Origin of the sequence: Geomonas azotofigens (assembly GCF_018919395.1) — a bacterium.
Lineage (GTDB): Bacteria > Desulfobacterota > Desulfuromonadia > Geobacterales > Geobacteraceae > Geomonas > Geomonas azotofigens.
Genome location: NZ_JAHLME010000002.1, coordinates 862,381 through 1,087,183, shown reverse-complemented (window position 1 = coordinate 1,087,183; position 224,803 = coordinate 862,381). Strand labels below are relative to the sequence as shown.

The window sequence follows — 224,803 nt, the reverse complement described above, 5'->3', positions numbered from 1 at the left end:
TGAGCATATTGATCGGCAAGGAAACCAGGGTCATCACGCAGGGAATCACCGGCGCGACCGGCCTGTTCCACGCGCAGGGCGCCCGCGAGTACGGCACCCAGATGGTGGGCGGGGTGACCCCGGGCAAGGGTGGGACGGTGATCGACGGCTTCCCCGTCTACGACACCGTGGCCGAGGCGGTCAACGCGACCGGGGCCACCGCGAGCGTCATCTACGTGCCGCCCCCCTTCGCCGCCGATTCCATCATGGAGGCGGTCGACGCCGGGGTCGAGCTGGTCTGCTGCATCACCGAGGGGATCCCGGTCCTCGACATGGTCAAGGTGAAGCAGTACCTGGTCGGGAAAAAGACCCGGCTGGTGGGGCCGAACTGCCCGGGCGTGATCACCCCCGGCGAGTGCAAGATCGGCATCATGCCCGGCTATATCCACAAGCCCGGCAAGATCGGCGTCGTGTCCCGCTCCGGCACCTTAACCTACGAGGCGGTCTGGCAGCTGACCTGCATCGGTCTCGGGCAGTCCACCTGCGTGGGGATAGGCGGTGACCCGGTCAACGGCACCAGCCACATCGACTGCCTGCGCCTGTTCGAGGAGGACCCGGACACGGAGGCGGTGATCATGATCGGCGAGATCGGCGGCAGCGCCGAGGAGGAGGCCGCCCGCTTCGTCAAGGAGAACATGACCAAGCCGGTCGCGGCCTACATCGCCGGGGTGACCGCCCCCCCGGGCAAGAGGATGGGGCACGCCGGCGCCATCATCTCCGGCGGCAAGGGAACCGCGACCGAGAAGGTGGCGGTGCTCAAGGAGTGCGGCATCAGCGTCGCCGCGACCCCGGCCGAGATGGCGCAGGCGCTGCTCAAGGTCTATAAACCGTAACGACGAAGGAGGCCGCCGGTAGGGGCTGCGGAGATCGACATGAAAAAGAAAGAGAATGCACGCTATCACGTGCTCTCGGTGCGGGTGAGCCGCGAGGAGCGCGAGACCATAGAGAAGATATCCAAAGAGGTGAACATGAAGGTGTCCGACCTGATGCGGGAGGCCCTGCAGGACATGGTCCCCTGGCAGAGCGCGCCGTAACCGGCGAGCCGCGACAGCATTCACCGCATTACCGTATAAGAGGAGCGAGAGCATGAGCAGAAAAATGGTAACCATAGACGGCAACACCGCGGCAGCGCACGTGGCCCACGCCACCAACGAGGTCATCGCGATCTACCCGATCACCCCGTCCTCCGTGATGGGGGAGATCTCGGACGCGAAGAGCGCGGCGGGGGAGAAGAACATCTGGGGGACGGTGCCGCTGGTCTCCGAGCTGCAGTCCGAGGGGGGCGCCGCCGGAGCGGTGCACGGGGCTCTGCAGGCCGGGGCGCTGACCACCACCTTCACCGCGAGCCAGGGGCTTTTGCTGATGATCCCCAACATGTACAAGATCGCCGGCGAGCTCACCTCCACCGTGTTCCACGTCTCGGCGCGCGCCATCGCCACCCAGGCGCTCTCCATCTTCGGCGACCATTCCGACGTGATGTCCTGCCGCGCCACCGGCTGGGCCATGCTCTGCTCCAACAACGTGCAGGAGGTGATGGACTTCGCCCTGATCGCCCAGGCGGCCACCCTGCGCTCGCGCATCCCGTTCCTGCATTTCTTCGACGGCTTCCGTACCTCGCACGAGGTGCAGAAGGTGGAGGCGCTTTCCCGTGACGACATGCGCGCCATGATCGACAACGAGCTGGTCAACGCGCACCGCGCCCGCTGCCTCACCCCGGACCGCCCGGTGCTGCGCGGCAGCGCCCAGAACCCGGACGTCTACTTCCAGGGGCGCGAGACGGTGAACCGCTTCTACCCGGCCACCATCGACATCGTCGAGAAGGAGATGGAGAAGTTCGCGGCGCTCACCGGCCGCAGGTACGAGCTGGTCGAGTACGCCGGCGCCCCGGACGCCGACCGCGTGGTCGTGATCATGGGCTCCGGCGCCGACACGGTGCAGGAGACGGTGGCGGCCCTTTGCGCCCAGGGTGAGAAGGTGGGGGTGGTCAAGATCCACCTGTACCGTCCCTTCCCGCTCAAGGCCTTCGTGCAGGCGCTTCCCGCGTCGGTGCGCAGGATCGCGGTCCTTGACCGCACCAAGGAGCCGGGGGCGCTCGGCGAGCCGCTCTACCTGGACGTGCGTACCGCCATCGGCGAGGGGATGGCCGCGGGGCTGAGCGGCTTCGTCGGCTACCCCGTCATCGTCGGCGGGCGCTACGGCCTGGGCTCCAAGGAGTTCACCCCGGCCATGGCCAAGGCGGTCTTCGACAACCTGAAGGAGGCCCAGCCCAGGAGCAACTTCGCGGTCGGCATCAACGACGACGTCACCGGCGCGAGCCTCGACTACGACAGCTCCTTCAGGACCGGCATGGACGGGACCTACCAGGCCATGTTCTTCGGCCTCGGGTCCGACGGCACCGTGGGGGCCAACAAGAACTCCATCAAGATTATCGGCGAGGCGACCGACAACTACGCCCAGGCCTATTTCGTCTACGACTCCAAGAAGGCGGGGACCATCACGACCTCGCACCTGCGCTTCGGAAAAAAGCCGATCAACGCGCCGTACCTGATCGACAACGCCGACTTCGTCGCCTGCCACAACTTCACCTTCCTGGAGAAGTACGACATGCTGGGCAAGGCGAAACCGGGCGCCACCTTCCTGCTCTGCTCCCCGTTCGACCACGACGAGGTCTGGGACAAGATGCCGGTCGAGGTGCAACGGCAGATCATCGACAAGAAGCTCAAGGTCTACACCATCAACGCCATCAAGCTCGCCGAGGAGCTCGGCCTGGGCGCCCGCATCAACGTCATCATGCAGACCGCCTTCTTCAAGATCTCCGGCATCATTCCGCTCGAGAGCGCCATCGCCGAGATCAAGGGGGCCATCAAGAAGAGCTACGGCAAGGCGGGGGAGAAGGTGGTGGCCATGAACAACGCCGCCGTCGACCAGGCGCTTTTGAACATCCACGAGGTGGCCGTTCCCGCAGCACCGTCGAGCGTCATCACCATGCCGCCGCCGGTAGGGGTGGGCGCGCCGCACTTCGTGAAGGAGGTCACCGGCCGCATCATCGCCGGCTTCGGTGACGATCTCCCGGTCTCGGCCATGCCCATCGACGGCACCTTCCCGACCGCGACCTCGCAGTACGAGAAGCGCAACATCGCGGTGGAGATCCCGGTCTGGGACGAGAAACTCTGCATCCAGTGCGCCATCTGCTCCTTCGTCTGCCCGCACGCGGCGATCCGGGTCAAGGCCTATCCGGCCGATGCCCTGGCCGGCGCACCGGCAGGGTTCAAGTGCGCTGATTCCAAGATCCCGGAGCTGAAAGAGCACAAGGTGACCTTCCAGGTTGCCCCCGAGGACTGCACCGGTTGCGGCGCCTGCGCCCACAACTGCCCGGCGAAGGACAAGGCGAACCCGGCGCACAAGGCGCTGGACATGCGGTTCCAGCCCCCCTTGCGCGCCGCCGAGGCGGCCAACTACCACTTCTTCCTGGGGCTTCCCGACCTCGACCCGGCCCTGGTGAAGCTCGACACCCTGCGCGGCAGCCAGCTGGTGCGCCCCCTGTTCGAGTACTCCGGCGCCTGCGCCGGCTGCGGCGAGACGCCGTACCTGAAACTTCTGTCCCAGCTCTTCGGCGACCGCGCCCTCATCGCCAACGCCACCGGCTGCACCTCGATCTACGGCGGCAACCTCCCCACTACCCCCTGGGCCAAGCGCGCCGACGGGCGGGGACCGGCCTGGTCCAACTCGCTCTTCGAGGACAACGCCGAGTTCGGCTTTGGCATGAGGCTCGCCGTGGACAAGTTCAACCAGGCGGCGACGGAGCTTTTGGAGCAGCTGGCCGGCTGCGGCTGCGGCGGCTGCGCGTCCATCGCCCCGCTGATGCGTGACATCCTCGACGCCGACCAGTCCGGGCAGGCCGGCATCGAGGCGCAGCGCGAAAGGGTGGCCAAGCTCAAGGAGGCGCTCGCCGGCTGCGACGAGGAGGCCGCGGCGCAGCTGCTCCCCATCGCGGACTACCTGGTCAAAAAGTCGGTCTGGTGCGTGGGGGGCGACGGCTGGGCCTACGACATCGGCTACGGCGGCCTGGACCACGTCATCGCCTCGGGCAAGAACGTGAACATCCTGGTGCTCGACACCGAGGTCTACTCCAACACCGGCGGCCAGGCCTCGAAATCGACCCCGATGGGCGCGGTGGCGCAGTTCGCCGCCGGCGGCAAGTCCATGGCCAAGAAGGACCTGGGCATGATGGCCATGGCCTACGGCCACGTCTACGTCGCCGCCGTGTCGCTCGCCAACCCCGGCCAGGTGGTCAAGGCTTTCATCGAGGCCGAGGCCTACGACGGTCCGTCGCTGATCATCGCCTACGCGCACTGCATCGCGCACGGCATCGACATGACCCGCGGCGTGGATGAGCAGAAGAAGGCGGTCTCCTCCGGCTACTGGCCGCTGTACCGCTACAACCCGGCGCTGGCGGCGCAGGGGAGGAACCCGCTGCAATTGGACAGTAAGGCCCCCACGACCAGCTTCGAGGACTACACGGGGGGAGAGAACCGCTACAAGGTGCTCAAGAAGATGAATCCCGAGGCGGCCGAGCAACTGATGCGCAAGGCGAGTGCCTGGGCGTCGGACCGCTTCGACTACTACACCAAGCTCGCGGCGCTCAGCTTCGGCGAGGACGGCAAGCAGTAGCGGCAGCAGAGCTGTCGCGGCAACAGCGAAGGGCCGGGGATTTCCCCGGCCCTTTTTCCATTCCCGGCTCGCCTCGCGGTTTTGCGGCGCGGGGAGACGGAGAACATGAGAGGCCGCAAAAGAAAATTGACAAACGCGGCCATATGAATATTATCTTCACCCTTGACCGCACCAACTTGTCTCCCCGGAGGGTACATGCGACGAACCACCATGCTTGCCACTGCTTTTCTCCTGGCCGCGCCCGCGCTGGGCAACGCCGGTACCTACCAGTGGCGCGACGACGCCGGGACCGTTCATTTCACCGACGACTCGGAACGGATTCCGGACAAGTACCTGAAGCGGGCCCAGGAGGTCGATCCGGCGAGCGCGGCGAAACAGCCCGCGGCGACGGAACCCAGGCGGATTGAGCCAACGGTGCCCCCGGCGGCGCAGCAAGCCGAAGACGCGGCTGCGGCCGATACCAAGAGCAAGCGGCGGGCCCGCCTGACCGCCGAGCTCACGCAGATCCGGAGCGGGCTGGAGGGGAAGAAGAAGGAACTGCAGAAGCTACACCACAAGTGGATGGTGCTGAAGGGGCGCGCGCCGAGCTTGGAAGAGGCCAAGGAATATCAGAAGCTATTGGCCGAAGGGAAGGCCAACGACGCGCGGAACCCCTATGTCAGCAAGGACCGCGTCTTCTCGACGGCGGGTGCCGCGCGGGCCGCGTACTATAAGAAGCTGGTCGAGGTGCGCGAGGACAACGCGCGGGCGCAGCAGCTGGAGCGGGAACTCGAGGGGCTGAAATGAGCGCCGTGACCGCGGCTGTTTCCAGGGAACGGATCGAAGCCCATGTGAAGAACCTCGAGGGGGTCAGGCATCCGGTGACGGGGGCGGACGCCCTGCGGCGGGCATGCTCCTACGTCGATGACACCCTGCGCGAGTTGGGCTACGCCGTCGATCTGCATCCTTTCATCGACGGCGGCAGCGAGTACCACAACGTCGTCGCCACCAGGCTCGGGACCCGGCAGCCGGAGAAGAGAGTCCTGGTGATCGCCCACTACGACACGGTCTCCGTCTCGCCCGGCGCGGACGACAACGCGAGTGGCGTCGCGCTGCTGCTGGAACTGGCGACCATTTGCAAGGAGTGGCATCCGGAACTGACGCTTCATTTCGTGGGGGTGAACCTTGAGGAAAACTCAGAAGAGGGGGTTCGGGGGACGGGCCTGCGTGGCAGCCGGGCCCTTGCCAGGTTCGCAGTGCAACAGGAGTGGGATATCGAGGCCGTGCTGGTGCTCGAGTCGGTAGCCTATGCCGGGGCGTCGATACGCCAGAGTGTGCCTGCCGGACTGCCGTTCGAGGTGCCGCAAACCGGAGATTTCCTCGCGGTGATCGGGAACGAATTTTCACGAGGGGTGGTGGGGCGGTTCGTGCTGGTGGTGCAGGACTTTGGCATCCCTCTCCCCGTGGTTCCCCTGGTGGTGCCAGGCAATGGCGAGGTGGTACCGGATACCCGGCGATCGGACCATGCCCCCTTCTGGGATGCCGGCTACCCGGCCATCATGCTGACCGACACCACCAACTTCCGCAATCCTCACTACCACGAGGTTAGCGATACCTTCGAGACCTTGAACCTCGGCTTCGCCGTCCGGGTCTGCCAGGCCGCGGCCGGGTTCCTGCTCGGCCTGGTCAGTGGCGAGGCTGAGACGCCGCGCTGACCCGCCTCGTCAGGGGTGTGAGCGGCTCATCCCGGTGCGTCCGCGCGAACTGCGCGAAGAGCCCCGCCCGGCGCGCCGCGAGCACCCGCAGCAACCCTTCCCGCTCAGTCCCTTGCGCCACGCGCTCCTCCACCATCGCGGCGAAGACGTCCAGATCGTGCAGCCGTCCCAGGAGGTCCTGGTAGCGCTTGAGCAGCCGGCGCGCCTCCTCTCCCTCATCCTCCAGCAGCGGTGCCAGTATCTCCAGCCGGTAGCGCAGCTTCTTGAACGCGATGCGCAGCCGGTGCTGTGCCACCGTGTCCTCCTCGTGCAGGGCGGCCGGGAAAAGTTCCTCGACCTGCCCGGCACGCTCGTCCAGAGCCCGTTCCGCAAAAACTCCGACCTCGCCGAAGGGATCCAGTTCACGCTGGGCGAAAGGGTTGGGCCGCTCCAGGCGGACCAGGTCCCGCCTGAGTTTACGCGCGGGAAATCGCGCCAGCGCCGCGGCCAGCCCCTCTTGGGTTCCCTCCCGTTCCTGTGTCAGCGATCGCACGAGTTCCCGCGCCGTAGCGCCGCAGTCGCGGTTTTCTTCGGTGTCGAGGCCGGAGAAGAACAGCAGCGCCTCGTCGAGGTTGCGCAGCTCCCCCAATAAGGAGGTGAGTTTTTTCACCCGGCGTGACAGTCGCGCCACCCGCTTCCCCGGGAGAACCGGGGCGAAGAGGGCGAGCCCCTCGCGCAGGCGGCGCGAGGCGACCCGCAGGTCGTGCACCTCGTCCGGGTCGAGATCGCGGACCGCTCCGCGCCAGTGGGAGAAGAATTCGTCGCCTAGCGCGGCGAGCAGGTGCGAGGCGGCATGCCACAGGCGTGTCGGCTGGAGTTGCGGGACTGGAGTAGGGTAGGCGGGATCACTCATAAGCCTTCACCGAGACTGGCAGTATTATAGCATCATCTCCCTTCAATGTGACAGGGCTGGTGCAAAAGCTGAAGACGCTAAGCGCCCCCGAAGGCACAGGTCTGCGGGGGCTCAGGCAACGCTTCGATGAAGAAGTGGTCAGTGTGGCTTGTGAATGGAGATCAGGAATTCCATGACTGCGAGGAGGTTGGTGAGCCTTCTAAAGAGGATGTTCTTTTCCCGCAGGTCTTTGGTGGTCTGGAATTTCGCCATCAACAGCTGGTATTGCTCATGTGCCAAATCGAACGGTTTCATCTTTTTCAACGCGTCGCTCTCCCTTTGTCGTGATAATGATTAAAATTTTATAACTGTATCGGTGTACTCTGTCAAGCGATCAGAGGGAAAAAGCGCAGGAGCGTACGGCAGAAGAAAAAATGGGCATGAAATTGGTAAAAATTAATCATGTGCTATAGTGTGTCGGTCGTAAATCAAACTCGGGAGGCTGACTATGAAAAGAGTGTTGTCCACCATCGTTACCGCACTGGTAGCCGTTTCCTTCGCCGGCATGGTCTGGGCGGCAGACACGACCGGAACCGATACCGGAACGTCTGCCGGCCCGGGGACCGGTATGTCGACCGGCACCCAGAGTGACCAGGGGGGGGCCGAGACGGCCAAATCCAAGACCAAGAAGACCAAGAAAAAAAGGAAAAAAAGCTCCAAGAAGACCAGGAAGCATACCAGAAAAAGCACGGGGACGGGAGCTTCCGGCATTGAGCCTAATTACGGCACCCCGGCCCTTGGGGGGCCAAGCGGCACCATGGGGACCGGTTCCGGCGGGACCGGCGGCGCGGACGGCGCGGGTCGCTAGGGGAGAGGCGGCAGGCAGGATCGAGGCCGCACCGCGAGGTGCGGCCTTTTCCGTGCTCGCGGTGGACCAAGTCGACGAGACGGCAGTGCCACGGTTTCCCCAGGGGGGTGGGTGATATGCCCCACCTCCTCCCGGGGCGCCTCCCGCCGCTACAGGCTCATGGTTCCCCTCCCGGGCCCGGTGGCGGCGAAAGGTACGTAACTTCGCGCCATTACCAGACACTTCCTGGAAGGGTGCCATGGCGGGGTGCAAAGGGGGGAGGCACCCCACAGCTGGGTACGCCTCTTGCTGTTACAGAACGTTGCAACCCTACATTTCAATAAAGGAGATTTCCATGCTCGCGTTGAAGAATTTGATTCCGGCGGCAGTAGCCGCCCTCTCCCTGTGCGTACTGCCAGGGTGCTCCGAGAAGGGGCCCAGCGGCGCCCCCGTTGCCAAGGTGAACGGGACCACCATCACCAAGCCGGAGTTGGACCGTGCCGTGAAGACCCTCCTGGCGCAAAACCGGGTCAACCAGACCCTGCCGCCGGAACAGTTGAAAAAGGCAACCGACGCCGCCCTGGAGCAGCTCACCTCGGCGGAGCTTCTGTACCAGGAGGGAAAGAAGCTGGAGATAAAGAACCTGGATCAGCTGGTCGACCAGCAATACCAGAAGAACCGCGCCGCCTTCCCCACCAAGGAGGAGTACGAAAAGGCGCTGAAGGCGGCCGGGATGACCGAGGCGGAGGTGCGCGAGTCGATGCGCAAGGAGATCGTGGTCAACCACTTCGTCGACAAGCAGTTCTCGGCCAAGGCCACCTGCTCGGACGCCGAGGCGAGGAAATTCTACGACGACAACAAGGCGAAACTGTTCCAAAAGGGTGAGCGCATCAAGGCGAGCCACATCCTCGTGAGCGTGGACCAAAAGGGGAGCGCCGAGGAGAAGAAAAAGGCGCGCGAGAAGGCGGAAGCTCTGCTGAAGCGGGTGCGCGGCGGCGAGGATTTCGCAGCGGTCGCCAAGGCGGAGTCGACCTGCCCCAGCCGCACCAAGGGGGGGGAGCTGGGCATCTTCGGCAAGGGACAGATGACCCCTCCCTTCGAGAAGGCGGCCTTCGCGCTGAAAAACGGGGAGATCAGCAAGGTGGTGGAGACGGAGTTCGGTTACCACATCATCAAGCTGCAGGAGCGGATCGCCCCCTCCACGGACAGCTTCGAGGACGTCAAGTTCCAGATCGTGCAGTACCTGAAGATGGAGCAGACCCGCAAGGCGGTGGCTGCCTTTCTGACCGAGCTGCGCCACAAGGCGAAAATCGAGAAGGTCTAGCCGCGGGCGCCATGACGCGAGAAGGCCCGGAGGGATGATCCCTCCGGGCCTTTTTTTGCCCCTTGCTTTTTCGCCGCGGGTTCAGGCACCGCCAGGGCGACGCCCAAACCGTGCTCCGCGCGCCGGTCGGGTCAGACCCACCGCAGGTTATCGCCGGAGGCCTGGGCCGCGCCGCCGCCCACCACGGGCGTGTCGAATCCCTCGCCATCCCCCTCCTTGCCCGAATCGGAGAGTCCGAACTTCTTCATGCGGTAGCGCAGCGTGTCCCGGCTGGTCTTGAGGAACTTGGCGGCCTTGGACTGGTTCCCCCCGGACTTCTTCAGGGCCAGCTGGATCAGCATCTTCTCCAGTTCCTCAAGCGAGATGCCGGTGGAAGGCAGCACGATGTGCTCTCCCGAGAACTCGGTGCTGATCACCCCGGTGCAATCCGGGTCCGCCGCCGCGACCCGGCTCTGCCTGATCTCGGGGCTCAGGTATTCCGGCGTGAGGACCTTCCCCTGCTCCAGCATCATCAGGCGTTCGATGCAGTTGCGCAGCTCGCGGACGTTGCCGGGCCAGTCGTACCGGTTCAGGTATTCCAGGGTCTCCGGCGCCGCGTGGGTCACGGTTCTGCCGTACTCCTCGTTGAGGGTCTCGATGAAATACTGCACCAGGGATTCGATGTCCTCCTTGCGTTCCCTAAGCTTTGGGAGGCAGATGTTCATGACGTTGAGCCTGAAGAAGAGGTCGCCGCGAAACTTCCCTTCCTTGACCATCCTGGGGAGGTCCTGGTGGGTTGCGGTGATGATCCTCACGTTGGCCTCGACGTCCTCCTGACCGCCCAGCCTGCGGAAGCGCTTGGTTTCGGTCGCCTTTAGGATCTTGGCCTGCATCTGGTAGGGCATGTCGCCGATCTCGTCCAGGAAGACCGACCCCCCCTCGGCCAGCTCGAAAACCCCCTTCTGGCGCCGGGAAGCGTCGGTGTAGGCTCCCTTCTCGTGGCCGAAAAGCTCGTTTTCCAACAGGTTCTCCGGGATCGATGCGCAGTTCACTTCGATGAAGGGGGCGTCGGCCCGGGCGCTGTGGTAATGGATCGCCTTGGCGACCAGCTCCTTGCCGGTGCCGCTCTCGCCGGTGATCAGCACCGTCTTGGCATCGGCGTCGGCGCAGATCTTGATCATCTTGAAGACCTCGATCATCTTGGGGCTGTTGCCCACCATCTTCTCGTGGTCGGATTTGCGGCGCAGCTCGTTTCTGAAGTAATCGACCTCTTTCTTGAGCCGCCGTTTCTCGAAGGCGCGCTCCACCACGTGCTTGACCGCCTCGAGATTGAAGGGCTTGCCGAAGTAGTCCTCCGCGCCGTCCTGGAGCGCCTGCACCGCCGAGTCCGCGTTGGCGTAGGCGGTGATCATGATGACGTAGAGGTCATCGTTGGTCGCCTTGAACCGCTTTAAAAGCTCCAGACCACTGGTGTCGGGAAGGCAGATGTCCAGCATGACCAAGTCGGGCTTGAAGCTCTCGAATTTCTGAATGGCCTCTGCACCGGACGCCGCCGTGTCGACCTCGTAACCGTCCTTTTTGAGGCTGGCGGCGAGGGACCAGGAGATCAGCTTTTCGTCGTCGACGACCAAGATCCTGTTTTTACTCATGGTGAACGTTCCTTCCTGGACCTGCTGCGGAGAGTCCGCAGATTCTCGATGGGGTGAGACCGGTGCCGGCCGAGTGAGGGGGGCCCACCCGTGCCGGTCAGCAGGCGGCTGAACTTTATCATCTATTTAATAATTTGTGTATTGTTTTTTTTGCATATAAAGCTACCGCCGCGGACGACGGCTCGGTCACCCTTTCAGCTCCGGTGGGGCTTTTCGAGCCGGGCTCGTGGGGGATATCACCCACTTTTGCGGCATTTGCCCCACGGTTTCGACTGTGGCGGCGCTCCGTGCGGAACTTTGCGCCATCCCCCACCATTTTCTCGCCGCTGCGCGATATGACCCAAACGGGTGGGGCTTTTCCAGCAGCCGGTCGTCTCGAAGTCCGACGCATGGCTCGGTGCGCCTGTTCTTGGCGGCACTGGCCCTTCACCCGCTTTGGTGGGGCAAATCACCAAGTTCTCTGGTGTTATAGCGCTGCCGGCGCGGTTCTGTGCGTCGGAGAGGATCGGTTTCCTCATTTCACACCGGCGAATGCGCCAAGGGCGGGGATAACACTAGCAGGATGCGTGCCGAGCCTCCCCTGCGGTCAAAGCCGTCCCTCCCTTGCCCCGGCGGCACCCCCTCCGGGGGGGTGTCCGCACCGCAATGGCAGGATCTGGCAAGTAATATGCATAGGCGTAAGACAATTCCCTTCCGAAAGGTGGTGCCATGAAACTGAGGCAGGTGGTGTTGTGGATTTTCATGATGGTTGTTGTCGGCGCGGCGCAGGGACACGGGTATGACGGCACCGATTTCAAGACGATCCGGAAACTGGCGGAGCAGGGTAACCCCGAGGCGCAGATGAAGCTGGGGGTGATGCTCTCCTCAGGGGTGGGAGTCCCCCTGGATAAAAAGGAAGGGCTCACGTGGTACGAGAAGTCGGCGAACCAGGGGTATGCCCCGGGGCAGTGGAACCTGGCTTTTGCCTACATACGCGGGGAAGTGGTGCCCCAGGATTTCAAAAAGGCCTTCGGGCTGCTGCAACTGGCGGCCGATGCGGGATACGACAGCGCGCAGTACGATCTGGGCATGATGTATCTGCAGGGGCTCGCCGTGGCCGCACCCGATCAGGAGAAAGCGGAGGTCTGGTTCCGGCGCGCCGCCGCCCAGGGGAACCGCGACGCCAAGAAGATCCTGAAGGAACTGGCCGAGGGCCATTGACCGGAGCGCCGGTCGTCAGCAAGAGCGCAAACGTTTCCAGGAGTAGCCCATGTCCAACATCTTCGAATCCCAGAACGCCGTCGCCATCGAGTCCCCCTCCCGGGCTTGCTTCGATTTCAGCCATGTGGCCGGCGAACTCGAGGAGAGCCGCAAGAGGCTCAGCGCCGTCTTTGACACCGTCCAGGTCGGCATAGTCATCATCGACGCGGAAACCCACACCATCGTGGAAGCCAACCCAAAGGCGGTGGAAATGATCGGCAGCAGCAGGGAGACCGTCGTCGGTTCCGTCTGTCACTGCTTCATCTGTCCGGAGCAAGTCGGGCACTGCCCCATCACCGACCATGGGCAGCGCATCGACAACACGGAGCGACAGCTCATGAAGGCCAACGGCGACAGCATCACCATCGTGAAGACCGTGGCGCGGGTCAAGCTGCACGGACGCGACCACCTGATCGAAAGCTTCCTGGACATCACCGACAGGAAGCGGGCCGAGGAGGAACTGAGGGAGAGCGAGGAGCGCTACCGCGACATCCTGGACAACGCCAACGACCTGATCCAGAGCGTCGATGCCAAGGGGGGCTTCATCTACGTCAACAGCGCCTGGAAGAAGACCCTGGGCTATTCCGACGAGGACCTCGCCTCCATGAATATCTTCGACGTGATCAAGCCCTGCTGTCAGAGCCATTGCGCCACCATGTTCGACGAGTTGAAAACCGGCGCCAGGATACCAAGGGTCGAGGTCGAATTCGTCGCCAAGGACGGGCGCAGCATCATCCTCGAGGGGAGCATAAACTGCAACACCGCCAACGGGCAGGCGATCAGCACCAGGGGGATCTTCCGCGACATCACCGAGCGCAAGAAGATGGAAGCGGAACTGATGCAGAGCGAGGATCGCTACCGCAAGCTCTTCGAGAACGCGCCGGAGGCGATCCTGGTGCAAAACGAGGGGCGCTACGTCTGCGCCAACAAGCAGGCCTGCCAGCTCCTCGGCGTCGACACTCCCGAGGAACTGGTCGGCCAGTCCATCTTCTCCTTCGTGCACCCCGACTTCCACGCCATGGTCCTCGAGCGCATCCAGCAGATTCACGACACCGGCGAGCCGTCGCCGTTGCGGGAATCGAGGATGGTGCGCAAGGACGGGACCGTGATCGACGTCGAGGCAGTGGCGACCGGAATCGTGTTCCAGGGGCAGCAGGCCATCCAGGTGATCATCCGGGACATCACCGAGAGAAAGCAGGTCGAGGAACAGCGCCGGGAACTGAACAGCAAGCTGGAGAAGATGGTCGAGGAGAAGACCCGGCACCTGAAGGAGGCCCAGACCAAGCTGATCCAGTCGGAAAAGATGGCGACCCTGGGCGAGGTGATCGCCGGCGCCGCGCACGAACTCAACAACCCGCTCGCGGGGATTCTCGGCGCCATCCAAATGCTGCGCAGCAACGCCGTGAACCATCCCATCGACCCCGAGCTCATGGAGGGGATCGACGTCCTGGAGAGCATCGAGAGCGCGGCGGTGCGCTGCCAGAAAATCGTCGAGGACCTGGTCCGCTTCACCACCCAGGTGCGCTGCAACTTCAGCGACATGGACATCAACCAGGTGCTCAAGGATACCCTGGAGATCATGTCGGGCCCCTTCGAGGAGCAGGGAATCGCGGTGCAACTGGACCTGGACCCGGAGGTGCCCCAGATCGAGGGGGACTTCGTCAAGCTCCTGGAGGTCTACGTGAACCTGCTGCAAAACGCGAAGAGCGCCCTCCCCAACGGCGGCAGGATCGATATCTGCACCGCCCTGGTGAAGAAGTACGGCGAGCCGCTTCAGGTCTCCGTGGTGATCCGCGACAACGGCTGCGGCATCCCGCCCCAGAATCTGGCCAAGATCTTCGACCCCTTCTTCACCACCAAGCCCGCCGGCAAGGGTCCCGGTCTCGGGCTCACCGTCTGCTACGGCATCGTGAAGCGCCACGGGGGCGACATCGACGTGCGTTCCACGGTCGGCAAGGGGACCGAGGTGACGGTCACCGTTCCGGTCCGGCAGCGCAGAGGGACCACCTATCCGCCTTCCTGACCCGGCGGGAGGTTGTCCGTGCCGGCGCGGGGGGGGAGATGAGCTTAATTTCATTTGACATTTCCCTCCCCATCTGGTTAAACCTTCTACGCGATGGCAAGGGCGGTATGACTGCCGGAGACAATCGGGGCGAGCGGGCCAGGCTTCAAGCGCGCCATGACGGACAGCACCGGAAAAAAGATAAACGATAATACTAAACCATCCGCGAGGGTGGGACGGAAAGCCCAAGGGTCTCCCTGAGACAGCCGGGTTGCCGAAATATCTAGCACTAGATCCAGCTAAGATACCGGCAACCCGTTTTTTTTTGCCCGCTTCTAATGATTTCCCCCTCAAGCTTGGACCCTCCACCGCCGTGGCGGCGAGGCCGGGCCACCCCTCTCCATCGCCACATTCCGCACACCACATTCATGCCGAGGCCGTAACGGGCCGGCGGCAGGAGAGACCCTCATGCACGATGCGGCCAACGACCCACCAGAGAGCCTGCGGCTGGATTCCTGCTCGACGCAGTTGGTGAACCAGCTGGGGCAGGACGAGGAGCGCCTGGCGATGCTGAAGGAAATCATCGACTTCCTTCCCCTCGGCGCGGGAATAACCATCAGCGACAAGGACGGCCGGATCGCCTACGTGAACCAGGCGGAGGCGGAGATGCACGGCTATGCCCGCGGCGAGCTGATCGGCCGGCCGGCCCGCATCCTGGCTCCCGAGGTCAAAACCAGGGGGAGGCGCATCGACCCCGGGACCGCTGGGCTTTGGAAGCGCGAGTGCCTGAACGTGCGCAAGGACGGCAAGATCTTTCCGGTTCAGCTCACCTCCCGGCCGATCAGAAACGCCGGCGGGGCCTACCTCGGCATGTTGACCGCCTGCGAGGACATGACCCAGCGCAAGCTTTGCGAGCAGCAGCTCGAGACCCTCGCCTACTACGACAGCGTCACGAAGCTCCCCAACCGCAGCCTCCTCATGGACCGCCTGCACCAGGCCCTCGCCCTGGCGCAGCGCGAGCGGCGCGAGCTGGCCCTGCTCTTTCTCGACCTGGACAATTTCAAGGACCTCAACAGCTCCAAGGGGCACGAGGCGGGCGACAAGTTTCTGCAGGAGGTGGCGGCGCGGCTGGCGAGCTGCCTCTCCGAGGCGAACACCCTGGCGCGGCTTGGCGGGGACGAGTTCGTCATCCTGTTCAACCCGGGACCGGGGGAGGAGGGGGTGGCGGCGACGGCCGCCAGGCTGCAGGCGCTCTTCGCGGAGCCCTTCCTGATCGACGGGGAGGAGCTTTACGGCAGCACCAGTATCGGCATCGCCCTCTACCCCGATGACGGCCGGGACGTGGAGAGCCTGCTGCGCTGCGCCGACGCGGCGCTGTACCAGGCGAAGAGCGAGGGAAAGGCGAGTTACCAGTTCTTCTCCCAGGAGATGAACCAGGTGACCATGCGCCGCGTGGCGCTGGAAAACGGGATGCGCCAGGGACTGGCGCGCGGCGAGTTCTACCTCTACTTTCAACCCCAGTGGGACCTGAAGACCCTGCGGCTGACCGGCGCCGAGGCGCTTTTGCGCTGGCACAGCGCCGAGTTCGGCCTGGTGGGGCCGGACGAGTTCATCCCCATCGCCGAGTCGTGCGGTTTCATCTTCGACCTGGGGGACCTGGTGCTGAGGGAGGCATGCCTGCATGCGGTGGAGTGGGACCGTATCTGCCCGGGGCTCAAGGTCGCCGTCAACATTTCGGGGCGGCAGTTCCGGCAGCCCGACTTCCTGGAGACCGTGGCCCGGGTGGTCGAGGAGAGCGGGGTAGGCCCGAGTTCCCTGGAGCTCGAGTTCACCGAGAGCGTCATCATGGAGCGCGCCGAGAAGAACATCCACGCGCTGCAGGCGCTGAAGAGGATGGGGGTAAGGCTCAGCATCGACGACTTCGGCACCGGCTATTCCTCGCTCAACTACCTGAAACACTTCCCCATCGACGCCATCAAGATCGATCGCTCCTTCATCGCCGAACTCGTTTCCGACAGCGACGACGCCGCCATCGCCGAGGCCATCATCTCCATGGCGCACAGCCTGAAGCTCAAGGTCATCGCCGAGGGGGTCGAGAACGACGCGCAGCTCGACTTCCTGGTGGACCGATGCTGTGACGAGGCGCAGGGGTTCTACTTCGCCCCCCCCATGCCGGGTGAGGATTTCACCGGCTACGTGAAGCGCTTCTCCGTCTCCGAAGATGTGACCAAACCGCTGAGTGTCGCTGGCTGACCTCACCCCCACCCAAGGAGGAAGACCCATGAAAACCATGCAACAGATAGCGCGCGCCCTCGCGCTGCAGGCCGCGGTCGTGCCGCTCATGCTCGCGCAGGCGCAGGCCGGCAACGTCGGCGTGGACGTCAATATTCACCTCGGCAACGAGCCCCGACCCGTGGTGGTGGCCCCGGCCCCCCGACCGGTCGTGGTGGCGCCCGCCCCGGTGCCGGTGTACCAGCCCGATCCGTACTACGACGAGCCCGAGGAGGAGGTCCAGTTCATCTATCCGCAGCCGCTGGGCTTCTACGTGGCGGTGGGGGTTCCCTACGACCTCTTCTACTTCAACAACGTCTACTTCAGCTTCCGTGACGGGCGCTGGTTCCGCTCTCCCGACAACCGCGGCCGCTGGGTCCCGGTCGGGTACCGTGAACTTCCCCCGCCGCTGCGCCGCTACCGGATCGAGCGGATCCGCGAGTACCGGGCCCGCGAGTACGCCGTCTACCAGCGCGACCGGGACCACTACCACGGCAGGCACAGAAGCGACCGCGGTTACTGGAAGGCGCGCCACGAACAGCAAAAGGACGAGAAGAGGTACACCAAGGAGCAGCGAAAGGAAGAGAAGCGCTACGAGAAGGAGCAGCGCAAAGAAGACTTGCGCTTCGAGAAGGAACAGAGAAAAGAGCAGAAACGCCACGAGCACGAGCAGCGCAGGGAGGACAGGGACTTTGACCGGGACCGTCACGGCCGCGACTAGCCCTAACCGCTGCGGCTGGGCCGGGAGCGATCCCCTTTACTGTGCCTACCATGACCTCGAATGGGGAGTGCCGGTGCACGACGACCGCCTCCTCTTCGAGTTCCTCACCCTGGAGGGGGCGCAGGCCGGGCTTTCCTGGATCACCATCCTCAGAAAGCGCGAGGGGTACCGCCGCGCCTTCGCCGGCTTCGACCCGGAGCTCGTCGCCCGCTTCTCCGACGCCGACCTGCCCCGGCTCATGGCCGACCCCGCCATCGTGCGGAACCGGCTGAAGATAGGCTCCACGATCGACAATGCGCGCGCCTTTCTCCGCGTGCAGGAGGAGTTCGGCTCCTTCGACGCCTACCTGTGGCGTTTCGTGGACGGCGTTCCCCGCCAAAACGCCTGGCGCAGCCTGGCCGAGGTTCCGCCCCGAAGCGACCTCTCCGATCAGCTCAGCCGCGACCTCAAGCGGCGCGGCTTCCGTTTCGTAGGGAGCACCATCTGTTACGCCATGATGCAGGCGGTGGGGATGGTGAACGATCATACCGTCGACTGCTTCCGCTGGAGCCAGCTGCAAAACAGGTGACCGGCAAAACTCCCTGCGAAAACCTGCCGATACGCATTGCACCCCGCCCCGATTTCGGGTAATTATTTAGGGTCGCCGCGCAAGCGGCGCATCCCCCTTTCACGAGCCGGCAGATGCGGCGGACACGGTCCCCGTGCACCGTCCCCGCCAGCGCCCGGCCCGACCAGGAGAACCCATGTTCCGTCGCACCAAGATCGTAGCCACCGTCGGCCCCGCTTCCGATTCCAACGAGATGCTCGACGCCCTGATCCATGCCGGCGTCGATGTCTTCCGCCTCAACTTCTCCCACGGCGATTACGCCTCCAAGGCCGCCGTCATCGGCCACATCCGCAAGCTTTCCCAGGAGCACGAGCATGCCGTGGCCATCCTCGGGGACCTGCAGGGGCCCAAGATCCGCACCGGCCTCATGGTCGGCGGTTCCATGCAGCTCGTGGCGGGGAGCGAGGTGGTGGTCACCACGCGCGAGGTGCTGGGGCAGGGCAACGTGATCCCGACCATCTACCAGGGGCTGCCGCGCGACGTGAAGGCGGAGGACCGCATCCTCCTCGACGACGGCCTGATGGAGCTGAAGGTGCTCGAGGTCTCCGGGGTGGACGTGCGCTGCCAGGTGGTTACCGGCGGGATCCTCAAGGACCGCAAGGGGATCAACCTTCCCGGCGCCAAGGTTTCCGCCCCGGCGCTGACCGAGAAGGACAAGGAGGACCTGCAGTTCTGCATGGACCAGCAGCTGGACTACGTGGCCCTCTCCTTCGTGCGCGAGGCCTCGGACGTGACCGAGCTGAAGGAGATCATCGACCGGGCCGGTTCCCCCTTGCGCATCATCGCCAAGATCGAGAAGCCCGAGGCGGTGCTGAACTTCGCCGCCATCCTGCGGGTATCGGACGGGATCATGGTGGCGCGCGGGGACCTGGGCGTGGAGATGAACCCCGAGAAGGTTCCCCTGATCCAGAAGCGCATCATCAGAAGTTGCAACGATGCCGGCAAGCCGGTCATCACCGCGACCCAGATGCTGGAGAGCATGGTCAACAACCCGCGCCCGACCCGCGCCGAGACTTCGGACGTCGCCAACGCCATCCTGGACGGCACCGACGCCATCATGCTCTCCGCCGAGACCGCCTCCGGCAAATACCCCATCGAAGCGGTTTCCATGATGGTGCAGGTGGCGCGCGACATCGAGACCGATCCCCAGCTCATGGCCCAGTGCTGCAAGGCGCCCAACGGCCAGACCAGCCTCCCCAATATCTCCGAGGTGATCGGCATGGCGGCCTGCCGTGCGGCGGAGAGCGTCAAGGCCTCGGCCATCCTCGCCTTCACCCAGACCGGCAGCACCGCGGCACTGGTATCCAAGTACCGCCCGGCTCAGCCCATCATCGCGGTGACGCCGTCGCAGCAGGTGCGCCGTCGGCTCGCGCTCTACGCCGGGGTGCACGCGCTCAGGGTGGACATCGAGGGGGACACCGAAAGCCAGATCATCTCGGTGGAAGCAGCGGTGCTGGACATGGGGTGGCTGAAACAGGGGGACCTGGTGGTGATCACCATGGGGAGCCCGTTGTCGAGCCCCGGCACCACCAACCTGATGAAGGTGCACCGCCTGGAACCGGGGCTGCGGCCCCAGCGCTGATCCGTGCCGCAGCTCCGTAAGTGACGGCCTTTGGGTCGCTCGCTTGGGTAGGCGAAGCGCCGTCCACGCCAAAGCGGATGGACGTAGATGCTGTAAACCGGGCTCCTGATCCGGTTGTCCCAGTTCCGGGAGTGGCGGACACCGGGGCTGTCAGGGCGAATTAGGCGTTGCGCTGGGGTGGGGTAGATGTTATAACTGTGCCGATCGCTCGCATGAGGATCGGCGCTGCGCTTTGGCCGGTTGCCGGGCTGATTTATGACAATCCGTCCGGGCTCCGTTGCCGCGGATCGAGGGTTTAGTCCAATGGCTAGACCCTCTTTCATTATCTTTTGCCATGGAGGTTTCTGCTATGAGCGTCATACTCGTTACCGGCGGTGCCGGGTACATCGGTAGTCACGTGGTCAGACAGCTCTCCGAGGCGGGGCACGAGGTGGTGGTGTACGACAACCTCTCCACCGGTTCGGCCGACGCGCTGGTGCACGGCGAGCGGCTCGTCGTCGGCGACCTCTCCGACCAGGACGGGATACGGGCGGTGCTCAGGGAAACCGGGGCCAAGTCGGTGCTCCATTTCGCCGCGGCGATCATCGCGCCGGAATCGGTGACCCTGCCGCTCAAGTACTACGGCAACAACACGAGAAACACCCTGAACCTTCTGCAGGCCTGCGTCGAGCACGGCGTCGAGCGCTTCATCTTTTCCAGCACCGCCGCGGTGTACGGCATGCCCGAGGGAGGACGCGCCTCGGAAGAGAGCCGCACCGCCCCCATCAACCCCTACGGCACCTCCAAGCTGATGAGCGAGTGGATGCTGCGCGACGCCGCCTTCGCCCACGGCTTCTCCTACGTGGCGCTGCGCTACTTCAACGTGGCGGGCGCCGACCCGCAGGCGCGCATGGGGCAGAGAACGCCCGAGGCGACCCACCTGATCAAGGTGGCCTGCCAGGCCGCCTTGGGCGCCCGCGACTCCGTCTCCATCTTCGGCACCGACTACGATACCCCCGACGGGACCGGCATCCGGGACTACATCCACATCGAGGACCTCGCCTCGGCGCACCTCGCCGCCCTGAGCTACCTTGAGCGCGGCGGCGCCTCCGAGGTGATCAACGTGGGCTACGGCAAGGGGAACAGCGTCCGCGAGGTGATCAGGGTGGTGAAGGACGTAAGCGGCGTCGACTTCAAGGTCAACGAGGCGCCGCGTCGCCCCGGCGACCCGGACAGTCTCATCGCGGTCGCCGACAAGATCCGCACCGTCCTCAACTGGACCCCGTCCTACAACGACCTGCACACCATCGTGGCCGACGCCTGGCGTTGGGAGCAGAAGCTTTGGCAATCCCGCTGATAGCGAACAGCGAAGAGAAGGAGAGGGCATGATAAAGAGCATGACCGGCTATGGCAAGGGTGAGGGGGTCCACGAAGGGGGACGCTTCATCGTCGAGGTGCGCTGCGTGAACCATCGCTACGGCGAGATCACCGTCAAGCTCCCGCGCGTGCTGCTGCAGTTCGAGAACGAGATCAAGAAGCGCGTCGGCGAGAAGCTGGTGCGCGGCAAGATCGACGTCTTCATCCAGGTGGAGAACGCGGTGGCGCTCGGGGTGCCGACGGCCAACCTGCCGCTGGCGCGCGGCTACCTGAAGGCCTTCCAGAGCATCGGCGAGGCGCTGGGGCTCTCCGGCGAGGTGGATCTCGCGCTGGTCGCCTCGCAGCGGGACGTGGTCACCGTGGCGGCCGAGGCCGAGGCGAGCCTGGAGGAGATGCCGCAGGAGCTCATGTCCGCGCTCGAGGACTCCCTGCGCCGGGTGGACGAGATGCGCCTTTTCGAGGGGGAATCGCTCTACGCCGACTTCCTAAGACGCCGCGAGACCCTGACCCAGCTGATCGCGAAGGTCGCCGCGCGCGCCCCGCAGGTGGTCGCCGAGTACGGCCAGCGCCTGAAGGAGAGGATCGCGCAGCTCTTGGGCGAGGCCTCGCTTCCCGAGGAGCGTCTGGCCCAGGAGATAGCGGTCATGGCCGACAAGTGCGACGTCACCGAGGAGCTGGTGCGCCTGGAAAGCCACCTGCGCCAGTTCGACGAGACCCTGGCCAAAAGCGAGCCGGTGGGGAGAAAGCTCGACTTCCTGCTCCAGGAGATCAACCGTGAGGTGAACACCATCGGCTCCAAGGGGAACGACGCCCAGATGGCCGCGCTGGTGGTGGAGCTGAAGGCGGAGCTGGAGAAGATCCGCGAGCAGGTGCAGAACATAGAGTAGGGGAACTTTACAGTTTGGGGTTCCGCCGCCTCTGTTTTGTAGCGGATCCCGACAACGGCAACGGGTGAACTATGAAACGTGAAGGCGTATTGTACGTGATTTCGGCCCCTTCTGGGGCGGGCAAGACCTCGCTGTGTAAGGAAATAATTGACATCTTTCCTAACTTGCGGCATTCTGTCAGCTACACGACGCGCCCTCCCCGGAACGGAGAGGTGCACGGGCGTGATTATTTTTTTGTGGGTAAGGAAGAGTTCGACCGGATGGTCGAGGACGGGGAATTCGCCGAGTGGGCCGAGGTGCATGGCAACTTCTACGGCACGTCGCTCGCCACCCTCAAGGAATCCCGTGCCGAGGGGATCGACCTTATCCTTGATATCGACTGCCAGGGTGCGCGGCAGCTGAAAGGGCGTTTCGAAGGAGGGGTCTATATCTTCGTACTCCCGCCCAGCATCGAGGAGCTCAGGCGCCGCCTGGACAACCGCTCCTCCGACTCGCAGGAAGTCATCGAGCGCAGGATCCACAACGCCTCCGGCGAGATCAAGGAAGCGCGCTGGTACGATTACATCATCGTCAACGACAAGTTTTCCGAGGCCCTGGACCAGCTGAAAAGCGTGCTCATCGCCGAGCAGTGCCGCACCAGCCGCCTGCTGCAGGGGCTTTCCAGGATCTTCACGATTTAGACGTTTAACATCACAAAGGGGATTTCACTTATGGCAAGGGTTACCGTAGAAGATTGCCTCGAGAAGGTGGACAACCGCTTCCTCCTGGTCATGCTCGCCTCCAAGAGGGTGAAGCAGCTGTTCAAGGGCGCGAAGCCGCTCATCGACAACAGGGCAGCCAACAAGAACGTGGTCGTCTCCCTCAGGGAAATCGCCGCCGGCAAGATCGGCTGCGAGATCGGCAAGAAAGGTCGTTAACAGATCGAAAGGGAGACGCGTGAGCGGTCTCCCTTTTTTTTCAAACCGGCTGGGGCTATCGGCTGACGGGGCATCTGCCCCGGTGCTGTTAGCCCCTTCTTTTTCCAGATAAAACGGGCGCGATGATACGACTCAACGACATACTCGACAAGGTCTCCTCCTACAACCCGGGTGCCGACCTGGACCTTTTGCGCAAGGCCTACGTCTTCTGCGCCAAGGTACACCAGGGGCAGACCCGCCTCTCGGGGGAGCCCTACCTGATCCACCCGATGGAGGTGGCGGGGATCCTGGCCGACCTGAAGCTGGACCTTCCCGCCGTGGTGACCGGCCTTCTGCACGACACCGTCGAGGACACCCTGACCACCCACGAGGAGCTGGAGTCGCTCTTCGGCGCCGAGGTGGCGCGCCTGGTGGACGGGGTCACCAAGATCGGCAAGATCCACTTCAAGACCAAGGAGGAGAGCCAGGCCGAGAACTTCCGCAAGATGCTGCTCGCCATGGCCACCGATATCCGGGTCATCCTGGTCAAGCTCGCCGACCGCCTGCACAACATGCGCACCCTGCAGTACCAGCCCGAGCCCAAGCAGCGCACCATCGCCAAGGAGACGCTGGACATCTACGCCCCCATCGCCAACCGGCTCGGTATCTCCTGGGTCAAGGGCGAACTGGAGGACCTCTCCTTCCGCTACCTGGAGCCGCAGCTCTACTACGACCTGGCCGGCAAGGTCGCCAAGAAGAAGCAGGAGCGCGAGTCCTACGTCGCGACGGTCAAGGACATCATCAAGAAGCAGCTCGAGGAGCACGGCATCAAGGGGGACGTCTCCGGCCGCTCCAAGCACCTCTACTCCATCTACAAGAAGATGCAGAGCCGCAACGTCGACATCGACGAGATCTACGACCTGATCGCGATCCGCGTCTCGGTGGAAGACATCCGCGAGTGCTACGAGGTGCTGGGGATCATCCATTCCACCTGGAAGCCGATTCCCGGGCGCTTCAAGGACTACATCGCCATGCCCAAGGGGAACATGTACCAGTCGCTGCACACGACGGTGATCGGTCCCTACGGCGAAAGGATGGAGGTGCAGATCCGCACCGTCGAGATGCACCGGGTCGCCGAGAGCGGCATCGCGGCGCACTGGAAGTACAAGGAAGGGAAGGGGTACGACGAGAAGGAGGTCCGGCACTTCACCTGGATCCGGCAGCTGCTCGAATGGCAGCAGGAACTGGACGACTCCAAGGAGTTCATGGACACGGTCAAGGTCGAGCTCTTCCCGGAGGACGTCTTCATCTTCACCCCGAAGGGGGACGTGAAGGGGTTCCCGAAGGGCTCCACCCCCATCGACTTCGCCTACTCGGTGCACACCGACGTCGGCCACCGCTGCGTCGGCGCCAAGGTGAACGGCAAGCTGGTGCCCTTGAAGTACGAGCTGAAGACCGGCGACATCGTCGAGGTGATCACCTCGCCGCACCACACCCCGAGCAAGGACTGGCTGAAGATCGTCAAGAGCTCGCGGGCGCGCAACAAGATAAGGGCCTGGGTGAAGACCGAGGAGCGCCTGAGAAGCATCACCCTCGGCCGCGAGATCTGCGAGAAGGATTTCCGGCGCTACTCGCTCAACTTCGGCAAGCTGCAAAAGAGCGGCGAGCTGAAGAAGGTGGCCCAGGAGTTCGGCTTCCAGACCGAGGACGACCTGATGGCCTCGGTGGGCTACGGCAAGCTCTCCGCCAACCAGGTGGTGGGCAAGCTGGTCCCGGCCGACAAGATCGAGGCCGCCAAGGAGCAGAAGGAAACCCGCATCGGCAAGGTGATCGGGGCGCTCAAGGGTAAATCCTCCTCCGCCATCCAGATCAACGGCGTCGAGGACGTGCTCGTGCGCTTCGGTAAGTGCTGCAATCCCCTTCCCGGGGACGAGATCACCGGCTTCATCACCCGCGGCCGCGGCGTCACCGTGCACACCGCCGACTGCCCCTTCGCCATGGCGCTCGAGCCGGAGCGGCGCATCGAGGTGGCCTGGAACAAGGGGAAAAAGAGCGCGCTGCCGGTCAAGATCCGCGTCGTATGCAACGACGAGAAGGGAATCCTGGCCAACATCGCCACCGCCATCACCAACTGCGAGGCCAACATCTCCAGCGCCTCCATCCAGAGCACGCTGGACAAGCGGGGCGAGAACCTGTTCGAGGTGGACGTCACCGACCTCGACCACCTGAAAAAGGTGTTCGCCGCCATCATGAAGGTGAAGGGGGTCATCAAGGTGGAGCGTCTGAAGAGTTAGGCCGGGCCTTTACCCCTCGCCCTCCGGGCCTTCGCCCGCCGTAGGCTTGTCCGCAGGGAGAGGGGGAGTTTCTGGTAGTTGAAAAAAAGTAAGAAGGAGGACGGCATGAAGGAAATCATCAGCACCGACCAGGCCCCGAAGGCCATCGGTCCTTATTCCCAGGGAGTGAAGGCTGGCGGGTTCCTGTTCCTGTCCGGCGCCATCGCGCTCGACCCCGCCACCGGCGAGGTGGTGCAGGGGGGCGTCGTGGCGGAAACCGAGCAGGTCATGAAGAACATCGGCGCGCTCCTGGCGGCCGCGGGGCTCGGCTTCGAGGACGTGGTCAAGACGACGATCTATCTCGCCAACATGGGGGATTTCGCGACGGTGAACGGCATTTACGGCGGCTACTTCAAGGAGAACCCGCCGGCGCGCAGCACCGTCGAGGTGAAGGGATTGCCGCGCGGCGTCCTAGTGGAGATAGAGGTCACCGCTCTTTGCCGCTAGGGGAGACGCGGACACAAATAAAGCCGCGGACGCTTGGAGCGCCGCGGCTTTAGGGACTGTGCGGAAGATCTTCTTAGAGAGCCTTGGTGACGTGACCGGAGCGGATGCAGCGGGTGCAGACCTTGATGCTCCTGACGGTACCGTTTTTCACGGCCTTGATCTTCTGCAGGTTCGGGCGCCAAATTTTGCTGGTCTTGTTGTTGGCGTGGCTAACGTTATTCCCGAAGCTAGGGCCTTTACCGCAAATCTCGCATATTCTGGACATTTCTTTGTACCCTCCGGTGATTACTGAAGTCGTTACTAATAGCAGAAAGGCTTCGCCGTTGCAAGCAAAAAGTGGCGGGCTTGCTGTTTTTTCAGGTGCTAAATCATGGCTTTATTGAAGGGGCTGTTCTCCCTGTTGTTGCTGATACTGATCGTTTTGAGTGTTCTCTTCGTGGACTTCGTCTACAAGACCTTCTCCCTGACGCCGCGCGACGTGAAGAGCGACGCCATCGTGGTGTTGACCGGCGGTCGCGGCCGGGTGGAGGAGGGGGTGCGGCTGTACCGGGCCGGGCAGGGGAAGAAGCTGTTCCTGATCGGCGTCGATCCCGCGGTGAAGAAACGCGAGCTGTACCAGGGTGAGGGGGCGGGCAACGTCTACCTGGAGCAGAACTCCCGCAACACTTTGGAGAACGCCATCTACGCGCGCGACCTGATCATGAAACACAAGGTGACCTCCATCAAGCTGATCACCTCGCGCTACCACATGAAGCGCTCCACCATCCTGTTCCGGAACGCGCTCCCCAAGGACGTCGCCATCTACCCGCACCCGGTCGACTCCAGCAACTTGAAGGAAGAGTGGTGGAGTCACCAGGGGAGCTTCAAGCTGCTGTTCTCGGAGTTCTACAAGTACTGCATCCTCCGTTTCTTCTTCATGTTCGCGCCCGGGGAACTGAGGCCGATACCGGGGAACAGCTAAGGCGTCTCACGCCAAGCCGCAAAGGCGCGAAGAAAGAACCAACTACATAAAAATACAGGGATAAAGGGGATGAGAGGGATACAACCAAATCTTGGTTGACGATCCCCTTTATCCCTTTTATCCCTGTTAAACGTTGTGCGCCTTGCTTTTCTTTGCGCCTTGGCGCCTTTGCGTGAGGCGTGTGTTACTCCGCCTTCTCCTCGATCCTCGGGAAGAGCGCCTCGGCCTTGGCGATGGTGGTGCCGGGTTTCAGGCCGCCCCAGGCGAGACCCTCGGCGCTGGCCTCCTCCGGCCACCCCAGGCAGCACAGACCCTTCTGCGCGGTCTTGGGCATGAAGGCGGAGAGAAGCGTGTAAACCACCCTCTGGCTCTCCAGCATGTAGTACATGACGGTGGAGAGACGCTCGCGCTGCTCCGGATCCTTGGCGAGGGCCCACGGGGCGGTCTCGTCGATGTACTTGTTGCCGGCGGAGATCACTTCCCAGATCGCCTGCAGCGCGCGGCTGAAGGCCAGATCCTCGATGAAGCCGTCCACCTGGCCGATCATGGCCTCGGTCTTCTGGCGCAGCGCGGTGTCAACCTCCGCCTCCGCACCCGGGGTCTGCAGCACGCCGCCGAAGTACTTGCCCAGCATGGCGGTGGAGCGGTTCAAAAGGTTCCCCAGGTCGTTGGCCAGGTCCGAGTTGATACGGTGCACCAGCGCCTGGTGCGAGAAGTCGCCGTCCAGGCCGAAGGGGACCTCGCGCAGCAGGAAGTAGCGCACCGCGTCCACACCGTACTTGTCGACCAGCATGTTCGGCTCGACCACGTTCTGCAGGCTCTTGCTCATCTTCTGCCCCTCGACGGTCCACCAGCCGTGCGCGAACACCCGCTTCGGGATGGGAAGGCCGGCCGCCATCAGGAAGGTGGGCCAGTAGACGGTGTGGAACCTCAGGATGTCCTTGCCGATCAGGTGCACGTCGCAGGGCCAGTACTTCTCGAAGTTGCCCCCTTCCTCGGGGTAGCCGAGCGCGGTGATGTAGTTGGTGAGCGCGTCGAACCAGACGTAGACCACGTGCTTGTCGTTGCCCGGGACCGGGATCCCCCACTGGAAGGTGGTGCGGGATACGGAGAGGTCGCGTAACCCCTCCTTCACGAAGGAAATGATCTCGTTCCTGCGGCTTTTGGGCTGGATGAAGTCCGGGTTGGCCTCGATGTGGGCCAAAAGCTGCTCCTGGTACTTGCTCATCCTGAAGAAGTAGGACTCCTCCTTGAGCTTCTCGGTGGGACGGTTGCAGTCCGGGCACTTGAAGTCGATCAGCTGGGTCTCGGTCCAGAAGGTCTCGCACGGGGTGCAGTACCAGTCCTCGTACTCGCCGAGATAGATGTCCCCCTTCTCCATGACCCGTTCGAACAGGACCGAGACACCCTTTTTGTGCCGCTCCTGGGTGGTGCGGATGAAATCGGTATAGGAGATCTCCAGTTTCTCCCAGAGCGACTGGAAGCGCTTCATGACGCGGTCGGCCAGCTCCAGCGGGGTCTCGCCGGCGGCGGTGGCGGCCTTCTCGACCTTCTGGCCGTGCTCGTCGGTGCCGGTCAGGAAGAAGACGTCGAACCCCTTGAGCCGTTTGTAGCGGGCCAGCACGTCCGCGGCCAGGGTCGTGTACGCGTGCCCTATGTGCGGGACGTCATTTACGTAGTAGATGGGGGTGGTGACGTAAAAAGCCGGTTTCATTGTGGTTTCTCCTTTTTTCTCTCCTTGACGTCGACGGGCCTGTTGCGGCGCTGCTTGCCGGGGCCCTGGGACTTACCCTTGTCGCCCCCCTGCTGTTCACCTTTGCCCTGCGGCGGCTTCTTCACGCGGTCGCTGATGTTCTCGGGGGCGATGTCCTCACCCTTCAGGGTCACCAGCGAGTCGTCGGTCGTCTTCAGCGTGACCGTCTGCTCCAGTACGTTCACCTTGACCACCTCGCCGTCGTGGCAGCCGCACTGCACCCGCTTGCCGCACTTGGGGAGTCCCTTCCTGAGCGAGCAGTAGGTGTCGAATTCGTAGGAGAGGCAGCAAAGGAGCCTGCCGCACTGCCCGGAGATCTTGCTCGGGTTGAGGGCCAGGTTCTGCTCCTTGGCCATCTTCACGGAGACCGGCTCGAACTCGCGCAGGTACGAGGAGCAGCAGAGCTCGCGGCCGCAGATGCCGATGCCGCCCACCATCTTCGACTCGTCCCTGACGCCGATCTGGCGCATCTCGATCCTGGTGTGGAAGGCGTGGGCCAGGTCCTTGACCAGTTCGCGGAAGTCGACGCGGCCGTCGGCGGTGAAGTAGAAGATGGCCTTGGAGCCGTCGAAGAGGTACTCGACCTTGACGAGCTTCATGTCCATGCCCCGTTCCTTGATCCGGGTCAGGCAGAACTTGTGCGCTTCCTTTTCCTTTGCCGTATTGGCGGCGAGCGTCGCCAGGTCGGCCAGTTCCGCCAGGCGCTGCACCGGCTTGGTCCCCTCCGGGACCAGCGCGTCGTCCACCTCGATGGGGCCCGCGACCACCTGTCCTATGCTTTTACCCCGCTCGGTCTCCACGATGACCCGATCCCCGGCCTTGACGTTGGTCTTGCCGGCGGAGAAGTCGTAGAGCTTGCCCGCGGTGGTGAATTGAATCCGTACGATCTTTGCCAAAAAAGCCTCCAAAAAAACAGGTTGAGGTCGAGGTTAAGGTTGAGCCGAACCTCTTCCTTCCTGGGGTTGCCGTGTGTGTCCTGGTGCTGCTCTAAGCGGTGAGGTGCGGGGCTCAACCTCAACCTTAACCTTAACCTGCGAGCGAAGCTCGCTACCTCTGCGCGAGGCGCATGAAGAATACTTCCAGCGCGAGCCTCGCGTTCACGTTGCGAACGAGCAGCCGGCGCAGCGCGACCAGTTGCTCGATCAGTTCGATGGCCATCGCCTCGGTGCACCGCTCCGCTTCCCGGGCCACCAGGTGCGCCAGGTCCAGGTTGGTCAGCGCGTCCGGCGTGGAGCGGTAGATGAGCACGTCCCGGAGGAAGGAGAGGAGCAGCTCCAGGAATCCCGGCAGCCCCTCCTTGTCCGCGGCGAGTTCCTCCGCCGTCGCGAAGAGGACGTTGATATCCTTCAGGTTCAGCGCGAGTACCCGCTCAAGGAAGGTGACCCGCCCCTCGAGGACGCCGTCCCCCGCGATGTCGAGCGCCCGGCTCAGGCTCCCGCCGGAAAGCGAGGCCGCCACCCGCGCCGCCTCCGCCGGGAACTGGTCCCGCACCAGCCGCTCCTCGATCGTCCCCGCCGGCAGCGGCTGGAAGTCCAGCGTCTGGCAGCGGGAGAGGATGGTCTGCAATACCGCCGAGCGCTCGGCCGTGATCAGGATCATGAGAGCGTTTCCGGGAGGCTCCTCCAGGGTCTTCAGCAAAGCGTTCCCCGAGGCGAGGTTGAGCTTCTCCGCGCCGTCGATGATGCACGCTTTCTTGGGCGCCTCGAAGGGGCGGTACGCGAGTTCCTTTTGCAGCTCCCTGACCTGGTCGATCTTGATGAATGCGCCGTCGGGCTCAAGGATGTGCAGGTCCGGGTGCTGACCGCTGGCGATTTTCCGGCAGGAGGAACAGACGCCGCAGGCGTCTTCCTTGCCGCAGAAGACCGCCTGCACCATGGCCAGGGCGGTCTTTTTCTTGCCGCACCCCTCGATGCCGGAAAAAAGATAGGCGTGCGCCACCCGCTCCAGCGCGATGGAGCGCTTCAGCACCGAGATGGCACGATCCTGTCCGATGACTTCGGTAAAGGGCATCTAGCGCCCACCACGCGGCAGCCGGTCGGCGAGGGCGGCCGTTACCAGCACCTCGGTCCGGGCCAGGTCGCCGGAGCCGTCCACGACCACGAAACGCTCGGGGCAGGCACGCGCCAGCGAGAGGTATCCCTCGCGCACCCGCTCGTGGAACCGCACCGATTCCAGTTCGAAACGTTCCTCGCGCGCGCCGCTGGTCGCCTCGATGCGGGACAGGGCGCGGGAGAGGCCGACCTGGACCGGGCAGTCGATGAGCACGGTGAGGTCGGGCCGCACGCCGCCGGTGGCCAGTTCATTCAGCTGGCGGATCACGTCGAGATCGAGCTCCCTGCCGTGCCCCTGGTAGGCTACGGTGGCGTCGGTGAACCTGTCGCAGAGCACCGTCTCGCCCCGCTCCAGCGCCGGGACGATAACCTCCTGGACGTGCTGGGCCCGGGCCGCAGCGTACAGCAGCAGTTCGGCGAGCGGGGTGATGGCGCTGTTTTTGGCGTCGAGCAGGATGGCGCGCATCTGGTCCGCGATGGGGCACCCCCCCGGCTCGCGGGTGGCGACCACCTTCTCTCCGGCAGCCTCCAGGCGCTCCTTGAGGAGCCTCATCTGGGTCGTCTTGCCGCACCCTTCAACGCCTTCAAATGTAATGAAAAAGCCCATGTCTATGGTCTCATGATCCCCTATAAAATCACTGAATTATATGGGAGGGGTGATTATTATGCAAGATTTAAATGGCCCCGCGAAGGCCTGTGGCGCAAGGGCTTGGCCGCCATTGGCGCCGGTTTACGGGACGCCGACGGTGACGGTCCCTCCTGCTGCCGCGCAGCTGCCGCCGAGAACCCTATTGCCATGCCGTCACCCTTTGTCTATATTTGCCTCAAATTAAGGACAGGTACGGGCATTTATCATGAACGAAAAGCTGGACGATACCCTGGCGGCGATCGAGGCACGGCTCAAGTACCGGTTCCGCGACCCCGAGTTGCTGCAGGAGGCGCTCACCCATCGCACCTACGTGAACGAGGCGGGGGGGAAGGACAACCAGCGCCTGGAGTTTTTCGGGGACGCGGTGCTCGATTTCCTGCTCTCCGACCTCTTGCTGCGGCGCTTTCCGGAGAGCCGCGAAGGCGAGCTGACCAAGATCCGGGCCGCGCTGGTGGACGAGGTGAGCCTTGGGCGCATCGCCGCCGAACTGGAGCTTGGGGCTTCGCTGCGTCTTGGGCGCGGCGAGGAGAAGGGGGGAGGGCGGCACAAGCGCTCGCTTCTGGCCGACGCCTTAGAGGCCCTGCTCGCCGCGCTCTACCTGGACGGCGGCATCGAGACGACCCGGCGCGTGGTGCACGAGCTCTTCGAGCCGCTGCTGGATTCCCCGGAGCTGCTCTTTGGGCGCGACGCCAAGACCGAGCTGCAGGAGCTTGCCAGGCTGCTGCGGCGGGAGCTGCCGCGCTACCAGCTGAAAGAGGCCACCGGTCCCGACCACGACCGCCGCTTCACCATCGAGCTGTACCTGGGCGACGAGCTGATGGGGGAGGGGGTGGGGAGGACCAAGAAGGAGGCCGAGCAGGACGCCGCCCGCGCCGCGACGCTGCTGCTCAAGGGGGCGTCTTGAGGCCGCTGCTGGTCCCCTTTTTCATTCCGCACCAGGGATGCCCGCACCGCTGCGTGTTCTGCGACCAGGAACGGGTCTCCGGCGCCGGAGGGGGGCTCCCCACGACGGGGCAACTGCTGCGCCGCATCGAGGAGTACCGGCTGGGGGCGCCGGCGCGCAAACTGGAAGTCGCCTTTTACGGCGGCACCTTCACCGCGTTGCCCCGCCCCGACCAGGAGAGGCTCCTTCTCCCCCTGCAGCCGCTGTTGGCGGCAGGTGTCATTCAGTCGGTGCGGCTCTCCACCCGTCCCGACGCGGTCGACGCGGAGACCGTCCGTTTTCTCAAGGAGCATGGCGTTGCGACGGTGGAGCTGGGGGTGCAGTCGCTGGACCCCGAGGTGCTCCACCTCGCCGGGCGCGGTCACGGGACCTCCGAGGTGGAGCAGTCGGTGTCCGCCCTCAAGGAGGCCGGCATCGTGGTCGGTATCCAGCTCATGCCGGGGCTTCCGGGCGACACGCCGCAGACCTCGCTCGCTTCGCTGCGCCGGGCGCTCGCCCTGCAACCCGCCTTCTTGCGCATCTATCCCACCCTGGTTATCGAGGGGACCGAGTTGGCGCGGCGCTACCGCGAGGGGAGCTACCACCCCCTGACCCTCACGCAGGCGGTGGCCCTGTGCAAGGAGATGCTGGCCGAGGCCGGGCAAGCCGGCATACCGGTGGTTCGCTTCGGACTGCAGCCCACCTCCGAGCTCGATTCCCCCGGCGTCGTTCTGGCCGGTCCCTACCATCCCGCCTTCGGTCAGCTGGTCGAGTCCGAGCTCTGGTTCGACCGCATGTGCGAACTGCTGGAGGGGGTGCCTGCCGGTAGCCGGGTCAGTTTCGGCGCTCCCGCGGGCAGGGTTTCCGACCTGGTGGGGCAGAGGAGGGCGAACCTGCAGCGGCTGGCGACGCGCTACGGCGTGACGGCTTCAGTCAGCGAGGACGCGGCACTCTCCCCCGATCACATCTCCCTGCAGTGGGGCGAGCTGAGCCGGCACGCCCGCCTCTTCGAGTCTCATCCACGCCACTAGGCAGAACGCCGGTTCGAGGTATACTGTGTCGGTGCGCCTTACACCGGTACCGGTGCAAAGAACGCTTTCCTTGCCGTACCAATTCCCGTATGTTGTAACGCTTCGATTACCGCAACAAGAGCCAGGAGGGCATTACGAAGATGTCTGAAAAGATATTCCGTTCCGGTTTCGTCTCCATCGTGGGACGGCCGAACGTCGGGAAATCCACGCTGCTGAACCGCATCCTGGGTGAGAAGCTGATGATCACCTCGGACAAGCCGCAGACCACCCGCAACCAGATCAAGGGGATCCACAACGTGCCGGGGGGACAGATCGTCTTCCTGGACACCCCGGGGATCCACCGCGCCAAGACCCGCCTGAACAAGTTCATGGTCGAGGAGGCCCTCTCCTCGGTGCAGGGGGTGGACCTGATCCTGTTCCTCGTGGACGGCGCCTTCGATCCCGAGAAGGAGGCGGCCATGATCAAGGAGGTCCTCTCCGGCGTCGAGGCCCCGGTGATCCTGGTGCTGAACAAGATCGACCTCATTCCCAAGGGTGACCTGCTGGGGCGCATGGCGGCCTACGGGGAGACCTACCCCTTCAAGGAGATCATCCCGGTCTCCGCGGCTTCCGGCGACGGCGTCGAGCAACTGGTGCAGCTGGTGCACGGGCTGTTGCCCGAAGGGCCCTGCTACTTCCCGGACGATATCCTCACCGACGTCCCGGAGCGCTTCATCGTGGCCGAGATCATCCGCGAGAAGATCTTCCGGTTGACCCGCGACGAGGTTCCCTATTCGACGGCGGTGGTGGTGGACAGCTTCAAGGAGCGGGAGACCGGCGTGGTGGCGATCCAGGCCACCATCAACGTCGAACGCGACTCGCAGAAAGGGATCATCATCGGCCGCAAGGGGGAGATGCTCAAGAAGATCGGTACCCAGGCGCGCCAGGAGATCGAGCGTCTCTTGGACACCAAGGTGTTCCTGGAGCTGTTCGTGCGGGTGAGCGGCGAGTGGAGCGACAACAGCCGCATGCTCAAGGAGTTCGGCTACGAGTCGTGACGGTGGGGAGCGTTCCGGGGCTCCTCATGAGTAATTGCTTGCATGGTATAAGTTTGTTTGATAGTATAACAACGTTTTTTATTTTTGGAGTGCGGGTCCCCGGGGTGGCTTCTTTTCTCTAGTTATTTCTGTGGGTTTTTCGTAGACAGCTGTTTTAAATAATCGCGTATACATTAACATAGTTTTTTTTGACATAAGTCATGTCGGATAGTAAGGTTCTGCCCTATTTTCGTGGAACCATACGTAAACACGCAAGGAGACGACACTATGGCATTAAGAAAGTATGCCGGCTACGCCTGGAACCTGGTCAGTCTGGTCGGCATGATCCTGGCCGTCACCGCGACGGGCCTGATCATCGGCTTCCTCTCCTACGAGGGGATCACCGGCGTCGAAAAACCGTACCTCGGCCTGATGACCTACTTCCTCTTCCCGGGCATGCTTATCGTGGGCCTCATCCTGGTCCCGCTGGGCGCCTACATCGTACGGGAGAAGAGGCGCAGGCATCCCGACGAGGAGATCCCCCCGTTCCCGCGGGTGGACTTCAACGACGCGCACAAGCGCCATCTGTTCCTCTTCTTCGTCATCGCCAGCATCGGCTTCGTGCTCATCGTCTCCGTGGCCTCCCTGAAAGGGTACGAGTTCACCGAGTCGACCACCTTCTGCGGCGAGCTCTGCCACCAGGTCATGGAGCCCGAGCACGTCGCCTGGGCCAACTCCCCGCACGCCAAGGTGAAATGCGTCGAGTGCCACGTCGGCCCCGGCGCCGCCTGGTACGTCAAGGCCAAGATCTCGGGCATGAGGCAGCTCTACGCCGTTGCCACCCACACCTATCCCGAAACCATCGAGACGCCGATCGACAACCTCCGCCCGGCGCGCGACACCTGCGAGCACTGCCACTGGCCGGAGAAATTCTACGCCGGGCGCCAGAAGGTGTTCTACCACTACGCTCCCAACGAGGAGAACACCCCGCGTGAGATCAACATGCTGATCAACATCGGCGGGACCCCGAAGAGCGAGCACCACAGGGGCATCCACTGGCACATCGGCCAGGAGGTCTCCTACATCGCCCTGGACAGGCAGCGCATGAGCATCCCGTACATCGCGGTCAAGGAGAAGGACGGCACGGTGACCGAGTACATGGACACCGAGAAGCCGCTCAGCAAGGCGGACGTCGCCAAGGCCCAGAAGCGGGTCATGGACTGCCTCGATTGCCACAACAGGCCGGCTCACGTCTACCGCTCCCCGGGCGTGGAGATGGACGAGGCCTTCGCCGCCAAGCGTATCGACCAGGGGCTGCCGTACCTGAAGAAGACCGCGGTGGAGGTACTGACCAGGCCCTACAAGAACAAGGAAGAGGCCAAGGCGACCATCGCCAAGGAGCTCTCCGAGTACTACAACAAGAACTACCCGGAGGTGGCCAAGGCCAAGGCGAAAGAAATCACCCATGCCGTCACCGTGGTGCAGGACATCTACAACAGGAACTTCTTCCCGGCCATGAAGATCTCCTGGAATACCTACCCGAACCACATCGGGCACTTCTACACCCCGGGGTGCTTCCGCTGCCACGACGGCAAGCATAAGACCGCGGCGGGCAAGGTCATCTCCAAGGACTGCAACATGTGCCACACCGTGCTGGGGCAGAAGCAGGAGAACATCCCGGCGAACAGCCCACCGGTGAGACAGTTCGTCCACCCGGTCGACATCGGCGACGAGCTCTTCAAGGCGAACTGCAGCGACTGCCACTCGGCGGGCGGCCAGGACGTCCCCGGCGGCGAGAAGCACGCCAAGAAGTAACAGCGGCAACGAAAGGCCCCCGGAATGCTCCGGGGGCTTTTTTTCTGCAACCAAAGGCAATCCCCTCTGTCTCCCCTTCGCAAAGGGGAGGACGCGGCTTCAGCTGTTGTGCCTCGTGCTAAATTTTCCGTTGCCCCGAGATTTGCCGTAGAACCTTCTTCCTTGTCGAGCCGGCCCGCCAAACGGGCGGTACGATTCGCTTTTTCAAGATTAACGGCGTTGCATCTTCATCTTAACGGTGCTATACCTTTCCCTGTTCAGCCATGGGGGTAACAGTCGATGTTGATGAAGGCTTCAGAGGTGGCCGCGCTGCTGCACCAGGACGAGAGCACGGTCGTCAAGTGGATCAAGAAGGAAAAGCTCCCCGCGACCCTGGTGCACGGCACCTACCAGATCAACCGGGTCGACCTCCTGGAGTGGGCCACCGAGCACCACATCAAGGTGCCCCCCGAGCTGTTCGAGGCGGTGCAGGCGGACCTGGACCTTCCCTCCCTGGCCCAGGCGCTGGAGGCCGGCGGCATCCACTGCGGCGTCCCCGGCGACGACAAGCTCTCGGTGCTGCGCAACGTGGTGAACCTGCTGCAGCTCCCGCCGCAGGTGGACCCCGAGTTCCTGCTCCAGGTGCTCCTGGCCCGCGAGGCGCTCGGCACCACCGCCGTCGGCGACGGCATCGCCATCCCCCACGTCCGTAACCCGATCCTGCTGCAGACCAAGCCCAAGCCCGCGGTATCCCTCTGCTTCCTGGAGCACCCGATCGACTTCGGCGCGCTGGACGGCATCCCGGTGCGCATCCTGTTTTTGATCACCAGCCCCACCGTGAAGGTGCACCTGCACCTCCTGTCCCGGCTCGCCTACGCCCTGCACGACCAGGGATTCCGGGCCACCCTCAACAACGCCTGTGATCCCGCGGCCGTCATGGACGCCGCCCGACGCTGCGAGCGCGGCAAGAGGAGCTGACGATGACCTTCTCCGGCGAGCCTGCGACCTCTCTTGGACTGCTGTTGCTCGCCGTTTGCTGCCAGGCCGCCTCCGGAGTGCCGCTGCTGCTGCGTCCCGGGTCGAGCGTCGCGCAGCGCGCCGGTGTCGCACTCATGGTGGCGGCTTCCCTTGCCGGCTGCGCCGGCGCCCTCGGCGCCGTTTTCCTTCCCGTCGCCGGCACATGGTTCCTTCCTTCCGGGCTCCCCTTCGGCGGGCTGGAGATCGGCGTCGACGCGCTTTCCGCCCTGTTTTTACTCCCCATTCTCATCGTGACCGGCTGTTGCGCGGTCTACGGCGCCGGCTACTGGCCCGTGGCGCGGCACCCCGGGCACGGCGGCAAGCTTGCGTTCTTCCTGGGGCTCCTGTCCGCGGCCCTCACCATGGTGCTGGTGGCGAGGAGCACCCTGCTCTTCCTGATGGCCTGGGAGGTCATGGCCTTCTCCGCCTATTTCGCCCTCACCACCGAGGACGAAAAGCCGCAGGTGCGTGAGGCGGGCGTGCTTTACCTGATCACCGCGCACCTTGGCGCCTTGGCTCTTTTCGCCACCTTCTCTCTCCTCAACGCCGCGACCGGTGCCTACCTTTTCCCGGCGCAAGGCTCCCTCCCCGCAGCGGGGCCACTCGCCACAGCCATCTTCCTCACCGCCCTGTTCGGCTTCGGGATGAAGGCCGGCATGATGCCGCTGCACATCTGGCTCCCCTCGGCGCACGCCAATGCCCCCAGCCACGTTTCCGCGATCCTCTCGGGGGTGGTGCTGAAGACCGGTATCTACGGCATGATGCGGGTATTCTCCGCCTTCGCCGATCCGCCGCTATGGTGGGGCGGGATGGTCCTGGTGCTGGGAAGTATCTCCGCAGTCCTCGGTGTCGCCTACGCCATCGGGCAGCACGACCTGAAGAGGCTTTTGGCCTACCACAGTATCGAGAACATCGGCATCATCCTCATGGGGCTCGGCATGGCGCTCATCGGTGCGAACCAGGGGTGGGAGGCGCTCATCGCGCTCGGGGCGGCGGGGGCGCTGCTGCACGTGATCAATCACGCGCTGTTCAAGGCGCTGCTCTTTCTCTCCGCCGGTTCCGTGATCCATGCCACCGGCACCAGGGAGATCGACCTCTTGGGTGGCGTGGGGCGCCGGATGCCGAAAACGGCCCTCTTTTTCCTGGCCGGAGCGGTCGCCATCTGCGGGCTCCCCCCCCTGAACGGCTTCGTCAGCGAGCTGATGATCTACCTCGGCGCCTTCAACTCCATCGGCGCCGCGGTCGGCCTGGGGCCGTCGCTCCCCGCCTTGGCGGCGCCGGTGCTGGCGTTGGTGGGTGGGCTGGCGGTGGCCTGTTTCGTGAAGGTCTACGGGGTGGTCTTCCTGGGGGCGCCGCGCTCGCCTGAGCACGAGGCCGGGCATGAGGCGGGAGTCGGGATGCTGGTTCCCATGGCCGTCCTCGCCTCATGCTGCGCCGTCATCGGGTTGGCGCCGGGGCTGTTTGGGGGGATTCTCAACGAAGCCCTGGTGGACTACCGCCAGTCGCTGGCCGCGCACGGGATAGCCGGCCTGGTTCCCTTCGCCTGGATCTCGATCGTCGGGGTGGGGTTGCTCCTGCTGCTGGCCCTGCTCTGGCTCTTCTTCGCCAAGCGCGCCGCCCGTCTCCCGGTGGCGGTGGCGCCCACCTGGGGCTGCGGCTACCTAAGGCCCACGCCGCGGATGCAGTACTCCGCCTCATCGTTCGGCGCCACGGTCGTGGGGTGGTTCGCGCTGCTGCTCCGTCCCGAGCGGCACCGGTGCGAGGTTGAGGGGCTTTTCCCGGGGCACTCAAGCCATGAGAGTCACCTGCCGGAGACGGTGCTGGAAAAGGGGTATCTGCCGTTTCTCGAGTACCTGTTCGAGAAGGCCCAGCCGGTGCGGCGCCTGCAGCACGGCAAGCTGAACATCTACATCTTCTACACCTTCGTGACCCTGGTGCTGCTGCTCGCCATCACCAGCGGGTACTAGGGGGGATCCGGTTGGGTTGCCTGCGTTCACGGTGAAGTCCCGGGTTCCCCCGTTGCTGCACCCTTACCCTCACCCCCGGCCCCTCTCCCAGGGGCGAGGGGAGCCGAGGCTCAGTGCGTCTCCTTGAACACCGGCATCACCTTGTTCAGGAGATAGAAGAAGCAGAAGGGGACTCCGGCGACGATCAGGGCGCCGACCAATCCCTCCTTCAGCGTTTCCATGCTGTCCGGCCACAGCGGCAGGACGTAGTGCATGAATCCCGAGAAGGAGGAGGAGAAGGCCTGACCGCCGATGACGACGTTCCAGCGCATCATGAAGACGCCCAGCAAGACCAGCATGGTCCCTACGACGGCCCGGCGGATGGTCAACCCCGGGATCAGGAACAGGACGAAGGGGACCAGGTTCCCGAGCCCGTACTGCACCACGAAGATGTTCACGAAATCCCGCTCGTAGATGACGCTCCTCAGGATGTCCCACGATTTCACCGCCGTGTACCCCCTGAAGATCAGGTCCAACAGCTCCAGCGTAATGGCCGCCACCATGAACATGAGCAGGTAGCGCGAGGTCATGGCCACCACGTGGGCCTCGGCGCTCTTCAACTCATCCATCGAGGGGAGTTCTGGGTGGGCGAGCCTGTGCCGCCGCGCGAGTTGCTTTCGTATCTCCATGGTGAGGATGTAGGTCAGGATGCAGAGGGCGATGCCGGAAACGACGGCGGAGCAGATGAAGATGACCGGCATGAGCGGGGTCATCCAGAGCGCGTTCGCCTTGACCGAGCCGAAAATGAAGCCGGCGTAGCCGTGCAGGAAGCAGGCGACCGGGATGCCGGCGCCGGCGAGCTTCTTCACCGCCCGCTCGTCGGCCTCGAGCGCCTCGTGCGAGATGTCCCACGCCCCGAGCGTCAGCACGCTGAACAAGAGATACCACCCCTGCTGCAGCGCCGTGCGCCCGTCGATCGCCTTCAGCGCGAGCGCGGTCTCCACGAAGTGCTTGCGGAACACGAACCACAGTTCAGAGGCGACGATCATGCCGTAGGTGCTGAACACGATGCCGAACGCGGCGATGGCGGAGGTGAAGTGTGGCGTCAGCATCACCTCGATGCCGCGCAGCGGCTGCTGCAGGTGCATCAAAAGCGGCAGCATGGCAACCGGCAGCAGCGCGAAAGAAAACACCAGCGAGAAGCGCGCGATCCCTTTCAACTGCTTCACGCCGAAGACGTGGTACAGCGAGGAGAGTACGAAGGCGCCGGCCACGAGGCCGGTCATGAACGGGTACATGACGATCTGGATGGTCCAGTAGATGTACTCGTTGGGATAGGTGAAAAACTCCTTTATGGTCCAGGCTTCTCCGTGCACCATGGCTATTTCACCTCCTTGGAAAGGCCGAGGTAGAAGACCTGCGGCTTGGTGCCGTACTCCTCCTTGAGGACGTTGACCCGCTCGGTCATGATGACCCTGGTCACCGGGTCTTCGGGGTCCCTCAGGTTCCCCACCCGGCGCGCCCCGAAGGCGCAGCTGTCGACGCAGGCGGTCTGCATCCCCTTGGTGATGCGGTGGTAGCAGAAATTGCACTTCTCGGCGACGTGGAACACGGGATGGAAGAAGCGCACCCCGTAGGGGCACCCCATGATGCAGTAGCCGCAGCCGATGCACCAGCTCCGGTCGACCAGCACCACCCCGTCCGCGGTCTGGTAGGTGGCGCCCACCGGGCAGACCTGGACGCAGGGCGGGTTGTCGCACTGGTTGCAGAGCTTGGGCACGAAGAAGGCCTTCTCGATGTCGTCGTCCTTGATCTCCTCGAGCTTGCCGTGGCCGATGTCGATCCCCTTGTTGGGAAAGCCGTCGCGCGCCCCCTTGGGGGAGTCGATGTGGGTCTTGCCGTCGCTCGTCACCACGTAGCGCTCAACCCAGGTGCGGGTCACGTTGGCATCGTAGGGAACCTCGTTCTCCACCTTGCACCCCTTGACGCAGAAGCCGCACCCCACGCATTTGCGGGTATCGACCAGGAACACCCAGCGCGGCCCCTTCTCATCCTTCTCGGCCAGGAGCCGCTTGGGATCGAAGAGTTCCAGGCAGGAGAGGGGGATGGCCAGGCCGCCCGCTATGAGCAGGGATTTCTTGCAGAAGGATCGTCTCGAAATCATTTCTGGTGCCCCTCCTTCCTGGGATCGTGCGGCCAATGGCAGGTGACGCAGTCCAGGCCGACGTTGTGGGTCTTGGGGTCGATCCCCTTCATGACGCCGCGGCCGCTGTTGGGGTAGGGGAGGCGGGTATGGCAGCGGGCACAGAGCTCGCGGCTGCGGTCGATGGTCAGCGACCGGGGATCGTCAGGATGGTTCAGGGCGGGGCCGTGACAGTTCTCGCAGTTGATGTTTCGGTGCGGCGACTCCTTCATCTCGTCGTACTTGTCGGGATGGCAATCCTTGCAAAAGGCCGCGGTCTTGTACTTCACCTTCACGTCCTTCCACTGCTGCTCGTTGCCGGCGCGGTGCCAGCCGTACATGTACCCCCTGGCGCCGACCCCGAAATCCGCGGGGACCAGGAACTTGCGCGCCACCAGCACCAGGGCGATTACCGCCAGCACCACGAATAGCGGGCGCCAAACATGATTCTTCACAGACTCCCTCCTTTCACCCAGATGTATCTTTACCGACAGCGCGGGAAATAACCTTCACCTCGTTATGTTTTCTATAACGACGTTCGAGGCATACGCGGAGTTAGTGTTTAATGATAACGGCAACCCGCTTGAAAACAAGGGAGCTTGGCAGTATTGTTGTTTTATCGCCTGCCATTAGACATTAAAAATCTTTTTTTGACAAATCCATCCTCAGGGAGTATGTTGGGGTCCCTGTCGCCCCCTGTAAACCGTATCGACACGCTGTCGCCACAGTTGAAGGGAAACGCGGCGGCTCTGGCAGCTTTGCTCCCCTTCCGCACTGGCCGGCACCCCCGGCTGGGTGGAAGGTTGAAACTCGATGGGCAGATGACGATCCGTTCCTGGTTCGAAAGGGTGGGTTATGTTGTTTTTTGACATGATGCGGGACCCGGCTTCCCTGGTCCTTTGCGCAATAGCTCTAGCCGGCTGTTCGGGGCTTCCCGGTCTCGTGTTGCGAGACGGGACACTCGGTCAACGGCTGGCCTCGACAGCCGCGTTGACCAGCTCCCTGCTCGCGCTGCCGTCTCTTCTCTACCTGCTGCTCGGGGGAGGAGAGGCAAGCTTCCTCCTGAACTGGAACCTACCCTTCGGCCCCTGCGAAGTCGCCCTCGACCCTCTCTCTTTATTCTTCCTGATCCCCATCTTCCTGGTGTTCCCCGCCGGCTCCCTCTACGCCCTCGGTTACTGGCCCGCCGCCTCGCACAGCTCCCAAAGAAGCGTCACCTTTTTCTACGGTCTGCTGGCCTGCGCCATGGCGCTGGTGGTGGTGTCGCGTAACGGCGCCCTGTTCATAATGGCGTGGGAGATCATGGCGCTCTCGGGGTACTTTCTGCTGGTCGCGGAACACCGCGAGGGGGAGGTGCGCGGCGCCGGGACGGTCTACCTGGTGGCGAGCCACCTGGGCGGGGCGGCGCTGTTGTTCCTGTTCGCCTCGTTGTTCATGATCACCGGCGGCTTCGGCTTTCCCGCCGCAGGTTCGCTCGCCGTCGGCGCGGGGCTGGCCGGCACGCTCTTCTGGCTCGCATTGGCCGGCTTCGGCTCCAAGGCCGGGCTCATGCCGCTGCACCTGTGGCTTCCGTCGGCCCACGCCAACGCCCCGAGCCACGTTTCGGCCCTTCTCTCCGGCGTCATGCTCAAGATCGGGGTCTACGGCATCCTGCGCGTGCTCTCGTTCTTCCCCGAGCGCCCGCTCTGGTGGGGCGGGGTGCTCACCGTCGCGGGGCTCGCCTCGGCCGTGATGGGGATCTGCGTCGCTTCGGCGCAAAAGGACATCAAGCGCCTTTTGGCCTACAGCAGCATCGAGAACCTGGGCATCATCTGCGCCGGCATCGGCATGTTCCTCCTGGGGCAGGGGAGCGGCAACGAGCGGCTCGCCTTCCTGGGCCTTGCCGGCGCGCTCTTCCACGTGTTGAACCACGCCGTCTTCAAGCCGCTGCTCTTTTTCTGCGCCGGGAGCGTCATGCACGCCGCCGGCACCCGCGACCTGGACCGGATGGGGGGGCTGGCGCGCCGGCTTCCCTACACCGCCTTTTTCACCCTGTGCGGCGCCGTCGCCATCTGCGGCCTGCCACCCTTCAACGGCTTCGCCAGCGAGATGCTCCTGTACCTCGGGTTCTTCGGGGAGGCCCGCGCCGGGCAGCCCTTCGTGGCGCTCGGTGCGCCGGTACTGGCCCTGGTCGGGGGCGTCGCGGTGATCTCCTTCGTGAAGCTCTACGGCATCGCCTTCCTCGGTGAACCCCGCACCGCCGAGGCCGCCGGCGCCCACGAGGCGACCGGGACCATGCTGGCCCCCATTGCCCTGCTGGCCTTTCTCGCCCTTGCCGGCGGACTTTTCCCGCAGCTCTTCCTGGCCCTGGTGCAGCCCGCCATCCGGGGGCTCGCGCCTGACCTCGCCCACGCGGCGGTCCTTCCCATCGCGCCGGTCTGGTTCGCGCTGGCGGGGGGGAGCGTCATCTCCCTGGCCCTTCTTTTGTTCCTGTTCCTGCACGTGAAAACCAGGGAGAGGGCCGTATCCGCCCCCACCTGGGGGTGCGGATACCTTAGGCCTTCGCCGCGCATCCAGTACACCGGTAGCTCGTTCGGCGCCTTTTTCTCCTCGCTGTCCGGCGCCCTGATCCGTACCCGCATCACCATGGGGCCGGTGACCGGACTTGCGCCAGCCGGGGCGCGCTTTTCCTACCACCCCGAGGAAACCCTGCTGCACCGCGTGGTGCTGCCGGTCCTGAACGTTCTGGGAATTGGCTGTGCCTTCGTGCGGCGGCTGCAGCACGGCGAAGTGCAGATCTATATTCTCTATATCTTCGTGACGCTGATGCTATTGCTCTTGTGGGTGCATTGAAAGGGTCTACGACGGCAACGGGAACGATGCCCGGAAAAGGCAGGGCGAACGATCCGCGGGGCGAATGGCTATTCGCACCGACAGGGATGGGGACACGATCCGCGGGGCGAAATGGTTGTTCGCACCTACCGGAGCACAGGAGTTGGACATGATCGATACAATCTTCCACGTGGTGCTGGTACTGGCCATGCCGCCGCTGTTGCTGGGGGTGATCGGCAAGACCAAGGCGGCCTTCGCCGGGCGGGTGGGCGCCCCTTTCCTGCAGCCCTACTACGACATGGGGCGGCTCATGCAAAAGGGAATCGTCCTCTCCGACAGCACCACCTGGATCTTCCGCGCCGGGCCGGTGGTGACGCTCGCCGCCACCCTGTTCGCGGCGCTCCTGGTGCCGCTGGGCAAGCACCCGGCGCCGGTCTCCTTCGAGGGGGACATGATCCTGTTCGCCTACCTCTTCGCCCTGGGACGCTTCTTCACCACCACGGCGGCGCTCGACACCGCCTCCAGCTTCGAGGGGATGGGGGCGGCCCGCGAGGTGAGCTTCTCCTGTCTGGCGGAGCCGACCCTCTTCTTCGCCCTGATCACCCTGACCCGGCTCTCCGGGACCATGAGCCTGACGCCGATGCTGCAGCACGTGACGCTCCCGGTCTGGATGGCCACCGGCGCCTCGCTGATCCTATTGCTGGCCGGGCTCTTCGTGGTGCTTTTGGCGGAGAACTGCCGCATCCCCTTCGACGACCCCAACACCCACCTCGAGCTCACCATGATCCACGAGGTGATGGTGCTCGACCACAGCGGCCCCTATTTCTGCTGCGTCCTCTACGGCGCCGCGTTGAAGCTCTACCTTTTGGGCGCGCTCTTCGTGAACATCGCCCTGCCGTTCGCCTCGGGCAACGCCTACGTCGACTGGGTGGTGTTCGCGGCGGGGATGCTGCTCCTCGCCGTCGCCATCGGCGTGGTGGAGTCGGTGATGGCGCGCCTGAGGCTGATCCGCGTGCCGCAGCTTTTGGTGGCGGCCTTGATCCTGACCGCATTCTCCCTGGTTCTGGTTGTGAGGTGACCACATGAATTCGCTGGCCGACCAGTTGCTGGTTCTCTGCCTTTTGATTAACTTCGCCGTCCTCGGCACCAGCCGGCTCGCCTTCTCGGTGCGCTGCGTCGCGGTGCAGGGGGTGCTGCTCGGTACCCTGCCGGCGCTGGTGCATCCCTTCTCCTGGCACGTCAGCTTCATCGTGGTGAGCATCATCCTCGTCAAGGGGGCGCTGATCCCGATCCTGATCATCCGCGCCATCAAGAAGGCGGAGATCGAGCGCGAGTTCTCCCCGTTCATCGGGTACATCCCCTCGCTGGTACTGGGGGCGCTCTTCACCTCGGTGGCGTTCATCTTCGCCGCCAAGCTCCCGCTCGCTCCCGAGCACGAGGGGCTCCTGATCGTCCCGGCTGCGGCCGCCACCCTGATGAGCGGCTTCCTGGTGCTCATGGGGAGGCGCAAGGCGATCTCGCAGGTGCTCGGCTATCTCCTCATGGAGAACGGCATCTTCCTGTTCGGCCTGCTTTTGGCCGACGCCATGCCGGTCATGGTGGAGGCGGGGGCGCTCCTCGACCTCCTGGTCGGCATCTTCGTCATGGGGATCGTCATCAACCACATCAGCCGCGAATTCTCGAGCATCGACACCTCGAGACTCTCCGCGCTGAGGGAGGAATAGCGACATGATGTGGGCCCTTGTACTGCTTCCGCTTCTTGGCGCCGCGCTCTCCTGGCTCGTCCCGGACAACCGCAGGCGCGTCTGGGTGCTTCCCGTCTTCTCCCTGGTGCATCTCGGGGTGAGCGCGGCGCTCCTGGCGCACACCCCACCCCCTTCCCCGGCGGGATGGATATGGCTCGACCCCCTGGGCAAGCTCGTGCTCATGGCCAACAGCGTCCTCTTCACCATCTGCTCCCTCTACGCGGTCGGCTACCTGAGCTACCGCTTGAAGCGCCCCAACCGGGTCCTGTGCGCGTCGCTGCTGGTCTGCCTCTCGGCGACCTCGCTGGTGGTCATCTCGCAGCACCTGGGGCTTTTGTGGATCGCCCTTGAGGCCACCACCCTCACCATGGCGCCGCTCATCTACTTCAACCACAACGCCCGCTCCATCGAGGCCACCTGGAAGTACCTCCTGATCTGTTCGGTCGGCATCGCCATCGCCCTCCTGGGGCTCTTCTTCCTGGCCTACTCCACCATCGTGGCCAAGCAGGAGGTGAGCCTTCTGCTCCCCAGCCTGATCCGTGACGCGGCCGTGCTGCACCCGGGGTGGCGCCACGCCGCCTTCATCTTCCTCCTGGTCGGCTTCGGCTCGAAGATGGGGCTCGCCCCCCTGCACACCTGGAAGCCGGACGCCTACGGCGAGGCCCCGGGACTGGTGGGAGCCCTTTTGGCCGGCGGCCTGGTGAACTGCGCCCTGCTGGCGCTGCTGCGCGTCTACCAGGTGGCGGCCGCCTCGACCGAGGGGGCGCTCTTCCAGCAGGTGCTGCTCACCATGGGATTGATCTCGATGGCCTTCGCCGCGGTCTTCATGGCGCGCCAGAGCGACTTCAAGAGGATGCTTGCCTACTCAAGCGTCGAGCACGTCGGTATCATCGCCGTGGCGCTCGGCCTCGGCAAGGGGGCGCTCTTCGCGGGGCTCTTGCACATGATCAACAACTCCCTCACCAAGGGGGTGCTCTTTCTCTCCTGCGGCAATATCCACCGCGCCTTCAATTCCAAGAGCACCCAGTTCGTGCGCGGTGCCATCCGGCGTACCCCCTGGTCGGCGGCGCTCTTCCTGGCGGCCTTCCTCGCCATCACCGGGTCGCCCCCCTTCGCCCCTTTTGTCAGCGAGTTCCTGATCGTCTCATCCGCTTTCGGGCAGGGGAACCACTGGACCGGCGGGCTGTTCCTCCTCTTCCTGGCGCTGATCTTCATCGGCATGGCCTCGACCGTGCTTCCGGTGGTCCTGGGCGAGGTGCCGGCTGATCTGGAGCGGACCCGTTACCGGGATGCCGCACCTACCGTGCTGCCTCCGCTGGTACTCATGGGGGTCGTGCTGGTGCTCGGGCTTTGGATTCCGACGCCGCTGCAGGAACTCCTGCACGATGCGGCCAGGCTTTTGGGAGGTGAGGCATGAGCCCGGCCCTGGTATTCACCCAAAACGGCGGCGTGCTGTCGCGCCGCGAGATCCCGCGGCACGCGCCGGAGCGCTTCGCCCAGTCGCTTCTCTCCGCCCTTGCCGGCGGCTGGCGCGTGATCTCCTACTTCGGGATGCAGGAGGAGGAAGGGGTCTGCCTGTTCTGCCTCCTTTCCTTCAAGAGTCACGCCTCAATAGGTGTCATGAGCACCCTGGTCACCGGCAAGAGCTTCTACTCGCTGGTCCCCGACGCGCCGCAGTTGCACCTCTTCGAGCGCGAGATCGCGGAGCAGTTCTACCTGAACCTGGAGGGGCACCCCTGGCCCAAGCCGGTCCGCTTCGCGCCGGCGCTTGGCTCCCTCCCCGGCGACACCCCCGAGCCACCGCCCACCATCGGCGTCATGGACTTCTACCGGGTGGAGGGGGATGAGGTGCACGAGGTGGCGGTCGGCCCGGTGCACGCCGGCATCATCGAACCCGGCCATTTCCGCTTCCAGTGCTTCGGCGAGGAGGTGATGCACCTGGAGATCTCGCTCGGCTACCAGCACCGTGGCGTCGAGCGGATGATGCTGGGGCGCCCGGACGAGCGCAAGCGCAAGCTCATGGAGACCGTGGCCGGGGACACCAGCATCGGCCACGGCACCGCCTACGCCATGATCGTCGAGGCGCTCTCCGGGACGCGGGTGCCGGCCAGGGGCCAGGCGGTGCGCGGCATCGCCCTCGAGCTGGAGCGGCTTGCCAACCACACCGGCGACCTGGGCGCCATCGCCGGCGACGTGGGGTACCTCCCCACCGCCTCGTTTTGCGGCAGGATCCGCGGCGACTTCCTCAACATGACCGCCGGGATCAGCGGCAGCCGTTTCGGGCGCGACCTGGTCCTGCCGGGCGGGGTGCGCTTCGACCTGGACGGCGCCCAGGCGCGGCAGCTCTCCGACCGGATCAAGGTGGCCCGCGACGAGGTGAGCAACGCGGTCGATCTCCTCTGGGACGCGCCCTCCGTGCTGGCCAGGCTGGAAGGGACCGGGGTGGTGAGCGAGCAGACCGCCGTGGAGCTCGGGCTGGTCGGCCCCGCCGCCCGCGCCAGCGGTCTGAACCGTGATATCCGCCGCGACCATCCCTTCGGCATCTACAGCATGAGCCAGATCCCGGTGGAGACCGCGAAGAGCGGCGACGTCTACGCGCGCACCCTGGTGCGCTGGCTGGAGATAGAGAAGTCCCTCGACTTCATCGAGGAGCAGCTCTCCCAGCTTCCCGGCGTGGCCGTGGCCAACCCGGTGCGCGAGGTGGCGGGGGACCAGCTCGCCGTGGCGCTCACCGAAGGGTGGCGCGGTGAAGTCTGCCACGTGGCGGTGACCGATGCGAAGGGGGATTTCCAGCGGTACAAGGTGACCGATCCCTCCTTCCACAACTGGACCGGTCTCGCGCTGGCGCTGCGTGGCGGGCAGATCTCGGACTTCCCGCTGTGCAACAAGAGCTTCAACCTTTCCTACTGCGGGTTCGACCTGTAGGGGATCGACAGGAGTCGCATCATGATCAAGGCCATCCTCGCACGTATCAAGCAGGGACACCGCACCATGGCGTACCCGAAAGAGCCGCTGCCGCTGCCGGAGCGCTTCCGCGGCTACCCGGAGCTGAAAGGCTCCCTCTGTCCTCCCGACTGCCGTCTCTGCGCCGACGCCTGCCCGGTCGGGGCGGTTGGGTGTAGAGAGGGGCTCTCGGTCGACCTCGGCAAGTGCCTCTTCTGCGCCGAGTGCTCCGACGCCTGCCCGAGCGGCGCCATCTCCTACGGCAACGATCCGCGCCTGGCGGTGAACCGCCGCGAGGACCTGGTGGTGCGGGAAGGGGAGGAGCGCAGGCTCGCCCAGGCGCTCGATAAAAAGATGCTGGCCCTTTTCGGCCGCTCGCTGAAATTCCGCTCCGTGGTCGCCGGCGGCTGCAACGCCTGCGAGGCCGACAGCAACGTCCTCTCCACCATCGGCTGGGACATGGGGCGCTTCGGGCTGCAGTTCGTCGCCAGCCCGCGCCACGCCGACGCACTCTGGGTCACCGGCCCCGTCACCGAGAACATGCGCGAGGCGCTGCTGCAAACCTACCAGGCCATCCCCGCCCCCAAGCTCGTGGTCGCCTGCGGCGCCTGCGCCATCAGCGGCGGCCCCTTCATCGGTTCCCCCGCCGCCCACGACGGCGTGGACCGCCTGCTGCCGGTCGATCTTTACATCCCGGGCTGTCCGCCGCACCCGGTCACCATCCTTGATGGTCTGCTGCGTCTGTTGGACCGCATGGGGTGAGTCGGTAAGATCCGAAAAGGCTTGCACTTCTGGGTAGTTTCAGTTATTCAGAAAGTTGCCGCTTCTTTCGCCGTACCGTACCCGTTGCAGTGAGTTCCCATGGACAACGCGCACAACAACCATGCGCCCACCGCGTCACCCCCCTCGCCCCCTTCGGATCACATCCGGGTCTGGACCGTCACGCTCCTCGCCTTTCTGGTCGGCCTGTTCCTCTTCGGCTCCACCATGTTGCTGTTCGAGACCAAGCGCCAGGACAGCCGCCGCCAGGCGGTCATCGACCTCACCACCAACGCGGCCCATGACATCCAGGAGTACCTGAACCGCTCCATTTCCTCCACCTACGCCCTCGCCGCCGTGATCCGTCAGGGTAACGGCCGTATCGACAACTTTCAGGAACTGGCCAAGGAGATGCTCGACCTCTACCCGGGGCTTTCCGCCCTGCAACTGGCTCCCGGCGGCATCATCACCGAAATCGTTCCGTTGCAGGGGAACGAAAAGGCCATCGGCCTGAACCTTTTGGACAAGTCCCACGCCAATACGGAAGCCCTCGAGGCGCTGCGCCACGGCTCGCTCACCCTGGCGGGGCCGTTCCAGCTGGTCCAGGGGGGGCTCGCGCTCATCGGGCGGCTCCCGGTATACCTCAAGGGGCCTGACGGGGCGAAACGGTTCTGGGGCTTCACCGCAGCCATGATCCGCCTGGAGAGCTTCTTCGACGCGGTGCACCTGCAGACCACGCTCACTCCCGAGCTCAACTACCGGATCAGCCGGATCAAGCCCGATACCGGCGTGCTCGATGTCTTCTGGAGCCATGGCGGACCGCTGGAGCGCCCGGTGAGCCAGCGTATCGCCCTCCCCAACGGGGAGTGGATGCTTTCCGTGGAACCGTTGGGTGGGTGGTACGCGGGGCGGGTGATCCTGGGGGAGGTCGCCTTGGTGTTGCTGCTGAGCACCCTGTGCGCCCTCACCGCCTACTGGCTCACGCGCCAGCCCATCGTGTTGAGACACATGGTCGAGGAGCGGACCCGCGAGCTCTCCGCCATCAACGCGAGGCTGCAGACCGAGGTGATCGAGCGCAAGCACGCCGAGGAGGCCCTGCAGGCTTCCGAGGACAAGCTCCGTTCCATTTTCGCCTCGCTGACCGACGTCATCCTCATCCTCGATGCCGAAGGGTGCTACCTGGAGATCGCCCCCACCGGCACCAAGCGTCTCTACCGCCCCCCTGACGAACTGGTGGGCAAGAAGATTCCGGACCTGTTCCCCAAGGAGCTGGCCGATCTCTTCGTCTCCACCATCCGCAAGGCCCTCGCCGCCGGAAGGACCGTCTCGGTGGATTATCCCCTGGTGCTCGAAGGTGAGGAGATCTGGTTCACCGGCAACGTCACCCCCATGACCGGCGATCGGGTGATCTGGTCGGCCCACGACATCACGCAGAGAAGGAGGGCCGAAGAGGAGCGCCTGAAGCTGGAAAAGCAGATGCTGCACGCCCAGAAGCTGGAGAGCCTCGGCGTTCTGGCCGGCGGCATCGCCCACGATTTCAACAACATCCTCACCGTCATCGTCGGCAACACCGACCTCGCCCTCATGCGGCTTGGCCCAGAGTCCCCCGTTATTGACAACCTGCGCCGTATCGAGACGGCGGCAGCCAGGGCTTCGGACCTGGCGCACCAGATGCTCGCCTACTCCGGCAAGGGGCATTTCGTGACCGAGGAACTGGACCTGAACCGCCTGGTGGAGGAGATGGGGCACATGCTGAGCGTCTCGGTCTCCAAGAAGGCGCAGCTCAGTTACCACCTGTGCCGCCCCCTGCCGTCGATCACCGCCGATGCCACCCAGATCCGTCAGGTGCTGATGAACCTGGTCATCAACGCCTCCGAGGCCATCGGCGACCGGAGCGGCATCATCACCATCTCGACCGGCACCCTGGACTGCACCCAGGACTACGTCGACGGCGGATGGCTCTCCGATCCCGTCCCGCCGGGGCTCTACGCGTACGTGGAGGTGTCCGACACCGGTTGCGGCATGGACCGCGCGACCATGGGCAAGATCTTCGATCCCTTCTTCACCACCAAATTCACCGGGCGCGGGCTGGGCATGGCGGCGGTCCTTGGCATCGTGCGCGGCCACTCGGGCGCCATCCGGGTCTACAGCGAGCCGGGGAAGGGGAGCACCTTCAAGGTGGTGCTCCCGGCCGGCGACGCGCCGGCCGAGTCGCGGATGACGGACGCCGCGCGGGTGTCGACCTGGCGTGGCAGCGGGACGGTCCTGCTCATCGACGACGAGGACACCATCCGGGCTCTCGGCAGCGAAATGCTGGCGGAACTGGGCTTCGAGGTGGTGACGGCGGCGGACGGGCGGGAAGGTGTGGAGATCTTCCGCAGCCGCGACGACATCGTCCTGGTGCTGCTCGACCTGACCATGCCGCACATGGACGGGGAGCAATGCTTCAGGGAACTGCGCCGCATCGACGCCAAGGTCAAGGTGGTCATGTCCAGCGGCTTCAGCGAGCACGAGGTTTCCGGCAAGTTCCTCGGCAAGGGGATCTCCGGTTTCGTGCAAAAGCCCTACAAGCTCTCGGCGTTGCGCGAGGTCCTCTCCTCGCTGGACTGGGGGAGCTCCCGCCAGCTCCGTTAATCCTCTTGTCAACCCACCTTTCTTTGAGTAGTATCCGGACTTTGCCAAAACTACCGAGCGAGGCGCGCCATGAAGCTTTTCTTCTTACGACCCCTTTTACGGATGCTCCCCTTGTTGCTGCTCGTTGCCGTCGCCGGCTGCGGCGAGGTCGACTGGTTCCCGCAGTACGTGAGGGAACCCATCACCCCGGACCAGTTCTCCTTCCAGCCGAAGCCCGGCACCGATATGAGCGTCGATGTCACTTCCGAGGCCATCACGGTCAAGGGACTTACCGCGGCCTCCAGCCCGATCAGCATCAGCGGCGCGACCGACAGCAAGTACGCCATCAACGGCGGCACCGCGACCAGCAGCCCAGGAACGGTGAAAAACGACGACACGGTCACCGTGACCCACAAGTCCGCTGCCACGCTCGGGACCTCGACCACCAGCACGCTCACCATCGGCGGCGTGAGCGCGGACTTCGTCAGCACCACGAAATCGGTCCAACTCGGGGCCTTTTCGACCCCGCCGACGCAAAACGGGGGGTTGCTGATCACCCACGCCGATGTCACTGATGCTGTGGCCGGATCCCTGCAGGTCAGCATCAAGGATTCCATCAACTCTGGAGCCGCCTTGTACCAAGTCACCAGCACCGCCGTGACTGATCCCGACCTCGCGCTGTTCACCAATGTAAAGCAGTTTTTCCCCCTTAAAGGGCAGAGGATCTTTGTCCGCAACCTGGCCACCAACAGTTCGGCGACCACCACATTGACCATCGCAGGTGTGGATACGGTGGTGCCCTTGAAGCCGTAAGTTGCGCGCCAAAAAATAGCCGAAATTTAAACGCTTGCTTTGTCAGTGGCAAGCTGCTAAGGTGTCCAAGTTCCGGAATGAACCGGACGAATAAAACAGCAGAAAGCATGGAGAAGGTAAAAGTAAATGGTTAACGGTACAGTAAAGTGGTTCAACGACAGCAAGGGGTTTGGTTTCATCGAGCAGGAGAATGGCGACGACGTGTTCGTGCACTTCTCCGCCATCACCGGCGACGGGTTCAAATCCCTGGCTGAAGGCGATAGCGTCACCTTCGAAGTGGTGAAGGGACCCAAAGGACTGCAGGCCGCCAACGTGACCCGCGTCTAAGGTTTCATCAACGCTGCAAAAAAGTCCCGGAGCGATCCGGGGCTTTTTTTTTGCCTTTTTCTCGCATACATCTTCTCCGCAGCTCTCTCCCCGCGCAGCGCTTCTTCCCTTGGTCTCCTCCTGGCATCATCTCTCATGGGATCACCGCTCCTTCTCATGGGAACACCGGCTAACCGTGTCACGCCTCTCCGTGCGGCACCTGCGTTGGCGTCGCCGTTGACAAGCATCCCCCCTGTGATATCCATTATTGGTCAAAATTAATGTCAAAGGAGGTGCCTTCATGAAGATCAACAGGTCCACGAGGTTTTGCTGCGTCGCAGTCATTGTGGCCGGGATCGCGGTGGTTGGGCACGTGGCGGTGAGGGAACGCGGCATCACCCCCTACCATGACGCGACGGTAAAGCAAGCACAGGACAGGTAGTACCTACAGGCCCCGCGGGCCGTGAGGCCGGGGCGGACAAGGAGGCAAGCGATGAGTATCACCAGGAAGATCTCGATCGGGATGGTGGCCATGCTGCACCGGCGTGGCATTTGATGCTAAAGAATTCGTGGCCGATGCCGAGTAATCAGCTAAGGATTACAAGCTTTCCGGGATTACCGCAGCCCGCGCTGCGCCCCCGGCCACGGGAAACTAGATGATCAACCGGCTCCGCGACCTCTCCATCCGACGAAAACTCATCGCCATGCTTCTTTTCACCAACGCCGTCGTGCTGGCGTTGGTCTCGGCGGCGTTCGTGGTGAACGAGGCGAACCGGTTCCGGACCGAGATGCAGACCGAGCTCACGGCCCTGGCCGAGATCATCGGCAACAACAGCTCGGCCGCGGTGGCCTTCAACGACCGGCAGGCGGCCGGGGAAACCCTCGCCGCCCTCCGGGCCAAGCCGTACATCCGTACCGCCCTGATCGTGCTGCAGGACAACACGGTCCTGGCCCGCTACCTCGCCCCGGGAAGCCCGGTACGTTCCCTCCCTTTCGCCGTCATCGCCGGCGACCGGCTCCGCGTCGACCAGAACAGCTTCCATGCTACCCTGCAGCGTTCGCGTTCCCCCCTGGCCATTGGCGAAAACATCTATGGCGTGCACAGCATCGTGCTGGACGGCCAGCAGATCGGCACGGTGGTGCTGCAGTCCGACCCCCGGGAGTTTACCGATCGGCTGGCGCGGTTTTTCCTCCTCGTGGCCGGCGTGATGTTGAGCGCCCTGCTCCTGGTTTACTTCCTCGCTTCGCGTTTGCAGCGCCTGATCTCCACACCCATCACGCACCTTGCCCAGGTGATCAAGGCGGTATCGGCGGATAAGAACTATTCGATGCGGGCCCAAAAGCAGGGTAACGACGAGTTGGGAACCCTGATCGAGGGATTCAACGAGATGCTGGTCCAGATCCAGCAGCGCGACCAGCAACTGGAGGCGCAGCGGCAGGAGCTGGAGGGGGAGGTGCAGCGCCGTACCGCGCAGCTCTCCGCGGCGAACCGCGAGTTGAACCAGACCGTGGCCGAGTTGCGGCTCTCCAAGGAGGCGGCCGAGGCGGCGAGCCTGGCCAAGTCCCAGTTCCTGGCCAACATGAGCCACGAGATCCGTACCCCGATGAACGGCGTGCTGGGCATGATCGGGGTGTTGCTGGAAAGCGGTCTCGCCGGCGAACAGCGCCGCTTCGCGGAGGCGGTGCGCAACTCGGGTGAATCCCTTTTGTCCATCATCAACGACATCCTGGATTTCTCCAAGATCGAGGCGGGGCGCATGGAGCTCGAACCCGCTCCCTTCGACCTGCACGACGTCCTCGGCGGGGTGCTGGAAATGTTCGCGGCGGGGGCGCAGCGCAAGGGGGTGGATATCTCGTTGCGGCTCGATCCGGCGCTGCCGCGTTATGTCGTGGGGGACCCGGTCCGCCTGCGCCAGATCCTGGTGAACCTCTTGGGCAACGCGGTCAAGTTCACCTGCCGGGGCGAGGTCCGGCTGGCGGCGGCCCCCATGGCGGGGCAGGGGGAAGGGTGGCTCAGGTTCGAGGTTGCTGATACCGGCATCGGCATCCGCCCGGAGGCACAGGCGCATATTTTCGAGAGCTTCTCCCAGGCGGACTATTCGACCACCAGGACCTACGGCGGCACCGGCCTGGGGCTGGCCATCTCCCGGCAGCTGGCCCAACTGATGGACGGGGAACTGGGGCTTGCCAGCGAGTACGGTGTCGGCTCCACCTTCTGGTTCAGCGTCAGGCTCCAGGTGCTCACGGACGTGCCGGAATGCCTGGCGCAGCAGTTGGCCCCGCTGGCAGGAGGGGCGAAGTACGCTTTCGACGCCCTGATCCTTGTGGCGGAGGATAACCCGGTGAACCAGGACGTGGTGCGGCATATGCTGGGTCAACTCAGGTGCCGGGTGGACATCGTCGCCAACGGTGAACTGGCTGTGGCCGCTTCCGCCGAAGGAAAGTACCACCTGGTCTTCATGGATTGCCAGATGCCGCACATGGACGGCTTCGCCGCCACCCGAGCCATCCGGGAACGGGAGCAGCGCGCGGGAAGCGGTCGCCTGCCGGTGGTGGCGCTCACCGCCAACGCACTGGCCGGCGATCGCGAGCTCTGCCTCGCGGCGGGAATGGATGATTATCTAAGCAAGCCCTTCGACTGCAGGCAACTGGCGGAGGTGCTGCTGCGCTATATCCCGGAACGGGCCACCACCCTCCCGGAAGGCGTTACCGCTGCGGGCCCCGGCGAAAACTCGACCCAGGGCGCGCAGGTGCGGGTGAATCCGCCGGAACAGCACGGGGGAGCGCCGTGCCAGGAAAAGGCCTCGAAAGAGCCGGGCGGGCCGGAGCAGGTGGGGGAGACGGAAGAGGTGGAGGTGCCGATCTTCGATCGCGATGGGCTGGTACAGCGGCTGGGTGATGCGGAGTTCGTGGAGATGTTCGTGCAGAAGTACCTGGACAGCACCGATAAGCTGATGAAGCTTCTGCGGCAGGCGCTCGAGGCGGAGGACTATGCCGAGGTACGCCTGCAGGCCCACAGCATCAAGGGCGCCGCCGCCAGTATCGGCGCCGAGGTGATGCGGGCCGTGGCGCTCAAAATGGAGGAGGCGGCGCAGCGGGAGCAGGAACGGCCGGGGCTGCCGGCACTGTTCGGGGCGCTGGAGCGCGCCCTGGCAGAGTTCAGGTGTGTGGCCTCGCCCGCTAGATGACCACCCCCAGCGTGCTCACCTCCTCCTTGAGCACGACCCCCAGTTTCAGCCGAACTTCCCTTCGTACCAGTCGCGCCAGTTCCACCATCTCGGCCGCCGTCGCCGTCCCCGTGTTCACCAGGTAATTGGCGTGTCGGTGGCTCACCGCCGCTCCCCCGACGCTCAGGCTGCGCAGTCCCGCCTGGTCGATGAGCCAGCCGGCGGGGATGCGGCACTCCCGGCAGCGCACGCCCTGGTCCTCCTCGAACCTCCTGATCAGGCCGGGGTCGGTGACCTTGGGGTTCATGAAGAACGAGCCGGCGCTCCGGTCGCAGGAGAGCTGTTTCGCCTCCCTCTTCGCCAGGGTTTCCGCCACCTTGGTTCGGATGTCATCAGGGTTGCCCGGGGTGAGCGCCAGCAGCGCCCCTGTTACGATGAGGCCCGGTTCGCGTTTGAAGCGGCTGTCGCGGTAGCCGAAGGCGCATTGGTCGTGGCGCAGCGTCACCGTCTGGAGCGTGGTGGCATCCAGGGCGGAGACGGTGGCCAGGACGTCGCCGATGGCGCCGCCGTAGGCCCCGGCGTTGCCCCGCACCGCGCCTCCCACCGTACCCGGGATGCCGGCCAGCGACTCGAGTCCCGACAGTCCCCAGCCCACCGTGCGGTGCACCAGGGTGGTCAGGTCGAAGCCCCCCTGCACCTGGACCATGCCGCCCGACAACGTGACCCGGTCCATGAGCAGTCGTATGGAGACCCCGGGGAAGCCGTCGTCGCTGATGAGGAGGTTGCTGCCGCCGCCCAGGATGCAGAAGGGGAGGTTCAGCTTGTGAGCGAAGCGCAGAGCCCCCTTGAGTTGCCGGAGGTTCTGGGCGCCGATCAGGAAGCGGGCCGGGCCGCCGATGCGGAAGGAAGTGAAAGGCGCGAGCGGTACGTTCTCTTCGATGTGGAGGTGGGAATCTGTGTCAAGGTTGGCGTTTGGCATAGCCGATATGATACACGACTTAGCAGCGATGCCAATGCAAAGGTGGGGAAAAGGTCGACCAGTCGGACCAGTCGGACCAGTCGGACCAGTCGGACCAGTCGGACCAGTCGGACCAGTCGGACCGGTCGGACCGGCCCGGTGAAGCCTGCAACTACAGCCTGAAGCGCTGCACCATTTCCTGCATTTCGCCCGAGAGCTTGGAGAGCCGCTCGGAGGCGGCGGAAATCTCCTGCGAACCCCGCGCGCTTTGCTGCACGGTCCCGGAGATCTGCTGGATGTTGTTGGTGATCTCCTGGGTGGTCGCCGTCTGCTCCTCCGCCGCGGTCACGATCTGGTTGATCTGGCTGGCCACGTCGTTGATCTGGGTCAGGATGTCCTCCAACGCCTCGCCGGAACGGGCGGCCTCACCGGTACCGCGCGCAACCTCCTCGACCCCCTCCTCCATGGCCCGCACGGCCAGCTTGGTCTCCTGCTGGATGTTCTTGATCATGGTGCCGATCTCGCGGGTCGCCTTGGTGGTCCGCTCGGCCAAGGCCCGGACCTCGTCGGCGACCACCGCGAAACCGCGCCCCTGCTCGCCTGCGCGGGCGGCCTCGATGGCGGCGTTGAGCGCCAGCAGGTTGGTCTGATCCGCTATGTCCTCGATGGTCGCCACGATCTCGCCAATCTGGTCGCTGCGGGTCCCCAACTGCTCCACGACCCCCGCCGAATTGCGCACGTGATCGGCAATCTTGTTCATCCCCTGAACGGTTTCCTTCACGATGGCGGCGCCGCTTTGCGCCGAGCTGCTGGCCCGTCCTGAGCTGCCGGCGGCCAGGTGGCAGTTCCGCGAGATGTCGTTGCTGGTACAGGACATCTCCTCGCTGGCCACCGCCACGGTCTCGGCCTGGTTCACCACCGCGCCGGCGTCGTCGGCCATGCGCCGGGCGTTGGCGTTGAGTTCGCCGGCGGCGGCCGAAACGTCGAGCGCGCTGCGGTTGACCTTTTCCATCACCTCCCTCAGCCCCTCGACCATGCGGCGCATGGCCTCGTAGATGCCGGTCCTCCCGGACTCGAGCCGCACGGTGAGGTCGCCCGCCGCCACCTGCTGGGCGATCTCCTCCAACTCCTCCGGCTCGGTGCCGATATGGGCGATCAGTCTGCGCACCACCAGGACCGCCACCAGGCAGATGGCCGCCAGGATCACCACGGTGAGCACCACCACGAGATAGACGTCCTTGAGGATCAACTGCTTGTTGGCGTCAGCGGCCTTTTGCACCTGGAGGTCGAGATCGTCGACGTAGGCGCCGGTGCCGACCACCCAATCAAACGGCGCGAAGTAGAGGGAGTAGCTGCGCTTGGCGACCGGCGCGTCGCTCCCCGGCCGAGGGAAATGGTAGTCGGTGAAACCGCCGCCGGGCTGCTTCCCGTTCTTGATGATCTCCCGGATCAGGTATTTCCCCTTGGCGTCCTGGAGGTCCATGCGGTTTTTACCCTCGGCGGGTTTGCCCAAAAGGACCACGTTGGTGCCGTCGGAGGTGTCGGCCCAGAAGTAGCCGTCCTTGCCGAACTTGAGTCCACGGAGCAGGTCGGCCCCCTGCTTCTTCGCCTCATCCACGGTGATCTCGCCCTTTTGCTGGCGGTCGCTGATCTCCTGCAGCAGGCTGACCGCGGTCTGCACCTCGGCCTTGGCCATCAGGTCGGAGTTGGCATAGAGGGACTCGCGGTAGGACTCGTTGAACCTGGTGGTGAGGTCAAAGAACTGCTTCATCACGGTCAGACCGGTGGGGGCCCCCAGTACACAGCAGCTCACCAGCACCAATAGGAGAATCTTCGTTTGAAAGGACAACCTGTTTTTATGGATCATGTGCATTTCCTCATTCAAGGCGCCGTCGCCTCACTGTTTCTGTCGCGAAACATATCGGCAGATAGCCCCGATAAATTGAGAACTTTTTGAACAGGAAACCGCAGCCGGCCCTGTTTGGTGCCTTTTGGGGGGCGGCTGATCCAGAAGAGAAGGATGCTGAGCAGAAATCCCTCAAGTAGTGGGGTGCCCTGGCGATAAAGGAGTCAGCGTTGACATGGAAGGGACGCCGGGCACAGAAGTGCGCCAGGCCGGGCTAGGGCCGGCACCGGCGCCAGAATGGCGCTCGAGGCGCAGTATCCCTTCTGCCATGTGATCGGTGCCTTTGGCGGCCGATACCGATGAAAGTCGCACCGGGGGGTACCTGAGAGGGTACCCCTTCTTTTTTGGTTAGTGCAGGTAACTTCAGGTGCGTTTGGGGAGGTTGAAGAGTAGCCAGGAGGCGAAAGGGTAGGGGGGCTTGTTCCCCCTCCCGCCTGCGGACCGAAGCGCTACTGCGCGCAGGCCCGTCAAGGGAGGGGGAGGGCCGGACAAAGCCGGGGCTGAGGGGAAATCAGTAGAGCAGGTAGGGCTTGCGCTGCTCCAGGAAACGTTTCACCCCTGGCGTCCAGCGCGCCTCGATGGCCGCCTCGGTCTCGCCCGCCTGCAGCCCCTTGCGCATCTGCGGCGAGCCCGCCATGTCGTCGATGCCGCCGCGAAGGAAGATGGGCCGGGCTTTCTCCGGGAGCGCCGCCTGCAGCGCGGCGAGCAGGGCCACCCCCGTCTGCACGGGCATCACCTTGCGGTAGTCGGTGATCTCGATGCTCACGCCGGCCACCTCGCGGTCGCGGTACTTGGGCGCGCTGGAGATGCCGGGGAGCCGGATCGGGGTGAACAGCAGCGGCTCGAAATGCAGTCCCGGGAGGTGCTCCTCGTTCAGGCGCAGGGCCAGTGCCTTGGCGTCGATGCCGGGCCACCCCGCGATCTGGAAGGGCCTCGTGCTGCCGCGACCTTCCGAGGCGCCGGTACCCTCCAAGAGCCCGGTGCCCGGGTAGAGCAGCACCGACTCGATGGCGGCCAGGTTGGGGCTCGTCGCCACCCAGGGGAGCCCCGTGTCGGGCCAGCGCATCTCCCGTTGCCACCCTTGCATGCGCACCACCTGCAGGTCGAGCTTGTCCAGGTCCGGCAGCATCGCCTCTCCCTTGATCATCCCGGCCAGTTCACCCACGGTCAGGCCGTGGGCCTGCGGGATGGGATAGAGCGAGGTGAAGCTCCCGGCGATCTGCTCCCTCACGAAGCCGGCCACGTAGTCGCCCCCGAGCGGGTTGGGGCGGTCCAGCACCAGGAACGGGATGCCGGCCTGGGCCGCCGCCTGCATGGCAAGTCCCATGGTGGAAATGTAGGTGTAGAAGCGCGCGCCGGCGTCCTGGATGTCGAACACCACCAGGTCGATCCCCTCGAGGTCCTCCGGACGCGGCTTCCTGCTGGCGCCGTACAGGCTCTTCACCGGGATGGGGGAGGAGGCGTCGTCGGCCAGCTTGACGCCGTCCTCGGCGTTCCCCTTGAGGCCGTGCTCGGGGGAGAAGATCAGCGCGGGGCGCACCCCCTTTTGCTCCATCAGCGCGAGGAGGTGGGTGTCCCCCACCATGGCGGACTGGTTGGTGATCAGTGCGAACTGTTTTCCACGCAGCGGCAGGAACCCCTGCTCGCTCAGGACCTGCGCGCCCGTTTTCACGATCTCGGCGCGGGAGGAGAGGGGGGGCCACAGCAACAGCATCAGGGTTGTCGCGAGAACGGAGGGTAAAACTCGAAACACGGTGTACCGCCTTCTGGGTGAGATGATGGTGGAGCTTACCCCACAACTTTCCGTGAAGGCAAGCGCCATGCGGCTTTTCGGTGAGCCCGGTCACACTCCCTCACAGGATGCGGGTTGACTGTGTGACTTTTTTCATCAGGAGACAATAAAATAAGCTTGTCATACTGAAGCAATTGAAATAGATTATTCACATTTACTGATGATAATCATGTCTTCCCAGCTGTCAGGGATGACCGGGAGGGAGTGCTATGAAGAGACTTTTTCTGGTAAGTCTGATCCTTCTTTGTGGGGCCGGCGCGCTTTGGGGGGCCGGGACCAAGAAAAAGAAGCCTCTGCCGCAGGATTTCGGGAGCGTGACCATCAGCAACTATTCCCAGCAGGCCGGGATGGCGCCGGTCGTCTTCGACCACTGGGTGCACCGCAAGAACTACACCTGCCGCCTGTGCCATGTCGACATCGGCTTCGGCATGACCGCCAATTCTACCCAGATCCGCGCCGCCGACAACGGCAAGCGCTTTTTCTGCGGCGCCTGCCATAACGGCTCGTCCACCATCAACAAGGTGAAGATCTTCGACTCCTGCGCCACCAGCTACACCAGGGAGGAGTACAAGCGCTGCGTCAAGTGCCACGCCCTGGAGAAGGACCCGGCCAAGGAGGAGGCGTTCTACCGCTTCCAGGAGAAGATGCCGCGCGAGACCTTCGGCAACGGCATCAACTGGGAGAAGGCCGAGGAGACCGGCCAGTTGAAGCTGATCGACTCCCTGGAGGGGGTCTCCTTCAAGAAGAGCTCGATGAAGGTGCAGAAGGACTTCGCCCTCAAGGGGAAGGTGGAGGGGATGCCGGACATCATCTTCTCCCATGCCAAGCACACCGTCTGGAACGGCTGCGAGGTCTGCCACCCCGACATCTTCGTGGGGATCAAGAAGGGGGCCACCAAGTACTCCATGATCGACCTTTTCGACGGCAAGTACTGCGGCGTCTGCCACGACAAGGTCGCTTTCCCGCAGAGCGACTGCAAGCGCTGCCATTCCAAGGCGGTCTAGGGGAGAGCCATGAGGATTAATAACGTGAAAGGCGTGATCGCGGCGGCCCTGTTGGCGCTCGCCCTAGCGCAGCCACTGTGGGCCGAGGAGGCCTGGCAGGCGAGCTTCGACGATACCTGCTCCAAGAGCAACCAGGCCATGACCATGTCGGTCCAGGAACTGCGCGACCTTTTGGCCAAGTGCGACGCGCTGCAGAAGGTGATCGAGACCCAGGAGGAATCGGTGCGCAAGGTCTACCTGAAGCGGCTTTCGCTGTGCCGCAACCTGTACGCGTACATGCTGGAGTACAAGCAGAACAACCAGGGCAAGTAGTACCGCTCGGGGTGGGGGGAGTGCCGGGATGGATTCGGGGGGATCACGCAAGGGGATGAGGATGTTGTTGCGCGCGGTGGCGGTGTCGGCCCTGGTGCTCGCCATGAGTTCCGGCGGGGCCGCCATGGACCGCAGCGAACTGGCCAAGGTGCTGAAGACCATTCCCCCCAACGGCCCCTTCGCCAGGTTCGGCAACGTCACCATGCGCACGCGTACCCGGGAGGCCGGCATGGCGCCGGTGATCTTCCCGCACTGGGTGCACCGCAAGAACTACACCTGCCGGGTCTGCCACCTGGAACTCAACTTCGGGATGAAGCGCGGCGATACCGGCATCACCCGCGCCCTGTACACCAAGGGGAAATTCTGCGGCGTCTGTCACAACGGAACCGTCGCCTTCGGCGTGCAGAAGGCCGACGGCCAGTGCCGCCGTTGCCACATGGAGAACACCACCGAGCTCGACAAGCGTTTCGAGGCGTTCGCCGAGGGACTGCCGCTGGCGAGCTTCGGCAACGGCATCGACTGGGCCGCCGCCTACCGCGACGGAAGCATCCGCCCCACCAATTCGATAGGGCCCGAGATCACCATTCCCTTCCCCGAGAAGCTGAAACAGCCGCTCAAGCTGGGCACCGCTTCGCCCAGAAGCGACGTGAGCTTCTCCCACCAGGAACATTTCGCCGAGCTGGACTGCTCCAGCTGCCACCCCGACATCTTCAACATCAAGGTGAAGTCGACCACCGCCTTCACCATGGACACCAACATCTACGGCAACTTCTGCGGCGCCTGTCACATGCTGGTGGCCTTCCCCATGAACGACTGCAGGCGCTGCCACAAGGGGATGAGCAACAGCTACGGCATGTAGCCCCGCCCCGTTACGATCTGCACCCCACCCAGCTCGCCTGCCGGTCGAAGCAGTTGAGCGATCCCCTGCGCTCCAGCGTGAGCCCCGCGTACTGGTCCATCCCCAGGCAGAGCGCCGCGTAGATCCTCGCCGCTGCCAGCACCTCCGCAAAGTTGACCTGCTCCTCCGGCGTGTGGGAGATTTCCAGCGCGCCCGGTCCCAGGATGAGCGGCCGGCACCCGGCCGCGTGGAACAGGTTGCCGTCGGAGTGTGACCGGAAGGCCTCGAACTTCAGGGTGAGCCCGAGGCGCTGGTAGGTCTGCTCCAGGATGCGCGCCAGCGGGTTGTCGGTCCCGAGGTTGTAACCGGCGGAGGCGAAGTCGAAGGCGACCGAGAGGTCGAGCCCGGGGATGAACTGGCCGGCGCCCGCGACGATGCGGCGGATCGACTGCTCCACGGTGTCGGGGTCGCGTTCCGGGGGGAGGTGCAGGTCGATCCACGCCTCGCAGCGGTCCGGCACCACGAACCCCTTCTGCGAGGAGCGCATCTCCCTGATCGAGTAGACGATCTCCGACTCGCCCCGCTTGAAGAGCGCGTCCTTGCCAAGATGCAACAGTACGCGCAGCATCGATTCCACCGCGTTGTGCCCAAGTTCCGGCAGCGATGAGTGGCTCCGCACCCCCCGGGTCACGAAGCCCGCCTCCAGGTAGCCGAAGTGGGCGAAGCAGGCGGAGAGGCTGGTGGGCTCCCCGATCACCGCCCAGGGAGCGTGCGCCTCCTGCAAGAAGGCGGCGCTGCCGTCACCGTTTTCCTCCTCGCCCACCACCAGGAGAAGGCCAACGCTCGGGCGACCCTCCGGTTTCAGCGCCTGCGCCAGGGCGAGCCAGGTCTCCAGCATGGCGGCGCACCCCCCCTTCATGTCGGCGCTCCCCAGCCCCCGTATCACCTCCCCCTCCTCGCGCGCGCCGAACTCCTCCAGGTCCCAGGCGGGAACCGTGTCCACGTGCCCCACCAGGTAGAGCCTTGGTTCATCCTCCCCCATGGTGACGCGCAGGTTGTAGCGCTCCTCCTCGACCTCCTGGCGCTGCACCGAGAAGCCGGCCCGGGAGAGGAGGTCCTCCAGGTAGAGCTGGATGTCCTCCTCCTTCCCCGACGGGGAGTAGATGTCGAGCAGGTCGGTGAGGGTCCCCTTGAGCCGGACCGGGTCGATGGCGGCCATGACCTCTTCGAGCCGGCGGCTCATGGCTTTTTCACCGGCTTTTTCTTGTGCCGCTTGGAGAGGTTGAGCGTCATGTAGAGGTGTTCCTGCACGTTGTCGAACCCGTGCTTCTTGAAGAACCGGATGGCCGGCTCGTTGTCGGCCGAGGTGTCGATGATGATCATGCGTACCCCCTGTTCCTTGAAGCGCCTTTTCAGTTCCTTGAAGAGGCGGGCGCCCACCTGCAGCTTCTGCAGCTCGCGGCGCACCCCGAGCCAGACCAGGTAACCGTACTTCCAGGGCGAATGGTGCTTCTTGACGGTGGTGCCCAGGGCGAATCCCAAGATGCGGTCCTCGTGCTCGGCCACGATGCAGAGCTCGTTGTCCGAGTTGAACAGCGTGGTGATCTCGTATTCATCCCAGGTGCGGTAGAGGCTTTGCGAATATTCCGCGGTGAAGACCTCCTCCCCGATGTGGAACACCTCCGGCAGGTCCTCGATGATCATCTGCCGGATGCGGGGGGCTTCTTCTTCGTGCGGCTCGTTGTGCGGCATGACCTACCTCGTGATCGGCTGTGATTCCTGCTGCTGTCATTATAACAGAGTTGCGGCGCGGGGGACTGTGACAGCGTAGCCTGCTTCTGGCAAGGCGCCTGCCGGGATGGGAACGGGGAACGTCGTCGTTGACGCCGCGCAGGATCTCGTGATGCGAGAAAACGTCTAAGTCGTGTCGTGATGGCGATTATCCTGTCTTTGCCGCGGCCGCGTGCTCACAGCGGAAAGCCGCGCTGTCATGGTTTTGACTGGCGGCTTCGCTCTGCCTGCCGGATATTCTCGCGCAAAGGCGAACATCGCCCCATGACATGGTAAACTTCATGGATTCGCAACCTGGAAAGGTTAGATGTTTCCCATCATAGACCGGCGGCTTTTCGCAGCCAAGGACGCCGGGCCGGAGATGGGAACGCCGTGGTGCCTGGTGCCTCATGTTTCGAACCCTCGTTACATACCTCCGTCTTGCCCTCTGCCTCGCCTGGCTCGCCTGCCCGGCCGCGTCCCTTGGCGCATCCGAGCCGGTGCGGGTCGACGTGTCCGGCATCGAGGGGGACCCGCTCGACAACGTGCGCCGGGCGCTGGAGTTGCCGCACGGCCTGGTGCGCGACGGCAAGATCGATCGGCTCTGGCTGGAGCGCTTCGCCCGGCAGGCGCCGGATAAGGCGCGGGTCGCCCTGCAGCCCTACGGCTACTACCGCGCCAGGGTGGCCGCGACCGTGCGGGAAGAGAGGGGGGGCAAGAGCCGGGTGGAGGTGGTGGTCGATCCGGGCGAACCGGTGCGGGTGGTCGAGGTCGACCTGAAGCTCGAGGGGGAAGGGGCGGAGCAAAAGGAGTTGCGCCGGCAGGCCGCCTCGTTCCCGGTCGCCACCGGGCAGGCGCTGCTGCAGCCCGACTACGAGCGGGGTAAAAGCTCCCTGCAGGCCCAGGCCCTGGCCCTGGGGTACCTGGACGCCGACTTCCCCCGCCACGAGATCCGGATCTCCCCCGATCTCGCCACGGCCCGCATCCTGCTCACCCTGAACACCGGCGCCCGCTACTACTTCGACGGCACCCGCATCGAGGGGGGCACGGATTACCCCGATCTTTTCCTGAAACGGTTCATCGCCTTCAAGGAGGGGGATCCCTTCTCCTACGCGAAGCTCGGGGAGACGCAACTGAACTTCGCCAACTCCGAGCGCTTCAGGCAGGTGGTGGTGACGCCGCAGCGCGAGGAGGCGAAGGAGCACAAGGTCCCGGTTCTGGTGCGCCTCACCAGCGCGCCGCGCCGCACCCTGCGTCCGGGCATCGGCTACGGCACCGATACCGGCGGCCGGGTCTCGGTGCACTACCGGGACCTCAACCTGGCCCACGAGGGGAACGACCTCGACCTGAGCCTCTACGTCGCGGAGCGGCTGCAGGGGTTCGCCGGGCGCTACACCATGCCCAGCGCGAGCGATCTAAGGAGCTCGACCTCGATCCAGCTCAACCTGCAGCGCGAGACCGTCTCCACCTATCAAACCCGGCTGGCGGCCATGGAGGTGGATCGCAACTTCGGGCTGGGGCGCGGCGAGATCGCTACCCCGTACCTGAAGATCCAGCAGGAGAACTACAAGGTGGCCAACGCGAGCTCGCAGTCCCGGCTGGTGCTGCCCGGTTTTCGTTTCTCCAAGGACCGCTTCAACGACCTGGTGCGCCCGACCAGCGGTTACCGCGTCTCGGTGGACCTGCGCGGCGCCCACCGGTACTTCGGGTCGGACACCGGCCTGGTCCAGGCCATCGGCAACGCCAGCGTGCTGGTCCCCATTCCGGGCCGGCTCACCTTCCACGCCCGCGCCAACACGGGGTACAGCGTCCTCACCGATCCCTTGGCCGAGCTCCCCCCCTCGATCCGCTTCTTCGCCGGCGGGGACCAGAGCGTGCGCGGCTACGCCTACCAAAGCCTCGGTCCCAGGGACGCGGCCGGCAGGGTGGTGGGGGGAAAGCACCTGCTGGTCGGGAGCGTGGAGCTGGAGCGGGCCCTGTTCAAGAACTGGGGCGTCTCGATATTCGACGACATCGGCAACGCCTTCAACAACTTCGGCAACGTCGACCTGAAGCAGGGGGTGGGGGTGGGGGCGCACTACTACACCCCGGTGGGGGGGCTGAACCTGTACCTGGCCCATCCGCTCGCGCCAAACTCACCGCCGGTCCGGATCCATTTCACCGTGGGGTTTGAATTTTGAAGCGGCTCGCGCTCTACATAGGGCTTCCCCTGCTGGGGCTCGTGGTGGCCCCGGCCGCCGGGCTCTTCTGGCTGCTCGACACCAGTTCGGGCGCCCGTTTCGCCGTGACCACCCTGGTCGGTCTTTCCGGCACCAAGGTCTCGGTGCGCCAGGTCGACGGGCGGCTTTGGGACCGGCTGCGGCTTACCGGGGTGCGGCTGGACCGGCCCAAGGTGGTGCTGCAACTGGAGCGGCTGGACCTCGACTGGGAGCCCGCGCGCCTGTTGCACGGCAAGCTCCTGGTGCACGATCTCTCCCTCACCGCGCTGCGCATCCAGGACGACACGCCGCTGGTCGCCAAGGCACCGCAACTGCGCTGGCCGCAGGTGAGCGAGACGCTGCGGCGCCTGGAGGCGCGGGTGGAGCGTTTCAGCCTGCGGGGGATGAGCTACCGCCACTTCACGGATGAACCGTTCCTGTTGAGCGAGTTGGCGGCGGGATTGACCCTGCGCGAGGGGGCGCTCACCATCTCCGGGGGGAGCGTCTCGGCGGCCCAGGGGAGCGCCTCCGGCGAACTCAGCGCCGGGCTGTGGCGCCCCTCGCTGCGACTCGACCTGCGCCTCGTCCCCTCGCGGCCGACGGCCGACCTCGACGCCTTCTCGGTCCACGCGCGCCTGGAGCCGGGGCGGCAGCCCGAGCAGCTGGCCGGGCCGGTAACCCTCTCCGGCGGCCGCGGCGGCGTTCGCCGCCTGGAGCTCGCCAGCGAGCTCGGCGTCACCCCTACCGGCTTCAATTTCAGGAATTTCCGTTTGCTGCGCCCGGGAAGCCGGGGCGTTCTCACCGGCAACGGCAGCATGACCCTCACCAAGGACGAACCGCTCTTCGCGCTGGCCCTCCATGCCGACAACCTCGATCTCGAACGGGAGCTCGACCATCCCGCGCTCATCAACGGCGATCTCACCTTCTCGGGAAGCCCCTCCCGCTACCTGGGCACCTTCTCCCTCACCAACCAGGGTCCCGGCTGGGAGAGCATGGGGCTCGCCGCGCGTTACCGTGGGGACAAGAACGGGGTGCGCCTGGACCCGCTCTCGGGCAAGTGGCTCAAGGGGAGCGTGCGCGGCGCGCTCAACGTGGAGTGGAGCCGCGGCTGGCAGGTGAGCGGGAAGCTCTCCGGGCGCGGCCTCGACCCGGAAGCGCTCGCCGCCGACTGGCAGGGGGCAGTGAACCTTGATCTTTCCGGCACGGTGGGGCAGCGGGACCGGGGGGCGGTGCGGGGGGACGTGCAGGCGCGGCTCCTCGAGAGCAGGCTCAAGGGGCGGGACGTGACCGGCGAGCTGGAGGGTAGCTTCGTCGGTGCGGAAATCGCCGTGCGGCGCCTCGTGCTGGCGGGCAAGGGGTTCCGGTTCCGGGGTAGCGGCCAACCCGACCGGCGCTTCGACTTCGTCGCCGACGTGACCGACCTGTCGCGGCTCCTTCCCGGGAGCGCCGGCACCGCCACCGCCGATGGCTGGCTGCGCTGGCGCGAGGGGATACTCTCCGGTTCGGCCGCCGCCCGTGGGCGCGGCCTGGCAGTGGGCGGCGTCCGGGCCGGTGCCGTCGATCTGCGGGCAAGCCTCGGTGAGGGGAAGGATTACCCGGTATCCCTGCGCGGGACGGCGAGCGCGGTGCGGGCCGGGGCACTCTCGGTGGATGGCGCCACCTTCGCGCTCAGCGGCACCTCGAAGCGGCACACCCTCGAGGCGCACATCATCTCGAGCCCGGCCAAGGTCGACCTCGCCGCCTCGGGAGGTTACGCCGACGGCGTCTGGCGCGGAGAACTCTCCCGCTTCTCGGGCAACGACGGGGTGGCGCCCTTCGCACTCGCCGCACCGGCGCGGCTCACCGTGGGAGAGGGGCGCTTCAGCACCACGCCGCTGGTGATCGACGGGGCCCCCGGCGAGCGGCTGGAACTGGCCGGGCACCTGGAGCGCGACCGTTCGGGCGCCTTTACCGGCAGCTGGAGCGGCCTCAACCTGGCCCGGGCCGGGGTCTGGCTCCCCAAGGGGGAACTCTCCGGCGCCTCTTCCGGCAGTTTCGACCTGCGGCTCGCCCCCGGCGGGCGCGCCACCGTGACCGCCCGTGCCGAAGCGAGCGGGGCCGTGGTCGCCGACGGCAAACGCGTGGGACTCTCCCGCGTGGCGGCCACCGTGCGGGGAGGGGGGGGAGGAAGCGACGCGGCCGTCGACCTCTCGCTGGAGCAGGGCGCCGGCAGCGCCCACCTCACCTTCCATTCCGATGAGCCTGCGGCCCTGGCGCTGCCACGGCGCGGCGTTCTCGACCTCACCTGGTCAGACCTCGACGTCGCGCTGCTGCGCCCTTACCTCTCCCCCGAACTGACCCTGGAGGGGAGGCTCACCGGCGGGGTCAAGGGGCGGCTGCGGCCGGGGCGGCGCATGGACCTGGCCGGACAAACCGCGCTTGCCGGCGGCCGGGTACTCTGGCGGGCCAAGGGGGACGAGTTCGACGCCTCCATCGACCGGGCCGAGCTCTCCTTCGAGCGGCACGATGCCGGGAAAGCGGCGTTGGTCCTGCGCGGCAGTGCCGACGCCACCGGGGCCTACCGCTCCCAGGGGGAGAAGGTGATCGGCAGCCAGTTCACCCTGCGTGTCGCCGCCGACGGCGGCGGGACCCGCGCCGCCGCCGATTTGTGGCTCGACACCGGCGGCAGCCTCCGGGCGGCGCTCGCCTCCGACTCACCCGCCGGCACCACGCTCCCCGAGACCGGCGACTTCAGCGTCGAGTGGAGCGACATCAAGCCCGCCCTGCTGCGCCCCTGGCTCCCGGGCACCATGGATCTCCAGGGGGAGCTCCACGGCGGCGCCAAGGGGAGGTTCCTCCCCGGCAGGCGGGTGGAGGTGGCCGGCCAGGCCGGCTTCTCGCAGGGGAGCGCTCGCTGGCAGGGGAGCACCGGCGAGGCGAGCGCCGCCATCCGCTCGGCCCTGCTCGACTTCGCCTGGCGCGGCGAAAACCTGACCGGCAACCTGGACCTTTCCCTCGCCGACTACGGGGAGGCCAAGGGGGACTTCCTCCTCCCGATCCCGGCCCGGCTCCCGGTGGTTCCCAACCAGGACGGGGCGGTGCGCGGCGCCCTTTCCGGAAAGCTGCAGGAGCACGGCTTTCTCACCGCCTTCTTCCCCGGGGTGGTGCAGGAGACGCGCGGCACCGTCAGCGTCGATCTCAGGGCGGGGGGCACCTGGTCGGACCCGGCCGTCACCGGGACCCTGGAGCTTGCCGATGCCGGCGCCTATCTCCCGAGTGCGGGGATCACCCTCACCGGGGTGCAGCTTCTGGCGCGCCTGGAACGCGACGAGCTGCGCATCGAGCGGCTGAAGGCGCTCTCCGGCGGCGGGGAGCTGGTCGGGAACCTCCTGATGAGGCTCAATGGGTGGCAGGTGCGGGACTACCGGGGCACCCTGAGCGGTCAGCGTTTCCAGACCGTGTACCTCCCCGAGCTCACCATGTACACCTCGCCCCAGCTCACCATCTCGGGCGACGCCGGCAAGGCCACTGTCAACGGCGGGATCGGGGTCCCCGAGATGCTGATCTCCGGCTCCCCCGCGCAGCACGTGGTCGCGCCCAGCGAGGACGTGGTCTTCGAGGGTACGCTTCCCAAGGGGAAGGAGGCCCGCATGCCGCTGCTCGTGGAGGGTAAGGTGAAAGTCGTGCTCGGGGACAAGGTGCGCGTGGAGGCGTCCGGCATCGACGCCCAGCTCGGTGGCAGCATGGACCTCGTGCTGAACGGGATCGACAAGATCGAGAGTTCCGGTGAGATCAAGGTGGTCAAGGGGCGCTACCGCGCCTACGGCATGGATCTCGAGATCGTGCGGGGGCGGATCTACTACGTGAACGATCCGGTGAGCCGTCCCACCCTGGACGTGCTTGCCCTGCGCACGGTGGGGGACGTCAAGGCGGGGGTCACCGTGGGCGGCTTCCTGAACGCGCCGGTGGTGAAACTCTACTCCGAGCCCACCATGCCCGAGGTGGACATCCTCGCCTACATGGTGCTCGGGCACCCCATGGGGAGCAGCAACGAGCAGGGGGGGGCGCTCGCCACCGCGGCCGCCGGCCTCTTCTCCTTCGGCAAGTCCGAGTCGCTGCAGGAGCAGATCAAGGACCGGCTCGGGTTGAGCACGCTGGGGCTTGAGCAGGTCGACACCTCGACTACCGGCCGCATGGGGTACAAGGAGATCGCCACCACCCCGACCGGCGCCATATCCGCCAAGACGCCCACCGCCGGGGAGTCCGTCTTCTCGGTCGGCAAGTACCTGACGCCTGAACTCTACCTCAGCTACGGCCGGTCCCTGATCACCGGGCAGAACCTGTTCCGGCTGCGCTACGACATCTTCAAGCGCCTGCAGATCGAGACCCAGAGCGGCTCCGAGTCCGGCGTGGACTTGTACTACAAGCTGGAATTCAGGTGATAATGGCTACTGACCTCAGTTGACGGTGTACCGGTAGATATTATATATTGGTACAGCTCTGACAGCATCGAGGTGCCCCATGTCAAAAAACACCAGCGTCACTCTCGGCGCACACTACGAAAAATTCATCACGCAGCAAATCGCCAATGGCCGCTTCGGGTCGGCAAGCGAGGCAATCCGAGCCGGGCTTCGGCTTTTAGAAGAGAGAGAAGCCAAACTTTCGTTATTGCGCCGTTCACTTATAGAAGGGGAAGAAAGCGGACCGGCAGATTATTCCCTCAAAGAACTGATCGCCTCAATTGACCAGGAAGGCCTTGATTGAAGCCCCGGTTTACCCTCACGCAGAAGGCCGTTGCCGATCTCACGGAGATTGCGCGGTACACCCAATTAAAATGGGGGCGAGAGCAACGCAACAAGTACTTGGCACTACTGGACTCCTGCTTTCAACAGCTGGCTGCGAATCCTCACAAAGGGAAGGACTGCAGTGATATTCGGAGCGGATACCGCAAGTTCAGTGTCGGCGGTCATGTGATTTTCTATCGCCAACTGTCCGACGGCGTGGAGATTGTCCGCGTGCTGCATAAGCGTATGGACCTCGAAACGCGGATCGCTTCAACGTAACATAAAAGGGGACGGGCTACATTTTTGCCTGTCCCCTTTTCTCCCTTTTATCCTGCTAAAAGAAGGGGCGGCCAGTCATGGCCGCCCCTTCGGGCTTCAAATCTGCAGATGCCGCTACTTCTTGGCGAGGTAGCGGCTCTTCACGTTGTAGCTCACCATCCATTCGGCCATGCTCCGCTTGGGGAGCGTCTTCAGCAGTTCGGCGCTGATGGCGTCGGCATCCGTCTTCTCTTCATCGCGTGCTCCTCTTTCAGAAGGTAATGGTCTCCGAGCCGAAACTCCCCACCAATTCGACGTCGGGAAGGTTCTGGTACACCTCGGAGATGGTTTTGTGCGTGGTGAGGACGCGGGTAACCAGCGGCAGCGGTTCGGGCCAGATCTCGGGAAGGTCGGCTTCCAGACGCTCGCTGATCGAGAAGGCGAGATGCTCGTCGGGGGGCGCGAAACGGGCGTCGATGCCGTGCTTGTTGCCGCGCGGGTCGATCCGGTACCAGCCGTGGTCGGGGAGCCAGACGGCGTTTAGGCCGTGCAGGCAGTAGGGGGGTCCGCCGTCGTGCAGGGACAGGCGCTGGTAGCACAGGCCGGCGGGGATGCCGTTGGCGCGCAGCAGGGCGGCCAGCAGGTGGCTCTTGGCGTAGCAGTAGCCGGTGCCGTGCTCGAGCACGTCGGAGGCGCGGCAGGTAACCGGGCCGAGCTTATGGTCCCAGCTGTGCCTGATCTCGTCCCGGACGAACTCGAAACAGCGTCTGGCGATCTCTGTCTGGTTCCCTCCACCCGCCGTCAAACGCCGTGCCTGTTCAAGTACCGCCGCGTGCCGCCAATCGATGTACTCAGTCGCTTCCAGGTACTGCTTCATGCTCGGTCCTTTCTCATCGGTTATCGTGCCTGTTGCTCCTTCAATTTCAGACTCAACATACTATCACGGTATAGATAAGAGAAAAGTGCGGCCAGGATAAAAGTGACGGCGCCGGCACTGAAAAAGCCGGTGGCGAAGTCGGCGGCCTTGATGACCATGCCCATGGTGGCGGAACTCAGCATCATGCCGAGGTAGATACAGCTGTTGTACAATCCCAGCCCGAGACCTCGCTGCCTGGGGGGCATCACGACCACCACCAGCGCGCTCAGCGCCGTGAAACCGATCCCCATGCCCCCCCCGAGGATGCAGGCGCAGACGAGGAGGGCCGCCATGCCGTGGGCGAGGCCCGCCGCGCCGACGGCGAGCGCGCAGAGCACGAGACCGATGCCGGACATGACGCCCCGGTCGACCCGGTCGCTCAGGTGGCCGAAGGGGATGCGCAAGAGCACGTTCATGAGGGCCTGCGCCGCGAAGATGATGCCGATCTGCCCGACGTTGAGCCCCAGGGCGCGGGCGTGCAGGGGGAGAAAGGAGATGAACATGCCGAAACCGAAGCACCCGCCGAGCGTTCCCAATAGCGCCGCCATGAGCCGGCGGTTCCCGAGGATGCCGGCGGGAAGCTCTTCGGCGTGCTCCTCGTGGGGCTGCTCCCCCCGCGCCGGAAGGAAGAGAAGGACCGCAGCCAGGGCGGTCACGATCAGGCCTCCCGATACGAAGAAGACCTCCCTGATGCCGAGCGCGCGGCCGAACCAGCCGCCGCTGGCCGGACCGAAGGTCATGGCGAGGTAGACGGCCGTGGTGTACCAACTGTAGGCGCGGCCCACGTGCGACCGGGGCACGACCCTCGCCACGGACGACATCATGGTGGGGGTGAAGGCGGAGAGCCCCATGCCGAAGATGAGGTAGACGGCGCCCAAGAAGAGCGGCGTGTAGCAAAAGGGGATCAGGAGCGAGGCGCAGCTCATCAGGGCGAGCCCGGTGATGAGGACGGGCCTGATGCCGATGCGGTCCGAGAGCAACCCGGAGGGGACGGCGAGGATGCCGGCGGAAAGCATGAAGGCCGCGTTGATGAGGCCGATCTGGGCGGTGCCGGCGCCGATGCTGCTGGCCAGAAGCGGCAGCACCGGGATGCGCATGTAGGCTCCCAGGAAGCAGATGAAGCCGATGACGCAGCAGGTGAGCACCTGGATGCTCTGGCGATGGTTGGGGGAGCCGTACTGGCTGGAGAGGTTGGTATCGTGGTCGGTATCGCTCATGGTCCGCCAAGCTAGCCGCAACGATGAGCGCTGTCAATATCTAAAGCACATGCACGAGGTTCGTGCCACGCGTCCACGGTCCCCTCGCCCTTTGGGAGAGGGACAGGGGGAGGGCGTTGCCACGGGCGACATGACAGCGGCGTGCAGAGCGCGCCCCCCTTCGCGGACCAGGCTGCGGCCGGCAGGCCCGCCCGTCGGGAACACGTTCCCAAAGGGGGGAGGGCATTCCTACAGCTCGATCTCCTCGATCCTCCGGAACAGCCGGCCGCCGCTCTCCTCGATGAAGTGGAGTACCTGCAGGTTGAGCGGCACGCCGGGAAAATCGCCGCAGTCCCTGAAGTCGGTGCGCAGGCCGTAGCACCTTTTCCCGATCCCGGCGCCGTAGCCCAACTCCGCCACCGTGCCGCTGTCCGGCTCGGTGCCGTCCAGGACCGCCAGTACCAGGTCGCTCCCCTCGAGTCCCCGCGCGTTGACCGCGCCGGTGAAGCGGGCCGCCTCCCGGACCGCTCTCGCCCGCGCGTCCCCCTCCTCGATGGACATCGCCTGCTCGATCCGCTGCGCCACTTCCTCCTGCTCCCAGGGGTCGAAGACGCTGCACCCGAGGCGGGCGAGGCGCTCCTTGATCCGCTCACGGTACGGGTTGTTCTCCCGGCTGAAGCCCAGGGGGGAGGCAAGGTAGACGGTCGCTCGTTTCTCGGTCATGGCAATCTCCGGGCGCGCCGGCAACGCCGGCGTAACTTCGGGGGGATTAGGTGCAAGGGTGGGGAGAATATAGGTCGAGACGTGGGTGATGTAAATGAAAAAGGGCCCCCGGTAACCATGGTTGCCTTGAGCGCGGTGATGTCGCCGTTGCTGGCGGCGATGGCGTTTTGGAACGTGGTCCAGGCGTTCTGGAAGATGGTGTTGATCGCCTGCTGCACGGTCTGGGCGTCGGGAGGCGCGGGGGCGACCCTCTGGCGCGCAGGCAGTGAAGAATTAGAACAGCAGAGGGGGCACAGCGATGAGAGACAGATGACCGGCTTGAGACAGTGTCGGGAGACCACGGGATGGTGACGTGACTGTGGGAGGGATGCGGCAGCGAGCTGGTGCCGGCGCCCGATTGAGAGGGCGCGTTTCAGGGGGGGGGAGCGGCCGGGGTCAGTGCTTGGACCCGTGGCTTTTGTCGTAGACCCTGGCGCCGCGGATGCGCTGGTCGCCGATCTTGTTCTCCAGGTCGTGCCGCTCGACCTTGTGGTTGACCACGAGCTCCTCGTATCCCATGTAGCCCGCCTTGGCCAGGTCGGCGACGATCTGTACGAACTGTTCCTTGTCCTGCGGGGAGAGCTTGTGGAAGGCGTCGAAGCGGTTGGAGGCGCCCAGGTTGAAGAAGCTGTCGACGGCGCTGAACACGTCCTGGGAGGTGGATATGTTGACCAGGTCGGCATCGGCTGAGGAACTTTCCTCGCTGCCGACAGGCACAGAGGCGGCTGCAGCGGCGCTTTTATCTTTGGCCGATGCCTTGCCGTTGGCGGACTCCAGTATCATCGCCTTGTATGCCGAAAGTGCTGAGATCATCGGGACACCTCCTCTGTGCGCTGTGTCGAGCAGTATTTTACCCGATAGTGAGGAAAAAGTTCCAGAGAAAGTATCACTCAGTCAATTTAGTCTTTAAGAGTGTCCGGTAGGGATTGCTGGCGACGGGGAGGCCGTCGGCGACCGAGAGCACGGTCAGGTGCAGGTGGGTGGGCGATCTCTTCTTGTAGGCGTTGAGGCCGGTCCTGCCGACCTCGGCGATGACGTCGCCGGGACGTACCAGGTCGCCGACCTCCACGTGCAGCGCGCCGTTGTGCGCGTAATAGACCAGCGACTGCGTGGCCGGGTCGAGGATCCAGAGGTAGTTCCCGCCGCGCAGCCGGCTGCCGGGCTGCCACTGTGTTTCCGCGGCGACCACCACGCCGCCGGTCAGCGAGAGCACCTGCACCGGCCGGCCGGTGCGGTCGTCGAGGCCGGTCTGGCTCCGGTCGTGGATGAAGATGTCGTGCGAGGGGTGGCCGCTGTGCCGGTTGCCGGCGAAGTAGTCGTAGCCCCCTTTCTGGTAGCCGTCGCCGCGTCCGCCGATGGCGCGGTAGCCGTACCCCTTGAGCGGGAAGCACCAGCTCTCGACCGGGTAGTCCACGCCCCCCGCCGTGCGGTACTCGCGCGACAACGCCCGGACCAGCCCGGTGAAGCGTTGCCGGGCCTCGGCCTTGCCCACCTCGTTGTCACGGATCCGCGTGTTGAGCGCGTCGAAATCGAGGGCCAGGGCGCGCAGCCTGGTCGTGTCGGCGCCCAGCGCCGGCGGGGAGAGGGGGGCGAGGAGCAAAAGGGCGATGCAGAGGGTGGCCAGGTGCCGGCAAAAAAGAAATAGTCTCATCGATGGTCGGTGCCGCTGTCAGGGAATCCGGGTTATGGTCTGGATGGTGAAGGGGCGGCCAGGAGCAGCCCCGCGAGCGTGCAGCCAGGTTTCATCTACTTCTGCCCCTTGGGGGGCGCCAGCAGGTTCTGGCGCACCTTGTAGGGGTCGAACGCCGGCTCGCCCAGCTCCTTTTGCTCCTCGTTGATCAGCCTGGTGAGGTTCTTCTGCTTGCCCAGGTTCTCCAGCTGGTCCGGCAGCGCCGGCAGGTTTCTGAGCCGCTCGTCCTTGGTGGCGAGCCTCGGCAGTTCCACGATGCCGGCGCCGCGCAGCCTGATCTTGTACTTGCCGCTCAGGACCGGGTCGTACCAGGGGGAGAGCTCGCGGTCGGCGGTCGTTTTCCCGGTGAAGTGGTTCTTGAGGGGGAGCAGCACGCTGGCGTAACCGGGCTTGTAGACCAGGAAGGTGGTGCGGTCCTGCCGGGTGAACGGCTGCGCCAGGATGGTCGTGTAGGAGGGAATGTGGAACTTCCCCTCCCTGTCGGTGAGCGCCTCCTTGATGTTGATCACCGTGGAGGACTGTCCCTTCCCGGCGCCCATCGACCTCTTGTTGTAGATGGCGACCACCACCGCTCCCTCCACCGGTTGCTTGGTGTCTAGGTCGAGCACCCTGCCGTCGAAGGCGGACTCGTGGTAGACCGGCCACATGGCGTGCGAAGCCGTCGCCGTCAGACAGAGCAGGGAAAACACCAAGAGTAGCAGCCTAACCATGTGCATGTGCGAACCTCATCGTGCTCACTGGAGCAGCATGAATGCGAGCCATCCCGCGCCGAGGAGAACCGGCGGGCACAGCACGTCGGGAACCAGGTCCAGCCAGTAGCGCCCGGTGCTGGCGTACTGTTGCCGCTGCCTGGTGAACAGCGCGAGCAGCAGCGCCGCGACCCAGAGCAGGAAGAACAGCATCAGGGTGAGTCCCACGATGCTGTTCCAGAACGCGAACCGTTCCAGGTCGCCCAGCCCGCTCTTGTTCATGGCGGCCTCGGCCTGCCAGGCGGCCGCGAGCGACACCGCGGCGCAGAGGAGTTCCGCTCCGGACAGGAGCAGTTTCAGGCGCCGCAGACTTATCATGGCGCTACCAGCCGGCAAAGTTGCGCCGCCAGGATGCCGAGCCAGGTCCCCACGATGTTGCCCAGGATGGCCAGCAAAAGCCCCACCGAGGCGAGGCCGGGATGGTACACCTCGGCCACGACCGGCGCCGAGGCGACGCCCCCCACGTTGGCCTGGCTCGCGGCCGCCACCAGGAACATGGGCGCCTTCAAAAGCCGCGCCCCCACCAGCAGGAAGACGGCGTGGATCGCCACGATCAAAAGCCCGGCCGCGATGAGCACGAGCGCCGAGCCGATGCTGGCCACCGAGGCCTTGGCCCCGATGGCGGTCAGCACGAAATAGAGGAGGTCGTACCCGGTGCGGGAGGCCCCGGCCCGTTCCAGTTTGCGTACCGGCGAGAAGGAGAGCAGGATCCCGAGCACGGTGACCAGCATGATGGTCCAGGTGTAGCGCGTGATCACGTCCTGGACCTGCGGCAACTGCCCGGCCACGAGGTGCGACAGCACACCGCCGGCGAGCGCGATGGCAAGCGAGGCGGCGATGCCGCCGAGCGTCCTGCGCCCACCCTTGCTGGCCAGGTGCTGCACCGCCTGCTCCCCCAGGTGCTCCAGCACGCCGCGTTCGGAGCGGTTCCAGCGATCGAAGGCGGGCTGCAGCCCCACGATGGCGATCATGAATCCCATCCAGAGGTAGGGGACCACGGTGTCCACGATGACCATCGGGGCGAAGACCGCGTCGGGGATGGCGAGCGCCTCCTTCACCGCGATCATGTTGGCGCTCCCCCCGGTCCACGACCCGGACAGGGCGCCGAAGCCGGACCAGAACTGGGGCCCGATCACCGGCCGGAACAGGGCAAAGGAGGCCGCCGCCCCCACGATGATGCCGGCGGCGCCGATGAAGAACATGGCCAGCGCGGTCGGCCCGAGCCTCAGGATCGCCCGCACGTCCACCGGCAGCAATAACAGCACCAGGCTCGCCGGCAACAGCCAGGTCCGGATCAGGCCGTAGACCGGGCTCTCGGTGGAGATGACGCCGAAGGTCGCCGCCAGCATGGGGAGGAAGTAGATCCAGAACACCGCGGGGAGGAGGTCGAAGTAGCGCGCGGTCCGCTCGTGGCGCGACAGCCACAGCACCAGGGCCTCGACCGAGAGCAGGAAGAGGACGATGAGCAGCGGGTGGGTGATCATGGCAGTTCCGGCGCCACCCCGATGCCGCTTCCCGCCCGGGTCAGGTCGAACCTGCCGCTGTCATCGAGGTACGGCGAGCGGGCCAGTTCCCCCTTGAGGAAGAAGGTGGTATCGAGGTCGATGAAGTCGAAGCAGCCAAGGCCGGCGGCGAAGTGGGCCGAGGCGGTGATGGCCAGCGCGCTTTCCATCATGGCCCCCAGCATGAGCCGCTTGCCGTTGGCGGCGGCGAGCCGTGCGATCTCGGCCCCCTCGAGGATGCCGCTTTTCATGAACTTGATGTTGATGGCGCTGACCGCGTTGCTTTCGACGGCGCGCCGGGCCGCGGCGAAGGAGCCGACGCTCTCGTCGGCGCAGACCAGGGTGCCGCTTCCCTCCAGCGCGGCGGTGATCGCGGTGAGTCCCTCCCAGTCCTGTTTCGGGACCGGCTGCTCCAGGAGGAGCGGGCGCGCCTCCTTGGCGTCGAGCCGGTCCAGGAAGGCGAGCATCCGGTCGGCGCTGAAGCCCATGTTGGCGTCGAGGATCAGCTCGCACCCCGGCGCCATTTCCCGCACCGCCAGGATGCGCCGCAGGTCCTCCTCCTCGTCTTTTCCGATCTTGATCTTGAAGGCGCTGAAGCCGCGCTCCGCGTATTGCCGCGCCGTGGCGCGGGCCTCCTCGACGGTGCCGATCACCACCGTGATGTCGGTCCTGAAGGTGAGCCGCGGCTGCCCGGCGACCGGGGTGAACAGCTGGTAGAAGGGGATCCCCCGCACCCGGGAGCAGAGATCGAGCAGCGCCATCTCAAGCGCGGCCAGTCCGGCGTGGTTGCCGGCGAAGGCCGGGGCGAACTCGCGGCAGACGGCGGCGGGGTCCGTGATCCTGCGCCCGCGCAGCGCCGATGCCGCGCTTTGCAGGTTCTCAAGGGTCTCGGCCACGGTCTCGCCGGTTATGTGCGTCGCGACGGCCGCCTCTCCATAGCCGCAGGCGCCGTCGCTGGCGCGCAGCCTGATGAAGACGTTCTCCAGCTCGTCGTGCTGACCGGTGGAGATGCGAAACGGCGTCACCAGCGGCGCCCGGATGATGGCGGCCAGCGCATCGTCGATTACAAAAGAGACCTTCTCCATATCAATGTTCCTCCGGGGGCGGTCGGTTTCCTATCGAAGCTCGTGGTAGTGCGGAACATAAAAACAAGATAAGCACGGCAATTGACAATGGACGACTGACCATTGACGACGAAAGCCGCCCCCGATACCGCCCCCCCGAGGAGGGGGAAGGCGGTATCGGGGGCGGATCGTGATTTACTGCAGAGCCTTCAGGATGCGCGGGTGCTCTTCCTTCATGGCGCGGAAGATGAGGGCCACCATGTCGACGATGACTTCGCTGGAGAAGTTGTCATGGAAGGGAACCACCACCTGGATAGAGAGGGCGTTCCCGGTTTCCACGAACTTCACCATGGTGTACTCGGCATTGAGCGTGTTGATCATCTCGAGCAGCGCCGGTTTCTTCTCCGGCGGGAACGCGAAATACTTGTAGCAGATAAGGGTAACATACCTGTCGCTGTCGTTGAAGAGCGTCATGAGAGAAACAGGACCCACTTCTTCGAGATTCTCGTGAATCACGTACAGGGTGTTGTCCTCGTGGCGGTTCGTCTCGAGGGTGATGTTCTGCCCCTTCAGGTATTGCTCAAACGCGGAAGCGTTTTGTGCCATTCGTTCCCTCCCATTGCCGTGGTTCGGTCGATGGCGGAAAATATATGTGAATATTTATGACATGTAAATTAAAAAGAGCCGGTAAAAGAGCGTTTACCGGCGATTGGAACGGAGTTGGGAGGCGGGGCGTCGCGTCAGCCCCCCAGCAGGCGCGTGGTCAGCTGGAGCAGCTGTTCCGGGCGGAAACAACGCGAGGGGAGTTTTCTGTTTGCGCGACGCCTGGTACTGTGTTTGGGAGTCGCTCATCATGCTGCTCACTGTGTTCGCGGTCGATTTGATCTGGAAAAGCGCCAAACGTATATCACCCTGCATAGGAATTTCTAGTGTGCATGGTGACTATAAAATGTACATTTGAGGCTTTCAATGGCCAACGCACTTGATATTGGTCCTTCACTGGTGGATGAGGTTGGCTTTATGAGTAAGGCTGCGTAACATAGCCTGTTTCTGCGTTTGATCCCGTGCGGCAGGCGATCATGTGAGAGGCGGTGCCGGGACGACGCAGGGGGGGGCGGTCGACTTGCGGGTTGCGGTGATAATGGTATCGTTGACGGTCTTTAACTGTGCCAGACGGGAGGCGTTATGTGGGCGAGAGTGTTGGCAACGGAGAATACGGCGAGCCTGGCGGTCCTGAGACTGTTCCTCGCGCTGGTGATGTTCCCTCACGGCGCGCAGAAGGTGCTGGGGTGGTTCGGCGGTGCCGGGTTTTCCGGCACCATGGACATGTTCACCAAGATGATGGGGATCCCCTACATCTTCGGCCTGATGGCGGTGCTGACCGAGTTCGTCGGGCCGCTGCTGCTCGTCGCCGGGCTCGCGACCAGGGTGGCGGCCCTGGTGCTGGCGGGCGAGATGGTGGTGGCCGCGGTGCTGGTGCACCTGCACAACGGGTTCTTCATGAACTGGACCGGCAAGCAGGCCGGAGAAGGGTTCGAGTACCACATCCTGGTGGTGGGGATGGCGCTGGCGCTTTTGATAGGCGGGGGCGGGAGCTGGTCCGCGGACCGCGCTCTTTCGCGTCGGCGTGAAGGTGAGCCGTTACGGTAACGGCCGGGAGTGCGGGGAGGGCCGCCCGGGTGGGAAGGCTACTGCAGGAAGCCGTACTCGGTCTTGTAGAAGTCGATGACCGATTTCACCTTGGCGCTCGGGTTCCCCCTGGTGATGGCGTAGATCGGGCTGGCGATGGCGATGGTGTCGATGGAGCGGGTGGCGGCGGTGGTCATCTCGTGGGAGACCACGCCGACGCTTCCCGACAGCCGGGCCACGGTTTCAGCGATGTTGCGGTACGTGGTGGCTGGTTGCCTGGCGGCGGTGACCGCCTCCCCGTCCAGCGCGATGCGGGTGAACTGGACGTTTTGCGCCTCCGTTTCCTTCCCCCAGATCACGGTCACGGCGAGGTCTTTGCCCCCCACCTCTTTCCAGTTGCGGATCTTGCCGGTGAAAATTCCCTTGAGCTGCTCCTTGGAGAGGCGGTAGACCTCGCTGTCGCGGTTGGCGATCACCACGAGCTCGTTGTCGCCGACCTGGGTCGAGACGAACCTGGCAGCGTCTATGACGACCCCATCCCTGGCCGCGCCGGCGACGATGTCCTCCAGCGGGTGCGCGCCCGCCGCTATGTCCACCTTCCCCTCGTTCAGGGCGATGAGCCCCTTTACCGCCGACGACTGCACTATGGTGAGGTAGTCGCCGTGTGTCTTTTCGTATCTTTTCTGGATCGGCAGGAAGACCGTATTGATCGCCGTGCCGCCCCCCTCGATTTTTATCTCATCGGCAAAAGCCGGCATACACAAAACGACGCACAAAATCGTCGCTACAACAATCCGCTTCATTCCGCCCCCAAGTCTAACTCAGTTCGAGGAATATAGGGTATTGTTTACGGAATGTAAAACACAAAAACGAGCCGGCTAGTCCATCACGACTTTCGCTTGGATTTCGTCCTGGGGGGAGGGGAACGGCACCGCATCCGGACGCCAGACCGCGAAGCGCAAATAGGAGTCGCCGCTTTTCCCCATGGGCTGCGCCCGCCGGAGCTGGCGACTGGATGAAGATGCCGAAATAATCGGTTGTTGATTGAAGAGCTGCCGTGCTATGCTGCCCATCCGGCAAACCGGTATAGATTGATACGCTGATTGAAAGCGAGGCGCACATTGAAAGGGCAAAGCTTGATAGAATCCATCGGCTCGACGCCGCTCATCGAGATCGACTCACTCTGTGACAACCCGGCCGTGAGGATCATGGCCAAGCTGGAGGGGAATAACCCCGGCGGCTCGGTGAAGGACCGCCCGGCCCGCCACATGATCCTGGCCGCCGAGAGGAGCGGGGAGCTGACGGTGGACAAGGTGATCCTGGAGCCCACCTCGGGCAACACCGGCATCGCGCTGGCCATGATCGCCGCCGCCAGGGGGTACCGCATCAAGCTGGTGATGCCGGCCTGCGTCAGCATGGAGCGCCGCAGCGTGCTGGAGGCCTACGGCGCCGAGATCGTTCTCTCCCCCGGATGCGAGGCGACCGACGGCGCCATCCGGCTGGCCCACAAGATCTTCGAGGAGCATCCCGGGAAGTACTACATGCCCAACCAGTACGCCAACCCCAACAACGTGCTGGCCCATTACGAGACCACGGGGCCCGAGATCTGGCGACAGACCGGCGGCGGCGTGACGCACATGGTCGCGGGCATGGGGACGGGCGGAACCCTCATGGGGCTGTCGCGGTACTTCCGCGAGACCGCGCCTAAGGTCCAGGTGGTGGGGGTCGAGCCGGTGCTGGGGCACAAGATCCAGGGGCTCAAGAACATGCAGGAGGCCATCGTCCCCCCGATCTACGATCCCAACGCCTACCACAGAAAGCTGGTGGTGGAGGACGACGATGCCTTCGAGACCGCGAGGCTCCTCGCCGCGCGGCACGGCATCTTCTGCGGCATGTCCGGCGGGGCCGCCGTTTTCGGAGCGCTGAAACTGGCCAAGGAGCTGGAATCCGGCACCATCGTGGTCATCCTCCCCGACCGCGGCGACCGCTACCTGAGCACCAACCTCTTCAAATCGATGTGCGCGCAGTGCCCGCCGTAACAGCAGCATAGTCCGACCCCGAAACGACAAAGCCCCGCGACGTTCACTGTCGGCGGGGCTTTTTTTTTGAGCCGCTCTGGCTTTCTCCCCTCGCCCTCCGGGAGAGGGGCGGGGGTGAGGGCGCTGCGATGAGCGATGCGCCCCTTCGAGGCAAGGCCCTCATTGCCCTTCGGGGACCTGCTCCCGGAGGGAAAAGGGGGGCGCGTGGTAAAGTGTTCAAGCCGGTGTCCGGTTCTTCCGATACGCATGGTATGGCTCAAAACAGTAAGGAGGATAAGGTATGGAAATTTCGACCGCGCGTAATGCGACCGCTCTTCCCCTTGCCGCCACACCGAAGGCAAGCGCCTCCACCTCAGCCACCACGAACCCGGTCCAGCCGGGCAAGGACCAGGTAACGGTCTCGGACGAGGCGCTGGCATCGTCAAGACAAACGAAGGCGGACTCCTCCGCCGCATCGGACACCACGCTGCGCATGCTGGGAGGCCTGCTGAACCAGGTGACCGGCAGCAGCGTGCAGCAGCTGAGCTACCAGGAGACGGACCTTGCCGCCCAGTCAGCGTCCCTGTCGTACAGCGGGACCATAGCCACCAGGGACGGCAAGGAGGTGGGCTTCGACCTCCAGCTCCAGTACGACCACGTCTCCATGCAACAGCAGTCGGCCACCTTCCAGGCCGGCGCGGACGGCCTTTCCCTGAGCTACCAGGGGGACGCGGCCGAACTCACCAGCAGGAGCTTCAGTTTCTCCCTGACGGCCAGCGCCCAAGGCGACGTGGTGACCGGAAAAGGGGTCTTCCACCTGAACGACGAAGTGAGCCGGATCGCCAAGGAGATGAAGCCGGCGGTGAAGGAATTCATGGCGGCAACGGGCGCGCACGGCGGCTGGGGCCAGGTGAACCGCCTGCTCCGCTCGACCGTCTGACGACTCGGCGGATCTACGAAAGCGACGAAAGCCCCCGGCCCAGGCCGCGGGGCTTTTTCGTTCGATTAGGGGGGAAGCTGCCCGCGCCTGATGAGTCGGCGCTCCCTTTTACTTTCATGAGGGGGTCTGTTACAATGAAGACGTCTCCAGCCGGCGGCCAGCCGCTTCACTGGCCAAGGAACGAGGCGCGCGATGAAACCCCTGATGCGCATACTCTGCACCCTGCTGACTCTCCTCTTCATCACCAGCCTCCCCTGTTCCGCGGCCGACAAGATCCGATCCCTGTGCGAGATCCACTATCCCACCGATTACCTGTACGAGTGGGACTGCGTCAAGGTAACCAGCAAGGACTCCCCCTACAAGATCTTCGGCAAGCAGTGGCGCGACGGCCTGCGCTTCAACCGCATGGACCGGCGCCATTTCCTGGCCGGGATGTCGGTCAAGGTCCCCAAGCACATGGAGGACATCAAGGAGTTCAACCCGATGCCCCCCCTGTACTACGAGGCCGAGAAGGAGCCGCAGTTGATCCTCATCGACCAGAACGAGATGTTCCTGGGAGCCTACGAGTTCGGCACCCTGGTCTTTTCGGCCCCGGTCGCGGTCGGGGTGGAGGAGTACCGCCTCAAGAACGGCAGCTACCGGGTGGATTCCGTCGATCCGGTGCACGAGTCGAGCCTCTTCCCGGTGGAGGGGACGGACCGCCCCTACCCGATGCATTACGGGCTGCGCTTCTACGTGGACAAGAAGGACGACGGCTGGACCTCCTATTGGATCCACGGCCGCGACCTCCCCGGCTATCCCGCCTCCCACGGCTGCATCGGGCTCACGGACGAGGAAATGCAGCTTGCCTATTACGGGGAGCCTGCCAAGCCCCTGCTCATGGACGCGAAGACGCTCTACCGCTGGGCGGTCGGCTCGCGAGACACCGGCAGGCCGCAGAGGTTGCGCGGACCCGCTGTCATCATCATGGGTGAGCCGCAGGTGCCGCCCGACCAGCTGAGGCCGCTTGCCGAACCGGCGGCTGCGCCTCCTGCCCAGGTTGGTCCGTCGGGGCGGGCGCCGGGACCGTAACGCTTCTGCCGGAAAAATTGCCGTCCCGCTGTCCATTTCCCGTTTCCGGTGTATATTCTCATGGTGCCCAGGTTCCGGGGCGTCGCTCCCTGCAGCAGCAGTCGTCACATCTCTTGTTCAGTTGATCTGTCTTTCCAACAATCGATTCAAGTTCGCAGCCAGCAGCCTCGACCTTTCCGGCCGAGCGTGTCGACGCGTCCGCCCTGGACCGAAAAACGTCACCAGCGAGGGTAAAGAAATGATCGTCAAACGCGGCAGCGTGGTGAGTCATGCGATGGCGCAGCAATGGGGTACCGGCAAGGTGGTCGAGGTCGACGACATCAGGGCCACCATCCGCTTCAGCGACGGCACGGTCAGGAAAATCATCTCCTCGCACTTCAACGACCTCCATCCCGCCGACCCGGCCAGTTACCATCCCCCGGTGAAGGCGCCAAAGGGGAGGGGGAAGGGGCGCACGGTGGTCCCCCGCGCCAAGACAACCCGCGCGAAGAAGGGGGCGGCCGGGGCGACCGCGCCGCAGTGACAGGGGGGGGCGGCGATCAGCGGCAGGTGCGCCGGTCTTGACACTCGCCGGGCAACGGCCGCGCGGCGAGGCGCATAATTGTCACTTGCCACGCGGGGAAATGCCGTCATAATCTCTCTCATGAGATCAGCGACCGCAGTTGCCGCGGGAGGAGGAGAGCCATGAGATGCCCGGTATGTAAGAACCATGCGCAGGTCGACACCAACCTACATTCGGAGGGTTTCAAGGAGGGGATCACGGAATGCAGCGTCTGCGGGACGATCTGGTCCGCCAATCACGGCGTCGTCGAGATTGTCAGGGATCCCCAGGCGGAGTCGTTTCTCCAGGCGGAAAGCGAGTGCGTCGAGGGGGACGATTACAGCCTGAACATGGACGGCAAGCCCTAAGCGCCGCTGCCCGCCCCAGCCGCCAAGATCCCCCTCGTTGCCGAGGGGGATCTTCTTTTTGAGCCGCGTTTTTCTCATCCTTTTCGAAACCGAGCATCTTCCCGCCGCCGGTACCGTTGACACCCCCGTTTGATTTAGCGTAACCTGAGCGGGTTTGCCGACCCAGGGGGAGCGTGATGAAAACCTTCAGTATCATTGGCTGCGGCGCCGTGGGCAAGACCGTCGGGCGCCTGCTGCATGAAGCGGGCGCCGCGGCGCTCAGGGACATCCTGACCCGTTCGCTCTCCAGCGCGCGGGCCGCCGCCGATTTCATCGGGGCGGGGCGTCCCGTCGCCGAATTCGGCGGGCTCGAGCGCGTCGACCTGTACCTCGTCGCCTGCCCCGATGACGCCATTGCCGCCAGCGTCGGGGAGCTTTGCCGCGCCGGCCTCGTGGACCGGGGCACCACGGTGTGTCATCTAAGCGGCGCGCTGGCGAGCGACGTGCTGGAACCCGCGGCGGCCCTGGGGGCGCGGGTGGCGAGCGTTCATCCGGTGAAAAGCTTCGCCGACCCCGCCGTCTGTGTCGGTGATTTCGCCGGGACCTGGTGCGGCATCGAGGGAGACCCGGGGGCGCGCGAACTCCTCGCGGAGCTGTTCGGCGCCATCGGCGGGAAGATCTTCGAGATAGACCCCCGTTTCAAGACCGTCTACCACGCCGGTTCCGTGCTGGTCTGCAACTACCTCACCGCGCTCATGGAGGCGGGGCTCCGCGCTTACCAGAAGGGGGGCGTGCCGCGCGAGACCGCGCTGCTGGTCATGGAGCCGCTGGTGCGCGGCACGGTGGACAACATCTTTCGCGCCGGCACGGCCCGCGCCTTGACCGGCCCCATCGCCCGGGGCGATGCCGGCGTCGTGGGGCGGCAACTGGACGCCCTGGAGAGCTTCGACGCCGAGCTGGCGCTCATCTACCGCGCCCTCGGCCACGTGGCGCTGCAGCTGTCTCGCCAGAAGGGCCAGGCGCAGGCGCCCGGGCTGGCGGCGATAGAGGAGCTACTGGCCACGTGAAGCACAGGAGCGGTGTAAGCATGTCACAGCCATCAACGGACCAGCCCGATAAAACGCAGGAACTCCTTGATGCCGTGGTGAACGGCACCCCCGATCTCATCTACGCGAAAGACCTCGAGGGGCGCTACCTGCTCATCAACCGCCAGGCGGCCACGTGGTACGGCAAGCCGGCGGAGGAGATCCTGGGGCTTGACGACAGCGACCTCTTCCCCGACGAGGTGGTCCAGGTGCTGCGCGAAAACGACCACATGGTGATGGCGTCGGCGGCGAGCTCCAACATGCAGGAGCAGGTTGTCGATCGGCAGGGGAGGCCATGCGTCTTTCTTTCCACCAAGGGGCCGCTCTTCGACGCCAGCGGCAGGGTCAGCGGCATCTTCAGCATCTCCCGCGACATCACCGAACAGGTGCAGGCGCAGGAACTGCTGCTTGCCAACCAGGAGCAACTGAGGGGGCTGGCGATCGAGCTATCGCTGGCGGAGGAGCGGGAGCGGCGCAGGATCGCCGCGGAACTGCACGACGAGATCGGGCAGAACCTGGCCCTGGCCAAGCTGAAATTGAGCGACTGCCGGCAGGATTTCAAGCTCTCCGCCGGTGTGACCCGGACGGTCAGGGAGCTTGAGCTTCTGCTCGAGCGGACCATCCAGGAAGTCCGCAGCCTCACCTTCCAGATCAGCCCGCCGCTGCTCTACGAGGTGGGGCTGGAGGCGGCGCTTGACTGGCTGGCTGAGCAGTTCGAGGCCAAGCACAAGCTGCAGGTGAGCTTTCGCAGCGACCTGCATGGACAGCTGAACGAGGAACTGGGGGCGACCCTCTACCACGTAGTGCGCGAACTCCTGGTGAACGTGGTCAAGCACGCCCAGGCGCACAAGGTCGCCATTGCCATCCGGGATGACGGCAACCGCCTGGAGCTGAAGGTCGCCGATGACGGCAAAGGCTTTCCAGAGCAGATTGAGGGAGACCGGCCGATGTCAGGTTTTGGCCTGTTCAACATCCGGCAGCGGGTGCAGCATCTCGGGGGGCAGCTGGAGCTCCGTTCCGGTCCCGGCGGCACCGAGGTGACGGTCGGCGTCCCCTTGCCGGATCCTGACGAGAACAACAAAGGGAGTTGGTGATGATACGCGTGATGATAGTCGACGACCACAGCATAGTCAGGGAGGGGATTCGCATCCTGCTGGAGAAGTTCCCGGACATCACGGTGGTCGCCGACGCCGATAACGGCAGATCGGCGCTGGAGGCAGCCGCGAAGGTCTCCCCCGGCGTCATCGTGATGGACACCAGCATGCCCGGCATGAACGGCATCGAGGCGACCCAGCGGCTCGGCGTGGAATGCCCGTCGGCGCGGGTACTGATCCTCTCCATGTACAAGGACAAGCGTTTCGTCGCCCAGGCCTTCAGGGCCGGGGCACGCGGCTACCTGCTCAAGGACTGCACCTCGGCCGAACTGGTGCATGCGGTGCGGGCCGTGGCGGCGGGCGAGATCTACGTCTGCTCGGGGATCATCGGCGTGGTCATCGACGACTACATAAAGAGGATCCCGGACTCCTTCAACCAGGGTGAGGCTGCGCTGACCCCGCGGGAAAGGGAGGTGCTGCAGCTGATCGCGGAGGGGAACAACGCCAAGAGCATCGCCTTCCTGCTCAAGATCAACGTCAAGACCGTGGACACCCATCGGCAGCAGATCATGAAGAAGCTGAAACTGCACTCCATCGCCGAACTGACCAAGTTCGCCATCCGGGAGGGGGTTACCAGCCTGGATAATTAATTAGATCAGGAAAATATCCGTTTCGTATCATATAAACCCTGATATCGAGACCCGTGTCTAATTTGTTAGAGTTGCCTCTCATTTGCGGACTTGAACTCGCGCGAAGCAGCAACTAACAGGACACGATGCGGACCACCAAAATCCTCCTTGCCGACGACCACGCGTTGATCCGCGAATGCCTGATCGCGATGCTTGAAAAAGCACCGGGCCTCGAAGTCGTGGCCCAGGCCGCCAGCGGGATGGAGGCCGTGCGCCTCACCTATGAACTGCGGCCCGATCTCATCCTCATGGACCTGATGATGCCCGACGGCAACGGCATCGAGGCGAGCCGCTGCATCCTGAGCGCCTTCCCCGACATGAAGGTGCTGGTTCTCTCGATGTACGGCGACGCGCGCTCGGTGCGCCAGGCGATGGACGCCGGGGTCAAGGGGTTCCTGGTGAAGAGCTGCCCGGCGGACGAGATCATCAACGCCATCAGCATCGTTTCGGACAACGGCTTCTACCTCAGCTCTCACCTCCAGGGGGTCCTGGACCACGAACTCCAGTCCGCTGCCGGGAAGTTGCCGCTCACTTCCCGCGAGGAGGAGGTGCTGGTGCTGATGGCCGAAGGAAAGACTTCCCGGGAGATCGCGACCCAGCTCAAGATCAGTCCCAAGACGGTGGAAACCCACCGCATGCACCTCATGAAAAAGCTGAACCTCACCAACATCGCCAGCCTCACCAAGTTCGCCATCAGGGAAGGGCTGCTCTCCCTCGATTGACCCCTGGGCCGCCCCCCTCGCCACCCGCTTCACCCCCTTTGTCAGTTCCCTTTTACCCTGTTGCGTCCTCCGCCCTTGCCCTTTTTCCTCTCCCTGTGGCCACGTGCGCCCGAGCAGTCGTGCAGTCGTCTCGGCCAAAAATCCGCCTAAAACAGGCGTTTTTCTGATTCACCGCGCGCCCCGGTTGTCGATGAATGAGGAGACCGTACGCGATGGGCCGCCACAGGCCGTCGCGCGCAGCGATAACCCCACACAGAGGCGGATTGCACATGAAATGGTTCACCAATCTGAAGGTCGGCACTAAACTTGTTGCGTCGTTTGCAGCGGTAGCGGTCATAACGGCCGTGGTCGGAATTATCGGCATCCGCAACATGGGGACCATCAACGACATGGCAGATGAGATGTACATGAGAGAGTTGCTGGGGGTCTCCTACATCAAGGAGGCCAACGTCAACCTGATCTACATCTCCCGGGCCGAGAAGAACTTCCTCCTTGCCACCACGCAGCAGGAGCGGGAGAAGTACCTCACCAACATCAACAAGTACAAGGCCGGCTACAAGGAGTGGCTCGATAAGGCAAAACCGCTGTACTACTCCGAAAAGGGGAAGGCGCTCCTGAAGAAACTGGAGGCGGCCAACGAAGAGTGGTTCTCGGTGCAGCAGAAGGTGATTGAGCTCGGCACGCGGGACAAACTGAACGACAGCTCCTCGGCGGTGGCACTCTCCTTCGGCGAGGCGCATACCAAGCAGAACATGGTGGACGATGCCCTGACCGAGTTGTCCCGCCTGAAGGAGGAGAACGCCAAGGATGCGTCGCTGGAGACCACCAGGATCTACAAGGCAAGCATGAAACTCATGGTGGGCCTGGTGGCGGGCGGTGTCCTGCTCGGTCTGGCGCTGGGGATCGTTATCTCCCGGATGATCAGCCTGCCGCTCCGGCGCGGCGTGGAGTTCGCGACTGCCGTGTCAGAGGGAGACCTGACCCAAACCGTCGCTATCGACCAGAAGGACGAGGTCGGTCAGCTGGCGGCGGCCCTCAATACCATGGTGGGGCGCCTGAAAGGAATCGTCGCCGAGGTGAAGAGCGCTTCCGACAACGTGGCGTCGGGGAGCCAGCAACTTTCCTCCGGGGCCGAGGAGATGTCGCAGGGAGCCTCGGAGCAGGCTGCGGCGGCCGAAGAAGCCTCTTCCTCCATGGAGCAGATGTCCTCCAACATCAGGCAGAACGCCGACAACGCCATCCAGACCGAGAAGATCGCGGTGAAGTCCGCCCAGGACGCCCGTGAAGGTGGAGCGGCGGTCCTGGAGACCGTGAGCGCCATGAAGGAGATAGCCGGCAAGATCGGCATCATCGAGGAGATCGCGCGTCAGACCAACCTCCTGGCCCTTAATGCGGCCATCGAGGCGGCCAGGGCGGGGGAGCACGGCAAGGGCTTTGCCGTGGTCGCCTCCGAGGTAAGGAAGCTGGCGGAACGGAGCCAGAAGGCGGCCGCCGAGATCAGCGAGCTTTCCGCGAGCAGCGTCGATGTCGCGGTGAAGGCAGGGGACCTGCTCGCCAAGATGGTGCCGGACATCCAGAAGACCGCCGAACTGGTGCAGGAGATCAGCGCGGCGAGCAGGGAGCAGGATACCGGCGCGGACCAGATCAACAGGGCCATCCAGCAACTGGACCAGGTGATCCAGTCCAACGCCGGCGCCTCCGAAGAGATGGCCTCAACCGCCGAGGAACTTTCCAGCCAGGCCGAACAGCTGCAGAGCGCGGTTTCCTTCTTCCAGATCGGCGACGAGCGCATGAAAAGGGTGGCCCCTGCGGCCAAGAGGGCTCCCGCGGGGCAGCCGGGCGCGGCACCGGGGAAGCCGCTGACCTATGCCAAAACAGCGGTTCCCGGCGGTAATTCGGCAGCGGTGAAGAAGGCGGTCGGGCACGACATCGACCTGAGCGACAAGAACTCGAGCGACACGGATTTCGAGCAGTACTAGCTTTGATCGTATCGGCGGCCTGAGGGCCGCCTGTGATGCCATGCCATGACGCGCCGTCCTCCGGGACGGCGCTTTTTTCGGCTGCCGCCGCCTCTGCCAATCCAGCCAATCCAGCCAATCCAGCCAATCCAGCCACCCCCTAACTGCCGGCCTGTCCTTTTGCCCCCCTCCCGCAAGGGGAGGGGGACGCACGGTATGACACCTGGGCCTCCGACTGGTGTGGCCAAAAAAAAGGGCAACCGCATCGTGCGGTTGCCCTTTACATCGTCTGGTTTCTATGTGTTCTAGGCTGCTACCCCATCCAACTCCTGGACCATCGCCAGTTCACCGGTGGTGAAGACCTTGTCGATGTCGAGGATGATGATGAACTGCTCGTTGTGCTTGCCCATCCCCTTGATGAAGTCGGTGTTCAGCTTGGTGCCGATGCGCGGCGGCGGCTCGATCTGGTCGGGCTCGAGGTCCATGACCTCCTGGACCGCGTCGGCCATCGCCCCCATGACCACCCGCTCGCCCTCCAGTTCCACCTCGACGATGATGACGCAGGTGTTGACCGTCTGCTCGGCCATCGCCATGCCGAACTTCAGCCGCAGGTCCACCACCGGGACCACGCTGCCGCGCAGGTTGATGACGCCGCGCATGTAGTCCGGCGTCTGCGGCACCTTGGTGATGGAGGTGAAATCCAGCACCTCGCGTACCTTGCCGATGTCGAGGGCGAACAGCTCGTCCTCCAGCTTGAAGGTCAGATACTGGGTAGTTTCCGTAATCGTCTCGACCGCCATGTTCTCTCTCCTCTCTCCGTGTTGACTGTCGGTAGGCCTGTCTATGGGAACAACCAATCAAGTAGCTGTTTGACTAAGGCCGTGGCTGCGCTCGGCACCCATGCATAGGTATCGTCACTTTCATCAATTTATTGAGCAAAAAAAATGGGGGCTCGCAAAGTATCGATGCACCCGGTGCTGGTTTGCTTGTGGAGGCAACATGAAGAGGACGCGACAGGGGATGCAACGCCCTCTCAAAAGGCCTGGACTTTGCCGTTAATGCAAGGCATTATGCAGACTTGCCGGGCATTGGGGTGCTTCGACTTATTGACCTATGGCTATGACAGCTTGCATGAAACAGGGGAGAACGACATGGATGAAACGATGAGAAGAAAGGACCGGCAACTCTCGGCACAGTTAGCCAACGAGATCCTGGAAAAAGGAAAGATCTGCCAGTTGGCGCTGGCGGTACAGGGGGAGCCGTACCTGGTTACCATGAACTATGGCTACCGCGATTCAACCCTGTACTTCCACTGCGCCGCGGCGGGAAGGAAACTGGAGGTCATCCAGCAGAACAACCGGGTCTGCTTCACCGTGGTCGAGCACGGTGCGGTGCTGCCGGCGGAGAAGCCCTGCGACTTCACCATGAAGTTCCGCAGCGTAGTCGGGTTCGGCAGCGCGCGGGTGATCGACGGCTACCGGGAAAAGTGCGAGGCGCTCGGTATAATCATGGCTCAGTACGCCTCGGGGAGCTTCGAGTTCCCGGAGGCGACCCTGGCCGCGACGACGGTGTTCGCCGTTGACATCTCCTCCATGGCAGCCAAAAGCAACCTCTGACCGCTAACAACAACCACTGACCGCCAAGAGCAACCATTGACCGCTCAACAAGCGAGGTCCGCATGAACATCCTGGCCATCGATCCCGGCTCCACGTCGACCAAGGTAGGGGTGCGGCGCGCGGGGAAGCTCGTCAAGGCGTCGATCGAGCACCCACGCAGCGAGATGGAGGGGTTCCACGCCGTGATGGAGCAGTTGGACTACCGGATGGAGCACCTGTTGCGCTACCTGCATGAAACCGGCGCCGACCAGGTGCGTTGGGACGCGGTGGTCGGGCGGGGCGGCCTGGTACGTCCGGTCCCCAGCGGGGTGTACCTGGTGGAGGAACCGCTGTTGCGGGACCTGATACGGGGGGTGAGCGGCGAGCACGCGGCCAACCTGGGCGGGGTCATGGCCCACGCGGTGGCCGCGCGCCAGGGCGTGCCGGCCTACGTGGTCGACCCGCCGGTGATCGACGAGATGTGGCCGGTCGCGCGTCTCTCGGGCATGGCCGGCATCGAGCGGCGCAGCATGTTCCACGCTCTGAACCAGAAGGCGGTGGCGCGCGAGGTGGCGCGCGAACTGGGGAAAACCTACCAGGAGCTGAACCTGATCGTGGCGCACCTTGGCGGCGGCATCACCGTGGGGGCGCACCGCAAGGGGCAGGTGGTGGACGTGAACAACGGCCTCAACGGCGACGGCCCCTTCTCGCCCGAGCGCACCGGGGGACTGCCGGTGGTCGGGGTGCTGCAACTCGTGGAGCAGGGTGCCTTCAGCACCGAGCAGTTGAAGAGCATCGTGGCGCGCAAAGGGGGCGTCTTCTCCTACCTCGGCACCGTGGACCTGCGCGAGGCGGAACAAAGCGCCAGGGACGGGGACGGCTGGGCCGCCCTGGTGCTGGAGGCGATGGTGTACCAGATCGCCAAGGAGATCGGTGCCCTGGCCGCCGCCCTTGCCGGGGAGGTGGACGGCATCGTGCTGACCGGCGGGCTCGCCTTCAGCGCGACCGTGGTGGCTGGGGTGCGGCGGCGGGTGGAGTTCATCGCGCCGCTGTTCGTGCGCCCCGGAGAGTTCGAGATCGAGGCGCTCATCGACGGGGCGCTCCGCGCGCTCACCGGCGCCGAGGCGGCGCGCCGTTACCAGGGAGGAGCCCATGAAGATCGGACCTAACCTGAGTGAGGTGGTCGCGGCGAAGGGCGTGCCGATGGACGAGGTGCGCGAGGCGCTGGGATGGGATCAGGAGACCCTGGACCGGGTGCTCGCCGACCAGCTCTCCCCCGGCATCTCGGAGTTGTTGCGGCTCGCCACCTTCCTCGGCGTCGGCATCTCGCGCCTTTTGGGGGGCGACCAGGAATCCGGGAAGCGGGCGGTGAAGACCGGCAAGGACGAGCGGGTCGGCGTGGACCGCCGCAATGCCCTGCACTACGAGAGCCTGGCCCAGGCCTATGCCGGCCGGCACCTGGAGCCCTTCGTGGTCGACCTGTACCGCGCCCCGGAGTGTGAACCGGACCTGAGCCGTCACCCCGGCGAGGAGTTCCTGTTCGTCCTCTCCGGCGAGCTCGAGGTCACCGTCGACGGCGAGCCCTTCCACCTCGAGGCGGGTGATTCCCTCTACTTCGATTCCCTTTTGCCCCACGCGCTCACTTCGCTCAGTGAATCCTCCCGGCTGGTCGCGGTGCTCTACAAGGGAGAGTCAATGCTGCAGCTCACCAAGGGGCACGGCATGAAGAGCCTGATCGAGGCGGCGAGACTCGCCCCGCGCCAGAAGGTGGTGCTGGTCTGCCCGGATCGCGGTTCCCTCAAGGCGGTGAACAAGGGGATCGAGGAAGGGATCCTTGAGACCGTCTTCCTGGTGGGGGATCCGGACCTGGTGCGGCAGACCTGCGGCGAGCTCCTGATCTTCGAGAAGCAGTATCGTTTCGTTGCCGTCTCAGGCGAGGCCGATCACGAGCGGGAGGCGGCGCGCGTCGGGGTGGAGCTGGTGGCGACCCGGCAGGGGGATCTCCTCATGAAGGGGGGGATCAACACCGCCGTCCTGATGAAGGCGGCGCTCTCCCGGGAGGCGGGCATCGGCACCGGCAGGAGGCTCTCCAACGTGAGCATCTTCGAGCTCCCCGGCGTGGAGCGGCTCATCTTCCTGACCGACCCGGCCATCAACCCCGAACTCTTCGCGCACCAGGAGGCGGCCTCGGCCATCGACATCATCGACAACGCCATCCAGGTGGCGCGCGCCCTGGGGGTCGAACGCCCCAAGGTGGCGCTTCTCGAGGCGAACGAGGTACCTTCCGCCAACATCCCCACGACGCTCCTGGAGCAGGAGCTCTCACGGCGCCAATGGCCGCAGGCCGAGGTCTACGGCCCGCTCTCCTACGACCTCGCACTCTACCCCGACTCGGTGCGCAAGAAGGGGCTCACCGGCAACCCGGTGGCGGGACAGGCCGACATCCTGGTGGTGCCGCACATCTCGGGGGGGAATTTTCTCTACAAGAGCTGGGTGTTCACCATGGGGGCCGAGGTGGCCAACGTGGTGCTCGGGGCTTCCGCCCCCATCATCCTTACCTCGAGGAGCGACAGCGACCTCACCAAGTTTCTCACCATCTGCGCCAGCTCCCTCTACGGCCACTATCTGCGCCGCGAGGGGTGAAGAGGACGGACCTTCCCTTTGCTGTTTGCTTTCCCGACGGCGGCCGGGTATGCTAATGAACGTTTGATCACTCCGACGCGAGGAAAGCATGCCCAGCACCCCGCTCATCATCGGCCACCGTGGCGCCTCCCGTGACGCTCCCGAAAACACCCTCGCCTCGTTCAGGCTCGCCTTCGCACAGGGGGCGGACGGCATCGAGGCCGACTTTCGCCTGACCCGCGACGGCAGCATCGTCTGCCTGCACGACTCCGGCACCTCGCGCACCGCGGGGGGAGACCTCACGGTGGCCGAGTCCACCCTGGCCGAGCTGCGGCGCCTGGATGCAGGGAGCTGGAAGGGAGACCAATGGCGGGGGGAGCCGATCCCGACCCTGCCCCAGGTGCTCGAACTGCTCCCTCCGGGCAAGAAGCTCTTGATCGAGCTCAAGTCCGGGGTCGAGATCCTCGACGCATTGGCCGCCGACCTGGCACGCGCCGGCATCTCCGAAGAGCGGATCCGCTTCCTCGCCTTTGACCACCTGCTGGTGGCCGCGCTCAAGGAGCGTCTCCCCGGTTATCGCGCCTGCTGGCTGTGCGACTACCGCTGGCGCGGCGGCTGGCATCCCTCCCGCGCGGAGGTGCTTTCCCGGCTGGCCGCGATCGGCGCCGACGGCCTGGCCAGCCGCGACCGCGCCATACTGGACGCCTCCCTGGTCGGCGAGCTGCGAGCCCGCGGGCTGGAGATCCACGTCTGGACCGTCGATTCGGCAAAGGGCGCCGCGAGGCTTCGCGACCTCGGCGTCGACTCCATCATGACCAACCGCCCGGGATGGCTGCGCCGCGCCCTGGAGCTTCCCCGGGAGAAACCATGAACCGCAAGGCATACCTCGCCACCGGTCGCATGATCGCGATGCTGCAGGGGTTCTCCAAGTTGCGGGTGAACGTCCACGGCAAGGAGCACATCCCGGAGGGATCGGTCATCTTCGTGGTGAACCACTTCACCCGCATCGAGACCGTGCTGCTCCCCTACCACATCTACCGCCTGACCAAAATCCCGGTCTGGTCCCTGGCCGATGCCTCCCTGTTCGCGGGCCCCCTGGGGCGCTTCCTGGACCTGATGGGGGCGGTCTCCACCAGGAACCCGGACCGCGACCGGGTCATCGTCAAGACCCTCCTGACCGGCGAGGCGAGCTGGATCATCTTCCCGGAAGGGCGGATGGTGAAGGACAAGGAGCTGTTCCGAAAGCGCCTTTTGCTTCCCTCCAGCGGGGTGCGCCCCCGTTCCGGCGCCGCGACGCTCGCGCTGCGCACCGAGTTCTACCGGCAGAGGATGCTGAAGCTCCAGGGGGTGGCGCCGGAGGAGGTGGCCCGTCTGCAGGGGATGTTCCAGATCCCCGACCTCGGGCCGCTCAAGAAGGGGAAGTGCCACATCGTCCCGGTCAACATCACCTACTACCCGCTGCGCGCCCGGGAGAACGCGCTCAGCAGGCTCACCGAGCTCTTCCTGCGCGAGGCGCCCCAGCACCTGAAGGAGGAGGTCCTCACCGAGGGGAGCATGCTCCTCTCCGGTGTGGATATCGACATCCGCTTCGGCAGTCCCATCGACCCCTCCACCTACCTGGGGAGCAGGGAGGTCGAGGCCGACATCGTCTCCACCGCCAGCTACGGCTTCGACGACCGGCTCCCGTCCATCAACGAGATGAAGCACGAGGCCAACCGCCTCATGCAGCGCTACATGAGCAGCATCTACGACCTCACCACGGTGAATCACGACCATCTCTTCGCCTCGCTGCTCAGGGCCTACCCCTTCAAGGCAATCGACGAGGACGACTTCCGGCGCAGGGTCTTCCTCATGACCAAGCTCTGCCTGAGGAACACCACCTGCAAGCTGCACCAAAGCCTCAGCACCGACCAGGTCTCGCTTTTGACCGACGACCGTTACCACAAGTACCGCGAGTTCCGGGAACTGGCCCTGGAGAAGGGGGTGGTGGTGCGAAGGGACGGCGAGCTGGTGAAGGACCGGGCCAAGTTCTCCGCGCCCTTCGAGATGCAGCGCGCCCGCATCGACAACCCCATCGGCGTCATCGCCAACGAGGTGCTCCCCCTCACCGTGCTGCAGCGCGAGGTGCACCTGATGGCCTGGCTGCCGGTCTGGCTGGTGCGCAAGAAGGTGGCGCAGATCCTGGAGCGGCAGGCCCTCGAGGAGTTCGACGCCGACTATCGCGCATACTTCCGCGAGGGGGAAAGCAAGGACAGCGAGGTGGGGATGCCCGTACTGCTGAAGGGGGCCTCCAGCCGCGTGGGCGTGGTGCTGGTGCACGGGCTCCTCTCGGTCCCGGCGCAGATGCTGGAGCTCGCCCGCTACCTGCAGGGGAAGGGGCTCTGGGTCTACCTGGTGCGGCTGAAAGGGCACGGCACCTCCCCCGAGGACCTGGCCCTCAGAAGCGGCAGCGAGTGGGTGCAATCGGTGGACTTGGGCTATGCCCTGATGAAGGCGCTGTGCGACCGGGTCGTGGTGGGGGGCTTTTCCTTCGGCGGCGGGGTGGCGCTTGACTGCGCCAGCCGGGTGGGAGACGCCGCCGGCGTCTTCGCCGTCTGTCCGCCGCAGCGACTTTTGGACATCTCTTCCCGCTTCGCCCCCGCGGTGACGGTTTGGAACCGGGTCATGGACGTGTTCAGCTACCAGTGGGCCAAGAAGGAGTTCGTCGAGAGCGTGCCGGAACGTCCGGAGCTTAACTACTCGCGCATCCCGGTCAGCGCGCTGCGCGCCATGGAACGTTTCATGAGCGAGTTGGAGCCCAAGCTCGCCCGCATAACGACGCCAGTCCTGGTGCTGCAGTCCGAGGGGGACCCGGTGGTCGACCCGCGCGGCTCGCAGCGGCTCTTCGAGATGCTGGGGAGCGAGCAAAAGAGCTACCAGAGGTTCCCGCTCACGCGCCACGGCATCCTCGCCGGCGCGGGATCCGAGGAGGTGCACGCCGCGGTGGGCGCCTTCCTGGACACCATGCTCGGGGCGGCCGGGGTGGGGGAGGGTCCGGCGCGGGAGTAGCGGGGCTTTCCAGATTTGTCGGGATCTGCTACAAAGGTGGTATGGAAAACGACAGCCGGCAGGGCATATTGCGGAAAACACACTGGGTCTTCGACCTGGACGGCACCCTCACCGTCGCCATCCACGACTTCGCCCACATAAGGAACGTGCTGGGAGTCCCGCAGGGAACCGACATCCTGGGGCACCTTGAGGGACTACCCGAGGCGGAAGGGATGCGGGCCCGGGCGCTGTTGCAGTCGATCGAGGAGGAACTGGCGGGGCGGACGGAACCGGCCGAGGGGGCGCTGGAACTCTTGCAGCTCCTGCACGGGCGCGGCACCCGGATCGGCGTTCTCACCCGCAACACCAGGGACAACGCGCTGACCACCCTGTCGCGCATCGGGCTGCTGCCGTTCATCGGCGCGGGGGACGTGCTGGGGCGGGACGACGCGCGGGCCAAGCCCGACCCTGACGGCATCCACAAACTGGCATGCCGCTGGGGAGTCCCCGCAGCGGCACTGGTGATGGTTGGTGATTACGCCTTCGATCTGCAGACCGGTCGCGCGGCCGGCGCCGGCACCGTTCACGTCGACCCCGCCCGCGCCTTCCGCTGGCCCGAGCTCACCGACCTCGCGGTGGGGAGCCTGGCCGAGCTGGCGCAGGCGCTTCAGGCCAGCGTCTCCAGCTCGTGGTCGGCTATCTGCACGATCTCGTCGTAGATGGCCAGCATGACGTGCATGTCGCACCACTTTTTGGTCATGTTGTGGATCAGGTAGCCGCCGTTGACCAGGGTCCCGGAGAGGAGCGCGATGCCGAGCATCCGCTGTTCGTCGACCGACAGCAGGAAGCAGGCGTAGATCGCGATGTTCACCATCGAGAAGAGCCAGGCCACCTCGGGCCCCTTGAAGGGGTTCAGCATCACCTTGGTGAGGTCCATGTAGTAGCGGGTGAGCCCCCGGACCCTGCGCATGCTCTCTATGATCCCTTCGCTTTGTTCCTTCAGGTACAGGCTGGCCAGGAAATGGGTGATGGCCATCTGCTTCCCTCTCACCATCCGTTCCTTCACGTACATGTCGATCGCTTCATCCACGGTCTCTTTACTCATGGCAGCCACCTTTGGACGCCTGGTCGTGATGTTCCTGCGTCCGATCGGATCTCTATGTGAGGGGCGTTGATTCGCCCATCGGTTCAAGTAGTGAAATCGGGCTCTGGCACCGGTGGGTCCGGTCTCTTGCATAAGGCAAACTATGGTGCAAAACAATCCCGGTGTCAACCGGTCACAGCTCGCGTATCTGCTCCAATTATCGGCGCAAATTTGCTTTAGTTGACAACTTTTCGCTCCTGCCGTACTCTCGGAGCCGGTTTGGAAGCGAGACGGGGCGTAACTGTCTGAAACTCAGGCGTGGAGGGGTATGGGTAACAAGAATCAGCAGGGGAAGGGCGGGGCCGAACAGGGACTCATCGTTTCCCATTTCGGGGTGGCGGTCGAGGTGCTCTTCGATTCGGGCGAGCGGCGCATGGTGAAGGTGAAGCGCAATTCCGGGCACGTGGTCGGCGACCGGGTCACCGTGGCCGGCGAGGTCCTGAACCGGCTTCCCAGGCAGACCGAGCTGAGCCGGCGCGACGCCAGGGGGGGGGTCCACCTTTTGGCCGCCAACCTCGACGTGCTCGGCGTGGTGCTCGCTCCCGGCACGCCCTCCGGATTTCTGGACCGCGCCATCGTCGCCGCCCGCGCCGCCGGGCTTTCCCCCTTCGTCGTCTTCAACAAGTGCGACCTCCCCGAGGCATCCGAGCTAGGCGACGCCACCGGCCGCGTCTATGGCGGCATCGTCCCCTGCTTCCCCCTGAGCACGGTCACCGGCGCCGGCATCGAGCCGTTGCGGGAGTTCCTGCGCCAGGGGCACCGGGGCGCCTTCGTCGGCACCACCGGCGTGGGGAAGAGCTCGCTGATGAACGCGCTCTGCCCCGAACTGAACCTGAAGGTGGGGGCGCTTTCCGACTACAACTGGACCGGCCGGCACACCACCACCGTTTCGTCACTGCACGCCCTTTCCGGCGGCGGTGAACTGGTCGACACCCCCGGCTTTCGCGATTTCGGGCTGGTGGACATTACCGTCCCCGAGCTCGCCGTCTGGTTCCCCGGCTTCGAGGCGCTGCGGGAGCATCGCTGCCGCTTCAACAACTGCCGCCACCGGCAGGAGCCGGGGTGCGCGGTGCGCGACGACGTTGGTTCCGGCGCGATCAGCGAGGAGCGTTACCAGACCTACCTGGTGCTTTTGAGCGAGGTCGAGGCCCTGGAAGAGGCGGCGCAGCGGCGCAACTGGAAAAAGTAACTACAAAAGAGGATATAAATGGCGCAGCCCTGGAAAGTATTGCAAAGCGTGACCACCGGTGACGGGGTTCTGGAACTAAGACAACGGGGCGAGAAGGATTTCCTGATCACCGTGAACGGGCTGGTCCTGATGAACAGTTCGCTGCACCGCTCCGAGGTCGCCCTCGGAGAAGTGGCCTGCGGTCACCTGAAGCACGCGGCGGCGCCGCGGGTGCTGGTGGGGGGGCTGGGGATGGCGATCACCCTGCGGGCGGTGCTGGACCAGTTGCCGGAGCAGGCCGGCGTGCTGGTCGCGGAACTGAACCCGGTGGTGCTGCAGTGGTGCCGCGGGGCGCTGGCGCCGCTGACCCACGGGGCGGCCGACGATCCCCGGGTCGAGGTGGAAATCGCCAACGTGGCCGACGTGATCAGGCGAAGCGCCATGAGTAACAACCGCTTCGACGCCATCGTGCTCGACCTCTACACCGGCCCGCACGCCAGGACGGACAAGGTCATGGACCCGCTCTACGGAGAAATCGCCATCGAGCTGAGCAAGGGGGCCCTGAAGCCCGGCGGCGTCTTCGCGGTCTGGGGTGAGAACTACGACCAGGGCTTCGACAAGCGCCTACGCCAGGCCGGCTTCTCGGTTACCTGTGACCGTCCCGGCCGTGGCGGACTGCGCCACGTGGTCTACCTGGCCCGCCTGGAGTCCCGCCCCGAATCACGTCCCCAGGGGCGTCCGAAACGTCCGTCCCGCCGCTGAACGGCACCCGTGGCTATTACTTGCATGCCCCCTCTCCCACTAGGAGAGGGCTGGGTGAGGGCCCCCCTCTCCCCTGGGGAGAGGGGAGGAAGGTCTCTAGCGGCTTCCGCCGCTAGGCGGCGGCGCCGAAGTCCGCGCCCGCGTACTGCACCGCGGCGGGGTCGTTCGCACGCGGTGGCGAGACCGCGTGGATGCCGCCACAGGAGGGGCATCCCTGTACGAAGGTCCGCAGCACGAACTCCTTGTCGCATTCCTGGCACCGCACCTCGAGTGCGTTGGGCAGCGGCGAACAGGCCACCCGCCCGCCGTGTGCCGCCAGCACAAACTCAACCAAATCCCTTCCCGTGGCGTAGGGGCCACCGCTCCTGGAGCTACCCGAACCGCAATCGCACATCCTGCCTCCCTTGTTCCCTTGGATTCACCAGCGTGCGCAGGCTAGCACGGTGCCGCGCCCTCCCGCTTTGACATCAGTCAAAAAACCACGTTTACCAAACGTTTTCACCCCCTCGGCGCCGCTAAAATCGCCCTGGTCGTTATTGCAATGGCGATCGATTCCAGTATATTGTGTTGGTGTTTTTTAATGTCCATCCGAGCGAGGAGATCACCCTGATGGAAGAAGAGAAACGCTCCACTGAAATCGCGGACATCGGCGTCGTCAACAGTCACGATCACCTCTGCCTGATCTACCAGGGCGAGGCGGAGGTGTTAAACCCGGCGCTCCCCTTCATCCAGAAGGGGGTGGCGATCGGGGAGCGCTGCGTCTACCTGCACGCCGCGGAGGAGAAGCTGGAACGGCTGCTGCGAAACGTAGTCGATGTGCAAAAGCAGGACAGCGGCGCGTTGGTCCTGCTGCCGGTGAAGCAGACCTGGCTCAGGGGCGGGGTGTTCAAGCAGGAGCGCATCATGGAGCTCCTGCGCAACATCTGCGCGGGCGCCACCGCCGAGGGGTTCAGTGGGACCCGCATCATCTGCGACATGGCCTGGGCGATCAAGGACGAGAAGTCGCTCGAGCTCTTGCACCGGTTCGAACGCGACCTTACCGAGTTCGCGGCGGAACAGGACACCGCGCTCCTTTGCCTGTACGACCGGCGGCTGTTCAGCCCGGAACTGCTCCTGGAGATGGCCCGGATCCACCCCGGGCTGGTCAGCGGCGGCAGGGTGTGCGAGAACCCGCTTTTCATTCCGCCGGGCGCGCATCCGCGCCGGAAGGCCGCCGTCTGCGAACTGGACGTATTCCTGGCCGCCTCGCAGCGCATGACCATGGTGGAGGCGGAAAGCGAGCGGCTCAAGCAGGAACTGGAGCAGGCCTACGCGGCCCTGGCCCGCAAGATCTATGAGAATTGGCAGGAAGAGGATACCCTGCGGGCCAGCGAGCAGGAGATCCACGAGAAGGATGAGGCGCTCCTCGCCAACCGCAGGCGTTTGCAGACCATCCTGCAGCACCTCCCGGTGGTCATGATGGCCTTCGACAACGGCGACCGCCTGGCCGCCTGCAACCACGAGTTCGAGCGCGTCACCGGCTTCCGGGGGGAGGAGGTGATGGGGAAACCGATGCTGGAACTACTCCAGGTCGACGGGGAACTGCGCGAAGATGTGGTGTCGGCGCACCCGCCGCAGGGGGGGGACTACCGGGGGCGGGAGTGGAACATCCGCTGCAAGGACGGCTCTCCCAAGCTCCTCGCGTGGTCCAACATCTCGCGTTACGTCCCCATCACGGGGTGGGTGAACTGGATCATCGGGCTTGACCTCAGCACCAGGGTACAGGCGGAGAACGGGCTCAGGGCGCTGAAGGTGGAGTTGGCGGCGCGCACGGCCGAACTCGAGGGGATCGGGCAGGCGGTGGCCCACGACCTGGGGACGCGACTGGCACGGATCAGCGGTGACTGCGGCAGGTTGCACAAACTCTCCGCTGCGCAGCTCGACCGCCCCAGCCGCGAGCTGCTGGACAGCATCAGGGCCTCGGCGGCGGACCTTTCCGGCGCCATCGCTGCGCTGGAACGGATGAACGCGCTGGCCGCGGCCGAGCTCCAGCCGGTGGAGGTGGACCTGAGCGCCATGGCCTCGGAGATCGCGGCGCAGCTCTCCGACCAGGCCCAGCGTCCGGTGGACTTCCGGATCGAGGACGGGGTCACGGTCACCGGCGACAAGGAAATGCTGCGCCTGGCCATGGAGCAGCTGCTGGAGAACGCCTGGCACAGCACCATCGGGGTGAAACACCCGGTGATCAAGTTCGGGACGGCGCAGGTCGAGGGTGAACGCAGCTGCTATGTGAGCGACAACGGGCCCCGGCTGGGCGCGAGCCTGTGCGAGGCGCCGGCCGGCGGTAGCGGCACGGAGCGGAGCCGCTGCGGCATCGGCCTGGCCACGGTGCAGCGCATCATCAACCTGCATCGAGGACGGATTTGGAGCGCGGAGCAGGCCGGGAAGGGGGGGACCCTCTACTTCCAGGTCTAGCGACCTTTACGGGCAGAGAGGCTGGTCATGAAAAGCAAGGAAACGACGCCGTTGCCGGTTGTGGTGGTGGATGACGACCAGGAGGTGCTGCAGATCTACCGGGCGCTTCTGCAGGGGCACGGCGTCGGCCCGGTGCTGACGTTCGAGGACGGTGGGGCGCTGGTTCCCTACCTGCGGCGCAACGACGCCGCCCTGGTGGTCCTGGACCTGGCGCTCCCCACCGTGCAGGGGCATGAGCTTTTGCCTCTCCTGGTGGAGGAGTTCCCGCACCTGCCGGTCCTGATCATCACCGGGCAGGCGGAGGTGGGGCAGGCGGTTTCCTGCATGCGCGCCGGCGCCTGCGATTACCTGCTGAAACCGATCGACAACGCGCTGTTCCTCGCCGCCATCGACCGGGCCCTGGGGCCCGCCGAGGACGAGAACCGGCTGCGCCGTCGGCGCATGCCCTTCCCGGACATCGTCACCGAGGACCGCCAGATGCTGAGGCTCATGAAAAGGGCCCAGGCGGTGTCGCACACCGGGCAACCGGTGCTGATCACCGGGGAGACCGGCGTCGGCAAGGAGCTCTTCGCCGAGGCCGTTCATCGCTGCTCGGGCAAAAAGGGGGAGCTGGTGACGGTGAACGTGGCGGGGCTGGACGATGCCGTCTTCTCCGACACCCTCTTCGGGCACCGCAAGGGGGCCTTCACCAGCGCGCAGGAGAACCGCGAGGGGCTGATCAGGAAGGCGGCGGGGGGGACCCTGTTCCTGGACGAGATTGGCGATTTGCGCGAGGGGGCCCAGGTGAAGCTCTTGAGGCTGATCCAGGAGCACGAGTACCTTCCTCTTGGGAGCGACGCGGCGGCCAAGACGGATGCCGGCATCGTGGTGGCCACCAACCGGGACCTGAAACAACTCCTGGAGCAGGGAAGGCTGCGCGAGGATCTCTACTACCGGCTCAGCTGCCACCGGCTCCACATCCCGCCGCTCAGGGAGAGGCAGGGGGACATCCCCTTGCTGCTGGAACATTTCGTGACCCTCGCCTCCCGCCAGATGGCAAAGAAGCGCCCCTGGTACCCGTCCGAGCTGCCGCGGCTGTTGCAGCGGTACCACTTCCCGGGCAATGTGCGCGAGCTGCAGGCCATGGTGTACGACGCCGTCGCCCTGCACGAGAAGGGTCCCCTTTCCCTGGCGGCCTTCCGCTCCAAGATGAGCGCCACCTCCGGGAGGGGACTCACCGTGGAGGGGCACGAAGTCGTCACCGTCATCTTCAACGGCTTTCCCAGCATCAAGGAGGCGCAGTCCCACCTGATCAGCGAGGCGCTGCGGATGTCCAACGGCAACCAGGGCGAGGCCGCGACTCTGCTGGGGATCTCCAGGCAAGCCCTCAACAACCGGCTCAGGAGGAAATCGGCCTGAGCCGCCCGCAACGGACGTTGCACCTGCCACAAACGTTGCTCACCTTCGATCCGCCTCCGGCAAGGCCTCGGCGCCATACGCGAGCAAAACGGTAAACCTTTGTTGCCGGATCCGGTGTGGCGGATGACGGAGCGACGCGGGGAAGTTGCCGGAAAAGCAGGAATCGAGCTGGCCGGCGATATCGGCACGGTTGCTGCTGAGCTACCACGATGGAAGCATGGCGAAGTAGAGCTTTTACGATGGCAGGGACGTCTGTACCGGGAAGTGGCCGCTGCCGCTTTAGGTGCACCGGCAAGACGTTTCTGATGCAGCCCCTCGGGGGGCGAGGTCAACAGGGGGTGCCCCATGACCGATACGTACAAGGCGAAGAGGAACAACGGGGAGGGACGGTATTTGACCATAGACAAGGAAATAGCGTCGAGCATGCTGAACGCCTCTTACGCGGTCGATCTGAAGTCGGCGGTGCACACCTCCCTGGAGACCATACGCAACATGCTCCTGGAGCGACCCAACAACGAGGAGATCAGCCAGCTGACCCAACAGGTGGAGCGCCTGCTCACGGAACAGACCGAGCGGCTCGAATCGATCAACCGGGACCTGGAGGCGTTCAACTACTCGGTGGCCCACGACCTGTGCGCGCCGCTCAGGAGGATCTGCGGCTTCACCCGCGCCCTGCAGGAACAGTACGCGGGCCGGCTCGACCTGGAGGGGATGGATTACCTGGAGCGGATCTTCAAATCCAGCCAGCACATGAACGACCTGATCGAGGCGCTGTTGCAGCTCTCCCAGCTCTCCTACCTGAGCCTGAAGCGCGAGGTGGTCGATCTGTCCGAGATCGTCAACGACACCGCCGCCGACCTCGCGCAGGGGACCCCCGACCGCAGGGTGGAATTCGTGATCCAGCCCAGGATCCGCACCTTCGGCGACCATAACCTCCTTGAGATCGCCATGAAGAACCTGTTGAGGAACGCCTGGAAGTTCACCCAGATGCGCGAGGTGGCCCGCATCGAGTTCGGCGCCCGGGAGAGCGCAGCGGACAAGACCTGCTTCGTGAAGGACAACGGTATCGGCTTCGACATGGCCAATGCCGAACGGATGTTCCACGCCTTCCAGCGCCTGCACAGCTCGAGCGAGTTCCCCGGCAACGGCATCGGTCTCACCACGGTGCAGCGCATCATCAACCGCCACGGCGGACGCATCTGGGCCGAAGGCGAGGTGGACAAGGGGGCGACCTTCTTCTTCACGCTGCAGTCCTGCATCACCTGAAAAGCCCCTTTTGCCGCGCGTCCGGATCTGCTATCATCCCCTCCACATTAAAATCGGAGGCGGGCATGCACGAGATGAGCATAACCCAGAGCGTGGTGGAGATCTGCGAGGGACACGCGGCGGGGCGCAGGGTGATGGAGGTGGTCCTCGAGATCGGGGAACTGTCAGGGGTGGTGCCCGAGAGCGTGGAGTTCTGCTTCGAGGCCTGCACCAAGGGAACCCTGCTGGAGGGGGCCAAGCTGACCATCGAGGAGGTGCCGGGGCGGGGAACCTGTCCCGCCTGCCACGGTGAATTCCCCTTGCAAAGCCTCTTTTCCCCCTGTCCCGGGTGCGGCGCCTTCGGCCTCGCCATCGTCTCGGGCGAGGAACTGAGGGTGAAGGAACTGGAACTGGCCTGACACGTTTTGTCCCGCCCTTGGGACAAAATGATACAAAGCCGGGACAGAAGTACCCAACAAAATGAAGCAAAGAAAGGCGCCGCGCGGAGAGCTTCCGCGGGCGCCATTTTTTTTGCTCTGTGATTCCAGTGTATTACAATTGCAAATTTTGTTTACTCGATTGGCACGGGTGTTGCCGTATACGTGCGGTTTGATTTATCTCGAGGAGGCTTGTTATGAAAGAAGAGATGTTTTGCGAAGGGGTCACCCGCAGGAGTTTCATGAAGGCCTGTGTCACCGCCACCGCGATGATGGGGCTTCCCTTCGCCATGCATACGCAGGTGGCCGAGGCCGTTGAGAAAAACGGCAACCCTGCGGTGATCTGGCTTCACTTCCAGGAGTGCACCGGCTGCTCGGAGTCGCTGTTGCGTTCGTCCCACCCCACCATTTCAACCTTGATCCTGGACATGATCTCGCTGGACTACCACGAGACCCTCATGGTCGGCGCGGGCCACCAGGCCGAGCAGGCGCTGCACGACTCCATGAAGGCCAACCACGGCAAGTACATCCTCGTCGTGGAAGGCGCCATCCCGACCAAGCAGAACGGCATCTTCTGCAAGGTCTCCGGGAAAACCGCCCTCGAGTCCCTGCAGCACGCGGCCGAAGGCGCCGCCGCCATCATCAGCATCGGCACCTGCGCCTCCTACGGCGGCATCCAGTCCGTCTCCCCGAACCCGACCGGCGCGGTCGGCGTGAAAGACATCATCAAGGACAAGCCGATCATCAACATCCCCGGCTGCCCCCCCAACCCCTACAACTTCCTGTCCACCGTGCTCTACTACCTGACCTTCAAGAAAGTGCCCGAGCTGGATCAGCTGGGCCGTCCGAAGTTCGCCTACGGCAGGAGGATCCACGAGCACTGCGAGCGTCGTCCGCACTTCGACGCCGGCCGTTTCGCCAAGGCCTACGGCGACCCGACCCACGCCCAGGGGTACTGCCTCTACAAGCTGGGCTGCAAGGGTCCCGCCACCTATGCCAACTGTTCCGTGCAGCGCTTCAACGACGTGGGCGCCTGGCCGGTTTCCATCGGTCACCCCTGCATCGGCTGCACCGAGCCGGACATCCTCTTCAAGACCGCCATCGCCGAGAAGGTGCAGATCCACGAGCCGACGCCGTTCGACAGCTACGCCCCGGTGGACCTGAAGGAAAAAGGGAAGGGGCCGGACCCGCTGACCACCGGCTTCGTCGGTCTCGCGGCCGGTGCGGCACTTGGCGCCGGCGCGATGCTCGCCAAGAAGCTTCCGGGCGGTGAGGCGCAGGAGGATGCCCATGAAAAAGACAAGTAGACGCGACTTCCTGAAGCTGGCCGGCGCTACCGGCGCGGGCCTTCTGGCCTGCGGCGCGGGTAACGCCCTGGCCAACGAAGGACTCCAGGTCAACAACGAAGAGCTCGGCATGCTCTACGACGCCACCAAGTGCGTCGGCTGCAAGGCGTGCATGTCGGCCTGCAAGAGGGTCAACTCCGACTACGGCTCACTCTCCTACGAGAAGGCGAAGTTCGACGAGGACGGCCTGTGGGATGCCCCGAGCGACCTCTCCGGCTCGACCCGTACCCTGATCAAGCTCTTCAAGGAGAGCGAGAAGCGCTGGAGCTACGTGAAGTACTCCTGCATGCACTGCCAGAAACCCTCCTGCGTTTCGGTCTGCCCGGTTTCGGCCATGACCAAGGAGAAGATCTCCGGCATCGTCGACTACAACAAGAACACCTGCATCGGCTGCCGCTACTGCCAGATCGCCTGCCCCTACAACATTCCGAAATTCCAGTGGGAAAAGGCGGTACCGCAGATCGTCAAGTGCGACCTGTGCAAGGCGACCAACCTGCGCGAGAAGGGGATCACGGCCTGCGCCGAGACCTGCCCGGCGGGCGCCATCAAGTTCGGCAAGAGAAAGGACCTGCTGGAGGAAGCGCACCAGAGGCTCAAGGACGCGCCCGACAAGTACGTCGCCCACGTCTACGGCGAGCACGAAGGGGGGGGCACCAACCACCTCTACCTGGCCTCCATGCCGTTCAACAAGCTCGGTCTCCCCGAGATCAAGCCGGAAGCACCGGCCGAGTTCTCCGAGAAGATCCAGCACACCATCTACAAGGGTTTCATCGCCCCGGTGGCCCTGTACAGCACCCTCTGCTTCATCGCGGTGAAGAACATGAAGAAACACAAGGGGCACGACGACGATCACCAGAAGGGGGATAAGTAATGGGACACAGTGAAGAATACCAGAAGCTGGAAGGTAGGATCTTTACCAAATCCTTCTTCATCCTCCTCTCCGTGGTGCTGCTCGGCTTCTACTTCGTGGGCGTGCGCTACGTGAAAGGGATCGGCGCCGTCTCCAACATGAGCGACGGCTACCCCTGGGGCATCTGGATCACCTACGACGTCGCCACCGGCACGGCAATCGCCTGCGGCGGCTACGCGGTCGCCATCCTGGTCTACATCCGGAACCGGATGCAGTACCACCCGATGATCCGCTCGGCGATCCTCACCTCCATGTTCGGCTACGGCCTGGCCGGCTTCTCGGTCATGGTCGACCTCGGCCGTCCCTGGAACGCCTACAACTTCTTCATCCCGAGCAAGTGGCAGGCAAACTCCGCCATGTTCGAGGTGGCACTCTGCGTCATGGCCTACTCGACGGTCCTGATCCTGGAGTTCCTCCCGGCGATCCTCACCTCGATCGAGAAGAGCAAGTGGGAGCGCATGAACGCGATCCGCAACTGGCTGCACCCGAAGATCGCGCCGGACAAGAAGACCATGGAAGACAAGCTGGAGATGGTGCGCCTCGGGGCCGCCTGGCTCAACCCGCGCCTGAACAAGGTCCTCATCTTCTTCATCGTCCTGGGCATCACGCTGCCGACCATGCACCAGTCCTCGCTGGGGAGCCTGCTCCTCATCGCCTCGACCAAGCTGCATCCGCTCTGGCACACCGGCTTCCTGCCGCTTTTGTTCCTGTTGAACTGCGTCTTCATCGGCTACTCCATCGCTATCCTCGAGTCGATCATCTCGAGCTACTCCTTCAAGCGTCCCTTCGAGATCGAGGAACTCTCCGGCCTCGCCGGGCTGATCCCGTTTGTGACCGTGATCTGGCTTACCGTCGTGATCGGCGACCTCTCCTACCGCGGCCAGATTCACGCGGCACTGAAGGGCGACTTCTACTCCGGCTGGTTTATGACCGAGTTCCTGCTGGTCGCCTGCGGTTCGCTGATCCTCTTCGTCAAGAAGTGCAGAAGGTCGGCGCGCTGGCTCTTCATCTCGGCGTCCATGATCGTTCTGGGGGGCGCCCTGTACCGCTTCAACGTCTACCTGATCGGCTTCAACCCGGGGCAGGGATGGAAGTATTTCCCCTCCTTCGCCGAGGTGATGATCACGGTCGGCATCGTGGCCCTGGAGATCCTGGGCTACAAGGTCTTCGTGGCACTGTTCCCGGTCCTCCCCAACATGGACCTGCACGGCGCCCACAAGAAGAAGGGACATGCGAAGAAGCACAAGGGGGCGGAGAAGCCGCTGCCGCAGACCGAGGCGCACGCGCACTAACATTAATTAAGCAATTAGCCTTTTGGAGGAATAAATGTCTAGAATCACGCTTGATCCCATCACCCGAATCGAAGGACATCTGAGGATCGATGTCGAAGCAAACGGCGGCAAGGTCACCAACGCCTGGTCCTCCGCCCAGATGTGGCGCGGCATCGAGGTCATCCTCAAGGGGCGCGCCCCGGAGGACGCCTGGAGCTTCGTGCAGCGTTTCTGCGGCGTCTGCACCACCGTGCACGCCATCTCGTCCATCCGCGCCGTCGAGCATGCCCTCGACGTCGAGGTGCCGCTGAACGCGCAGTACATCCGTAACATCATGATCGCGCAGCACTCGGTGCAGGACCACATCGTCCACTTCTACCACCTCTCGGCCCTGGACTGGGTCGACATCGTCTCCGCGCTGAAGGCCGATCCCAAGAAGACCGCGCAGATCGCGCAGAGCATCTCCGACTGGCCGGGCAACTCCGAGAAGGAGTTCAAGGCGGTGCAGGACAAGCTGAAGGCGTTCGTGGCCGGCGGCAAGCTCGGCATCTTCGCCACCGGCTACTGGGGCCACCCGGCGATGAAACTCTCCCCGGAAGTGAACCTGATGGCGGTCGCCCACTACCTGAAGGCTCTCGACTACCAGAGGAAGGCTTCCCAGGCCACCGCGATCCTCGGCGGCAAGAACCCGCACATCCAGAACCTCGTGGTCGGCGGCGTCGCCACCGCGATCAACACCGAGAACATCGCGACCCTGAACATGGAGCGCCTGATTTACCTCAGGACCCTCATGGAAGAGACCCGCGACTTCGTTCAGAAGGTCTACTACCCGGACCTCCTCGCCATCGCCGGCGCCTACAAGGACTGGTTCAAGTACGGCGCGGGAGTCACCAACTACATGGCGGTGCCGGAGTTCCCGGAAGACACCAAGAACACCAAGTTCCAGCTCCCCGGCGGCGTGGTCATGGGCGGCAACATCGGCGGCATCAGGATGGTCAAGGACCACCGCGACGACTACCTGATCAAGAACATCAAGGAGAACGTCACCCACGCCTGGTACGAGGGTAACGGGACCCTGCACCCGTGGGACGGCGAGACCAAGCCGGACTACACCGACTTCAAGGAAAACGGCAAGTACTCCTGGTGCAAGGCGCCGACTCTCGACGGCAAGCCGGTCCAGGTCGGCCCGCCGGCACAGATCATGGCCGCTTACGCCGCAGGCAACCCGAAGGTGAAGAAGCTCGTGGACGGCGCCGTCTCCACCCTGGGCATCTCCTTGAAGGACATCCACTCCACCATGGGCCGCCTCTACTGCCGCGGCGCTCGCGCCCACGTCATGGCCGACCTGTCGCTGGAGAACCTGGACAAGCTGATCGCCAACATCGCGTCCGGCGACCAGACCTACGCCAACCACACCGTGATCCCGAAAGGCGAGTACCGGGGCGTCGGCTTCCACGAGGCGCCGCGCGGCACCCTGTCGCACTGGATCGTGATCAAGAACAAGAAGATCGAGAACTACCAGGCCGTCGTTCCCTCCACCTGGAACGCGGCTCCGAGAAACGACAAGGGCGAGCTCGGTCCCTACGAGGCATCGCTGGTGGGCAACCCGATCGCGGACGCCAGCAAGCCGCTCGAGGTGCTGCGTACCGTCCACTCCTTCGACCCGTGCATCGCCTGCGCCGTCCACACCGTGGATCCGGAAGGGGCAGAGATCACCAAGGTGAAGGTACTGTAGAAACGAAAGGGGACTGGCTCCGCAGGTGCCAGTCCCCCTCTCGCAGCTGGTGGCCGGACTGGAAGGCAGCGGTTGGAGATGTTGGAGTTGGGGGTCGCAAAGATTCGGTAAATCCGAATGGCTATAGTGGGGCGCGCCAGCGAAAAAAGCTTGTGCAGCCGCCGGTACTCGTTTAATTTATAGCCTGGTTTTGCTAGCCCCCAGTCCCTAGTCCCTAGCCCCTGGTTTTCCCCCCGGCCTTTTCTTTTTTCTGGAGGTTACATGCAGGTCCTCATTTATGGCGCCGGCAACCTGATCCTTTCCGACGAGGGGTTCGGCGTCCATTTCGTACGACATTTAGAAAAGCACTACCAGGTCCCGGAGAACGTCGAACTTTACGACGGCGGCACCCTGGGCATCATGGTGCACTTCAAGTTCGAGGAGGCCGACAAGGTCATCCTGGTGGACGTGGTGCAGGCCAAGGGGGAGCCGGGGGACATCTTCCGCTACGAGCGCGAAGACATCATGCTCAAGAACATCCCGGTCAAGATGTCGCCGCACCAGATCGGGCTGCAGGAGATGCTCCTGATCTCCGAGATGCGCGATGCGCCCAAGCCGGACCTCACCTTCTTCGGCATCGTGGCCAAGTCGCTCGACCCGGGCGACCAGCTCACCCCGCCGCTTCAGGCCGGGCTCGAGAAGGTGGCCGCCCTGGTGGTAGAGGAACTCGCCAAAGTCGGCGTGGAACTGAAAAAGAAGGATTAAAGGAGAAACGATATGTTTGGATTTGGTTTGCCCGAGTTGATCATCGTCGCCGTCATCCTCTTGGTGGTGGCCGGGCCCAGTAAACTGCCGCAGTTCGGCCAGGCGCTGGGGAGCAGCATCAGGGGCTTCAAAAAGGCCATGAACGGCGAAGACGTGGTCCAGATCAACGATAAGAACGAGAAGAATGAAGGCTAGACCGGAGGTTGAACCGATATGTGCGTAGACTGCGGCTGCGGCCCGAACCACGATCATGATCATGACCACGACCACGACCACGACCACGACCATCACGGACACGGCCATGGGCACCACCACGGTCACGACCACCATCACGGGCATGACCATGACCATGGCCATCAGCACGGAGAGGGGCATAAACACCAGCATCACCACGAGCATGCCGGCGAGGAGCAGCCTGCCCGAAAGGTCGTGATCGAGACCGACATCCTTGCCAAGAACAACAGGATGGCTTCGGGCAACCGCGCGCTGTTCCGGGAGAAGGGCCTGTTCGTACTGAACCTCGTTTCCTCACCCGGTTCGGGCAAGACTACCATCCTGGAGCGGACGCTGAAGGATCTCTCCGACACCTGCCGCTGCGCGGTGGTCGAGGGCGACCAGCAGACCGACAACGATGCCATGCGCATCGCCGCGACCGGCGTGCCGGTGAAACAGGTGAATACCGGCGCCGGCTGCCACCTCGATGCGCACATGGTGCTGCACGCCGTGGAGAGCTTCGACCTGGACCACCTGGACCTGCTCCTGATCGAGAACGTCGGCAACCTGGTTTGCCCCGCCTCCTTCGATCTCGGCGAGCACCACAAGGTGGTGGTCCTGAGCGTCACCGAGGGCGAGGACAAGCCACTCAAGTACCCGCAGATGTTCCATGCCGCCGACATCATGCTGCTCAACAAGGTCGACCTGCTCCCGTACCTCGACTTCGACGTCGAGAAGTGCAAGGAGATGGCGCGCCGCGTCTCCCCGGGTATCCATATCCTCGAGGTCTCCAGCAAGACCGGTGAGGGGATGGACGAGTGGTACGCCTGGCTCAAGAAAGGGATGGAGCGGTCCAAGGCCTAGCCAGGACCTTTCGGTAACGAGATGACCTCACGCGAGCGCGCCAGCCTGGAGATCGACGGCATCGTGCAGGGGGTGGGCTTCCGCCCCTTCGTGTACCGCCTCGCCCTGCGTTTCGGGCTTTCCGGCTGGGTGCGCAACACCGGCCAGGGCGTGCAGATCGAGGCGGAGGGGGAGGGGGATCACCTGCTCACCTTCAGCCACGCCCTGCGTGAGCAAGCGCCTCCGCTGGCCGTGATCGGCGCGCTCAAGTTCGAGAAGATCGCACCGACCGGTGACGAGGGCTTCGTCATCCTGGACAGCGCCAAGGCGGGGAAGGGGGGCGAGGTATCCCCCGATTGCGACGTCTGCGACGACTGCCTTGCCGAACTCTTCGACCCGGATAACCGCCGATACCTCTACCCGTTCATCAACTGCACCAACTGCGGCCCGCGCTACTCCATCATCACCGGCATTCCCTACGACCGTCCCGCCACCACCATGGCCGGCTTCGCCATGTGCGACGACTGCCTGGCCGAGTACCACGACCCGTTGCACCGCCGCTTTCATGCCCAGCCCAATGCCTGCCCGGTCTGCGGCCCGCGCTTGAGCCTCGTCGATCGTGACGGCGTCGCCGTTGCCGGGAATCCCTTGGAGCAGGCGCTCGCGGCGCTCAGGGAGGGGCGGATCGTCGCGGTGAAAGGGGTGGGGGGATATCACCTGGCGGTCGACGCCTGCAGCGAGGCGGCGGTGGGGTTGTTGCGCCGACGCAAGAAGCGGGACGAGAAGCCATTCGCCATGCTCGCCGCGGACCTCGACTCGGTGCGGCGCCACGTGCTCTGCTCGGACCTGGAGGGACGGCTGCTGGAGGGAGTGGAGCGTCCCATCGTTCTGATGAGGAAGCTGCCGCAGACGCCGGTAGCCGAACTGGTGGCCCCGGGCAACGGCTGGTTTGGCTTCATGCTGCCGGGCAACCCGCTGCAGCACCTCCTGGCGCTCGGCTTCGGCGGCCCCCTGGTGATGACCAGCGGCAACCTGTCGGACGAGCCCATTGCCTACCGGGACGACGATGCGCTTCGGATGCTCTCGGGGATAGCGGACCTGTTCCTGACCAACGACCGGGAGATCCACACCCGGACCGACGATTCGGTGATCCGCCTGTACCGTGGCGAACCGCTATTTTTACGCCGCTCGCGCGGCTACGTGCCGCGCGCGCTGGCGCTACCGGGCGAACAGGCCAGCGTGCTGGCGCTGGGTGCCGAGTTGAAGGCCACCCTCTGCCTCACCCGCGGCGCGCGGGGCTTCATGAGCCAACACATCGGCGACTTGAAGAACGCGGCCACCATGGCCTCGCTGGAGGAAAGCGCGGGGCACTTGCAGCGGCTGCTGGAGATCGCTCCCGAGGTGGTAGCCCACGACCTACATCCGGACTACCTCTCCACGGTGTACGGGCAGGGGCTGGGACTGCCGTGCGTCGCGGTGCAGCACCACCACGCACACATGGCTTCCTGCATGGCGGAGAACGCCCTCGACGGCGATGTGATCGGGGTGATCCTGGACGGCACCGGCTACGGCAGCGACGGCACCATCTGGGGAGGCGAATTCCTGGTCGGCGGCTACCAAGGTTTCGAGCGGCGCGGCTACTTTGCGCCGATGCGCATGCCGGGGGGCGATGCGGCGGTCAAGGAGCCTTTCCGTATGGCGCTCTCGGCGCTGTTCCGGTTGCACGGCGCCGAGCTGTTCATGCAGCCGTTGGCCGTCTGCGAGCAGGTGCAGGAGGCCGATCGTCCGCTCTTTTTGAAGATGCTGGAGAAGGGGATCAACGCGCCGCTCACGTCGAGCTGCGGCAGGCTCTTCGATGCCGTTTCGGCCCTGCTGGGGGTCCGGCAGCGGATCAGCTACGAGGGGCAGGCCGCCATCGAGCTGGAGGCGCTGGCGGAGACGGGGAGGGTGAGCGAGCCATATCCGTACCTGGTGACCGGGGAGGCGGGAGATGTCCTGGACTTCGGACCGGCCGTCGCGGCCATCTGCGCCGACCTTGCCGCCGGCAGGAGCCGCGCCGACATCGCCCGTGCCTTCCACCGGACCGTCGCGGCCGCGATCGTGGAGATGTGCGGACTGATCAGAGCGGCACGTGGGCTGGACCGGGTGGTCCTGTCCGGAGGGGTGTTTCAGAACCGGCTGTTGACCGAGGACGTGGCGGAGCGGTTGGCGGCCGAGGAATTTAGAGTTTATTGCCACCGGCTGGTGCCGCCCAACGACGGTGGCCTTGCCCTGGGGCAGGCCGTTATAGCCGGGAGCCTTTGCCGAAGACAGTAAATGTTTTTCTCCTCCCCCCGGAGGGGGGAGATCGGGAGGGGGGGGCGACAGCCGCTACGCGCCCCCTCCCTAGCCCTCCCCCTCCGGGGGCGGGGACCCGGGCAAACCTTGAGACGACGAAACGGATACGAACGCGGATATTGTAAAAAGGAGTCTGACGATGTGTGTAGGTGTACCGATGCAGGTGATCAGCATTGAAGGCGATTTCGCCATGACCGAGGTCGACGGCGTGAAGCGCGAGGCGAGCCTCATGATGCTGGACCAGGAGGTGAAGGTGGGCGATTTCGTCATCGTGCATGCCGGCTTCGCCATCTCGAAACTCGACGAGGAAGATGCCAAGGCCACCCTGGCGCTGATGCGTGAAGTGTACTCGCCGGAGTTGATGGGATGAACTACTCGGACAGCTTTCGTGACAAGGAATTGGTGCAGGGACTGGCGCGGCGCATCGCCGAACTGACCAAGGGCTTGAGCAAACCGCTGGTCTTCATGGAAGTCTGCGGCACGCACACCATGGCCATCTACCAGTTCGGCCTGAGAAGCCTGCTCCCCCCCGAGGTGAAGCTGATCTCGGGGCCGGGGTGCCCGGTCTGCGTCACCCCCAACAGCTACCTTGATCGGGCCATCGCCCTGTGCCGTCTCCCCGACGTGATCATCACCAGCTTCGGCGACATGCTGCGCGTGCCGGGCTCCAGCTCTTCCCTCATGGAGGAGCGGGCCAAGGGGGCCGACATCCGGGTGGTCTACTCGCCGCTGGACGCCGTGCAGCTCGCGGCGAAGAATCCGGCCAAACGCGTGGTGTTCCTCGGTGTCGGTTTCGAGACCACGGCACCGACCATCGCCGGGAGCATCATGGCGGCCAAGGCGCAGGGACTGACCAACTATTTCGTGCTCGCCTCGCACAAGACCATGCCGCAACCGATGGCGATCCTGTCCGCCGACCCGGAGCTGCAGGTGGACGGCTACATCTGTCCGGCGCACGTCAGCGCCATCATCGGCGCCGACGCCTATCGCTTCCTCTGCGAGGAGTACAAGGTGCCTTGCGTGGTGACCGGCTTCGAGCCGACCGACGTCCTTCAGGGCGTGGAGATGCTGGTGCGCCAGGCGTTGGCCGGCGAGAGCAAGGTCGAGATCCAGTACTCGCGCGTGGTGCGCTGGGAAGGAAACGCCAAGGCGCAGGCGATGCTCGCCGACGTCTTCACCCCCTTCGACGCGCCCTGGCGCGGCATCGGCGTACTCCCCGGCAGCGGTCTGAGGATCGCCGACAAATATGCTCACTTCGACGCCGAGGTGGCCATCCCGGTGCAGGTGGAGGAGCTCAAGGAGCACAAAGGGTGTCTGTGCGGCGAGATCCTGAAGGGGAAAGTCTCCCCCTTCGACTGCCCGCTTTTCGGCGGCAAGTGCACGCCGGAGTCCCCGGTCGGCGCCTGCATGGTCTCCTCCGAAGGGACCTGTGCTGCGGCCTTCAAGTACGGCAGGTAAGAACAATCGAAACCAGTCCGACCAGTCTGACCAGTCTGACCAGTCTGACCGGTCAGACAGAAAAGGAGAACCCTTTGAACAACGACCTCATCCTCCTGGGCCACGGCAGCGGCGGGAGGCTTTCGCACCAGCTCCTCGACGAGCTCATCATCCCGCAGCTCTCCAGCGTGCCGGTGTCCGGCCAGAACGATGCCGCCCTGCTCAACATCGGCGGCATCAAGCTCGCCTTCAGCACCGACTCCTACGTGGTGGACCCGGTCTTCTTCCCCGGCGGCAACATCGGCGACCTCGCCGTCAACGGTACGGTCAACGACCTGGCCATGATGGGCGCCCGTCCCTTGTGCCTCTCCGTCGGCCTCATCCTGGAGGAGGGTTTCTCCAAGGCGGAGCTCGCCAAAATCCTTGCTTCCATGCGGGAAGCTGCCGACGCCGCCGGGGTCGCCATCGTCACCGGCGACACCAAGGTGGTGCCGAAGGGGAAGGGGGATCGCATCTTCATCAACACCTCCGGCATCGGTGCCGTCGAGCACAACCTGCACATCGACGGCGCCTCGGCCCAGGTGGGCGACAAGGTCATCGTCAACGGCTGCATCGGCGATCACGGCATCGCCGTCCTCTCGGCGCGGGAAGGGCTGGAGATCGACAGCGGCATCCAGAGTGACTCGGCCCCCCTGAACGGGCTGGTGGCGGACCTTTTGCCGCTTGGTCCCGCGCTCCACGTGCTGCGCGACCCGACCCGCGGCGGGGTGGCGACCACCCTCAAGGAGATCGCCCTGCAGTCGGGCGTGACCATCATGCTGGACGAGAAGAGCCTCCCGGTCAATCCGGGGGTCAAGGGGGTATGCTCCATCCTCGGGCTCGACCCACTCTATGTGGCGAACGAGGGGAAACTGCTGGCATTCGTGGCGCCGGACCAGGCCGAAGTGGCCCTGGCGCGGATGCGCCGCCATCCGCTGGGGAAGGATGCCGCCATCATCGGCGAGGTCACCGAGACCTCCGCGGGAAAGGTGCAGATGGAAACTCTGGTTGGTGGAGTGAGGGGAGTGGAGATGCTGGCGGGAGAGCAGCTTCCCCGCATCTGTTAAGGCCTGACGGCCTCGACCAACTCCCCTTTGCAGGCAGGTATATCGGGACCCTTCTCAGTCGAGAAGGGTCTTTTCAAATTGCAGCCCCATTCCGTGGTCGGTGACCCTCACCACCTTCGCCTTCAAGTCGCAGAGCACCTGCGGCGTCAGCGTGTGGTAAATGGTCACCGCTACCGTGTCGTTCAGCTCCAGCTTCCGTGCCGCCGTCACGAAGACACCCTTCATGCTGAGGTTTTCGACCTCTCCCTCGATGGTGCGATCGCCCTGGTGGAGGTTCGCTTTCGCGTGTAAGGCCAGCCTGGCGAAGTTTCTCTTTTCCTTGTACATCGCCCCTCCTTTTTGGTCCTCATTGGTTTTTTTGACCGGCGCTTCTGGCACAGACGTTAGTGTAGTCTAATCTCTTCCGTTTGCAACAAGCGGGAAAAAAGTTCTCCGGCAGCATTAACGGCCGTCTTGCGCACCCTCATGACTCTGCTATCATCTATCCTTCATGTGCGTAGGTTAATGTATTTCGGGGGTGCACCATGACCGAAGACGACAGGGTGGTACAACGGGCATTCGCAGTCATAGCTCCGCCGGCGCACCACTACTACCCGATCACCATCGCCCACGGCAAAGGGACCGAGGTGGTGTCGATGGATGGCAGGCGCTTTCTCGACTTCTCCTCGGGCCTTGCGGTCCTAAACCTGGGACACAACCATCCCAAGGTGATGCAGGCGGTCAAGAAGCAGATGGATCACTACCTCCACGCCGGCGGCATCTACTACAGCGAAGCTACGGTCGCGGCCGCCGAGGCGCTGACCTCGGTCACTCCCCACGGGCTGGACATGCTTTTCTTCGGCAACTCCGGCGCCGAGGCGGTCGAGGGCGCCTTGAAACTGGCGCGCTACACCAGCGGCCGCCAGGCCATCATCTCCTGCACCGGCGGCTTCCACGGACGCACCATGGGCGCACTCTCCCTGACCAGCAGTTCATCCGCCTACCGCAGGCGCTACCACCCCCTGCTCCCTTCCGTGTACCAGGTCAGCTATCCCGCCTGCTTCATCTGCTCGTGCGGTATGAACGCCGAGGCGTGCGGTGGCAAATGCCTCGAGGAGCTCGACCGGCTCTTTCAGCGCCAGATCCCTCCCGAAGAGGTCGCTGCCATCATCGTCGAGCCGTTCCTGGGCGAAGGCGGCTACTACCCGGCTCCCAGGAGCTATCTCAAGGGGCTGCGCAAGATCTGCGACGAGTACGGCATCCTGCTCATCTTCGACGAGGTGCAGTCGGGGATCGGCCGCACCGGGAAGTGGTTTTGCTGCGAGCACGCCGGGGTGAACCCGGACATCGTGGTCACCGCCAAGGCGGTGGCCTCCGGTCTGCCGCTGGGAGCGGTGGTGGCGTCCAGCCAGCTGATGCAGAAATGGGATTCCCCCTCCCACGGATCCACTTTCGGAGGCAACCCGGTCTCCTGCGCCGCCGCGCTGGCGACCTTGCAGGCGATCACGGAGGAAGGGCTCCTGGAGGCGGCGCGGGTGGCGGGCTCCAAGATGATCTCCTACCTGCAGGAGGTCGCCATGCAGAACCCGAGCATCGGCGAGGTGAGGGGGATGGGGTGCATGGTGGGGGTTGAGTTCGTGGACGAGGCCGGGGCCGCCGATGGCAGGCTTTGCCAGAACCTGATAGACGAGTGCCTGGCCAAGGGAATCATCCTGATTGGCTGCGGCTTGAAGCGCAACGTGGTGCGCCTGATCCCGCCTCTGAACGTGAGCGATGCGCACCTGAAAGAGGCGCTGGGGATTTTTTCCGATGCCCTGGTCGAGCTGACCAGGAGCAAAAAAGCGTAGAGGAGACCCGGTTAGCGGCCGGCTGAGCGGGTGTGGAAGCGTACTGGAGCGGGACGCGGCGGGGTAATCTCAGGTGGGGGGATCCACTCAGGCGGGGGGGACCGCCTGGGGGTCGCGGTATTTGTCCATGATCTCGAAGGCGCGCTTGACGCGCGAGACCACCCGGATGGTCATGACCGGCTTGGCGATGAAGTCGTGGAAGCCGGCCTTGAGCGCGCGGTGCTCCTCCTCGGGGGAAGCCTTGGAGGTGAGCAGGATCATCGGGGTCCCGGCACTGGCGGGATTGGCCTTGATGGCGCGCATCAGGGCGTAACCGTCCATGCGCGACGCCCCGGCGTCACAAAGGATCAGGTCGGGCTTCTGCGAGAAGGCGATCCGCAATCCCTCCACGCCGTCCCGGGCGATGAAGACCTGGTACCCCTCTTTCTTGAGGGCGCCCTCCACGTCGCAGTTCATGGCAGCGGGGTCGTCCACCAGCAGGATCTTCATTTCCGCCAGCGCCTGGGCCTGGCGGTAGTACTGTTTCACCGCGTTGCGGATCTCTTCGGGGCTGGCCAGCAGCTGCACGATGCGACGCGAGCTGCAACGCTCCAGCCGTCCCAGGGTGTCACTGTCCAACGGGTCCCCCACCGCGACGAACAGCGTCCCGTCCTGCTGCCTGAGCGGAAACACCTGCTTCGCCATGGCAAGCTCTCCGGGCACCAGCGCCAGGAGCTCCGGCGAGAAGTGGTCGAGCGAGATGTTCTTCACCGTCTCGAGTCCCGACTGCTGGCCCAGCGCCTCGAGCAGTTCCTCATCGGTAATCACTCCCATCTCCAGGAGCACGCCGCCAAGCCTCATGCCGCAACTCTGCTGCCGCGCCAGGGCCCGATCAAGTGTCTTTACCGTTATGATGCCGGACTGAACCAGCAACTGCCCCAAGGGTATCTTCATGATAAGGTACGCCTTTTACGGTAATGAGAATTTATTAACATCGCAAATAATACATTCTTCTCGCAAAATTTCAAAACAAAAAAAAAGAGGCCCCGGTGGGGGCCTCCATTTCGCGTGGAGCTGTGCGGCAGGTTAGCGGATGTGCTCTTCCGGGTAGGCACCGATGCTGTGGATGGAAAGGTCGGCGCCGGCGAACTCCTCTTCCTGGGTCAGCCTGATGCCGACGGTCTTGGCGAGGATGCCGTAGACGATGAAGCCGTTGGCCAGGGCGAAGACGATGGCGGAGAGCGAACCGAGCAGCTGGGAGACGAAGCTGACGCCGCCCATGCCGCCCAGAGCCTCGTGACCGAAGATGCCGGCGGCGATGCCCCCCCAGGAGCCGATGATGCCATGCAGCGGCCACACGCCCAGCACGTCGTCAATCTTGAGTTTCTCCTGCTCGATGTGGAAGCCGTACACGAAGATGACCGAGGCGATGGCGCCGGTGACGAAGGCGAAGAGGGGATGCATGATGTCGGAACCGGCGCAGACCGCGATCAACCCCGCCAGCGCGCCGTTGTGCACGAAGCCCGGGTCGTTCTTTCCGGCGATCAGGGCCGCCAGCACGCCGCCCACCATGGCCATCAGGGAGTTGACCGCGACGATGCCGGAGATCTTGTCCAGGTGCCCGGCGCTCATCACGTTGAAGCCGAACCAACCGATCGCCAGGATCCAGGAGCCCAAGGCCAGGAAGGGGATGTTGCTGATCGGGAGCGGGTGGGATTTCCCCTTGACGTAGCGCCCCATGCGCGGCCCGAGGACCAGGACGGCGGGAAGCGCCAGCCAGCCGCCGATGGAGTGCACCACCACTGAACCGGCGTAGTCGTGGAACTCGGCGCCGCCGAACTGCTTGAAGAGCCCCTGGAGAGTGGAGCAGTTCTGCCCCCAGATGAGCGACTCGAACAGGGGATAGGTGAGGCCGGCGAAGATGGCGCCCGCTACCACCTGCGGCCAGAACTTGGCGCGCTCGGCGATGCCGCCGGAGATGATGGCCGGGATGCAGGCCGCGAAGCAGAGCAGGAAGAAGTAATGGGTGATGTCGTAGCCCTGGTTCTGTCCCAGGAGCTCTTTCACCGGCTTGAGGAAGCTGATGCCGTAGGCGATGGGAAAGCCAACCAGGAAGTAGACGACGGTGGATACCGACCAGTCGGTCAGGATCTTCACGAAGGCGTTCACCTGGTTCTTCTGACGCACCGTTCCCACTTCAAGGAAGGCGAACCCCGCGTGCATGGCGAATACCATGACCGCCCCGAGCATGAGGAAAAGTACATCGCTGCTGTTGGCAAGTGTCGTCATCGTTGACATCCCGTTCATTTGCTACCTCCGTTGGTATCTCGCCCCCCGTCGTTGGAGAACGCCACACACAAGCAAGCACTCTGCCAAACCGTTATCCCATTGAAAATGCAAGGGTGCGGTTTTTTTGCTAATGAGAAGAGCGCGCCGGCCTGCCTGGAAAATAGGCATTGATGCCTAAGGCGTGGGCAGGATTTAAATGTTGACCTGTAAACGACCAACGGGTAAATTTGTGCTCTATTTCGCCGGAGGTGCCAGTTGCCGCGCAAGACCGCACTCATCGCCTGTACCGACCTGTCCGGCTATTGCTACGGTGAGCAGCACCCCTTCAAGGTGCAGCGTTACCGCCTGGCGCGCGACCTGATGGACGCCTATGGGCTGCTGGACCTGCCGTCCATGATCGAGGTGCGTCCGCGCCCGGTGAGTGAGCCGCAACTGCTGAGCGCACACTCCCCCGAGTACCTCGAGCGGCTGAGGGAATTCAGCGCGGCGGGCGAGCCGAGGGCGGACTTCCGCTACGGGCTCGGCGACGTGGAGAATCCGGTCTTCCCGGGGGTCTACGACTGGGCCTGCCTGGGGGTGTCGGGAACGCTGGAGGCGGCGCGGCTGGTCGCCGAGGAGGGGTTCGCCGCTGCGTTCAACCCCCTGGGGGGGTACCACCACGCCCAGGAGGGGCGGGCCTCTGGCTTCTCCTACCTCAACGACGCGGTGGTTGCCATCAATTACCTGCTGGAGCAGGGGAAAACGGTCGTCTACCTCGACCTCGACGCCCACCACGGCGACGGCGTGCAGAACGCCTTCTACGCCGATGACCGGGTGCTCACCATCTCCTTGCACGAAAGCGGGGTCTACTTCTTTCCCGGGACCGGTTTTGAAAACGAGACCGGGGAGGGGGCGGGACGGGGCTACTCGGTGAACCTCCCCCTGCTGGCCCACACCGACGACGCGTTGTTCATGAAGGCCTTCGACGAGGTGGCCTTCCCCCTGATCGCCGCCTTCGACCCCGACGTCCTCTTCACCCAGCTCGGCGCCGATACCTTCAGGACCGATCCCCTCACGCGTCTGGAGGTGACCACCCACGCCTACTCCTACATCATGAGGAAGCTGCGCGCCCTTGAGATCCCGTGGGTCGCGGTGGGGGGAGGGGGGTACGACCAGATGAACGTGGCGCGGGCTTGGGCCATCGCCTGGGGCATCATGAACGACCGGGAGCTTTCCCCGCGGCTTCCCGCCCCTTTCGTGGAGTTGATCTCGCAGCTTGGCTACCCGCACCGGATGCTCCTCGACGCCATGCACTGGGCGGAGGAGGACGACCGCAACCGGGCGCTCGACGCGGTGGAGAAAAGCATCGCCTACGTGCGTGACCACATCTTCCCGGTCCTGATCGGCGACTATGGCAAACGATACCGGACATGATGTATTGAGGGACAGCGGGGGGAGGCAGCTCTTCTCCCTGTACGACATCAACCGGTTGCCTCCTGCGGAGAAGGAGGCGATCTACCGGTCGCTGCTCCCCGAGCGCCTGCTTGGCATGATCGGGGAGGGTGGCGGGGGCATCGAGGTGATCGCCCCGCAGGGACACCGCTTCCTGCGCCTGGTGGCCCGCCGCAGCCGGGAGGATCGCGATCCCGCGTTCGTTTTGGACCTGTGCGACACGCACCACGGCCAGATGGAGCTCTCCTACTGCACCATCGCCGATCCGACCGCGCCGCGCTTCGACGTCGACCTGGACGAGCATGGGCGTAACAACCTGTTCGCCACCCTGGGACGCAACCTCGCCGAGGAAGAGCGCGCCATGAAGGCGGGGCTCTTTCCCAACCAGACCCGGCGCGGCCTGCGGATGTTCGGCGAGTTCCTGCCGCGTCTTGAGCGCCTGGTGGCAAGCCTCGGCATGCAGCTCATCGTGGCCGAGCCGCTCAGCTACGACAACGCCATCCGCTACGAGGGGTACGGGTTCGACTACGTGGTGGGGAAGAGGCTGATGCAGGAGATCGATGCCGGCTTCGCCCCGGGGGGCGTGTTGTACCGGCGGCTGGACGGCTCCACCCCCTTCCGCCGGCCGGGGATGGAAAAAACCGTGCAGGGGCGCAGCTGGGCCATCCACGACGGCATCCTCGACGAGCCCTGGGACGAGGTGCGCATCTACAAGACCATCGGCGTGCACGCCGGTGTCAACACGTTCCCCGGGCGGGAGCGTTAGCAGAAAAAGGAGTGCGTTTCATGGAAAGAGAGATGACCCCCCTCGCGGGCATTACCTACTACCGTCCCCCCGCGGGGACCATAGTGAGCGGGCTGGACGGCAAGGTGTCCTTCACGGTGGGACCGGAGCCGATTCCGCTTTTGGATGACGACTACAAGGCACTGGAGGGGCAGCTTCCCGGCTACGACGCGGTGGGGCGCGGCGTTTACCAGGCCCTGCGCACGGACCCCGGCTGCCGCTACTGCGAGCTCTACGCGGAGGTGCTCAAGGGGTACCCGCACTACGTGTCCGAGCTCGCCAGCCACATCCTGATGCTCGGGGAGAAGGACGTCGAGGTCCCCTACCTGGAGCGGCGCGTGAAACTGCTGCGCATCTTCGCCCTCATGGAGCCCGAGAACGCGCACTTCCCGCTGGAGATCGGGGCGACCCTTCTGGAACAGGCGTGCCGGTTTTCGGCGCTGCACCTCTCCACGGTCACCCTGTTCAAGGCGGAAGGGTACCTGGACCGGGCGCACGAGCTGGGGGGCGACCAGCCCCGCTGCCTCACCACCCTGGCCGAGGTCTCCTTCCTCTTGGGCAAGTACGACAAGGCGGCCTCGCTCTGGAGCCTTTTGCTGCCGCAGGTCGAGGCGGCGGCCCAGGCCGAGCTGCGGGCGCGCCTGGAGCGGATCGAGCGGGGCGAGGTGCCCCGGGTGCCGGCCGTCGACTACCTCGAGGCGATCGCGGGGGCCATGGCCCTGCGCGAGGACGGCGGCTACCAGGAGGCGACCGCCATCCTCAACGACGTCATGGCCGACGCCTGGTTCGCCCTGGAGTTCCCCATGGCGGAGATCCCGTACCTGCTGGCGCTCTGCTGCAAGGACCTGGGCGCCGCCGGCGACGCCCGCTTTTACCTGCGCCAGGCCCTAAAGATCAATCCCGATTTCGAAGAGGCCAAGGCCACACTGCAGCAACTGGAACAGTAGGAGGAGTCATGTTCGGATTCAGCCCGGCAGATTGGATCTTCATCGCCGGCGTAATGGTGGTAATCTTCTTCTTCGTCGCCGTGAGCGGCATGCGCAAACGGTAGACGAACCGAAGCGGTCACGCGAAGTGCCAGCTGAGAAAGAAGAGAAGAGGGGGCAGCTGCTCCCCCTTGGCGCGGCGCCCGCTGTCGGCGTTATGCCAAGCGACAACGCATCCTGACTCTGGTTTCAAGGGAGGTGCTTATGCAAGTTCCTGACATCAAGGAGATCCTGACCAAGTACCGTACCGTCGCCGTGGTGGGGCTGTCGCCCGACGCCGGCAAGCCCAGCCACGAGGTCGCCGCCTATCTCAAGCGCGCCGGCTACCGCATCATTCCCGTGAACCCCGCCGTGGCCGAGGTCTTCGGCGAGAAGAGCTATCCGACTCTCGCCGAGATTCCCGAGCCGGTGGAGATCGTCGACGTGTTCCGCCGCTCCGAGTTCGTCCCGGAGATCGTGGAACAGGCGATCGCCAAGGGGGCCAAGGTGGTCTGGCTGCAGGAAGGGGTGATCCACGCAGAGGCCGCGCGACGCGCCCGCGAGGCGGGGCTCGAGGTGGTCATGGACCGCTGCATGCTCAAGGAGCACGTCAAGGCGGTGAAACGTTGATACCGTCCGTGCCTTATGGTAGCGAAAATGGCGGGGTGCCTCATGCCCGATGAAAGCGGCAGGCGCCCCGCCTCCTTGTGGCCCCTGGTTCTGCTCACCTCGTTCTCGCTGCTGCTCTGCTTTTCCAGTTACGGCAACCCCTTTCCCTTCATGGGCACCCTTTACCAGGGGGGGACCGCCCAGCGCTTCGTCTTCGGCGACAGCCTGATCTCGCTGTACCTGCTGCTCGGGGTGCTCAAGCGGCAGCGTCTCACCGTGTGGCTGCTGATCGGCTACAACCTGCTCGACATCTGCAATGCCTGGGTCAACCTCTCGCTGATCCCCGCGGGCGAGTACGCCCGCCTGGCCGACGCTCCCGTCCCCGAAGGCGATCTCCTTTCCTCCACGCTGCTCGCGTCCATAGCCCTGATCCTGATGAACTTGTATATCTTCAGGGTGCGGCGGGAGTTCGATAACCCTTCCCCCTACCTTTTCTGACTGTGCCTGTTGAACAAAGATTGTGTAAACGTTAAGTGTCCTCAAATATTCCCCCTTGCCAGCGGGCTTACAACTCTGGTAGTATGTGGCCGCTTCTTTGCAACGGCAGGTGGCAGAATTTACTGGCAAAGCCGGTCTTATGACGGCATCTGGTAGATAGTTCGTTCTCAAAAGGATACCGATGTTCGAGAAGCTTAAACACGGCCTCCCCGGCTCTTTCTTTCACTCCGATAACGGCCACCATGCGGTGAACCTGCATGACACCAGGGGCGTGGGCATCAGGATCGAGAAGTTGAACAAGTCCTTCGGGCCCAACCACGTGCTCAAGGACGTCAACCTCGAGATCAAGGCGGGGGAAACCTTCAGCATCATCGGTCCGTCCGGCACCGGCAAGAGCGTCCTTTTGAAACACATCGTGAAGCTGGAGACCCCGGACAGCGGCGAGATCTACATCGACGACCTCCCCATCTTCGGCGAGGGGGCTCAACCTACGGCTCACGATTACCGCTACAGCATGGTGTTCCAGTCGTCGGCCCTGTTCAACTCCCTGACCGTCGGGGAGAACGTGGGGCTGTGGCTTAGGGAGAAGAGGGTCTGCAAGGAACTGCAGGTCCGCGAGATTATCAAGCAGAAGCTGGAGATGGTCGGGCTGGTGGGGAAGGAGGAGCTACGCACCTCGGAGCTCTCCGGCGGCATGAAAAAGCGCGTCGCCATCGCCCGGTCGCTGGCGATGAACCCCGACTTGATCCTGTACGACGAGCCGACGGCGGAGCTCGACCCGGTCACCACGGATGAACTGGCCAACACCATCCTGAAGCTCAAGGAGAGCACCAGGAACACCACGGTGATCGTGACCCACGACTTGAACTTCGCGCTGTACATCTCCGACCGGATCGCCATGATGCACGGCGGCTCGGTGGTCGAGATCGGCACGCCGCGCGAGATAAAAAAAAGCGAAAATCCCATCGTGCGCGGCTTCATCTACACCACGACCAAGGGGATAAGGGGGGAATAGATGGCAGCACGTCTTTTGCGCCGCGGCAGACTCGTGATCCTCATGGCGCTTCTCCCCCTTCTTTCGATCTCCTGCGCCGATCTCAAGCAGAGCAAACCCATCCTTCCCATCCGCGACTACGAGAGGATGATCGTCGGGCGGCTCGACGCCGAGTACGTCGGCACCAACAACTGCGTTTCCAAGTGCCACGCCCACGACAAGATCACCGACGACTTCAGCCACAGCGTGCACGGTGAGCAGATCAAGCCCGAGACCGGCCTGCCGCTGGTGAACTGCGAATCGTGCCACGGCCCCGGCAGCCTCGCCATCGCCCATTTGAGCGATGACCGCGAGGAAAACACCCGCCTCAAGAAGAAGTGCGACACCTCGACCTTCCTCGACATCATGCACCTCCCCCCCCAGGCCCAGTCCCTGATCTGCCTGAAGTGCCACTCCGCCGCGTCGATGCCGGTGCTTTCACACTGGAACGCCGGTCCGCACGCGCTGCACGACGTGAGCTGCTTCGACTGCCACAAGCTGCACCAGGGGCCCCAGCAGAAGGTGAGCCGGCAGCAGATGTCCGAGATGTGTTTCAGCTGCCATCCCGAGGTGCAGGCGGAAAACGCCCTGTTCTCGCATCATCCGCTGCGCGAGAAGAAGATGTTCTGCGTGGACTGCCACGAGGTGCACGGCTCGACCCAGGACCGCCTGCTGCGCGGCAACACCTCCAAGGAAACCTGCACCAGGTGCCACATGGAGAAGCAGGGGCCCTTCGCCTTCGAGCACGGCGACGTGACCGAGAACTGCATGAACTGCCACACCCCGCACGGCTCGGTGAACAACCACCTCCTGAACGCGGCGCTGCCGTTTCTATGCCTGCAGTGCCACACCGGGCACCTCGCCACCAACACGCCGGGGCTCAAGCAACTCTTCGTGAATCGCTGCACGGACTGTCATTCCCAGGTGCATGGCACCGATACCCCGTCCCCTGCCATCACCGGCAGGGGGACGCTACGCCAGTAAGCGGAAAGGAGCCGGATGGTGGAGAAACCACTTGATCTCGTATCGACCGTCGTCTCGCCTCTGCTGCTTCTGCTCCTGGCGGCGGGGGGAGTGGCTGCGGCGGACCTGGAGCCGGTCCCGGCGGCGAGCCTGGAGGCGGCCGCCGCCGAAAAGGCGGTTCCCGCCGACGAGTCGGCCGGCGCCGTCACAAACGAGGAGCAGCCCGCGGACGAGACCCTTCCCGCGACAATGGAGCAGCCCCCTGCCGTTGGCATCGAGCCGCCCTCCCCGGCCGCCGAGGAACCTGCTGCGCAGCCGCCCGTCGAGGGAGCGCCGCTGCCGGAGGACGAGCGCCAGGTGGAGGTCTTGGAGCAAAAGGGTGGTTCGCTCGGCTACAACTTCGTCTTCGGAGATGACTACCGCGGCCGCGCCATGGAGTACGGCTTTCTCAAGTCCAGCCGCAACGGCGGGCTCTTCTACCGGCACATGGAGAAGGACACCAACCTCGAGCTGGAAGGGTTCTACCTGAACGAGAACGACTACCACGCCGACCTGCTCATGGACTACAAGGGGGATTACCGCCTCCACCTGAGGACCGAGTCCCTGTACCACAACCTGGACCGGGAGCTCCTGTTCTCCCCCAGCTTCACCAGCGGGCGCACCGACGCCCCCACCCCCGCCACCTACACGGCGGTACAGGACCCGGTCGCCAACTACGGCGTCAGCGTGGTCCAGGACCGGGCCGACTTCCGCTACCGGCTGCACAACTTTCCCCTGCACGTGAACCTGGGCTACTGGCGCTATGTCAAAGAAGGGACCATCCAGCAGCGCTTCGCCGATACCGCCTTCGAGGGTGCCACCAACTTCATCTACGCCCAGCGCCGCGGTGTCGACCAGCAGGTCCAGGAAGGGCGCGTGGGGCTCGACTCCCACCTGGGGCCGGTCGACCTGGTCTACGACTTTAAGGTGCGCTACTTCGAGGACCGGCTGCCAACCCCGGTGCAGGCCTACGAGATCCGCAACCACTTCAACGGCGCTGAAGACTTTCGCGGCGGCGTGCGGCAGCACAACGAAAACCCCGACAGCAGCTTCTTTTCCCACACCATCAAACTGCATACCTCCCTGGCGGGCGGTCTGGTCGGCTCCGGCTCGTACAGCTTCGAGCAGCGCGAGAACCTCTCCGAGTTGACCGACACCACCGGCGCCCGTCACATGAAGAGCTACCTGCAAAACGCCGCGGGAGACCTGATCTACACACCCAGCCGCGAGTACAGCTTCGCTGTCAAATACCGGCGCCAGGAGATCGACCACAACAAACGCGATCCTCTCAACAACACCGCTTTTGCTGATCCGGTCATAGCCGCCAAAGCGCCCATTGAAACCACTCGCGACCTGGTAACCGGCACCATCTCCTACCGTCCCACGCTGCATCTCGCGCTCGTTGGCGAGTACCGCGGCGATTTCCTGCGCAGAAACAACGTGACCGAGCTGCCCACGGAGATGACCTGGGGGCTGCCGGAGAGCACCTCGACCCACACCGGGTCGCTGTCGGCCTACTATCGACCCGTCAAGGGACTCAGGTCCAGCGCCACCTACAGCTATGCCAGCGCCGATCATCCTGCCTACGGTGCATCCTTCCAGAACCGTCACGAGGCGAAGCTGCTGGCGACCTATACCCTCAACAACCGCTGGGGGCTCACCAGCCACGCCATCTTCCGCCGCGATCAAAACGACGAGGTGCGGAAGTACCTGGTGAACTATCCTTTCGAGCCGCTCTCCTTCTCCCTGGCTCCCATAACCTCCCGGAGCACCAACAGCGAGAATGCGAACATCGGTGCGTGGTGGGTGCCGTTCCGGGGACTCACTGTAGGGGCCAACTATTCGTACCTGCACCAGGAGGTCGAGCAGGGCGTATTTTTCACTGGTGTAGTTGTCGGTAGCGAGGCCGCTTCCCAGTTTTCCAGCAGGTCCCACGTCTACGGCGTCAATGCCAACTATACGCTCAGCGAGAAAAGCGATCTCGCGGTAGCGGCGCAGCAGATCAGATCCTCCGCCGCCTTCACGCCGAGCGACACCAGTTTTTCGCTCACCAGCAGTACCGACGGCATCAAGGAGATCACCGCGCAAAACACCGTGATCACTTCGCTTTCCGCCCGCGGCGAATACCGCTTCACGAGCGCGCTTTCCACCACGCTGGAATACACGTTCAACGACTACAACGAGCTCAAGTCCGCGTACCAGAGCTACAGCGGCACCGTCCACGCCATCGTCGCCGCCCTCGCGGCCAAATGGTGACCAAGGGGTAACGTATCAAGACACTGGTCCGTTCCATACTTCTGCTCCTGCTGCTCTGTGCGGTGATCCCCGCTGCGGACTCCCGCGCGGCCGGAAAACTGGTGGCGGCGCTGCTGACGTGCGACCTGCCGCGCTACCGGGACGCCCACAAGGCCTTCGTCAAGGCACTGGTACAGAAGGGGTACGATCAGAGTAACGTCGAGGTGATCACCCAGACCCCCAACCCCGACCTCATCTCCTGGTCCAACAGCATCAGAAAGTTCAACGCTATCGGCGCCGACGTCATCGTCGCCTACGGCACCTCCGCCACGCTGGCCGCCCTGCGGGAGGCGCAGGATATCCCGGTCGTTTTCGCCGACGTCTACGGCCCGGTGGAGACCGGCATCGCCAAGAGCATGACCTCCAGCGGGCGCAACAGCGCAGGGGTGAGCTCCAAGGTCCCCCTGGTGACGCTGATCAAGACCGCGATGGAACTGAAGCAGATCAAGACCCTGGGCATCATCTGCGCCAACCGGGAGGAGGGAGCCCTGGTGCAGCTCAAGGAGGCCAGGAAGGTCGCGGCCCAGGCGGGGATCGTGCTGGTGGAAGCCAACGTCGGCTCCCCGACCGGGTTGGACGCGGCGCTGGCCACCCTCTTCGCCACCAGGGTCGACTGCATCTACGTCACCGAGTGCACCGCCGGCAGCCGTTCCTTCGAGAAGATCGTGCATCGCTCCAACGAGTTGAAGATCCCGGTGATATCCCAGATGCCGGGCGCGGCGCACAAGGGGGCCCTGATCTCCCTTGAGGCGGACCCCGTCGAGCAGGGGCAGATCGCCGCGGAATACGTCGCGCGCATCCTGGGCGGGAAGAAACCGTCGCACTTGCCGGTGGCCACGCCCAAGCGGGTGGACCTGATCGTGAACATGAAAGCCGCGCGGCTGCTTGACCTGAACGTCCCTTTCCCGGTGCTCACCGCAGCGACCCGGGTGCTTAAGTAGATACATCGAGGTATTGATGGGAAGAATTCTGATCGTTGATGACGACGCGGCTTTCGTGGGAGCCCTGAAGGAGAAGATCCAGGCGCTTTACCCGCTGTTGGACGTGATAACCTGCACCGAGCCGCTGCTGGCGTTGACCATCCTGAGGCAGGGTAAGGTCGACCTCCTGCTGGTGGATCTCGAGATGCCGACCCTGGACGGGTCCAAGATTTTCAGCTATGCCCTCTCGGTCGGGATCGACAAGAACCGCATCGTCATCCTTTCCGGGCGCGATTCGGATTATCTCCACGAGCAGTTCCCCATGGGGACCTGCCTGGCGGTCCTCAACAAGTACGAGGCGAAGCAGAAGGCGGTGCTGGACATGATCTTCAGCTCGATGCAAAGAAAGGCCGCTGCCGGGTAGAGGCGAAGAGGCGGGGCTAGGGGCTAGCCGAGTGCGTAAGAGTAACGAGCGGAACCAATAATAAATAGAGGGAGAGGGCGCAGGCGGCAGTCGGGCGGGTTTTACCAGTCCCTAGCCCCCAGCCCCTAGCCCCTGCTTTTCAGGAGTCAGGTAGATGGCAAAACAGATGAGACTGACGTGCTACGGGCGCACCAAGAGCAAACCGGAGTGGGAAGCGATCCTTTCGGGATTTACCTTTGATATCTTCTTCGCGGAACTGGCCCAGGAACTGGAGCGCTTCGGCATCACCCTGGAACTGGGGGAAGACCCCGGGCAGGTGATAGAGGTGAACGGCTACGGCGACCTCTTGAACTCCATTCGCATCGCTTCGCCGTCGGACGGCATCAGCAACGTCTGCATCGGCCACGTCATCGGCCAGAGCCCCCGACTGGACCTCCAGGAGGATATCAGGCGCGCGGTGAACCGCATCGCGTTCGCGCCGGAAACGGTGGCTCCCGACGTGGAGAACCGCAAGGTCTGCCACAACTGCGGTTGCGGCTGCTAGAGAGGAAAGATCTCGGCGCGGGCCGTGGCTCCCTCCACGGTGACGATGGCGTAACTCCCGGGGAGTCCCTCCTTCAGGGCTCCCGGGTTCACCAGCAGCATCCCCTCCGTCGACTGCACGTCCGCGTGGTGGGTGTGACCGTAGAGGACCACCGACGCTCCCAGTTGCATCCCCCGACCGATCAGTTGTGACAGGCCGCTCTTCACCTGCTGGCGATAGCCGTGGGTCAGCAGGAAACGGCACTCCCCAAGCTCCAGGGTGAGCTCCGCCGGCACGCGCCGGTCCAGATCGCAGTTGCCCGCCACCCGGTGTACCGGCACCTCCAGCACTTCCTCCAGCATGCGCGCGTCGTCGCAGCCATCCCCGAGATGAATGATATGATCCACCGGACCGGCAAGTTCATGCGCCCTGAAGGCGTGGGCGTAGTTGCCGTGGCTGTCGGAAATCACCAGTACTCTCATAGTCCTTTTTGCTCCACATTTCTCGAAGGCGAACACGGCATAACGACGCGCCCGACTGACGTGATATTTGCTTTTGCGCAGTCGCCTGCATAGTGTAGAGTTGTTGGCGTTGCGCCCAACGTACTTATCTGTCTCTACTGTCCAGATATAGGACAGAGTCATGGTAAAAGACAAGCAAAATAAGCTGTAAACGTCTGATACTGTAGGGCGAATAACTATTCGCCTTTGCTCAGCATCCCGTTGCGCCACGTGTATCGTCAGCTTGAGCGGAGAACGGGCGAATGATTATTCGCCCCTACAGTAAAAGACGGCCTTCTCGCTGGCTGAACATAAAAGAGACGGAGGAGTCATGAAGAAATTGTTTCTGTGGATTGCCGCCTTCGTTGTCGGCATGGTCCTTCTTTTCGCCGCCTGCGTCGCCGTGGTTACCGCCCTGGTCGGGGACCGTGACACCATCGCCTCAGGGGACGGCGTCGGCGTCGTCGAGTTGAAAGGGGTCATCGTCGACGGGCAGGAAATCGTACGCCAGCTGCGGGCCATGAAGAAGGACGAGCACGCGAGGGCCGTGGTGTTCCGGGTGGATTCTCCCGGCGGCGTGGTCGGTCCTTCCCAGGAGATCTACGCGGCGGTGAAAGACCTCGCCAAGGCGAAGAAGGTGGTGGTCTCCATGGGGAGCGTGGCCGCTTCCGGAGGCTACTACGTCTCGGTTCCGGCCAGCCTCATCTACGCCAACCCGGGGACCATCACCGGGAGCATCGGTGTGCTGATGAAGTTCTCCAACCTCGAGGGGCTCATGGACAAGGTCGGCATGAAGGCCTTCACCATCAAGACCGGCAAGTTCAAGGACACCGGTTCCCCCTCGCGCGCCATGACCGACGAGGAAAAGGCGATGCTGCAGGGGGTGATCGACTCCACCCACGGCCAGTTCGTGAAGGCGGTGGCGCAGGGGAGGAGGCTGCCGGAGGCGCAGGTGCGCGGCATCGCGGACGGCAGGATCTTCTCCGGGGAGCAGGCGCTGGCACTGAAACTCGTGGACCGCTTAGGCACCATGCAGGATGCCATCGACGAGGCGGCCCGGCTGGGCGGCGTCAAGGGTGAGCCGAGGCTGATCCGTCCGTCGAAGAAGAAGGGACGCGCGCTCGACTTCCTGGTGGAGAGCGCGGCCCATCGGTTGGGGGTACTGTCGGATTCCGAGAGCGGTGTCAGCGTGGACTACCGGCTCGGTTGGTAGAGGTCGGGGGAGCGCAAACAGTGCTCTTTTCGGGCCTTGTGTCAGTGGCTGAACCCGTGCCTGTGGCCCCGCCGCTCTCTTTAGATTTACCTTGACAAAAAAACCGCCATCTATATACTGGGAAACTTTGAAAAAGGGGAGATCTTCCTTTGAAGATAGAGATAGATAAGGTGAAAAAGAAGCAGCTCGACCTCTCTGAGTCGGAGCCTGCGTCACACTTCCCGGCCCTGGTAGCGATGGAAAAAGCGGGCGAGTGTGTCTTCACCGCGCCGGTCAACGCAGCGGTCACCGCGATCTGGGAATACGATCACGTGAGGGCCGCCGGCAAGGTGGAGAGCGCGGTACGCCTCACCTGCTCCCGCTGCCTGACCGAGTACGATTATTCGGTCTCCTCGGACTTCACCATCTTCTACACCGAGAGCAAGGGTGAGGAGTTGGACGAGGAAGTCGAGCTTTCCGACGAAGAACTCATTTCGGCCACCTACAGCGGCGACGAGATCGACATGGATCCCGAAATCGCCGAGCAGGTGGCACTGGAAGTACCCTATAAACCGTTATGCAGCGAGTCGTGCCGCGGGCTTTGCCCCGAGTGCGGAGCTGACCTGAACGCCGGAGAATGCGGCTGCGATCGCGGCGAGATAAACCTGAAGATGGCCGCCCTGAAGAAGATCAAGATAGAAAAGTAAAAAGGAGAACATCATGGCTGTACCTAAGAAGAAGACCTCCAAGTCGCGCAAGAACATGAGGCGTGCACACGATTTCCTCACCGCTCCGACCGTTTCGACCTGCCCCCAGTGCAAGGCCCCGAAGCTGCCGCATTGCGTCTGCCCGTCCTGCGGCACCTACAAGGGACGTCAGGTGCTCAAGGCTGAAGAGCTCTAGGATTTCGTTTCACCTAAGCCGTGACTGTTCGGAATCCGCTCCCTAGGGGAAATATGAGAGTTGCTGTCGATGTAATGGGGGGCGACAACGCCCCTCATGTTGAAGTAGAAGGTGCGGTAGCCGCCGCCAGAGAGTTCGGCATCCCGGTAACTCTGGTCGGCGACGTTGAAAAGGTACAGGCCGAGCTGGCCCGCCACGACTGCAAGGGGCTGGACATCGAGCTTTGGCACGCCTCCGAGGTCGTGGGCATGCACGACTCCGCCTCCGACGCGGTGCGCAAGAAGAAGGACTCCTCCATCCGCGTCGCCTTCGAGCTGGTCAAGGGGGGCGAGGCCGTCGCCGTCGTCAGCGCGGGGAACTCGGGCGCCACCATGGCGGCCGGCATGTTCGTGCTGAAACGGATGAAGGGGATCGACCGCGCCGCGATCGCCCAACTCTTTCCCACCGTTACCGGTAAGACCCTCGTTCTCGATGTCGGCGGCAACGTCGACTGCAAGCCCATCCACCTGGTCCAGTTCGCCGTCATGGGCGAGGTGTACGCCAAGTTCGTCATGGGGGTGGACAAGCCCAGGGTTGGCCTGCTCTCCAACGGCGAGGAGGACAGCAAGGGGAACGAGCTCACCCGCGAAACCAGCGCACTCCTGCGCGAAAAGCCCATCAACTACATTGGTTACGTGGAAGGCCGTGACATCTTCAACGGCTCGGTCGATGTCGTCGTCTGTGACGGCTTCGTCGGCAACGTGGCGCTGAAACTGTCCGAGGGGCTGGCCGAGGCCGTGGGCAAGATGCTCAAGGCCGAGATCAAGAACAGCTTCCTGTCCCAGATCGGGTACCTCCTAAGCCGCAAGGCTTTCAACAATTTCAAGAAGACCGTAGACTACGCCGAGTACGGCGGCGCGCCTCTGCTTGGGATCAACGGCGTGGGGATGATCTGCCACGGCGGTTCGAATACCAAGGCGATCAAGAACGCGATCCGCTTTGCCCATGAATACGCACTCAAAGGGGTGAACAGCCGCATGGCTGAAAAGCTCAACGAGAGCTTCCCCGGTGAGGGTCGCGAGCGTGCCGGCCAGAACCCGGACGCCACAGAAAGGGTTGCTTCATGATTAGACCGAGAATCACCGGTACCGGTTCCGCCGTGCCGGAGAAAGTGCTGACCAATTTCGACCTGGAGAAGATGGTGGACACCACCGACGAGTGGATCGTCACCAGGACCGGTATCCGGGAACGCCGCATCGCCGCCGAGGGGGAGTACACCTCGACCTTCGCCACCGCCGCCGCCGAGCGGGCGCTGGCAGCCGCCGGAGTGACGGCGGAGGAAATCGATCTCATCGTGGTGGGAACGCTCACCCCTGACTTCCCGTTCCCCGCCACCGCCTGCATCGTGCAGCAGGCCCTCAAGGCCACCAACGCCTTCTGCTTCGACCTCTCCGCAGCCTGCTCCGGTTTCATCTACGCCCTCGCCACCGCGCAGAAGTTCATCATCTCGGGCCAGGTGAAGAAGGCCCTGGTGATTGGCGCCGAGGTCCTCTCCCGCATCGTCGACTGGAACGACCGCAACACCTGCCTGCTCTTTGGCGACGGCGCCGGCGCCGTGGTGCTCGAGGCGCAGGAAGGGGAGAACGGCATCCTCTCCACCCACATGCACAGCGACGGCAACTACTGGGACATCTTGTACCAGAAAGGCGCCGGCAGCCGCAACCCCGCCAGCCACAAGAACGTGGACGAGGGGCTGGTCTACCTGACCATGCAGGGCAACGAGGTGTTCAAGCTGGCCGTGCGCGCCATGGGCGAAGTGGCCATGGAGGCGCTCCAGGCCAACGGGCTCACCCCCGACGACGTAAAGCTGTTCATCCCGCACCAGGCCAACCAGAGGATCGTCGACTCCGTCGGCAAGCGTCTCGGCATCACCGGCGAGCGCGTCTTCGTCAACCTGGACCGCTACGGCAACACCTCGGCTGCGTCGATCCCGATCGCGCTGGACGAGGCGGTGCGCGCCGGGCGCCTCAAGGAAGGCGACCTGCTGCTGCTCGACGCCTTCGGCGGCGGCCTCACCTGGGGCTCCGCGCTGGTGCGCTGGTAGTTAACTAAGAAAAGAGGTTACCTATGCAATCCTATGCATTCATCTTCCCGGGGCAGGGTTCCCAGCACGCCGGGATGGGGAAGGATCTGGCGGATAACTTCAAGACCGCCAAGGCCGCCTTCGAGGAGGCCGACGACGCGCTCGGCTTCTCCCTTTCGAAACTCTGCTTCGAGGGGCCCGAGGAGGATCTGAAACTCACCGCGAACACCCAGCCGGCCATCCTGGCCGCCAGTGTCGCCGCGTTCCGGGTGCTTAGGGAGGAATCCCCGCTTACCCCCTCCTTCGTGGCCGGCCACTCGCTGGGCGAGTACTCGGCCCTGGTCGCCGCAGGCGCCCTCGACTTCGCCGACGCGCTCAGGACCGTGCGTGCCCGCGGCAGCTACATGCAGGACGCCGTCCCGGTCGGGGTAGGGGCCATGGCCGCCATCCTCGGCGCCGAGGCGGACGTGCTCAAGGATATCTGCGCCGAGGCGGCGCAGGGTGAGGTGGTTTCCCCGGCCAACTTCAACTCCCCCGGCCAGATCGTGGTCGCCGGCCACACCGGCGCCGTGAACCGCGCCATCGAGATCGCCAAGGCAAGGGGGTTCAGGAAGGCGATGCTCCTTCCGGTCTCCGCACCCTTCCATTGCGCGCTGATGAAGCCCGCCGCCGACCGGCTGGCCCAGACCCTCGAGGCGGTGCAGGTGAACGCGCTGACCGCACCGGTGGTCAGCAACGTCGAGGCGAAGCCCAACGCCGACGCGGCCCGCGTCAAGCCGCTCCTCGTGGAGCAGGTCTGCGCGCCGGTCCTTTGGGAGCAGATCATCCAGAACATCATCGCCGCCGGCGTCACCAACTTCGTCGAGATCGGCCCGGGCAAGGTCCTGGCCGGCCTGGTGAAGAGGATCGACAAGGAAGCGGCCTGTGTCAACGTGCAGGACGCCGCGGGCGTAAAAGCAATCACGGAGGTGGCGTAATGAGCCTGAACGGACAGGTAGCAGTCGTCACCGGTGCCTCGCGCGGCATCGGCCGGGCCATCGCCCTGAAACTCGCCGCCGAGGGCGCCGCCGTCGTGGTCACCGCCACCAGCGTTGAGGGCGCGGCCAAGACCGCCGACGAGATCGTCGCCGCGGGTGGCAAGGCCCTGGCGGTCAAGGTCGACGTCTCGGTGGTCGCCGAGGTGGAGAGCCTCTTCAAGCAGTCGGTGGAGGCCTTCGGCAAGGTCGACATCCTGGTCAACAACGCCGGCATCACCAAGGACGGCCTGCTCCTCAGGATGAAGGAAGAGGACTGGGACGCGGTGCTCGACGTGAACCTGAAGGGGTGCTTCAACTGCACCCGCGAGGCCGCCAAGCTCATGTCCAAGGCGCGTTCCGGCAGGATCGTCAACGTCTCCTCCGTCGTGGGCGAGATGGGAAACCCGGGCCAGGCCAACTACTGCGCCTCCAAGGCGGGCATGATCGGCCTCACCAAATCGGTGGCCAGGGAACTCGCCAAAAGAAACGTCACCGTCAACGCGGTTACCCCGGGCTTCATCGAGACCGACATGACCGCGGAGCTCTCCGAGAAGACCAGGGAATCCCTCCAGGAGCAGATTCCCATGGGGAGGCTGGGGAGCGCCGATGACATAGCGGGGGCCGTTCTCTTCCTCGTTTCCGACGCCTCGGCATACATCACCGGCCACGTTCTCTCGGTGAACGGCGGCATGTACATGTGAGTCCGGCAACGGCGTTGATTTTACTTTCAGCGCCAAAAATACCTTTTGCAAATTCTGCGATTCATGCTATGAAATAGCAGTCTTGGGCGCAACAAATCTAAAAACGTCTAACGTTACAATCAAATGGAGGTAATTGAATGGCTTCGATCGAGAAACGCATTAAAGAGATAGTCGCTGAGCAGCTTGGTGTTGACGAGGCTCAGGTGACCAACGAGTCCTCCTTCATGGACGACCTGGGCGCTGACTCCCTGGATACCGTGGAACTGGTGATGGCACTTGAGGAAGAGTTCGAAATCGAGATCTCCGACGAGGACGCCGAGAAGATCCAGTCGGTACAGGACGCAATCGACTACATCACTGATCACACCTAGTAGAGAGGGGGGAGTTATGCTTCCCCTTTTTCATGCCGCCTCCGGGCGGCCATGAGTCAACAGTACCTAAGGAGAGTTCAGAGTATGAGAAGAGTTGTTGTCACGGGGGTAGGCGTGGTCTCCCCGCTGGGGACCGGCAACGGCAAGAACTGGGACGCACTGGTGTCCGGCACGTCCGGTATCGCTCCCATTACCCGTTTCGATGCCTCCGACCTGCCGGTGAAGATCGCTGGCGAGGTTAAGGACTTCGTCGCTGAGGATTTCATCGACAAGAAAGAGATCAAGAAGATGGATCTCTTCATCCAGTACGCACTGGCCGCGGCGCACTTCGCAATGGAGGACTCCGGTCTGCAGATCACCGAGGAGAACGCCGAGCGCGTTGGCGTCCTCGTGGGTGCCGGCCTGGGCGGGCTTCCCGCCATCGAGCGTTACCACTCGGCGCTGCTGGAGGGGGGCTACAAGAAGGTATCCCCGTTCTTCATCCCGATGCTGATCATCAACCTCGCTCCGGGGCACATCTCCATCAAGTACGGCGCGAAGGGGCCCAACGTCTCCTCCGTTTCCGCCTGCGCCACCGGCACGCACTCCATCGGGGACGCCTACCACATGATCCAGCGCGGCGACGCCGACGCCATGATCGCGGGCGGCACCGAGTCCACCGTGACCCCCCTTGGTATCGGCGGCTTCGCCGTGATGAAGGCGCTCTCCACCAACAACGACAACCCGGCCGGCGCTTCCCGTCCGTTCGATCAGGGCAGGGACGGCTTCGTTCTCTCCGAGGGTGCCGGCATCGTGGTGCTTGAGGAGTACGAGGCTGCCAAGGCGCGCGGCGCCAAGATCTACGGTGAAATCGTGGGCTACGGCCTTTCCGGCGACGCCTACCACCTGACCTCCCCCGCCCCGGGCGGCGAGGGTGCTGCGCGCTGCATGAAGATGGCGCTGCGCACCGCTGGCCTCAACCCGGAGCAGGTCGATTACATCAACGCCCACGGCACCTCGACCCCGTTCGGGGACGTCGGCGAGACCACGGCGATCAAGACCGTCTTCGGCGACCACGCCTTCAAGCTGATGGTTTCCTCCACCAAGTCGATGACCGGCCACCTGCTCGGTGCCGCCGGCGGCGTCGAGGCCGTCTTCTCGCTGATGGCGATGCAGAACTCGGTGGTGCCTCCGACCATCAACTACAACGAGCCGGATCCCGAGTGCGACCTCGACTACGTGCCCAACACGGCGCGCGAGGCGAAGATCGAGTACGCCATGAGCAACTCCTTCGGCTTCGGCGGCACCAACGCGTCGCTGCTCTTCAAGAGGGTCTAGGCATGATAGTCCTTGGTAGCGACCACGGCGGCCTCGAACTGAAGAACGAGATCAAGAAACTGCTCGAGGAGCGCGGTCTTCCCTGCGAGGACCTCGGCACCCACAACGGCGATTCCGTCGACTACCCCGATTTCGGGATCGCGGTATCCCGTCGCGTCTCCGAAGGGAGCGCCGAGAAGGGGATCCTGGTCTGCGGCACCGGCATCGGCATGTCCATCGTCGCCAACAAGTTCCCCGGCATCCGCGCGGCCCTCGCCACCGACGTCTTCATGGCGACCATGGCCAAGGAGCACAACAACGCCAACATCCTGGTGCTGGGCGGTCGCGTGCTGGAGACCGAGAACGCGCGCGAGATGGTGGCGGCCTGGCTTGACACCGAGTTCGCCGCGGGCAGGCATCAGAAGCGGCTGGACAAGATCGCCGAAGTGGAGCGCGAGCTCAAGGGATGATGCACCACCCCCATAGCGAGCGAATCAGCAAAGCGGCACTGGAAAGACACACGATCTAAGTAAAGACGGGACTCCCAGAGTCCCGTTTTCTCATTTCAACAGCACTTTTTCACTAGGAGAGTCAGACATGTCAGTACTGGAAACATTCGACCCGGCAGTGGCGGAAGTCATCAGGCACGAGACTGAGCGCCAGGAGTACAACCTCGAACTGATCGCATCGGAGAACTTCGTCTCCCAGGCGGTGCTCGAGGCGCAGGGCTCGGTCCTTACCAACAAGTACGCCGAGGGGTATCCCGGCAAGCGTTACTACGGTGGCTGCCACGAGGTCGACAAGGTCGAGAACCTGGCCATCGAGCGCGCCAAGGAACTGTTCGGCGCCGACCATGTCAACGTCCAGCCGCACTCGGGTTCCCAGGCCAACATGGCGGTCTACTTCTCCGTGCTTAAGCCGGGCGATACCGTCCTGGGCATGAACCTCGCCCACGGCGGCCACCTGACCCACGGCTCGCCGGTCAACTTCTCCGGCAAGCTCTTCAACATCGTCCCCTACGGCGTCTCCAAGGAGACCCAGACCATCGACTACGAGGAGTGCGAGCGCCTCGCCGTCGAGCACAAGCCGAAGATGATCGTGGTGGGCGCCTCCGCGTACCCGCGCATCATCGACTTCGAGGCCTTCCGTCGCATCGCCGACAAGGTCGGCGCCGTGGTCATGGTGGACATGGCCCACATCGCCGGCCTCGTTGCCGCCGGCCTGCACCCGAGCCCGGTTCCCTACGCCGAGTTCGTGACCACCACCACCCACAAGACCCTGCGCGGACCGCGCGGCGGCATGATCATGTGCCGCGAGGACTGGGCCAAGACCCTCAACTCCAACATCTTCCCGGGGATCCAGGGCGGCCCGCTGATGCACGTCATCGCCGCCAAGGCCGTCGCCTTCAAAGAGGCGCTCTCCCCCGAGTTCAAGCAGTACCAGCAGCAGATCGTGAAGAACGCCCAGGCGCTCGCCGCCGGCCTCACCAGCCGCGGCTTCAAGCTCACCTCCGGCGGCACCGACAACCACCTGATGCTGGTCGACCTCTCCCAGACCGAGCTGACCGGCAAGGTGGCCGAGGAGGCGCTCGACCGCGCCGGCATCACCGTGAACAAAAACGGCATTCCCTTCGACACCCGCTCGCCGTTCATCACCTCCGGCATCCGCATCGGCACCCCGGCGGCCACCAGCCACGGCCTGAAAGAGGCAGAGATGGAGCAGGTGGCGGGCCTCATCGCCGAGGTCCTCGGCAACGTGGGCGACGAGGCCAAGCTGGCCGCGGTGAAGACCCAGGTGAACGCGCTGATGAAGCGTTTCCCGATGTACGCCGACCGCCTCAAGTAAGGGGCGGCCGATAACGCAGTAAATGAAAAGGGGACGATTTCATCGTCCCCTTTTTTTATTTGGTTCAGTTGCCAGGCAGTGTTGCCTGCCCCTGCCCACGAAGGGCGAGACATGGCGTGTACGGCCTGGCGGTCGACATTCCACCCTCCGAAATTGTCAGGTGAACCTTTGCAAACCCGGGACAGGGGGATTTGATCTTTGGCCCTTTCTCAGGTACAGTACCCGCCTCGGGAATTCGCTCCGACACCGCCAGCTTGGGGGATCCACCGCATGCTCTTCCATTACGATGAACCGCTCTTTCGCCCGCCTTCCGAGGCCGGCAGCCTCATCTTCCAGATCACCATCGGGTGCTCCCAGAACCGGTGCAAATTCTGCGGCATGTACAAGATGAAGCAGTTCCGGGTCCGGTCGCTGGACGAGGTTTTCGCCGAGATCAGGTCCATCCCGCCGCGCTACCGCCCCGGCGTGCGGCGCGTCTTTCTCGCCGACGGTGACGCCCTCGTCTATCCCCAGGTGGGGCTGGAGCGGATACTGGATGAGTTGAACGAGGTCTTCCCCTCCCTCACCCGCGTGGGCGCCTACGCCTCGCCCAACAGCCTGAACCTCAAGAGCGCGGAGGACCTCGCCGCCCTGCGGGCCAGGAAACTGCGCATCCTGTACTACGGGCTGGAAAGCGGTGACGCGGAGACCTTGCGGCTCGTCGACAAGGGATTCGAGCCGGACCAGATGCTGGAGCAGTGCAAAAAGGCCATGGCCGCCGGCATGAAACTCTCCGTAACCGCCATCCTCGGGCTGGCGGGGCGGAAACGCAGCGCCGAACACGCCGCGGCGACCGCTCGGTGGGTGACGGAGCTCTCGCCGGAATACTTCTCCCTGCTCACCATGTTCCAGCGTCACAACGACGATTTCCTGCAGCTGATTGAACCGCTGAGCCACGGGGAGATCCTGCTGGAAACCCGGACTCTTCTCGAACGGCTGGCGCCGCAGGGAACCATCCTGCGCTCAAACCACGTCTCCAATTTCCTCAGCCTGGCCGGAAGCTATCCGAAGGACCGGCAGCGTCTCATCGATACCGTGGACGCCGCCCTTGTCGAAGCAAAAAGGGACCCCCGCTGGTACGCGGAGATCCCTTGTTACCAAGAGGAATACTACTAGGTTCTATCTCGACACGCCGCAGAGCCTCAGTTCGCTCTCCAGCTTCTCGCGGGAGATGCCCAGTACCCGGCAGGCCTTCTCGCGGTCGCTCTGGTAGCGCTCCATGACCATCAGCAGGAGGGCCTTCTTCAGCGACGCCGAGAGCTTGTCCATGACGCCCTGCCCCTGGGCTGCCGCCAGGGTGGAAACCAGGGGTTCCAGGTTCTTCTGGAACAGTTCCGCGCTCTCGTTCACGGTGTGACGCACCGGCTCGGTCCGCTTGAGCCGCACCACGTTCCCCACGCACTGGTCCATGTTGTCCTGCACGAAGCGCAGGGTGTCCCAATGGCTGTCCACGGTCATGAAGCGCAGGTCGTCCTTGGTCCCTTCCGGCGCTCCCTTCTTCCTCAGGCGTACTTCCATGATGGTATAAGCGTAAGAGCCAGACCGTTCATTGGTGCTGCGATCTCTGTGTGCCATGATGTCCTCCCGGTAGTTGCCGTTTTCCTCTTCTTTTTCAACTGGCGTACCAAAAGTGGGCGGGAACCGTGCCATCGTCTAATATGCCGTAATTACACAGCATTTCCCCGCACTGGCGCTGTTGTGCAGGTGGGATCGCAGAGGGCCATTTGTGCTAAACCTGCACAAGGGACGAGCTCAGTTTCTGGATTCTTGTTTGATTTCAACGGCTTGCCCCTGTTGCGAACATTGAACAGCAGCCGGGGACTGCACAGACGCCGTTGTGCAAACCCTGCCGCCTGTTATAACGAGTGTTGTTTTTAATTCTCTCGCCCTGGCGCAGTGATCCCCGTAGCGGGGAGGTGACATCTGGAGCGACCTCTGTTGGTGCCGCTAGCTGGCCTGATCGCTGGCCTGGTCACCACTCACCTGTTCGATACCTTCCCACCGGCATGGTGCCTGGCAGCCTTGCTTGCCGTGGCTCTGGCCGCCTCCCTGATACGTCCGCGTTTCCCCTACCTTGTGGCGCTCGCGCTGCTGTTCTTTGCCTGGGGGCAGTTGTCGCTGCTGCCGTTTCTGAGGCCGCAGCCGGGACTGGAGCGTCTCGCCTCCGACAGTCCGGTGGTGATCGAGGGGGTGCTGGATTGCCGTCCGGAAGCCACGGCATCGGGAGGGAGCAAGGTCTATCTGCAGGTGGAGCGGGTGAGCGATGAAGGACGCGAACTGAGGGTTTCGGGGCGGCTGCTGGTCTATGTGAAAGAGGGACGCGCCGCACTGCGCACCGGCGACAGGGTGAGATTCACCTCCCGGATCCGGATGCCGCGCAACCTGGGGCTTCCCGGCGAGTCGGACTGGGTGCGCAGACTCGCCTACCAGCAGGTGCATGTTACCGCGTTCGTGCTGTCGGCGGAGGAGCTGGTGCTGCTGCGCGCGGGAGAGGGGTGGCTATGGCACATCGACCTGTTGGCGGAAAGGCTGGGGACCTTCATCATGACCGTGGAACCGGGCCCGGAGGGGGGAGTCCTGAAGGCGCTGCTCCTGGGGGACAGGGGGGACGTGCCGGAACCGTTGCAGGAGGCGTTCGCGCGCAGCGGCGTGAATCACATCCTGTCCATCTCGGGATTCCACGTCGGCATCGTGTTCCTCTCCCTGTGCCATCTCCTCTACTACCTGGCGCGGCGCTCGGAGTGGCTCGCCCTGCACCTCAAGCTGCGGCCGCTGGCGATGCTGGCGTCCCTCCCCATGGTGGTCCTTTACCTGTTCCTTTCCGGGCAGGCCCCCGCCACCTTGCGCAGCGTGCTGATGATCTGCGTGGTGGTGGCGGCCATGCAACTGAAACGTGAAGTGGACCCGGTGCACACCATCATGCTGGCGGCGTGCGCGATCCTGTTCACCGCACCCCAGACCCTCTTCGACGTCTCCTTCCAGCTCTCCTTCCTTGCCATCTGGGGACTGTCGGTCCTGACCCCTGACGTGGCCGCGCCCCGGAGCAAGGCAGGCAGAATCCTGCGATGGGGGCTCCTCCTCTTCATCGCGTCGGTGGCTGCCATACTGGCCACCTTGGTACAGGTCGCCTACTACTTTCAGCGCGTGTCGCTGGTCGGGGTGGTCGCCAACCTCCTGGTGGTGCCCCTGATGGGGTATGGTGCCGTCGTCCTCGGCTTCAGCGCGCTGGTTCTCAGTCGCCTGTGGGCCGCTCCCGCCACAGCGCTGCTGCATCTGGCCGCCCTCATGGTGCGCTGGTCGGATCGCATCGTCGAGCAGTTGTCGCGGGCGCCGGTGCTGACAGCATACGTCCCTGACCGCCTCGACCTCCTGCTGGCCTGCCTGGCGCTCTGCGCGATCACCTTCTTGAAGTGGAGGCCGGCGCGAGCGGTCGCAGCGTTAACGTTCCTGTTCGTTCTCGCGGTGCGTGCCGTGCCGGCCGTGCAGGCCGGAGATGGAACCATGCGCCTCTACTTTCTGAGCGTGGGGCAGGGGGATGCGGCGTTGGTGCGCCTGCCGGACGGCAAGTGGATGCTGGTCGACGGCGGCGGCAACGCGACAGATACCGATACCCGGGTGGGTGCGCGCCTGTTGCTCCCCGCCTTGCGGGACCTGTCGGTACGGCGTATCGACTACCTGGTGCTGTCCCACGGGCATCCCGACCATCTGCAGGGCGCGCTGTATCTCGCGGCGAATTTCGAGGTCGGCCAGTTCCTGGCTCATCCCCGAGCCCTGGCCGCCCCGGAACTGCAGCCGCTGAGATGGGTCCTCGCCGCACGAGCGGTTCCGGTGCGGGAACTTTGGGCCGACACCCCGCCTCTACAGCTGGGCGGCGCCCTGCTGCAACCGCTGTGGCCCGTCGCCGGGACGGCGGTGCCGGCTGACGCGAATGCCGCCTCTCTCGTGTTCAGCCTGGCGTACGGCATGAGCTCGGTGTTATTCACCGGTGACATCGGGGTGGCGCAAGAGCGGCAGCTTCTCGAGCGGGGAACATTGCAACCATGCAACGTGTTGAAGGTGGCGCATCATGGCAGCAAGCACTCCTCCAGCGACGAGTTCATGGAAGCCGTGCGGCCGGCGGCAGCCGTCATCTCCGCCGGATACCGGAACGCCTTTCATCTGCCGGCGCCCGCGACGGTCGCCACGCTGCGAAGGCACGGGGTGAGGCTCTATCGGACCGACCAGGAGGGGACCGTCGAGGCGGTCTGCAAAGCGGATGGCACTGTTTTATTATCGACTCCTTTTGGGCATTTTAATTGACACTCAAGAGTCGTATCTGCTAGTTTATGCTGGCATTGTCCCGAGAATACCCGACAATCCAGGAGATCCGTTGCATGGAGAGGATTCTTTTAGTCGAAGACGACAGCTTTTTCCGGGAGGTCTACACCGACCTGCTCAAGGAAGACGGCTATACCGTCGAGGTGGCCGCCTCCGGAGAAGAGGCGCTGGAAATGATCGGCAAGGGAGGGTACCACCTCGTCGTCACCGACCTGGTGATGCGCGACGTTTCGGGGCTCGACATCCTCTCCGAGGTGAAGAGGCTCGATCCCGCAACCGCGGTGATCATGGTCACCGGACACGCCAATGTCGAAACCGCCATCTACGCCCTTAAAAACGGCGCCACCGACTATCTCATCAAGCCCATCAACCAGGACGAGTTCCGCCACATCGTCGCACACTGCATGGAACAGCGCCGGCTCCTCGACGAGAACCTCGAGCTGAAGGGGCTCGTCAACCTGTTCCAGGTGAGCCAGAACATCGCCAACTGCCTCGAGCTGGAACGCATCTACTCGATGCTCACCGATGCGCTGGTGAAGGAAGTGGGCGTGAGCCGGGCGCTCGGTTATTTCAGCGACAACGGGCAACTCACGCTGCGCGAGTTGAAGGGGATCGAGGAACTGAGCGCGCACCTTTTGGGGCAGGCGGTGATCAGCGAGTGCGACCTTCGCGATGACGGCAGCGCCCACCTGGTGCTCCTGAGGAACTTCCTCCCGGAGGACTCAAGTTACGGCAGCGGCATCACCGAGGCCATGTGTCTCTACCTGCGGCAGAGGGCCGATCTGCAGGGCGTGATCATCCTGTTCAACGACCCCGGCGTCCTGCTCCCCAGGGACATCAACCGCAAGCACATCTCCTTCCTGCTCGACCAGGGCTCGCTGGCCCTGGACAATGCCGCACGCTACAACATCGCCAAGGATCTTCTCTACATAGACGAGCTGACCGGCCTGTACAACTACCGCTACCTCGACGTGGTGCTGGAGCGGGAACTGAAACGCTGCGAGCGCTATGGCTCCAACCTCGGCGTGCTGTTCCTCGATATCGACCTCTTCAAGTCGGTGAACGACAACTTCGGGCACCTGATCGGCAGCCGGGTGCTGCGGGAGGTCGGTTCACTGGTGAGAAAGAGCGTGCGCGATGTCGATGCGGTGATTCGCTACGGCGGCGACGAGTACACCATTGTGTTGGTGGAGACCGGCATGGACGGCGCGGCAATCGTCGCCGAGCGTATCCGGAAGACCATCGAGGCGCACACCTTCGCCAAGGCGGACGGTCTCGCCATCAAGCTCACCGTGAGCCTCGGTTACGCCTGCGCCCCCGACGACGCCACCACCAAGGCCGAACTGCTGGAGATGGCGGACCAGGCCATGTACCGCGGCAAGAGCGCCGGCAAGAACAGGGCGTTCCATGCCGAAAGGCTCGTCACCCCTCCCTGATCTGCGTGGTGACGACAACACGTTGCAACGGACCGGACAGTTGTCTACGCCGGTTTTTTTATTTTCAAAAATTCAACGCAAAGGCGCGGGGGCGCAAAGGCGCAAAGGTGAACCCAGTGTTTTAGGTTTGCTTTTCCCCAAGCTTCAGATTTTCTTTGCGCCTTAGCGGCTTTGCGACTTTGCGTTAAGTCGTTTAGGTTTTATTTCGTGAGTGAAGAGAGGGATTAACCGTGGCAATCACCGGCATTAAAGGTTTCAACGACATCCTCCCGGGCGAGGTCGAGAAGTGGCAGCACATCGAGGCCACCGCGCGCCGGGTTTTCGAACTTTACGGACTTTCCGAGATCAGGATCCCGATCCTCGAGAAGACCGAACTCTTCTGCCGCTCCATCGGCGACGCCACCGACATCGTCGAGAAGGAAATGTACTCCTTCGAGGACAAGGGTGGCAACAAGGTCACCATGAGGCCGGAAGGAACCGCGTCGGTGATGCGCGCCTACGTCGAGCACAAGATGCACGCCCTGGACCCGGTGGCGCGCCTGTACTACATGGGGCCGATGTTCCGCTACGAGCGCCCGCAGAAGGGGCGTTACCGCCAGTTCCACCAGATCGGCGCCGAGATCACCGGTGTGGCCGCCCCGACGGTCGACGCCCAGGTGCTCACCATGCTGACCCACTTCTTCCAGGAACTGGGGCTCACCGAGCCCTCGCTGCAGATCAATTCGCTGGGCTGCCCCTGCTGCCGTCCCGCCTACCGCGAAGCGCTCAAGAAGTTCCTGCTGGACCGGATCGACAAGCTCTGTGACGACTGCAAGCGCCGCTACGAAACCAACCCGCTGCGCGCGCTGGACTGCAAGTCCGCCGGTTGCCAGGAGGCGACCCAGGGGGCGCCCTCCATGCTCGACCACCTCTGTGCCGAGTGCGGCGACCACTTCGACAAGACCAGGAAACACCTGGAACTGGTCGGGACCCCCTACAGCATCAACCAGCGCATGGTGCGTGGCCTCGACTACTACACGAGAACCACCTTCGAGATGGTCACCACCATGCTGGGTGCGCAGAGCGCCGTCGCCGCCGGCGGTCGTTACGACGGTCTGATCTCCTCCATCGGCGGCCCGCAGATCCCCGGTATCGGCTTCGCCATGGGCGTCGAGCGCGTGGCGCTGCTTCTGGCCGAGAAGGATTTCTCCCGGCGTCCCGACCTCTTCATCGCCGCCCTTGGTGACGAGGCCCATGCCGAGGCCTTCCGCCTGATGAGCGCCCTGCAGCGCCTGGGCTTTGCCGTCGAGATCGACTACGAAGGCAAAAGCCTGAAGAGCCAGATGCGCCGCGCCGACAAGTTCAACTCCCGTTTCACCCTGATCATCGGCGGCGACGAGTTGGCTCGCGGCACCGCACCCTTGAAGAACATGGACGGCGGCACGCAGGTAGAAGCAGCCCTTGACGCGGCGAGCATCCAGGCTGCCATGACCGGCGGAGCGTAGAACTACCTAAAGCCCGCCAACTCTCCCCCTCTGGGAGAGGGTTGGGTGAGGGCGATGCGCCAAGAAAAGAAAAGGGGACAGGCTACTTTTCACATAAAGTAGCCTGTCCCCTTTTTGTCTGCCGGGTGTGGAGCTACGGCAGTTCGAAAACCAGCATCTCGCTCGCTTCCTTCCCCGTCAGGCGCAGCAGTTCTTCGTCGCTGACCGCCGCTCCGTCACCCGCCTCTAAAAGATGACCATTCAGGAGCACCTTGCCGCGCGCCACCTGCACCCAGGCGTACTGTCCCGCCGGGAGACGATGCACGATCTCGTCGCCGGTGTCCAGGAGCGCGGCGTACAGCCTGGCATCCTGGTTGATGGTGACGGACCCGTCCCGCCCATCCGGTGAGGCGATCAGCCGGAGGCTCCCCCGTTTCTCCTCATCGGAGAAGAACTTCTGCTCGTAGCTCGGGGTGATCCCGTTGCGCTTCGGCAGGATCCAGATCTGGAAAAAATGCAGCGGCTCCTCCTTGCTCTGGTTGAACTCGCTGTGAGTGATGCCGGTGCCGGCGCTCATGCGTTGCACGTCGCCGGGGCGTATCACCGAGCCCGTCCCCATGCTGTCGCGGTGCGCGAGCGCGCCTTCAAGCACGTAGGAGATGATCTCCATGTCCCGGTGCGGATGGGTGGGAAAGCCCACGCCCGGCTGCACCCGGTCCTCGTTGATGACCCGCAGGTTCCTGAAGCCCATGTGACGCGGGTCGTAATAATCTGCAAAGGAAAAGGTGTGGTAGGTGTTGAGCCAGCCGTGGTCGGCGTGGCCCCTGTCGTTTGCTCTTCTGATGGTGATCATGGCGTCCTCCTGCCTAAGTTTCGCGAATCGTTACAAAAGTAAAACGGTTTGACCTCGTATAACTTGATATTAAATTATATCCCCCCGGTTTGTCAACGGGGTGTCATACTTTGGCCTTTACATCGACAGCCGCCTAGTGCTAAAACTTCCCTTATTTTTATTATCATCAGCAACTGGAGCCCGCTGAGTCACGGCTCCTTTTGTCTTTTCAATTCAAACAGTTTGGTTTCTCGTTAAGGCCCTCGATTTATGGATGCACCAGCCAATTTCGTACACCTTCATCTGCACTCCCAGTACTCCCTGCTGGACGGCGCCATCCGTATCGGCGACTTGGTCAAGAAGGCCAAGGAATACCACATGCCCGCGGTGGCGGTTACCGACCACGGCAACATGTTCGGTTCTCTCGAATTCTTCCTGAAGGCGAAGGACAAGGGGATCAAGCCGATCCTTGGGTGCGAGGTCTACATCGCCCCCGGCTCCCGCCTGGACAAGAAGGCACCCACCGCCGCAGATCCGGTGACCAGTTACCATCTCATCCTGCTGGCCGAGAACATGACCGGTTTCAAGAACCTCTGTTACCTCACTTCCGCAGGTTACAAGGACGGCTTCTACCGCCGCCCCCGCATCGACAAGGAACTGCTGGAGAAGCACCGGGAAGGTCTCATCTGCCTCTCCGCCTGCCTGCAGGGCGAGGTCGCCTATCTCGCCGGCAGGAACAAGATGGACGAGGCCAAGGCCGCCGCCATCTGGTACGCGGACATGTTCCCGGAGAGCTACTACCTGGAGATCCAGGAGAACGGGCTCCCCGAGCAGACCATCGCCAACAGGCGCGTGATGGAGATCGCGCGCGAACTGAACCTGCCGCTGGTCGCCACCAACGACTGCCACTACCTCAACAAGGAAGACGCCAAGGCGCACGAGATCCTGCTCTGCATCCAGACCGGCAAGACCATGAGCGACCCGAGCCGGATGCGCTTCACCACCGAGGCCTTCTACGTGAAGAGTCCCGAGGAGATGGCGCGGGAGTTCCACTACTGCCCGGAGGCCCTGGAAAACACGGTCAAGATCGCCGAGCGCTGCCACTACGAGTTCGACTTCAAGACCTACCATTTCCCGGCTTACGAAGCGCCGCCGGGGGAGACTCTCGACCAGCAGCTTGAGCGCGAGTCCATCGAAGGCCTCAAGCTGCGCCTCGAAAAGATCAAGATCAAGTACCCGAACCTCACCCCGGAGCAGGAGCAGGCCTACCACGACCGCCTGCGCATCGAGCTGGACTGCATCAGGCACATGGGGTTCCCGGGCTACTTCCTGATCGTCGCGGACTTCATCAACTGGGCCAAGGACCACGGCATCCCGGTCGGGCCGGGCAGGGGCTCGGCGGCCGGTTCGCTGGTCGCCTACTGCATCAGGATCACCGACATCGATCCCATGCCGTACAACCTGCTTTTCGAGCGATTCCTCAACCCGGAACGTATCTCCATGCCGGATATCGACGTCGACTTCTGTCAGGACCGCCGTGAAGAGGTGATCCAGTACATGGTCGAGCGCTACGGCAGGGAGAAGGTGTGCCAGATCGCGGCGTTTGGTACCATGGCCGCCCGCGGCGTCATCCGTGACGTGGGGCGCGCGCTCGATCTCACCTTCGCCGACGTGGACAAGATCGCCAAGCTGGTCCCCGAGGTGCTCGGCATCACGCTGGACAAGGCGATCGAGCAGGAGCCCAAGATCAAGGAGCTGATGGCCGCCGATGCGAAGGTCAACGAGGTCATGACCGTCGCGCTGCGCCTGGAGGGGCTCGCCCGCCACATCTCGACCCACGCCGCGGGCCTCGTGGTCGCGCCCAGGCAGATGGAGGAGTTCTGCCCGGTCTACAAGGACCAGAAGACCGGCTCGCTGACCACCCAGTACTCGATGAAGTACGTGGAGAAGGTCGGCCTGGTGAAGTTCGACTTCCTCGGCCTCAAAAACCTCACGGTCATCGACAACGCCTGCAAGCACATCCGTAATGGCAAGGACCCCAACTTCGACATCACCCTTTTGACCGACGACGACCCGGAGACCTACAAGCTGCTGCAGGCCGGCAACACCACCGGCGTGTTCCAGCTCGAGTCCAGCGGCATGAAGGAGCTCCTGGTCAAGCTGAAGCCCTCCTGCTTCGAGGACATCATCGCGGTCTGCGCCCTGTACCGTCCGGGTCCGCTGGGCTCCGGCATGGTGGACGACTTCATCGAGAGAAAGCACGGCCGCAAGCAGACCGTTTACGACCTGCCGCAGCTGGAACCGGTCCTCAAGGACACCTACGGCGTCATCGTCTACCAGGAACAGGTCATGCAGATCGCCCGCTCGCTGGCCGGCTACTCGCTGGGCGGCGCGGACCTCCTGCGCCGCGCCATGGGTAAGAAGGACGCCGAGCAGATGGCGAAGGAGCGCTTGAAGTTCATGGAGGGGTCCGAGAAGCTGGGCCTTGATTCCAAGAAGTGCGCCGCCATCTTCGACCTCATGGCCAAGTTCGCCGAGTACGGCTTCAACAAGTCGCACTCCGCGGCCTACGCCCTGGTCGCCTACCAGACCGCGTACCTGAAGGCGCACTACCCGGTGGAGTTCATGGCCGCCCTCCTCACCGAGGACATGAGCAACACCGACAAGGTGATCAAGAGCATCGGCGACTGCCGCGAGATGGGCATCGAGGTGCTCCCGCCGGACATCAACGAGTCGCTGCGCTCCTTCCGGGTGCTGGATACCGCCATGCGCTTTGGCCTGGGTGCGGTCAAGAACGTGGGGGAGGGGGCCATCGAGGCGATCCTGGAGGCCCGCGGGGACCAGCCCTTCAAGGACATCTTCGACTTCTGCGAGCGGGTCGACCTGCGCCGCTGCAACAAGCGAGTCATCGAGGCGCTCATCAAAAGCGGGGCCTTCGACTGCACCAAGGCCAAGCGCGCCCAGCTCATGGCCGTCCTGGAAGACGCCGCCGCGCAGGGACAGCGCGTGCAGCAGGAGCGCGAGAGCGCCCAGGTGTCGCTGTTCGGCATGGCCGAGATCCAGCGCGGCTCCAACGGTACCGGCAACCGGCTTCCCGATATCCCCGAGTGGGACGAGAAGTACCGGCTCGGTTGCGAGAAGGAGGCCATCGGCTTCTTCATCACCGGCCATCCCCTGGACCGCTACGTGGCCGACATGCGCCGCTTCTCCACGGTGGACTGTTCTTCGATCAACGAGTCGAAAGACAAGAGCGAGGTGAAGATCTGCGGGGTTCCGGCGAGCCTCAAGGAGATCATGACCAAGAAGGGGGACCGGATGGGCTTCGTCACCCTGGAGGACCTGATCGGCTCACTGGAGGTGGTGGTCTTCTCCGACGTCTACGCGCGCTGCTCCGAGTTTCTCAAAGGGGACGACCCGGTGCACGTCACCGGCACGGTCGAGCACGGCGAGAAGGGGGCGAAGATCATGGCCACCGACATCGTGCTCCTGCGCGACCTGGTGGAGCGGGAGACGCGCAGGGTGAACTTCACCATAGACGCCAAGGAAGCCGATCCCGGGAAACTCAGCACTCTCAAAGAGATCATTTCCCGCTACCAGGGGATCTGTCGCAGCTTCCTGCACCTTGACATAGAGAACAGTTCGCGTGTCACCATCCGGCTTTCGGATGTATACAAAGTGGCGGCCAGCGAAGAATTAACAGTGGAAGTGAGTAACCTCTTCGGCTATAATGCCGTGTCCTTCGAGTAGCCTCAGGATGATTGTGGTTATTTTTATTTGAAAACAAGGAGATAGAGATATATGGCATTGCAGCAAAGCTATCTTGATTTTGAGAAGCCGCTGGCGGAACTGGATAAAAAGATCCAGGAACTGCTCGCATTTTCCACCCAGGGTGTCGATCTCTCCGCCGAGGTCGCCAAACTCGAGGTGAAAGCCGAGAAGATGCGCGAAGAGATGTTCGCCAACCTTTCCCGCTGGCAGACAGCCCAGGTGGCCCGCCATATCAACCGTCCCTTCACCCTCGACTACCTGAGCCTCATCTTCACCGAATTCGTCGAGTTGCACGGCGACCGTAACTTCGGCGACGACCACGCCATCGTGGGCGGACTGGCCAGGATCGACGGCGAGCCGGTCATGGTGATCGGCCACCAGAAAGGGCGCGACACCAAGGAGAAGGTCTTCCGCAACTTCGGCATGCCCAATCCGGAAGGGTATAGAAAGGCGCTGCGCCTGATGGAGATGGCCGAGCGCTTCAAGCTCCCCATCATCACCTTCGTCGACACCCCGGGCGCCTTCCCCGGCATCGGCGCCGAGGAGCGCGGTCAGGCCGAGGCGATCGCCAGGAACCTGAGGGAGATGTCCCGCCTTACCGTGCCCATCATCGTCGTCATCACCGGTGAGGGTGGCTCCGGTGGCGCGCTCGCCATCGCCGTGGGCGACCGGATCCTCATGCTGCAGCACTCCGTCTACGCCGTCATCTCCCCGGAAGGGTGCGCCGCGATCCTCTGGTCCGACGGGACCAAGGGAGCCCAGGCCGCCGAGGCGCTGAAGCTCACCGCCAGGGACATCAAGGACCTCGAGGTCATCGACGAGATCGTCCCCGAGCCGGCCGGCGGCGCGCACCGCGACCACGAGGCGATGGCCAAGAACCTGCACGAGGCGCTCTCCAGGAATCTGAAGGAGCTGAAAGCCATCGCCGCCGACGAATTGATCGAGCAGCGTTACCAGAAGTTCAGGAAGATGAGCCGCTTCGCCCAGTAACTGGGGCAAGATCGGAATAAAAACAGAAGGGGGCATGGCTGCAAGCCATGCCCCCTTTTTTCTATTGGGGTCCCACCGGCCCGGTATGGTTATGTAGCGTAGGACGGCCGTGGTGGCGGGTTCACGCCAACAGAGCCATGCAACCCTCTCACCAAGCCCGCAGTAATCCCATCTTTCTCTCTCCATTTTTTTGCCATCTGTCACCACTACTTTGCGTTTCTCAATTGGGCACTTCTAACCACAGAGCCTTTTTTTTGTATGGAACTTGCACGTTCAGTGATCTCGATCACTAACTAGGCAATATCAGTGGGAGTCGTATACGGTCTAGTATTAGAACCCGGCTAAACCGCGTGTCGTCGCCGTGAAATGACGTTGCGTTGACCGTTCGCCTATCACTATAGGTGACGTTGGCCTGTCAGCGATTCGGTTCCGGGCGCCGGATGAATCATAAGGTGCTGATTTAAGGTTTTTATTGTCTAGTCTTCTTGTCGGCGCAATTGTCTGCCCCACCCGCTTTTATGGCCGGATGGCTCGTCGGAGCTTTCGGCGTTTACTGGATTGTAATAATAAATTGCATATCACTAATTAGAAAAGGAGGTGAAGCGCGGGGGAATCTTGTGTTTCTGCGATTTGTGATTTTTTGTAGTTAAAAACAATTAAGAGGAGGACAGGTATGAGGAAGTTATTCTGGCTTTTCATGATGCTGCTGCTGACCGCGTGCGGTGGCGGAGGCGGAGGCGGTACCACTGCGGGCACCCCGACATCGGGTAAGGGCTCTCTCTCTCTCGAACTGGTACAATCGGGTGCCAAAGTTGCTAAGACTGTTGCGAACCTCCCCGTTTCGCACCCTGGTCGCGTGAGGGTCGTTCTTAACGAGAACACCACGCATTACAGGCAGGTTATTGACAAGGCTTACGGAGAAACTTTCGCCAATCTGGAGGTTCCGGTTGGCATCTACACTGTAGAGGCTATTTTTTATGAAAGCGGAACGCCGAACATTCTGACCGACTACGGTATCAGTGCAGGCGCAGTGACCGTAACTACTGCCGGCGGTTCCGCTGCAGTTACCCTGAATCCGGTCTCTGTCACTGTGACCCCGTCATTCACCGGGGCACAACTGTTCTCAGGGAGCCAGTACAATGTGGGCACCAGCGCTCTGGCTTCTGCTGGGTTACAGGATAGCTGGCGACTTTCCACCAGCACCTCTGCATTCACTGGGAGGCAGCACCTCGCTGCTCCGGCTGCGGCTACCCATACAGGATTGACGGCCCCGGCTATTGCGCAGAGCGGGAATCTGTATCTGCAGGGCGAGTTCTTCGTCAAAGCCACCCTCCTGGATTCAGGCGAATCAGCAAACAACTGGGCCTTCTATGCTGAAGCCGCAGTACCGTTAGCGCTGCCGACGGTTCCCATCACCATCAGTGTTCCTGCCAACGACGGTGTTAAGCCCGTGGTGAACTCTTTCAGCGTCCCGAGCACAAAAGTGGGTACGAACTCTGTCCCGGAAATAAGCATCCAGGCAACTGACAATGGTGGCATTAAGGAGTATGCCATTACATACTCTGAGGACCCTGCAGCAGCTGCGCCGGCACCGGTTGCGGCAGACTGGCAGCCCGCACCCTCATTTACCTATCCTGGTGTTATTAACACCACCGATAAGACGGTCTATCTGTTCGCCTGGGTAAGAGATTTTGGTAATCTTGAGTCTGATCAGGTGGTTGGCGTGACCAAGAAGGCAGTTGTCTTCAATGCCACCCCTGTTGTCACGAGTTTCACCACTCCGAACGTCACGGTGATGGATGGCAGCAAAGTAGCGTACACCATCGTTGGCAAGAGCTATGTCCCTGGGGCGCTGTACTGCAAAGTTACCACTTCAGCCACACCGCCAGCAGCTAGTGATATTACCCAAGCCATGAACGTTGACCCCGTCACCGGTGTGGTATCTTTTCCTGGGGAATTCGCGGCAGTTAGCCTCCCCCAAACCGCAGGCCTAAAGTACAATGTAAACCTCTACGCCTGGGTTAAAGATGCTAACGGAACTGTCTCCCCGTCGGTCGTACGTCCGGTCGTTGTCGATGACAGCCCGCAGATAACCGCTCTGGCCGCAACGGGGGCTACCTCCGGCAATGTTGCTACGATCACCAAGCTCACCGAAGTGCATGTCACTGGTAGAACCATTGTTGGGTATGCTCTGACCAACACCAACGTCAAGCCGCTGACGATTGCGGATAATGGCGCACCGGTTATGCCGCTCACCTATACGTTTACCAGCGGGATAACCTCCACCAACCCCACCAGCCGGGCTGTATATGTCTGGCTGAAAGACAGTGCAGGTGCCATTTCGTCTGTGAGGGGCGTTGCCGTAACTCTCAGCGCGCCCACAGTTACGCCGTAGCTACGTGTAGATGTGATTTGTTGTGGAAGAGGCGGGCGCGAGCCCGCCTCTTTTTTTGCACCCGGCGAAGCCGGGTGCGCATGTACAAGGGAATAAGCCGGTATGGCTGATTCAGGTTTTGGAAAGGAGAGTCCGGGCTGACTCTTATGGGAGGACCAACAGGGGAGGGGAGGCTTAGCCAATGATCAGAGATGCCGCGTGCAGCAGGATGCCGATCATGCCACCCACCAGGGTGCCGTTCATCCTGATGAACTGCAGGTCGGACCCGATGCTCAGTTCGATCTCGTTGATGAATTCCTCGTTCTCCCACTCCTTCACCGTCCCGGAGATGTGCTTCGCCAAGCCGCTTCTCAGGTCGCCGGCGTACCTTCTCACGATCCCTTCCAGGTGGTCGTTGATGGAATCACTCAACTCGCCGCTTTTGCAAAGGGTCTTGCCCAGCGCCACCGCGGCGTCGGCGATTTTATTGCGAATGTTGGAGTCGTCTCCATCCAGATCCCGCACCATCCAGTTTTTCAGGTCGCCCACGAGGCCCTTGGCATAGTCGGAGAGCTGCTGGTTGTTGACCAGTTCCTGCTTCAGTTCCGCCACCTTGGTCCGCATATTCTCGTCGTGCTTGAGCTTGCCGATGAAGTCCCCTACCACCCGGTCGAACTCGTGGCGCAGTTCGTGGGCCGGGTCCGCGTTGACCGCGTCGAGGAACCCGCTCACCTTACTGACGATCTTCTCGCCGGCGTTGCGGGAGAACTGGGGACGGTTGGGGATGAACTTGCTCAAAAGGGGATACTCCGCGTCCACCCAGTTATCCAGGGCCACCGCCACCTTCTCCTGCGATTCGGGTGTCGCCAGCCACGCCCCCAGACGTTTCAGCAACTCGTCAAGCACGACCTGGTGCCTGTTGTCCTGCCTCAGGCTGTCCAGAAAGTTCCCGGCCGAGGTCGCCGCGTCGAACCGGTCGATGCGATCGCCCAGGGCCGCGCTTACCACCTTGCTGACGCGCTCGTCCTCGAGGAACTCGATGGACTCGGCGATGACCCGGCTGATCCCCCTGGCCAACCCCTCGGCGTTGTCACGGCACATGAGGTATTCGCACAGGTGCCGCGCGGGATCGAAGGCGCGCATCCGCTCCACCAGCACCTCGGTGGCGAGAAACTTCTCCTGGATGAACCGCCCCATGTTGTCGGCGATGCTCTCCTTCTTCTCGGCGACGATGGCGGTGTGCGGGATGGGGAGTCCCAGCGGGTGTCGGAACAGGGCGACCACGGCGAACCAGTCGGCGAGAGCGCCCACCATGGCCGCCTCGGCGAAGGCCGCGATCCAGCCCCAGGCTCCGCTGCCGTGGTTTAGGCGTGCCACGATGAAAAGCAGCGCGGCGCCCACTAACAGGGCGCCGGCAACGGTCTTGTTCTTTTTCAGTGCTACTTGTCTGGTATCCATTTGCTTCTACTCCTTGTTTCCTGGCGTTGCTGTCGCCGATGGCGGCCCACCTTTTTATCAGGTTGCCGGAAACAAGGCAATAACCAGAATCGCACCGGTCTATATGGTGATGCCGCCGGCCGGTCCGGTAACCGGTACGTGCTCCGCGACTTGCGGCGGATGCATGGTCATGTCGAAGGTCACCAGTTCGTTGCCGCTGATCATGTGCAGACGCGAACCGTCCGCGCTGAAGGTCATGGGGCCGGGCGCACAGGTGCTGGTGAAGAACAGGCCGGTGCCGAGCGGGATGGACGAGACGTCATAGATGGCGTAATTCCCCTCGCCTCCGGCCGGTTCTGCGTATCCCATTACCAGCAGGCGCCCGTCCGGGCTCAGCGCGGAACCGTTCACCTCACCGCTTCCTACCGTCGACAGCAGGACCGGAGGGGTGGCGGCCGCGTCGAACACGTTGATGCCGCCCTGTCTAAAGCTTGCTATGGCAAAGGAACCTATCGGATTGATATAGATGAATTCGGGACTTTCGTTTTGTCCCTGCACCGTGGCGATCAGTAGCGGCGCGCTGCCGGTGATGTCGTAGACCGAGATGCTGTCGTTGATGGTGTCATCCTTCGGGCCGCCGGCCACGAAGAGTCGCTTGGCGTCCGGCGATATCGCCAGGCCGCGAAACAGCAGGCCGCGCACCGGGGTCGAATTTCTCAGAACCGGAGGGGTTACGGTGAGGTCGATGACCTTGATGCTCCCGGCGTCCATGGGGCCGCAGCTTACGAAAGCCCTCCTCTGTTCGGGGTCGACCGCGATAGCGAAAGGTTCCGCTCCCAGCGAGAGGGTGGCGATCACTTCCATCGGAGCGGTCGTTGTGTCTATGACGCTGACACTGTCCGATCCATGGTTGATGACATAGAGCCGTGTCTTGCTCCTGTTGGTCACCAGTTGTTCCGGTTGTATGCCGACCTTTATGGTTTCCACCTCTTTGGGTTTCTCCTTGCCGACGTCCATGACCCACACGCTGCCGCCTGTTTTCTGGGAGAAGTAAAGGTACTGCTGCCCGTTTCTTCTGTGGGGATTGGTCATGTGGATGCCTCCTTTTCCTGGGGATAGGTCGCAGCTCTTTGGCCGCCGCGCCTGATTGGAAACCAACCAAGGGTATCAAAGTACGATTAAAAAGCTATAACATCGAGCCGGTGGTAACCGGGCGGGCAAGGTGCTGGGCACCGGGACGGGTAAAAGCTTGCGGTTGCCACGGCACCATGTTATGACTAGCTTCGTTCAGAGAACCGGGTAGATCCGGGTAAGGAGAATAGATGCAGGAGCGTTTGCAGAAGATACTGTCGCAGGCCGGAGTCGCCTCACGCCGCGAGTCCGAAACCATCATCCTGGCGGGGAGGGTCGCCGTCAACGGCACCGTGGTCACCGAGCTCGGGACCAAGGCCGATCCCGATACCGACACCATCACCCTGGACGGCAAGCCGATCACGGTGACCGAGCAGCGGGTCTACCTGCTCCTTTACAAGCCGGTCGGCTACATGACCACCATGAAGGACCCGGAAGGGCGCCCCATCGTCACGGACCTGCTGAAGGGGATCAAGGAACGGGTCTATCCCGTCGGCCGCCTCGATTACAACACCGAGGGGTTGTTGCTGTTGACCAACGACGGCGCCTTCGCGAACATGCTGATGCACCCAAGCCACGAGGTGGACAAGGGATACCTGGTGCGGGTGAGCGGGCACGTGGCTCCTGAGCAGATCCGGAAGCTGTCCGAAGGGGTGAAGCTTGAGGACGGCATGACCGCGCCGGCCAAGGTGCTCCCGGTGAGTGAAAGCGAGAACAACTCCTGGATATCGATCACCATCCACGAGGGGCGCTACCGCCAGGTGCGGCGCATGTGCGAGGCCGTTGGCCTGAACGTCGTGCGGCTGAAGAGATCCCGCTATGACTTCCTCGAGATCGGCGACATGAAGCCCGGTGAGTTCAGGCACCTCGACGCCGTTGAGGTGGCGAAACTCAGGAGAAAGACGGTCCCCAGCGGCACCGGGCGCGGGCCCAGGAAGACCGGGGTGGTGGCGAGGAGAAAGAGCGCACCGCGCAGGTGAGTTTACCCCCCCCCACGCGGGACAGAAGAAAAGCCGCCTTCCGGGCGGCTTTTTTGATAGGTATATGAAAACTGCACGGCGGGTTCAGGCCGGGCATCCCTCCGCATCATCCTTTGGCGACTCCGGAAAGCCCGACCCGTCCCACGGGAAGCAGGAAATCATCATCACATTTTGGCCTACGCGCTCATCTGCTGTTTCTGCTTCGGCACGCGCGGCGTCTTCGCGGGCTTTTTTTCGGCACCACCTTTGGCGGCCAGCTTCGCCGCGCGCACGGCGCGTGCCTTCGCCAGGTTGTCCGCCAGTCCCTTCTCCTGCGCCATCCTCCTGCGCGCCTCGGAGAAGTTCTTGGCCGTCAGGGCCTGGTTGCTCGGGATACCGAACTGCTTGCGGTATTCGCCGGGTTTGATCCCGTGCACCTGGGCCAGGTGGCGTGCGAGGGTCTTCATGCCGCTCTTGCCGCAGAGCATGCAGCTCACCTGATCAGGCTGGAACGCCTTTTTCAGGGGAACGGCCGGTCCTTTGCCCTCGCCCCTTTCCACCCCCTCACCGGTTTCCACTTCGAGCTTCTGCAGGGCGCCGTGCACCTTCTGCAGTTCAAGAAGCAAATCTTCGCCTGACATCTCTGTAACCGAGGCATGTGAAGAGACTATGGTTGCCGTCAATTCGAGCAGTGATGATGCCATCGTTTCGCTCCTCCTTTTAGATTTTTAGAGTGCGTAAATTAGACGCTTATTATTAAACTACACACAGGTTTAAAATCAAGTGATAAATCACAAGTGTAAACAAAAAAGTTGACTGGCTTCACAAATTTCTGCTAGTTTCCAGCGCTGATTGCATGGCCGGAGCCGGTCACGAGACAATGAGGGGACTTAAGGCATGGGTAGAATTGTAATAGACGAAATGCGCTGCAAGGGTTGCGGTATCTGCACCATTGCTTGCCCGAAGAAGCTGATCAGGCTGTGCGAGAAGGTCAACATCCAGGGGTATGCACCGGCTGAGGCTCCCAATCAGGAGCAGTGCACCGGTTGCGCCCTCTGCGCCGAAATCTGTCCCGACGTCGCCATAACTGTCTTCAAGTAAACATCTTCGTTCACACTGAAAAAGTGTTGCCTGCTGATTGATCAACGGGCTCCGGCGCAACCGACCGGACCGTTGACGCCCGGGGTGTACCCCGGCCGGCAGGATCTGTGGGAGGGTCAATTGTCTAAACGGCTGTTTGTCAAGGGTAACGAGGCCGCCGCCATGGGCGCGGTCGAAGCCGGCTGCCGCTACTACTTCGGTTATCCCATCACCCCGCAAAGCGACATCCCGGAATACCTTTCGCGCGTACTGCCCGGGCTGAACGGCGAGTTCATCCAGGCCGAGAGCGAGATCGGCGCCATCAACATGCTCTTGGGCGCCTCCGCGACCGGCGCGCGCGCCATGACCTCCTCCTCGAGCCCCGGCATCTCCTTGAAGCAGGAGGGGATCTCCTACATGGCCGGAGCCGAGCTTCCCGGCGTCATCATCAACATCTCCCGTTCCGGTCCCGGGCTCGGCGGCATCGACGCCTCCCAGTCCGACTACTTCCAGTGCGTGAAAGGCGGCGGCCACGGCGGCTACCACATCCCGGTGCTCGCCCCCAACTCCGTGCAGGAGATGTACGACCTCACCATGCACGCCTTCGACCTGGCCGACCGGTACCGTACCCCGGTCATGCTCCTTGGTGATTCCGTCATCGGCCAGATGAAGGAGGCGCTCATCCCCAACCCGCGCCCGGCGACCGAGCTCCCGGCCAAGGGGTGGGAGGTGCGCGGCAAGGGGGGCGCGGAACAGCGCGTGGTCAAGTCCCTGTTCCTGGGCGACGGCGAGCTGGAGGCCCACAACTGGCACCTGCACGCCAAGTACCAGGTGATGAAGGAAAAGGAGTGCATCTCGGAGGAGTATGAGACCGCCGATGCCTGCCTCATCGTCGCCGGTTTCGGGTCCGTCTCCCGGATCGCGCACACGGCCGTGACCATGGCGCGGGCGGAGGGGATGAAGGTGGGGCTGTTCCGCCCGGTCACCCTGTTCCCGTTCCCGGAAAAGGCGCTGGCGCAGGCCGCGGGACGGGCCGGCAAGGTGCTGGTCGTCGAACTCAACACCGGACAGATGGTCGAGGACGTCCGTCTCAGCGTAGGCGCCGCCGCGCAGGTCTCCTTCTACGGCAGGCCGCCGGGTGCGGGCTCGCTCCCGTCACCGGAGGAACTGCTCGAAGTGATCAGGAAGAACTACGACGAGTCGGCGCGCTAGGCCGGGAGAGGGGTTGATCCATATGCAACAGGTTTTCCAAAGACCGAAGAGTTTGAAGGACGTGCAGACCCATTTCTGCCCCGGCTGCCACCACGGCACCATCCACCGTCTGGTGGCGGATGCCATGGACCTTTACGGGGTGCAGGACCGGACCATCGGCGTGGCGTCGGTTGGCTGCTCCGTCTTCCTGTACGGCTATTTCGATATCGACGTCGTCGAGGCTCCCCACGGCAGGGCGCCCGCCGTTGCCACCGGGGTAAAGCGCGCCCGGCCCGACAGCTTCGTCTTCACCTACCAGGGTGACGGCGACCTGGCCGCCATCGGCACCGCCGAGATCATCCATGCCGCCAACCGTGGCGAGGACATCACCGTCGTCTTCGTGAACAACACCACCTACGGCATGACCGGCGGCCAGATGGCACCGACCACGCTGGTGGGGCAGAAGACCTCCACCTCCCCCTATGGCAGGGACAAGTCCAAGGACGGCTCCCCCATCAGGATGGCGGAGCTTTTGGCGCAGCTGGGCGGCGTCGCCTACTCCGCGCGGGTGGCCGTCGATTCGCCCAAGCACGTCCTGGAGGCGAAGAAGGTGATCCGCGAGGCCTTCGGCTACCAGGCCCAGGGCAAGGGATTCTCCTTCGTCGAGGTCCTCTCCGCCTGTCCCACCAACTGGGGCATGAATCCGCTGAAGGCCAACGCCAGGGTAGGCGAGGAGATGATTCCCTACTTCCCGCTGGGTGTGTTCAAGAAGGAAGAGGCGTAGCGAGGTCGGTCAACTTAGAACGTAGAACGTAGAACACAGAACATGTTCTGATGTTTTCGGAGGCGCGCTGATGCGTAAAGATGTCTTGATAGCAGGGTTCGGTGGCCAGGGTGTCCTTCTGGCGGGGAACCTGCTTTCCTATGCGGCGATAGATGAAGGAAAGAACGTCAGCTACTTCCCTGCCTACGGGGTTGAAAAGCGCGGCGGCTCCGCCACCTGCACGGTGGTGATCGCCGACGGCGCGGTCGGCTCCCCGGTGGTCGGGCAGCCCTCGGTGCTGGTGGTGCTGAACCAGGCCTCCCTGGACCGCTTCGGCGCCCGGGTCCGTCCGGGCGGCATCCTCATCGTCAACTCCTCGCTGGTCGACGTCTCGGCCCTGAACCGCGACGATATCGAGATCGTATCGGTCCCCATGAACGAGATCGCGACCGAACTGGGCGACCCCAGGATGGTGAACATGGTCGCGGTCGGCGCCTACGTCGCCCTCACCGGCGCCGTCCAGCTCCCGTCCCTGGCCTCGGCGCTGTCCCAGGCGCTCCCCGAGCGCAACCACAGGTTCATCCCCGCCAACGTCAAGGCGATTGAAACAGGGGCGCAGGCGGCACGGCCGAAAAAAGAAGCTTGACTTTGCCGACACAGATCTGCTATTAAACTGGTCTCTCGCGATGGGGTATCGCCAAGCGGTAAGGCAACGGACTCTGACTCCGTCATCCAAGGTTCGAATCCTTGTACCCCAGCCATACCATCCACAGCTTCATTGCAAGCTGCTACATAGTCAGGTCCCATCGTCTAGTGGTTAGGACACCGGCCTTTCACGTCGGTAACAGGGGTTCAAGTCCCCTTGGGATCACCACCTTTAAAACAGCGCCAGAAGCAGGGCGCTGTTTTTTTTTAAGCTGTGCCCGCGGACCAGGCTGCCGTCGTGTCGGCCGTCGCCGTGCCTCCTAAAAAGTTGCTCTAACTGAGATGAAACACAGGACGGAGAAAGTCGATGACAAAGACAGTGGCCGTTGCAGTAAGGACCTCGCCGGCGCGGCGGTACCCAGCGCGCGAAAACTCCAACCGTTTCCCGCTCCCCTGGCTTCCCGCCCTGTTCCTGTTTCTGATCGCCCTGTGCTGCGCGCTCCCGGCGCCGCTCCTGGCCGCCGAGAACGTCTTCACCAGCGTGAGCGCCATCAAGGAAGAGGCGGGGCGCTTCGCGGGCGAGGGGAAACTGTTCCTGAAGGGGCCGGTCGATCCCTACCTCACCGGGACCGTGGTGACCGCGGGGCTCTTCGGTCTTACCTATCTCTTTGACGAGCAGATCAGGGACGAGTTCGCCGGTTCGCACCACGGGGTGATGCGGGGAATCACCGATGCCGGCAACGCGGTGAGCAACCCGCTGCTCCATCTCGGTGTCGCCGCCGCCTTCTACGGCGCCGGCGCCGTTACCGACCAGGCCAAGGTGATGCAACTGGGCGAGGAGATGGGGGAGGCCCTGCTGCTTGCCGACGGCGCCACCTTCGTGCTCAAAGGGGTCATCGGGCGGGGACGCCCGTACCAGGTCGACAGCAATTCGAGCTACCGTCCCTTCCAGTTCAAGGACGGCTACGATTCCCTTCCCTCGATGCACACCGCCAGTTCCTTCGCCCTGGCCCATGTCGTCGCCGCCAAGACCGACAGTTTCTACGGCAAGGCCGCCTGCTACGCGGCCGCGAGCCTGGCCGGTTTCTCGCGGGTGTACCAGACCAAGCACTGGGCGAGCGACGTGGTTTTGGGCGCGGCCATCGGAGAGTTGGCCGGCGCCGCCGTCACCAGGTACCGTTCCGCCCCCGCCGGCAGCGTCACCGTGGCGCCCATGGCCATCGACGGGGCTCCCGCGCTGGCGCTGTTGGGCAGATTCTAAGACGCCGCAATCTATTTGAAATAAGGAGCTTCGCATGCTGAAGGCAGTCATCTTCGATTTCGACGGGATCATCGTGGATACCGAGCCGTTGCACTACAAGGCGTTCCAGGAACTGCTGGTGCCGCTGGGCCTCGGTTATTCCTGGGAGGAATACCTCGATCTCTACATCGGCTTCGACGACCGTGACGCCTTCCGCGAAGCCTTCCGGGTGCACGGCCGGGCGCTTGCCGACCAGGAACTGAAAGAGCTGATCACGGGGAAGGCCGAGGCGTTTCTGCGGATCGTGTCGGGTGGTGTCGCGCCGTACACAGGCGTGGTAGAGCTGATCCGCGCAATCTCCGGCAACCTCCCGCTCGCCCTTTGCAGCGGCGCCCTCAAAAGCGACATCGAGCCGATCCTGGCCCAGCTTGGCCTGACCGATGCCTTCGACGTCAAGGTGACCGCCGACGAGGTCGCGGCGAGCAAGCCCGATCCGGAAAGCTACCGCCTCGCCGTGCAGCGGCTCCAGGAGCGCTTCCCGGGCAAGGTCGAGGCCTCGGGTACCATCGCCGTCGAGGACACCCCTGCCGGCATCGCCTCGGCGACCGGCGCGGGGCTGAAGGTGCTCGCGGTGACGAACAGCTACCCCGAAGAACGCCTGACCGGCGCCTGCCGCGTGGTCAATTCCCTCTCCGGCGTCGACCTCGAGGGGCTGCGTCTGCTCGTCTGAGCCCATGCTGAAGCCGGCCGTCATCGACACCATACTCCCGGAACTGCTCGCGGAGCTGCACAAGGGGAATGTCGCCGTGCTGCAGGCGCCTCCCGGGGCGGGCAAGACCACCCGGGTGCCGCTGGCCCTGCTCGCCGCGCCCCTTCTCGAGGGCGGTCGCATCATCATGCTGGAGCCGCGCCGCCTGGCCGCGGTGAACGCCGCCCGCTACATGGCCCAGTGCCTGGGCGAGGAGGTGGGAAAAACGGTCGGCTACAGCATCCGCTTCGAGCGCAAGGTCTCCAAGGCGACCCGCGTCGAAGTGGTGACCGAGGGGATCCTGGCCCGCCGGCTGCAAAGCGATCCGCTGCTCGAAGGGGTGGCGGCGGTGATCTTCGACGAGTTCCACGAACGCAGCCTCACCTGCGATCTCTCCCTCGCCCTCTGTCGTGACGTCCAGCTCGGGCTACGCGAGGACCTGCGCCTGCTGGTCATGTCGGCTACGCTCGACGCGGAGCCGGTAGCAAGGCTCCTTGGCGGCGCGCCCCTCATCACCAGCGAGGGTCGCCAGTTCCCGGTCGACGTTCGGTATCTGAAGACCGAGCCGGCGACGAGGCTCGCCGAGACCGCCTGCGCCGGGGTCATGAGGGCGCTTGCCGAGACCGAGGGGGACGTCCTGGTCTTCCTGCCGGGCGCGGGAGATATCAGGCGCTGCGAGAGCATCCTCCAGGGGCAGGTCGGCTCCCGGGTGATGATCGCGGTCCTGTACGGGGATCTCCCCTTCGCGGCGCAGGAGCGGGCCATCCTCCCGGGGGATCGCCGCAAGGTGGTGCTCGCCACCAACATCGCCGAGACCAGCCTCACCATCGAGGGGGTGCGCGTGGTGGTCGATACCGGCTATTCCCGCCAACTCCGTTACGATCCCTCTACCGGCCTGAACCGCCTGGTGACCATGCGCATCTCGGCGGCTTCGGCCCAGCAACGCGCCGGCCGCGCCGGCAGGGTCGCCCCCGGCGTCTGTTACCGTCTCTGGACCGAGCACACCCAGGGCGCCCTCCTTCCCTTCACTCCCCCCGAGATCAAGGTTTCCGACCTCGCTCCGCTGGCGCTCGACCTTGCGCAGTGGGGTGTTGCCGATCCCGCTTCGCTGAGCTTTCTCGACGCCCCCCCCGCCGCCCATCTCGCCGAAGGCCGTGCCCTCTTGCGCGCCCTGGGGGCGCTCGACGGCCGCGGCACCCTCACCGACCTCGGCGCCAGGATGGCGGCGCTCCCCATGCACCCGCGCCTTGCCGCCATGCTGGTGGGATCCCTCGCCGCGGGGCACGCGCCGCTTGCCTGCACGCTCGCCGCCATCCTCTCGGAACGCGACCTCCTGCCGCGCGGCAGCGGCAGCATCACTGAAAGCGACCTGCTGGATCGCCTGGACGCGCTTCGCGAGCGCCGCGACCCGCAGGGGACGCGCACGGTCGAGCGGCTGGCCGCCTACTTCCGCGGCGCCCTCGGCGTGCCGGACGCCCCGCCGCATGCCGATGCGGCCACCGTGGGGCGACTGCTCCTGATGGCCTACCCGGACCGCGTCGCGCGCGAGAGGAGCCCCGGTTCCGGGCGCTACCTGATGTCCAACGGCACCGGCGCCAAACTGTCCCAGCGCTGCAACCTGAGGGCGCAGCCGTTCCTGGTCGCGGTCGAGGTCGAGGGTGGGGCGGGCGAGGCGGACATCCACGTGGCGAGCGCGGTCTCCCTGGAGGCGGTGCGCTCCGGCTGCGCGGGCGCCATCACGCGCGAGCGCAGGGTGTTCTGGGACGAGCGCGAGGGGAGGGTGGTCGCGCGTGACGAGGAGCGGCTCGGTGCGGTGGTGCTTTCCGAGCGGGCGGCGGTCCCCGAGAAGGAAGAGGTGGGAGCGGCGCTTTTGCAGGGGATACTGTCCGGGACGGGCATCCGCGGGCTCAACTGGAGCGAGGCGGCCGCGCAGTACCGGAACCGGGTGCGTTTCCTGGCGCGGGTGCTTCCCGAGGAGGAGCTGCCGGACCTCTCCGACCAGGCGCTCACCGAAAGCGTCGGCACGTGGCTCCTCCCCTACCTGCAGGGGGTGCGGAGTCTGGCCCAGGTGGCCAAGGTCGACCTCCTGCAGCCGTTGAAGTCGCTGCTCGATTACCGGCGGCAGCAGCTCGTGGAACGGGAGGCCCCCACGCACCTGCAGGTCCCCAGCGGGTCCCGTGTCGCGCTGGAGTACCCGGCGGAGGGGGAACCTTTTCTGGCGGTGAAACTTCAGGAGATGTTCGGTTTGGCCGAGACGCCGAGGCTGGCGCGGGGGAGGGTGCCGGTCCTGATCCACCTGCTTTCGCCGGCGCGGCGCCCCATCCAGGTCACCGCGGACCTGAAGAGTTTCTGGAACGGGGCCTACCGTGAAGTGTGCAAGGAGTTGAAAGGTCGCTACCCGAGGCATCCCTGGCCTGACGACCCCTGGAACGCACCGGCGACGAGACAGGTGAAGAAGAGGATGTAACTACCCGTGTGATCTCCCTCTCCTTCCGGGAGAGGGTGCCCGAAGGGCGGGTGAGGACGTTGCCGCGAAGTGAGGAATCGGCATCTGCCGGCGCCCTCACCCTGGCCCTCTCCCGGGGGAGAGGGGACGAAGAGGACTTCGCTTGCCGGTTCAATTGATGTTGGTAAAGACCAGTGACCCGTCCTTGTGCAGGTAGCTTCTGATGCTGCCGGTCACCTCGGGGATGCCGGCGCCGTTATCGAGGTAGTTGCGCGTCACGTTGACGCCGTTTTTCCAGAGTTCGAAATGGACGTGGGGTCCGGTCGATCTGCCGGTCGATCCTGACAGCGCCACGGTCTGCCCCGCCTCCACCTGATCCCCCACCTTGACCTCGAGCTGGGAGTTGTGGCCGTACATGGAAACCATGCCGTCGGGATGTTGTATGGTCACCAGGTTCCCGTAGCCGCCATGCGCCGCGCTCTCTACCACCCTGCCCGCCGCGATAGCCTTCACCCTGGTGCCGGTCGGTACCGCGATGTCGACACCGTTGTGATGCCTCATCCCGCCGTCGATCGGGTCGTGCCGGATGCCGTACCCGGAGGTGATCACCCCCTGAACGGGAAGTTTTGCGTCCATCCCGGATAGATCCGGCACCTCGCTGCTCGAAGGGTGCTGCGCCTTCGGGCCAGGCTTCGCTTTCTTCGCTTCGCGCAGCACCCGGACCGCGCCGCCGTTGGTAGGGGTGTTGGTGAAGACCTCCACGCCGTTCTCGTCGGTGTAGCGGAAGAAGTCGGCCCGCGCCGGCGTGACCAGGAGCGCGCAAAAGAGCGCCGCAGGCAGGATTGTACCCGCCAGCCGTGATGTTCCCTTCCACCGTAGTGCGATTGCCTCTTTCTTCACCGTTAATCCCTCGCCCGAACTCGGGGCGCCTGATCCCGCGCTTGCAGCAGCCGGTACTATAGTACGACAGTCGCCGCTTGGCAAGTGGCGACTGGGGCGGCGGTGCGCCGCTCATTGCCTGACAGGCGCCGCTCCCCGAACTGTCAGGGGGGTGGGTAAAGATTAATCAGGTGGGGGGCGGAGTGGGCACTTCTCTTGCTAGATGTACGGGGTCTGTTCGTAGTCAAGTTGTAAATCCTTGGAATTTCGAAAACGCAGATAAGCATGATGCTTATTTTTTAGACACTGCTGCACAAAAAGGAGGCTGTACCGTGGAGATGTTCGGACAAAACGTATTCAACCAGTCTGTAATGAGAGAGAAGCTGCCCAAAGCTGTTTTCAAGAACCTCAAGAAAACCATCGACGAAGGTCTGCCGCTGGATCCCTCCATCGCAGATGTTGTCGCATCGGCGATGAAAGAGTGGGCCGTTGAAAGAGGCGCGACGCACTTCACTCACTGGTTCCAGCCGATGACCGGCATCACCGCGGAAAAGCATGACGCGTTCCTTTCTCCCAACGAAAACGGCGCACTGTTGGAGTTCTCCGGCAAGGAACTGGTCAAGGGCGAGCCGGACGCCTCCTCTTTCCCCAGCGGTGGCCTGAGGGCGACCTTCGAAGCCAGGGGGTATACCGCCTGGGACTGCACCTCGCCCGCCTTCCTGAGGGAAGAGGCCGACGTCATCACTCTCTGCATCCCTACCGCCTTCTGCTCCTACACCGGCGAGGCCCTGGACAAGAAGGTTCCGCTGCTTCGTTCCATGGAAGCCCTCTCCACGCAGGCCGTGCGCGTTCTCAAGCTGTTCGGCAACAACGACGTCACCAGGGTTACCTCGACCGTCGGCGCCGAGCAGGAATACTTCCTGGTCGACAAGTCCTTCTACCTGCAAAGGCCCGACCTGATGATGGCTGGCAGAACCCTTTTCGGCGCCATGTCCTCCAAGGGGCAGGAGCTGGAAGACCACTACTTCGGCAGCATCAAGGAAAGGGTGCTGTCGTACATGAAGGAAGTGAACGAGGAGCTGTGGAAGCTCGGCGTCACCGCCAAGACCCAGCACAACGAAGTGGCACCGGGACAGTTCGAAATCGCTCCGATTTTTGAAAACACCAACATCGCCACCGACCACAACCAAATGGTCATGGAAGTTCTCAAGCGCGTCGCCCTCAGGCACGACATGGTCTGCCTGCTGCACGAGAAGCCGTTTGCCGGCGTCAACGGCTCCGGCAAGCACAACAACTGGTCCATGAGCTCCAACGACGGCCAGAACCTGCTCGAGCCGGGTCACACTCCGCACGAGAACGCCCAGTTCCTGACCTTCCTCATGGCGACCATCAAGGCTGTCGATACCTACGCCGGTCTCCTGCGCTGCTCCTGCGCCAACGCCGGCAACGAGTATCGACTGGGCGCCAACGAAGCACCTCCGGCGATCATTTCGGTCTTCCTCGGCGAGCAGCTTGCCGACATCATCGACCAGATCGTTGCGGGCGTAGCGAAATCGTCCTCCATGAGCGGTCACATGGACATCGGCGTAAATACGCTTCCTTCGCTCCCCAAGGACGCCACCGACAGGAACAGGACCTCGCCGTTCGCCTTTACCGGCAACAAGTTCGAATTCAGGATGCTCGGTTCCTCCTTCTCCATCTCCGGCCCCAACATCATCATCAATACCATCATCGCCCAGGCGCTGAAGGAATTCGCCGACGTGCTGGAGAAATCCACCAACTTCGACGCCGACCTCGACCTGCTGCTGCAGGAAACCGCAAAGAAACACCAGCGCGTGATCTTCAACGGCAACAACTACTCCGACGAGTGGGTCCAGGAAGCTGCCAAGCGCGGCCTGCCCAACATCCCGAGCACTCCCGACGCGCTCAAGGAGCTGATCTCCAAGGAAGCGCAGGAGGTGTTCGCCGCTCATAACGTCTTCAGTGAGAAGGAACTGCATGCTCGTTACGAAATCATGGTCGAGCAGTACGTGAAGACCCTGAACATCGAAGCGCTGACCATGATCGACATGGCCAACCACAGCATCATCCCTACCGCCATCGAGTATGCGACCACGGTGGCATCCTCCATCAATGCGGTGACCGCGGTATCCGGCAAGCTGGACGTCTCCACGCAGAAGGAACTGCTGGAAGAGCTCAGCGACAAACTGGCCGCGATGAGCGCCAATACCAAGGCGCTGGAGAAGGCGCTCGAAGACGCTCTGAATATCGCCGATGCCGATAATCAGGCCGCCGCCTTCAGGGAAAGCGTCTTCACCAAGATGCTCGAGCTGCGTGCCACTGGTGATGCCTTGGAGAAGATCATTGCCGCCAAGTACTGGCCGCTGCCGACCTACAGGGAAATGCTTTTCGTCCTGTAATCTCCGGGCATCCTAACTTGCCAACCAATAGGAGCCCCAGGTGGGGCTCCTATTTTAGCTTCGCCACGGTCGGGCACGCTCTTAGGACGGAGTTAATAAATATCCGATTAATAAGTTCATGGCTTCGCCGGACATATCGCGGGCACGGCCTGCCTAACTTTTGGGCAACGGCCTTGCCGCGGTCGATATCGCAGGCGTGCCGGTTCGGCTAAGTTGCCGGAATGAGTAGCAGGTGCCGAGCCTGCCGGTGATTGGCCGAGGTCTTGCAGACGGGTTACCAACCAACGGCCCGCGGTTTATTAAACCTTGCAATTCCATAGCAAGATATCTATAATTCGCGGCGCACTGAACAACAAGCGGAGGATAACTGCCTTGAAAAAAGTCGAAGCAATCATAAAACCTTTCAAGCTTGATGAAGTGAAAGAAGCACTCAACGAGATCGGCATCCAGGGCATCACCATCGGTGAGGTGAAGGGTTTCGGTCGTCAAAAAGGGCACACCGAGCTTTACCGTGGCGCCGAGTACGTGGTCGACTTCATCCCGAAGATCAAGATGGAAATCATCGTGGCTGACGACGTCGTCGGCAAGGTTGTCGACGCCATCGAGCAGGCAGCGAAAACCGGCCGCATCGGCGACGGCAAGATCTTTGTCACCCCCGTAGAAGAAGTAGTCCGGATCAGGACCGGTGAGAGGGGCGAGGACGCTCTCTAATTGGCTGATTCTTTACTTAATTTGAAAGGAGACAGTAGATGACACCAAAACAAGTAGTGGAGTTCGCCAAAGAAAACGGCGTGCTGATGGTCGACTTCAAATTCATGGACTTTGTCGGTATCTGGCAGCACTTCACCGTGCCGATGAGCGAGTTCGGCGAGGACACGTTCGAGGAAGGCCAGGGTTTTGACGGCTCCTCCATCCGCGGCTGGCAGCCCATTCACGCTTCTGACATGATCATCCTCCCGGATCCGACCACCGCGAAAATGGATCCGTTCACCGCAGTGCCGACCCTCTCCCTGATCTGTGACATCTTCGACCCGATCACCAAGGAAAGCTACTCCCGCGACCCGCGTAACATCGCCAAGAAGGCCGAGAGCTACCTGAAGTCCACCGGCCTCGCCGACACCGCGTACTTCGGACCCGAAGCGGAATTCTTCATCTTCGACGACGTCCGTTACGACTCCAACGCCAACTCCTCCTTCTACGCCGTCGATTCCTCCGAAGGGGCCTGGAACACCGGCCGCGAAGAGTTCCCGAACCTCGGCTACAAGCCGCGCCACAAGGAAGGATACTTCCCGGTCGCCCCGACCGACTCCCAGAACGATCTCCGTAACGAGATGGTGATGGAGCTCCAGAAGGTCGGCATCCGCGTCGAGTGCCAGCACCACGAAGTCGCCACCGGCGGCCAGGCCGAGATCGACATGCGCTTCTCCTCGCTGGTCGACATGGCTGACCAGCTCCAGTGGTTCAAGTACGTCATCAAGAACGTCGCCAACCGCAACGGCAAGACCGTTACCTTCATGCCGAAGCCGCTCTACGGCGACAACGGTTCCGGTATGCACTGCCACATGTCCCTGTGGAAAGACGGCACCAACCTCTTCGCCGGCGACAAGTACGGCGGGCTTTCCCAGATGGCCCTCTACTACATCGGCGGCATCATCAAGCATGCCCGCGCGCTGTGCGCCTTCACCAACCCGACCACCAACTCCTACAAGCGTCTGGTGCCGGGCTTCGAGGCTCCGGTGAACATGGCTTACTCCAGCCGTAACCGTTCCGCCTCCCTGCGCATCCCGATGTTCTCCACCAACCCGAAGGCGAAGAGGATCGAGTACCGTACTCCGGACCCGTCCTGCAACGGCTACCTCGCCTTCGCGGCGATGCTGATGGCGGGCCTCGACGGCGTCGAGAACAAGATCGATCCGGGCCAGCCGCTTGACAAGGACATCTACGGCCTGTCCCCGGAAGAGCTCTCCACCATCCCGTCCGCTCCGGGCAGCCTGGAAGAAGCTCTCAACGCCCTCAAGGACGACCACGAGTTCCTGCTCAAGGGGGACGTCTTCACCCCGGACGTCATCGACAAGTGGATCGAGTACAAGACCGAAGCCGAAGTCAACCCGGTCCGTATGCGTCCGGTACCGCTCGAGTTCGCTCTGTACTTCGACATCTAAGCAGTTCCGCCCACACGGGCAGCAAAAAAGGCGGGGGATTTTTCCCCCGCCTTTTCTCGTTTCATGTCCGCGTTTTGGTCTAGTAGCCGAGGCTTTCGAAGACGGCCCTGGCGGTCTTGGTCGCGACGTACGGGCCGTAGCTTGGTCCCACGTTCTTGATGAACTCAGGGGTGAGGTCATCGTCATAGCCGGTGAAGGCGATGCCGCCGATGAGCGGGATGATCCCGACTTCGAACCAGCCGACCTCGGTCCAGGTCCGGTCGATTTCAGCCTGCCTGAACTCGAAGTGGGCGGGGATGGAGAGCTGCTGCGACTTGCCGTTTTTCAGGTTGGTGATGGTGGCCTCGGTGGCGATGTCCGCGGTATAGCCGTAGCCCCAGATGGCGGGTGCGAAGATCAGGAAGCCCGGCCAATTCACGAAGAAGTTGGAGCCCTTGCCGTCGTAACGAGGGTTGACGGAGAGGTCGATGACGGCATCGGCCTGGTTCTGATTGTTTGCCGTATTGTACGGATATATCACCCTCTCGATGGCGCTGTTTCTTTGCAGCGCGTCGACTACCGCGGTGATGTACTTGCTATTTTGTGGTTGGCTCATGTTACTGGAGGTGACTCCGACCTTTACCGTTTGCCTTGGTACCGCGGCAGGAGGAACGAAGTAATCATCCGCATTGGTAATTCTCATGTTGTGGGTACAACCACTACTCATCATCACCAGGATTGATAAGGCAATTGCTGATACTGCTTGTCGTTCCAGTCTTCTAAACATAGTACAAGCTCCTTGTTGTAACAGTTGAATAATTAGTCGGAACTATACAGCCAGGGGCTCCCTGCTGTCAACGCAATACGTTTTTTCAGAGTTTGGTGTGCTTATACAGTGTCTGGTAGTGCGAAGCGCTGCTTCAGTAACTCCGACCGGTAAAGTCTTTATCCTTGATGGCCGGTTGAAAAACTGCTATTTTCACCACTTGTGGCCGCGGCTCTGACGCCGCCGGTGCTTCAACCCGTGAGGAATGCGTGCAGCAGCATGAGAAGGTGACAAAGCTGGTGGGGTGGTTTGCCAAGGCGGCCGTGCGCCATGGCGAGGCGTTGCAAGCCATGGCCGAGGATCTGGCCGCCGCCGAAGTCGCCGATCTCAACCGCTACTACCGTGCCCTGCAGCGCGAAGGGGGCGTGGCGGAGTTGCTGCGTCTGCTTGACGACCCCAATCCCGTCATCGCCGGCATGGTGGCCGTGTACGCCATGAGGGAAGCTCCCGAGCGCTGCGTGGCGATGCTGGTCGTGATCGCGAGACAACCGGGGCTGATCGGCTTTCGGGCCCAGGCCGCGCTGGAGCGCTGGGAGAGCGGCGAGTGGGAGCGGTAGGGGGGCCTGCCTCCGCGAGAGTGCTTAGTACAGGGTTCGCACCCGATTTCATACCATTAGGAGGTTTCAGTGTCTGAGTTCAACAACGTAACGGTCATCAAAGAGGCCAATGTCTATTTCGACGGCGGCGTCACCAGCCGTACCATTTTCTTCGCCGACGGGTCCCGCAAGACCCTGGGCATCATGATGCCCGGCGAGTACACCTTCAACACCGGTTCCGCGGAACTCATGGAGATCATGTCGGGCGAGATGACCGTGCTGCTCCCCGGGTCCCCGGACTGGGTCCCCGTCAGGGGGGGCGAGGCCTTCGAGGTGCCCGAGAACTCCAGCTTCAAGCTGAAGGTCACCGCCGTCGCTGACTACTGCTGCTCATTCCTCTAATACAAAACCATTGGCCACGGAGAAAGGGTGAGGAGTTGTGAGAAACCCCACCTCGGGGCTTGCACGCCTCACAATCTTCGTGGCCAATGGCTTTTCGGTGTTCTCATGGCCACAGACAGAACACAGACCGTCGGCCGTTTCGCGCCTTCCCCGACCGGGCCGCTGCACCTGGGCTCACTGGTCGCCGCCCTGGGCAGCTACCTGGGAGCCAAGAGGGAGGGGGGGCTGTGGCTGTTGCGCATGGAGGACCTGGACCTGCCGCGCGTGGTGCCCGGTATCGCCGATGACATGATGGCGACCCTGGAGAAGCTCGGTTTCCGCTGGGACGGCGAGGTGCTGTACCAGAGCCGGCGCACCGAACATTACCGGGCCGCCGCCGAAGAGTTGCAGCGGCGGGGCCTCGCGTACGCCTGCGGCTGCACCCGGAGCGAAATAGCCCAGATCGCCTCGGCCGCTCATGAAGACGGACTGGTCTATCCCGGGCTGTGCCGCGATGGGCTGCCGCCGGAAAAGGTGGAGAGGGCGCTGCGGGTGAAGGTCTACGACGAGGTTATTTCCTTCGATGACGGGATCATGGGGCGCTACAGCCAGCATCTTACCGCGTCCTGCGGCGACTTCGTGATTCACCGGGCCGACGGCCCGTACGCCTACCACCTGGCGGTGGTGGTCGACGATGCCGCCTCCGGCGTGAACCAGGTGGTGCGGGGGGCTGACCTTTTGGCCTCGACGCCGCGCCAGATCTACCTGCAGCGCATCTTCGGTTTCCCGACGCCTTCCTACTGCCACCTGCCGCTGGTCACCGGCCCGGACGGCGCCAAGCTCAGCAAGCGCGACAATGCCGTTTCCCTCGCCGCCGGCCGCGACCTGGAGCGGGAAGGGGGGCGGTTGCTGTTCGCGGCGCTTCGTTTTCTCGGTCAGGTCCCCCCGCCGCAACTGCGGGATGCCGCGCCGGCGGAACTATTGGAGTGGGGAGTAGCCCATCTCGACGTCTCCGCCATTCCTCGAACCCCGGCTCCCTTCGTCTATCCCTGATCGAGAAATGGTGGCGCCGCCTCCGGCACCGTCGCGGACGGGGCCTTCTCCCGTCTCTCCAGTCCGTCCCGGATCTGGTCGCTGATCTTTCCGCTCAGCCCCGGTTCCTTGAGCATGTGGCGGATCATCGCGTCGTTCAGCGTCTCGCACCCCGGCAGCAACAGCAGCGCCAAAAGCACCATGCGCCTCATCCCTGCTTTCTCCTCTTCTCCACCGCGCGCCACTTCTCGATCTCGGCTTCGGTGACCGGTTGCCATTGCGGCACCGGCGCCGGGTGCCAGTTCTCGTCCACCGCCACCATGGTGAAGGCGCCGCTGGCGGCCAGCCGCTTGGCGCCGTCGGTCACGTTTTCCGCCTCCACTTCGACCTCCACTTCCATGGACGAGCGTCCCACGTGGATGATGGTGGCGCGGGAGTAGATCACCTCTCCGACGTTGATCGGCGTGTGAAAGGTGATGCGCTGCGCGCAGGCCGTCACGACGCGCTTGCGGGAATAACGCCAGCAGACCACGCCGGCGGTCTTGTCCATGATGCTCATGATCACGCCGCCGAAAATGTTGCCGTAAGAATTGGTGTCCTTCGGGAGCAGCGTCTCGATCAGCTCCGCTTTTCGGTTCTCCATGAAATCTCCTCTGTCGTCTTTGATGGGGGGGCGTGGGGGGCGCCTCAACGGGTTGCAGTGAGGTGCTCAGCCCTCGTCGTTGGTGGCGCCGGCGGTCGCGGCAATCATCTTTCTTAACTGTGCGGCGCCGGCCCGCTCCATGGCCCTGCCGGTGATGCTGCTTTTGGTGCGGTTGCGGCGCTCGGCCTCGGCGTACACCGAACACTCGATCTCGACTCCCTGGTCCTCGAGGTAGACGTGGGTGTAATCCCTGATCACGCCCCCTTTCCTGATGGGGACCGTCTCGGTCTGGAACGGAATGTCCCGCTCCCGCAACAGGTTCTCCACCGCCTCCACGGAATCGGAGAAGAGGTGGATGTCGATGTCGCTGCGCCCGGTGACCGCGCCGGAGAGCACCGAGCCGACGAGATACGGCGAGAACTCCTCGAAAAGCTCCAGGTAGGAGAGGGCGGTGATCCGCAGCTGCAGCAGCCGCTTAGGGAGCACCTCCTCCTCCCGGGTCGCGATCAGGCGGGCGAGCTCCTCGTGGATCTCGGCGTTGGTCGGGAGGTGGGACCCTAGGGAGAGCGCCTTCTCCGGGCCGAACCGCTTGGCCGCCTTCCTCTTCGCGTCGCGGTATTCCCGGACTCCGTCCTCGTACATGAGCCGGGCCGCCTCGGTAGCGATCATCTCGCGTATCCTGTCTTCCTTTCTCATGTGAGCAGTATAGCCTATGGCCCGCGATATGATACGACATTTGGTACATTGGTGGATCAAATTTTTCGTGTCATTAAAAAAAAGAGGTTGACTGGTCGGGCGGGTTTTGCTATAAACAGGGTCTCTGTTGAGCGGGAATAACTCAGTGGTAGAGTGCAACCTTGCCAAGGTTGAAGTCGCGGGTTCGAACCCCGTTTCCCGCTCCAAATAATCTCCAGAACCCCGGTAGCCTCACAGGCTCCCGGGGTTTTTGCATTGGCGTCGAGCGGCAAAGGAGCATGGCCCATGAAACCCACCGAAGGGGAGATCGTACTGAGTACAGAGGACGTGGTGCAGGTCGTGGCGGAGATCCCCAAGAACCATCGCCACCTGCGTACCACGCTAGAGCTTGCCGACGGCACCGCCATCACCCTCCAGGAAGCCACGGTCGCGGCCATCGTACGTGCCTACGTGACGGTCAAGACCGATCCGGTCCGCAAGTCCGTCAAGCTGTCGGGGCGCAGGCTCACCGAGCGCAAGTCCGGCTACGCCGCATGGCAGCTGCTGGATCAGCAGGAATAGCAGACCTCCGGGCGGCCGTCCCTTCCCCGCGCCGGACCGCGTACCGGACCGCGTGCCGGGAGGTCTGCATCCGAGATGGCCGTAGCGGGAACAAAAAAGGGGACCAGCGGGTCCCCCTTTTTCGCGTCTATGGAAAGTTCTGCTACTGCAGGAAGGTTTCCTCGATGAAGTCCGCGACGGCGCTCGGGTCGTTCAGGTCCAGCACCGGGACGTCGAGGTCGAGCTCGGCGTCGCTCGCCACCGCGATCAGGGTGGGATCGTAGGCTTCTCCCCGGCAGAGCAGCGTGGTGCTCCGCTCCTGCCGGTTCACCTCGATCTTGGGCATGCCGCTCTTCTTGAACCCCTCGGTCACCACGATGTCCATGTCGCTGAAATAGGTCTCGATCAGTTCCTCGATGGGAGGGGACTGGGTGTGCTTCTTGACGATGGCGAGCTTCTCCGGCGAGGAGATCAGCATGGTGTCGGCGCCGGCCGCCGTGAGCCGGTGGCTGTCCTTGCCGGGATGGTCGATGTCGAAACGGTGCGCGTCGTGCTTGATGACCCCCACCTTGTAGCCGCGCGCCTTGAGGTGAACGATGACCTTCTCCAGCAGGGTCGTCTTGCCGGTTCCCGACTTCGCCACGAATGATACTGCCTTTACCGTCATGTAATTCCTCCTGTATTTCTAACGTCTTCTGGTGTGTTGAGATTAAGGAAGGCGGTGCCGTCCGGGTCGAGTGGCGCGATCTCGTCGGGGCCCACTTCCCGCACGTTCACGTCCGGATACCATGCGTACGCGCAGCACTCTCCCCTGTCGAGAAGCTTCCTGATCGGCTCCAGGCATCTCTTCGAGTAAAGCGCGAAGAGCGGTTCGTACCCCTGCCTGGTCTTCGGAACCACGGCGTCGAATCCCTCTCGCAGCGAACAGAGGTGGCGCAGGATGGCCTTGCTGGGGCAGGGGAGGTCGCAGGAGGATACGAAGATCCAGTCGCTGTCCGCGCCGGACAGGCCGGTATAGACCCCGCCGAGGGAGCTACCGGGGATGAGGTCCGCAAGGACGCGCACCGAGTAATCCGCGAAGCGCTCCTCCCGGTCGCCGACCAGCAGCACCTTCGGGAACGATTCCCGGAACAGGTCGAGCACACGTTCGAAGAGGGGCTTTCCACGCAGTTCGAGAAAGGCCTTGTCCCGTCCCATGCGGCGGCTTTTGCCCCCCACCAGGATGACACCCGTTATGTCGTCCGCCACGAAATCCGGCATCATTGCTGACTCCGCTCTACTGTCCCGCATTGCCATTCCCGGCCCCTAAACCAGCCTCGTTTATACCATAAGTGCCGCCGGCCGTGGCGGAAAATTAAAATCCCGCCTCGGTGTTTGCAGCTAATAAATTTATGCTAACCTGTGCGTTGTCCTTGGGCGCGACATCCGAAGCACCCCGCCACGTGCGCGATGGGAGGTGGCCATGTACACGATACTTCTCGCTTCTTCTCTTCTTGGTCTGCTGGCGGGCTGCACGATGAACATGCGGCTGGCGGACAACGACGCGTCCGACTCGCCCGCTGAGGTGATCCGGCTCAAAGTGCAGGCGGATCCCGAACTGAACCGCTACGACCGGAGTTCCCACGCCCTGTTACTTTGCCTGTATCAACTCAAAGAGCCTGACGGATTCAGACAGCTGGCCCAGAACAAGGACGGCGTGCCGAAGCTCCTCGAATGCGGCCGCTTCGATGGATCGGTGGTGAACGCGAGGCTCCTGGTTGTTCAACCGGGCCAGGAAATCAGCCAGAGTTGCGACAAGGGAGAAGGGACCCGCTACCTGGGCTTGGCCACCGGCTACTACAGCCAGGGCAAGAGGAAGGTCACCGAACTCCTCGCCGTACCATCGCGCGATGCGGCCAACGCGCTGCAGGGGTTACTGCACCTGGACCTTGGTGCTCAGGAGATAACCAATGCGAGGGTGGAATGAATACGGCGCAAGGTCCCATCTTCTGGCACCAGGGCATGTTCCTGCAGCCGCAGCATTTTCAGCTTGCCGAGCGCGGCGTGCATTCCTTGCTGATCCCGTACCACAGCCACCTGGTGCCGCACTTCTGGGGCGTCTGCCGCGCGGCGGTCAGGATCTTCTCGAAGGGGGTGCACTCCCTCGAACTTACCAGCGGCGCTTTCCTCTTTCCCGATGGCACCTACGTGGAACTGCCGGGAAACGCGGTGGTCGAGTCCCGCCTGCTCCCCCAGGATGCGGCGGGCGAGGGAGCTTCCCTCACCGTGTACCTCGGGCTGAGGAAATGGCGGGAGCGTGCGGAAAACGTGACCGTCCTTGAGCAGGCCGATTCAGCGGCGACAACCAGCACGCGTTACCTGGTCGCGGCGGAGGGCGGCTCCTGCCCGGACCTGCACGCCGGCGGGCCGGCCGCGGACGTTCGGCACCTTGACCACGTCCTCAGGCTGTTCTGGGAAAGCGAGCTGGATCTCCTTGGCGACTACCTGCTGGTCCCCTTGACCCGGCTGGAGATGCGCGGCTCCGAACTCGAAATCTCCCCCGATTTCATTCCCCCCTGTGTCACCATCTCCGCAGCTCCCTTCCTAAACGACCTGGTTCTGGGGATACGGGACGTGGTCGCGGTGCGCTCCCGTCGGCTTGAAAGCGGTAAGAAAGAGCGCGGCATCCAGGGGGCGGAATTCGGCTCCAAGGACCTCGTCTACCTCCTCGCCCTCAGGACGGTGAACCGGTACCTCGCCCAGCTTGACCACCTGATCCACGCACGCGACATTCATCCCTGGCAGCTGTACGGCGTTCTCGGGCAGCTCGTCGCCGAGCTCTCCTGCTTTTGCGAGTCCGTCGCCTGTTCGGCGGACGCGGGGACCGAGGCGGTCGCGCTCCTTCCCGGCTACAACCACCTCGACCTGGGCGGCTGCTTCGCGCAGGCATACGACCTGGTCCTGAAGCTTCTGAACCAGATCTCTGCCGGACCGGAATACGCCGTTTCGCTCAGCTTCGACGGTTCCTATTATCAGGCCGACCTCGCGCCCGCCCACTTCCATGGGCGCAACCGTTTCTACCTGGTCCTGACCTCCGACACGGACCCCGCCTCGCTGCTCGGGTCCCTGACCACCCTGGCCAAGATGGGCGCTCGGGAGCGGCTTCCCCTCCTGATCGCCCAGGCCCTGCCGGGGCTCCCCCTGGAGCACCTGCCCAACCCGCCCCAGGAGCTGCCGCGCCGCTCCTCGTCCCTGTACTTCGCCATCGACAGTCGCTCCGAGCATTGGGAACTGGTTCAGAAGTGGCACAACCTCGCGCTCTTCTGGGATCAGGCGCCGGATGACCTGGAGGTCGAGCTGATGATCGTCACCAGGAGCTGATCATGAGATTGATCGACTGCTTCATGCCGCTGCTGGCCCATGTCGTCGAGTTCCGCAACCAAGTGACGGGAACCGCGGCGGAGTATGCCCAGGTCAAGGCGGAAATCCGGCAATTGCTTGAGCAAGCGCAAGCGCTGTCGCGCGGTGGTGGGTGCGATCCGGCCCATTTCGACGAGGCCCGCTTCATCGTCTGCGCCTGGGTCGACGAAACGCTCCTCGGCTCGCAGTGGTCCGGCCGGCAACTCTGGCAGCATGAGCAATTGCAGCGCCTTTTCTATAACACCACCGAAGCCGGCGTCGAGGCCTTCGACCGGCTCGAAACCCTGGAGGGCGAGGAGGTGCGCGAGGTCTATTGCAGCTGCCTCGCCCTAGGCTTCAGGGGGCGCTACATCGGCGAGCAGGGGGAGTACGTGCTGGAGCAGTTGAGGACGGCGCAACTGAAACGGCTGTTGGGGGAAGCGGAAGCCGTTCCCCCCCTCGATGGCCTCGCGCTGTTCCCTGATGCCCTGCCCGAGCTTCCGGTCCCCCCGATCCGGGCGGTACCACCCCCCTTCGCCTTGACCCCGTTGTCGGCGGTCCTGGTCGCGGCTCCGGTCATCCTTTTCGCCCTCATGTACCTCGTGTACCGATACGTGCTGAACGGTCTGGTCCTTCCGAACCTCTAGGGGAGGTGCGTCGTGAAGTGGCTCATCTACTGTAAATACGTGCTCTTCGGCGCGGCACTTCTTCCCATCGTGCTGATCGCCATCGTGATGATCCCGCTCCTTCCCTGGCCCTGGCGTATCGGCATCTTCCTTCCCTTCCTGGTGCTGCTGTTGTGGGGAGCCCTGGAAGGCATCGTGAAGCTCCTGCAAGGGAGGAAGTCGCGACAGCCTAAAGAGGAGCCTGCCCCGGGAGAGCCTCAGAGCGCGTCACCCGCGCCACGGCAGCCGGTATCGTCTCAATCGCCGTCGACGGAACCGGCGCGCCCCGACCGGATTCTCGAACTGCAGCGGAACTTCCGGGCGGCGATCGGCACCCTGAAGAGTTCGCATCTGAAGCAGGAAGGGGATCCTTTGCACGTCCTTCCCTGGTACCTTGTGCTCGGCGCTACCGGTTCGGGAAAGACCAGCGCGGTGCGGGCCGCGCGCCTGCTGTCCCCGTTTTCCGAGACCGCGGCGGACGAGGCGACGGCGAATTGTTCCTGGCACTTCTATGACCAGGGCATCGTCATAGACACCGCCGGCCGTTACGCCCTCCCCGTCGACTCGAGCTCGGACCGCGACGAGTGGTTCACCTTCCTGTCGCTGCTGAAGAAGTACCGAAGGACCGAGCTTGTCAACGGTGTAATTATTACCGTGGCAGCGGATACGCTGGCGGCCGGTGACGCGGGCGAGCTGGAGGAGCAGGGCCGGCAGCTGCGCAGCCGCCTCGAGGACATGATCCGCTACCTGGGTGTCACCTTCCCGGTTTACCTGCTGATCACCAAATGCGACCTGGTAGGCGGCATGAGCGAATTCTGCCGCCAGCTCCCCGCTCAGAGCCTGGACCAGCCGATGGGGCTCCTGAACAAGGACCTCGATGGCGATGTGACGCGAGTGCTGGACAGGTTCTCCCGCGCGGTCGACGGACGGCTGCGCACGCTGCGCCTTTTGCTGATGCACCGTGCCTCGCCCGCCGCTGCCACGGGATCACTGCTGCTCTTCCCGGATCGCCTGCGCGCGCTGCGAGGCGGGCTCGAGCTCTTCATGCCCGTCGCCTTCGGGCCGAATCATTACCAGGAGACCCCGCTGCTGCGCGGCATCTACCTGTGCAGCGCGCTCCCCGTTCGCAACAGTCGGCCCCATGGCGAGCAGCAGGCCGTTACGTCCCACGCCCCCTTCCTCCATGATTTCTTCGAAAAGGTCCTGCTGCGGGACCGTGGGCTTTGGAGCCCCAGCGCCCGGAGCCTGAAATGGCGGAACCTGTCGGGACGACTGGCCATCGCCAGCTGGCTGCTGGTCGGCATCTCGCTCTGCGCCATGCTCACCGGCGCTTTCGGGAAGAGCATCGCGGTGCTGCGGCAGGCTTCGGCAGCGGCGGCGGGCGCACCGCAGCTGCGCGGGGAGATCGACGCCGATCTTGCCGCCCTGGAAACGATGCGCCGCGCCGTGGTCGAGGTGGAGCGAAAGAACCGGAACTGGTGGGTGCCGCGCTTCGGGCTTCGCCGCAGCGACGAGGTGGAACAGGCGCTGAAGGCCCGCTACTGTCTCCAATATCGCAGACACCTGCTGGCGCCGTTCGACACCGAGATGGCGACGGCGCTGGAAGCGGTTTCTCCGGCACTGCCCGATTCAGCTTTCGGTGGGCTGGTCCTGCACCTGAGCCGGCGTTGCAACCTCCTGAAGGCGCGGCTCTCCGGCGAGGATGCCGCCAGCCTGGCGGCGCGGCCGGCGCCGGAATACGGGGTGCTGGCATCGCAGGCGCAGGGATGGTCTGCTCCCGCCGTAGGGGGGCTTTACCACTCCTACGTGTCGTGGCTGGCCGATCGGGCCCAGATGTCGGAGGAGTTGCAGCGGCTGCAGCAACTGCTCAAGCGCCTGGTGCTTCTCAAGGGGGGCGATTTCAGCTGGGTGCTGGGATTCGTGGACCGGGAGGAAACGGCGGTGGCGATCTCCCGGCAGGAATTCTGGAAAGGCTCCAGGTCTCTGCCGGGAGAGCCCGCTCTCCCCCCCTCCTTCACCCGCAAGGGGCGAGAACGGATCACATCGTTACTCGGGGAACTCGGCGAGGCATACCCGGACCGAGCCCCCCTGGAGCGGGCGCGGGGGGAATTCTGGCGGGGGTATCGCCAGGCCGCCTTCAACGCCTGGCAGCGCTTCGCGACGCAATTGCCTGGCGGTGCCAACCTTCTTTTGGCGCCCAAGGAGTGGCAGGACATGGCGGCCATCATGGCGGGAGAGCAGGGCCCCTATTTCAGCTTCATGCGGCGCGCCCTCGCCGAACTGCAGCCCTTCGACGCGAGCGAGCCTTTACCGGTATGGATCGCCGAAGTGTACCGCTTCCAGGCCCTGAAGGGGGCCGGCCCCGCGGGTGTCGCGTCCTCCCTTTCGGGGCAGGCGAGCAGGGTGGCCGGGGCCATCGGCGGGCTCGGGGGGAAAGGGGGGAGTCTTCCCGGCAGCGACACCGGCACCAATCTGGCCAAAGACTACCTGAACGCCGTGGCGCAGATCGCTCCGGTGGCGAAATCGAGGGCGCTGGCGCACCGGATGGCGCTGCAGGCCTTCAGCGATTCCGGTGAAGCCGGCAGATCGCCGCTATTCCAGGCGGCGGAGGCGGCGCAGCGTCTGAACCAGCTCCTCGTGCAGGGGCAGGGGGATGACACCTTCGCCCGGCTCGTCTACGGTCCCATAACCTTCTACGGCACCTACATCCGCATGGAAACCGCTTGCGCCCTGCAGGCACAGTGGGAGCAGACGGTACTGAAGGAGGTGCAGGGGAGCAGGGATCCCCAGACCCTGCAGTATCTCCTGGGCAAGGACGGGCCGGTGTGGAAGTACGTCGGCGACTACGCGAATCCCTTTATCGGCTGGAGTCCCGAACGCGGGTACTTCCCGAAGGCGGCGCTCGGGGGCTCGATACCGTTCAAGCACGAATTCTATTCCTTCCTGGCGCGAGGGGGAAAGGCCAAGCTGGCCGCCGCGGCAGCTGCTCCCAAACCGGTGTACCAGGTCACCATCAAGGGGCTCCCCACCGACGCCAATGCCGAGGCCCGCGTCAAGCCGCAAGGAACAAGGCTGGAACTGCATTGTGCGACCGGGGTGCAGGCCATGGTCAACATGAATTACCCCGTGAGCAAGCCGTTCATCTACATGCCGGAGGCCTGCAGCGACGTGGTGCTGCAGATCGAGGTGGGCGATACCACGCTCACCAGGAGGTATCCGGGCAGCCGCGGCTTTACCGAATTCCTGCGCGATTTCCCCGCCGGACGGCACACCTTTTACCCCGGCAATTTCCCGCAGGAAAAGGACGCACTGCACCGGTTGGGCGTGCGCTTCATTAAGGTCAACTACCAACTCTTCGGCGCCGGTGATCTGGCAACGCGGCCAGCCGAGCCGCTGCCTCCGACTGTCCCCGCGAAGATCGCCGAGTGTTGGGATTAGGGGGAGGCATGCTCAAGGATCTCTCCATCGAGAAACTGCTGCTGCCGATCTCGGCGGAAAGCCCCGCCGGACGCGATCTGCGCTACACACCCGTGTACGAGGAGATCATGGAGGCACGCCGGTGCGAGGATGCCGTCGCCATGGGAGACTGGCAACACGACGTAAAACAGGCCGATTGGGGCAAGGCGATCTCCCTGGCCGTCTCCGTCCTCAGCACCGAGACCAAGGACCTGCAGGTGGCGGTCTGGCTGGCCGAAGCCCTCTCGGTGGCCGAAGGTTTCGCTGGGCTCGCGCTGGGGCTGGAACTGGTCACCGGGCTCACGGAGCGTTTCTGGGAAACGGCATACCCGCAGACGGAGGATGGGGATCACGAATACCGGGCGACTCCCTTCCAGTTCCTCGCCGACAAGATCCCCCTGCGCGTCAGGCAGATCCCGCTCACCGACCCGGAGGTCACCCCTGGTTACTCCTGGCTCAGATGGCGCGAATCCAGGGACGTCGGGAGCGAGGCCGGGTTGAGGAACCGCTACGGCGAGATCGACGAGGACAAGAAGAGCCGCCGCGACCAGTTACTGGCCGAGTCGGCCGTGAGCGCTGAGGACTTCGACGCCGCCGTCGCGCGCTCCGGTGGGGCTTACGGCGCCGCGCTTCACGAACGGATCACCAGTTGCAGCCATGGTCTGCGTCGCCTGGAAACCGTGCTTGAGGAAAAATTCCCGGCTGTCCCGCCAAGCCTGGCCGAGCTCGCTTCAGTCATTGCTGATTGCGGCACCGTGGTCGAGGCGGTGTACGGAACACGACCGGCAGCAGCTCCCGTCGCGGCGGGGGGGCACCCGCGACCGGCGCCACTCGGAGAGTCGGGGGACCTGCGGGAGGAGGGGACGACGCAACTTCAAGGGCAGGCGGAAGAGGACCGGTCCGGCACAGCGCCGGATCTGGATCCTCCCGCGGCGGCAGCGGCGGTTTCCGCAGGATTGCACGAACATTCGCTGTGGGAAGACGCTCTGGCCCTGGTCCAGGCGGGGCGGTTGCAGGAGGCCCTGGCCGCGCTGCTGCACACCGGCAATGGCGCCGACTCGGTGCGGGATCGCAACCGCGTCAGGCTCCTGATGGTCAAACTGTGCCTGGACGCGGGCAGGGCGGACCTGGCCCGGCCGCTCCTAGAGGACCTGCACGGGGTAATCGAGGAGCTGCAACTGGAGCGCTGGGAGTCGCCGCTGTGGATCGCCGAGGTCCTCGTCGCCTATTACCGCTGCCTTCAGGCCGGTGGCCCCCGCGACAGCGACCTCGACCTTGCCAACACGTTGTTCAAGCGCATCTGTTTGCTCGATGTCACCAAGGCGATGCCGTACCGCTGCTAGATTGCGGCAAAAGGAGAGACCATGACCATTTCGGAAAGTCTGCAACACAGGCTGGAGCGGGTGAGGGCGCCCCGGGTCCGTATCACGTACGATGTCGAGGTCGAAGACGGCGTCGAGGTGAAGGAGATTCCCTTCGTCGTTGGCGTGCTCTGCGATCTAGCGGGAATGCCGGAGCCACCCCTTCCCAAGCTTAAGGAGAGACGGTTCGTGGAGATCGACCGGGACAATTTCGACCGGGTCATGGAAGGGATGAAACCCCGCCTTGCCTTCAAGGTCGACAATACGCTGTGCGGCGACGGCTCCCAGTTAGGCATCGAGTTGCGCTTCGGCACGCTGGAGGATTTTCATCCCGAGCGTGTGGCGCAGCAGGTGGAGCCCCTTCGCAAACTGGTCGAGGCGCGAGGACGGCTCTCCGACCTGTTGAACCGGCTGGACGGGAACGACCGGCTCGATGAACTGCTGCGGGATCTTCTGGCCGGTGGGGAGTCACTGAAGGCGATCTGCCACGACCCCGCCGGCGGCAGCGACACCGAGACGGGCGGCAGCGGCACCGAGACGGGCGGCGGGACTAACGGCGGCAGCGGTACCGACGGCGAGAGCGCCTGAGAAAGGAGGGAGGCATGGAACAGTTAGACAGAGAAAAGACGCTACGGTTCGCCGAGCCAGAGCCTGCCCCGGAGTTACTCGATCTGATCGTGAGCGAGGGGCGCCTTGCCCGCTGCGACGAGCAGAAGGCATACGCGAAGGAGATGCTGGTTGAACTGGCGCGGCAGGTGCTGGCAGGGGAGATGGTGCCCGGCGGCGACATCGACCGGATGATTCACGCCAGAATCGCCGACATCGATCGCCTGATCAGCGATCAGGTGAACCAGATCATCCATCACCCCGAGTTCCAGAAGCTTGAGGCCTCCTGGCGCGGGATCTCCTACCTTGTACACCAGGCGGAGACCGGCAGCGACTTGAAGATCCGTGTGCTGAACGTGTCGAAGCAGGATCTCGCCAAGGACATGGAGAAGGCGGCGGAGTTCGACCAGTCGGCGCTCTTCAAGAAGGTGTACGAGGAGGAGTTCGGCAGCTTCGGCGGCGCCTCCTATGGCTGCCTTGTCGGCGACTACGAGTTTGGCAACACGCCGCGGGACCTGTCGCTGTTGACCCGGATGTCCGAGGTCGCCGCGGCGGCGCACGCGCCCCTTATCACCTCCGCGTCCTCGACCCTTTTCGGGGTGGACAGCTACGCCGCCCTGGACGGGCCGAGAGATCTGGCGAAGGTTTTCCAGGGAGCTGAGTTCGCCCGGTGGCGCTCCTTCCGGATGTCGGAGGATGCCAAGTACGTGGCGCTTTGCCTGCCCCACGTGCTGATGCGGCTGCCGTACGGACCGGACACCGACCCGGTCGAGACGTTCCAGTTCGAGGAGGATGTCGTCGGAGGCGATCACGGCAACTATCTCTGGGGCAACGCCGCTTACTGCCTCGCCGGACGCATCACCGACGCCTTCTCCAGGTACGGCTGGACCGCGGCCATTCGCGGCGTGGAAGGGGGCGGGGCGGTGGCGGACCTGCCCATCCACACCTTCGATACCGGGGAGGGTGAGTTGGCGGCGAAGTGCCCGACCGAGATCGCCATCACCGACCGGCGCGAGAAGGAACTCGCCGATCTTGGGTTCGTACCGCTGGTGCACTGCAAGGGAACCGACATGGCCGCCTTCTTCAGTGTCCAGAGCGCGCACAAGCCCAAGATCTACGATACCGATGCCGCCAACGCCAACGCGAGGCTATCGGCACAACTGCAGTACATCCTCGCCGTTTCTCGTTTTGCCCACTACCTGAAGGCGATGATGAGGGACAAGATCGGCAGCTTCGGGACCAGGAAGAATGTCGAGGATTACCTGAACCGGTGGATCAGCCGCTATGTCCTTTTGGATGACGATGCGGGGCAGGAGATGAAGGCAAGGTTCCCGCTGCGGGAGGCCCGCGTCGAGGTGTTCGATCAACCGGGCCGGCCGGGATGCTACCGGGCGGTAGCCTTCTTGAAGCCGCACTACCAGCTGGATGAACTCACCATCTCGTTGAGGCTCGTCGCCAACCTGCCGTCGCCTAAGACGAGCTGAACGAGGTTGAGACCACGATGAAAGGGAGGACGTCATGGCCTTCGATGCGTTTTTGAAGATAGAGGGAATACCGGGAGAGAGCAGCGATGACAAGCACCGGGACTGGATCGAGGTGCTCTCCTACAACTTCTCCGTTACCCAGCCCACCTCCGGTACTGCCAGCAGCGCGGGCGGCGCTTCCGCGGAACGTGCGACTTTCTCCGACTTCAGCGTCGTGAAGGTGCTGGACAAGGCGAGCCCCAAGCTCTTCGAGGCCTGCGCCACCGGCAGGCACATCCCGAGCGTCACCCTCGAGATCTGCCGTGCCGGTGGAGATAAGCTGAAGTACATGGAATACAAGCTCAGTAACGTCATCATCAGCCTGAACCGCCCAGGCGGCAGCGCGCATGGTGGCGAAGCCATTCCCGTCGAGGAGATCGCCTTCAACTACGGCAAGATCGAGCTCGCCTACACCCAGCAAAACCGCACCGACGGCTCCGGCGGTGGCCAAGTGGCCGCCGGGTGGAACCTTGAGACCAACAAGAAAGTGTGACTGAAACTGGCAAGATCGCGGGAGGAAGCATGCGTTACCAACCGGAACCGAGAAAATCCTTACTGGAGAGGCTCACCGACCGTGAGCCGGAATGTCCGGCTGAAACCGCCTGCTCCTCCCGCAGCAGCGTAATCTCGCTGATCGACTCTGTGCTGCGCGACCTGGAGAACCTGTTCAACACCAGGTCCTTCACGGCACACGGGGGAGTGTCCCACAGGGGACTGGCTCCGCAGGTGCCATTCCCCCTCGTTCCGCATTTGCAGAATTCCATCCTCAGCTACGGCAGCCGTGATTTCAGCCTGGATAACCCACGCTCACACCGGGTACAGCAGGCCATTCGCCTGGAAATCATAAGGCTCCTCGACTGTTTCGAGCCGCGACTCAAGGACGTGACGGTATCTCTAGGACCGCCTCAGGGCGAGCGAGCCCTGAACTTCCGAATCGAGGCGTTACTGCACGTCGAGCCGGTAGCGCTCCCCACCGCCTTCGACACCCACTTCGACATCAACAGCGGCAGTTATACCATCCTCTCGTGATCGAATATGCCCGATGACATCCTCTCCTACTTCGAAAGAGAGCTCAGCTACCTGCGTGACACGGGGAGCAGCTTCGCCAGGAAGTATCCCAAGGTCGCCGGAAGACTTCAGCTCGAGCCCGGCAAGTGCGAGGATCCGCACACCGAGAGGCTCATCGAGGCCTTCGCTTTCTTGTGCGCCCGCATCCAGCGCAAGATCGACGACGGCCTGCCGGAGATCACCCAGTCGCTCTTGCAGGTAATCTATCCGCAACTGACGGCTCCGATCCCGTCGCTGTCGGTGGTGAAGTTTGCGCCCCTTTTCAGGAACCTGCCCGATGGTGGGTATAAGATCGCAAAGGGGACGCCTCTCTTCTCGAAACCGGTTGCTGGCGTGCCCTGCCAATTCAGGACTGCCTACCCTGTCGCCCTCTGGCCTGTGGAGGTCAGCGATGCCTGCTTCCAGGCACCTGTAAAGCTGGTACAAGGCGCACAGCAGGTTGTGCGGGTTCGTTTGTTGCTGCACAGTGCGTCCGCCGTTCCGGGGGACGCGCTGCGGTTTTATCTGAACGGTCAGCCTCAGCACGTCTTCCCGCTGTATCAGTTGCTGATGAATCACCTGTGCAGCGTGGAGTATGTGTCGGCCGGTGCACCGGTTGCTGATTCCCGGCAACTGCCACCTGGTTGCCTGCGGCCTGTTGGCTTCGCCGCAGATGAGGGGCTTATGCCGTACCCGGAACAGTCTTTCCCTGGCTATCGGCTGCTTCTCGAGTACTTCGCTTTTACGCACAAGTTTCTTTTCATTGATCTCACCGGGCTCTCCCAGCTCTGGAAAGGTGCGGCCTTAGGGGATGCCGTCGACCTGCTGTTTTACCTCAATACCACTGCGCCGGAGTCTGTGGTGGTTGGACCGGAGACCTTCTGCCTCTACGCGACCCCCGTCGTCAACGCGTTCCAGAAGGTTGCGGAGCCGATCAGGCACAATCACGGTAAGAGCGAGTACAAGGTCGTTCCGGACGTGAGGAGTGAGGGTGCCTTTGAAGTACTCTGTGTCGATGAAGTCACGGCTACCGAGGCGACATCCCCGGGTGGGGTGAAGCGCTACTGCCCCGTTTTATCGGGGAACGGTGGGGAGGATAGTGCAGGCTTGTGGCAGATGCAGCGCCGACCTGCATCCCGCCTGCACGACGGCGGCACCGACGTTTTTCTTTCCATCTGCGAACCTGTCGAAGCTGCCACCGCTTCGACGGAAGAAACGCTTCTGGTCCGCCTGACCTGCTCCAATCGCGACCTCCCGCTAAAGGTGCCTTTCGGCGATCCTGCCGGAGATTTCGACACGGAGTCTGTCGCCCCGGTTACCGCGATCAACTGCCTTCTCAAACCGACGCCACCTCTACGTCCGTTCCTCGACGGAGGGCAGCAACGCCGCCTGATTTCCCATCTTTCCCTTAACTACATTTCGCTTGTCGAAGGAGGCACGGTAGCGCTGAGGCAACTTCTGTCCCTCTATGACTTTGCCTCGTCCTCTACCACCCGGCACCAGATAAGCGGCATCGTCTCTGTGAAATCGCGCGTGGTTACCAGAAGAATAGGATCAGCCTTCTGCCGCGGATTGGAAGTGATCGTTGTCTTCGACGAGGACAAGTACGTGGGAAGTGGCCTGTATCTGTTCGCATCCATTCTGGAGAGGTTTCTGGGACAGTACGTGTCGGTCAATTCATTCGTGCAACTTGTGGCGGTGGCCGCAAGCAACGACGCCATCATCAAGCGCTGGCCGCCCCGAAGTGGCGACAAGGTGCTGCTATGAACGGGAATCTGCCTGAACGCTGTGGCGCCGGCTTTTTTGCGACGGTCCGTTTGCTGGAACGGGTCCATCGGGGACACCATGACGTTGAAGCCCCGTCATCGCCAGAAACGGAAAAGATCCGCTTCACGGTTAAGAAAGGCTTTGCTTTCCCGGTAGGGGACGTCACCGGGATTACCTTTGGTGAGGACGGATCTGCCCGCGTCGAAACTGCCGTGATGGGGCTCACCGGTCCGTCCGGCGTATTGCCGCATTGGTACCATGAACTGCTTTTGGAGCGGGAAAGGGCGAACGATCATGCCATGGGCGACTTCTATGACCTCTTTCACCACCGCCTCATCTCCATCTTTTACCGGAGTTGGAAGCGCACCTCCTTTTTGCCACAGAAGAAAAGCGGCAACAGCGATGTCTTCAGCATCCATCTGCTCAGCTTTCTGGGACTCGGGACCGAGGGGGTGCGGGAAAAGCTATCCGGGTCGGAGCCGGCATTGCTGCACTTCTGTGGCCAGGCAAGTCGGCCGACGGCATCAGCCGGCACGATCGCTCGCATCGTGCAAAGTGTATTTGGCGTGGATGCCGAGGTCGAGCCTTTTGTGCCGCGTAGCGTTGACCTGGAATCGTCGGACCTGACCACGCTTGGGGAGAACAATTGCCTGCTTGGCGTCGACGCCGTCTGTGGCGGGCAAACCAGCGACATCCAATCCACCTTTAGGCTTCGTCTGGGGCCTATGGCTTTTCACGACTTCATTGATCTGTCGTCAGAGGGGAGACGGAAGCACCTGGCTTCGCTGGTCAGGTTCCTGGTGGGACCCGAGTACGAGTTCGAGGTCAGGCTGGTTTTGAGGAGAGAAGACGTTCCCGGGTGCAGACTGGGTACGGAAGCTTCCGACGCACCAAGGCTTGGTCATTCCACCTGGCTCAAAGCGCCATGCGCCGTTCTTGAGGAGGACCCGTTCGTGACCATCGATCCCAACGTAGTCTCGAAACTGACAACTTCGTAGAGCGGGGAAGCCATGTGAGTTCCTTAGGCTTTGGCCGGTCATTTAGTTCCATTTAAAGAAATACATTCCCGGCAGTCCCACGTACAAAAAGGTGCTTCATTTGAAGGAGATGATGGCTGCGCGCGGTGCGGTTTTCCCTGCCTTGAGCCCGGAAGAGGTGCGGGCCAGACGCGAAAAGCAAAAAGGGTCGGTGTCTCAAAACTGGTGAGGGGTAGTTCATGACATTCACACAGCGTGACAGACTCATTTCCATCCGTACCTCTCTAGGTGAAGACGCCCTGCTCTTGACCGAATTAAGGGGGGAGGAGGGCATCTCCCGCAGCTTCTATTTCGAGCTGTCTTTGCTGTCTGAACGTCACGCTATTCCGCTCCAAACGATGCCGGGCAGCAACGCAACTGTCTCCATCACCCTTGCTGACGGCAACAAAAGGTACCTCAACGGGATCATTTCAAGCTTCACCCAGGGCACGTCGGGCGGCGTGGACGGTGAAGATAGCCGCTTCTCCTTCTACAGATGCACTCTCGTTTCCTGGTTCTGGACCCTCAGCAAGAGTGCTGACATAAGGATCTTTCAGAACCGCTCAACCCCTGAGATAGTCGAGCAGGTATTCGAGAACCTTGGTTTCTCCTGGTACCGCTTCGATCTGCGCGGGAGTTACGACAAGAGAGAGTACTGTGTCCAGTACCGGGAAACGGCCTTCAACTTTATATCCCGCCTTCTGGAGGAAGAAGGTCTCTTCTACTTTTTCCGGCATGACGATGGGAAACACACGATGGTCATCGCAGATTCTCCCGATGCCAATACGCCTTGCCCGTTTCAGCAGAACGCCTCCACGCTATCAAGCGCGACCGGCACCAGAAAGGAAGATGTGATTACTTCCCTGGAGGTCGCACGCCACATACCCACGGGCAGATATTCCCTGAGCGACTACAACTTCGCCATTCCAAGGACAGGATTGAAAGCGGAAGCTCCCGGCGCAGCCCGGACACCGGCCGCGAAATGCGAGGTGTACGATGCTCCCGGATGCTACGGCAGCAAGGGCGCAGGCGAGCGGCTGGCGAGGATCCGCATGGAGGAAGAAGAAACCATGGCAACCGTCGTCGCTGGCAGTAGCGACTGCCGTGCGTTTACCAGCGGCTATCGCTTCCGGCTCAGAGATCACCGCAACCTCGAATTGGACGGTAAGGAGTTTCTCCTGGTGGCCGTGAAGCATGATGCAATGGAAGCATATGCCACTGGCTCCATTTCCAGTTACCAAAACAGTTTTGAGTGCATACCTCATCAGACCCCGTACCGCCCGACACGTCTGACCCCGAAGCCGATCGTGCCGGGACCGCAGACGGCTGTCGTTGTCGGGCCGCCGGGAGAGGAAATCCACACGGACCAGTACGGACGGGTGAAAGTCAAGTTCCACTGGGACCGGGAAGGGAAGGGCGATGACAGCTGCTCCTGCTGGATCAGGGTGAGCCAGCCGCTGGCCGGTAACGGCTGGGGCGCATTATTTCTGCCACGTGTTGGCCACGAGGTTGTGGTGGACTTCCTGGAAGGCGATCCCGACCGCCCGGTCGTCATCGGTCAGCTCCATAACGGAATGAACCTGCCGCCGTACCAACTGCCTGCAGAGAAAACAAAAATCTGCATAAAATCGTGCTCCACACCCGGCGGGCAAGGGTATAACGAGCTGCGCTTCGATGACAAGAAAGGCGCGGAGCAGTTGTACCTTCACGCGCAGCGGGAGCAGGTGAACCGGGTGAATGAGGATTCGCTGGAGTGGGTGGGGCAGGACCGGCACCTCGTCGTAAACCGGGACCGGTTGGAGAAGGTGGCTCGTGACCAGCACCTCCAGGTGGCCGGAGACTGTAACCAGAGTATTGATGGGGACCTTTCGATAACGATCGGTGCCGATCTCCAACTGAAGGTGGCAACAAAATACGCCCTGCAGGCGGGGGAGGCGGTCAACATAAAGGCTGCGAAAAGCATAGTGGTTGAGTCGCTAACTCAGGTGTCTTTGCAAGTTGGCGGCAGCTTCATCACCATAACGCCTGCCGGAGTCGCCATAGTCGGTGGCTCCGTGCAGATCAACAACGGCGGGGCACTGGGAGTTTGCACCGGGGCGTCACCTGGCCAGCCGAAGCCCCCAAAAGAAGCGGGTAAAGACGACAGGACCACGACGCACGGTAGAAGCCACGATGCTCCATTGTTGACGACGCCGCAGGCAAGGTCGTTCGAGAGAGCGGCTGCAGAGCATACACCATTATGCGCGGCGTGATCGACTGAGTGAAGGCCGGTCGGCCTATTGTTACGGGTGGGATAATGCAAAGCCTCAAACAGATGATATTCGCCTCCGACTGTAGCAGCGTCTTCACTGTCATCGATGGCGCAGTGGTCCCAGATCTACCATCGCTTCTGGACTCTCTAGCGCCACAGTACGTCTGTCTTTTGCGCGGGGCGCTGCAACCTGACATGGCGCGGGTTGCCCCCTACCTGGTATTGCTCCGGCGGGATTGCCTGTTCACTGATTGGTTGCTGGCGCAGGGGTGGTGGCGGAATTGGGGGGATTTACGGCGGGGCTCTGTGCGATGCCAGAACGGTCATCACATAACCACACGTGAGGGTGGGGGAGGTGTCATGGAAATACGAATTGAGCAGATGAACGAGGTGGCGCGCGCGGAGTTTATCGAGAGGCTGGACGCGGCATTGATGCGCGACCTGACCGATTACTACAAGATCGGCCGGGACCAGCGCCTGGACTTCCTGGCCGCTGCCGTCGAACTGGCCGACAGCAAGGGGTTCAAGTCGGAACAGGGGATGGCGTCCTACGTCCTGGCCCTGTGGTACCTCGACATCGACTTCGAGGAGAAGAGCAACGCATTGGAGACGCTGCTGACTTCATCTCTGCCGGAGGTGCGCCGCGTGCATGCCCTGAACCAGTGGGTCGAGGCGGTTTTAGGTGAGCCCGACAATATCGCGGCCGCGGACGAAGCTTTGAGAAAATCTCTCCAACTCACAGAGCCTTGGGGAAACTGACAGCACAAGGCTCCGCCCGGCCTCTGCGAAACGGCAGAGGCCGGGCGATCTTTACATCTGAAAGTCTCCCCTTCGCCATCTTCTTCCATAGCCTCCACCCAAATAGATCCCCTGCAAAATTTTGCTGTTGACATCAGTCGCTATCTTCTTTATAAAACTGATAACGGTTTTCATTATCGTGGTTGTGGCTCGGGTGAACAGTCCTGGTGTGAGTGTTGGTAACGTGCTGAGAGATTGACCGATTCAGTACCGGGAGTGTGGAGGGGACATGAACAGTGCTGCCAGGGTAAAAGAGGATCTGGTGCCGGTAACCGCAGGCGATGCGCCTGGAGCAACCCTGAGGTCCAGGGCCGCCTGGCAGGACTTCGCGGGACTTTACCCTAGCGACGAAGAGTGCCTCGCCTCCTTCCTGGTGCTGGAACTCGCCGAGGTGCTGCAAGGGGCCAAGCCGGCCAACCTCGTCTGTCTTGCCAACAAGCGCCGCTCCTGCGGTCGCAACCTCTATCGCCTCTGGAAAGAACACGGCGCCGCGCTCCTTGAAGAGAGCGGCCTCAAGGTTCGGGTCCTCGACGACCGCGGCTCTTCGATCCTGCTCCTGCTTTACTCCCAGGAGGCCCTCGGCACCCTCATCGCGCAGAAGAGCGTGCGCATCATCCTGGGCAAAGCCGGTTACGGCAACGTCCACGACTTCGACTCGGTCCTGGACGAGCTGGAGACGCGTGTGACGGGGGATGGCTTCCCTCACGAGATCGGCGTGTTCCTTGGGTACCCGCTGAAGGACGTTATCGGCTTCATGGGGTGGGTGCCGCTTGCTTTCACCGTACAGGGACCTTGGAAGATTTTCGGCAAGCCCGAGCAGAGTCTGCGCCTTGCCGAGTGCCACCGCGAGTGCCGCAGCAGGATGTCGCTGCGCCTGGCTTCGGGATGCAACCCGCTCGAGTGCCTGAGAAACGGCAGCCACGCTGCCGCTGATTCGTACCAGCAGCACGACACCCCTTTTTTGGCAATTAAGTGAAGGTGAATATCAAAGCCGAGACGCTGACGCCTCGGGGGAGGGCAACATGTGCATAGCTCTGATCGGCGGAATGGACCGCTTGGGAAAACACTACCTGGAAGAGGCGGAACGGGCCGGGGTAAAGCTGCAGTTTTTCAGCACCTCGGAGACCAACATAGCATCAAAATTAAAGAAAGCGGACGCCATGGTGATCTTCACCAACAAGGTGTCGCACCGGGTGAAGATCGAGGCGATGCAGGTCGCGAAGGCAAAGAACATCCCGGTGCTGATGGAGCATGCCTGCGGCGTCTGCACCTTCCGCAACTGCCTCCAATGCCTGGCTCACAACTGTCAGTAGAGGAGTTGCCGCAAATTCGGCTTCATATTGGACTGCATCTGTGTTAGGTGTAGCCGTGGTAAATTTCAGCCCGCTGCACCAGGATCCGTATGACCGATGCTACTGACAAGACAACCTTCAGACTGGCGCTGAGCGGGGCGCTGCTGGCCCCGTTCACCGTCATCTGCGTCTGGTACCTCGACATACCGGTTGCCGTCTTCGTGCGGGACTACCTTTACACTAACCGGCACTGGTTTAGGGCCACCTCGGAGCTGCCCGACCTGCTGCTCACCGTGGTGGTCATCTCCACTGCCGCCTCCTGCTGCTTTTACCTGCTGCGCTCCGGCAAGGGGATCCTGGACCGCGCCACGCTGCTGGCCAAAGAGGTTCTCTGGCTCGCGCCCGCCTCCTATCTCGCCAAGGCGCTCTTGAAAATCGCCTTCGGCCGGCCCGACACGCGCTACTGGCTCACCAAGCCCGGCGACTACGGTTTTCACTGGTTCCAGTTCAAAGAGCACTGCGACGGCTTTCCCTCAGGCCACATGTTGGTCATCGTGGCCCTCCTGGCGGCGGTCTGGCGCTTCTATCCAGAAAGTCGCCCCATCGGCATTCTCATCGCCGTCCTGCTCGGCGTCGCCCTGATCGCCACCAACTACCACTTCTTGAGCGACGTCGTCGTTGGAGGCTACCTCGCCATCTTGCTCGAGGTGATGATCTCACGCCTGCTTTTTTGTCGGCGCCGTTTCGCTGTCAACTGACAGTGGCTTTACCCGCGGCGCCGCGCCCAGTCTGCCTTTGTTTTCGGTTTTTTCCCTTGCATCGCCAGCCGGAATCCCTTATATTTCAACAGCACATCGAAGATAGCAGGAACGCTTAAACCAACGATACGTAGCAGATGAGCGGGGGATTGCCGCCGCGATCAGATAACGCATGGAAAGGGTTTAGCCGCCGACGGTTAAGCCCTTTTTGTTTGAGCATAAAAAGGTCAGGGAGGCCCAATGGAAAGAAGAGTTTTAGCTGCAGGAGACATGGTCGATTCGCAATGCACGCGTTGCAAGGCACTGCTGAACCACACCATCGTGGCGATGGTGGCAGGGCAGGTGGTGCGGGTGAAATGCAACACCTGCGGCAGCGAGCACAACCATCGTCCCGCGAAAGAACCAAAGGCCGCCACCGTGAAGGGAGCAAAGGCTGAAAAAGAGGCGAAGGCGCCGCGCACCAGGGCCGCCAAGGCACCGGCGGTATCCGACGAGGCGGTCTGGGAGGAGATGATCCGCCCCCTCGATCCGGATCTCGCCGTCCCCTACAGCATGGAAGGAAAGTTCAAGACCAACACGCTGATCAGCCATCCCACCTTCGGGACCGGCGTCGTGGCGTCGTGCCAGGCCGGGAAGGTCGAGGTCGTCTTCAAGACCGGCCGCAAGCTGCTGAGAAGCGCCTGCTAGCCGGGCATAAGCAGAGAGAACAAGAAAAGGGGCTGCCGGATTCATGCTGGCAGCCCCTTTTTATTTAAAACACCAACCATTGGCCACGGAGGAAATCTGAGAACTTCGGAGAAAAAACAAAAAAGAGGTTTCGCTTCTCTCAGATGTTCTCAGATTTTCTCCGTGGCTAGCGGTTTTATTTCTTAATCCTGAACCCCGCCCGCTCCCACCCGGAGACCTCGTTGGCTGGTTTTTGCTCTTTCGCCCTGGGTTGGTTCTTGGGCGTCGCGCTCTTCTGCGCCTGTTCCGGCGCGGCCTGCTTGATGGAGAGCGAGATCCGCTTGGTCTGCGGGTCCGCCGAGAGCACCTTCACCTTGACGATCTCGCCCACCTTGACCGCCTCGTTGGGGTCCTTGCAGTAGCGGTGCGATAACTGGCTCACGTGCACGAGCCCGTCCTGGTGCACGCCGATGTCGACGAAGGCGCCAAAGGCGGCCACGTTGGTGACCACCCCCTGCAGGATCATCCCCTCCTTCAGGTCCGCTATGGTGACCACGTCGTCCCGGAACGCGGCGGTCTGGAACTGCTCGCGCGGGTCGCGCCCCGGCTTTTTCAGTTCCGCCAGGATGTCACGCAGGGTAGGGAGGCCGATGCTGTCGGTGACGTAGCGCTCCAGCTTGATCCCCGCGGAAAGGGCAGGGTCGGAGGCGAGCTGAGCCACGGTGACGTTGAGATCCGCCGCCATCCGCTCGACGACCGCGTAGTTCTCCGGGTGCACCGCCGTGTTGTCCAGCGGATTGTCTCCGCCGCGGATGCGCAGAAAGCCCGCCGCCTGCTCGAACGCCTTCGGTCCGAAGCGGGCCACCTTGAGAAGCGCCTGCCGGGTCGGGAAGGCGCCGTTCTCGTCGCGGTGCTTGACGATGGCTCGCCCCTGGTTCTCGGAGAGGCCGGCGACGTAGGAAAGGAGCGCCCACGAGGCGCTGTTGAGATCGACGCCGACGTAGTTGACGCAGGATTCCACCACCGCGTCCAGCGCCTTCTTTAACAGCGACTGGTTCACGTCGTGCTGGTACTGGCCGACGCCGATGCTCTTGGGGTCGATCTTGACCAGCTCCGCCAGTGGGTCCTGGAGCCTGCGGCCGATGGAGATGGCGCCGCGGATGGTGAGGTCGAGCTCCGGGAATTCTTCGCGGGCGATCTCGGAAGCGGAATAGATCGACGCGCCCGCCTCGTTCACCATGACCGTTTCCGCCTTCACCCCGGCCGCGCGCAGCGCCTCACGCACGAAGAGCTCGGTCTCGCGCCCGCCGGTACCGTTGCCGATGGCGATCAGGCGCAGGTCGTGGCGCTCCACGAGCCGCACCAGCTCGGCGCCGGCGCTTTCCGCCTTGGGGCCGCCGGTGTGCGGGTAGATGGTGGTCTGCTCCAGGAAACGTCCCGTCTCGCTGATGGTGGCGAGCTTGCACCCGGTCCTAAGACCCGGGTCGACCCCCAGCACGCGCCTACCTCCCGCGGGGGGAAGCAGCAGCAGGTTTCTCAGGTTCTGCGCGAAGACGGCGATGGCGGCCTCGTCGGCCTTCGTCTTCGCCTCGAGCCTCAGCTCCACCTCGATGGAAGGCGCGATGAGCCGCTTGTAGGCGTCCGCCGCGACGGCTTCCAGCACCCCCTTGAAGATGCTCTCCCGTTTGATGAGCCCCCCCTTGAGGCGCGCCACGATCTCTTCTTCCGGCGCGAGCAGGGTGAGGCGCAGCACCTCCTCCTTCTCCCCGCGCCTCATCGCCAGCATCCGGTGCGACGGTATCGTTTTGAGAGGCTCCTGGTATTCGTAGTACATCTTGAACTTGCCGTCCCGGTCGGCGCCCTCGCTCAGAAGCTGCGAGGAGAAGATACCCTGCTCGCGGGTCAAGTCGCGCACCATGGCGCGTCGGTCCGCATCCTCGGAAAGCTGCTCGGCCAGGATGTGCGAGGCGCCTTCCAGCGCGGAGTTCGCGTCGGGAACTCCCAGCTCCTCGTTGATGAAGGGGGTGGCTGCATCCACCGCGGAGCCGGTGCTGAGTTCCTGGGCCAGGACCAGTTGGGCCAGCGGTTCAAGGCCGCGCTCGCGGGCGATGGTCGCCTTGGTGCGGCGCTTGGGTTTGTAGGGGAGATAGAGGTCTTCGAGCTCGGTCTTCTTGCGGCAGGTGGCGATGCGCGCGGAGAGCTCCGGGGTCAGTTTCCCCTGCTCCTCGATGCTTTTCAGCACGGTCGCCTTGCGCTCGGCCAGTTCGCGGTGGTAGTTGAGCAGGTCCTCGATCTCGCGGATCTGCACCTCGTCCAGTTCCCCGGTCTGTTCCTTCCGGTAGCGCGCGATGAAGGGGACGGTCCCCCCCTCGTTCAAAAGCGCCACCGTGGCGAGCACCCCGCCGCGCGGCAGTCCGCTTTCTTCTACAACTATTTCAAGTAACTGTGCTGTGTCCGGTGCGTGCATGTTTAAAAAGTCTCCTCCGAAAAAAGAGGTACTTCTTACACTCTTTGGCCGCCGGGGGCAAGAACTTTCCCGCCCGCCGTCAGGGGAGGAACCCCTGCTTCTCGTACTCGGCGAGCTTTCGGTACAAGGTGGCGACGCCGATATTCAACTCGGCCGCCGTGCGCGCCTTGTTGTTGCCGGTGGCCCTCAGGGCCGCCAGTATGTACTCCCGCTCCACCTCTTCCAGCGGGCGCACCGATTCCACGATCCCCGGTCGCGGCAGCGCCGACCGCAACTCTTCCGGCAGGTCCTCGAGGTCGGCCCTCGTGTCCAGGGAAAGCGCCACGGCGTGTTCCACCGCGTTCTGCAACTCCCGCACGTTTCCCGGCCAGGTGTAGCGCAAAAGCTGGTCGGCGGCCTTGGGGGTGAACCCGGTCACCCTGCGGCCGGCGCGTTTGGAGGCCTGCTCCAGGAAGATGCGCGCCAGGGGCAGGATGTCCTCGTTGCGCTCGCGCAGGGGAGGGACCCGCACCTCGATCACCCTCAGGCGGTAGTAGAGGTCGCGCCGGAAGTTCCCGTTGGCCACCTCGTCGGAGAGGTTCCTGTTGGTGGCGGCGACCACCCTGATGTCGACCTGGCGCGACTTGTTTTCGCCGACCCGCCGCACCTCCCGCTCCTGCAGCACGCGCAGGAGCTTCACCTGCATGGACTGCGAGATCTCGCCGATCTCGTCCAAAAACAGCGTCCCGCCGTGGGCCGCCTCGATGAGCCCCATCTTGTCCCGGTCCGCGCCGGTAAAGGCACCTTTGGCGTGGCCGAAGAGTTCACTCTCCAGGAGCGTTTCCGTCAGGGCACCGCAGTTCACCGCCACGAACGGGCGACCCGAGCGGGCCGATTCCTCGTGGATCAGCCGCGCGATCCGCTCCTTGCCGGCCCCGCTTTCGCCGGTCACGATCACCGATGAATCGACGCGGGCGATGCGCCGGGTCAACTCCACCACCTGCCGCATGGCGCTCGAGCGCGCGGTGATGCAGCCGAACTCCTCCCCCCCGGCGCTCAGGCACGACATCTGGCGCCGCTGCTTCTTCAGGCGCTCCTCCGTTTCGCGCAGCGCCTTGGCCAGGTTCTGGAACACCTCGTCGCCGGTCTCCGATTCGAAGTAGGGGAGATACGGCTCCAGTGCCTCGCCCCACTGTTCCCTGGTCCTCCCCTCGACGTGGCAGACCGCGTCCCCCTTGCCGCAGCAGCGGTCCTCGATGAAGTAGACCTTTTCCCCCCTCCAGTAGGAAACGTAGCCACTGGCGAAGCCGGTCAGGGTCCAGCATACCGAATCCTCGGAAAGCCCCAGGTGCAACAGGTGCTGCTCCACCTCGTAGGAGTCGTACCAGAAGGACTGCACCAGCGGCTCGTCGGCGCTGCCGTCGCTGCGCTTGTTCTCCTCGACCCGGACCATCCCCTGCAGCATGTGCAGTTTCGGGCCGGTCCAGCTGTCGGCGAAGAGATCGGGAAACTCCAGCTTCAGGCTCTCCGCCGTCATCCTGCCGTGGGCGTAGCCGAACCTGGTCAGGATGCTGCGCGCGGCTGCCGTCCCCAGCGAACTGATCAGCTCCTTGCGCAAAAGCCCCAGGGCGACGGCATCGAAGATGATGGCCCTGCGCCCCATGAAAAACATGGTCCCCCCGCCGGGACGGAAGGAAAGTAGCTCCCGTAAATCCAGATCCGCCGATTGCATCCCCGCCTCCTAGGTCTACCAGAATAAGAATGCACCTTATCATAATGATAGGCAATTTCCACCTTGTATACAGGGCTTTATCGCAAGTATCCGATCTAATGTCGGTTTTTTGCTGGCACGCTCGCTGCTAATCCCACATGCAAAGCAGGTCATTTGCCGATTGTCGACGCGATGGCCCGGCTCCGCAGCCTCGGCCCGCATCATCGCCAGCCAACAACACCATTGGGAGGTTCAACGTGGGGAAGAAGATTTTCATAGCGCTGTCGCTGCTGGCAGCCCTGGGGGCGGGGATATCCCTGCCGCATAGCGAGGCCCGGGCGGCGAGCATCAAGGGGAAGCACGGCTCCGAAGGGCTCGGCTGCGCCGACTGCCACAAGACCGATAAACCGACGGCGGCCGCGGGCGTCGAGGCCTGTCTCGAGTGCCACGGCGGCTACGACCAGATGGCCGCGCGCACCAAGGCCATGCACAACAACCCGCACGACTCCCACCTGGGGAGGATGGGGTGCCTCAAGTGCCACCGGGTGCACACGCCGTCGGAGTACCTGTGCCTCGAGTGCCACAGCGACTTCGAATTCAAGGACAAGTAGCTCGAACTGTTCCGAACGCGGCAACACCGCGTCGCACCAACCCCCTGAGGGGAATCAAGAGGAGGAATCGATGAGAAGAGTTCGAGGTATCGCGATGGTGTTCGTCGCCCTTTTCGCCTGCGCCGCACCGGCGCTGGCTGAGAAGGAGATGAAGACCGACGTAGTCGTGGTGGGCGCCGGCACTTCCGGCCTGGCCGCCGCGGTAGAGGCGCTGCAACTGGGCGCCAAGGTGGTCGTGCTCGAGAAGCAGGCCAAGGTGGGCGGCACCGGCAGCTTCTGCGAGGGTGTCTTCGCGGCGGAGAGCAAACCGCAAAAGCGCATCGGCATCGACGTCAGCAAGGACTTCGCCTTCAAGCTGATCATGAACTACAGCCACTGGAAGGCCAACGGCGCCCTGGCCAAGAACTTCGTGGACAAGTCGGCCGAGACCATTGACTGGCTCGACAACCTGGGCGTGAAGATCGAGTACGTCGGGGTCGGCGGCTTCGGCGGCCCGCTCACCTGGCACGTCATCGCCCCGGGCCCTGACTACCCGGACAAGAACCCCAGGGACTTCCACTGCCAGAGGATGATCAACGTCTTCGAGAAGTACGTGCAGGAGCACGGCGGCAGCATCCTCCTGGAGACCCCGGGCACCGACCTCATCACCGAGAACGGCAAGGTGGTCGGCGTGGTGGCCAAGGAGAAGTCGGGCGAGGTGCTGAAGATCAGGGCCAAGGCGGTGATCATCGCCACCGGCGGCTTCGCCAACAACAAGGAGATGATGAAGAAGTACGTGGAGTACCCGGAGGTGATCCCGGTCGGCAACATCGGCAAGGACGGCGACGGTATCCGGATGGCGGAGAAGGCCGGCGCACAGCTTGAAGGGATGGGGACCGTCGAGGCGTACCGCCCGGGTCTTCCGGGCTTCCACCCGGCCGACCAGATGATCGCCCTGGCTGTGCAGCCCTACTTCTGGGTCACCCCGCGCGGCGAGCGCTACGTCGACGAGTCCAGCGTCGAGTTCTGGCCCTACGCCGGCAACGCCATCACCAGGATCGGCGGCACCGCCTACTCCATCTTCGACGAAAACACCAGGAAGCTGGCCGTCGAGAAGGGGATCGAGATGCCGCTGGGCGAGTGGGTGCTGCAGGGAACCAAGCTCACCAAGTTCGACGAATCCTTCAACAAGGAACTGGCCAGGAAGCGCGGCTTCGCCTTCAAGGCGGACACCATCGAGGATCTCGCCAAGCAGCTCAACATGGACGCCAAGATCCTGAAGGCGAGCGTCGAGACCATGAACAAGTCCGCCTCCGTGCGCGAGGACAGCCAGTTCAACAAGAAGTCCAAGTACCTGCGCCCCGTCGCCACCGGTCCCTTCTACGCGGTCAAGCTCCTGCCGCGCCACCTGGGCACTTTGGGCGGGGTCAAGATCAGCGGCAACACCGAGGCGCTGAACGCCAAGGGCGAACCGATTCCGGGCCTCTACGCGGTCGGCACCGACTCCGGCGGCATGTACGGCGACAGCTACGACCTGCTCCTGGGTGGCGGCACCGCGGGTTACGCCATCAACTCCGGACGCATCGCCGCCGAGAACGCGCTCAAGTATTCCGGCCTGACCAAGTAGCTTCTTACCTGCCGTGGCGGTGACCCCGCCACGGCAGCGCATGGCATTGCAACTAATTCAACGACTACCAATCGAAAGGGAACAGTACCATGAAGAAGATGAACATCGCGGCCATGACCTGCGCCGCCGCCCTCGCGTGCTCCGCGCCCGCACTGGCAATCGATCTCAACGGCTACGGCAACATCAAGCTGGGCACCTTCTGGACCCAGAACTCCTTTTACAGCCCGGCCACCGGCGCCGCCCGGCATGACAGCGACTTCAGCCTCGACAACTTCGGCGACAGCTTCGTCGGCGTCAAGGTGAAGGAGGGCGAATACTCCGGCGTGGCCGAGGTCGGCCTTTACAACCCGAAGGCATACTCCAAGGGGGTGGAGGTACGGCTTCTCTACGGCGAGTGGGATTTCGGGGAGGGGAAGCTGCGCATCGGTAAGACCCCGAGCCCGTACGTGTTCCGCTCCCAGCAGGTCTGGGACAGCGACGGCGGCTTCAACGGCTACGGCTCGCTCTGGGACGGCCGCTACGCCAACATCAAGGTGACCATGAACAACGGCTTCTACGTCGACGCCATGCAGCCGCGGGTCGGCAACCAGGCCAACAACACCACCAACGTCTCCCCCAACGCCGACGTCACCGCGGCCTACAGCCAGACCGGCAACAGCTACGCCGCCACCTACACCGACTACGACACCATGCTCCCGAAGATGGTGGTCGGCTACGAAGGGAAGCTGAACAACTGGAGCTACGGCGGCGGCGTTGCCGGCAACTGGTACAAGGTGACCAGCTCCACCAACAACTCCACCCCGGTGAAACACGACATCTACTCCTACCTCGCCTTCTTCCATGGCAAGGTGGATCTCGCGCCGGTGGAATTGAGCTACAACGTCTTCACCGGTCAGAACACCGGCGACCTGATGAGCACCGCCACCGGCAACGGCATCGGCAACACGCTGGCCAACCCCGGCCAAGCCAACGGCGCCTACTACGACACCCTGCACGGCAAGAACTCCCACACCTACGGCGGCTTCGGCCAGGTAGGCTACCGTGCCAGCGACCGCGCCATGCTCTATGCCGGCGCCTCCTACGTGATCGACGACAACCCGATCGCCCACGCCGACGCCCGCATGGCCTCCTTCGTCAACCTGAACTACGCCCTGGGCAAGCACATCAACATCGTCCCGGAGATCGACTACCTGAACGACTTCAAGAACTCCCTGGGGCAGAAAGAGCCGCGTTCCCTGATCGCCGGCGCCAAGTGGCAGATGACCTTTTAACATCCCGATGCCCCGGCAGCGCCGAGGCGTCGCAATAATGGCGGCGGGGGGACTCCTCCCCCCGCCTCACCAAAGGGAAGCAAAGGATGGAAACGAACAGCCAGGCCTGCACCGCCGCCGTGCGTGACCCGCACCACGAGCCCCTGCACTGGGACAGCCGCTACCGCAGCATCATCGGCCGCCTGAACCGGATGCTGGAGCAGGTGCACCGCCACCCCACCTCCGACGTGACCGGCGAGCTCGATCAACTGGTGACGGCGACGCTCACCCAGATCGTGCCGGAGGAGCGCTTCATGGAGCTTGTGGCCTTCCCGAAGGCGAGGGAACACCGGCTTTGCCACCAGTCCATCAGTATCGGGACCGCCAAACTGCGCTACCGCCTGGCACTGGGGAAGGGGGCGCCCGCTGACGAACTGGAGCAGATCCGCCGTCTCTGGCTGGAGCACATCGAAGTGCACGACCGCCTCTTCGAGGCCTTTCTCACCGCACGGGGGTGACACCATGGCGGAGCGCAACCTGCTGCGAACCCTGTTCCTGGTCAATTTCGCCGTAACGCTCGGCTTTGGCATCGCCGACGCCTTCTTCTCGACCTATCTCTTCAGCCTCGGCGCCCGCGGCCTCATGCTCGGGCTGCCGCTGGTCTGCTATTCCCTCGCCAAGATCGTCTGCAGCCCGGCGCTCGGCTCCTGGTCAGACCGGGTCGGCTACCGCCATGCGGTGCTGGTCAGCCTCGCGCTCTACCTCCTGGTCTCGACCGGCTACCTGTTCAACCTCTCCGTCCCGGCACTCACGGTGCTGCGCCTGTTGCAGGGAGTGAGCTGCGCGCTGTTTCGCCCGGTGCTCCTGGCGCTGGTAGGAAGCTGCGCGGCGCGGGAACAGCGCGCCACCGTCCTCGCCACCTTCGACATCTCCTTTTACGGCGCGTTGTGCCTGGGGCCGCTCGCCGGCGGCCTGCTCAAGGACGTCTTCGGCTTCGCGGGCGTCTTCGCGGCGGTCGCCCTCTTGTGCCTCACCGCCCTCGTCGCCTCCCTGCGCGGCATTCCCGGCGGGTTACCCGGTACCGGCAACGCCCAGCGGCACGAGGGGGGGGCGGCGCACCGGCTGTGGCAGCGGGACCGGTCCGGCAGCTACCGCGCCCTGCTCGCCTTCATCTTCGGCAGGGCCTTCGGTATCTCGCTTACCGGCTCCTTTCTCCCAATCCTGCTCACCGCGAAGCTGGGTTTGACCGGCGCACGCAGCGGCATCATCCTCGCCTCCGGCACCGTCGCCATGACGCTGCTGTTACGCCCGATGGGGATCCTCTCCGACCGCGCGCCGCGCCGTCTGCTGGTGCTGGCCGGGGGGAGCGCCGTCTCGGTGCTCTACTTCCTGCTCCCGGCGGCGCCCGGGTTTTACCAGATGCTCACGCTCACCCTGGCCATCGGGGTCTGCAGCGTCGTCTCCCAGCCAGCCAGCAGCGCGCTCCTGGTGGAAGAGGGGATGCGGCACGGCATGGCGGTGACGGTGGGGACCTTCAACGCCGCGCTGAACCTGGGCTTCGCCGCGGGCCCTCTCTTCGGCGCGCTGCTGCAGGGGAGTCTCGGCATCGCCGCCGTTTTTCACGCTGCGGGGACCGTCGGGCTCGGCGCCGTCCTCCTCTTCGCCCTGCACAGTATCGAGACCGGGCGGGAGGGCGCACGGCACGCGTCCCCAACGGTCCCGGTCGCGTCCGCCGCGGCAGGGTCCTCATGTGAATCAATTCCCCCGTACTCTCACGCCGCTTGACCGGGCTCGCGAAAACCGCTATTCTGGCCAAATTTCAAATGAGAGGGGCTCGTCATGGTGCGTCCGAGTTGGGATGAATATTTCATCGAGATCACACGCCTGGTTGCCAAGCGTTCCACCTGCCTGAGGAGGCAGGTCGGCGCCGTCCTGGTGAAGGACAAGAACATCCTGGCAACCGGCTACAACGGCGCACCGTCGGGGACCGCCCACTGCCTGGATATCGGCTGCCTGCGCGAGAAGATGGGGATCCCGTCCGGCGAGCGCCACGAGCTCTGCCGCGGCCTGCACGCCGAGCAAAACGCGATCATCCAGGCCGCCAAGCACGGCACCTCCATTGAAGGGGCCACCCTGTACTGCAACACCATGCCCTGCATCATCTGCTCGAAGATGGTGATCAACTCCGGGATCAAGCGCGTGGTCTACCTCTCCGGTTATCCGGACCAGCTCGCCGAGGAGATGATCCGCGAGTCAGGCATCACCGTCGAGAAGTACGAGGAGCAGCAGCCATGAAGTGCCCCTTCTGCAGTTTCAGCGACAGCAAGGTAGTCGATTCCCGCCCCGACAAGGGGGGCGCCGCCATCCGGCGCCGGCGCGAGTGCGAGTCCTGCGGCAAGCGTTTCACCACCCACGAGCGGGTCGAGGAAGTGCTCCCCCTGGTGACCAAGCGCGACGGCCGGCGCGAGCCGTTCGATCGCCTGAAGCTGGTGAACGGTCTGCAGAAGGCGTGCGAGAAGCGGCCGGTTTCGGTGGAGACCATCGAGAAACTGGTGGACCGCCTGGAGACCCGCATGCAGGAGAGCGGTGAGCGCGAGATCCCGACCACCACCCTGGGCGAGTGGATCATGAACGAGCTGCACGGCATCGACCAGGTCGCCTACGTCCGTTTCGCCTCCGTGTACCGCTCCTTCAAGGACATCAACGAGTTCATGGTGGAACTGCAGGACCTCCTCAAGAAATAGGGAGCGGGAATGTCTGCGGACCATCTCAACATGATGCGGCTGGCGCTCGCCGAAGCCAGAAAGGGCGTGGGCAAGACCGCCCCCAACCCGGCGGTCGGCTGCGTCATCGTCAAAGACGGCGCCATCGTCGGCAAGGGGTGGCACAGAAAAGCCGGTACTCCGCACGCCGAGGTGCACGCCCTGCGGGCGGCAGGTTTGCTCGCCGAGGGTGCCGACGTCTACGTGACGCTGGAGCCCTGCTCCCATTTCGGCAAGACCCCGCCCTGCGCCAAGGCGCTCATCGAGGCCCGTGTCGCGCGCGTCTTCGTCGCCATGGTCGACCCTAATCCGCTCGTTTCCAGCCGCGGCATCGGCATGCTGCGCGAGGCCGGCATCGAGGTCGAGGTGGGTCTTCTGGAGCAGGAGAGCCGGGAGCTGAACCGCCCCTTCATCAAGTGGATCCAGACCAAGCGTCCGTACGTGGTGCTCAAAAGCGCCCTCACCCTGGACGGCATGAGCGCCACGGCCAGCGGCGACTCCAAGTGGGTGACCGGCGACGCCGCGCGGCGCGAGGTGCACCGGCTGCGCGGCAGGCTGGATGCCATCATGGTCGGCGTCGGCACCGTGATCAATGATGATCCGCTCCTGACTTGCCGGGTCCCCGGCGGCAAGGATCCGCTTCGTGTCATCGTCGACTCGACGCTCAGGATCCCGCGCCATGCCGCGCTGTTCAGTCTGAAGTCGCAGGCGCCGACCGTTATCGCCACCTGCTGTGACGATCAGGCGCGGGTCGAGTCGGTAGCGGCGCACGGCGTCGAAGTGCTGGTCTGCAAGGAAAGGGAAGGGCGCGTCGATCTCGACGACCTCCTGGCGCGGCTCGGCGAGCGCGGCGTGCAGTCCATCCTTTTGGAAGGGGGGCACCACCTGGCCGGCGCCTTCGTGCGGGGCGGCCTCATCGACCACTGCATGTTGTTCCTGGCGCCCAAGCTCGTGGGCGGAGCCGGCATGGGGCTCTTTGCCGGCGAGGGAGTGCACCTGATGTCCGACGCCATCCGGCTGGAAGACGTTAAAGTAAAGCGCATCGGCGTCGACCTGCTGGTGGAAGGCACACCGGTAAAAAAGCAAAACCATTAGCCACGGAGAAATTCGGAGAAAATCGGAGCAAGACCAAAAGCTGGTAAGACCGTAAGGTTTTAAACCTTCAAAAGGTTTTGCCTCTCTCAGATGTTCTCAGATTTTCTCCGTGGCCAATGGTTTCAGAGGTTTTATGTTCACAGGTCTCATAGAAACAGTAGGCGAACTGGTCTCCATCGAGCGCAGCGGCGCGTCGGGGAGCCTCACGGTCAAGACCTCGCTCCCCCTGGACGAGATCAGGATCGGCGACTCCATCGCCATCAACGGCGCCTGCCTCACCGTGGTGCGCAAGGGGGGCGGCGCCGTCACCTTCGATGTCTCCCCCGAGACCATCGACCGCACCGCCTTCAAGAACCTGAAAGGCGGCGCTCCGCTCAACATGGAGCGCGCCATGCGCCTGTCGGACCGCCTGGACGGCCACCTCGTCTCCGGCCACGTCGACTGCGTCGCCACTATCACGCAGCGGCGCGAGGTGGCCAACAACATCGTCTTCTCCTTCAGGTTCCCGGCGCAGTTCGCGAAATACATCGCGGCCAAGGGGTCGGTCGCCATCGACGGCATCAGCCTCACCGTCAACGAGGTCGGCCCGGACAGCTTCAGCGTCAACATCATCCCGCACACCGCGTCGAAAACGACGCTCCTTGCCAAGAGGGTGGGGGACGAGGTGAACATCGAGACCGACCTGCTCTGCCGCTACCTGGAACGTCTTCTGGCGGGCAAGGATGGAAATCAAGGCGGGGTCACCATGGACCTGCTGGCTAAGAACGGCTTTATCTAGCCGCTTTTGCTTCCACTTCGACAAAAATTTTGGTATGGTCAACGCCCTAAGGTTTGTTGTCCAACCAATTGGCGCCGGGACTGTGACAACTTCGCCCCCCAGCGACTGATACTGAACGAGGAGAGGTTACGTAATGTCTGTTGCTAGCATAGAGGAAGCCATTGAGGAAATCAGAGCCGGGAGGATGGTGATCCTGGTGGACGACGAGGACCGTGAGAACGAAGGCGACCTCACCATGGCGGCCCAGTGTGTGACCCCCGAGGCGATCAACTTCATGGCCCGCTTCGGCCGCGGCCTGATCTGCCTGACCATGACGGCGGAACGCTGCGACCGTCTCGACCTGCCCCCCATGGTGCAGGACAACACCTCTTCCTTCGGCACCGCCTTCACCGTCTCCATCGAGGCGAAGAAGGGAGTGACCACCGGCATCTCCGCCGCGGACCGCGCCCACACCATCCTGACCGCGGTGGCGCCCAACGCCCAGGCTTCCGACCTGGCGCGCCCGGGGCACATCTTCCCGCTGCGCGCCAAAAACGGCGGCGTCCTGGTCCGCTCCGGGCAGACCGAGGGTTCCGTCGACCTGGCGCGCCTGGCCGGGCTCGAGCCGGCCGGCGTCATCTGCGAGATCATGAACGAAGACGGCACCATGTCGCGCATGCCCGAGTTGAAGAAGTTCGCCAAGGAGCACGGCATCAAGGTCTGCACCATCGCCGACCTGGTCGCCTACCGCTTGAAGCACGAATCGCTGGTGCGCCGCTCCGTCGACGTTGCACTCCCCAGTTCCTTCGGCAACTTCCGGGCCATCGCCTTCGAAAACGACATCGACAAGCTCGAGCACCTGGCACTGGTCAAGGGTGAGGTCAAGGGGGACGAGCCGGTCCTGGTCCGTGTCCACTCCGAGTGCCTGACCGGCGACGTGTTCGGCTCGGTGCGCTGCGATTGCGCGGAGCAGTTGCACGCCGCCATGGAGCAGATCGAGAAGGAAGGGAAGGGGATCATCCTCTACATGCGCCAGGAAGGGCGCGGCATCGGCCTCACCAACAAGCTCAAGGCCTACGCGCTGCAGGACCAGGGGCACGACACCGTCGAGGCCAACCTGGCGCTGGGCTTCAAGGCCGACCTGCGCGACTACGGCATCGGCGCGCAGATCCTGGTCAACCTGGGCGTCAAGAAGATCCGCCTGATGACCAACAACCCGAAGAAGCTGATCGGCCTGCAGGGCTACGGCATCAACATCGTCGAACGGGTGCCCATCGAGATCAAGCCCTCCAAGGCCAACGAGAAATACCTGAAGACCAAGCGGGAGAAGATGGGACACCTGCTGGAAAATATCTAAAACAGACGATGGATAAAGATCGAGACTGAGAAACCCTCTAAGGGGAATGCCTCTGTATCTTGATCTTTATCTGCAATCTCAATCTCGATCTTACTGGAGTGATTATGCCTAAATATTTAGAGGGGAAACTCAACGCCGAAGGGCTCAAGGTCGGCATCGTGGTTGGCCGCTTCAACAGCTTCATCGGGGAGAGGCTTCTCGAGGGAGCGCTGGACGCCCTGGTGCGCCACGGCGCCGATGACCAGGACATCACGGTGGCACGCGTGCCGGGCGCTTTCGAGATCCCGCTCGCCGCGCAGAAGATGGCCCGGACCGGCAACTACGATGCCCTGATCTGCCTCGGCGCCGTGATCCGCGGTTCCACCCCTCACTTCGACTACGTCTCGTCCGAGGTATCCAAAGGGATCGCCCACGTCTCCCTGGAGACCGGCGTACCCGTCGCCTTCGGCGTGCTGACTACCGACACCATCGAGCAGGCCATCGAGCGCGCCGGCACCAAGGCCGGCAACAAGGGCTTCGAGGCCGCCGTGACGGTGATCGAAACCGCAAACCTGTTCAGGGAGATGAAATAATTGACCACACGCAGAGAAGGTAGAGAACTGGCGCTGCAGGCGCTCTACTCCAAGGACCTGGTGACCCAGGATCCGAGCACCACGCTCAAACGCATCGTCGAGAGCTTCGGTGAGGGGGAGGAGCCGACCCTTTCGGCCAACTCCAAGGCCTACGCCTTCGCCGCCGAGTTGGTGAACGGTGTCGCCGCCAACCTCCAGGAGATCGACGGCCGCATCGCCGAGAAATCGAAGCACTGGAGCATGGCCCGCATGGCGCGCGTGGATCTGAACATCCTGCGCCTGGCCGTGTTCGAATTGCTGTACCGTCCGGACATCCCGAAGAACGTCACCATGAACGAGGCCATCGAGGTGGCCAAGAAGTTCGGTGCCGACGATTCCGCGTCCTTCGTCAACGGCATCCTCGACGAAATCGCCTCCACGGTGACCGACAAGGAATAAAGGGCAAACCAAACTAACAGGGATAAAGGGGATAAAAGGGATATCGTCCGAAGCACGGAGAGAACCCGAACCGACGACTGAAATCGCATCAACGATACCCTTGGCCCGGCGTCCCCCCCTTTGCGAAGGGGGGACAGGGGGGATTTGCTTGAAGGGATTTGCTTCACGTGATTTGCTCCAGTTGTTATCCCTTTGATCCCTTTTATCCCTGTTGAACGCCTTTGCTTTAAAAATCTGAAATTCGATCAAAGAGGGAATATGGAAGAGATTAAGGTAGGCCTGCTTGGTTTCGGCACCATCGGTGCCGGCGTCGTGAAGCTGCTCAAGGAAAACTCCGCCCTCCTCACTGGGAAGACCGGCACCCGGATCTCTCTCAAAACCATCGTCGACCTCGACATCACCACCGATCGCGGTGTCTCCACCGAGGGGATCACCCTCTCCCGGAACGCGGACGACGTCTTGACCGATCCGGAGATCTCCGTGGTGATCGAGCTGATCGGCGGCTACGAGCCGGCGCGCAGCTTCGCCCTCAAGGCGATCGGCAACGGCAAGCACGTGGTCACCGCCAACAAGGCGCTGCTCGCGGTGCACGGCGAGGAGATCTACGCCGCGGCCAAGAAGAACAACGTCGAGGTCCTCTTCGAGGCGGCGGTCGGCGGCGGCATCCCCGTTCTCTCCGCGATCAAGGGGAACATGGCGGGCAACCGCTTCTCCACCGTGCTCGGCATCGTCAACGGCACCTGCAACTACATCCTCACCAGGATGACCCAGGAAGGCGCCGATTTCGCCGAGGTCTTGAAGAGCGCGCAGGAATTGGGCTACGCCGAGGCCGATCCCACTTTCGACATCGAGGGGGTCGACACCGCGCACAAGCTCTGCCTGCTCCTGTCGCTTTGCTTCGGCACGAAGATCGACCTCAAGGACGTCTATTCCGAGGGGATCACCTCGATCACCTCCGAGGACGTCGACTTCGCCCACACCTTCGGCTACCGCATCAAGCTTCTGGCCATCGGCAAGATGGACGGCGGCCAGATCGAGGCGCGCGTCCACCCGACCATGATCCCCATCGACTACCCGCTGGCCGACGTGCACGGCGTCTTCAACGCCATCCGGCTCACCGGTGACTTCGTCGGCCCGGTCATGTTCTACGGCCGCGGTGCCGGCATGGAGGCCACCGCGAGTGCCGTGGTCGGTGACGTGGTCGATCTGGCCCGCAACCTCTGCGCCGGCATCACCCGCCGCTGCTCGCCGCTTGGCTACCTGGACGACAAGGTCACCACGCTCCCCATCAAGCCCATCGGCGAGATTATCAACAAGTACTACATCCGTTTCCAGGCCCTTGACCGTCCGGGCGTGTTGGCCCGCATCGCCGGTGCCCTCGGGGCGCGCGGCATCAGCATCGCCTCCATGCTGCAGAGCGCGAGAAGCGCCGACGAAGTCCCCATCGTGATCACCACCCACGAGGCGCGCGAGGAGGACGTGAGGAAGGCCCTGGCCGAGATCGACACCTTCGAGGTGATCCGCGCCAAGAGCACCTACATCAGGATCGAGGACAACCTCGAATAAAGACGGGTCGCAACGTAGACGCAGAAAGGGCGGGGATATTGAATCCCCGCCCTTTCTTTTTACAAGCGTTGCCGCAGAGTACCCGGAGGGCCACAGAGAGCACAGAGGAAAGGCTGCTTCGGGGGGAAACAAACCTGCTCTTTACTCCGTGTCCTCTGTGGCCTTTCTCCGTGTCCTCCGTGTTCCGCTTTAGGTTTTAGCCTTTCTCGTACTTCTCCACGACCTTGCGGTAGTGCTCCTCGAACCCCGCCTCGGACCTCTCCTCCGCCTTCTGGTACCCGGCGGTGATGCCGTGACGCACGCCCTCGGGCAGGATCCGCTCGGCGAGCGGGTAGAGGATGTCGTCCTCCTTGGCGATATGCTCGCGCAAGAGATCCAGGTACCCCCTGGCGTTGGCGACGATGGCCTCTTCCTGACCCGCCTCGCCGTTCAAGGCCTTTGTCGCCGCCTCTTCCATCGCCTTCACGTAGGCGCGGCCCAGGTCGTGCTCCATCAGCATGGCCGCCACCGGGCTGTTGTCCCGGGGCATGCCGTTCTCAACCAGCGCTTCGAACAGGACATCCTCCTCCTTGGCGTGGTGGAAACGGTCGGCGTAGTTCCTGATGAAGTCCACACCGTCCAGGTAGAACTGGTAGTCCTTGAAGCTTCCTTCCTCGGTGAGCCGCGCGTTTCTTTCCAAAAGGGCCAGCATCCTCAAGATCAACTGGTGCTCGTCCTTGAGCCTCTGGGTGATGTCCTGTTTCATGGCCTAGTTTCTCCTCTCGCCGTTGATGCCGATGATCGCGGTTTCCAGCGGGATCTCCTTGCCGGACTGCGCCAGCGCCTGGCGCACCATCATGTCGAGACCGCGGCAGCAGGGGACTTCCATGATGGCGACGGTGATGCTCTTCACGTTGTTCTCGCTGAAGATCCGGGCCAGTTTCTCCACGTACGGGGCGGTGTCGTCGAGCTTCGGGCAGGCGATCGCCAGAGCCTTCCCTTTCAGGAGATCGCTGTGGAAGCTCCCCAGGGCGAAGGCCACGCAGTCCGCTGCGATCAGAATCTCGCTGTCCTGGAACCAGGGGGCGGTCGGCGGAACCAGGTGCAGCTGCACCGGCCACTGCCTCAGCTCGGAAGCCGCCTTCACGGTGTTATCCTGCTCGGTTGCCTCGTTCCTCTCGATAACCCTTGCCATGCTGCCGGGGCAGCCGCATCCTGCATGTGCCATGTTCACTTCTCCCTTTTATATGGTTGTCTTCGTTTTGGTTGTGGCGTGTGCCGTTTCGATGTATCTAGGCGACCTTGCGATTTTCCTCTTTTGCGTCCAAATAGTCATTTATTTCCTTTTCCACCGCCGCCTCCTGCTCCTGGGTGAGACCGTGGATGGAGACCACATCCTTTAGGAGGCAGATGCCGACCTTGCAGGTGACGCATCCGATCTCGTAGCGGTTCAGGATCTCCCCGATCTCCGGGTTGCTCGCTATCACATTTTGAATCGCCGTATCGCCCAAGCCGTTTTTGAATTCCATCTGCTTCCTCCCGTGTTCTTGATGATCTGACCATACCCCTCCCGCTCCAAATTGTTTATGACCTGCGTCAAAAATATAGAATTGTCTGCATCTGTGTCGTGCAGGTGGAATTGCGGAGAAACATTGACGTTTTGGCGAATCAGCGTAGAATGGAACGCTGGCGTGGCGGCCGAAAAGCCGCGGTCGCGAGGAAAAAAACGGAGGTGCGCCATGGAACAGGACCTCAGATCACAGATCGAACGGCTGGAGCAGGGGAAGGGGCTGACGCCGGAGGTGAAGGCGCAATTGGAGCGTGCCTATGCCGAGATCGCCCAGAAGGTGATCACGGCAAAGGTTCCCAAGGAGGGCGAGGTCGCTCCCGATTTCGTCCTTCCCAACGCCGTGGGAATTCCGGTCGCGCTTTCCGACGCGCTCGCGCACGGTCCCGCCGTGGTCACCTTTTACCGTGGCATCTGGTGACCCTACTGCAGCCTTCAGTTGAGGGCATACCAGAAGATACTCCCGGAGATACTGCCGCGGGGCGCCTCGCTGATGGCGATTTCGCCGCAGGGTCCGGACAAGTCGCAGGCGACGCTTTTAAAGAACTTTTTGCAGTACGAGGTCCTGAGCGATCTGGGCAACGCGGTGGCGCGCAGCTACGGGTTGGTATACCGGCTCCCGGACTGGGTCCAGGATCTTTATAGGGAGCTGGGAGTCAACCTTCCCGAGTTCAACGCCGACGAGTCCTGGGAGCTCCCCATGCCCGGCACCTTCGTGGTGGGGCGGGATGGCAGGATCATCACCAGCTATGCCGACAGCGATCCCAGGAACCGCCTGGAGCCGCAGGCCATACTCGATGCGCTGAAGGCGTAAAAACAAGGCTTTAACGCAAAGGCGCAAGGCCGCGGAGACGCAAAGAGATAAACGATACGTTTTGGATTTTCCTCCAGTTGTTTCTTTGTCCTTTGCGCCTTTGCGGCTTTGCGTTAACAAAAAGACGTTCCTTTTTTTGGTCTTTAGGTTCCAATCCCGATTTTCTGCTTAGTCTTGGCGCCTTTGCGCCTTTGCGTTAGAGCTTTTGGCCTTGGATCTCATCTGTTTCAAAGCTTTGCGCCTCTGCGGCTTTGCGTTACCAATTCCAGTTTTTGACTTTCTGTGGGGGGGGACGATGACCACGAAGATAGGTATTTTGACCGGAGGAGGGGACTGCCCGGGGCTGAACGCGGTGATCAGGGGCGTGGTGAAGGCGGCGGTCGGGCGCGGCTGGGAGGTGGTCGGCATAGAGGACGGCTTCGACGGCTTTCTCCACCCGGAAAAGTGCCGCCCGCTCGGACTCGAGGAGGTGCGCGGTATCCTGCCGCGCGGCGGCACCATCCTCGGCACCTCCAACCGCGGCAACCCCTTCGCCTTCCCCATCATGCGCGAGGGGAAGGTGGAACTTGTGGACGTCTCCGAGGAGGTGCGCTCCCGGATCGACAAGCTCGGCCTGGACGCCCTCGTCGTCGTGGGCGGAGACGGCTCGCTTAAGATCGCCCAGGAGATGATGCGGCGCGGCGTCCCCATCGTGGGGGTCCCCAAGACCATCGACAATGACCTTTTGGAAACCGACGTCACCTTCGGCTACAACACCGCCCTCGAAACCGCCACCGACGCCCTCGACAAGCTCCACTCCACCGCGGAAAGCCATCACCGGGTCATGGTGCTCGAGGTGATGGGGCGCTACGCCGGCTGGATCGCCCTCGAATCCGGCATCGCCGGCGGCGCCGACGTCATCCTCATCCCGGAAATCCCCTACGACATAGACCGGGTGCGCGACGCCATCATCGCGCGCTGCAGACGCGGCCGGCGCTTCAGCGTGGTGGTCGTCGCCGAGGGCGCCTACCCCAAAGGCGGCAACCGGGTGGTCAAGGAGGCCGCCGGCGGCAAATCGGTGGTGGAACGGCTGGGCGGGGTAGGGGAGGCGCTGTCGCGGGAACTTGGGGGCGTGCTCGAGATGGACATCCGGGTCACCGTGCTCGGGCACCTGCAGCGCGGCGGCACTCCCTCCACCTTCGATCGCTGCGTCGGCAGCAGGTTCGGGGTGAAAGCGGTGGAACTGGTCGAGGCGGGGGCCTTCGGCCACATGGTCTGCCTTAAGGGGCGGCACATCACCTCGGTCCCCATCGAGGATGCCGTGCGCAGCCTAAACCTGATCGATCCCTCGGGGGAGATGGTGCGGCATGCGGAAGCGCTGGGTATCATGCTGGGGAGATAGTTCAAGGATATGGTTGACTTTGCCTAATCTCTGAACTAGACTGCGGAAAATTTCTCCGGCCGCACCCAGCGGCAAAGAACGCAACGAGGTGGTTTACCTATGAACAACCCGATCGCCGGAGCCAACAGGAGCCAGCTTTACGCGCTTGCCGGCTTTTTTCTGGGGGCTGCGGCCCCGCTGGGATGGATTATCCTGCGTCTTTTGCTGTTCTCCGACCCCAACCTCCCGCTCAGCGCACAAATCTTCTCTGAAATGACCCACTCCGCCCAAGGCATGGCACTCTACGCCTACATGGGCGGCGGAACCGCGGTGGTGCTCGCCGTGGTCGGCTTCTTCATCGGCAGGGCCATCGACGAGCTGCACCAAAAGGGCGAAAGACTGGACCAGCTGGTCCAGGAAGTGGACGGCCAGAAGAAACTCTTTGAGAACCGCTACAAGGTCCTCGACAACAACATCAAGAACTTCCACAAGATCGGCAGCCGCATCCAGAAGGCGGTACGCAGCGACGATGTGCTCGCCCTCTGCGTCGAGGGGCTGCACGAGGTGCTGGGCTACGAGCGGGTCAACGTGCTCATGGCCGACGCCGAGCGCAAGAACCTCTACTTCGCCGCCAGCGCCGGCAACGACAGCGTGGTCGGCCCAGACGTTACCGTGCCGCTCGATGCCCGTTCCGGCGTCATCTACAAGTGCTTCGCCGACAAGCAGGTCCACTTCGTGGAGGACATCTCCAAGTATCCCGCCGACTACCTGCTCCAGTCTCCCTACGATTCCATCGAGCCGCTGCGCTCCTCCACCTTCATCCTCTGTCCCATCGTCCTCAAAGGCGAGACCATCGGCGTCTTCGGCCTGGACAACAAGAAGAGCCACCGCGCCCTCAACGATACCGATGTCGACACCATCCGCCTCTTCGCCGACCAGGCCGCGGCGGCGCTCATGCGCATCAGCCTGCTGCAGTCCATCGACCGGCTCACCCTGGAACTGGGGCGGACCTTCTCGGACCTTTCGCAGAAGAGGGACAACTTCTCCTCCAATCTGTACCGCCTGATGAACGCCGCCGAGTCCCTTTCCGGGGGCGCCGTCAAGATCGACGCGGCAAGCCACGGGGTCATGGAGTCGGTCGACAGCGCCAGCGCCTCCGCCGCCCAGATCTCCGTCGCCACCGACCAGATCACCCAGAACATGGACGCCCTTTCCGACTCGGTGTACAAGTCGGTTTCCGCCATGGAGCAGATCACCTCGACCCTCAGGCAGGTGGAGAAGAGCACCGGGCATTCCCACAACCTCTCCAGCCGCGTCAAGGAACACGCGGAGCAGGGGACCCGCATCGTACAGGAGACCGTCTCCGCCCTGGCCGAGATCCAGCGCTCCGTCGACCTCTCCTACGAGGGGATCAAGCGCCTGAGCGCCAACAGCGGCAGGATCGAGGGGTTTGTCAGCGTCATCAACGACATCACCAAGCGGACCAACCTCCTGGCGTTGAACGCCTCGATCATCGCGGCGCAGGCCGGCGAGTACGGCAAGAGCTTCGGCGTCGTCGCCGACGAGATCAGGAACCTGTCGCTGCAGACCGGCCTTTCCACCGGCGAGATCACCGGGATCATCGAGGAGATCATGTCCGAGTCGCGCATCGCGGCCGACAACGTTACCAGCACCAAGGACCTGGTCAAGAAAGGGGTCAAGCTGGGGCAGCAGACCGGCGCGTCGCTGAGCAGCATCCTGGAGAGCTCGCAAAAGGCGCTGGACATGACTGAGCAGATCAAGCTCGCCACCGAGGAGCAGGCGACCAGCGTGCAGTTGGTGACCCGTTCCATCGAGGACGTGAGCTCCATGACCATGCAGGTCTTCAAGTCCTCCAAGGAGCAGGGGCAGGCGACCAAGGATGTGGCGCGTGCCCTCGAGGACGTGAAAGAGATGACCCACGACATGGTCACCGCCGCCGGGCGCCAGAGCGTGGACAGCGGCGAGATCAAGGGGAGCATCGACTACGTGACCAGGATGGCCGAGGCAATCTTCGACGGCATCGAGCAGCGCCAGCAGGAGAGCGGCCAGGTGGTCAAGGAACTCGAGCAGATCAGGGCGAGCGCGGAGTAGCAACGCCGGCACGCGAAGGTGCGAAGCATCCGTTGACAGGCTGTGGGGCAGAAAAGACTGGACTTTGTTGCAACGGTTGTGCTAGTTTCTAACGGCGTTTGGCCCGCTATAGATAAGTGGAGCCGCCAAGAGCGCCGGCAGTACGGACATACCGCCTGGATTTCGCGAGGAACCGGTACGGGAAGCGATAAGCTGATCAGAGCTGCGCCCTAATTGTGTGCGCAATCTCTTTTTTACAGCGTCTTCCTCACCGGAGACGTTTTTTTTTGCCCGAAACGGCGGTCCCGGCGCGCAGGCACCGCGCACTCCAGTTGCCCGGAATGAGCTGGTACCCTGTTCTGTTCACCTGTATACGAAAAAGTGGGCGCAGGCCGGCGGGTACCTGTAGGGGCGAATAATCATTCGCCCATGCCTTTCCCTAGCGCCAACCCCAAGGAGCTGACTCGACGATGCAAAAGACCAAAACCGTTCTCGACTTTCACCGGATGAAAGCGGAAGGGGAAAAGATAACGGTCCTCACCAGCTACGACTTCCCGATGACCGGCCTGATCGACGGCGCCGGCATCGACATGATCCTGGTCGGCGACTCGGTCGGCGTCGTGGTGGCGGGGCACGACAACACGCTGCCGGTGACCATGGAGGACATGATCTACCACACGAGGGCCGTGATGCGGGCGCGCCCGAAGGCCTTCGTCGTCGCCGACATGCCCTTTCTCTCCTATCAGACCGACCTGAAGAGCGCCCGTCTCAACGCGGGACTCCTGGTGAAGGACGGCGGCGCCGCCGCGGTGAAGATCGAGGGGGGCGTCAACGTCGCCGAGACCATCGCCGCCATCACCGCCATGGACATCCCCGTGATGGGGCACATCGGTCTCACCCCGCAGTCGCTGCACCGCATGGGTGGCTACAAGGTCCAGGGCAAGGGTGACGCCCAGGCGGAGAAACTCATCGAGGACGCGCGCGCCGTCGAGGCGGCCGGCGCCTTCGCCGTGGTCTTGGAAGGGATCCCCATGGGGCTTGCCCAGCGCATCACCGGGGAGCTCACCATCCCCACCATCGGCATCGGCGCGGGCCCGCACTGCGACGGGCAGGTGCTGGTGATCCACGACATCCTGGGGCTGTGCAGCAAGTACTCCCCGAAGTTCGTCAAGCGTTACGCGGAGCTCGCGCCGATCATCAGCGAGGCCGTCGCCAACTACATCGCCGACGTCAAGGGCGGCGCATTTCCCGAAGAAAGGCATTGTTTCAAATGATCGTTATCGAATCCGTGGCCGAGATGCAGCAGTTCGCGCGGCAAAGGCGGGGCGAGATCGCCCTGGTCCCCACCATGGGCTACCTG

At 63.6% G+C, this 224,803-nt stretch carries 210 protein-coding genes, 3 tRNA genes, 1 pseudogene and 1 riboswitch (1 of these 215 cut by a window edge); of the genes and pseudogenes, 163 read left to right on the top strand and 51 right to left on the bottom strand.

Annotation, left to right across the window (positions count from 1 at the left end; all coding sequences use genetic code 11):
• The 5 genes from sucD to KOL99_RS09795 all read left to right on the top strand — a co-directional run.
• The coding region (gene sucD / locus KOL99_RS09815) for a succinate--CoA ligase subunit alpha (protein WP_216510264.1) at positions 1-872 on the top strand (872 nt) is incomplete at its 5' end.
• 39 nt (positions 873-911) lie between these two features.
• The gene (locus KOL99_RS09810) at positions 912-1,073 is read left to right on the top strand and encodes a DUF6290 family protein (protein WP_216510263.1); all 162 of its coding nucleotides are present in this window, start codon (positions 912-914) and stop codon (positions 1,071-1,073) included.
• A gap of 52 nt (positions 1,074-1,125) precedes the next feature.
• On the top strand, positions 1,126-4,710 hold the full coding sequence (gene nifJ / locus KOL99_RS09805; RefSeq protein ID WP_216510262.1) for a pyruvate:ferredoxin (flavodoxin) oxidoreductase: 3,585 nt from the start codon (positions 1,126-1,128) through the stop codon (positions 4,708-4,710).
• Between the two features lie 195 nt (positions 4,711-4,905).
• The gene (locus KOL99_RS09800) at positions 4,906-5,496 is read left to right on the top strand and encodes a DUF4124 domain-containing protein (protein ID WP_216510261.1); all 591 of its coding nucleotides are present in this window, start codon (positions 4,906-4,908) and stop codon (positions 5,494-5,496) included.
• A complete protein-coding gene (locus KOL99_RS09795; RefSeq protein WP_216510260.1) occupies positions 5,493-6,404 on the top strand; it encodes a M28 family peptidase in 912 nt (303 codons plus the stop codon). Before KOL99_RS09800 ends, KOL99_RS09795 begins: the two co-directional genes overlap by 4 nt.
• On the opposite strand, the gene KOL99_RS09790 is transcribed toward KOL99_RS09795, so the two are convergent.
• Positions 6,376-7,296, bottom strand: coding sequence for a CHAD domain-containing protein (locus tag KOL99_RS09790; RefSeq protein WP_216510259.1), 921 nt, complete (start codon positions 7,294-7,296; stop codon positions 6,376-6,378). The genes KOL99_RS09795 and KOL99_RS09790 overlap by 29 nt on opposite strands.
• 138 nt (positions 7,297-7,434) lie before the next feature.
• The gene (locus KOL99_RS09785; RefSeq protein ID WP_183347731.1) at positions 7,435-7,599 is read right to left on the bottom strand and encodes a hypothetical protein; all 165 of its coding nucleotides are present in this window, start codon (positions 7,597-7,599) and stop codon (positions 7,435-7,437) included.
• Between the two features lie 184 nt (positions 7,600-7,783).
• Between KOL99_RS09785 and KOL99_RS09780 the strand changes: the two genes are divergently transcribed.
• Complete coding sequence (locus KOL99_RS09780; RefSeq protein ID WP_216510258.1) at positions 7,784-8,143, top strand: hypothetical protein; 360 nt, start codon at positions 7,784-7,786, stop codon at positions 8,141-8,143.
• Between the two features lie 334 nt (positions 8,144-8,477).
• Positions 8,478-9,446, top strand: a complete 969-nt coding sequence (locus KOL99_RS09775) for a peptidylprolyl isomerase (RefSeq protein WP_216510257.1) — start codon at positions 8,478-8,480, stop codon at positions 9,444-9,446.
• 131 nt (positions 9,447-9,577) lie between these two features.
• Here KOL99_RS09775 and KOL99_RS09770 read toward each other — a convergent pair whose 3' ends face one another.
• On the bottom strand, positions 9,578-11,074 hold the full coding sequence (locus KOL99_RS09770; protein WP_216510256.1) for a sigma-54-dependent transcriptional regulator: 1,497 nt from the start codon (positions 11,072-11,074) through the stop codon (positions 9,578-9,580).
• A gap of 708 nt (positions 11,075-11,782) precedes the next feature.
• Here KOL99_RS09770 and KOL99_RS09765 point away from each other — a divergent pair.
• The 12 genes from KOL99_RS09765 (at position 11,783) to KOL99_RS09710 (ending at position 25,415) form a co-directional block, all read left to right on the top strand.
• Entirely contained in the window at positions 11,783-12,274 is a 492-nt protein-coding gene (locus KOL99_RS09765) for a tetratricopeptide repeat protein (protein ID WP_216510255.1), read from the top strand.
• Positions 12,275-12,323: 49 nt separating this feature from the next.
• Entirely contained in the window at positions 12,324-14,336 is a 2,013-nt protein-coding gene (locus tag KOL99_RS09760; RefSeq protein ID WP_216510254.1) for a PAS domain-containing sensor histidine kinase, read from the top strand.
• Between the two features lie 182 nt (positions 14,337-14,518).
• Positions 14,519-14,594, top strand: a riboswitch (cyclic di-GMP riboswitch).
• A gap of 189 nt (positions 14,595-14,783) precedes the next feature.
• Positions 14,784-16,568, top strand: coding sequence for a putative bifunctional diguanylate cyclase/phosphodiesterase (locus tag KOL99_RS09755; RefSeq protein ID WP_216510253.1), 1,785 nt, complete (start codon positions 14,784-14,786; stop codon positions 16,566-16,568).
• Positions 16,569-16,596: 28 nt separating this feature from the next.
• Positions 16,597-17,307, top strand: a complete 711-nt coding sequence (locus KOL99_RS09750; RefSeq protein ID WP_216510252.1) for a hypothetical protein — start codon at positions 16,597-16,599, stop codon at positions 17,305-17,307.
• Positions 17,279-17,875 (top strand): DNA-3-methyladenine glycosylase I, encoded by a 597-nt coding sequence (locus KOL99_RS09745; RefSeq protein ID WP_216510251.1) that lies wholly within the window; start codon positions 17,279-17,281, stop codon positions 17,873-17,875. Before KOL99_RS09750 ends, KOL99_RS09745 begins: the two co-directional genes overlap by 29 nt.
• A gap of 175 nt (positions 17,876-18,050) precedes the next feature.
• Positions 18,051-19,496: a pyruvate kinase gene (gene pyk / locus KOL99_RS09740; RefSeq protein ID WP_216510250.1), complete on the top strand. Its 1,446-nt coding sequence runs from the start codon at positions 18,051-18,053 to the stop codon at positions 19,494-19,496.
• A 349-nt stretch (positions 19,497-19,845) separates the two neighbouring features.
• Positions 19,846-20,832 (top strand): UDP-glucose 4-epimerase GalE, encoded by a 987-nt coding sequence (gene galE, locus KOL99_RS09735; protein WP_216510249.1) that lies wholly within the window; start codon positions 19,846-19,848, stop codon positions 20,830-20,832.
• A 28-nt stretch (positions 20,833-20,860) separates the two neighbouring features.
• Complete coding sequence (locus KOL99_RS09730; protein WP_216510248.1) at positions 20,861-21,739, top strand: YicC/YloC family endoribonuclease; 879 nt, start codon at positions 20,861-20,863, stop codon at positions 21,737-21,739.
• Between the two features lie 71 nt (positions 21,740-21,810).
• The gene (gmk, locus tag KOL99_RS09725) at positions 21,811-22,419 is read left to right on the top strand and encodes a guanylate kinase (protein WP_216510247.1); all 609 of its coding nucleotides are present in this window, start codon (positions 21,811-21,813) and stop codon (positions 22,417-22,419) included.
• 30 nt (positions 22,420-22,449) lie between these two features.
• Positions 22,450-22,656: a DNA-directed RNA polymerase subunit omega gene (rpoZ, locus tag KOL99_RS09720; RefSeq protein ID WP_015721519.1), complete on the top strand. Its 207-nt coding sequence runs from the start codon at positions 22,450-22,452 to the stop codon at positions 22,654-22,656.
• Positions 22,657-22,778: 122 nt separating this feature from the next.
• Positions 22,779-24,929 (top strand): RelA/SpoT family protein, encoded by a 2,151-nt coding sequence (locus KOL99_RS09715; RefSeq protein WP_216510246.1) that lies wholly within the window; start codon positions 22,779-22,781, stop codon positions 24,927-24,929.
• Between the two features lie 105 nt (positions 24,930-25,034).
• On the top strand, positions 25,035-25,415 hold the full coding sequence (locus KOL99_RS09710) for a RidA family protein (protein ID WP_216510245.1): 381 nt from the start codon (positions 25,035-25,037) through the stop codon (positions 25,413-25,415).
• 73 nt (positions 25,416-25,488) lie between these two features.
• On the opposite strand, the gene rpmB is transcribed toward KOL99_RS09710, so the two are convergent.
• Positions 25,489-25,680, bottom strand: coding sequence for a 50S ribosomal protein L28 (gene rpmB / locus KOL99_RS09705; RefSeq protein WP_012531640.1), 192 nt, complete (start codon positions 25,678-25,680; stop codon positions 25,489-25,491).
• A 105-nt stretch (positions 25,681-25,785) separates the two neighbouring features.
• On the opposite strand from rpmB, the gene KOL99_RS09700 reads away from it, so the two are divergent.
• On the top strand, positions 25,786-26,376 hold the full coding sequence (locus KOL99_RS09700) for a YdcF family protein (protein WP_216510244.1): 591 nt from the start codon (positions 25,786-25,788) through the stop codon (positions 26,374-26,376).
• A gap of 184 nt (positions 26,377-26,560) precedes the next feature.
• On the opposite strand, the gene metG is transcribed toward KOL99_RS09700, so the two are convergent.
• The 4 genes from metG to tmk form a co-directional block, all read right to left on the bottom strand.
• Complete coding sequence (metG, locus tag KOL99_RS09695) at positions 26,561-28,090, bottom strand: methionine--tRNA ligase (protein WP_216510243.1); 1,530 nt, start codon at positions 28,088-28,090, stop codon at positions 26,561-26,563.
• Positions 28,087-29,025, bottom strand: a complete 939-nt coding sequence (locus KOL99_RS09690) for a PSP1 domain-containing protein (protein ID WP_216510242.1) — start codon at positions 29,023-29,025, stop codon at positions 28,087-28,089. The genes metG and KOL99_RS09690 overlap by 4 nt, the downstream gene beginning before the upstream one ends.
• 151 nt (positions 29,026-29,176) lie before the next feature.
• A complete protein-coding gene (gene holB, locus KOL99_RS09685) occupies positions 29,177-30,139 on the bottom strand; it encodes a DNA polymerase III subunit delta' (protein WP_216510241.1) in 963 nt (320 codons plus the stop codon).
• On the bottom strand, positions 30,140-30,787 hold the full coding sequence (gene tmk, locus KOL99_RS09680; RefSeq protein ID WP_216510240.1) for a dTMP kinase: 648 nt from the start codon (positions 30,785-30,787) through the stop codon (positions 30,140-30,142).
• A gap of 247 nt (positions 30,788-31,034) precedes the next feature.
• Between tmk and rnc the strand changes: the two genes are divergently transcribed.
• The 6 genes from rnc to KOL99_RS09650 all read left to right on the top strand — a co-directional run bounded on the left by rnc (position 31,035) and on the right by KOL99_RS09650 (position 38,576).
• Positions 31,035-31,733, top strand: coding sequence for a ribonuclease III (rnc, locus tag KOL99_RS09675; protein WP_216510239.1), 699 nt, complete (start codon positions 31,035-31,037; stop codon positions 31,731-31,733).
• Positions 31,730-32,782, top strand: coding sequence for an elongator complex protein 3 (locus KOL99_RS09670; RefSeq protein WP_216510238.1), 1,053 nt, complete (start codon positions 31,730-31,732; stop codon positions 32,780-32,782). Before rnc ends, KOL99_RS09670 begins: the two co-directional genes overlap by 4 nt.
• 140 nt (positions 32,783-32,922) lie before the next feature.
• Positions 32,923-33,819, top strand: coding sequence for a GTPase Era (era, locus tag KOL99_RS09665; RefSeq protein ID WP_216510237.1), 897 nt, complete (start codon positions 32,923-32,925; stop codon positions 33,817-33,819).
• Positions 33,820-34,086: 267 nt separating this feature from the next.
• Positions 34,087-35,613: a cytochrome c3 family protein gene (locus KOL99_RS09660; RefSeq protein WP_216510236.1), complete on the top strand. Its 1,527-nt coding sequence runs from the start codon at positions 34,087-34,089 to the stop codon at positions 35,611-35,613.
• A 279-nt stretch (positions 35,614-35,892) separates the two neighbouring features.
• The gene (locus KOL99_RS09655; RefSeq protein ID WP_216510235.1) at positions 35,893-36,570 is read left to right on the top strand and encodes a PTS sugar transporter subunit IIA; all 678 of its coding nucleotides are present in this window, start codon (positions 35,893-35,895) and stop codon (positions 36,568-36,570) included.
• 2 nt (positions 36,571-36,572) lie between these two features.
• A complete protein-coding gene (locus KOL99_RS09650; protein WP_216510234.1) occupies positions 36,573-38,576 on the top strand; it encodes a proton-conducting transporter transmembrane domain-containing protein in 2,004 nt (667 codons plus the stop codon).
• 110 nt (positions 38,577-38,686) lie between these two features.
• Here KOL99_RS09650 and nrfD read toward each other — a convergent pair whose 3' ends face one another.
• From nrfD to KOL99_RS09635, 3 genes are read right to left on the bottom strand one after another with little or no spacing between them, the layout of a single operon-like run.
• On the bottom strand, positions 38,687-39,934 hold the full coding sequence (gene nrfD, locus KOL99_RS09645) for an NrfD/PsrC family molybdoenzyme membrane anchor subunit (RefSeq protein ID WP_216510233.1): 1,248 nt from the start codon (positions 39,932-39,934) through the stop codon (positions 38,687-38,689).
• Between the two features lie 2 nt (positions 39,935-39,936).
• Positions 39,937-40,719 carry a 4Fe-4S dicluster domain-containing protein gene (locus tag KOL99_RS09640; protein ID WP_216510232.1) on the bottom strand — a complete coding sequence of 261 codons (783 nt, stop codon included), beginning with the start codon at positions 40,717-40,719 and terminating at the stop codon, positions 39,937-39,939.
• Entirely contained in the window at positions 40,716-41,192 is a 477-nt protein-coding gene (locus KOL99_RS09635) for a cytochrome c3 family protein (protein WP_216510231.1), read from the bottom strand. Before KOL99_RS09635 ends, KOL99_RS09640 begins: the two co-directional genes overlap by 4 nt.
• A 400-nt stretch (positions 41,193-41,592) precedes the next feature.
• On the opposite strand from KOL99_RS09635, the gene KOL99_RS09630 reads away from it, so the two are divergent.
• From KOL99_RS09630 to KOL99_RS09580, 11 genes are all read left to right on the top strand, one after another.
• Complete coding sequence (locus tag KOL99_RS09630; RefSeq protein WP_236025918.1) at positions 41,593-43,569, top strand: proton-conducting transporter transmembrane domain-containing protein; 1,977 nt, start codon at positions 41,593-41,595, stop codon at positions 43,567-43,569.
• Positions 43,570-43,717: 148 nt separating this feature from the next.
• The gene (locus tag KOL99_RS09625; RefSeq protein WP_216510230.1) at positions 43,718-44,626 is read left to right on the top strand and encodes a respiratory chain complex I subunit 1 family protein; all 909 of its coding nucleotides are present in this window, start codon (positions 43,718-43,720) and stop codon (positions 44,624-44,626) included.
• A 4-nt stretch (positions 44,627-44,630) separates the two neighbouring features.
• Positions 44,631-45,272, top strand: coding sequence for a hydrogenase (locus KOL99_RS09620; protein WP_216510229.1), 642 nt, complete (start codon positions 44,631-44,633; stop codon positions 45,270-45,272).
• 4 nt (positions 45,273-45,276) lie between these two features.
• Positions 45,277-46,710: a proton-conducting transporter transmembrane domain-containing protein gene (locus KOL99_RS09615; protein WP_216510228.1), complete on the top strand. Its 1,434-nt coding sequence runs from the start codon at positions 45,277-45,279 to the stop codon at positions 46,708-46,710.
• On the top strand, positions 46,707-48,218 hold the full coding sequence (locus tag KOL99_RS09610; RefSeq protein WP_216510227.1) for a hydrogenase large subunit: 1,512 nt from the start codon (positions 46,707-46,709) through the stop codon (positions 48,216-48,218). Before KOL99_RS09615 ends, KOL99_RS09610 begins: the two co-directional genes overlap by 4 nt.
• 21 nt (positions 48,219-48,239) lie before the next feature.
• Positions 48,240-48,998, top strand: a complete 759-nt coding sequence (nuoB, locus tag KOL99_RS09605) for an NADH-quinone oxidoreductase subunit NuoB (RefSeq protein WP_216510226.1) — start codon at positions 48,240-48,242, stop codon at positions 48,996-48,998.
• A 99-nt stretch (positions 48,999-49,097) separates the two neighbouring features.
• Positions 49,098-51,629, top strand: a complete 2,532-nt coding sequence (locus KOL99_RS09600) for a response regulator (protein WP_216510225.1) — start codon at positions 49,098-49,100, stop codon at positions 51,627-51,629.
• Positions 51,630-51,698: 69 nt separating this feature from the next.
• A complete protein-coding gene (locus KOL99_RS09595) occupies positions 51,699-52,421 on the top strand; it encodes a hypothetical protein (protein WP_216510224.1) in 723 nt (240 codons plus the stop codon).
• Positions 52,422-52,547: 126 nt separating this feature from the next.
• A complete protein-coding gene (locus KOL99_RS09590) occupies positions 52,548-52,748 on the top strand; it encodes a cold-shock protein (protein WP_216510223.1) in 201 nt (66 codons plus the stop codon).
• A 280-nt stretch (positions 52,749-53,028) separates the two neighbouring features.
• The gene (locus KOL99_RS09585) at positions 53,029-53,169 is read left to right on the top strand and encodes a hypothetical protein (RefSeq protein ID WP_216510222.1); all 141 of its coding nucleotides are present in this window, start codon (positions 53,029-53,031) and stop codon (positions 53,167-53,169) included.
• A gap of 214 nt (positions 53,170-53,383) precedes the next feature.
• Positions 53,384-55,915 carry an ATP-binding protein gene (locus KOL99_RS09580; RefSeq protein ID WP_216510221.1) on the top strand — a complete coding sequence of 844 codons (2,532 nt, stop codon included), beginning with the start codon at positions 53,384-53,386 and terminating at the stop codon, positions 55,913-55,915.
• Here the strand turns inward: KOL99_RS09580 and murB are convergent.
• From murB to KOL99_RS09565, 3 genes are all read right to left on the bottom strand, one after another.
• The gene (gene murB, locus KOL99_RS09575; protein ID WP_216510220.1) at positions 55,908-56,873 is read right to left on the bottom strand and encodes a UDP-N-acetylmuramate dehydrogenase; all 966 of its coding nucleotides are present in this window, start codon (positions 56,871-56,873) and stop codon (positions 55,908-55,910) included. The genes KOL99_RS09580 and murB overlap by 8 nt on opposite strands.
• A gap of 151 nt (positions 56,874-57,024) precedes the next feature.
• Positions 57,025-58,719, bottom strand: coding sequence for a methyl-accepting chemotaxis protein (locus tag KOL99_RS09570; protein WP_216510219.1), 1,695 nt, complete (start codon positions 58,717-58,719; stop codon positions 57,025-57,027).
• A 550-nt stretch (positions 58,720-59,269) separates the two neighbouring features.
• Complete coding sequence (locus KOL99_RS09565; RefSeq protein WP_236025916.1) at positions 59,270-60,472, bottom strand: exo-beta-N-acetylmuramidase NamZ family protein; 1,203 nt, start codon at positions 60,470-60,472, stop codon at positions 59,270-59,272.
• A gap of 287 nt (positions 60,473-60,759) precedes the next feature.
• On the opposite strand from KOL99_RS09565, the gene KOL99_RS09560 reads away from it, so the two are divergent.
• Genes KOL99_RS09560 through KOL99_RS09550 form a run of 3 tightly spaced genes read left to right on the top strand, consistent with a single transcriptional unit; the run spans position 60,760 to position 62,725 of the window.
• Positions 60,760-61,554, top strand: a complete 795-nt coding sequence (locus KOL99_RS09560) for a c(7)-type cytochrome triheme domain-containing protein (protein WP_216510217.1) — start codon at positions 60,760-60,762, stop codon at positions 61,552-61,554.
• A 9-nt stretch (positions 61,555-61,563) separates the two neighbouring features.
• Complete coding sequence (locus KOL99_RS09555; RefSeq protein ID WP_216510216.1) at positions 61,564-61,866, top strand: hypothetical protein; 303 nt, start codon at positions 61,564-61,566, stop codon at positions 61,864-61,866.
• Between the two features lie 28 nt (positions 61,867-61,894).
• A complete protein-coding gene (locus KOL99_RS09550; protein WP_216510215.1) occupies positions 61,895-62,725 on the top strand; it encodes a c(7)-type cytochrome triheme domain-containing protein in 831 nt (276 codons plus the stop codon).
• A gap of 10 nt (positions 62,726-62,735) precedes the next feature.
• Here KOL99_RS09550 and KOL99_RS09545 read toward each other — a convergent pair whose 3' ends face one another.
• Together KOL99_RS09545 and KOL99_RS09540 are read right to left on the bottom strand one after the other, a co-directional pair.
• Positions 62,736-63,947 carry a M20 family metallopeptidase gene (locus tag KOL99_RS09545; protein ID WP_216510214.1) on the bottom strand — a complete coding sequence of 404 codons (1,212 nt, stop codon included), beginning with the start codon at positions 63,945-63,947 and terminating at the stop codon, positions 62,736-62,738.
• Entirely contained in the window at positions 63,944-64,456 is a 513-nt protein-coding gene (locus KOL99_RS09540; RefSeq protein ID WP_216510213.1) for a GNAT family N-acetyltransferase, read from the bottom strand. Before KOL99_RS09540 ends, KOL99_RS09545 begins: the two co-directional genes overlap by 4 nt.
• 428 nt (positions 64,457-64,884) lie before the next feature.
• Here KOL99_RS09540 and KOL99_RS09535 point away from each other — a divergent pair, with 428 nt between their 5' ends.
• The 4 genes from KOL99_RS09535 (at position 64,885) to KOL99_RS09520 (ending at position 71,714) form a co-directional block, all read left to right on the top strand.
• Positions 64,885-66,654 (top strand): autotransporter assembly complex protein TamA, encoded by a 1,770-nt coding sequence (locus KOL99_RS09535; RefSeq protein ID WP_216510212.1) that lies wholly within the window; start codon positions 64,885-64,887, stop codon positions 66,652-66,654.
• The gene (locus KOL99_RS09530; protein ID WP_216510211.1) at positions 66,651-71,093 is read left to right on the top strand and encodes a translocation/assembly module TamB domain-containing protein; all 4,443 of its coding nucleotides are present in this window, start codon (positions 66,651-66,653) and stop codon (positions 71,091-71,093) included. The genes KOL99_RS09535 and KOL99_RS09530 overlap by 4 nt, the downstream gene beginning before the upstream one ends.
• A 79-nt stretch (positions 71,094-71,172) precedes the next feature.
• Positions 71,173-71,415 carry a type II toxin-antitoxin system ParD family antitoxin gene (locus KOL99_RS09525; RefSeq protein WP_216510210.1) on the top strand — a complete coding sequence of 81 codons (243 nt, stop codon included), beginning with the start codon at positions 71,173-71,175 and terminating at the stop codon, positions 71,413-71,415.
• Complete coding sequence (locus KOL99_RS09520) at positions 71,412-71,714, top strand: type II toxin-antitoxin system RelE/ParE family toxin (RefSeq protein ID WP_216510209.1); 303 nt, start codon at positions 71,412-71,414, stop codon at positions 71,712-71,714. The genes KOL99_RS09525 and KOL99_RS09520 overlap by 4 nt, the downstream gene beginning before the upstream one ends.
• Before the next feature lie 250 nt (positions 71,715-71,964).
• Here the strand turns inward: KOL99_RS09520 and KOL99_RS09515 are convergent, their stop codons facing one another.
• From KOL99_RS09515 to KOL99_RS09470, 10 genes are all read right to left on the bottom strand, one after another.
• Positions 71,965-72,570, bottom strand: coding sequence for a transglutaminase-like domain-containing protein (locus KOL99_RS09515; RefSeq protein WP_216510208.1), 606 nt, complete (start codon positions 72,568-72,570; stop codon positions 71,965-71,967).
• A gap of 20 nt (positions 72,571-72,590) precedes the next feature.
• The gene (locus tag KOL99_RS09510) at positions 72,591-73,826 is read right to left on the bottom strand and encodes an MFS transporter (protein WP_216510207.1); all 1,236 of its coding nucleotides are present in this window, start codon (positions 73,824-73,826) and stop codon (positions 72,591-72,593) included.
• 228 nt (positions 73,827-74,054) lie between these two features.
• A complete protein-coding gene (locus KOL99_RS09505; RefSeq protein WP_216510206.1) occupies positions 74,055-74,528 on the bottom strand; it encodes a nucleoside 2-deoxyribosyltransferase in 474 nt (157 codons plus the stop codon).
• Between the two features lie 435 nt (positions 74,529-74,963).
• A complete protein-coding gene (locus KOL99_RS09500) occupies positions 74,964-75,380 on the bottom strand; it encodes a hypothetical protein (RefSeq protein WP_216510205.1) in 417 nt (138 codons plus the stop codon).
• Positions 75,381-75,453: 73 nt separating this feature from the next.
• On the bottom strand, positions 75,454-76,218 hold the full coding sequence (locus KOL99_RS09495; RefSeq protein ID WP_216510204.1) for a M23 family metallopeptidase: 765 nt from the start codon (positions 76,216-76,218) through the stop codon (positions 75,454-75,456).
• Positions 76,219-76,313: 95 nt separating this feature from the next.
• Complete coding sequence (locus KOL99_RS09490; protein WP_216510203.1) at positions 76,314-76,973, bottom strand: hypothetical protein; 660 nt, start codon at positions 76,971-76,973, stop codon at positions 76,314-76,316.
• Positions 76,974-76,991: 18 nt separating this feature from the next.
• Complete coding sequence (locus KOL99_RS09485; RefSeq protein ID WP_216510202.1) at positions 76,992-77,324, bottom strand: hypothetical protein; 333 nt, start codon at positions 77,322-77,324, stop codon at positions 76,992-76,994.
• Complete coding sequence (locus KOL99_RS09480; protein WP_216510201.1) at positions 77,321-78,490, bottom strand: DUF819 family protein; 1,170 nt, start codon at positions 78,488-78,490, stop codon at positions 77,321-77,323. Before KOL99_RS09480 ends, KOL99_RS09485 begins: the two co-directional genes overlap by 4 nt.
• Positions 78,487-79,593 (bottom strand): dipeptide epimerase, encoded by a 1,107-nt coding sequence (locus KOL99_RS09475; protein ID WP_216510200.1) that lies wholly within the window; start codon positions 79,591-79,593, stop codon positions 78,487-78,489. Before KOL99_RS09475 ends, KOL99_RS09480 begins: the two co-directional genes overlap by 4 nt.
• Positions 79,594-79,767: 174 nt before the next feature.
• Positions 79,768-80,178 (bottom strand): YbjN domain-containing protein, encoded by a 411-nt coding sequence (locus tag KOL99_RS09470; protein WP_216510199.1) that lies wholly within the window; start codon positions 80,176-80,178, stop codon positions 79,768-79,770.
• 579 nt (positions 80,179-80,757) lie between these two features.
• On the opposite strand from KOL99_RS09470, the gene KOL99_RS09465 reads away from it, so the two are divergent.
• Complete coding sequence (locus KOL99_RS09465) at positions 80,758-81,222, top strand: DoxX family protein (protein WP_216510198.1); 465 nt, start codon at positions 80,758-80,760, stop codon at positions 81,220-81,222.
• A 38-nt stretch (positions 81,223-81,260) separates the two neighbouring features.
• On the opposite strand, the gene KOL99_RS09460 is transcribed toward KOL99_RS09465, so the two are convergent.
• Positions 81,261-82,004, bottom strand: a complete 744-nt coding sequence (locus KOL99_RS09460; protein WP_216510197.1) for a substrate-binding domain-containing protein — start codon at positions 82,002-82,004, stop codon at positions 81,261-81,263.
• A gap of 318 nt (positions 82,005-82,322) precedes the next feature.
• On the opposite strand from KOL99_RS09460, the gene KOL99_RS09455 reads away from it, so the two are divergent.
• The 10 genes from KOL99_RS09455 (at position 82,323) to KOL99_RS09410 (ending at position 91,687) form a co-directional block, all read left to right on the top strand.
• Positions 82,323-83,240: a PLP-dependent cysteine synthase family protein gene (locus KOL99_RS09455; protein ID WP_216510196.1), complete on the top strand. Its 918-nt coding sequence runs from the start codon at positions 82,323-82,325 to the stop codon at positions 83,238-83,240.
• A gap of 280 nt (positions 83,241-83,520) precedes the next feature.
• On the top strand, positions 83,521-84,159 hold the full coding sequence (locus KOL99_RS09450; RefSeq protein WP_216510195.1) for a hypothetical protein: 639 nt from the start codon (positions 83,521-83,523) through the stop codon (positions 84,157-84,159).
• A gap of 192 nt (positions 84,160-84,351) precedes the next feature.
• On the top strand, positions 84,352-85,230 hold the full coding sequence (locus KOL99_RS09445; protein WP_216510194.1) for a L,D-transpeptidase: 879 nt from the start codon (positions 84,352-84,354) through the stop codon (positions 85,228-85,230).
• A 238-nt stretch (positions 85,231-85,468) separates the two neighbouring features.
• Positions 85,469-85,753, top strand: coding sequence for a DUF3553 domain-containing protein (locus KOL99_RS09440; protein WP_216510193.1), 285 nt, complete (start codon positions 85,469-85,471; stop codon positions 85,751-85,753).
• Between the two features lie 161 nt (positions 85,754-85,914).
• Complete coding sequence (locus tag KOL99_RS09435) at positions 85,915-86,139, top strand: hypothetical protein (RefSeq protein ID WP_216510192.1); 225 nt, start codon at positions 85,915-85,917, stop codon at positions 86,137-86,139.
• A 176-nt stretch (positions 86,140-86,315) separates the two neighbouring features.
• Positions 86,316-87,185: a Rossmann-like and DUF2520 domain-containing protein gene (locus KOL99_RS09430; RefSeq protein ID WP_216510191.1), complete on the top strand. Its 870-nt coding sequence runs from the start codon at positions 86,316-86,318 to the stop codon at positions 87,183-87,185.
• Between the two features lie 20 nt (positions 87,186-87,205).
• A complete protein-coding gene (locus KOL99_RS09425; protein WP_216510190.1) occupies positions 87,206-88,297 on the top strand; it encodes a PAS domain-containing sensor histidine kinase in 1,092 nt (363 codons plus the stop codon).
• Positions 88,297-88,947: a response regulator gene (locus KOL99_RS09420; RefSeq protein WP_216510189.1), complete on the top strand. Its 651-nt coding sequence runs from the start codon at positions 88,297-88,299 to the stop codon at positions 88,945-88,947. The genes KOL99_RS09425 and KOL99_RS09420 overlap by 1 nt, the downstream gene beginning before the upstream one ends.
• Positions 88,948-89,072: 125 nt before the next feature.
• Entirely contained in the window at positions 89,073-89,708 is a 636-nt protein-coding gene (locus KOL99_RS09415) for a response regulator (protein ID WP_216510188.1), read from the top strand.
• 269 nt (positions 89,709-89,977) lie between these two features.
• Positions 89,978-91,687, top strand: a complete 1,710-nt coding sequence (locus tag KOL99_RS09410) for a methyl-accepting chemotaxis protein (protein ID WP_216510187.1) — start codon at positions 89,978-89,980, stop codon at positions 91,685-91,687.
• Between the two features lie 284 nt (positions 91,688-91,971).
• Here the strand turns inward: KOL99_RS09410 and KOL99_RS09405 are convergent, their stop codons facing one another.
• Positions 91,972-92,466: a chemotaxis protein CheW gene (locus KOL99_RS09405; RefSeq protein WP_216510186.1), complete on the bottom strand. Its 495-nt coding sequence runs from the start codon at positions 92,464-92,466 to the stop codon at positions 91,972-91,974.
• A gap of 351 nt (positions 92,467-92,817) precedes the next feature.
• Between KOL99_RS09405 and KOL99_RS09400 the strand changes: the two genes are divergently transcribed.
• From KOL99_RS09400 to KOL99_RS09375, 6 genes are all read left to right on the top strand, one after another.
• Positions 92,818-93,282, top strand: a complete 465-nt coding sequence (locus KOL99_RS09400) for a pyridoxamine 5'-phosphate oxidase family protein (protein WP_216510185.1) — start codon at positions 92,818-92,820, stop codon at positions 93,280-93,282.
• 62 nt (positions 93,283-93,344) lie between these two features.
• Positions 93,345-94,430, top strand: coding sequence for a butyrate kinase (buk, locus tag KOL99_RS09395; RefSeq protein ID WP_216510184.1), 1,086 nt, complete (start codon positions 93,345-93,347; stop codon positions 94,428-94,430).
• Positions 94,414-95,904: a phosphate acyltransferase gene (locus KOL99_RS09390; RefSeq protein WP_216510183.1), complete on the top strand. Its 1,491-nt coding sequence runs from the start codon at positions 94,414-94,416 to the stop codon at positions 95,902-95,904. The genes buk and KOL99_RS09390 overlap by 17 nt, the downstream gene beginning before the upstream one ends.
• 88 nt (positions 95,905-95,992) lie before the next feature.
• Positions 95,993-96,754 (top strand): glycerophosphodiester phosphodiesterase, encoded by a 762-nt coding sequence (locus KOL99_RS09385; RefSeq protein WP_216510182.1) that lies wholly within the window; start codon positions 95,993-95,995, stop codon positions 96,752-96,754.
• The gene (locus tag KOL99_RS09380) at positions 96,751-98,931 is read left to right on the top strand and encodes an alpha/beta fold hydrolase (protein WP_216510181.1); all 2,181 of its coding nucleotides are present in this window, start codon (positions 96,751-96,753) and stop codon (positions 98,929-98,931) included. The genes KOL99_RS09385 and KOL99_RS09380 overlap by 4 nt, the downstream gene beginning before the upstream one ends.
• 41 nt (positions 98,932-98,972) lie before the next feature.
• A complete protein-coding gene (locus KOL99_RS09375; RefSeq protein ID WP_216510180.1) occupies positions 98,973-99,629 on the top strand; it encodes an HAD family hydrolase in 657 nt (218 codons plus the stop codon).
• Here KOL99_RS09375 and KOL99_RS09370 read toward each other — a convergent pair.
• On the bottom strand, positions 99,578-100,015 hold the full coding sequence (locus KOL99_RS09370) for a GSU0071 family protein (protein WP_216510179.1): 438 nt from the start codon (positions 100,013-100,015) through the stop codon (positions 99,578-99,580). The genes KOL99_RS09375 and KOL99_RS09370 overlap by 52 nt on opposite strands.
• Positions 100,016-100,322: 307 nt before the next feature.
• On the opposite strand from KOL99_RS09370, the gene rsgA reads away from it, so the two are divergent.
• Both rsgA and KOL99_RS09360 read left to right on the top strand, forming a co-directional pair.
• Positions 100,323-101,243: a ribosome small subunit-dependent GTPase A gene (rsgA, locus tag KOL99_RS09365; protein ID WP_216510178.1), complete on the top strand. Its 921-nt coding sequence runs from the start codon at positions 100,323-100,325 to the stop codon at positions 101,241-101,243.
• Positions 101,244-101,261: 18 nt separating this feature from the next.
• Positions 101,262-101,984 carry a spermidine synthase gene (locus tag KOL99_RS09360; RefSeq protein WP_216510177.1) on the top strand — a complete coding sequence of 241 codons (723 nt, stop codon included), beginning with the start codon at positions 101,262-101,264 and terminating at the stop codon, positions 101,982-101,984.
• Positions 101,985-102,096: 112 nt separating this feature from the next.
• Here the strand turns inward: KOL99_RS09360 and KOL99_RS09355 are convergent, their stop codons facing one another.
• On the bottom strand, positions 102,097-102,318 hold the full coding sequence (locus tag KOL99_RS09355) for a hydrogenase maturation nickel metallochaperone HypA (RefSeq protein ID WP_236025914.1): 222 nt from the start codon (positions 102,316-102,318) through the stop codon (positions 102,097-102,099).
• Positions 102,319-102,593: 275 nt separating this feature from the next.
• On the opposite strand from KOL99_RS09355, the gene KOL99_RS09350 reads away from it, so the two are divergent.
• The 15 genes from KOL99_RS09350 to hypE all read left to right on the top strand — a co-directional run bounded on the left by KOL99_RS09350 (position 102,594) and on the right by hypE (position 119,460).
• The gene (locus KOL99_RS09350; RefSeq protein WP_216510175.1) at positions 102,594-104,438 is read left to right on the top strand and encodes an MEDS domain-containing protein; all 1,845 of its coding nucleotides are present in this window, start codon (positions 102,594-102,596) and stop codon (positions 104,436-104,438) included.
• A 27-nt stretch (positions 104,439-104,465) separates the two neighbouring features.
• A complete protein-coding gene (locus KOL99_RS09345; RefSeq protein ID WP_216510174.1) occupies positions 104,466-105,836 on the top strand; it encodes a sigma-54-dependent transcriptional regulator in 1,371 nt (456 codons plus the stop codon).
• Positions 105,837-106,181: 345 nt separating this feature from the next.
• Entirely contained in the window at positions 106,182-107,102 is a 921-nt protein-coding gene (locus tag KOL99_RS09340) for a sensor histidine kinase (RefSeq protein ID WP_216510173.1), read from the top strand.
• Between the two features lie 65 nt (positions 107,103-107,167).
• On the top strand, positions 107,168-107,500 hold the full coding sequence (hypA, locus tag KOL99_RS09335) for a hydrogenase maturation nickel metallochaperone HypA (protein ID WP_216510172.1): 333 nt from the start codon (positions 107,168-107,170) through the stop codon (positions 107,498-107,500).
• A 215-nt stretch (positions 107,501-107,715) separates the two neighbouring features.
• Complete coding sequence (locus KOL99_RS09330) at positions 107,716-108,825, top strand: hydrogenase small subunit (protein ID WP_216510171.1); 1,110 nt, start codon at positions 107,716-107,718, stop codon at positions 108,823-108,825.
• Complete coding sequence (gene hybA / locus KOL99_RS09325) at positions 108,809-109,735, top strand: hydrogenase 2 operon protein HybA (protein WP_216510170.1); 927 nt, start codon at positions 108,809-108,811, stop codon at positions 109,733-109,735. The genes KOL99_RS09330 and hybA overlap by 17 nt, the downstream gene beginning before the upstream one ends.
• Positions 109,735-111,066, top strand: a complete 1,332-nt coding sequence (gene hybB / locus KOL99_RS09320; RefSeq protein WP_216510169.1) for a Ni/Fe-hydrogenase cytochrome b subunit — start codon at positions 109,735-109,737, stop codon at positions 111,064-111,066. Before hybA ends, hybB begins: the two co-directional genes overlap by 1 nt.
• Positions 111,067-111,100: 34 nt before the next feature.
• Positions 111,101-112,780, top strand: coding sequence for a nickel-dependent hydrogenase large subunit (locus KOL99_RS09315; RefSeq protein ID WP_216510168.1), 1,680 nt, complete (start codon positions 111,101-111,103; stop codon positions 112,778-112,780).
• A gap of 261 nt (positions 112,781-113,041) precedes the next feature.
• Entirely contained in the window at positions 113,042-113,524 is a 483-nt protein-coding gene (locus KOL99_RS09310) for a HyaD/HybD family hydrogenase maturation endopeptidase (protein WP_216510167.1), read from the top strand.
• A gap of 12 nt (positions 113,525-113,536) precedes the next feature.
• Positions 113,537-113,719, top strand: coding sequence for a twin-arginine translocase TatA/TatE family subunit (locus tag KOL99_RS09305; protein ID WP_216510166.1), 183 nt, complete (start codon positions 113,537-113,539; stop codon positions 113,717-113,719).
• An 18-nt stretch (positions 113,720-113,737) separates the two neighbouring features.
• Positions 113,738-114,601: a hydrogenase nickel incorporation protein HypB gene (gene hypB, locus KOL99_RS09300; protein ID WP_216510165.1), complete on the top strand. Its 864-nt coding sequence runs from the start codon at positions 113,738-113,740 to the stop codon at positions 114,599-114,601.
• A 21-nt stretch (positions 114,602-114,622) separates the two neighbouring features.
• Entirely contained in the window at positions 114,623-116,896 is a 2,274-nt protein-coding gene (gene hypF / locus KOL99_RS09295) for a carbamoyltransferase HypF (RefSeq protein ID WP_216510164.1), read from the top strand.
• Positions 116,897-117,056: 160 nt separating this feature from the next.
• On the top strand, positions 117,057-117,287 hold the full coding sequence (locus KOL99_RS09290; protein WP_216510163.1) for a HypC/HybG/HupF family hydrogenase formation chaperone: 231 nt from the start codon (positions 117,057-117,059) through the stop codon (positions 117,285-117,287).
• Positions 117,284-118,375, top strand: a complete 1,092-nt coding sequence (gene hypD / locus KOL99_RS09285) for a hydrogenase formation protein HypD (RefSeq protein WP_216510162.1) — start codon at positions 117,284-117,286, stop codon at positions 118,373-118,375. The genes KOL99_RS09290 and hypD overlap by 4 nt, the downstream gene beginning before the upstream one ends.
• A 74-nt stretch (positions 118,376-118,449) precedes the next feature.
• Entirely contained in the window at positions 118,450-119,460 is a 1,011-nt protein-coding gene (gene hypE, locus KOL99_RS09280; protein ID WP_216510161.1) for a hydrogenase expression/formation protein HypE, read from the top strand.
• A 54-nt stretch (positions 119,461-119,514) separates the two neighbouring features.
• Here hypE and KOL99_RS09275 read toward each other — a convergent pair whose 3' ends face one another.
• Positions 119,515-119,787, bottom strand: a complete 273-nt coding sequence (locus KOL99_RS09275; RefSeq protein ID WP_216510160.1) for a PilZ domain-containing protein — start codon at positions 119,785-119,787, stop codon at positions 119,515-119,517.
• A 197-nt stretch (positions 119,788-119,984) separates the two neighbouring features.
• Between KOL99_RS09275 and KOL99_RS09270 the strand changes: the two genes are divergently transcribed.
• Positions 119,985-121,286, top strand: coding sequence for an aspartate aminotransferase family protein (locus KOL99_RS09270; protein ID WP_216510159.1), 1,302 nt, complete (start codon positions 119,985-119,987; stop codon positions 121,284-121,286).
• An 87-nt stretch (positions 121,287-121,373) separates the two neighbouring features.
• Here the strand turns inward: KOL99_RS09270 and KOL99_RS09265 are convergent, their stop codons facing one another.
• Positions 121,374-122,219 carry a response regulator gene (locus KOL99_RS09265; RefSeq protein ID WP_216510158.1) on the bottom strand — a complete coding sequence of 282 codons (846 nt, stop codon included), beginning with the start codon at positions 122,217-122,219 and terminating at the stop codon, positions 121,374-121,376.
• Positions 122,220-122,351: 132 nt separating this feature from the next.
• Entirely contained in the window at positions 122,352-123,572 is a 1,221-nt protein-coding gene (locus KOL99_RS09260; protein ID WP_216510157.1) for an ammonium transporter, read from the bottom strand.
• 237 nt (positions 123,573-123,809) lie between these two features.
• Here KOL99_RS09260 and KOL99_RS09255 point away from each other — a divergent pair, with 237 nt between their 5' ends.
• The 12 genes from KOL99_RS09255 to KOL99_RS09200 all read left to right on the top strand — a co-directional run bounded on the left by KOL99_RS09255 (position 123,810) and on the right by KOL99_RS09200 (position 134,059).
• Entirely contained in the window at positions 123,810-124,967 is a 1,158-nt protein-coding gene (locus KOL99_RS09255) for an acetoin utilization protein AcuC (protein WP_216510156.1), read from the top strand.
• Entirely contained in the window at positions 124,945-125,751 is an 807-nt protein-coding gene (locus tag KOL99_RS09250; RefSeq protein WP_216510155.1) for a hypothetical protein, read from the top strand. The genes KOL99_RS09255 and KOL99_RS09250 overlap by 23 nt, the downstream gene beginning before the upstream one ends.
• Before the next feature lie 20 nt (positions 125,752-125,771).
• A complete protein-coding gene (locus KOL99_RS09245) occupies positions 125,772-126,716 on the top strand; it encodes a tetratricopeptide repeat protein (RefSeq protein WP_216510154.1) in 945 nt (314 codons plus the stop codon).
• An 8-nt stretch (positions 126,717-126,724) separates the two neighbouring features.
• Positions 126,725-126,820, top strand: a complete 96-nt coding sequence (locus KOL99_RS09240) for a twin-arginine translocase TatA/TatE family subunit (protein ID WP_015721372.1) — start codon at positions 126,725-126,727, stop codon at positions 126,818-126,820.
• Positions 126,821-126,959: 139 nt separating this feature from the next.
• Positions 126,960-127,364 carry a CoA-binding protein gene (locus KOL99_RS09235; protein ID WP_216510153.1) on the top strand — a complete coding sequence of 135 codons (405 nt, stop codon included), beginning with the start codon at positions 126,960-126,962 and terminating at the stop codon, positions 127,362-127,364.
• Between the two features lie 42 nt (positions 127,365-127,406).
• Positions 127,407-127,841, top strand: coding sequence for a hypothetical protein (locus tag KOL99_RS09230; RefSeq protein WP_216510152.1), 435 nt, complete (start codon positions 127,407-127,409; stop codon positions 127,839-127,841).
• A 181-nt stretch (positions 127,842-128,022) separates the two neighbouring features.
• On the top strand, positions 128,023-128,856 hold the full coding sequence (locus KOL99_RS09225) for an ABC transporter ATP-binding protein (RefSeq protein WP_216510151.1): 834 nt from the start codon (positions 128,023-128,025) through the stop codon (positions 128,854-128,856).
• Positions 128,857-129,858 (top strand): DmsE family decaheme c-type cytochrome, encoded by a 1,002-nt coding sequence (locus KOL99_RS09220; RefSeq protein WP_216510150.1) that lies wholly within the window; start codon positions 128,857-128,859, stop codon positions 129,856-129,858.
• Positions 129,859-129,873: 15 nt separating this feature from the next.
• Entirely contained in the window at positions 129,874-132,132 is a 2,259-nt protein-coding gene (locus tag KOL99_RS09215) for a hypothetical protein (protein ID WP_216510149.1), read from the top strand.
• 101 nt (positions 132,133-132,233) lie between these two features.
• A complete protein-coding gene (locus KOL99_RS09210) occupies positions 132,234-133,112 on the top strand; it encodes an ABC transporter substrate-binding protein (RefSeq protein ID WP_328760052.1) in 879 nt (292 codons plus the stop codon).
• A gap of 16 nt (positions 133,113-133,128) precedes the next feature.
• On the top strand, positions 133,129-133,515 hold the full coding sequence (locus tag KOL99_RS09205; RefSeq protein ID WP_216510148.1) for a response regulator transcription factor: 387 nt from the start codon (positions 133,129-133,131) through the stop codon (positions 133,513-133,515).
• Between the two features lie 154 nt (positions 133,516-133,669).
• A complete protein-coding gene (locus KOL99_RS09200; protein ID WP_216510147.1) occupies positions 133,670-134,059 on the top strand; it encodes a hypothetical protein in 390 nt (129 codons plus the stop codon).
• Here the strand turns inward: KOL99_RS09200 and KOL99_RS09195 are convergent.
• Positions 134,056-134,520 carry a metallophosphoesterase family protein gene (locus tag KOL99_RS09195; RefSeq protein ID WP_216510146.1) on the bottom strand — a complete coding sequence of 155 codons (465 nt, stop codon included), beginning with the start codon at positions 134,518-134,520 and terminating at the stop codon, positions 134,056-134,058. The two genes, KOL99_RS09200 and KOL99_RS09195, sit on opposite strands and share 4 nt — an antisense overlap.
• Before the next feature lie 349 nt (positions 134,521-134,869).
• On the opposite strand from KOL99_RS09195, the gene sppA reads away from it, so the two are divergent.
• From sppA to KOL99_RS09135, 12 genes are all read left to right on the top strand, one after another.
• Positions 134,870-135,751 carry a signal peptide peptidase SppA gene (sppA, locus tag KOL99_RS09190; protein ID WP_216510145.1) on the top strand — a complete coding sequence of 294 codons (882 nt, stop codon included), beginning with the start codon at positions 134,870-134,872 and terminating at the stop codon, positions 135,749-135,751.
• A 149-nt stretch (positions 135,752-135,900) separates the two neighbouring features.
• The gene (locus KOL99_RS09185) at positions 135,901-136,437 is read left to right on the top strand and encodes a YceD family protein (protein ID WP_216510144.1); all 537 of its coding nucleotides are present in this window, start codon (positions 135,901-135,903) and stop codon (positions 136,435-136,437) included.
• 13 nt (positions 136,438-136,450) lie between these two features.
• A complete protein-coding gene (gene rpmF, locus KOL99_RS09180; protein ID WP_015721360.1) occupies positions 136,451-136,633 on the top strand; it encodes a 50S ribosomal protein L32 in 183 nt (60 codons plus the stop codon).
• A 53-nt stretch (positions 136,634-136,686) separates the two neighbouring features.
• Complete coding sequence (plsX, locus tag KOL99_RS09175; RefSeq protein WP_216510143.1) at positions 136,687-137,739, top strand: phosphate acyltransferase PlsX; 1,053 nt, start codon at positions 136,687-136,689, stop codon at positions 137,737-137,739.
• On the top strand, positions 137,736-138,716 hold the full coding sequence (locus KOL99_RS09170; RefSeq protein WP_216510142.1) for a beta-ketoacyl-ACP synthase III: 981 nt from the start codon (positions 137,736-137,738) through the stop codon (positions 138,714-138,716). Before plsX ends, KOL99_RS09170 begins: the two co-directional genes overlap by 4 nt.
• A gap of 23 nt (positions 138,717-138,739) precedes the next feature.
• On the top strand, positions 138,740-139,672 hold the full coding sequence (gene fabD / locus KOL99_RS09165) for an ACP S-malonyltransferase (protein ID WP_216510141.1): 933 nt from the start codon (positions 138,740-138,742) through the stop codon (positions 139,670-139,672).
• Entirely contained in the window at positions 139,672-140,412 is a 741-nt protein-coding gene (gene fabG, locus KOL99_RS09160) for a 3-oxoacyl-[acyl-carrier-protein] reductase (protein ID WP_216510140.1), read from the top strand. Before fabD ends, fabG begins: the two co-directional genes overlap by 1 nt.
• Before the next feature lie 137 nt (positions 140,413-140,549).
• On the top strand, positions 140,550-140,783 hold the full coding sequence (acpP, locus tag KOL99_RS09155) for an acyl carrier protein (protein ID WP_012531540.1): 234 nt from the start codon (positions 140,550-140,552) through the stop codon (positions 140,781-140,783).
• 84 nt (positions 140,784-140,867) lie between these two features.
• Positions 140,868-142,100: a beta-ketoacyl-ACP synthase II gene (gene fabF, locus KOL99_RS09150; protein WP_216510139.1), complete on the top strand. Its 1,233-nt coding sequence runs from the start codon at positions 140,868-140,870 to the stop codon at positions 142,098-142,100.
• Positions 142,101-142,102: 2 nt separating this feature from the next.
• Positions 142,103-142,549 (top strand): ribose 5-phosphate isomerase B, encoded by a 447-nt coding sequence (gene rpiB, locus KOL99_RS09145; RefSeq protein ID WP_216510138.1) that lies wholly within the window; start codon positions 142,103-142,105, stop codon positions 142,547-142,549.
• Between the two features lie 127 nt (positions 142,550-142,676).
• The gene (glyA, locus tag KOL99_RS09140; protein WP_216510137.1) at positions 142,677-143,924 is read left to right on the top strand and encodes a serine hydroxymethyltransferase; all 1,248 of its coding nucleotides are present in this window, start codon (positions 142,677-142,679) and stop codon (positions 143,922-143,924) included.
• 270 nt (positions 143,925-144,194) lie between these two features.
• Entirely contained in the window at positions 144,195-145,079 is an 885-nt protein-coding gene (locus KOL99_RS09135) for a radical SAM protein (protein WP_216510136.1), read from the top strand.
• A gap of 3 nt (positions 145,080-145,082) precedes the next feature.
• Here KOL99_RS09135 and KOL99_RS09130 read toward each other — a convergent pair whose 3' ends face one another.
• Positions 145,083-145,538 carry a hypothetical protein gene (locus KOL99_RS09130; protein ID WP_216510135.1) on the bottom strand — a complete coding sequence of 152 codons (456 nt, stop codon included), beginning with the start codon at positions 145,536-145,538 and terminating at the stop codon, positions 145,083-145,085.
• Positions 145,539-145,904: 366 nt separating this feature from the next.
• Here KOL99_RS09130 and KOL99_RS09125 point away from each other — a divergent pair, with 366 nt between their 5' ends.
• The 3 genes from KOL99_RS09125 (at position 145,905) to hisS (ending at position 151,200) form a co-directional block, all read left to right on the top strand.
• The gene (locus KOL99_RS09125; protein ID WP_216510303.1) at positions 145,905-148,262 is read left to right on the top strand and encodes a DNA internalization-related competence protein ComEC/Rec2; all 2,358 of its coding nucleotides are present in this window, start codon (positions 145,905-145,907) and stop codon (positions 148,260-148,262) included.
• A 74-nt stretch (positions 148,263-148,336) separates the two neighbouring features.
• On the top strand, positions 148,337-149,716 hold the full coding sequence (locus KOL99_RS09120; RefSeq protein WP_216510134.1) for a GGDEF domain-containing response regulator: 1,380 nt from the start codon (positions 148,337-148,339) through the stop codon (positions 149,714-149,716).
• Positions 149,717-149,946: 230 nt separating this feature from the next.
• Positions 149,947-151,200 (top strand): histidine--tRNA ligase, encoded by a 1,254-nt coding sequence (gene hisS / locus KOL99_RS09115; protein WP_216510133.1) that lies wholly within the window; start codon positions 149,947-149,949, stop codon positions 151,198-151,200.
• Between the two features lie 133 nt (positions 151,201-151,333).
• Here hisS and KOL99_RS09110 read toward each other — a convergent pair whose 3' ends face one another.
• On the bottom strand, positions 151,334-152,032 hold the full coding sequence (locus KOL99_RS09110; protein WP_216510132.1) for a pirin family protein: 699 nt from the start codon (positions 152,030-152,032) through the stop codon (positions 151,334-151,336).
• Positions 152,033-152,281: 249 nt separating this feature from the next.
• Between KOL99_RS09110 and dnaE the strand changes: the two genes are divergently transcribed.
• The 3 genes from dnaE to KOL99_RS09095 all read left to right on the top strand — a co-directional run bounded on the left by dnaE (position 152,282) and on the right by KOL99_RS09095 (position 159,164).
• Positions 152,282-155,758 (top strand): DNA polymerase III subunit alpha, encoded by a 3,477-nt coding sequence (dnaE, locus tag KOL99_RS09105; RefSeq protein ID WP_216510131.1) that lies wholly within the window; start codon positions 152,282-152,284, stop codon positions 155,756-155,758.
• Positions 155,759-155,809: 51 nt separating this feature from the next.
• The gene (locus KOL99_RS09100) at positions 155,810-156,769 is read left to right on the top strand and encodes an acetyl-CoA carboxylase carboxyltransferase subunit alpha (RefSeq protein WP_216510130.1); all 960 of its coding nucleotides are present in this window, start codon (positions 155,810-155,812) and stop codon (positions 156,767-156,769) included.
• A gap of 673 nt (positions 156,770-157,442) precedes the next feature.
• A complete protein-coding gene (locus KOL99_RS09095) occupies positions 157,443-159,164 on the top strand; it encodes a hypothetical protein (protein ID WP_216510129.1) in 1,722 nt (573 codons plus the stop codon).
• Between the two features lie 174 nt (positions 159,165-159,338).
• Here KOL99_RS09095 and KOL99_RS09090 read toward each other — a convergent pair whose 3' ends face one another.
• Together KOL99_RS09090 and KOL99_RS09085 are read right to left on the bottom strand one after the other, a co-directional pair.
• Positions 159,339-160,601, bottom strand: coding sequence for a DUF445 domain-containing protein (locus KOL99_RS09090; RefSeq protein ID WP_216510128.1), 1,263 nt, complete (start codon positions 160,599-160,601; stop codon positions 159,339-159,341).
• Positions 160,602-160,700: 99 nt separating this feature from the next.
• Complete coding sequence (locus KOL99_RS09085) at positions 160,701-161,672, bottom strand: YncE family protein (protein ID WP_216510127.1); 972 nt, start codon at positions 161,670-161,672, stop codon at positions 160,701-160,703.
• Between the two features lie 230 nt (positions 161,673-161,902).
• On the opposite strand from KOL99_RS09085, the gene KOL99_RS09080 reads away from it, so the two are divergent.
• Positions 161,903-162,691, top strand: a complete 789-nt coding sequence (locus KOL99_RS09080; protein WP_216510126.1) for a pseudouridine synthase — start codon at positions 161,903-161,905, stop codon at positions 162,689-162,691.
• Between the two features lie 176 nt (positions 162,692-162,867).
• On the opposite strand, the gene KOL99_RS09075 is transcribed toward KOL99_RS09080, so the two are convergent.
• A complete protein-coding gene (locus KOL99_RS09075; RefSeq protein WP_216510125.1) occupies positions 162,868-163,374 on the bottom strand; it encodes a MucR family transcriptional regulator in 507 nt (168 codons plus the stop codon).
• Between the two features lie 193 nt (positions 163,375-163,567).
• Here KOL99_RS09075 and KOL99_RS09070 point away from each other — a divergent pair, with 193 nt between their 5' ends.
• The 9 genes from KOL99_RS09070 (at position 163,568) to hrpB (ending at position 170,804) form a co-directional block, all read left to right on the top strand.
• Positions 163,568-163,771 (top strand): 4Fe-4S dicluster domain-containing protein, encoded by a 204-nt coding sequence (locus KOL99_RS09070; protein WP_183348012.1) that lies wholly within the window; start codon positions 163,568-163,570, stop codon positions 163,769-163,771.
• Positions 163,772-163,891: 120 nt separating this feature from the next.
• Positions 163,892-164,962: a 3-methyl-2-oxobutanoate dehydrogenase subunit VorB gene (locus tag KOL99_RS09065; RefSeq protein WP_216510124.1), complete on the top strand. Its 1,071-nt coding sequence runs from the start codon at positions 163,892-163,894 to the stop codon at positions 164,960-164,962.
• Positions 164,963-164,984: 22 nt separating this feature from the next.
• Positions 164,985-165,725, top strand: coding sequence for a thiamine pyrophosphate-dependent enzyme (locus KOL99_RS09060; protein WP_216510123.1), 741 nt, complete (start codon positions 164,985-164,987; stop codon positions 165,723-165,725).
• Between the two features lie 70 nt (positions 165,726-165,795).
• Positions 165,796-166,350 carry a 2-oxoacid:acceptor oxidoreductase family protein gene (locus KOL99_RS09055; RefSeq protein WP_216510122.1) on the top strand — a complete coding sequence of 185 codons (555 nt, stop codon included), beginning with the start codon at positions 165,796-165,798 and terminating at the stop codon, positions 166,348-166,350.
• 41 nt (positions 166,351-166,391) lie between these two features.
• Positions 166,392-166,465: transfer RNA gene (locus KOL99_RS09050), tRNA-Gln, on the top strand.
• Positions 166,466-166,503: 38 nt separating this feature from the next.
• Positions 166,504-166,578, top strand: a tRNA-Glu gene (locus KOL99_RS09045).
• Between the two features lie 138 nt (positions 166,579-166,716).
• Positions 166,717-167,610, top strand: coding sequence for a phosphatase PAP2 family protein (locus KOL99_RS09040; protein WP_216510121.1), 894 nt, complete (start codon positions 166,717-166,719; stop codon positions 167,608-167,610).
• 34 nt (positions 167,611-167,644) lie between these two features.
• On the top strand, positions 167,645-168,319 hold the full coding sequence (locus tag KOL99_RS09035; protein WP_216510120.1) for an HAD family hydrolase: 675 nt from the start codon (positions 167,645-167,647) through the stop codon (positions 168,317-168,319).
• 4 nt (positions 168,320-168,323) lie between these two features.
• Entirely contained in the window at positions 168,324-170,804 is a 2,481-nt protein-coding gene (hrpB, locus tag KOL99_RS09030; RefSeq protein ID WP_216510119.1) for an ATP-dependent helicase HrpB, read from the top strand.
• 150 nt (positions 170,805-170,954) lie between these two features.
• On the opposite strand, the gene KOL99_RS09025 is transcribed toward hrpB, so the two are convergent.
• Positions 170,955-171,683, bottom strand: coding sequence for a M23 family metallopeptidase (locus KOL99_RS09025; protein WP_216510118.1), 729 nt, complete (start codon positions 171,681-171,683; stop codon positions 170,955-170,957).
• Between the two features lie 317 nt (positions 171,684-172,000).
• On the opposite strand from KOL99_RS09025, the gene KOL99_RS09020 reads away from it, so the two are divergent.
• From KOL99_RS09020 to glnA, 3 genes are all read left to right on the top strand, one after another.
• Entirely contained in the window at positions 172,001-174,082 is a 2,082-nt protein-coding gene (locus KOL99_RS09020) for a glutamine synthetase III family protein (RefSeq protein ID WP_268898924.1), read from the top strand.
• 372 nt (positions 174,083-174,454) lie between these two features.
• The gene (locus KOL99_RS09015; protein ID WP_216510116.1) at positions 174,455-174,793 is read left to right on the top strand and encodes a P-II family nitrogen regulator; all 339 of its coding nucleotides are present in this window, start codon (positions 174,455-174,457) and stop codon (positions 174,791-174,793) included.
• 38 nt (positions 174,794-174,831) lie between these two features.
• Entirely contained in the window at positions 174,832-176,244 is a 1,413-nt protein-coding gene (glnA, locus tag KOL99_RS09010) for a type I glutamate--ammonia ligase (protein ID WP_216510115.1), read from the top strand.
• 79 nt (positions 176,245-176,323) lie between these two features.
• Here the strand turns inward: glnA and KOL99_RS09005 are convergent, their stop codons facing one another.
• On the bottom strand, positions 176,324-176,839 hold the full coding sequence (locus KOL99_RS09005; RefSeq protein ID WP_216510114.1) for a hypothetical protein: 516 nt from the start codon (positions 176,837-176,839) through the stop codon (positions 176,324-176,326).
• Between the two features lie 419 nt (positions 176,840-177,258).
• On the opposite strand from KOL99_RS09005, the gene KOL99_RS09000 reads away from it, so the two are divergent.
• From KOL99_RS09000 to gluQRS, 3 genes are all read left to right on the top strand, one after another.
• A complete protein-coding gene (locus tag KOL99_RS09000) occupies positions 177,259-177,606 on the top strand; it encodes a hypothetical protein (RefSeq protein WP_216510113.1) in 348 nt (115 codons plus the stop codon).
• Positions 177,607-177,675: 69 nt separating this feature from the next.
• Positions 177,676-177,987, top strand: a complete 312-nt coding sequence (ppnP, locus tag KOL99_RS08995) for a pyrimidine/purine nucleoside phosphorylase (RefSeq protein ID WP_216510112.1) — start codon at positions 177,676-177,678, stop codon at positions 177,985-177,987.
• A 105-nt stretch (positions 177,988-178,092) separates the two neighbouring features.
• Positions 178,093-179,019: a tRNA glutamyl-Q(34) synthetase GluQRS gene (gluQRS, locus tag KOL99_RS08990; RefSeq protein ID WP_216510111.1), complete on the top strand. Its 927-nt coding sequence runs from the start codon at positions 178,093-178,095 to the stop codon at positions 179,017-179,019.
• On the opposite strand, the gene KOL99_RS08985 is transcribed toward gluQRS, so the two are convergent.
• From KOL99_RS08985 to KOL99_RS08975, 3 genes are all read right to left on the bottom strand, one after another.
• Positions 179,010-179,210, bottom strand: coding sequence for a hypothetical protein (locus tag KOL99_RS08985; RefSeq protein WP_216510110.1), 201 nt, complete (start codon positions 179,208-179,210; stop codon positions 179,010-179,012). The genes gluQRS and KOL99_RS08985 overlap by 10 nt on opposite strands.
• Entirely contained in the window at positions 179,207-179,641 is a 435-nt protein-coding gene (locus tag KOL99_RS08980) for an acyl-CoA thioesterase (protein WP_216510109.1), read from the bottom strand. Before KOL99_RS08980 ends, KOL99_RS08985 begins: the two co-directional genes overlap by 4 nt.
• Before the next feature lie 66 nt (positions 179,642-179,707).
• Positions 179,708-180,337 carry a hypothetical protein gene (locus KOL99_RS08975; RefSeq protein ID WP_216510108.1) on the bottom strand — a complete coding sequence of 210 codons (630 nt, stop codon included), beginning with the start codon at positions 180,335-180,337 and terminating at the stop codon, positions 179,708-179,710.
• Positions 180,338-180,468: 131 nt separating this feature from the next.
• Between KOL99_RS08975 and KOL99_RS08970 the strand changes: the two genes are divergently transcribed.
• Positions 180,469-180,543: transfer RNA gene (locus KOL99_RS08970), tRNA-Gly, on the top strand.
• A gap of 79 nt (positions 180,544-180,622) precedes the next feature.
• Positions 180,623-180,898, top strand: coding sequence for a hypothetical protein (locus KOL99_RS08965; protein ID WP_216510107.1), 276 nt, complete (start codon positions 180,623-180,625; stop codon positions 180,896-180,898).
• A 142-nt stretch (positions 180,899-181,040) separates the two neighbouring features.
• Here KOL99_RS08965 and mobB read toward each other — a convergent pair whose 3' ends face one another.
• Complete coding sequence (mobB, locus tag KOL99_RS08960; RefSeq protein WP_216510106.1) at positions 181,041-181,544, bottom strand: molybdopterin-guanine dinucleotide biosynthesis protein B; 504 nt, start codon at positions 181,542-181,544, stop codon at positions 181,041-181,043.
• On the bottom strand, positions 181,541-182,140 hold the full coding sequence (gene mobA / locus KOL99_RS08955; RefSeq protein ID WP_236025908.1) for a molybdenum cofactor guanylyltransferase: 600 nt from the start codon (positions 182,138-182,140) through the stop codon (positions 181,541-181,543). The genes mobB and mobA overlap by 4 nt, the downstream gene beginning before the upstream one ends.
• Before the next feature lie 199 nt (positions 182,141-182,339).
• On the opposite strand from mobA, the gene KOL99_RS08950 reads away from it, so the two are divergent.
• The 18 genes and pseudogenes from KOL99_RS08950 (at position 182,340) to KOL99_RS08870 (ending at position 201,482) form a co-directional block, all read left to right on the top strand.
• Complete coding sequence (locus tag KOL99_RS08950) at positions 182,340-182,843, top strand: type VI secretion lipoprotein TssJ (RefSeq protein WP_216510105.1); 504 nt, start codon at positions 182,340-182,342, stop codon at positions 182,841-182,843.
• Positions 182,840-184,237: a type VI secretion system baseplate subunit TssK gene (tssK, locus tag KOL99_RS08945; protein WP_216510104.1), complete on the top strand. Its 1,398-nt coding sequence runs from the start codon at positions 182,840-182,842 to the stop codon at positions 184,235-184,237. Before KOL99_RS08950 ends, tssK begins: the two co-directional genes overlap by 4 nt.
• A 2-nt stretch (positions 184,238-184,239) precedes the next feature.
• Complete coding sequence (locus KOL99_RS08940; protein WP_216510103.1) at positions 184,240-184,902, top strand: DotU family type IV/VI secretion system protein; 663 nt, start codon at positions 184,240-184,242, stop codon at positions 184,900-184,902.
• A 12-nt stretch (positions 184,903-184,914) separates the two neighbouring features.
• Positions 184,915-188,358, top strand: coding sequence for a type VI secretion protein IcmF/TssM N-terminal domain-containing protein (locus KOL99_RS08935; protein ID WP_328760040.1), 3,444 nt, complete (start codon positions 184,915-184,917; stop codon positions 188,356-188,358).
• An 8-nt stretch (positions 188,359-188,366) separates the two neighbouring features.
• Positions 188,367-189,719 (top strand): type VI secretion system protein TssA, encoded by a 1,353-nt coding sequence (gene tssA / locus KOL99_RS08930; RefSeq protein ID WP_216510102.1) that lies wholly within the window; start codon positions 188,367-188,369, stop codon positions 189,717-189,719.
• Positions 189,720-189,740: 21 nt separating this feature from the next.
• On the top strand, positions 189,741-190,325 hold the full coding sequence (gene tssB, locus KOL99_RS08925) for a type VI secretion system contractile sheath small subunit (protein ID WP_216510101.1): 585 nt from the start codon (positions 189,741-189,743) through the stop codon (positions 190,323-190,325).
• 14 nt (positions 190,326-190,339) lie between these two features.
• A complete protein-coding gene (gene tssC, locus KOL99_RS08920; RefSeq protein ID WP_216510100.1) occupies positions 190,340-191,827 on the top strand; it encodes a type VI secretion system contractile sheath large subunit in 1,488 nt (495 codons plus the stop codon).
• 34 nt (positions 191,828-191,861) lie between these two features.
• Positions 191,862-192,359 carry an Hcp family type VI secretion system effector gene (locus KOL99_RS08915; protein WP_216510099.1) on the top strand — a complete coding sequence of 166 codons (498 nt, stop codon included), beginning with the start codon at positions 191,862-191,864 and terminating at the stop codon, positions 192,357-192,359.
• Positions 192,360-192,388: 29 nt separating this feature from the next.
• A complete protein-coding gene (gene tssE / locus KOL99_RS08910) occupies positions 192,389-192,895 on the top strand; it encodes a type VI secretion system baseplate subunit TssE (RefSeq protein WP_216510098.1) in 507 nt (168 codons plus the stop codon).
• A 6-nt stretch (positions 192,896-192,901) separates the two neighbouring features.
• A complete protein-coding gene (gene tssF / locus KOL99_RS08905; protein WP_216510097.1) occupies positions 192,902-194,680 on the top strand; it encodes a type VI secretion system baseplate subunit TssF in 1,779 nt (592 codons plus the stop codon).
• Entirely contained in the window at positions 194,677-195,678 is a 1,002-nt protein-coding gene (gene tssG, locus KOL99_RS08900; RefSeq protein WP_216510096.1) for a type VI secretion system baseplate subunit TssG, read from the top strand. The genes tssF and tssG overlap by 4 nt, the downstream gene beginning before the upstream one ends.
• A gap of 218 nt (positions 195,679-195,896) precedes the next feature.
• Positions 195,897-197,948: a type VI secretion system Vgr family protein gene (locus KOL99_RS08895; RefSeq protein WP_216510095.1), complete on the top strand. Its 2,052-nt coding sequence runs from the start codon at positions 195,897-195,899 to the stop codon at positions 197,946-197,948.
• Between the two features lie 44 nt (positions 197,949-197,992).
• A pseudogene (locus KOL99_RS21990) lies at positions 197,993-198,223 on the top strand (DUF4123 domain-containing protein); the annotation flags it as partial.
• An 84-nt stretch (positions 198,224-198,307) separates the two neighbouring features.
• Positions 198,308-198,706 (top strand): hypothetical protein, encoded by a 399-nt coding sequence (locus KOL99_RS21615; protein ID WP_236025906.1) that lies wholly within the window; start codon positions 198,308-198,310, stop codon positions 198,704-198,706.
• 268 nt (positions 198,707-198,974) lie between these two features.
• Positions 198,975-199,721, top strand: coding sequence for a DUF3793 family protein (locus KOL99_RS08885; RefSeq protein ID WP_216510093.1), 747 nt, complete (start codon positions 198,975-198,977; stop codon positions 199,719-199,721).
• Positions 199,722-199,767: 46 nt separating this feature from the next.
• On the top strand, positions 199,768-200,058 hold the full coding sequence (locus tag KOL99_RS08880) for a DUF2325 domain-containing protein (protein WP_216510092.1): 291 nt from the start codon (positions 199,768-199,770) through the stop codon (positions 200,056-200,058).
• 89 nt (positions 200,059-200,147) lie between these two features.
• Complete coding sequence (locus KOL99_RS08875) at positions 200,148-200,795, top strand: phosphatase PAP2 family protein (protein WP_216510091.1); 648 nt, start codon at positions 200,148-200,150, stop codon at positions 200,793-200,795.
• Positions 200,796-201,035: 240 nt separating this feature from the next.
• The gene (locus KOL99_RS08870; RefSeq protein ID WP_216510090.1) at positions 201,036-201,482 is read left to right on the top strand and encodes a hypothetical protein; all 447 of its coding nucleotides are present in this window, start codon (positions 201,036-201,038) and stop codon (positions 201,480-201,482) included.
• Between the two features lie 175 nt (positions 201,483-201,657).
• On the opposite strand, the gene KOL99_RS08865 is transcribed toward KOL99_RS08870, so the two are convergent.
• Both KOL99_RS08865 and KOL99_RS08860 read right to left on the bottom strand, forming a co-directional pair.
• Entirely contained in the window at positions 201,658-203,928 is a 2,271-nt protein-coding gene (locus tag KOL99_RS08865; protein WP_216510089.1) for a Tex family protein, read from the bottom strand.
• 79 nt (positions 203,929-204,007) lie between these two features.
• The gene (locus tag KOL99_RS08860; RefSeq protein WP_216510088.1) at positions 204,008-205,639 is read right to left on the bottom strand and encodes a sigma-54-dependent Fis family transcriptional regulator; all 1,632 of its coding nucleotides are present in this window, start codon (positions 205,637-205,639) and stop codon (positions 204,008-204,010) included.
• A gap of 236 nt (positions 205,640-205,875) precedes the next feature.
• Between KOL99_RS08860 and KOL99_RS08855 the strand changes: the two genes are divergently transcribed.
• The 13 genes from KOL99_RS08855 to KOL99_RS08795 all read left to right on the top strand — a co-directional run bounded on the left by KOL99_RS08855 (position 205,876) and on the right by KOL99_RS08795 (position 217,632).
• Positions 205,876-206,229, top strand: coding sequence for a cytochrome c3 family protein (locus KOL99_RS08855; protein ID WP_216510087.1), 354 nt, complete (start codon positions 205,876-205,878; stop codon positions 206,227-206,229).
• Between the two features lie 70 nt (positions 206,230-206,299).
• Positions 206,300-207,835, top strand: coding sequence for an FAD-dependent oxidoreductase (locus KOL99_RS08850; protein ID WP_236025902.1), 1,536 nt, complete (start codon positions 206,300-206,302; stop codon positions 207,833-207,835).
• Between the two features lie 89 nt (positions 207,836-207,924).
• Positions 207,925-209,106 (top strand): hypothetical protein, encoded by a 1,182-nt coding sequence (locus KOL99_RS08845; protein ID WP_216510086.1) that lies wholly within the window; start codon positions 207,925-207,927, stop codon positions 209,104-209,106.
• A gap of 86 nt (positions 209,107-209,192) precedes the next feature.
• Positions 209,193-209,603 carry a hemerythrin domain-containing protein gene (locus KOL99_RS08840; RefSeq protein WP_216510085.1) on the top strand — a complete coding sequence of 137 codons (411 nt, stop codon included), beginning with the start codon at positions 209,193-209,195 and terminating at the stop codon, positions 209,601-209,603.
• 4 nt (positions 209,604-209,607) lie between these two features.
• Positions 209,608-210,870, top strand: coding sequence for an MFS transporter (locus KOL99_RS08835; RefSeq protein WP_216510084.1), 1,263 nt, complete (start codon positions 209,608-209,610; stop codon positions 210,868-210,870).
• A 54-nt stretch (positions 210,871-210,924) separates the two neighbouring features.
• Complete coding sequence (locus tag KOL99_RS08830) at positions 210,925-211,380, top strand: deoxycytidylate deaminase (protein ID WP_216510083.1); 456 nt, start codon at positions 210,925-210,927, stop codon at positions 211,378-211,380.
• Positions 211,377-211,829 carry a transcriptional regulator NrdR gene (nrdR, locus tag KOL99_RS08825; protein WP_183348112.1) on the top strand — a complete coding sequence of 151 codons (453 nt, stop codon included), beginning with the start codon at positions 211,377-211,379 and terminating at the stop codon, positions 211,827-211,829. Before KOL99_RS08830 ends, nrdR begins: the two co-directional genes overlap by 4 nt.
• A 9-nt stretch (positions 211,830-211,838) precedes the next feature.
• The gene (gene ribD / locus KOL99_RS08820) at positions 211,839-212,942 is read left to right on the top strand and encodes a bifunctional diaminohydroxyphosphoribosylaminopyrimidine deaminase/5-amino-6-(5-phosphoribosylamino)uracil reductase RibD (RefSeq protein WP_216510082.1); all 1,104 of its coding nucleotides are present in this window, start codon (positions 211,839-211,841) and stop codon (positions 212,940-212,942) included.
• Positions 212,943-213,075: 133 nt separating this feature from the next.
• Positions 213,076-213,720: a riboflavin synthase gene (locus tag KOL99_RS08815; protein ID WP_216510081.1), complete on the top strand. Its 645-nt coding sequence runs from the start codon at positions 213,076-213,078 to the stop codon at positions 213,718-213,720.
• Between the two features lie 133 nt (positions 213,721-213,853).
• Positions 213,854-215,056 carry a bifunctional 3,4-dihydroxy-2-butanone-4-phosphate synthase/GTP cyclohydrolase II gene (locus KOL99_RS08810; protein ID WP_216510080.1) on the top strand — a complete coding sequence of 401 codons (1,203 nt, stop codon included), beginning with the start codon at positions 213,854-213,856 and terminating at the stop codon, positions 215,054-215,056.
• 104 nt (positions 215,057-215,160) lie between these two features.
• The gene (gene ribH / locus KOL99_RS08805; RefSeq protein ID WP_216510079.1) at positions 215,161-215,628 is read left to right on the top strand and encodes a 6,7-dimethyl-8-ribityllumazine synthase; all 468 of its coding nucleotides are present in this window, start codon (positions 215,161-215,163) and stop codon (positions 215,626-215,628) included.
• On the top strand, positions 215,629-216,066 hold the full coding sequence (nusB, locus tag KOL99_RS08800; protein WP_216510078.1) for a transcription antitermination factor NusB: 438 nt from the start codon (positions 215,629-215,631) through the stop codon (positions 216,064-216,066). It begins immediately after the preceding gene.
• A gap of 258 nt (positions 216,067-216,324) precedes the next feature.
• Positions 216,325-217,632 carry a homoserine dehydrogenase gene (locus tag KOL99_RS08795; RefSeq protein ID WP_216510077.1) on the top strand — a complete coding sequence of 436 codons (1,308 nt, stop codon included), beginning with the start codon at positions 216,325-216,327 and terminating at the stop codon, positions 217,630-217,632.
• A gap of 196 nt (positions 217,633-217,828) precedes the next feature.
• On the opposite strand, the gene KOL99_RS08790 is transcribed toward KOL99_RS08795, so the two are convergent.
• From KOL99_RS08790 to KOL99_RS08780, 3 genes are all read right to left on the bottom strand, one after another.
• Complete coding sequence (locus KOL99_RS08790) at positions 217,829-218,377, bottom strand: hemerythrin domain-containing protein (protein ID WP_216510076.1); 549 nt, start codon at positions 218,375-218,377, stop codon at positions 217,829-217,831.
• 3 nt (positions 218,378-218,380) lie between these two features.
• Entirely contained in the window at positions 218,381-218,839 is a 459-nt protein-coding gene (locus tag KOL99_RS08785) for an iron-sulfur cluster-binding oxidoreductase (RefSeq protein WP_216510075.1), read from the bottom strand.
• Between the two features lie 64 nt (positions 218,840-218,903).
• Entirely contained in the window at positions 218,904-219,140 is a 237-nt protein-coding gene (locus KOL99_RS08780; protein ID WP_216510074.1) for a hypothetical protein, read from the bottom strand.
• A gap of 210 nt (positions 219,141-219,350) precedes the next feature.
• On the opposite strand from KOL99_RS08780, the gene KOL99_RS08775 reads away from it, so the two are divergent.
• The 5 genes from KOL99_RS08775 to panC form a co-directional block, all read left to right on the top strand.
• Positions 219,351-219,992: a peroxiredoxin-like family protein gene (locus tag KOL99_RS08775; protein WP_216510073.1), complete on the top strand. Its 642-nt coding sequence runs from the start codon at positions 219,351-219,353 to the stop codon at positions 219,990-219,992.
• Between the two features lie 295 nt (positions 219,993-220,287).
• Positions 220,288-221,373: a 6-phosphofructokinase gene (locus KOL99_RS08770; protein ID WP_216510072.1), complete on the top strand. Its 1,086-nt coding sequence runs from the start codon at positions 220,288-220,290 to the stop codon at positions 221,371-221,373.
• Between the two features lie 99 nt (positions 221,374-221,472).
• Positions 221,473-223,464, top strand: a complete 1,992-nt coding sequence (locus tag KOL99_RS08765) for a methyl-accepting chemotaxis protein (RefSeq protein ID WP_216510071.1) — start codon at positions 221,473-221,475, stop codon at positions 223,462-223,464.
• 449 nt (positions 223,465-223,913) lie between these two features.
• Positions 223,914-224,717: a 3-methyl-2-oxobutanoate hydroxymethyltransferase gene (panB, locus tag KOL99_RS08760; RefSeq protein ID WP_216510070.1), complete on the top strand. Its 804-nt coding sequence runs from the start codon at positions 223,914-223,916 to the stop codon at positions 224,715-224,717.
• On the top strand, positions 224,714-224,803 hold the start of the coding sequence (panC, locus tag KOL99_RS08755; protein WP_216510069.1) for a pantoate--beta-alanine ligase. 750 nt of this gene lie beyond the right edge of the window; the window shows 90 of its 840 coding nt (coding positions 1-90); its start codon is at positions 224,714-224,716; its stop codon lies off the right edge, out of view. The genes panB and panC overlap by 4 nt, the downstream gene beginning before the upstream one ends.

Coding starts and splice junctions, on each gene's coding strand:
- KOL99_RS09810 (WP_216510263.1), top strand. CDS start 912: ATGAAAAAGAAAGAGAATGCACGCTATCACGTGCTCTCGGTGCGGGTG.
- nifJ (WP_216510262.1), top strand. CDS start 1,126: ATGAGCAGAAAAATGGTAACCATAGACGGCAACACCGCGGCAGCGCAC.
- KOL99_RS09800 (WP_216510261.1), top strand. CDS start 4,906: ATGCGACGAACCACCATGCTTGCCACTGCTTTTCTCCTGGCCGCGCCC.
- KOL99_RS09795 (WP_216510260.1), top strand. CDS start 5,493: ATGAGCGCCGTGACCGCGGCTGTTTCCAGGGAACGGATCGAAGCCCAT.
- KOL99_RS09790 (WP_216510259.1), bottom strand. CDS start 7,296: ATGAGTGATCCCGCCTACCCTACTCCAGTCCCGCAACTCCAGCCGACA.
- KOL99_RS09780 (WP_216510258.1), top strand. CDS start 7,784: ATGAAAAGAGTGTTGTCCACCATCGTTACCGCACTGGTAGCCGTTTCC.
- KOL99_RS09775 (WP_216510257.1), top strand. CDS start 8,478: ATGCTCGCGTTGAAGAATTTGATTCCGGCGGCAGTAGCCGCCCTCTCC.
- KOL99_RS09770 (WP_216510256.1), bottom strand. CDS start 11,074: ATGAGTAAAAACAGGATCTTGGTCGTCGACGACGAAAAGCTGATCTCC.
- KOL99_RS09765 (WP_216510255.1), top strand. CDS start 11,783: ATGAAACTGAGGCAGGTGGTGTTGTGGATTTTCATGATGGTTGTTGTC.
- KOL99_RS09760 (WP_216510254.1), top strand. CDS start 12,324: ATGTCCAACATCTTCGAATCCCAGAACGCCGTCGCCATCGAGTCCCCC.
- KOL99_RS09755 (WP_216510253.1), top strand. CDS start 14,784: ATGCACGATGCGGCCAACGACCCACCAGAGAGCCTGCGGCTGGATTCC.
- KOL99_RS09750 (WP_216510252.1), top strand. CDS start 16,597: ATGAAAACCATGCAACAGATAGCGCGCGCCCTCGCGCTGCAGGCCGCG.
- pyk (WP_216510250.1), top strand. CDS start 18,051: ATGTTCCGTCGCACCAAGATCGTAGCCACCGTCGGCCCCGCTTCCGAT.
- galE (WP_216510249.1), top strand. CDS start 19,846: ATGAGCGTCATACTCGTTACCGGCGGTGCCGGGTACATCGGTAGTCAC.
- KOL99_RS09730 (WP_216510248.1), top strand. CDS start 20,861: ATGATAAAGAGCATGACCGGCTATGGCAAGGGTGAGGGGGTCCACGAA.
- gmk (WP_216510247.1), top strand. CDS start 21,811: ATGAAACGTGAAGGCGTATTGTACGTGATTTCGGCCCCTTCTGGGGCG.
- rpoZ (WP_015721519.1), top strand. CDS start 22,450: ATGGCAAGGGTTACCGTAGAAGATTGCCTCGAGAAGGTGGACAACCGC.
- KOL99_RS09715 (WP_216510246.1), top strand. CDS start 22,779: ATGATACGACTCAACGACATACTCGACAAGGTCTCCTCCTACAACCCG.
- KOL99_RS09710 (WP_216510245.1), top strand. CDS start 25,035: ATGAAGGAAATCATCAGCACCGACCAGGCCCCGAAGGCCATCGGTCCT.
- rpmB (WP_012531640.1), bottom strand. CDS start 25,680: ATGTCCAGAATATGCGAGATTTGCGGTAAAGGCCCTAGCTTCGGGAAT.
- KOL99_RS09700 (WP_216510244.1), top strand. CDS start 25,786: ATGGCTTTATTGAAGGGGCTGTTCTCCCTGTTGTTGCTGATACTGATC.
- metG (WP_216510243.1), bottom strand. CDS start 28,090: ATGAAACCGGCTTTTTACGTCACCACCCCCATCTACTACGTAAATGAC.
- holB (WP_216510241.1), bottom strand. CDS start 30,139: ATGCCCTTTACCGAAGTCATCGGACAGGATCGTGCCATCTCGGTGCTG.
- tmk (WP_216510240.1), bottom strand. CDS start 30,787: ATGGGCTTTTTCATTACATTTGAAGGCGTTGAAGGGTGCGGCAAGACG.
- rnc (WP_216510239.1), top strand. CDS start 31,035: ATGAACGAAAAGCTGGACGATACCCTGGCGGCGATCGAGGCACGGCTC.
- era (WP_216510237.1), top strand. CDS start 32,923: ATGTCTGAAAAGATATTCCGTTCCGGTTTCGTCTCCATCGTGGGACGG.
- KOL99_RS09660 (WP_216510236.1), top strand. CDS start 34,087: ATGGCATTAAGAAAGTATGCCGGCTACGCCTGGAACCTGGTCAGTCTG.
- KOL99_RS09655 (WP_216510235.1), top strand. CDS start 35,893: ATGTTGATGAAGGCTTCAGAGGTGGCCGCGCTGCTGCACCAGGACGAG.
- KOL99_RS09650 (WP_216510234.1), top strand. CDS start 36,573: ATGACCTTCTCCGGCGAGCCTGCGACCTCTCTTGGACTGCTGTTGCTC.
- nrfD (WP_216510233.1), bottom strand. CDS start 39,934: ATGGTGCACGGAGAAGCCTGGACCATAAAGGAGTTTTTCACCTATCCC.
- KOL99_RS09640 (WP_216510232.1), bottom strand. CDS start 40,719: ATGATTTCGAGACGATCCTTCTGCAAGAAATCCCTGCTCATAGCGGGC.
- KOL99_RS09630 (WP_236025918.1), top strand. CDS start 41,593: ATGTTGTTTTTTGACATGATGCGGGACCCGGCTTCCCTGGTCCTTTGC.
- KOL99_RS09625 (WP_216510230.1), top strand. CDS start 43,718: ATGATCGATACAATCTTCCACGTGGTGCTGGTACTGGCCATGCCGCCG.
- KOL99_RS09620 (WP_216510229.1), top strand. CDS start 44,631: ATGAATTCGCTGGCCGACCAGTTGCTGGTTCTCTGCCTTTTGATTAAC.
- KOL99_RS09615 (WP_216510228.1), top strand. CDS start 45,277: ATGATGTGGGCCCTTGTACTGCTTCCGCTTCTTGGCGCCGCGCTCTCC.
- KOL99_RS09610 (WP_216510227.1), top strand. CDS start 46,707: ATGAGCCCGGCCCTGGTATTCACCCAAAACGGCGGCGTGCTGTCGCGC.
- nuoB (WP_216510226.1), top strand. CDS start 48,240: ATGATCAAGGCCATCCTCGCACGTATCAAGCAGGGACACCGCACCATG.
- KOL99_RS09600 (WP_216510225.1), top strand. CDS start 49,098: ATGGACAACGCGCACAACAACCATGCGCCCACCGCGTCACCCCCCTCG.
- KOL99_RS09595 (WP_216510224.1), top strand. CDS start 51,699: ATGAAGCTTTTCTTCTTACGACCCCTTTTACGGATGCTCCCCTTGTTG.
- KOL99_RS09590 (WP_216510223.1), top strand. CDS start 52,548: ATGGTTAACGGTACAGTAAAGTGGTTCAACGACAGCAAGGGGTTTGGT.
- KOL99_RS09585 (WP_216510222.1), top strand. CDS start 53,029: ATGAAGATCAACAGGTCCACGAGGTTTTGCTGCGTCGCAGTCATTGTG.
- KOL99_RS09580 (WP_216510221.1), top strand. CDS start 53,384: ATGATCAACCGGCTCCGCGACCTCTCCATCCGACGAAAACTCATCGCC.
- murB (WP_216510220.1), bottom strand. CDS start 56,873: ATGCCAAACGCCAACCTTGACACAGATTCCCACCTCCACATCGAAGAG.
- KOL99_RS09570 (WP_216510219.1), bottom strand. CDS start 58,719: ATGATCCATAAAAACAGGTTGTCCTTTCAAACGAAGATTCTCCTATTG.
- KOL99_RS09565 (WP_236025916.1), bottom strand. CDS start 60,472: ATGCTGTTGCTGTGGCCCCCCCTCTCCTCCCGCGCCGAGATCGTGAAA.
- KOL99_RS09560 (WP_216510217.1), top strand. CDS start 60,760: ATGAAGAGACTTTTTCTGGTAAGTCTGATCCTTCTTTGTGGGGCCGGC.
- KOL99_RS09555 (WP_216510216.1), top strand. CDS start 61,564: ATGAGGATTAATAACGTGAAAGGCGTGATCGCGGCGGCCCTGTTGGCG.
- KOL99_RS09550 (WP_216510215.1), top strand. CDS start 61,895: ATGGATTCGGGGGGATCACGCAAGGGGATGAGGATGTTGTTGCGCGCG.
- KOL99_RS09545 (WP_216510214.1), bottom strand. CDS start 63,947: ATGAGCCGCCGGCTCGAAGAGGTCATGGCCGCCATCGACCCGGTCCGG.
- KOL99_RS09540 (WP_216510213.1), bottom strand. CDS start 64,456: ATGCCGCACAACGAGCCGCACGAAGAAGAAGCCCCCCGCATCCGGCAG.
- KOL99_RS09535 (WP_216510212.1), top strand. CDS start 64,885: ATGTTTCGAACCCTCGTTACATACCTCCGTCTTGCCCTCTGCCTCGCC.
- KOL99_RS09525 (WP_216510210.1), top strand. CDS start 71,173: ATGTCAAAAAACACCAGCGTCACTCTCGGCGCACACTACGAAAAATTC.
- KOL99_RS09515 (WP_216510208.1), bottom strand. CDS start 72,570: ATGAAGCAGTACCTGGAAGCGACTGAGTACATCGATTGGCGGCACGCG.
- KOL99_RS09510 (WP_216510207.1), bottom strand. CDS start 73,826: ATGAGCGATACCGACCACGATACCAACCTCTCCAGCCAGTACGGCTCC.
- KOL99_RS09505 (WP_216510206.1), bottom strand. CDS start 74,528: ATGACCGAGAAACGAGCGACCGTCTACCTTGCCTCCCCCCTGGGCTTC.
- KOL99_RS09500 (WP_216510205.1), bottom strand. CDS start 75,380: ATGATCTCAGCACTTTCGGCATACAAGGCGATGATACTGGAGTCCGCC.
- KOL99_RS09495 (WP_216510204.1), bottom strand. CDS start 76,218: ATGAGACTATTTCTTTTTTGCCGGCACCTGGCCACCCTCTGCATCGCC.
- KOL99_RS09490 (WP_216510203.1), bottom strand. CDS start 76,973: ATGCACATGGTTAGGCTGCTACTCTTGGTGTTTTCCCTGCTCTGTCTG.
- KOL99_RS09485 (WP_216510202.1), bottom strand. CDS start 77,324: ATGATAAGTCTGCGGCGCCTGAAACTGCTCCTGTCCGGAGCGGAACTC.
- KOL99_RS09480 (WP_216510201.1), bottom strand. CDS start 78,490: ATGATCACCCACCCGCTGCTCATCGTCCTCTTCCTGCTCTCGGTCGAG.
- KOL99_RS09475 (WP_216510200.1), bottom strand. CDS start 79,593: ATGGAGAAGGTCTCTTTTGTAATCGACGATGCGCTGGCCGCCATCATC.
- KOL99_RS09470 (WP_216510199.1), bottom strand. CDS start 80,178: ATGGCACAAAACGCTTCCGCGTTTGAGCAATACCTGAAGGGGCAGAAC.
- KOL99_RS09465 (WP_216510198.1), top strand. CDS start 80,758: ATGTGGGCGAGAGTGTTGGCAACGGAGAATACGGCGAGCCTGGCGGTC.
- KOL99_RS09460 (WP_216510197.1), bottom strand. CDS start 82,004: ATGAAGCGGATTGTTGTAGCGACGATTTTGTGCGTCGTTTTGTGTATG.
- KOL99_RS09450 (WP_216510195.1), top strand. CDS start 83,521: ATGGAAATTTCGACCGCGCGTAATGCGACCGCTCTTCCCCTTGCCGCC.
- KOL99_RS09445 (WP_216510194.1), top strand. CDS start 84,352: ATGAAACCCCTGATGCGCATACTCTGCACCCTGCTGACTCTCCTCTTC.
- KOL99_RS09440 (WP_216510193.1), top strand. CDS start 85,469: ATGATCGTCAAACGCGGCAGCGTGGTGAGTCATGCGATGGCGCAGCAA.
- KOL99_RS09435 (WP_216510192.1), top strand. CDS start 85,915: ATGAGATGCCCGGTATGTAAGAACCATGCGCAGGTCGACACCAACCTA.
- KOL99_RS09430 (WP_216510191.1), top strand. CDS start 86,316: ATGAAAACCTTCAGTATCATTGGCTGCGGCGCCGTGGGCAAGACCGTC.
- KOL99_RS09425 (WP_216510190.1), top strand. CDS start 87,206: ATGTCACAGCCATCAACGGACCAGCCCGATAAAACGCAGGAACTCCTT.
- KOL99_RS09420 (WP_216510189.1), top strand. CDS start 88,297: ATGATACGCGTGATGATAGTCGACGACCACAGCATAGTCAGGGAGGGG.
- KOL99_RS09415 (WP_216510188.1), top strand. CDS start 89,073: ATGCGGACCACCAAAATCCTCCTTGCCGACGACCACGCGTTGATCCGC.
- KOL99_RS09410 (WP_216510187.1), top strand. CDS start 89,978: ATGAAATGGTTCACCAATCTGAAGGTCGGCACTAAACTTGTTGCGTCG.
- KOL99_RS09405 (WP_216510186.1), bottom strand. CDS start 92,466: ATGGCGGTCGAGACGATTACGGAAACTACCCAGTATCTGACCTTCAAG.
- KOL99_RS09400 (WP_216510185.1), top strand. CDS start 92,818: ATGGATGAAACGATGAGAAGAAAGGACCGGCAACTCTCGGCACAGTTA.
- buk (WP_216510184.1), top strand. CDS start 93,345: ATGAACATCCTGGCCATCGATCCCGGCTCCACGTCGACCAAGGTAGGG.
- KOL99_RS09390 (WP_216510183.1), top strand. CDS start 94,414: ATGAAGATCGGACCTAACCTGAGTGAGGTGGTCGCGGCGAAGGGCGTG.
- KOL99_RS09385 (WP_216510182.1), top strand. CDS start 95,993: ATGCCCAGCACCCCGCTCATCATCGGCCACCGTGGCGCCTCCCGTGAC.
- KOL99_RS09380 (WP_216510181.1), top strand. CDS start 96,751: ATGAACCGCAAGGCATACCTCGCCACCGGTCGCATGATCGCGATGCTG.
- KOL99_RS09375 (WP_216510180.1), top strand. CDS start 98,973: ATGGAAAACGACAGCCGGCAGGGCATATTGCGGAAAACACACTGGGTC.
- KOL99_RS09370 (WP_216510179.1), bottom strand. CDS start 100,015: ATGAGTAAAGAGACCGTGGATGAAGCGATCGACATGTACGTGAAGGAA.
- rsgA (WP_216510178.1), top strand. CDS start 100,323: ATGGGTAACAAGAATCAGCAGGGGAAGGGCGGGGCCGAACAGGGACTC.
- KOL99_RS09360 (WP_216510177.1), top strand. CDS start 101,262: ATGGCGCAGCCCTGGAAAGTATTGCAAAGCGTGACCACCGGTGACGGG.
- KOL99_RS09350 (WP_216510175.1), top strand. CDS start 102,594: ATGGAAGAAGAGAAACGCTCCACTGAAATCGCGGACATCGGCGTCGTC.
- KOL99_RS09345 (WP_216510174.1), top strand. CDS start 104,466: ATGAAAAGCAAGGAAACGACGCCGTTGCCGGTTGTGGTGGTGGATGAC.
- KOL99_RS09340 (WP_216510173.1), top strand. CDS start 106,182: ATGACCGATACGTACAAGGCGAAGAGGAACAACGGGGAGGGACGGTAT.
- hypA (WP_216510172.1), top strand. CDS start 107,168: ATGCACGAGATGAGCATAACCCAGAGCGTGGTGGAGATCTGCGAGGGA.
- KOL99_RS09330 (WP_216510171.1), top strand. CDS start 107,716: ATGAAAGAAGAGATGTTTTGCGAAGGGGTCACCCGCAGGAGTTTCATG.
- hybA (WP_216510170.1), top strand. CDS start 108,809: ATGAAAAAGACAAGTAGACGCGACTTCCTGAAGCTGGCCGGCGCTACC.
- hybB (WP_216510169.1), top strand. CDS start 109,735: ATGGGACACAGTGAAGAATACCAGAAGCTGGAAGGTAGGATCTTTACC.
- KOL99_RS09315 (WP_216510168.1), top strand. CDS start 111,101: ATGTCTAGAATCACGCTTGATCCCATCACCCGAATCGAAGGACATCTG.
- KOL99_RS09310 (WP_216510167.1), top strand. CDS start 113,042: ATGCAGGTCCTCATTTATGGCGCCGGCAACCTGATCCTTTCCGACGAG.
- KOL99_RS09305 (WP_216510166.1), top strand. CDS start 113,537: ATGTTTGGATTTGGTTTGCCCGAGTTGATCATCGTCGCCGTCATCCTC.
- hypB (WP_216510165.1), top strand. CDS start 113,738: ATGTGCGTAGACTGCGGCTGCGGCCCGAACCACGATCATGATCATGAC.
- hypF (WP_216510164.1), top strand. CDS start 114,623: ATGACCTCACGCGAGCGCGCCAGCCTGGAGATCGACGGCATCGTGCAG.
- KOL99_RS09290 (WP_216510163.1), top strand. CDS start 117,057: ATGTGTGTAGGTGTACCGATGCAGGTGATCAGCATTGAAGGCGATTTC.
- hypD (WP_216510162.1), top strand. CDS start 117,284: ATGAACTACTCGGACAGCTTTCGTGACAAGGAATTGGTGCAGGGACTG.
- KOL99_RS09275 (WP_216510160.1), bottom strand. CDS start 119,787: ATGTACAAGGAAAAGAGAAACTTCGCCAGGCTGGCCTTACACGCGAAA.
- KOL99_RS09270 (WP_216510159.1), top strand. CDS start 119,985: ATGACCGAAGACGACAGGGTGGTACAACGGGCATTCGCAGTCATAGCT.
- KOL99_RS09265 (WP_216510158.1), bottom strand. CDS start 122,219: ATGAAGATACCCTTGGGGCAGTTGCTGGTTCAGTCCGGCATCATAACG.
- KOL99_RS09260 (WP_216510157.1), bottom strand. CDS start 123,572: ATGAACGGGATGTCAACGATGACGACACTTGCCAACAGCAGCGATGTA.
- KOL99_RS09250 (WP_216510155.1), top strand. CDS start 124,945: ATGGCAAACGATACCGGACATGATGTATTGAGGGACAGCGGGGGGAGG.
- KOL99_RS09245 (WP_216510154.1), top strand. CDS start 125,772: ATGGAAAGAGAGATGACCCCCCTCGCGGGCATTACCTACTACCGTCCC.
- KOL99_RS09240 (WP_015721372.1), top strand. CDS start 126,725: ATGTTCGGATTCAGCCCGGCAGATTGGATCTTCATCGCCGGCGTAATG.
- KOL99_RS09235 (WP_216510153.1), top strand. CDS start 126,960: ATGCAAGTTCCTGACATCAAGGAGATCCTGACCAAGTACCGTACCGTC.
- KOL99_RS09230 (WP_216510152.1), top strand. CDS start 127,407: ATGCCCGATGAAAGCGGCAGGCGCCCCGCCTCCTTGTGGCCCCTGGTT.
- KOL99_RS09225 (WP_216510151.1), top strand. CDS start 128,023: ATGTTCGAGAAGCTTAAACACGGCCTCCCCGGCTCTTTCTTTCACTCC.
- KOL99_RS09220 (WP_216510150.1), top strand. CDS start 128,857: ATGGCAGCACGTCTTTTGCGCCGCGGCAGACTCGTGATCCTCATGGCG.
- KOL99_RS09215 (WP_216510149.1), top strand. CDS start 129,874: ATGGTGGAGAAACCACTTGATCTCGTATCGACCGTCGTCTCGCCTCTG.
- KOL99_RS09205 (WP_216510148.1), top strand. CDS start 133,129: ATGGGAAGAATTCTGATCGTTGATGACGACGCGGCTTTCGTGGGAGCC.
- KOL99_RS09200 (WP_216510147.1), top strand. CDS start 133,670: ATGGCAAAACAGATGAGACTGACGTGCTACGGGCGCACCAAGAGCAAA.
- KOL99_RS09195 (WP_216510146.1), bottom strand. CDS start 134,520: ATGAGAGTACTGGTGATTTCCGACAGCCACGGCAACTACGCCCACGCC.
- sppA (WP_216510145.1), top strand. CDS start 134,870: ATGAAGAAATTGTTTCTGTGGATTGCCGCCTTCGTTGTCGGCATGGTC.
- rpmF (WP_015721360.1), top strand. CDS start 136,451: ATGGCTGTACCTAAGAAGAAGACCTCCAAGTCGCGCAAGAACATGAGG.
- plsX (WP_216510143.1), top strand. CDS start 136,687: ATGAGAGTTGCTGTCGATGTAATGGGGGGCGACAACGCCCCTCATGTT.
- KOL99_RS09170 (WP_216510142.1), top strand. CDS start 137,736: ATGATTAGACCGAGAATCACCGGTACCGGTTCCGCCGTGCCGGAGAAA.
- fabD (WP_216510141.1), top strand. CDS start 138,740: ATGCAATCCTATGCATTCATCTTCCCGGGGCAGGGTTCCCAGCACGCC.
- fabG (WP_216510140.1), top strand. CDS start 139,672: ATGAGCCTGAACGGACAGGTAGCAGTCGTCACCGGTGCCTCGCGCGGC.
- acpP (WP_012531540.1), top strand. CDS start 140,550: ATGGCTTCGATCGAGAAACGCATTAAAGAGATAGTCGCTGAGCAGCTT.
- fabF (WP_216510139.1), top strand. CDS start 140,868: ATGAGAAGAGTTGTTGTCACGGGGGTAGGCGTGGTCTCCCCGCTGGGG.
- rpiB (WP_216510138.1), top strand. CDS start 142,103: ATGATAGTCCTTGGTAGCGACCACGGCGGCCTCGAACTGAAGAACGAG.
- glyA (WP_216510137.1), top strand. CDS start 142,677: ATGTCAGTACTGGAAACATTCGACCCGGCAGTGGCGGAAGTCATCAGG.
- KOL99_RS09135 (WP_216510136.1), top strand. CDS start 144,195: ATGCTCTTCCATTACGATGAACCGCTCTTTCGCCCGCCTTCCGAGGCC.
- KOL99_RS09130 (WP_216510135.1), bottom strand. CDS start 145,538: ATGGCACACAGAGATCGCAGCACCAATGAACGGTCTGGCTCTTACGCT.
- KOL99_RS09120 (WP_216510134.1), top strand. CDS start 148,337: ATGGAGAGGATTCTTTTAGTCGAAGACGACAGCTTTTTCCGGGAGGTC.
- KOL99_RS09110 (WP_216510132.1), bottom strand. CDS start 152,032: ATGATCACCATCAGAAGAGCAAACGACAGGGGCCACGCCGACCACGGC.
- dnaE (WP_216510131.1), top strand. CDS start 152,282: ATGGATGCACCAGCCAATTTCGTACACCTTCATCTGCACTCCCAGTAC.
- KOL99_RS09100 (WP_216510130.1), top strand. CDS start 155,810: ATGGCATTGCAGCAAAGCTATCTTGATTTTGAGAAGCCGCTGGCGGAA.
- KOL99_RS09095 (WP_216510129.1), top strand. CDS start 157,443: ATGAGGAAGTTATTCTGGCTTTTCATGATGCTGCTGCTGACCGCGTGC.
- KOL99_RS09090 (WP_216510128.1), bottom strand. CDS start 160,601: ATGGATACCAGACAAGTAGCACTGAAAAAGAACAAGACCGTTGCCGGC.
- KOL99_RS09085 (WP_216510127.1), bottom strand. CDS start 161,672: ATGACCAATCCCCACAGAAGAAACGGGCAGCAGTACCTTTACTTCTCC.
- KOL99_RS09080 (WP_216510126.1), top strand. CDS start 161,903: ATGCAGGAGCGTTTGCAGAAGATACTGTCGCAGGCCGGAGTCGCCTCA.
- KOL99_RS09075 (WP_216510125.1), bottom strand. CDS start 163,374: ATGGCATCATCACTGCTCGAATTGACGGCAACCATAGTCTCTTCACAT.
- KOL99_RS09070 (WP_183348012.1), top strand. CDS start 163,568: ATGGGTAGAATTGTAATAGACGAAATGCGCTGCAAGGGTTGCGGTATC.
- KOL99_RS09060 (WP_216510123.1), top strand. CDS start 164,985: ATGCAACAGGTTTTCCAAAGACCGAAGAGTTTGAAGGACGTGCAGACC.
- KOL99_RS09055 (WP_216510122.1), top strand. CDS start 165,796: ATGCGTAAAGATGTCTTGATAGCAGGGTTCGGTGGCCAGGGTGTCCTT.
- KOL99_RS09040 (WP_216510121.1), top strand. CDS start 166,717: ATGACAAAGACAGTGGCCGTTGCAGTAAGGACCTCGCCGGCGCGGCGG.
- KOL99_RS09035 (WP_216510120.1), top strand. CDS start 167,645: ATGCTGAAGGCAGTCATCTTCGATTTCGACGGGATCATCGTGGATACC.
- hrpB (WP_216510119.1), top strand. CDS start 168,324: ATGCTGAAGCCGGCCGTCATCGACACCATACTCCCGGAACTGCTCGCG.
- KOL99_RS09020 (WP_268898924.1), top strand. CDS start 172,001: ATGTTCGGACAAAACGTATTCAACCAGTCTGTAATGAGAGAGAAGCTG.
- glnA (WP_216510115.1), top strand. CDS start 174,832: ATGACACCAAAACAAGTAGTGGAGTTCGCCAAAGAAAACGGCGTGCTG.
- KOL99_RS09005 (WP_216510114.1), bottom strand. CDS start 176,839: ATGAGCCAACCACAAAATAGCAAGTACATCACCGCGGTAGTCGACGCG.
- gluQRS (WP_216510111.1), top strand. CDS start 178,093: ATGGCCACAGACAGAACACAGACCGTCGGCCGTTTCGCGCCTTCCCCG.
- KOL99_RS08985 (WP_216510110.1), bottom strand. CDS start 179,210: ATGAGGCGCATGGTGCTTTTGGCGCTGCTGTTGCTGCCGGGGTGCGAG.
- KOL99_RS08980 (WP_216510109.1), bottom strand. CDS start 179,641: ATGGAGAACCGAAAAGCGGAGCTGATCGAGACGCTGCTCCCGAAGGAC.
- KOL99_RS08975 (WP_216510108.1), bottom strand. CDS start 180,337: ATGAGAAAGGAAGACAGGATACGCGAGATGATCGCTACCGAGGCGGCC.
- KOL99_RS08965 (WP_216510107.1), top strand. CDS start 180,623: ATGAAACCCACCGAAGGGGAGATCGTACTGAGTACAGAGGACGTGGTG.
- mobB (WP_216510106.1), bottom strand. CDS start 181,544: ATGACGGTAAAGGCAGTATCATTCGTGGCGAAGTCGGGAACCGGCAAG.
- mobA (WP_236025908.1), bottom strand. CDS start 182,140: ATGATGCCGGATTTCGTGGCGGACGACATAACGGGTGTCATCCTGGTG.
- KOL99_RS08950 (WP_216510105.1), top strand. CDS start 182,340: ATGTACACGATACTTCTCGCTTCTTCTCTTCTTGGTCTGCTGGCGGGC.
- tssK (WP_216510104.1), top strand. CDS start 182,840: ATGAATACGGCGCAAGGTCCCATCTTCTGGCACCAGGGCATGTTCCTG.
- KOL99_RS08940 (WP_216510103.1), top strand. CDS start 184,240: ATGAGATTGATCGACTGCTTCATGCCGCTGCTGGCCCATGTCGTCGAG.
- tssA (WP_216510102.1), top strand. CDS start 188,367: ATGCTCAAGGATCTCTCCATCGAGAAACTGCTGCTGCCGATCTCGGCG.
- tssB (WP_216510101.1), top strand. CDS start 189,741: ATGACCATTTCGGAAAGTCTGCAACACAGGCTGGAGCGGGTGAGGGCG.
- tssC (WP_216510100.1), top strand. CDS start 190,340: ATGGAACAGTTAGACAGAGAAAAGACGCTACGGTTCGCCGAGCCAGAG.
- KOL99_RS08915 (WP_216510099.1), top strand. CDS start 191,862: ATGGCCTTCGATGCGTTTTTGAAGATAGAGGGAATACCGGGAGAGAGC.
- tssE (WP_216510098.1), top strand. CDS start 192,389: ATGCGTTACCAACCGGAACCGAGAAAATCCTTACTGGAGAGGCTCACC.
- tssF (WP_216510097.1), top strand. CDS start 192,902: ATGCCCGATGACATCCTCTCCTACTTCGAAAGAGAGCTCAGCTACCTG.
- tssG (WP_216510096.1), top strand. CDS start 194,677: ATGAACGGGAATCTGCCTGAACGCTGTGGCGCCGGCTTTTTTGCGACG.
- KOL99_RS08895 (WP_216510095.1), top strand. CDS start 195,897: ATGACATTCACACAGCGTGACAGACTCATTTCCATCCGTACCTCTCTA.
- KOL99_RS21615 (WP_236025906.1), top strand. CDS start 198,308: ATGGAAATACGAATTGAGCAGATGAACGAGGTGGCGCGCGCGGAGTTT.
- KOL99_RS08885 (WP_216510093.1), top strand. CDS start 198,975: ATGAACAGTGCTGCCAGGGTAAAAGAGGATCTGGTGCCGGTAACCGCA.
- KOL99_RS08880 (WP_216510092.1), top strand. CDS start 199,768: ATGTGCATAGCTCTGATCGGCGGAATGGACCGCTTGGGAAAACACTAC.
- KOL99_RS08875 (WP_216510091.1), top strand. CDS start 200,148: ATGACCGATGCTACTGACAAGACAACCTTCAGACTGGCGCTGAGCGGG.
- KOL99_RS08870 (WP_216510090.1), top strand. CDS start 201,036: ATGGAAAGAAGAGTTTTAGCTGCAGGAGACATGGTCGATTCGCAATGC.
- KOL99_RS08865 (WP_216510089.1), bottom strand. CDS start 203,928: ATGCACGCACCGGACACAGCACAGTTACTTGAAATAGTTGTAGAAGAA.
- KOL99_RS08860 (WP_216510088.1), bottom strand. CDS start 205,639: ATGCAATCGGCGGATCTGGATTTACGGGAGCTACTTTCCTTCCGTCCC.
- KOL99_RS08850 (WP_236025902.1), top strand. CDS start 206,300: ATGAGAAGAGTTCGAGGTATCGCGATGGTGTTCGTCGCCCTTTTCGCC.
- KOL99_RS08845 (WP_216510086.1), top strand. CDS start 207,925: ATGAAGAAGATGAACATCGCGGCCATGACCTGCGCCGCCGCCCTCGCG.
- KOL99_RS08840 (WP_216510085.1), top strand. CDS start 209,193: ATGGAAACGAACAGCCAGGCCTGCACCGCCGCCGTGCGTGACCCGCAC.
- KOL99_RS08835 (WP_216510084.1), top strand. CDS start 209,608: ATGGCGGAGCGCAACCTGCTGCGAACCCTGTTCCTGGTCAATTTCGCC.
- KOL99_RS08830 (WP_216510083.1), top strand. CDS start 210,925: ATGGTGCGTCCGAGTTGGGATGAATATTTCATCGAGATCACACGCCTG.
- nrdR (WP_183348112.1), top strand. CDS start 211,377: ATGAAGTGCCCCTTCTGCAGTTTCAGCGACAGCAAGGTAGTCGATTCC.
- ribD (WP_216510082.1), top strand. CDS start 211,839: ATGTCTGCGGACCATCTCAACATGATGCGGCTGGCGCTCGCCGAAGCC.
- KOL99_RS08815 (WP_216510081.1), top strand. CDS start 213,076: ATGTTCACAGGTCTCATAGAAACAGTAGGCGAACTGGTCTCCATCGAG.
- KOL99_RS08810 (WP_216510080.1), top strand. CDS start 213,854: ATGTCTGTTGCTAGCATAGAGGAAGCCATTGAGGAAATCAGAGCCGGG.
- ribH (WP_216510079.1), top strand. CDS start 215,161: ATGCCTAAATATTTAGAGGGGAAACTCAACGCCGAAGGGCTCAAGGTC.
- KOL99_RS08795 (WP_216510077.1), top strand. CDS start 216,325: ATGGAAGAGATTAAGGTAGGCCTGCTTGGTTTCGGCACCATCGGTGCC.
- KOL99_RS08790 (WP_216510076.1), bottom strand. CDS start 218,377: ATGAAACAGGACATCACCCAGAGGCTCAAGGACGAGCACCAGTTGATC.
- KOL99_RS08785 (WP_216510075.1), bottom strand. CDS start 218,839: ATGGCACATGCAGGATGCGGCTGCCCCGGCAGCATGGCAAGGGTTATC.
- KOL99_RS08780 (WP_216510074.1), bottom strand. CDS start 219,140: ATGGAATTCAAAAACGGCTTGGGCGATACGGCGATTCAAAATGTGATA.
- KOL99_RS08770 (WP_216510072.1), top strand. CDS start 220,288: ATGACCACGAAGATAGGTATTTTGACCGGAGGAGGGGACTGCCCGGGG.
- KOL99_RS08765 (WP_216510071.1), top strand. CDS start 221,473: ATGAACAACCCGATCGCCGGAGCCAACAGGAGCCAGCTTTACGCGCTT.
- panB (WP_216510070.1), top strand. CDS start 223,914: ATGCAAAAGACCAAAACCGTTCTCGACTTTCACCGGATGAAAGCGGAA.